209 protein-coding genes, 5 tRNA genes and 5 pseudogenes (2 of these 219 cut by a window edge) are annotated in these 225,557 nt (G+C 67.8%); 104 read left to right on the forward strand and 115 right to left on the reverse strand.

The features are described from left to right. Positions 1–601, reverse strand: the start of a protein-coding gene (locus J2S76_RS05525) for an ATP-binding cassette domain-containing protein (RefSeq protein ID WP_307058292.1). The gene continues 2,177 nt to the left of window position 1, outside the view; 601 of the gene's 2,778 nt are visible here — the first part of the coding sequence; the start codon lies at positions 599–601; its stop codon lies off the left edge, out of view. Positions 602–610: 9 nt separating this feature from the next. Beyond that, a complete protein-coding gene (locus J2S76_RS05530) occupies positions 611–1,480 on the reverse strand; it encodes a thioesterase II family protein (RefSeq protein ID WP_307058294.1) in 870 nt (289 codons plus the stop codon). Between the two features lie 164 nt (positions 1,481–1,644). Here J2S76_RS05530 and J2S76_RS05535 point away from each other — a divergent pair, with 164 nt between their 5' ends. The 12 genes and pseudogenes from J2S76_RS05535 to J2S76_RS05590 all read left to right on the forward strand — a co-directional run bounded on the left by J2S76_RS05535 (position 1,645) and on the right by J2S76_RS05590 (position 22,127). After that, positions 1,645–2,511: a phytanoyl-CoA dioxygenase family protein gene (locus J2S76_RS05535; RefSeq protein WP_307058296.1), complete on the forward strand. Its 867-nt coding sequence runs from the start codon at positions 1,645–1,647 to the stop codon at positions 2,509–2,511. 645 nt (positions 2,512–3,156) lie between these two features. Then, positions 3,157–3,474 (forward strand): antibiotic biosynthesis monooxygenase family protein, encoded by a 318-nt coding sequence (locus J2S76_RS05540; protein ID WP_198291162.1) that lies wholly within the window; start codon positions 3,157–3,159, stop codon positions 3,472–3,474. A gap of 165 nt (positions 3,475–3,639) precedes the next feature. Further along, the gene (locus tag J2S76_RS05545) at positions 3,640–6,864 is read left to right on the forward strand and encodes a non-ribosomal peptide synthetase (RefSeq protein ID WP_370874707.1); all 3,225 of its coding nucleotides are present in this window, start codon (positions 3,640–3,642) and stop codon (positions 6,862–6,864) included. A 28-nt stretch (positions 6,865–6,892) separates the two neighbouring features. Further along, positions 6,893–13,855, forward strand: a complete 6,963-nt coding sequence (locus J2S76_RS05550; protein WP_307058301.1) for a non-ribosomal peptide synthetase — start codon at positions 6,893–6,895, stop codon at positions 13,853–13,855. A gap of 9 nt (positions 13,856–13,864) precedes the next feature. Continuing rightward, positions 13,865–15,526, forward strand: coding sequence for an efflux transporter outer membrane subunit (locus J2S76_RS05555; protein ID WP_307058303.1), 1,662 nt, complete (start codon positions 13,865–13,867; stop codon positions 15,524–15,526). After that, on the forward strand, positions 15,523–16,635 hold the full coding sequence (locus tag J2S76_RS05560) for an efflux RND transporter periplasmic adaptor subunit (RefSeq protein ID WP_307058305.1): 1,113 nt from the start codon (positions 15,523–15,525) through the stop codon (positions 16,633–16,635). Before J2S76_RS05555 ends, J2S76_RS05560 begins: the two co-directional genes overlap by 4 nt. Before the next feature lie 11 nt (positions 16,636–16,646). Next, entirely contained in the window at positions 16,647–19,721 is a 3,075-nt protein-coding gene (locus tag J2S76_RS05565; protein ID WP_307058307.1) for an efflux RND transporter permease subunit, read from the forward strand. Position 19,722: 1 nt separating this feature from the next. After that, complete coding sequence (locus J2S76_RS05570; protein ID WP_307058309.1) at positions 19,723–20,514, forward strand: 4'-phosphopantetheinyl transferase superfamily protein; 792 nt, start codon at positions 19,723–19,725, stop codon at positions 20,512–20,514. A 413-nt stretch (positions 20,515–20,927) separates the two neighbouring features. Continuing rightward, positions 20,928–21,257: pseudogene (locus tag J2S76_RS05575) on the forward strand (ParA family partition ATPase); the annotation flags it as partial. After that, positions 21,254–21,505, forward strand: coding sequence for a ribbon-helix-helix protein (locus J2S76_RS05580; RefSeq protein ID WP_307058311.1), 252 nt, complete (start codon positions 21,254–21,256; stop codon positions 21,503–21,505). The pseudogene J2S76_RS05575 and the gene J2S76_RS05580, both read left to right, overlap by 4 nt. Further along, a complete protein-coding gene (locus J2S76_RS05585) occupies positions 21,502–21,969 on the forward strand; it encodes a DUF2840 domain-containing protein (RefSeq protein ID WP_307058313.1) in 468 nt (155 codons plus the stop codon). The genes J2S76_RS05580 and J2S76_RS05585 overlap by 4 nt, the downstream gene beginning before the upstream one ends. Further along, entirely contained in the window at positions 21,906–22,127 is a 222-nt protein-coding gene (locus J2S76_RS05590; protein WP_307058315.1) for a S26 family signal peptidase, read from the forward strand. Before J2S76_RS05585 ends, J2S76_RS05590 begins: the two co-directional genes overlap by 64 nt. On the opposite strand, the gene J2S76_RS05595 is transcribed toward J2S76_RS05590, so the two are convergent. The 6 genes from J2S76_RS05595 to J2S76_RS05620 all read right to left on the reverse strand — a co-directional run bounded on the left by J2S76_RS05595 (position 22,124) and on the right by J2S76_RS05620 (position 27,108). Then, positions 22,124–22,306 (reverse strand): hypothetical protein, encoded by a 183-nt coding sequence (locus J2S76_RS05595; RefSeq protein ID WP_307058317.1) that lies wholly within the window; start codon positions 22,304–22,306, stop codon positions 22,124–22,126. The two genes, J2S76_RS05590 and J2S76_RS05595, sit on opposite strands and share 4 nt — an antisense overlap. 125 nt (positions 22,307–22,431) lie before the next feature. Next, entirely contained in the window at positions 22,432–23,439 is a 1,008-nt protein-coding gene (locus J2S76_RS05600) for a PDR/VanB family oxidoreductase (protein ID WP_307058319.1), read from the reverse strand. Between the two features lie 13 nt (positions 23,440–23,452). Next, positions 23,453–24,730: a cytochrome P450 gene (locus J2S76_RS05605; protein ID WP_307058321.1), complete on the reverse strand. Its 1,278-nt coding sequence runs from the start codon at positions 24,728–24,730 to the stop codon at positions 23,453–23,455. A 90-nt stretch (positions 24,731–24,820) separates the two neighbouring features. Continuing rightward, positions 24,821–25,054: a tautomerase family protein gene (locus J2S76_RS05610; protein ID WP_307058323.1), complete on the reverse strand. Its 234-nt coding sequence runs from the start codon at positions 25,052–25,054 to the stop codon at positions 24,821–24,823. A 70-nt stretch (positions 25,055–25,124) separates the two neighbouring features. Next, entirely contained in the window at positions 25,125–26,162 is a 1,038-nt protein-coding gene (locus J2S76_RS05615) for a 2,5-dihydroxypyridine 5,6-dioxygenase NicX family protein (protein ID WP_307058324.1), read from the reverse strand. A gap of 151 nt (positions 26,163–26,313) precedes the next feature. Next, positions 26,314–27,108: an isochorismatase family protein gene (locus J2S76_RS05620; RefSeq protein ID WP_307058327.1), complete on the reverse strand. Its 795-nt coding sequence runs from the start codon at positions 27,106–27,108 to the stop codon at positions 26,314–26,316. Positions 27,109–27,394: 286 nt separating this feature from the next. On the opposite strand from J2S76_RS05620, the gene J2S76_RS05625 reads away from it, so the two are divergent. The 7 genes from J2S76_RS05625 to J2S76_RS05655 all read left to right on the forward strand — a co-directional run bounded on the left by J2S76_RS05625 (position 27,395) and on the right by J2S76_RS05655 (position 33,872). Beyond that, positions 27,395–28,144, forward strand: a complete 750-nt coding sequence (locus tag J2S76_RS05625; protein WP_307058329.1) for an SDR family NAD(P)-dependent oxidoreductase — start codon at positions 27,395–27,397, stop codon at positions 28,142–28,144. After that, positions 28,144–28,968 carry an alpha/beta fold hydrolase gene (locus J2S76_RS05630; RefSeq protein ID WP_307058332.1) on the forward strand — a complete coding sequence of 275 codons (825 nt, stop codon included), beginning with the start codon at positions 28,144–28,146 and terminating at the stop codon, positions 28,966–28,968. The genes J2S76_RS05625 and J2S76_RS05630 overlap by 1 nt, the downstream gene beginning before the upstream one ends. A 237-nt stretch (positions 28,969–29,205) precedes the next feature. Further along, positions 29,206–30,393 (forward strand): ABC transporter substrate-binding protein, encoded by a 1,188-nt coding sequence (locus J2S76_RS05635; protein ID WP_307058334.1) that lies wholly within the window; start codon positions 29,206–29,208, stop codon positions 30,391–30,393. 114 nt (positions 30,394–30,507) lie between these two features. Then, on the forward strand, positions 30,508–31,401 hold the full coding sequence (locus tag J2S76_RS05640; RefSeq protein WP_307058337.1) for a branched-chain amino acid ABC transporter permease: 894 nt from the start codon (positions 30,508–30,510) through the stop codon (positions 31,399–31,401). A gap of 3 nt (positions 31,402–31,404) precedes the next feature. Further along, positions 31,405–32,400, forward strand: a complete 996-nt coding sequence (locus J2S76_RS05645) for a branched-chain amino acid ABC transporter permease (RefSeq protein WP_307058339.1) — start codon at positions 31,405–31,407, stop codon at positions 32,398–32,400. A gap of 4 nt (positions 32,401–32,404) precedes the next feature. Then, positions 32,405–33,178 (forward strand): ABC transporter ATP-binding protein, encoded by a 774-nt coding sequence (locus tag J2S76_RS05650; RefSeq protein WP_307058341.1) that lies wholly within the window; start codon positions 32,405–32,407, stop codon positions 33,176–33,178. Further along, positions 33,171–33,872, forward strand: a complete 702-nt coding sequence (locus J2S76_RS05655; RefSeq protein ID WP_307058343.1) for an ABC transporter ATP-binding protein — start codon at positions 33,171–33,173, stop codon at positions 33,870–33,872. The genes J2S76_RS05650 and J2S76_RS05655 overlap by 8 nt, the downstream gene beginning before the upstream one ends. A 27-nt stretch (positions 33,873–33,899) precedes the next feature. On the opposite strand, the gene J2S76_RS05660 is transcribed toward J2S76_RS05655, so the two are convergent. The 14 genes from J2S76_RS05660 to J2S76_RS05725 form a co-directional block, all read right to left on the reverse strand. Then, positions 33,900–34,544 (reverse strand): DUF4286 family protein, encoded by a 645-nt coding sequence (locus J2S76_RS05660; protein ID WP_307058345.1) that lies wholly within the window; start codon positions 34,542–34,544, stop codon positions 33,900–33,902. Between the two features lie 62 nt (positions 34,545–34,606). Next, complete coding sequence (locus J2S76_RS05665; protein WP_307058346.1) at positions 34,607–35,803, reverse strand: amidohydrolase family protein; 1,197 nt, start codon at positions 35,801–35,803, stop codon at positions 34,607–34,609. Next, positions 35,800–36,387: an amino acid synthesis family protein gene (locus J2S76_RS05670; RefSeq protein WP_307058348.1), complete on the reverse strand. Its 588-nt coding sequence runs from the start codon at positions 36,385–36,387 to the stop codon at positions 35,800–35,802. The genes J2S76_RS05665 and J2S76_RS05670 overlap by 4 nt, the downstream gene beginning before the upstream one ends. Positions 36,388–36,689: 302 nt before the next feature. Next, the gene (locus J2S76_RS05675) at positions 36,690–37,139 is read right to left on the reverse strand and encodes an SRPBCC family protein (RefSeq protein ID WP_307058350.1); all 450 of its coding nucleotides are present in this window, start codon (positions 37,137–37,139) and stop codon (positions 36,690–36,692) included. An 82-nt stretch (positions 37,140–37,221) separates the two neighbouring features. Further along, entirely contained in the window at positions 37,222–38,460 is a 1,239-nt protein-coding gene (locus J2S76_RS05680; RefSeq protein WP_307058352.1) for an alpha-hydroxy acid oxidase, read from the reverse strand. Between the two features lies 1 nt (position 38,461). Further along, a complete protein-coding gene (locus J2S76_RS05685; protein ID WP_307058354.1) occupies positions 38,462–39,478 on the reverse strand; it encodes a C-terminal binding protein in 1,017 nt (338 codons plus the stop codon). Between the two features lie 33 nt (positions 39,479–39,511). Beyond that, positions 39,512–41,881 carry a xanthine dehydrogenase family protein molybdopterin-binding subunit gene (locus J2S76_RS05690; protein ID WP_307058356.1) on the reverse strand — a complete coding sequence of 790 codons (2,370 nt, stop codon included), beginning with the start codon at positions 41,879–41,881 and terminating at the stop codon, positions 39,512–39,514. A gap of 103 nt (positions 41,882–41,984) precedes the next feature. Further along, complete coding sequence (locus J2S76_RS05695) at positions 41,985–42,782, reverse strand: ABC transporter permease (RefSeq protein WP_307058357.1); 798 nt, start codon at positions 42,780–42,782, stop codon at positions 41,985–41,987. Positions 42,783–42,786: 4 nt separating this feature from the next. Then, complete coding sequence (locus tag J2S76_RS05700; RefSeq protein ID WP_307058359.1) at positions 42,787–43,650, reverse strand: ABC transporter permease; 864 nt, start codon at positions 43,648–43,650, stop codon at positions 42,787–42,789. Positions 43,651–43,680: 30 nt separating this feature from the next. Then, positions 43,681–45,417 carry a thiamine pyrophosphate-binding protein gene (locus J2S76_RS05705; RefSeq protein ID WP_307058361.1) on the reverse strand — a complete coding sequence of 579 codons (1,737 nt, stop codon included), beginning with the start codon at positions 45,415–45,417 and terminating at the stop codon, positions 43,681–43,683. 59 nt (positions 45,418–45,476) lie between these two features. Next, positions 45,477–46,910 (reverse strand): NAD-dependent succinate-semialdehyde dehydrogenase, encoded by a 1,434-nt coding sequence (locus tag J2S76_RS05710; protein ID WP_307058363.1) that lies wholly within the window; start codon positions 46,908–46,910, stop codon positions 45,477–45,479. Positions 46,911–46,921: 11 nt separating this feature from the next. Then, positions 46,922–47,992, reverse strand: coding sequence for an alpha-hydroxy acid oxidase (locus tag J2S76_RS05715; protein ID WP_307058365.1), 1,071 nt, complete (start codon positions 47,990–47,992; stop codon positions 46,922–46,924). 53 nt (positions 47,993–48,045) lie between these two features. Next, complete coding sequence (locus J2S76_RS05720) at positions 48,046–49,446, reverse strand: aspartate aminotransferase family protein (RefSeq protein WP_307058367.1); 1,401 nt, start codon at positions 49,444–49,446, stop codon at positions 48,046–48,048. A gap of 67 nt (positions 49,447–49,513) precedes the next feature. Further along, positions 49,514–50,593 carry a zinc-dependent alcohol dehydrogenase gene (locus tag J2S76_RS05725; protein WP_307058370.1) on the reverse strand — a complete coding sequence of 360 codons (1,080 nt, stop codon included), beginning with the start codon at positions 50,591–50,593 and terminating at the stop codon, positions 49,514–49,516. A 314-nt stretch (positions 50,594–50,907) separates the two neighbouring features. Here J2S76_RS05725 and J2S76_RS05730 point away from each other — a divergent pair, with 314 nt between their 5' ends. Then, positions 50,908–52,251 (forward strand): LLM class flavin-dependent oxidoreductase, encoded by a 1,344-nt coding sequence (locus J2S76_RS05730; RefSeq protein ID WP_307058371.1) that lies wholly within the window; start codon positions 50,908–50,910, stop codon positions 52,249–52,251. Between the two features lie 20 nt (positions 52,252–52,271). Here the strand turns inward: J2S76_RS05730 and J2S76_RS05735 are convergent, their stop codons facing one another. The 3 genes from J2S76_RS05735 to J2S76_RS05745 are packed head-to-tail and all read right to left on the reverse strand — an operon-like array spanning position 52,272 to position 54,867. Further along, positions 52,272–52,850 carry a TIGR02444 family protein gene (locus tag J2S76_RS05735; protein WP_307058373.1) on the reverse strand — a complete coding sequence of 193 codons (579 nt, stop codon included), beginning with the start codon at positions 52,848–52,850 and terminating at the stop codon, positions 52,272–52,274. After that, positions 52,850–53,431, reverse strand: a complete 582-nt coding sequence (locus J2S76_RS05740; protein ID WP_307058375.1) for a UbiX family flavin prenyltransferase — start codon at positions 53,429–53,431, stop codon at positions 52,850–52,852. Before J2S76_RS05740 ends, J2S76_RS05735 begins: the two co-directional genes overlap by 1 nt. 8 nt (positions 53,432–53,439) lie before the next feature. Next, entirely contained in the window at positions 53,440–54,867 is a 1,428-nt protein-coding gene (locus tag J2S76_RS05745; protein WP_307058377.1) for a UbiD family decarboxylase, read from the reverse strand. Between the two features lie 300 nt (positions 54,868–55,167). Here J2S76_RS05745 and J2S76_RS05750 point away from each other — a divergent pair, with 300 nt between their 5' ends. Next, a complete protein-coding gene (locus J2S76_RS05750; RefSeq protein ID WP_307058378.1) occupies positions 55,168–56,697 on the forward strand; it encodes a 4-hydroxyphenylacetate 3-hydroxylase family protein in 1,530 nt (509 codons plus the stop codon). 53 nt (positions 56,698–56,750) lie between these two features. Further along, entirely contained in the window at positions 56,751–57,314 is a 564-nt protein-coding gene (locus J2S76_RS05755; RefSeq protein ID WP_307058380.1) for a flavin reductase family protein, read from the forward strand. Here J2S76_RS05755 and J2S76_RS05760 read toward each other — a convergent pair. The 4 genes from J2S76_RS05760 to J2S76_RS05775 form a co-directional block, all read right to left on the reverse strand. Next, positions 57,302–58,528, reverse strand: coding sequence for an alpha-hydroxy acid oxidase (locus tag J2S76_RS05760; protein ID WP_307058383.1), 1,227 nt, complete (start codon positions 58,526–58,528; stop codon positions 57,302–57,304). The genes J2S76_RS05755 and J2S76_RS05760 overlap by 13 nt on opposite strands. Before the next feature lie 84 nt (positions 58,529–58,612). Next, positions 58,613–59,416 carry an FAD binding domain-containing protein gene (locus J2S76_RS05765; RefSeq protein ID WP_307058385.1) on the reverse strand — a complete coding sequence of 268 codons (804 nt, stop codon included), beginning with the start codon at positions 59,414–59,416 and terminating at the stop codon, positions 58,613–58,615. A gap of 17 nt (positions 59,417–59,433) precedes the next feature. After that, positions 59,434–59,934 carry a (2Fe-2S)-binding protein gene (locus J2S76_RS05770; protein ID WP_307058388.1) on the reverse strand — a complete coding sequence of 167 codons (501 nt, stop codon included), beginning with the start codon at positions 59,932–59,934 and terminating at the stop codon, positions 59,434–59,436. A gap of 82 nt (positions 59,935–60,016) precedes the next feature. After that, entirely contained in the window at positions 60,017–60,976 is a 960-nt protein-coding gene (locus tag J2S76_RS05775) for an ABC transporter substrate-binding protein (protein WP_307058390.1), read from the reverse strand. Positions 60,977–61,383: 407 nt separating this feature from the next. Here J2S76_RS05775 and J2S76_RS05780 point away from each other — a divergent pair, with 407 nt between their 5' ends. Together J2S76_RS05780 and J2S76_RS05785 are read left to right on the forward strand one after the other, a co-directional pair. Beyond that, positions 61,384–63,168, forward strand: coding sequence for a thiamine pyrophosphate-binding protein (locus J2S76_RS05780; protein WP_307058391.1), 1,785 nt, complete (start codon positions 61,384–61,386; stop codon positions 63,166–63,168). A 51-nt stretch (positions 63,169–63,219) separates the two neighbouring features. Then, positions 63,220–64,677, forward strand: coding sequence for an aldehyde dehydrogenase family protein (locus tag J2S76_RS05785; RefSeq protein WP_307058393.1), 1,458 nt, complete (start codon positions 63,220–63,222; stop codon positions 64,675–64,677). Positions 64,678–64,735: 58 nt separating this feature from the next. On the opposite strand, the gene J2S76_RS05790 is transcribed toward J2S76_RS05785, so the two are convergent. Then, on the reverse strand, positions 64,736–65,227 hold the full coding sequence (locus J2S76_RS05790; RefSeq protein WP_307058395.1) for a MarR family winged helix-turn-helix transcriptional regulator: 492 nt from the start codon (positions 65,225–65,227) through the stop codon (positions 64,736–64,738). A 110-nt stretch (positions 65,228–65,337) separates the two neighbouring features. Here J2S76_RS05790 and J2S76_RS05795 point away from each other — a divergent pair, with 110 nt between their 5' ends. The 6 genes from J2S76_RS05795 to J2S76_RS05820 all read left to right on the forward strand — a co-directional run bounded on the left by J2S76_RS05795 (position 65,338) and on the right by J2S76_RS05820 (position 69,479). Next, positions 65,338–65,703, forward strand: a complete 366-nt coding sequence (locus J2S76_RS05795; protein ID WP_307058397.1) for a Rieske (2Fe-2S) protein — start codon at positions 65,338–65,340, stop codon at positions 65,701–65,703. Further along, the gene (locus tag J2S76_RS05800) at positions 65,690–66,040 is read left to right on the forward strand and encodes a hypothetical protein (protein ID WP_307058399.1); all 351 of its coding nucleotides are present in this window, start codon (positions 65,690–65,692) and stop codon (positions 66,038–66,040) included. The genes J2S76_RS05795 and J2S76_RS05800 overlap by 14 nt, the downstream gene beginning before the upstream one ends. Next, the gene (locus J2S76_RS05805) at positions 66,037–67,275 is read left to right on the forward strand and encodes an amidohydrolase family protein (protein ID WP_307058401.1); all 1,239 of its coding nucleotides are present in this window, start codon (positions 66,037–66,039) and stop codon (positions 67,273–67,275) included. Before J2S76_RS05800 ends, J2S76_RS05805 begins: the two co-directional genes overlap by 4 nt. A gap of 88 nt (positions 67,276–67,363) precedes the next feature. Further along, positions 67,364–68,179: an ABC transporter ATP-binding protein gene (locus J2S76_RS05810; protein WP_307058403.1), complete on the forward strand. Its 816-nt coding sequence runs from the start codon at positions 67,364–67,366 to the stop codon at positions 68,177–68,179. A 68-nt stretch (positions 68,180–68,247) separates the two neighbouring features. Further along, positions 68,248–68,610, forward strand: a complete 363-nt coding sequence (locus J2S76_RS05815; protein ID WP_307058405.1) for a RidA family protein — start codon at positions 68,248–68,250, stop codon at positions 68,608–68,610. Between the two features lie 263 nt (positions 68,611–68,873). Continuing rightward, positions 68,874–69,479, forward strand: a complete 606-nt coding sequence (locus tag J2S76_RS05820; RefSeq protein WP_307058407.1) for a MarR family winged helix-turn-helix transcriptional regulator — start codon at positions 68,874–68,876, stop codon at positions 69,477–69,479. Positions 69,480–69,759: 280 nt separating this feature from the next. Here the strand turns inward: J2S76_RS05820 and J2S76_RS05825 are convergent, their stop codons facing one another. Beyond that, positions 69,760–70,881 carry a Fic family protein gene (locus J2S76_RS05825; protein ID WP_307058409.1) on the reverse strand — a complete coding sequence of 374 codons (1,122 nt, stop codon included), beginning with the start codon at positions 70,879–70,881 and terminating at the stop codon, positions 69,760–69,762. A gap of 82 nt (positions 70,882–70,963) precedes the next feature. On the opposite strand from J2S76_RS05825, the pseudogene J2S76_RS05830 reads away from it, so the two are divergent. The 4 genes and pseudogenes from J2S76_RS05830 to J2S76_RS05845 all read left to right on the forward strand — a co-directional run. Further along, positions 70,964–71,047: pseudogene (locus tag J2S76_RS05830) on the forward strand (HNH endonuclease); the annotation flags it as partial. A gap of 176 nt (positions 71,048–71,223) precedes the next feature. Further along, a pseudogene (trbB, locus tag J2S76_RS05835) lies at positions 71,224–72,171 on the forward strand (P-type conjugative transfer ATPase TrbB). Between the two features lie 71 nt (positions 72,172–72,242). After that, a complete protein-coding gene (locus tag J2S76_RS05840) occupies positions 72,243–72,500 on the forward strand; it encodes a TrbC/VirB2 family type IV secretion system protein (protein ID WP_307059128.1) in 258 nt (85 codons plus the stop codon). Then, positions 72,500–72,640: pseudogene (locus tag J2S76_RS05845) on the forward strand (VirB3 family type IV secretion system protein); the annotation flags it as partial. The gene J2S76_RS05840 and the pseudogene J2S76_RS05845, both read left to right, overlap by 1 nt. 597 nt (positions 72,641–73,237) lie before the next feature. Here J2S76_RS05845 and J2S76_RS05850 read toward each other — a convergent pair. Next, positions 73,238–74,620, reverse strand: a pseudogene (locus J2S76_RS05850) (DEAD/DEAH box helicase); the annotation flags it as partial. After that, positions 74,613–75,431, reverse strand: coding sequence for a hypothetical protein (locus tag J2S76_RS05855; protein ID WP_307058411.1), 819 nt, complete (start codon positions 75,429–75,431; stop codon positions 74,613–74,615). The pseudogene J2S76_RS05850 and the gene J2S76_RS05855, both read right to left, overlap by 8 nt. Positions 75,432–75,489: 58 nt before the next feature. Here J2S76_RS05855 and J2S76_RS05860 point away from each other — a divergent pair, with 58 nt between their 5' ends. From J2S76_RS05860 to J2S76_RS05875, 4 genes are all read left to right on the forward strand, one after another. Then, positions 75,490–75,729 (forward strand): hypothetical protein, encoded by a 240-nt coding sequence (locus J2S76_RS05860; RefSeq protein WP_307058413.1) that lies wholly within the window; start codon positions 75,490–75,492, stop codon positions 75,727–75,729. Continuing rightward, a complete protein-coding gene (locus J2S76_RS05865) occupies positions 75,730–76,125 on the forward strand; it encodes a hypothetical protein (RefSeq protein ID WP_307058415.1) in 396 nt (131 codons plus the stop codon). A gap of 112 nt (positions 76,126–76,237) precedes the next feature. Further along, complete coding sequence (locus tag J2S76_RS05870) at positions 76,238–76,804, forward strand: hypothetical protein (protein ID WP_307058417.1); 567 nt, start codon at positions 76,238–76,240, stop codon at positions 76,802–76,804. Positions 76,805–76,940: 136 nt separating this feature from the next. Continuing rightward, positions 76,941–77,705 carry a DUF3223 domain-containing protein gene (locus J2S76_RS05875; RefSeq protein WP_307058419.1) on the forward strand — a complete coding sequence of 255 codons (765 nt, stop codon included), beginning with the start codon at positions 76,941–76,943 and terminating at the stop codon, positions 77,703–77,705. 244 nt (positions 77,706–77,949) lie between these two features. On the opposite strand, the gene J2S76_RS05880 is transcribed toward J2S76_RS05875, so the two are convergent. The 10 genes from J2S76_RS05880 to J2S76_RS05925 form a co-directional block, all read right to left on the reverse strand. Next, positions 77,950–78,024 (reverse strand) — tRNA-Gly (locus tag J2S76_RS05880). A 148-nt stretch (positions 78,025–78,172) separates the two neighbouring features. Further along, entirely contained in the window at positions 78,173–79,048 is an 876-nt protein-coding gene (locus tag J2S76_RS05885; RefSeq protein WP_307058421.1) for a Pnap_2097 family protein, read from the reverse strand. Beyond that, positions 79,045–80,310, reverse strand: coding sequence for an MSMEG_0569 family flavin-dependent oxidoreductase (locus J2S76_RS05890; protein WP_307058423.1), 1,266 nt, complete (start codon positions 80,308–80,310; stop codon positions 79,045–79,047). The genes J2S76_RS05885 and J2S76_RS05890 overlap by 4 nt, the downstream gene beginning before the upstream one ends. 14 nt (positions 80,311–80,324) lie before the next feature. Continuing rightward, positions 80,325–80,612, reverse strand: a complete 288-nt coding sequence (locus tag J2S76_RS05895; protein WP_307058426.1) for an MSMEG_0570 family nitrogen starvation response protein — start codon at positions 80,610–80,612, stop codon at positions 80,325–80,327. Next, the gene (locus tag J2S76_RS05900) at positions 80,605–81,762 is read right to left on the reverse strand and encodes an MSMEG_0565 family glycosyltransferase (protein WP_307058427.1); all 1,158 of its coding nucleotides are present in this window, start codon (positions 81,760–81,762) and stop codon (positions 80,605–80,607) included. Before J2S76_RS05900 ends, J2S76_RS05895 begins: the two co-directional genes overlap by 8 nt. Next, positions 81,759–82,763: a sll0787 family AIR synthase-like protein gene (locus J2S76_RS05905; RefSeq protein ID WP_307058429.1), complete on the reverse strand. Its 1,005-nt coding sequence runs from the start codon at positions 82,761–82,763 to the stop codon at positions 81,759–81,761. Before J2S76_RS05905 ends, J2S76_RS05900 begins: the two co-directional genes overlap by 4 nt. A gap of 1 nt (position 82,764) precedes the next feature. Continuing rightward, the gene (locus tag J2S76_RS05910; RefSeq protein ID WP_307058430.1) at positions 82,765–83,307 is read right to left on the reverse strand and encodes an MSMEG_0567/Sll0786 family nitrogen starvation N-acetyltransferase; all 543 of its coding nucleotides are present in this window, start codon (positions 83,305–83,307) and stop codon (positions 82,765–82,767) included. Then, positions 83,304–84,461, reverse strand: coding sequence for an MSMEG_0568 family radical SAM protein (locus J2S76_RS05915; RefSeq protein WP_307059130.1), 1,158 nt, complete (start codon positions 84,459–84,461; stop codon positions 83,304–83,306). Before J2S76_RS05915 ends, J2S76_RS05910 begins: the two co-directional genes overlap by 4 nt. Beyond that, positions 84,379–85,482 carry a Nit6803 family nitrilase gene (locus J2S76_RS05920; RefSeq protein WP_307058432.1) on the reverse strand — a complete coding sequence of 368 codons (1,104 nt, stop codon included), beginning with the start codon at positions 85,480–85,482 and terminating at the stop codon, positions 84,379–84,381. Before J2S76_RS05920 ends, J2S76_RS05915 begins: the two co-directional genes overlap by 83 nt. A gap of 95 nt (positions 85,483–85,577) precedes the next feature. Continuing rightward, positions 85,578–86,060, reverse strand: a complete 483-nt coding sequence (locus tag J2S76_RS05925; protein ID WP_018388397.1) for an MSMEG_0572/Sll0783 family nitrogen starvation response protein — start codon at positions 86,058–86,060, stop codon at positions 85,578–85,580. A gap of 423 nt (positions 86,061–86,483) precedes the next feature. On the opposite strand from J2S76_RS05925, the gene J2S76_RS05930 reads away from it, so the two are divergent. Beyond that, positions 86,484–87,869 carry an aminotransferase-like domain-containing protein gene (locus tag J2S76_RS05930; protein WP_307058434.1) on the forward strand — a complete coding sequence of 462 codons (1,386 nt, stop codon included), beginning with the start codon at positions 86,484–86,486 and terminating at the stop codon, positions 87,867–87,869. Positions 87,870–88,041: 172 nt separating this feature from the next. On the opposite strand, the gene J2S76_RS05935 is transcribed toward J2S76_RS05930, so the two are convergent. Then, positions 88,042–89,094 (reverse strand): threonine aldolase family protein, encoded by a 1,053-nt coding sequence (locus J2S76_RS05935; protein ID WP_307058436.1) that lies wholly within the window; start codon positions 89,092–89,094, stop codon positions 88,042–88,044. 137 nt (positions 89,095–89,231) lie between these two features. Between J2S76_RS05935 and J2S76_RS05940 the strand changes: the two genes are divergently transcribed. After that, complete coding sequence (locus J2S76_RS05940) at positions 89,232–90,809, forward strand: bifunctional aminoglycoside phosphotransferase/ATP-binding protein (protein WP_307058438.1); 1,578 nt, start codon at positions 89,232–89,234, stop codon at positions 90,807–90,809. A gap of 3 nt (positions 90,810–90,812) precedes the next feature. On the opposite strand, the gene J2S76_RS05945 is transcribed toward J2S76_RS05940, so the two are convergent. Then, positions 90,813–91,460, reverse strand: a complete 648-nt coding sequence (locus J2S76_RS05945; protein ID WP_307058439.1) for a DsbA family protein — start codon at positions 91,458–91,460, stop codon at positions 90,813–90,815. Positions 91,461–91,512: 52 nt separating this feature from the next. Beyond that, a complete protein-coding gene (gene rutR / locus J2S76_RS05950) occupies positions 91,513–92,289 on the reverse strand; it encodes an HTH-type transcriptional regulator RutR (protein ID WP_307058441.1) in 777 nt (258 codons plus the stop codon). A gap of 170 nt (positions 92,290–92,459) precedes the next feature. Here rutR and J2S76_RS05955 point away from each other — a divergent pair, with 170 nt between their 5' ends. Together J2S76_RS05955 and J2S76_RS05960 are read left to right on the forward strand one after the other, a co-directional pair. Beyond that, entirely contained in the window at positions 92,460–92,939 is a 480-nt protein-coding gene (locus J2S76_RS05955) for a cytochrome b (RefSeq protein WP_307058443.1), read from the forward strand. Positions 92,940–92,948: 9 nt separating this feature from the next. Then, on the forward strand, positions 92,949–93,947 hold the full coding sequence (locus tag J2S76_RS05960) for an esterase-like activity of phytase family protein (protein ID WP_307058445.1): 999 nt from the start codon (positions 92,949–92,951) through the stop codon (positions 93,945–93,947). Positions 93,948–94,000: 53 nt separating this feature from the next. Here the strand turns inward: J2S76_RS05960 and J2S76_RS05965 are convergent, their stop codons facing one another. Continuing rightward, positions 94,001–94,627 carry a queuosine precursor transporter gene (locus tag J2S76_RS05965; protein WP_307058447.1) on the reverse strand — a complete coding sequence of 209 codons (627 nt, stop codon included), beginning with the start codon at positions 94,625–94,627 and terminating at the stop codon, positions 94,001–94,003. A 3-nt stretch (positions 94,628–94,630) separates the two neighbouring features. Continuing rightward, the gene (rpmB, locus tag J2S76_RS05970) at positions 94,631–94,939 is read right to left on the reverse strand and encodes a 50S ribosomal protein L28 (protein ID WP_307058449.1); all 309 of its coding nucleotides are present in this window, start codon (positions 94,937–94,939) and stop codon (positions 94,631–94,633) included. 271 nt (positions 94,940–95,210) lie between these two features. Here rpmB and J2S76_RS05975 point away from each other — a divergent pair, with 271 nt between their 5' ends. Continuing rightward, complete coding sequence (locus J2S76_RS05975) at positions 95,211–96,053, forward strand: DUF3108 domain-containing protein (RefSeq protein WP_307058451.1); 843 nt, start codon at positions 95,211–95,213, stop codon at positions 96,051–96,053. A 9-nt stretch (positions 96,054–96,062) separates the two neighbouring features. On the opposite strand, the gene J2S76_RS05980 is transcribed toward J2S76_RS05975, so the two are convergent. Then, on the reverse strand, positions 96,063–96,596 hold the full coding sequence (locus tag J2S76_RS05980) for a DUF4269 domain-containing protein (RefSeq protein ID WP_307058453.1): 534 nt from the start codon (positions 96,594–96,596) through the stop codon (positions 96,063–96,065). Positions 96,597–96,707: 111 nt separating this feature from the next. Between J2S76_RS05980 and J2S76_RS05985 the strand changes: the two genes are divergently transcribed. The 5 genes from J2S76_RS05985 to J2S76_RS06005 all read left to right on the forward strand — a co-directional run bounded on the left by J2S76_RS05985 (position 96,708) and on the right by J2S76_RS06005 (position 103,206). Next, complete coding sequence (locus tag J2S76_RS05985; protein ID WP_307058455.1) at positions 96,708–100,265, forward strand: helicase-related protein; 3,558 nt, start codon at positions 96,708–96,710, stop codon at positions 100,263–100,265. Positions 100,266–100,267: 2 nt separating this feature from the next. Then, positions 100,268–100,651 (forward strand): RNA-binding S4 domain-containing protein, encoded by a 384-nt coding sequence (locus J2S76_RS05990; protein WP_307058458.1) that lies wholly within the window; start codon positions 100,268–100,270, stop codon positions 100,649–100,651. Positions 100,652–100,763: 112 nt separating this feature from the next. Beyond that, positions 100,764–101,099 carry a ferredoxin FdxA gene (gene fdxA, locus J2S76_RS05995; protein WP_213374635.1) on the forward strand — a complete coding sequence of 112 codons (336 nt, stop codon included), beginning with the start codon at positions 100,764–100,766 and terminating at the stop codon, positions 101,097–101,099. A gap of 387 nt (positions 101,100–101,486) precedes the next feature. Next, positions 101,487–102,098 (forward strand): CarD family transcriptional regulator, encoded by a 612-nt coding sequence (locus J2S76_RS06000; RefSeq protein WP_307058460.1) that lies wholly within the window; start codon positions 101,487–101,489, stop codon positions 102,096–102,098. Positions 102,099–102,324: 226 nt separating this feature from the next. Beyond that, positions 102,325–103,206, forward strand: a complete 882-nt coding sequence (locus J2S76_RS06005; RefSeq protein WP_307058462.1) for an RNA polymerase factor sigma-32 — start codon at positions 102,325–102,327, stop codon at positions 103,204–103,206. 202 nt (positions 103,207–103,408) lie between these two features. On the opposite strand, the gene J2S76_RS06010 is transcribed toward J2S76_RS06005, so the two are convergent. Both J2S76_RS06010 and J2S76_RS06015 read right to left on the reverse strand, forming a co-directional pair. Then, the gene (locus tag J2S76_RS06010; RefSeq protein WP_307058464.1) at positions 103,409–104,881 is read right to left on the reverse strand and encodes a M48 family metalloprotease; all 1,473 of its coding nucleotides are present in this window, start codon (positions 104,879–104,881) and stop codon (positions 103,409–103,411) included. Between the two features lie 56 nt (positions 104,882–104,937). Beyond that, positions 104,938–105,666 (reverse strand): thermonuclease family protein, encoded by a 729-nt coding sequence (locus J2S76_RS06015; RefSeq protein WP_307058465.1) that lies wholly within the window; start codon positions 105,664–105,666, stop codon positions 104,938–104,940. Between the two features lie 495 nt (positions 105,667–106,161). Here J2S76_RS06015 and J2S76_RS06020 point away from each other — a divergent pair. Further along, positions 106,162–106,238 (forward strand) — tRNA-Arg (locus J2S76_RS06020). Positions 106,239–106,282: 44 nt separating this feature from the next. On the opposite strand, the gene J2S76_RS06025 is transcribed toward J2S76_RS06020, so the two are convergent. From J2S76_RS06025 to J2S76_RS06065, 9 genes are all read right to left on the reverse strand, one after another. After that, positions 106,283–106,573 carry a hypothetical protein gene (locus J2S76_RS06025; protein ID WP_307058467.1) on the reverse strand — a complete coding sequence of 97 codons (291 nt, stop codon included), beginning with the start codon at positions 106,571–106,573 and terminating at the stop codon, positions 106,283–106,285. A gap of 246 nt (positions 106,574–106,819) precedes the next feature. Then, positions 106,820–107,947 carry an acetylornithine deacetylase gene (argE, locus tag J2S76_RS06030; RefSeq protein ID WP_307058469.1) on the reverse strand — a complete coding sequence of 376 codons (1,128 nt, stop codon included), beginning with the start codon at positions 107,945–107,947 and terminating at the stop codon, positions 106,820–106,822. Between the two features lie 111 nt (positions 107,948–108,058). Then, entirely contained in the window at positions 108,059–109,012 is a 954-nt protein-coding gene (locus tag J2S76_RS06035; RefSeq protein WP_307058471.1) for an agmatinase, read from the reverse strand. A gap of 94 nt (positions 109,013–109,106) precedes the next feature. Next, positions 109,107–109,901: an amino acid ABC transporter ATP-binding protein gene (locus J2S76_RS06040; RefSeq protein WP_307058473.1), complete on the reverse strand. Its 795-nt coding sequence runs from the start codon at positions 109,899–109,901 to the stop codon at positions 109,107–109,109. A 68-nt stretch (positions 109,902–109,969) separates the two neighbouring features. Next, positions 109,970–110,614, reverse strand: coding sequence for an amino acid ABC transporter permease (locus J2S76_RS06045; protein ID WP_307058475.1), 645 nt, complete (start codon positions 110,612–110,614; stop codon positions 109,970–109,972). Then, a complete protein-coding gene (locus J2S76_RS06050) occupies positions 110,611–111,291 on the reverse strand; it encodes an amino acid ABC transporter permease (RefSeq protein WP_307058477.1) in 681 nt (226 codons plus the stop codon). The genes J2S76_RS06045 and J2S76_RS06050 overlap by 4 nt, the downstream gene beginning before the upstream one ends. After that, positions 111,288–112,691: an MmgE/PrpD family protein gene (locus J2S76_RS06055; protein WP_307058479.1), complete on the reverse strand. Its 1,404-nt coding sequence runs from the start codon at positions 112,689–112,691 to the stop codon at positions 111,288–111,290. The genes J2S76_RS06050 and J2S76_RS06055 overlap by 4 nt, the downstream gene beginning before the upstream one ends. A 39-nt stretch (positions 112,692–112,730) precedes the next feature. Beyond that, entirely contained in the window at positions 112,731–113,513 is a 783-nt protein-coding gene (locus J2S76_RS06060) for a transporter substrate-binding domain-containing protein (RefSeq protein ID WP_307058481.1), read from the reverse strand. 100 nt (positions 113,514–113,613) lie between these two features. After that, positions 113,614–114,027, reverse strand: coding sequence for a RidA family protein (locus J2S76_RS06065; RefSeq protein ID WP_307058483.1), 414 nt, complete (start codon positions 114,025–114,027; stop codon positions 113,614–113,616). 173 nt (positions 114,028–114,200) lie between these two features. Between J2S76_RS06065 and J2S76_RS06070 the strand changes: the two genes are divergently transcribed. Continuing rightward, positions 114,201–115,094 (forward strand): LysR family transcriptional regulator, encoded by an 894-nt coding sequence (locus J2S76_RS06070; RefSeq protein ID WP_307058485.1) that lies wholly within the window; start codon positions 114,201–114,203, stop codon positions 115,092–115,094. Between the two features lie 43 nt (positions 115,095–115,137). Here J2S76_RS06070 and J2S76_RS06075 read toward each other — a convergent pair whose 3' ends face one another. Continuing rightward, positions 115,138–116,538 (reverse strand): aspartate ammonia-lyase, encoded by a 1,401-nt coding sequence (locus tag J2S76_RS06075; protein ID WP_307058487.1) that lies wholly within the window; start codon positions 116,536–116,538, stop codon positions 115,138–115,140. Positions 116,539–116,698: 160 nt separating this feature from the next. Then, positions 116,699–117,700: a LysR family transcriptional regulator gene (locus tag J2S76_RS06080; protein ID WP_307058489.1), complete on the reverse strand. Its 1,002-nt coding sequence runs from the start codon at positions 117,698–117,700 to the stop codon at positions 116,699–116,701. A gap of 210 nt (positions 117,701–117,910) precedes the next feature. Here J2S76_RS06080 and J2S76_RS06085 point away from each other — a divergent pair, with 210 nt between their 5' ends. The 4 genes from J2S76_RS06085 to J2S76_RS06100 all read left to right on the forward strand — a co-directional run bounded on the left by J2S76_RS06085 (position 117,911) and on the right by J2S76_RS06100 (position 120,991). Beyond that, on the forward strand, positions 117,911–118,729 hold the full coding sequence (locus tag J2S76_RS06085) for a transporter substrate-binding domain-containing protein (protein WP_307058491.1): 819 nt from the start codon (positions 117,911–117,913) through the stop codon (positions 118,727–118,729). A 61-nt stretch (positions 118,730–118,790) separates the two neighbouring features. Beyond that, the gene (locus J2S76_RS06090) at positions 118,791–119,549 is read left to right on the forward strand and encodes an amino acid ABC transporter permease (protein WP_307058493.1); all 759 of its coding nucleotides are present in this window, start codon (positions 118,791–118,793) and stop codon (positions 119,547–119,549) included. After that, positions 119,546–120,232 carry an amino acid ABC transporter permease gene (locus J2S76_RS06095; protein ID WP_307058495.1) on the forward strand — a complete coding sequence of 229 codons (687 nt, stop codon included), beginning with the start codon at positions 119,546–119,548 and terminating at the stop codon, positions 120,230–120,232. The genes J2S76_RS06090 and J2S76_RS06095 overlap by 4 nt, the downstream gene beginning before the upstream one ends. 9 nt (positions 120,233–120,241) lie before the next feature. Beyond that, positions 120,242–120,991, forward strand: a complete 750-nt coding sequence (locus J2S76_RS06100; RefSeq protein ID WP_307058497.1) for an amino acid ABC transporter ATP-binding protein — start codon at positions 120,242–120,244, stop codon at positions 120,989–120,991. Between the two features lie 50 nt (positions 120,992–121,041). Here the strand turns inward: J2S76_RS06100 and J2S76_RS06105 are convergent, their stop codons facing one another. The 11 genes from J2S76_RS06105 to ehuR form a co-directional block, all read right to left on the reverse strand. Continuing rightward, the gene (locus J2S76_RS06105; RefSeq protein WP_307058499.1) at positions 121,042–122,436 is read right to left on the reverse strand and encodes an aspartate aminotransferase family protein; all 1,395 of its coding nucleotides are present in this window, start codon (positions 122,434–122,436) and stop codon (positions 121,042–121,044) included. A gap of 23 nt (positions 122,437–122,459) precedes the next feature. Further along, a complete protein-coding gene (locus tag J2S76_RS06110; protein ID WP_307058501.1) occupies positions 122,460–123,977 on the reverse strand; it encodes an NAD-dependent succinate-semialdehyde dehydrogenase in 1,518 nt (505 codons plus the stop codon). A 133-nt stretch (positions 123,978–124,110) separates the two neighbouring features. Beyond that, entirely contained in the window at positions 124,111–124,890 is a 780-nt protein-coding gene (gene ehuA / locus J2S76_RS06115; RefSeq protein ID WP_307058503.1) for an ectoine/hydroxyectoine ABC transporter ATP-binding protein EhuA, read from the reverse strand. Continuing rightward, on the reverse strand, positions 124,887–125,579 hold the full coding sequence (ehuD, locus tag J2S76_RS06120; protein ID WP_307058505.1) for an ectoine/hydroxyectoine ABC transporter permease subunit EhuD: 693 nt from the start codon (positions 125,577–125,579) through the stop codon (positions 124,887–124,889). The genes ehuA and ehuD overlap by 4 nt, the downstream gene beginning before the upstream one ends. A 10-nt stretch (positions 125,580–125,589) precedes the next feature. Beyond that, positions 125,590–126,255, reverse strand: a complete 666-nt coding sequence (gene ehuC, locus J2S76_RS06125) for an ectoine/hydroxyectoine ABC transporter permease subunit EhuC (protein WP_307058507.1) — start codon at positions 126,253–126,255, stop codon at positions 125,590–125,592. Positions 126,256–126,348: 93 nt separating this feature from the next. Then, positions 126,349–127,200, reverse strand: a complete 852-nt coding sequence (gene ehuB, locus J2S76_RS06130; RefSeq protein ID WP_307058509.1) for an ectoine/hydroxyectoine ABC transporter substrate-binding protein EhuB — start codon at positions 127,198–127,200, stop codon at positions 126,349–126,351. An 87-nt stretch (positions 127,201–127,287) separates the two neighbouring features. Continuing rightward, positions 127,288–128,298, reverse strand: a complete 1,011-nt coding sequence (gene doeB, locus J2S76_RS06135) for a N(2)-acetyl-L-2,4-diaminobutanoate deacetylase DoeB (protein ID WP_307058511.1) — start codon at positions 128,296–128,298, stop codon at positions 127,288–127,290. A 5-nt stretch (positions 128,299–128,303) separates the two neighbouring features. Continuing rightward, a complete protein-coding gene (gene doeA, locus J2S76_RS06140; RefSeq protein ID WP_307058513.1) occupies positions 128,304–129,482 on the reverse strand; it encodes an ectoine hydrolase DoeA in 1,179 nt (392 codons plus the stop codon). Next, positions 129,479–130,492: an ectoine utilization protein EutC gene (gene eutC, locus J2S76_RS06145; RefSeq protein ID WP_307058515.1), complete on the reverse strand. Its 1,014-nt coding sequence runs from the start codon at positions 130,490–130,492 to the stop codon at positions 129,479–129,481. The genes doeA and eutC overlap by 4 nt, the downstream gene beginning before the upstream one ends. Next, entirely contained in the window at positions 130,489–131,505 is a 1,017-nt protein-coding gene (gene eutB / locus J2S76_RS06150) for a hydroxyectoine utilization dehydratase EutB (RefSeq protein ID WP_307058517.1), read from the reverse strand. The genes eutC and eutB overlap by 4 nt, the downstream gene beginning before the upstream one ends. A 95-nt stretch (positions 131,506–131,600) precedes the next feature. Next, positions 131,601–133,055: a MocR-like ectoine utilization transcription factor EhuR gene (gene ehuR / locus J2S76_RS06155; RefSeq protein ID WP_307058519.1), complete on the reverse strand. Its 1,455-nt coding sequence runs from the start codon at positions 133,053–133,055 to the stop codon at positions 131,601–131,603. Between the two features lie 60 nt (positions 133,056–133,115). Here ehuR and J2S76_RS06160 point away from each other — a divergent pair, with 60 nt between their 5' ends. Continuing rightward, positions 133,116–133,571 (forward strand): Lrp/AsnC family transcriptional regulator, encoded by a 456-nt coding sequence (locus tag J2S76_RS06160; protein WP_307058521.1) that lies wholly within the window; start codon positions 133,116–133,118, stop codon positions 133,569–133,571. Between the two features lie 92 nt (positions 133,572–133,663). On the opposite strand, the gene J2S76_RS06165 is transcribed toward J2S76_RS06160, so the two are convergent. The 3 genes from J2S76_RS06165 to J2S76_RS06175 form a co-directional block, all read right to left on the reverse strand. After that, positions 133,664–133,951, reverse strand: coding sequence for a PqqD family peptide modification chaperone (locus tag J2S76_RS06165; RefSeq protein WP_307058522.1), 288 nt, complete (start codon positions 133,949–133,951; stop codon positions 133,664–133,666). A gap of 351 nt (positions 133,952–134,302) precedes the next feature. Further along, positions 134,303–134,485, reverse strand: a complete 183-nt coding sequence (locus tag J2S76_RS06170; RefSeq protein WP_307058524.1) for a hypothetical protein — start codon at positions 134,483–134,485, stop codon at positions 134,303–134,305. Between the two features lie 431 nt (positions 134,486–134,916). Further along, entirely contained in the window at positions 134,917–137,061 is a 2,145-nt protein-coding gene (locus J2S76_RS06175) for an asparagine synthetase B family protein (RefSeq protein WP_307058526.1), read from the reverse strand. A 247-nt stretch (positions 137,062–137,308) separates the two neighbouring features. Between J2S76_RS06175 and J2S76_RS06180 the strand changes: the two genes are divergently transcribed. Continuing rightward, positions 137,309–137,398, forward strand: a tRNA-Ser gene (locus tag J2S76_RS06180). Positions 137,399–137,962: 564 nt separating this feature from the next. Here J2S76_RS06180 and J2S76_RS06185 read toward each other — a convergent pair. After that, positions 137,963–138,838, reverse strand: a complete 876-nt coding sequence (locus J2S76_RS06185; protein WP_307058528.1) for a DUF3313 domain-containing protein — start codon at positions 138,836–138,838, stop codon at positions 137,963–137,965. Positions 138,839–139,080: 242 nt separating this feature from the next. Here J2S76_RS06185 and J2S76_RS06190 point away from each other — a divergent pair, with 242 nt between their 5' ends. The 3 genes from J2S76_RS06190 (at position 139,081) to J2S76_RS06200 (ending at position 144,363) form a co-directional block, all read left to right on the forward strand. Then, positions 139,081–139,521 (forward strand): hypothetical protein, encoded by a 441-nt coding sequence (locus tag J2S76_RS06190; protein WP_307058530.1) that lies wholly within the window; start codon positions 139,081–139,083, stop codon positions 139,519–139,521. Then, a complete protein-coding gene (locus J2S76_RS06195) occupies positions 139,496–140,287 on the forward strand; it encodes an ATP-binding protein (RefSeq protein ID WP_307058532.1) in 792 nt (263 codons plus the stop codon). Before J2S76_RS06190 ends, J2S76_RS06195 begins: the two co-directional genes overlap by 26 nt. A gap of 215 nt (positions 140,288–140,502) precedes the next feature. After that, positions 140,503–144,363: an autotransporter outer membrane beta-barrel domain-containing protein gene (locus J2S76_RS06200; protein ID WP_307058534.1), complete on the forward strand. Its 3,861-nt coding sequence runs from the start codon at positions 140,503–140,505 to the stop codon at positions 144,361–144,363. A gap of 93 nt (positions 144,364–144,456) precedes the next feature. Here J2S76_RS06200 and J2S76_RS06205 read toward each other — a convergent pair whose 3' ends face one another. The 3 genes from J2S76_RS06205 to J2S76_RS06215 are packed head-to-tail and all read right to left on the reverse strand — an operon-like array spanning position 144,457 to position 147,609. Continuing rightward, on the reverse strand, positions 144,457–145,563 hold the full coding sequence (locus J2S76_RS06205; RefSeq protein ID WP_307058535.1) for an ABC transporter substrate-binding protein: 1,107 nt from the start codon (positions 145,561–145,563) through the stop codon (positions 144,457–144,459). Further along, on the reverse strand, positions 145,560–146,948 hold the full coding sequence (locus tag J2S76_RS06210; RefSeq protein WP_307058537.1) for a sensor histidine kinase: 1,389 nt from the start codon (positions 146,946–146,948) through the stop codon (positions 145,560–145,562). Before J2S76_RS06210 ends, J2S76_RS06205 begins: the two co-directional genes overlap by 4 nt. Further along, positions 146,935–147,609 (reverse strand): response regulator transcription factor, encoded by a 675-nt coding sequence (locus J2S76_RS06215; RefSeq protein WP_307058538.1) that lies wholly within the window; start codon positions 147,607–147,609, stop codon positions 146,935–146,937. Before J2S76_RS06215 ends, J2S76_RS06210 begins: the two co-directional genes overlap by 14 nt. A gap of 220 nt (positions 147,610–147,829) precedes the next feature. Between J2S76_RS06215 and J2S76_RS06220 the strand changes: the two genes are divergently transcribed. The 4 genes from J2S76_RS06220 (at position 147,830) to J2S76_RS06235 (ending at position 151,754) form a co-directional block, all read left to right on the forward strand. After that, a complete protein-coding gene (locus J2S76_RS06220) occupies positions 147,830–148,801 on the forward strand; it encodes a Bug family tripartite tricarboxylate transporter substrate binding protein (RefSeq protein WP_307058540.1) in 972 nt (323 codons plus the stop codon). Between the two features lie 69 nt (positions 148,802–148,870). Further along, positions 148,871–149,350 carry a tripartite tricarboxylate transporter TctB family protein gene (locus tag J2S76_RS06225; protein ID WP_307058542.1) on the forward strand — a complete coding sequence of 160 codons (480 nt, stop codon included), beginning with the start codon at positions 148,871–148,873 and terminating at the stop codon, positions 149,348–149,350. Positions 149,351–149,357: 7 nt separating this feature from the next. After that, positions 149,358–150,857, forward strand: coding sequence for a tripartite tricarboxylate transporter permease (locus J2S76_RS06230; protein WP_307058545.1), 1,500 nt, complete (start codon positions 149,358–149,360; stop codon positions 150,855–150,857). A 192-nt stretch (positions 150,858–151,049) separates the two neighbouring features. Beyond that, positions 151,050–151,754, forward strand: a complete 705-nt coding sequence (locus J2S76_RS06235; protein ID WP_307058548.1) for a L,D-transpeptidase — start codon at positions 151,050–151,052, stop codon at positions 151,752–151,754. Positions 151,755–151,826: 72 nt separating this feature from the next. Here J2S76_RS06235 and J2S76_RS06240 read toward each other — a convergent pair whose 3' ends face one another. The 7 genes from J2S76_RS06240 to J2S76_RS06270 form a co-directional block, all read right to left on the reverse strand. Then, the gene (locus tag J2S76_RS06240; protein ID WP_307058550.1) at positions 151,827–152,615 is read right to left on the reverse strand and encodes a hydroxypyruvate isomerase family protein; all 789 of its coding nucleotides are present in this window, start codon (positions 152,613–152,615) and stop codon (positions 151,827–151,829) included. Positions 152,616–152,688: 73 nt separating this feature from the next. Next, positions 152,689–154,194 carry a tripartite tricarboxylate transporter permease gene (locus J2S76_RS06245; RefSeq protein WP_307058552.1) on the reverse strand — a complete coding sequence of 502 codons (1,506 nt, stop codon included), beginning with the start codon at positions 154,192–154,194 and terminating at the stop codon, positions 152,689–152,691. Positions 154,195–154,203: 9 nt separating this feature from the next. Beyond that, positions 154,204–154,671: a tripartite tricarboxylate transporter TctB family protein gene (locus tag J2S76_RS06250; protein WP_307058554.1), complete on the reverse strand. Its 468-nt coding sequence runs from the start codon at positions 154,669–154,671 to the stop codon at positions 154,204–154,206. 103 nt (positions 154,672–154,774) lie between these two features. Continuing rightward, the gene (locus tag J2S76_RS06255; protein WP_307058556.1) at positions 154,775–155,749 is read right to left on the reverse strand and encodes a Bug family tripartite tricarboxylate transporter substrate binding protein; all 975 of its coding nucleotides are present in this window, start codon (positions 155,747–155,749) and stop codon (positions 154,775–154,777) included. 284 nt (positions 155,750–156,033) lie between these two features. Then, positions 156,034–156,714: an aspartate/glutamate racemase family protein gene (locus tag J2S76_RS06260; protein ID WP_307058558.1), complete on the reverse strand. Its 681-nt coding sequence runs from the start codon at positions 156,712–156,714 to the stop codon at positions 156,034–156,036. A 12-nt stretch (positions 156,715–156,726) separates the two neighbouring features. Continuing rightward, positions 156,727–157,437 carry a molybdate ABC transporter substrate-binding protein gene (locus J2S76_RS06265; protein WP_307058560.1) on the reverse strand — a complete coding sequence of 237 codons (711 nt, stop codon included), beginning with the start codon at positions 157,435–157,437 and terminating at the stop codon, positions 156,727–156,729. Positions 157,438–157,447: 10 nt separating this feature from the next. Then, the gene (locus J2S76_RS06270) at positions 157,448–158,680 is read right to left on the reverse strand and encodes an alpha-hydroxy acid oxidase (RefSeq protein WP_307058562.1); all 1,233 of its coding nucleotides are present in this window, start codon (positions 158,678–158,680) and stop codon (positions 157,448–157,450) included. A 258-nt stretch (positions 158,681–158,938) separates the two neighbouring features. Here J2S76_RS06270 and J2S76_RS06275 point away from each other — a divergent pair, with 258 nt between their 5' ends. Next, on the forward strand, positions 158,939–159,796 hold the full coding sequence (locus J2S76_RS06275; protein ID WP_307058564.1) for a LysR family transcriptional regulator: 858 nt from the start codon (positions 158,939–158,941) through the stop codon (positions 159,794–159,796). Between the two features lie 394 nt (positions 159,797–160,190). Here the strand turns inward: J2S76_RS06275 and fghA are convergent, their stop codons facing one another. From fghA to J2S76_RS06295, 4 genes are all read right to left on the reverse strand, one after another. After that, a complete protein-coding gene (gene fghA / locus J2S76_RS06280) occupies positions 160,191–161,027 on the reverse strand; it encodes an S-formylglutathione hydrolase (protein WP_307058566.1) in 837 nt (278 codons plus the stop codon). Positions 161,028–161,038: 11 nt separating this feature from the next. Next, positions 161,039–162,166 (reverse strand): S-(hydroxymethyl)glutathione dehydrogenase/class III alcohol dehydrogenase, encoded by a 1,128-nt coding sequence (locus J2S76_RS06285; RefSeq protein WP_307058568.1) that lies wholly within the window; start codon positions 162,164–162,166, stop codon positions 161,039–161,041. Between the two features lie 27 nt (positions 162,167–162,193). After that, positions 162,194–162,475 carry a metal-sensing transcriptional repressor gene (locus J2S76_RS06290; RefSeq protein WP_307058569.1) on the reverse strand — a complete coding sequence of 94 codons (282 nt, stop codon included), beginning with the start codon at positions 162,473–162,475 and terminating at the stop codon, positions 162,194–162,196. Positions 162,476–162,704: 229 nt separating this feature from the next. After that, on the reverse strand, positions 162,705–163,493 hold the full coding sequence (locus J2S76_RS06295; RefSeq protein ID WP_307058571.1) for an alpha/beta fold hydrolase: 789 nt from the start codon (positions 163,491–163,493) through the stop codon (positions 162,705–162,707). A 145-nt stretch (positions 163,494–163,638) separates the two neighbouring features. On the opposite strand from J2S76_RS06295, the gene J2S76_RS06300 reads away from it, so the two are divergent. After that, complete coding sequence (locus J2S76_RS06300; protein ID WP_307058573.1) at positions 163,639–164,106, forward strand: MarR family winged helix-turn-helix transcriptional regulator; 468 nt, start codon at positions 163,639–163,641, stop codon at positions 164,104–164,106. 120 nt (positions 164,107–164,226) lie between these two features. On the opposite strand, the gene J2S76_RS06305 is transcribed toward J2S76_RS06300, so the two are convergent. After that, on the reverse strand, positions 164,227–165,048 hold the full coding sequence (locus tag J2S76_RS06305; RefSeq protein ID WP_307058576.1) for an alpha/beta fold hydrolase: 822 nt from the start codon (positions 165,046–165,048) through the stop codon (positions 164,227–164,229). Positions 165,049–165,186: 138 nt separating this feature from the next. On the opposite strand from J2S76_RS06305, the gene J2S76_RS06310 reads away from it, so the two are divergent. From J2S76_RS06310 to cysN, 5 genes are all read left to right on the forward strand, one after another. After that, the gene (locus tag J2S76_RS06310; protein WP_307058578.1) at positions 165,187–165,654 is read left to right on the forward strand and encodes a MarR family winged helix-turn-helix transcriptional regulator; all 468 of its coding nucleotides are present in this window, start codon (positions 165,187–165,189) and stop codon (positions 165,652–165,654) included. A gap of 279 nt (positions 165,655–165,933) precedes the next feature. Continuing rightward, positions 165,934–166,863 carry an AraC family transcriptional regulator gene (locus J2S76_RS06315; protein ID WP_307058580.1) on the forward strand — a complete coding sequence of 310 codons (930 nt, stop codon included), beginning with the start codon at positions 165,934–165,936 and terminating at the stop codon, positions 166,861–166,863. A 215-nt stretch (positions 166,864–167,078) separates the two neighbouring features. Next, positions 167,079–170,948 (forward strand): autotransporter domain-containing protein, encoded by a 3,870-nt coding sequence (locus J2S76_RS06320; protein WP_307058582.1) that lies wholly within the window; start codon positions 167,079–167,081, stop codon positions 170,946–170,948. 425 nt (positions 170,949–171,373) lie between these two features. Further along, on the forward strand, positions 171,374–172,282 hold the full coding sequence (gene cysD / locus J2S76_RS06325; protein ID WP_307058584.1) for a sulfate adenylyltransferase subunit CysD: 909 nt from the start codon (positions 171,374–171,376) through the stop codon (positions 172,280–172,282). After that, the gene (gene cysN, locus J2S76_RS06330; protein ID WP_307058586.1) at positions 172,282–174,177 is read left to right on the forward strand and encodes a sulfate adenylyltransferase subunit CysN; all 1,896 of its coding nucleotides are present in this window, start codon (positions 172,282–172,284) and stop codon (positions 174,175–174,177) included. The genes cysD and cysN overlap by 1 nt, the downstream gene beginning before the upstream one ends. Positions 174,178–174,240: 63 nt before the next feature. Here cysN and J2S76_RS06335 read toward each other — a convergent pair. From J2S76_RS06335 to J2S76_RS06345, 3 genes are all read right to left on the reverse strand, one after another. Then, a tRNA-Leu gene (locus J2S76_RS06335) sits at positions 174,241–174,326 on the reverse strand. 137 nt (positions 174,327–174,463) lie between these two features. Next, positions 174,464–174,931, reverse strand: a complete 468-nt coding sequence (locus tag J2S76_RS06340) for a hypothetical protein (protein WP_307058588.1) — start codon at positions 174,929–174,931, stop codon at positions 174,464–174,466. 43 nt (positions 174,932–174,974) lie between these two features. Then, positions 174,975–175,289, reverse strand: coding sequence for a hypothetical protein (locus J2S76_RS06345; protein ID WP_307058589.1), 315 nt, complete (start codon positions 175,287–175,289; stop codon positions 174,975–174,977). Between the two features lie 219 nt (positions 175,290–175,508). Between J2S76_RS06345 and J2S76_RS06350 the strand changes: the two genes are divergently transcribed. Next, a complete protein-coding gene (locus J2S76_RS06350; protein ID WP_307058591.1) occupies positions 175,509–175,832 on the forward strand; it encodes a hypothetical protein in 324 nt (107 codons plus the stop codon). 76 nt (positions 175,833–175,908) lie between these two features. On the opposite strand, the gene J2S76_RS06355 is transcribed toward J2S76_RS06350, so the two are convergent. Beyond that, on the reverse strand, positions 175,909–176,523 hold the full coding sequence (locus J2S76_RS06355) for a L,D-transpeptidase family protein (RefSeq protein WP_307058593.1): 615 nt from the start codon (positions 176,521–176,523) through the stop codon (positions 175,909–175,911). A 163-nt stretch (positions 176,524–176,686) separates the two neighbouring features. Between J2S76_RS06355 and J2S76_RS06360 the strand changes: the two genes are divergently transcribed. Genes J2S76_RS06360 through arfB form a run of 3 tightly spaced genes read left to right on the forward strand, consistent with a single transcriptional unit; the run spans position 176,687 to position 178,326 of the window. Then, positions 176,687–177,373, forward strand: coding sequence for a response regulator transcription factor (locus J2S76_RS06360; protein WP_307058595.1), 687 nt, complete (start codon positions 176,687–176,689; stop codon positions 177,371–177,373). 42 nt (positions 177,374–177,415) lie between these two features. Then, positions 177,416–177,901, forward strand: a complete 486-nt coding sequence (locus tag J2S76_RS06365; protein ID WP_307058597.1) for a cyclic nucleotide-binding domain-containing protein — start codon at positions 177,416–177,418, stop codon at positions 177,899–177,901. Beyond that, entirely contained in the window at positions 177,898–178,326 is a 429-nt protein-coding gene (gene arfB, locus J2S76_RS06370; protein ID WP_307058599.1) for an alternative ribosome rescue aminoacyl-tRNA hydrolase ArfB, read from the forward strand. The genes J2S76_RS06365 and arfB overlap by 4 nt, the downstream gene beginning before the upstream one ends. A gap of 11 nt (positions 178,327–178,337) precedes the next feature. Here arfB and J2S76_RS06375 read toward each other — a convergent pair whose 3' ends face one another. Then, complete coding sequence (locus tag J2S76_RS06375) at positions 178,338–178,586, reverse strand: DUF1674 domain-containing protein (protein WP_307058602.1); 249 nt, start codon at positions 178,584–178,586, stop codon at positions 178,338–178,340. Between the two features lie 170 nt (positions 178,587–178,756). On the opposite strand from J2S76_RS06375, the gene htpX reads away from it, so the two are divergent. The 5 genes from htpX to J2S76_RS06400 all read left to right on the forward strand — a co-directional run bounded on the left by htpX (position 178,757) and on the right by J2S76_RS06400 (position 183,518). Continuing rightward, positions 178,757–179,749 (forward strand): zinc metalloprotease HtpX, encoded by a 993-nt coding sequence (gene htpX, locus J2S76_RS06380; RefSeq protein ID WP_307058604.1) that lies wholly within the window; start codon positions 178,757–178,759, stop codon positions 179,747–179,749. Between the two features lie 131 nt (positions 179,750–179,880). Continuing rightward, a tRNA-Thr gene (locus J2S76_RS06385) sits at positions 179,881–179,956 on the forward strand. A gap of 429 nt (positions 179,957–180,385) precedes the next feature. Continuing rightward, positions 180,386–181,420: a YeiH family protein gene (locus J2S76_RS06390; protein WP_370874708.1), complete on the forward strand. Its 1,035-nt coding sequence runs from the start codon at positions 180,386–180,388 to the stop codon at positions 181,418–181,420. An 18-nt stretch (positions 181,421–181,438) separates the two neighbouring features. After that, on the forward strand, positions 181,439–182,341 hold the full coding sequence (locus J2S76_RS06395) for a LysR family transcriptional regulator (protein ID WP_307058609.1): 903 nt from the start codon (positions 181,439–181,441) through the stop codon (positions 182,339–182,341). A 109-nt stretch (positions 182,342–182,450) separates the two neighbouring features. Further along, entirely contained in the window at positions 182,451–183,518 is a 1,068-nt protein-coding gene (locus tag J2S76_RS06400) for an acyltransferase family protein (RefSeq protein WP_307058611.1), read from the forward strand. A gap of 85 nt (positions 183,519–183,603) precedes the next feature. On the opposite strand, the gene J2S76_RS06405 is transcribed toward J2S76_RS06400, so the two are convergent. Beyond that, positions 183,604–184,317, reverse strand: a complete 714-nt coding sequence (locus tag J2S76_RS06405) for a YggS family pyridoxal phosphate-dependent enzyme (RefSeq protein ID WP_307058613.1) — start codon at positions 184,315–184,317, stop codon at positions 183,604–183,606. Positions 184,318–184,549: 232 nt separating this feature from the next. On the opposite strand from J2S76_RS06405, the gene leuS reads away from it, so the two are divergent. From leuS to holA, 3 genes are read left to right on the forward strand one after another with little or no spacing between them, the layout of a single operon-like run. Then, the gene (gene leuS / locus J2S76_RS06410; RefSeq protein WP_307058615.1) at positions 184,550–187,183 is read left to right on the forward strand and encodes a leucine--tRNA ligase; all 2,634 of its coding nucleotides are present in this window, start codon (positions 184,550–184,552) and stop codon (positions 187,181–187,183) included. A gap of 13 nt (positions 187,184–187,196) precedes the next feature. After that, positions 187,197–187,781, forward strand: a complete 585-nt coding sequence (locus J2S76_RS06415) for an LPS assembly lipoprotein LptE (RefSeq protein ID WP_307058617.1) — start codon at positions 187,197–187,199, stop codon at positions 187,779–187,781. Positions 187,782–187,787: 6 nt separating this feature from the next. Beyond that, complete coding sequence (gene holA, locus J2S76_RS06420; RefSeq protein WP_307058619.1) at positions 187,788–188,813, forward strand: DNA polymerase III subunit delta; 1,026 nt, start codon at positions 187,788–187,790, stop codon at positions 188,811–188,813. 32 nt (positions 188,814–188,845) lie between these two features. On the opposite strand, the gene J2S76_RS06425 is transcribed toward holA, so the two are convergent. The 5 genes from J2S76_RS06425 to mnmE all read right to left on the reverse strand — a co-directional run bounded on the left by J2S76_RS06425 (position 188,846) and on the right by mnmE (position 194,918). Next, positions 188,846–189,757, reverse strand: a complete 912-nt coding sequence (locus J2S76_RS06425; protein ID WP_307058621.1) for a ParB/RepB/Spo0J family partition protein — start codon at positions 189,755–189,757, stop codon at positions 188,846–188,848. A gap of 11 nt (positions 189,758–189,768) precedes the next feature. After that, a complete protein-coding gene (locus J2S76_RS06430) occupies positions 189,769–190,629 on the reverse strand; it encodes a ParA family protein (protein ID WP_307058623.1) in 861 nt (286 codons plus the stop codon). Then, positions 190,622–191,359 (reverse strand): 16S rRNA (guanine(527)-N(7))-methyltransferase RsmG, encoded by a 738-nt coding sequence (rsmG, locus tag J2S76_RS06435; protein WP_307058625.1) that lies wholly within the window; start codon positions 191,357–191,359, stop codon positions 190,622–190,624. Before rsmG ends, J2S76_RS06430 begins: the two co-directional genes overlap by 8 nt. An 81-nt stretch (positions 191,360–191,440) precedes the next feature. Further along, positions 191,441–193,297 (reverse strand): tRNA uridine-5-carboxymethylaminomethyl(34) synthesis enzyme MnmG, encoded by a 1,857-nt coding sequence (gene mnmG / locus J2S76_RS06440; RefSeq protein WP_307058627.1) that lies wholly within the window; start codon positions 193,295–193,297, stop codon positions 191,441–191,443. Positions 193,298–193,520: 223 nt separating this feature from the next. After that, the gene (gene mnmE, locus J2S76_RS06445) at positions 193,521–194,918 is read right to left on the reverse strand and encodes a tRNA uridine-5-carboxymethylaminomethyl(34) synthesis GTPase MnmE (RefSeq protein WP_307058629.1); all 1,398 of its coding nucleotides are present in this window, start codon (positions 194,916–194,918) and stop codon (positions 193,521–193,523) included. Positions 194,919–195,010: 92 nt separating this feature from the next. On the opposite strand from mnmE, the gene J2S76_RS06450 reads away from it, so the two are divergent. Then, positions 195,011–197,029, forward strand: a complete 2,019-nt coding sequence (locus J2S76_RS06450) for a thioredoxin domain-containing protein (RefSeq protein WP_307058632.1) — start codon at positions 195,011–195,013, stop codon at positions 197,027–197,029. Between the two features lie 332 nt (positions 197,030–197,361). Here the strand turns inward: J2S76_RS06450 and J2S76_RS06455 are convergent, their stop codons facing one another. The 4 genes from J2S76_RS06455 to hemE all read right to left on the reverse strand — a co-directional run bounded on the left by J2S76_RS06455 (position 197,362) and on the right by hemE (position 200,853). Further along, positions 197,362–197,700 carry a hypothetical protein gene (locus tag J2S76_RS06455; protein ID WP_307058634.1) on the reverse strand — a complete coding sequence of 113 codons (339 nt, stop codon included), beginning with the start codon at positions 197,698–197,700 and terminating at the stop codon, positions 197,362–197,364. A 143-nt stretch (positions 197,701–197,843) separates the two neighbouring features. Continuing rightward, a complete protein-coding gene (gene rho, locus J2S76_RS06460; RefSeq protein ID WP_018388498.1) occupies positions 197,844–199,109 on the reverse strand; it encodes a transcription termination factor Rho in 1,266 nt (421 codons plus the stop codon). 244 nt (positions 199,110–199,353) lie between these two features. Further along, on the reverse strand, positions 199,354–199,779 hold the full coding sequence (gene hemJ / locus J2S76_RS06465) for a protoporphyrinogen oxidase HemJ (RefSeq protein WP_307058638.1): 426 nt from the start codon (positions 199,777–199,779) through the stop codon (positions 199,354–199,356). 24 nt (positions 199,780–199,803) lie between these two features. Next, complete coding sequence (gene hemE, locus J2S76_RS06470; RefSeq protein ID WP_307058640.1) at positions 199,804–200,853, reverse strand: uroporphyrinogen decarboxylase; 1,050 nt, start codon at positions 200,851–200,853, stop codon at positions 199,804–199,806. 352 nt (positions 200,854–201,205) lie between these two features. Here hemE and J2S76_RS06475 point away from each other — a divergent pair, with 352 nt between their 5' ends. Genes J2S76_RS06475 through dnaQ form a run of 5 tightly spaced genes read left to right on the forward strand, consistent with a single transcriptional unit; the run spans position 201,206 to position 204,862 of the window. Then, entirely contained in the window at positions 201,206–202,072 is an 867-nt protein-coding gene (locus J2S76_RS06475; protein WP_307058643.1) for a pyruvate, water dikinase regulatory protein, read from the forward strand. Next, the gene (locus tag J2S76_RS06480; RefSeq protein WP_307058645.1) at positions 202,065–202,697 is read left to right on the forward strand and encodes a Maf family protein; all 633 of its coding nucleotides are present in this window, start codon (positions 202,065–202,067) and stop codon (positions 202,695–202,697) included. The genes J2S76_RS06475 and J2S76_RS06480 overlap by 8 nt, the downstream gene beginning before the upstream one ends. Then, positions 202,694–203,539, forward strand: a complete 846-nt coding sequence (locus J2S76_RS06485; RefSeq protein ID WP_307058647.1) for a shikimate dehydrogenase — start codon at positions 202,694–202,696, stop codon at positions 203,537–203,539. Before J2S76_RS06480 ends, J2S76_RS06485 begins: the two co-directional genes overlap by 4 nt. Continuing rightward, positions 203,536–204,171, forward strand: a complete 636-nt coding sequence (coaE, locus tag J2S76_RS06490) for a dephospho-CoA kinase (protein WP_307058649.1) — start codon at positions 203,536–203,538, stop codon at positions 204,169–204,171. The genes J2S76_RS06485 and coaE overlap by 4 nt, the downstream gene beginning before the upstream one ends. Continuing rightward, positions 204,164–204,862, forward strand: coding sequence for a DNA polymerase III subunit epsilon (dnaQ, locus tag J2S76_RS06495; protein ID WP_307058651.1), 699 nt, complete (start codon positions 204,164–204,166; stop codon positions 204,860–204,862). The genes coaE and dnaQ overlap by 8 nt, the downstream gene beginning before the upstream one ends. Positions 204,863–204,905: 43 nt before the next feature. Here the strand turns inward: dnaQ and secB are convergent, their stop codons facing one another. Further along, a complete protein-coding gene (gene secB, locus J2S76_RS06500) occupies positions 204,906–205,370 on the reverse strand; it encodes a protein-export chaperone SecB (protein ID WP_018388506.1) in 465 nt (154 codons plus the stop codon). A gap of 452 nt (positions 205,371–205,822) precedes the next feature. On the opposite strand from secB, the gene J2S76_RS06505 reads away from it, so the two are divergent. Genes J2S76_RS06505 through J2S76_RS06520 form a run of 4 tightly spaced genes read left to right on the forward strand, consistent with a single transcriptional unit; the run spans position 205,823 to position 208,808 of the window. Further along, positions 205,823–206,551, forward strand: a complete 729-nt coding sequence (locus J2S76_RS06505; RefSeq protein ID WP_307058654.1) for a Tim44/TimA family putative adaptor protein — start codon at positions 205,823–205,825, stop codon at positions 206,549–206,551. 12 nt (positions 206,552–206,563) lie between these two features. After that, positions 206,564–207,844, forward strand: a complete 1,281-nt coding sequence (mltA, locus tag J2S76_RS06510; RefSeq protein WP_307058656.1) for a murein transglycosylase A — start codon at positions 206,564–206,566, stop codon at positions 207,842–207,844. Then, on the forward strand, positions 207,844–208,446 hold the full coding sequence (locus J2S76_RS06515; protein WP_307058658.1) for a Smr/MutS family protein: 603 nt from the start codon (positions 207,844–207,846) through the stop codon (positions 208,444–208,446). Before mltA ends, J2S76_RS06515 begins: the two co-directional genes overlap by 1 nt. After that, positions 208,443–208,808 carry a helix-turn-helix domain-containing protein gene (locus J2S76_RS06520; protein ID WP_307058660.1) on the forward strand — a complete coding sequence of 122 codons (366 nt, stop codon included), beginning with the start codon at positions 208,443–208,445 and terminating at the stop codon, positions 208,806–208,808. Before J2S76_RS06515 ends, J2S76_RS06520 begins: the two co-directional genes overlap by 4 nt. A gap of 303 nt (positions 208,809–209,111) precedes the next feature. Here the strand turns inward: J2S76_RS06520 and hslU are convergent, their stop codons facing one another. From hslU to J2S76_RS06540, 4 genes are read right to left on the reverse strand one after another with little or no spacing between them, the layout of a single operon-like run. Beyond that, on the reverse strand, positions 209,112–210,419 hold the full coding sequence (gene hslU, locus J2S76_RS06525; protein WP_307058662.1) for an ATP-dependent protease ATPase subunit HslU: 1,308 nt from the start codon (positions 210,417–210,419) through the stop codon (positions 209,112–209,114). Continuing rightward, positions 210,416–211,501 carry a hypothetical protein gene (locus tag J2S76_RS06530; protein WP_307058664.1) on the reverse strand — a complete coding sequence of 362 codons (1,086 nt, stop codon included), beginning with the start codon at positions 211,499–211,501 and terminating at the stop codon, positions 210,416–210,418. The genes hslU and J2S76_RS06530 overlap by 4 nt, the downstream gene beginning before the upstream one ends. Then, positions 211,498–212,043 carry an ATP-dependent protease subunit HslV gene (gene hslV / locus J2S76_RS06535; protein WP_307058666.1) on the reverse strand — a complete coding sequence of 182 codons (546 nt, stop codon included), beginning with the start codon at positions 212,041–212,043 and terminating at the stop codon, positions 211,498–211,500. Before hslV ends, J2S76_RS06530 begins: the two co-directional genes overlap by 4 nt. Before the next feature lie 56 nt (positions 212,044–212,099). Then, positions 212,100–213,326 carry an MFS transporter gene (locus tag J2S76_RS06540; RefSeq protein ID WP_307058668.1) on the reverse strand — a complete coding sequence of 409 codons (1,227 nt, stop codon included), beginning with the start codon at positions 213,324–213,326 and terminating at the stop codon, positions 212,100–212,102. 143 nt (positions 213,327–213,469) lie between these two features. Here J2S76_RS06540 and hisB point away from each other — a divergent pair, with 143 nt between their 5' ends. The 9 genes from hisB (at position 213,470) to J2S76_RS06585 (ending at position 219,878) form a co-directional block, all read left to right on the forward strand. Beyond that, entirely contained in the window at positions 213,470–214,063 is a 594-nt protein-coding gene (hisB, locus tag J2S76_RS06545) for an imidazoleglycerol-phosphate dehydratase HisB (RefSeq protein WP_307058671.1), read from the forward strand. Between the two features lie 18 nt (positions 214,064–214,081). Continuing rightward, positions 214,082–214,579 (forward strand): DUF2628 domain-containing protein, encoded by a 498-nt coding sequence (locus tag J2S76_RS06550; RefSeq protein ID WP_307058673.1) that lies wholly within the window; start codon positions 214,082–214,084, stop codon positions 214,577–214,579. Next, positions 214,576–215,238 carry an imidazole glycerol phosphate synthase subunit HisH gene (gene hisH / locus J2S76_RS06555; protein WP_307058675.1) on the forward strand — a complete coding sequence of 221 codons (663 nt, stop codon included), beginning with the start codon at positions 214,576–214,578 and terminating at the stop codon, positions 215,236–215,238. The genes J2S76_RS06550 and hisH overlap by 4 nt, the downstream gene beginning before the upstream one ends. Continuing rightward, entirely contained in the window at positions 215,235–215,969 is a 735-nt protein-coding gene (hisA, locus tag J2S76_RS06560; RefSeq protein ID WP_307058677.1) for a 1-(5-phosphoribosyl)-5-[(5-phosphoribosylamino)methylideneamino]imidazole-4-carboxamide isomerase, read from the forward strand. Before hisH ends, hisA begins: the two co-directional genes overlap by 4 nt. A gap of 20 nt (positions 215,970–215,989) precedes the next feature. Then, on the forward strand, positions 215,990–216,805 hold the full coding sequence (gene hisF / locus J2S76_RS06565; protein ID WP_307058679.1) for an imidazole glycerol phosphate synthase subunit HisF: 816 nt from the start codon (positions 215,990–215,992) through the stop codon (positions 216,803–216,805). Continuing rightward, positions 216,802–217,137 carry a phosphoribosyl-ATP diphosphatase gene (locus J2S76_RS06570; protein ID WP_307058681.1) on the forward strand — a complete coding sequence of 112 codons (336 nt, stop codon included), beginning with the start codon at positions 216,802–216,804 and terminating at the stop codon, positions 217,135–217,137. The genes hisF and J2S76_RS06570 overlap by 4 nt, the downstream gene beginning before the upstream one ends. A gap of 132 nt (positions 217,138–217,269) precedes the next feature. Beyond that, positions 217,270–218,229 (forward strand): type I pantothenate kinase, encoded by a 960-nt coding sequence (coaA, locus tag J2S76_RS06575; protein WP_307058683.1) that lies wholly within the window; start codon positions 217,270–217,272, stop codon positions 218,227–218,229. Then, on the forward strand, positions 218,230–218,871 hold the full coding sequence (locus J2S76_RS06580) for an alpha-ketoglutarate-dependent dioxygenase AlkB family protein (protein ID WP_307058685.1): 642 nt from the start codon (positions 218,230–218,232) through the stop codon (positions 218,869–218,871). 53 nt (positions 218,872–218,924) lie between these two features. Continuing rightward, positions 218,925–219,878, forward strand: coding sequence for a hypothetical protein (locus tag J2S76_RS06585; protein WP_307058687.1), 954 nt, complete (start codon positions 218,925–218,927; stop codon positions 219,876–219,878). 118 nt (positions 219,879–219,996) lie between these two features. On the opposite strand, the gene grpE is transcribed toward J2S76_RS06585, so the two are convergent. Together grpE and hrcA are read right to left on the reverse strand one after the other, a co-directional pair. Further along, positions 219,997–220,617: a nucleotide exchange factor GrpE gene (gene grpE, locus J2S76_RS06590; protein WP_307058688.1), complete on the reverse strand. Its 621-nt coding sequence runs from the start codon at positions 220,615–220,617 to the stop codon at positions 219,997–219,999. Between the two features lie 80 nt (positions 220,618–220,697). Beyond that, entirely contained in the window at positions 220,698–221,798 is a 1,101-nt protein-coding gene (gene hrcA, locus J2S76_RS06595) for a heat-inducible transcriptional repressor HrcA (protein WP_307058690.1), read from the reverse strand. Positions 221,799–222,013: 215 nt separating this feature from the next. Here hrcA and rph point away from each other — a divergent pair, with 215 nt between their 5' ends. From rph to hemW, 3 genes are read left to right on the forward strand one after another with little or no spacing between them, the layout of a single operon-like run. Then, on the forward strand, positions 222,014–222,727 hold the full coding sequence (gene rph, locus J2S76_RS06600) for a ribonuclease PH (RefSeq protein ID WP_307058692.1): 714 nt from the start codon (positions 222,014–222,016) through the stop codon (positions 222,725–222,727). Continuing rightward, positions 222,724–223,389 carry a non-canonical purine NTP pyrophosphatase gene (locus J2S76_RS06605; protein WP_307058693.1) on the forward strand — a complete coding sequence of 222 codons (666 nt, stop codon included), beginning with the start codon at positions 222,724–222,726 and terminating at the stop codon, positions 223,387–223,389. Before rph ends, J2S76_RS06605 begins: the two co-directional genes overlap by 4 nt. After that, complete coding sequence (gene hemW / locus J2S76_RS06610) at positions 223,382–224,557, forward strand: radical SAM family heme chaperone HemW (protein WP_307058695.1); 1,176 nt, start codon at positions 223,382–223,384, stop codon at positions 224,555–224,557. The genes J2S76_RS06605 and hemW overlap by 8 nt, the downstream gene beginning before the upstream one ends. A 176-nt stretch (positions 224,558–224,733) precedes the next feature. Here the strand turns inward: hemW and J2S76_RS06615 are convergent, their stop codons facing one another. After that, positions 224,734–225,557: the 3' portion of a penicillin-binding protein activator gene (locus J2S76_RS06615; RefSeq protein WP_307058696.1), read on the reverse strand. Its footprint extends 382 nt past the window's final position; 824 of the gene's 1,206 nt are visible here — the last part of the coding sequence; its start codon lies beyond the right edge, outside the window; it ends in the stop codon at positions 224,734–224,736.

Below are 225,557 nucleotides of genomic sequence, written 5' to 3' on the forward strand. Positions count from 1 at the left end.
CCCACACCACCAGATGGGTCGGGCCCCTCTCCGGGGTGCCGGCGCGGATGGCGTCCTGCCATTTCAGCTCCAGCGCCCCGGCGGAGATGCCGGCCACGGCCTCGCTTGCGGCGTCGACATTGCCATTGGCGCCCATCTTGCGCCCGAACTTGATGAAGCCCCGCGCCCCCTTGGCCTTCAGCAGATATTCGACGAAGGCCGCTGCCCGGCGCACATCCTTCTGGTCCACCTCCGGCAGCAGGAGGCGGCTCGCCAGGCCGTTGAGATCATGGGCCTCGGTGCGTGGGATTCGCACCGGCGCGGGCTTCTTGCCATCCTCGCGCGCCACTTCCAGCAGCACGGAATGCAGCAGGCCGAGCCCCAGCAGGCCCCACGCCCCGCTCGGCATCGCCAGCTTGTAGGTGAACAGGTGATGGGCAAGCCGGCGCACTGGGTCGCGCCGGGCTTCTTCCGGATCGGCGGCCATGGCGGCGGCGATGAAACCGCTGTCCGGCTTCATCGCCAGCCGGTCGCAGGCGAGGCCGTAGAGGCGCTGCAGCTTGTGCTGCACCTCGTCCTCGGTCTCGTGTTTCTTGAACCAGTCGAAATGCCGGTTGGACATGGCGGCTCTTTATGATTGGCGTGCGGGCTGGGAAAGGGCGGACCGCCCGGCGAGCGCCGGGACGGCGGCGACCGGGCGCGCGGACGCGACCAGTTCGCCAACAAGGCGGGCAAAGGCGGCGGTGGCGCCGCTCCAGGGAAAATGGCCGGCGTCGAGCGCACGGTTTCGGACAGGCCCGGCGCACACCTCGCGCCAGGCCTCGCATTCCTCGGCGGACACCGAGGAGTCGGCAGTGAGGCGGATGACGGAAACCGCGCAGCGCAGCGCCGGCGCGTCACCCAGCCGATAGGTCTCGCAGGCTTCGAGATCGGCCCGTAGGGCCGCCTCCTCGCGCGGGCCGAGCAGGTCGCCGAGATCTGGCCCGACAGCGCCGAAGCACTCGCGCAGCTCGGCCAGCAGCACGGCGCGCGGGAGAAGGTGCAGCGGCGCCTCAAAGGGCGGGCGGCTCGGCGCGCGGAAGCCGGAGACGACAAGATGCAGCCGGGGCGCGTAGGCGGCGTCGGCCCGCTCCAGCGCCAGCGCCGTCTCGAAGGCGAGCAGCGCACCAAAGCTGTTGCCCAGCAGGGTTAGCCCCGCCCCCCGCGGCGCGAGTTCGGCGCCAAGGGTGCTGACGATCTCACCCGCCAGCCGGGCCGCCAGAAGGCGGGCATCGGCCATCGGCGCTCCCGGCACATCGGGCGCATGTCCCGGCAGCGCCACCGTGGCGATGGCGAGATGATCTGGCAGGGCGGCAGCGAGGCCGAGGCAGGACAGGACGCTGCCACCGGCATGGGGAAAACAGAGGACCGCCGGCGCGCCCGCTGGCCGACGCACCCAGCGCAGCAGGGCGGGCGACACGGCTTCGGGCTCGGCCCGGACAGTCGACAGGATCGAATTCATGCCAAAATTCGCCAATGGACAGCGCCCGCCAATGTGCCCCACCGTGGGCCGGCGGCGCCACGTGACCGCCCCGTCGCACGCCGTGCCCCTCGCACGGCCCGCGTTCTTCCAAGGGAGAGCACCCGGGGAAAACGGCCTAGCCGCACACATGTCCAGGAGGATTCATGCCGAACGACACTTCCCCCATCGACGAGGCCATGATCGAGACCCTCGACCGCGACGGCGCCATCTGCCTGAAGGGCGCCTTCGGACCGGAATGGGTCGATCTCGCCGCGGAGGGCATCAGGCGCAACATCGAAAGCCCCGGCGCCCTGTTCCAGAGCTTCTCGCCCAATGACAAGGGCGCCTTCTACTCCGACATCTGGTCGCGTCGGCACATTTCGGAACTTGAAACCTTCGCGCTGGAATCGCCGTCCGCCGCCATCGCCGCCCGCTGCCTGCGTACCCCCACCGTGCGGCTGCTGCAGGACACCTGGTTCTACAAGAGCCCCGGCACTCAGGCCCGCACGCCCTGGCACCACGACAATGTCGTGCTTGGCCCGTTCTGCTCCATCTGGGTCGCGCTCGACCCGATCCCGCGCGAAGCTGCGCTTGAATTCGTGCGCGGCTCGCACCGCTGGAACAAGCTGTTCATGCCGGCGAACTTCTTCGAGGGCGAACAGGAGGCGCTGCCGGCGGTGGAGGAATTCTATGCCCGCTACCACGGCGAATTCGACATTTCCGCCAGCGACACCTTCTCCCGCGTTCCCGACATCCAGGGCCACCGCGCCGAGTACGACATTCTGAGCTGGGACATGGAGCCGGGCGACTGCCTCGTCTTCCACGCCCGCACGCTGCACGGCTCGCCGGGCAACACGCTCGACCACGACACGCGCCGCATGGTGACGCGCTGGGTCGACGAGACGGCGGTGCTGGCGCCGCATGGCCGCACCGTGGTCGACCGGCTGGTGGCCGAGGGCTTCGAGGTGGATCTCGCCGTCGGCGCGCCCATTCGCGGAAATCTGTTCCCGGTTCTCTCGCCCCTCGCCTGAGGGACCACGCGGCCGGCGCGCTGGCCCGAGGTCGCCACACCAGAACCGTGCCGCGCCCGCCCGGACCGGGAGGGCGGGCCGGCCCTCCATGGGCACGGCCGGATAGGCGCCTAGCCGGCTCGCGAGAGCCGACCGCCGCCCTGCGGCGCCGCGACCGTCACCCGCCCTCGCCGGACGCCGCACGGGAGCGCGCGACGCACCCGTCCGGGCGTCGCGCCCCGTTGTGCCGCCGGCGCCGTTCCGCCCCGGGACGGCGCGAGTCTTGTCCACGCCCCGGCCCAGATGGCGGCTTTCTTCCTCTACGGAATACATCAGCGGGTGCCCATTATCGTCGATGCCGGCCCGGTGCCCAGGGCGGCGACGGGCGCGCTCCACCGCCCCATGCAGGCCTCCACCGCCAGTGTCGCGACACTTCCAGCGCAGGCGCCGCACGCGGGGGTTGACGTGCAAACGGGGCCGAACTCAAAGTCGACTGAGCTAGTCATGATACTCTGGCCATGTGGAGCATTCATGAATTGCTAGAACCTTATTGAACGGCTTGCGAGAAAATACTGAGAAGGGAACAAAAATAGACAGTTGCCGGTTCGCGAGCCCCGCTGTATGCCATCATTCGCAACTCTGGCTGGAGAAGATCCTGTGGCAAGTATGTTTATGACGATCTCTCGTTGTCACGTTAAGGCGGGTAGCGAGCAGGATGCGCGCGCGCTTCTCGAGAAGGAAATGCTCCCCAACGACGGCAAGAAGCCGGGCGATGTCATCGAAGGCCTGGTCGGCTTTGGACTTATGAAGTCCAAGAAGGACCCGTCGATGTACGGCATCGCGACTGTGTGGGAGAGCGAAGCTGCTTTCGACAAGATGGCCGCCAATCCTCGCGCCAAGGACGGTGGCGGGATCGTCGAGAAGCTGCAGAAGCTTTGCGACGGCGACATCAAGGGCGAAGGCTTCTACATCGAAAGCCTCTGATACTTTCGGCGGCGGCCAAGGCCGCCGCCGACTCCCCGCGCCGCAGGGGCCGGCGTTACAAGCCCAGATTGTAGATCCAGAATTATTTCGTGCTTGGCAGCACGGCTCGGCGCACCCTTGCCCGGCGGTCTTTCGACGGCACACGGAATGAACGCCGACAAGCAGATGCCGCGGCGGTTACACGCTGGACGAGCCCGTGGACTGCACTTTTCTTCAAAAGGTTGTGATGTGGCCCGAGGTCCGATCGAAGACATCTATGGCCTGACTGATCTTCAGCGCTCAATGCTGGTGCGATGCGTAAGTTATCCTGACCAGCCTCTCTTCATGGGCCAGTGGTGGGCCGCGCTGGCCGGCCCTCTCGATGCCGAGAGTTTCGCCGCCGCCTGGGCCGCCGTCGTCCAGCGCCACAGCGCGCTGCGCTCCGGCTTCCACTGGGAGCTCAAGGGCGTGCCGGCCCAGGTGGTGGTGGCCGCGCCCGCCTTCGAGGTCGAGCGCCTCGACTGGAGCGCCCGTGATAACTGGCGCGCCGCCCTCGACGCGCTGCTGGAAGAGGACCGGGCCCACCCGTTCGACCTGCGCCGCCCGCCGCTGATGCGGGTGCGCCTCGTCACCCTGGCCCCCGAAGGTCCGGCGCCGCGCCACCTGCTGGTGTGGACGCGCCATCACCTCGCGGTCGATGGCTGGTCGCTGGGTGAGATTCTGGACGAGGTTCTGACCCTGTATCGCGGCGGCACGGTGCCGCCCGCCCTCTCCTTCCGCCGCTATGTGGAATGGTGGCAGGGCCGGGACGTTGACGCCGCGCGGGCGCATTGGGGCGCGGCACTGGCCGGCCACAGCCCGGACTCGGCGGTGCGCAGTTCCACCGTTCATGCCCCGCATATCGGCGAGGCGTGCCACATTCTTGCCCCCGCCCTTGCCGACCGGCTTGGCGCTCTCGCGCGGTCCGAGCGGCTAACCCTCAGCACCCTGGTCGAAGGTGCCTGGGCGCTGGTGCTGGCCCGCACTGAGGGCACCGACGACCTCGTGATGGGCTGCGTCGAGACGGTGCGCCCACCGGAACTTCTGGGCGATCGCTCGAGCCACATGGTGGGGCCGCAGATCGGCGTGCTCCCCAGCCGCGTGCGCCGCGACGCCAGGCCCCTGCGGCACTGGCTGGCCGAGCTGCAGAACGCCCGGGCCGCCGGCCGCGAGGCCGGCCCGCTCGGGCTCGACACCATGCGGGACCTGCTCGGCCTGCCGAGCGACGCGCTGCCGCTGCGCAGCCTGATCGCGGTGCAGACCTATCCGCTTGCGCTTGCCGCCGCCTTCCGCGCCGCCGGGCTGGAGATCCTCGCCAGCGGCGACGTGACCCTGCCGGACATGCCGCTCAATTTGATGGTGGAGATCGGCGAGGCATTCGAGCTGCGACTGATGGTCGATCAGCAGCATGTTGCGCTGACGCAGGCGCGCCAGCTTCTCGACATGCTCGCCACGGCGCTGGAGCGCCTTCCCGCCCATCTCGATGCCCCCGCCAACACGCTGGACGTGATGCCGGACGCCATGCGCCGGGACATTGAGGCGGCCCTGACCGGGCAGCCTCTGCCCGCGCCCGCAGGCACGGCCCTCGACCTCATCCTGGCGCAGATGCGGGCCCGACCGGAAGCGCCGGCGCTGATCGCTACCGGCGGCGTCTGGACCTATGGTGACCTCGGCGCGCGCGCCGCCGCGATCGCGGCACGGCTTGCCGGAGCCGGGGTGAGGCCCGGCGCCCGGGTCGCGGTGATGCTGGAACACGGGCCGGAAGCGGTCGCCGCCATTCTCGGCATCCTCTGCGCCGGTGCCTCCTATGTCCCGCTCGACCCCGAGGCGCCGGCCGAGCGACGGGCGATGATACTCGCCAGCGCCGGCGTCGCCGCGCTCGTCACCCGCCGCGCCCTCGCCGACGCCTTCCCCGCCCTTGCGACGCTCGCAGTGGAGGACATCACGCCGGAACCGGCCGATCTCGACGCGCTGACGCGGCCGGCGGCGGTAGACGAGGCCTATGTCATCTTCACCTCCGGCTCCACCGGGCGGCCGAAGGGCGTGAGCGTCGGCCATGACAATCTTCGCACCCATGTCGCGGCCAGCGCGGCGGAGAATGCCGATCTGCCGATCGGCCGCTTCCTGCTGACCTTCCCGCTGTTCTTCGACGGATCGGTGACCGGGCTGTTCTGCACCCTCTGCGAGGGCGGCACGCTGGTCTTGCCCGATGCCACGCAGGCGCGCGACGTCGACCGGCTGCTGGCGCTCATCCGCGACAACGCCGTCACCCATGTCTGCCTGACCCCCTCGCTCTGGGCGTTGCTGCTGGAAGCCGCCGGCCCGCAGGGCCTGCCCGGCCTGCGCCTCGCCAAGGTGGCGGCCGAGCCCTGCCCGCCGGCCCTTGTCGCGGCCCATGCCGCCCGCGCCCCGAACGCCGTGCTGTGCAACGAATACGGCCCGACCGAGGCGACTGTGTGGGTCTGCGTCGAACGCTGCCGGCCGGAGACGACAGGCGCCAGCGTCGCCATCGGCCACCCCATTCCCGGCACAAGGCTGCATGTGCTGGATGCCGAGGGCCGGCCCTGCCCCTTCGGCACCATCGGCGAACTGGTGGTGTCCGGTCCTGCCGTCGCCCGGGCCTATATCGGCGCGGAGCCGGGGGTCGCCTTGCGCACGCCGCTCGGTGGCACGGGAGCGACCCCGGCCGTCGTGGCCTATCGCACGGGCGACCGGGTCTCGCTTGGCTTTGACGGGCGGCTGTTCTTCCATGGTCGCCGCGACCGGCAGGTGAAGATTGCCGGCTATAGGGTTGAGCCCGGCGAGGTCGAGGCGGCGCTGCAGGCACTGCCCGGCATACTCGACGTGGCCGTGGTGGTGGACGAGACCGACGGGCGGCCCGCCCGCCTCGTCGCGCATATCGGTGCCGGCCCTGCCACGCCCGACGATGCCGCGCTACGCCAGCTTCTTGCCGCCCGGCTGCCCGCTTACATGATCCCGCACACCTTCCTGCGCCATTCCCGCCTGCCGCGCACCGCCAATGGCAAGGTGGATCTGGCCGCCCTTCCGCCCGCCCCCTTCACAGAGACCGTCGACGCCGCGCCGGAGGGCACCTTCGAGACCGCGCTGGCCGCCCTGTGGAGCGAGGCGCTGGGTGGGGTCCGGATCGGGCGGCATGACCATTTCTTCGCCCTCGCCGGCACGTCGCTCCTTGCCATGCAGATGATCGCGCGGGTGCGCCGCGAACTGGCGCCGGCGGCAACCCTCGCCGACCTGTTCGAGGCGCCGCAGCTGGCGGCGCTGGCCGCGCGACTGGCGGCGGCGGCGAACCGTCCGGAGCCCGGCCCCGCCCTCGCCGGGCGCCAGCGCGCGCGGGTGGAGCTGCCCTCGTGACACTCCCCCCTCTGCCGGGAGACCGCTGATGGCGAGCGGCTACATTGCCGGCCTTTCCTTCGGCCAGCGACAGATCCGGTTGGCGGAGCTGCTGCGGCCGGGGCGCACCCTGTTCGCCATGCCGATTCTCGTGCGGCTCTCGGGGCGCGTCGATGAGGCCGCGCTGCGCGGCGCGCTCGCCGCGCTGGTCCGGCGCCATGATAGCCTGCGCGCCGCCTTTCCTCTGGTGGATGGCGCCCTGGTGCAGGCAGTGGCCGATGAGATCGCGCTTCCCCTGACAGTGGAGGCCACGGAACTGCCCTTCGCCAGCCCGGCCTTCGCAGCGAGGATGGCCGCACGGGCGCAGGCGCTGGTGGACGAGCCTTTCGACCTCTCGGCCGGTCCGCTCGCCCGCTTCCTGCTGCTGCGCGCCGGCGATGACGGGGCGGCGCTGGTGGCGGTGTTCCATCACATCATCTGCGATGGTGCCTCGCTCGACCTGTTCCTCGACGAATTGAAAGCGGGCTATGACGAGGCGCTCGGCGCCGGCGGGGCGCCTCACCCGGCGCTGCCGCTGCAGTTTCCCGATGTCGCCGACTGGGAGCAGGAATGTTTCGGCGCCGGTGGGCCGGTGCTGGAGGCCGCCATGGCCACATGGCGCGCGGCGCTGCAGGGCGCCCCCGCGCGGCTCGACCTGCCCTATGACCGGCGGCCGGGCAGCCTGCACGCTGCCCCCTCGGCCCAGGCCGAGCTTGAGGTGCCGGGCGATGTCGCCGCCCGCCTAACGGCACTGGCCCGCCAGGAGGGAACCAGCGAGTTCAGCCTCTACCTCGCCCTCATGTTCGCGGTGCTGCGGCGCTGGAGCGGGCTCGACGATCTCGTCGTCACCATTCCCGCCGCGCGGCGCGACCGGCCGGAACTGGCCGAGGTGATCGGCCTGCTGGTGGACACGCTGCCGATTCGCGCCGTGCTGACCGACGACACCCGCTTTCCCGCGCTGGTGGCGCAGCTGCGCGACGCGCTGCGCGGCGCCATGGCGCATCGCGAGCTGCCCTTCGAGCGCATCGTCGAGGCGAGCGGGGTCGAGCGGCGCGGCGAGGCGGCGCCCTTCCTACAGGTACTGTTCGGCACGGCGGAGCCAGCTTCCGCCCCGCTCACCGCCTGCGACGGCACAATGTTCGAGCGACTGCCCGAGCAGCTCGAACAGGAGGCGAAGGCCGATCTGTCCGTGGTCTATGCGAACGGCGAAGACGGGCTGCGCCTGTGGTGCCGCTACGATGCCAGCCTGTTCGAAGCCCAGACCATCGAGGCGGTGCTCAATGGCTTCGGCTGTCTCGCCCAGGCGCTGGCCGCGCAGCCGGACCAGGCGGTGCTGGAGGTTCCACTGCTGGCGCCGGCAGACGGCGCGGTGCTAGTGGCGCGCTTCAACGCCACCAGCCTTGCCTATGAGCGCGAGGCGAGCGCCATCGATCTGTTCTTCCGCGAGGCCGAGCGTCATCCCCACGCACCTGCCATCGAGGAGAACGGCGTCGCGCTGAGCTATGGCGCGCTCGCCGCGCGGGTGCGCCGTCTGGCGACGGTCCTTGCCGCCCATGGGCTGGGCCAGGGCGACGTCGCCATACTCGCCCTGCCCGTCTCGGCGGCCCTCATCGAGGCGCAGCTGGCGGTACTGACGCTCGGCGCCGCCCATGCACCTGTTGACCCGACCTTTCCCGCCGAGCAGCGCGACCAGCGCGCCCACATCGCCGGCGCCCGGCACGCCGTGGTACTCGATCCCGCGCAGGCCACATCCGGCTGCGCCACGCTGGACTGGACGCAGCTGAGGGCCGAGGCGGACACCGCCGCGCCGCACCCGGGATGCGTCGTGAGCGCGCAGAGCCCGGCCTATGTGATGTTCACCTCCGGCTCTACCGGCGTCCCCAAGGGCGTGTGCGTGCCGCACCGCGCCATTGTGCGGCTGGCACGGTCACGCCGGCTGGCAGCGCCGGGGCTGCGCGCCGCCGTCTATTCCAACCCCGCCTTCGATGCCTCGACGCTTGAAATCTGGCTGCCCCTGCTCAATGGCGGCACGCTGCTGCCGGTCGACCGCACCGTGGTGATGGACCCACGCGCGCTGCGCCTGTTCCTCGCCGAGGCGCGCGTGTCGCTGCTCTGGGTCACGGCTGGCCTGTTCCAGCAGATCGCCGCGCTCGACCCTGCCGCCTTCGCCGGCCCGCGCGTGGTTGTAACCGGCGGCGACGTGGTCAATCCGGTGGCGGCGAGGGCGGTGCTGGCGGCGGGCCGCGACCAGGGGCTGGTGCTGCTCAATGGCTATGGCCCGACCGAGAACACCACTTTCAGCACGCTGTTCGACATTGCCGGCCTCGCCGAAGACGAACTGAGCATCCCGATCGGCACGCCCATATCCAACAGCACCGCCTATGTGCTGGACCCCACGGGCCGGCCGCTGCCGCCGGGCCTGGTGGGCGAGATCTGGCTGGGCGGCGACGGCCTCGCGCTCTTCTATGCCGGCGATGCCGCACTGACCGCTGAGCGCTTCCGCCCCGACCCATTCGCCGGCGCGCCCGAGGCGCGCATGTACCGCACCGGCGACCTCGGCCGCTGGCGCGCGGATGGCAACATCGTCTTTCTCGGCCGCGCCGACAAGCAGGTGAAGGTCCGCGGCTTCCGCATCGAGCTCGGCGAAATCGAGGCGATGCTGGCGCTGCACCCGGCGGTCGGCGGCGCGGCGGTGCTCGCCCCCCGCCGGCCAAGCGGCGAGCGCGACCTGCTCGCCTATGTCGCCCCAAAGCCGGGCCTGACGCTGACCCAGGGGGAGCTGCGCGCGCATCTGGAGGCGCGCCTGCCCCGGCAGATGCTGCCGCACGCCTTCATGGTGCTCGACAGGCTGCCGCTGAACGCCAACGGCAAGATCGACGCCCGCGCCCTGCCGCCGATGGAACTGGTCGACACCCCGGCCGAGCCGCCGCTGGAACCGCGCACGCCCGAAGAGAGGATATTGGCCCGCATCTGGGGCGATCTGCTCGGCAGCGGTGCCGGAAGCCGACCGCTGGTGGGGATTCAGGACAATTTCTTCCATGTCGGCGGCGATTCCATCCTCACTATCCGTTTGGTGGCGCGGGCTTTTGAAGCCGGGCTCGACATCGAGCTGAAGGATGTTTTCGATCAGCCGACCATCGAGGGCCTCGCCGCCATCGCGCTCCGCCGCAAGCGGGCGGTGCAGGCGCAGGGCCACGGCGCCCGCCATGGGGCGGAGCTGATCGCCGCCGCCTGCGATCCCCGTAATCCCTGCCGCTTCGTCAGCGTCACGGTCGCCGCGACGGTTTCGGCGGTGGATCTCGGCTATGCCATCCAGCGCCTCGCTGAGCGGCACGACGCGCTGCGCCTCATTCGGGTGGAGGATGCAAGCGGGCGCTCTCTAGCCGTCTCGGATTTCCTGCCCACAGTCCCGGTGCGCTTTGTCGATGTGGCCGCCGGCGCGCTGGACGATCTCGATAGCTGGATCGCCGACCACGACGCCCGGCTGGCGCGCGGCATCGATCTCGCGGCGGGCGTGACCATCGCTGCGACGCTGGTGAAGCAGGAGGCGCCCTCTGGGGCCGGATCCACCGTTGTGCTGGCGCTGCACGAGGCGGTGGCCGACGACCGCGCTTTGCTGCTGCTCGCCACCGAGCTGGAGGCCGCGTTGGCGGCCGGCCCTGACAGCGCCCGGCAGCCGGCCCCCTCGCTCAGTTTCTCGCAATGGCTCGCCTGGCTCGCCAGCCATGCCACGAGCCCGCATGTGCGCGAAGCGGCGATCGCCTGCGAGGCCGCACAGGCTGAGGCCCCACCGGATGGCTTCGCCGCCACTGCCGCCACCTTTGCCGCCGCGCAGCGGCTGCTGGACGCCGGCACGTCACGCGTGCTGCTGGAGGACCTGCCGGGCCGGCTCGGGGTGTCGCTGCTGGACGCTGTTCTCGTCGCCCTCGGCGAGGCGCTGGGTGGCACGCCCGCCATCGAGCTGGTGGACGGCCGCCGCACCCTGCCCGACGGGGCGCCGGAAGCCGCCGGCCTCGTCGCCAATCTCGATACGCTCCTGCCACTGCAGGCCTGCGCGCCGGGAAACGGGGCTTGCCGCGCGCTCGATCTGCGGTTGCGCGAGGCTAAGTCGGCCCGTCAGCGCGCCGAACCGCTCGGCCTCGCCTTCAGCGCCGTGCGCTCGGCCTTTCGCCTCGCCCCGCCCACGATCGGCCTCGCTTTGCTGCCGGCGCCGGCGCAGGACCCGGCGATCCGCCTGCACCCTCACGCGCCGAACGTCCCGGCCTCTGTCCGCGCCAGCCTGACCGTGCGGGTGACGGGCGGACGCCTCGCGCTCTGCTGGTCGCAGGCCGCGCCCGCCCCGGCGGCGCAGGCGCGGCTGGAGGCAATCGCGCAGGCGCTGGGCGCCATCGCGCAGTGGGCGCCGCAACAGGCGGGGCCTCTGCTCACCCCGGGCGACTTCCCGCTCGCCGGCCTTGATGCGGCGACGCTGGACGAGGTGGCCGGAAGCGCTGGCGACATCGAGGACATCTACCCGCTCTCACCCATGCAGGAGGCGATGCTGCTGCATTCGCTGAGCCGGCAGGGGTCGGCGGTGAATTTCGAGCAGAGCTGCATGCGCTTCACCGGCACGCTCGACACGGCCGCGCTGCGCAAGGCGTGGACGCTGGTGTTCGAGCGCCACCCGGTGCTACGCACGGTGTTCCGCTGGCGCGGGCTGGAGCGCCCGCTACAGCTGGTTGGACGCAACGCCCGCCCGCCGGTGGAGCTGGAAACCTGGCCGGGCTTCAGCGCCGAGCGGCTGGACCAGCGCCTGGCGCAGGACCGTGCCGAGGGCTTCGATCTGGAGGCCGGTCCGCTCGCCCGGCTGATCCTTATTCGGGTGAGCGCGAGCGAGGCCTATCTCATCGCCAGCTTCCACCACATGCTGGCGGATGGCTGGTGCCTCGCCCAGCTGGAGCGAGAGGCCCGCGCCGCCTATGAGGCCTTCCGGCGCGGCATCTCGCCGGCGCTGCCGCCGCCCGCCCGGTTTCGCGATTTCATCGCCTGGACCACCACAATCGAGCGGGCCGGCCTGCGCGCCGCCTTCGTCCCGCTTCTCGCCGGTGCACCGGCCCAGCCGGCGCTGCTGGCGGCCGGCACCGGCGCGGCGGCCTATGTCACCGTCCGCCGCCAGCTCTCAGTGGCGCAGAGCAAGGCGCTGAGCGATCTCTCGCGCCGACGCGGCCTCACCATCGCCGCTCTGGCGCATCTGGCCTGGGGGCTTTGGACGGGCGCGCGGCGCGGTGTCGACGACACGGTCTTCTGCACCACCGTTTCCGGCCGGCCGCCACAGGTGCCCGGCGTCGAGCAGATGGTCGGCCTGTTCATCAACAATCTGCCGGTGCGGCTGCGCTTCGCGCCCGGTAGCGCGGTGCTCGCCCTCGCGCAGGAGATGCAGCGCCAGATCGCCGCCCTGCAGTCGCAGGCACAGCTGTCGCTGATGGAGGTGGCGGAGGCCGCCGGCCTTGGCGACCGCGCCTCCTGCCTGTTCGACACACTGCTGGTGGTGGAGAACATGCCTGCGGGCTCCGACGCCTGGACCGGCGCCGGCGGGCTGCGGGTGGAGAGCGTGCACAATGCGCTGAAATCGGCCTACAGCCTCACCGGCGTGGTTGTGCCGGGCGAGCGCGTCGGCCTGTCGCTGGTGCTGCCGGACACGGACGGCACCGCCGAAGCTCTCGGCGAGGCGATGATCACGGAGTTCGCCGCGCTTTTTGCCGCCCTTCCCGGCGCTATCGAACAAACCGTCGCCATGGTGCCGCTCCCCGTCGCCGCCCCGGTTGCCCGCGCGGTGGAGCGCAGCGCGCCGGCGGCGGCGGAGGTGCTGGCGCCCGCGTCCGTCCACGCCAACGCCACCGAGGCGGCGGCGCTCGACGTGCTCTCGGCCATTCTCGGTCGTCAGCTCGGCCTCACGGAGGATGTGCTCGATGCCGGGCTGACCTCGCTCGGCCTGGCGACAGTGGCCGCCCGCCTGTCCGAGCGCCTTCGCCGTCCGGTGCCGGTCACGGCGCTGATCGAGCATCGCAGCGCCGCCGCGCTGGCCCGCGCCCTGGCGCGTGCAGGCACCTCGGAACCGGTATGGGACGCGGTGGTGCCGCTCACCGGCGGGAACGGCGAACCCTTCGTCTGCGTCCATCCCATCGCCGGCGATGTCAGCGCATTCCTCGATCTCGCCCGCGCCTTCCCGCCCCAGACCGCCTTCTGGGCGGTTCAGGCGCCAGGGCTGGAACCGGGACAGCAGCCGCCCGCAAGCGTCGCGGCGCTGGCGGAGGCAAACCTTGCCGCGCTGGCCCGCCGGGGAGTGCCGGCCCCGCGCTTGCTCGGCGGCTATTCCTTCGGCGGCATCGTCGCCTATGAAATGGCCTGCCAGCTGAGCGCGCGCGGCACCCCGCCCGAGCGGCTCGTCATCATCGACACCCCCGCCCCGCTCGGCAGCCACTCCGTCCTGCCACCCGACCCGGAACGCGCGCAGGCGCACTGGCTGCTGCGGATGGCCGATGTGCGCGCCCGCCACCATGGCACCCCGCTCGATCTCGGCATGGACGAGCTGCTGCCGCTCGACGAGGAGGCCCGCTTCGCCCTCGCCTGGGCGCGGATGCGCGACGCCGGGCTGATCGCCGCGGAATCCGATGTCGCCTGGCTTGGCCGCGCCTATCGCGCCAGCCGCGCTCTCTATGAGGCATTTCTCGCCTATGCCCCCGCTGTGGGGGCGCCGCGCGACCTGCCGCTGTGCCTGGTGCGGGCCGCCAGCCTACACCAGGGCGACCTAAGCGAGGCCGACCGGGCGATCCTCGCAACGCCCGACATGGGCTGGTCGCGCCTCAATGATCGACTCCTCGGCGTGGAGACGGTTGCCGGCGACCATGTGTCGATGCTCTCAGATGAGGGGGCCGTGCAGACAGCGGCGGCCATCGCTGCTTTTCTCGACCTGCCTTGCCCGGCGCGCAGGTAGAATGACGCCATGGGCGCCCCCCCGATTCGCACGCGACAGACACAGCAACATGGTCCCCGCCATGCGCGGCCGGCTGCCGCCGTGGCGCTGGCGCGGCGGCTCTGCGCCGGTGCCACCCCGCTGCTGCTGGCGGGCTGCATGGTGGGGCCGAATTTCCAGGCCCCGCCAGCGCCTGCCGTGAGCGGCTACACCGTCGAGGCCCGGCTGCGGCCGGCCATGGCAACCGATGTCGTTGGCGGCGCACAGCAGAATTTCGTGGAAGCACTCGATGTGGGCGGGCAATGGTGGCGGGAGTTCAACTCGCCGCAGATCAACGCCTTCGTCGAGGAGGCCGTGCGCAACCACCCGGATGTGCGGGCGGCGCAATATGCCCTGCGCGCGGCGCGGGAGACGACGCTGCAGGTGCGCGGCCAGTTCGTGCCGCAGGTGAGTGGCAACGTCACGGCTACGCGCGAACAGATCACCGCCGCTTCCGGCGGGACGACGGGCAGTCCGACGCTCTACAATCTCTACGAGACGACGGTGAACGTCTCCTACACGCTCGATGTGTTTGGCGGCATTCGCCGGCAGGTGGAATCCGCCGAGGCGCAGGCGCAGTACCAGCGGTTCGAGATGGAGGCGACCTATCTCTCCCTCACCGCCAATGTCGTCACCTCGGCCATCACCGATGCCTCGCTGCGCGCGCAGATCGCCGCCACCCAGGCGATCGTCACGGCGGAAACCGACCAGCTGCGCCGCGTCCAGCGCCAGTTCGAGGTGGGGGCGGTTTCGCAGGCCGACGTGCTGGCGCAGCAGACGACTCTGGCGCAGACCCAGGCGACCCTGCCACCGCTGCAGAAGCAGCTGGCCCAGGGCCGCAACCAACTCATGGCCTATCTCGGCCGCCTGCCCAGCGAGGATCGCGGCGAGAGCGTGGATCTGAGAAGCCTGCGCCTGCCGCGCAAGCTGCCGGTGAGCCTGCCCTCGCAGCTCGTGCGCCAGCGCCCCGACATCCGCCTGGCCGAGGCGACGCTGCACCAGGCGGCGGCGACGGTGGGCGTCAACACGGCGAACCTGCTGCCGCAGTTCACCCTCACCCCCTCGGTGAGTTCCCAGGCGCTGACCGTCGGCCAGCTGTTCACGCCGCAGGGCCTCGCCTGGACCGCCGCCGCCAGCATCGCGCAGACGCTGATGGACGGCGCCCAGCTCTACCGCACCAAGGAAGCCAGCGTCGCCACCTTCGAACAGGACTATGCGCTCTACCAGAGCACGGTGCTCACTGCCTTCCAGAATGTGGCGGACGCGCTGCGGGCCGTGCAGTACGACGCCGGCACCCTGCGTGCGCAGGCGCTGGCGGAACAATCGGCGCTGGACAGCCTAAAGATGGCGCAGGAACAGTTCAAGGTCGGCGCCATCGGCTACGCCATCGTCATCGAGGCGCAGCAGGCCTATCAGAACGCCGTCATCGCCCGCATCCAGGCCCAGGCCACGCGCTACAGCGATACGGTGGCGCTGTTCCAGGCGCTGGGCGGTGGGTGGTGGAACCGTGTCGACGAAACCAGCGATGCCGCCATTCGCAATGGCGGCTATTTCGAAGGACCGGACGGGCCCGCCCTCGCCGCGACCCGGCCCGGCCTGCCCGACCTGCCGCCCACGCCCGAGCCCGGCACTGCCAAGGAGAAATCCCGGTGAGCAAACCGCGTGTCATCTTGTGGCTGGCCGTCGCTGCCCTTGCCGGCGGGGCCTTCTATGTCGTGAAGGAGCGCATGGCCCCGGCAGGCGCCCCGGCCCATGGCGGCGCCCCGGCCCAGACCGTGGCGGCGCAGCCGGCGCAGATGCAGACATGGCAGCCGACCATGGAACTGGTGGGTGATCTGCGGGCCTCGGAGGGGGCCGATCTCTCGCTCCAGGTCTCCGGCATCGTGGAATCGCTCGCCTTCGAGTCCGGTCAGACGGTGCAGGCCGGCACGCCGCTGCTGCAGCTGGTCGCCGAAGACCAGGTCGCCAAGCTCGCCTCGCTCAAGGCCACCGCCGAACTCAACGCCATCATCCTGAAGCGCGACACCGAGCAGCTCAAGATCAAGGCGGTGAGCCAAGCCACGGTCGATACCGACGAGGCCAATCTGAAAAACTCGCAGGCGCTGGTGAAGCAGCAGGAGGCACTGGTCTCCTACTACGCGCTCAAGGCGCCCTTCACCGGACGGCTGGGCATCCGCAATGTCGATCTCGGCCAGTATCTGAGCGCCGGCACCGCCATCGTCACCCTGCAGGCGCTCGATCCGCTCTTCGCCGATTTCTTCGTGCCGCAGAAGTTCTTCGGGCAGTTGAAGGTGGGCGAGCCGGTGAAGGTGACCGTGGATGCGTATCCCGGCCAGTCCTTTCCCGGCACGGTGAGCGCCATCAATGCGAAGGTCGAAAGCGGCAGCCGCAACGTCAAGGTGCGGGCGACGCTGAAGAACCCGGACGGCAAGCTGGTGCCGGGCATGTTCGCCAAGGTCGCGCTCGACGTCGGCGCTGCCGAGCGTTTCGTCACCCTGCCGCAGACCGCCATTGTCGCCAATCCCTATGGCTCGACCGTGTTCGTGCTGGAGAAGACCCCCGACGGCAAGGGGCTGGTGGCGCGCGAGACCTTCGTCAAGCTGGGACAGGCGCGCGGCGACTTCATCGCTGTCACCTCCGGGCTGAGCGAGGGCGAGACGGTGGTGGTGGCCGGCCAGATCAAGCTGCGCAACGGCACTCCCGCCGTGGTCGACAACAGCCACATTCCCAAGGTCGAGCTTGATCCGAACGTGTCGGACTGACAGGAGCGGCCATGCCCATCACCGACATCTTCGTCCGCCGCCCGGTGCTCTCGCTGGTGGTCAGCGCGCTGATCCTGGTGATCGGCGTGCGCGCCATGTTCGCGCTGCCGATCCTGCAATATCCGGCTATGCAGAACGGCGTGGTGACGGTGACCACCACCTATGCCGGCGCCGATTCCGACATCATCGCCGGCTTCATCACCTCGCCGCTGGAGAACGTGATCGCCCAGGCCAACGGCATCGACTACATGACCTCGTCCAGCCAGACCGGGGTCAGCTCGATCACCGTCAACCTGCGGCTGAACTACAATACCGGCGACGCCCTCACCGAGATCAGCACCAAGGTGAGCTCGGTGCTGAACCAGCTGCCGAACGGCACCCAGCAGCCGATCCTCGCACTGAAAACCGGCTCCACCATCGATGCGATGTACATCGCTTTCTCCAGCACGGTGCTGGCCGAGAACGAGGTGACGGACTATGTCGCCCGCGTGGTGCAGCCCAAGCTGCAGGCGGTGGCCGGCGTGCAGGTGGCGGAAATCCTCGGCGGCAAGAACTTCGCCCTGCGCGCCTGGCTCGACCCGGACAAGCTGGCCTCGCTCGGCCTCACCGCCACCGATGTGGCGACCGCGCTGGAGACCAACGACTACATCGCCGGCGTCGGCACCACCAAGGGCAGGCTGATCCAGGTGAAGCTCTCCGCCGCCACCAATCTGCATTCGGTGGAGGAGTTCCGCGAGCTCATCATCAAGAATGTCGATGGCGCGGTGATCCGCCTGAAGGACGTGGCGAATGTCACGCTGGGCAGCGACGACTATGATTCGCGCACCAGTTTCGACGGCAAGTCCGCCGTCTATATCGGCATCCAGGTGGCGCCCTCCGCCAATCTGCTGAACGTCGTCGCCGGCGTGCGGGACATGCTGCCGACCATCTTCGCCGACCTGCCGACCGGGCTGTCGGGCACGGTGCTCTACGACGCCACCAACTTCGTCAACACCTCGATCCACGAAGTGGTCAGCTCGCTGTTCGAGGCGGCGCTGATCGTCACCCTCGTGGTCTTCGTGTTCCTCGGCTCCTGGCGCTCGGTGTTCATTCCCATCGTCGCCATTCCCCTCTCGCTGATCGGCAGCTTCGCGCTGATGCTGGCCTTCGGCTTCTCCATCAACCTGCTCACCCTGCTCGCTTTGGTGCTTGCGATCGGCCTGGTGGTCGACGATGCCATCATCGTGGTGGAAGGGGTGAACCGCCACATGGAGCAGGGCCTCAAGCCGGTGGACGCCGCCATCGCCGCGGCGCGGGAGCTGGCCGGGCCGATCATCGCCATGACCGCGGTGCTGATCGCGGTCTATGTGCCGGTGGGCTTCCAGGGCGGCCTCACCGGCTCGCTGTTCACCGAATTCGCCTTCACCCTGGTGGCGGCGGTGATGGTGTCGGCGGTCATCGCGCTCACCCTGTCGCCGATGAGCTGCGCCTATCTGCTGGCGCCCTACGACCCCTCCGCCCGCACGGTGGAGGCGCGCATGGTCCGCACCATCGACGGCGCCATGAAGGCCGTCACCCGGGTCTACCGCGCCGCGCTCTCCGCCTCGCTGCACGTGCTGCCGCTCACCATTCTCTTCGGCGCGCTGGTGCTGTCGAGCATCTACTGGCTCTATTCCAACTCCACCTCGCAGCTGGCGCCGCCGGAGGATGAGGGGGTGATCCTGACCATGATGAGCGCGGCACCGAACGCCACGCTGGAGCAGCGCGAATTCTACGTGCAGCAGATCTACGCCATTCTCGACAAGCGGCCGGAGACCGACCTCGTCTTCCAGATCGACATGCCCGGGCAGGTCATCGGCGGCTGGGTGCTCAAGCCGTGGGACGAGCGCAGCGTCTCGGCACTGGCGCTCGCCCCGCTGATCCAGCAGGAGTTCAACAAGATCGCCGGCGTGCGCGTCGCCGCCTTCCAGCTGCCGCCCCTGCCCGGCAGCAGCGGCCTGCCGATCCAGTTCGTGCTGAAGTCCAACGACACCTATGAGCGGCTCTACGAGGCCTCGCAGAACTTCCTCGCCGAGGCGATGAAGAGCGGCAAGTTCATCTTTCTCGACAGCGACATGAAGATCGACCAGCCGCACGCCGCCATCCATTTCGACCGCGACAAGGTCTCGTCGCTGGGTCTGAACATGAGCGATGTCGGCGCCGCCATGGCCACCATGCTGGGCGGCAACTACGCCAATTATTTCGATCTCGGCGGCAAGTCCTACAAGGTCATCCCGCAGGTGAAGCAGCAGCACCGGCTCAACACCGACCAGTTGCTGAACTATTACATCAAAGCCTCGGACGGCACCTCGGTCCCGCTGTCCACCATCGCCTGGATCGAGATGAAGACCGTCCCGCAGTCGCTCAACCATTTCCAGCAGCTCAATTCCTCGACGATCTCCGGCATCGCCATGCCCGGCGTGTCCGATGGCGAGGCGCTGGCGGAGCTGGAGGCCATCGCCGCCCGCTCGCTGCCCTCGGGCTACAGCTACGATTTCGCCGGTTCCTCGCGCCAGTTGGAGCAGGAATCGAACGGCTTCGTCACCACTTTCGCGCTGGCGCTGGTCATCATCTTCCTGGTGCTGGCGGCGCTGTTCAACAGCTTCCGCGATCCACTCGTCATCCTGGTCTCGGTGCCGATGTCGCTGGCCGGCGCGCTGGTCTTCATCTGGCTCGGCATTGGCGGCGCCACTATCAACATCTACACCCAGGTGGGCCTGGTCACGCTCATGGGGCTGGTGAGCAAGCACGGCATCCTGATGGTGGAAGTGGCCAACACGCTGCGCAAGCAGGGGCTCGCCAAGCGCGAGGCGGTCATCGAGGCGGCGACCATCCGCCTGCGGCCGATCCTGATGACCACGGCGGCGATGGTGCTGGGCGTGACCCCCCTCATCATCGCCACCGGGGCGGGCGCCAATTCGCGCTACAATATGGGTCTGGTCATCGCCTCCGGCCTGTCCATCGGCACGCTGTTCACCCTGTTCGTGGTGCCCGCCTTCTACCTGCTGCTGAGCCATCGCGACGAGGCCGTGCCGGCGACGACGGTGCCCCCGGCGGCGACGGCGTGACATGACCGGCCCCGGCGCCGCCTCTCCGGTCTTCGCGCGCGAGGCCGCCTTCGCCCTCCAGGCCGGCGGCCGCACTCTCGCCTGCGCCATGTCGCTGGTGTCGGCACCGCTGGAGGCGCTGGAGGCGGCGGCGGCGAACTGGCTCGCCCCCGAGGAGGAGGCCCTGCTGACCGAGCGGCTCGCCCCCGCCCGGCGCCAGTCGCTCCTCGCCGGGCGATGGGCGGCGAAGAACGCCCTCGGCCTGCTGGCGCCCGGCATTGCCGCCCGCGACATCTGCATCCTGCCGGGCCTGTTCGAGCAGCCCGTCGCCACGCTGACGGGCCGGGCCAATCTGCAGGTCACGCTGGCCCATGCCGGCGGGGCGGCGCTTGCCGTGGCGCACCCCGAATCCTGCCCGATGGGGGTGGACCTCGAGCGCGCCGCGCCTGAGCATCTCGGTGCGCTGAGCGAGCAGACCACGGCTCGGGAGCGGGAACGGGCGCACGCCGCCCTGGCCTTTGACGAACCCCAGCGGCTGCTGCTGCTGTGGTGCCTGAAGGAAGCGCTCTCCAAGGCGCTGCGCTGCGGGCTGACCGTGCCGTTTGGCCTGTTGGAAGTGACGAGCCTCGCGCCCCTGCCCGGCGGGGTTCGGGCCCGTTTCGAGAATTTCGCCCAGTATGAGGGCATCGCCTTCGCCGCCGCCCCCTTCGCCCTGGCGGTGGTGCACCCGCACATGGCGCAATGGGAGGGCGGCGAGGGTGGCGCCTCGCCTCTGCGGCTGCACGACTGGCTGGCCTCGCTCGGCCAGAGATAGGCGTTTGATCCCGGCCTTCGCTGGCGCGGTCTTTCGCGGGAATGGAGGTGGCGCAAGGGGCCGGGTTGTTCGCAGGAGCGCGGCGACGACCGAGGCGGTCCACCAAGCGCTGCAACCACGTCAGAAGCGCCGGATAGGCCTCGCCAACCGCCACGGGCGCGGTGTGGTAGGCCGGCGTCGCATCCTGGCAGACGTCGCCGCTGAGGCTCTCTCCGAACACCACGCCATGGCATGCGGATATTCTCTTCCGGGAGCACGGCTCCGCCCAGGCTGGGCGACGGCACATCGAAGCAGAAAACGCCCCGAAGGGGCGCTTACCAACTATCACATTTATTGGGAAAATTTGGAGCGGGCGATGGGATTCGAACCCACAACCCCAACCTTGGCAAGGTGCCCGAGAACTGTTCGCTACGATATCCGCGAGTTCCTTTGACGGCTGGGCATCGGCCGAGATGCTGGCGCTGATCCGCGAGGCGCGGATCTACCGCCCGGAAATGTTGGTCCGGTTCGTCCTCAACCGCTGCGGCGCGCGCACCGTTCTCGCCCGCGAGACCGCGCGGACGCTGGCCGACCACGATCCTCCGGTACTCGCCAGCACCATAGGTCAGCGCGTCACCTTTGCGGCGGCCGCGCAATCCGGACGTCTCGTCTTTGAGCGCGACGATGCCGGGCCGGCCACGCGCGAGATCGCCACGCTCGCCGCCGAGATCAATGGTCTCGACATCGGGAGGGCCGCGCCATGAGCGAACGCCCGATCCGCCGTGACTTCGCCTCCCGACCTGCCGATCCCGAGCACTGGATCAAGGCGGCGGATGTCGCGACGGAGCAACGCCCCGGCGTCGCGTTCACTGCGCGGCTCACCATCGATGTGACGCCCGACCTGCGCGGGCGGATCAAGGTCGCCGCCTTCCGGCGCGACGTCACCGTCGCCGAGATGCTGCGCGACCTCCTCGCGCGCGAATTCCCTCCCCAATCCGGAGATCTGCCATGAGCGCGGCGTTTGCGCCCCGTGCGGCCACCACGGCATCAGCGTCCAGTCCCCCGTCCGATGCCCTGACCCATGTCGAGCTGACCCATATCGAGAAGCGCATCGAGAACTGGATCCGCTTCGGCCATCACGCGCATGAGCAGCTTCTGGATCGCCGCCGGCGCATCCTGTCTTTCCATCCCGGTTGCATCTTCGCCTTTGTCCGGTGGGCGTCGAACGACTTCGGCACCGTCGCCTCCCGCCTTGATATCGTGCGCTGCGTGGCGCCGGGCGAAGGCTACCAGACGCTGCCCTTCAGGCGTCCCGTCGGTAAAATCCTGCTGTGGGTGGATGGCTGGCCGAAGGTCGAGAAAATCCTTCAGCACATCGACGCCAGCTGGGTAAAGCCCTTCGGCGCGATAGCTTGGGCCGGGACCGGCCGGTCTGGCAGGGGTGCCGGCGTATTGCTCCCGGTCATCTGTTCCTGATGAACCCGGACGTCGGCGACAGTCTCGACGGACGGTATTCGTGGGCATCGGAAAGAATTTTAATTTCTTTGATCGGCTTAGTTATGAGCCGACACGGCACCCCGACGAAGTGGTCGTCCCATCCATCTCGTCGGGCGAGGACGTCGATGCCGTCCTAATTCTGCCCGGCGCGGCCATATTCCTGCGCGTGAGGGTCGTTCAGCGCGGCACGGAACAGCAGAACGCAGTTTCGCTGGAATGCCTGCCAGTCCTTGGGCTTCGGTATCTCGCGCGCGAGTCGCGTCGTGATCGCGATGCTCGCCTTCCCGGCTTGGGGGAGAGTATAGACGCCGTTCATCTCCGCATCTAGGAAACTAAGTCAGCTCAGACAGCCGCTTCCTGGGCGTGTCCCCCTGCCGTTGCCCATTCAAAATCCCTAACCCGGCACCACAGGTCAATTCGTGGCTGGCCTAGGACGGCCGACTACAGATCAAGCACCAGGCGCGGCGTGCGGGCCCGCCCGACACAGACGAACATGGCTGTTACGGCCGCCTTTTCGTCATCGGTGAGAATCGTGTCGCGATGATCGGGAACACCGTCGAGCACCCGTGTCTCGCAGCTGCCGCAATAGCCCTCCTGGCAGGAGAACGGCACCGGCACGCCCGCCTCTTCCAGAACACTGCCCAGTGTGCGATCGGCCGGAACCTGCAGCACCAGCCCGGACTGGCGCAGCTCGACCTCGAATGGAACGTCACCGGCCTCGGTGGACGGGGCCACAGCCTCTCCCGCAGCAGAAAAGCGCTCGATGTGGAGCCGCCACGTGCAGCCCTGCCGGTCCGCGGCCGCCTCGAGCGCCGCCAGCATGGGGCCGGGACCGCAACCATAGACGACCGTGTCGGGCCCCAGAGCAGCGATCAGGCCGCCAATATCCGGATGGCCGCTTTCGTCCTGGGCCACCACCTGCACCTCGCCGCCTTCACATGCCGCGACCTCGTCGAGGAATGCCATGGCCTCCCGCCGGCGCCCGCCATAGACGAGGCGCCAGGGGTGACCCGCCCGGCCGACATGCCGGATCATCGGCAGCAGGGGGGTGATCCCGATCCCACCCGCGAGGAAGAGAAAGTCCGGCGCCTCCACCAGCGGGAAATGGTTGCGCGGACCCAGCACGGGCAACATAAGGCCGGGAGCGGCCACCGCATGGATTTCCTCCGATCCGCCGCGACCGGCCGCCTCGCGCAACACCGCGACACGGTAGCGCCGACGGTTTTCCGGGTCACCGCAGAGCGAATACTGCCGGACCTTGCCGGAGGGCAGCTTGAGGTCGATATGCGCTCCGGGTTGCCAGGGCGGCAGATTGCCACCCGCCGCGTCCGCCAGTTCCAGAATCACGACCTCCGGCGCGGCGTGGATGACGCGCTCGACAATCAGCCTCTGCGTCGCGTCACCCGCGACTGGGGATCGCACCTCAGTCGAACCGGCCGAATTTGACATGTCGCGCGTCCTTTCAGCCGGCTGCGGCGACGGTCCACTCGGCCCGCAGATGGTTGATGGTCGTGACGGTCATGACCGGCAGGTATTCCACCGTCTGTCCCGGCGTCACGCGGATGTCGGGAATGCGCCGCAGCAGTTCCTCGAAGGCCACGCGCGCCTCAAGCCGCGCCAGCGGATTGCCGAGGCAGGCGTGGCGGCCATGGCCGAAGGCCAGATGCTTGTCGCGGTTGGGACGATGGATGTCCCATTTCTCGGAATCAGGGAAATGGCTCTCATCGACGCCGCCGCCGATGAACAGTAGCCACACCAGCGCTCCCTCGGGAATGTGGGCACCGCCCAGTTCGACCGCGCGGGTGGTGATGCGGAACAAGCCGGGTGAGGTGCCGCGCAACCTCAATGTCTCCTCCACGACATTCGACAGGAGCGCGGGGTCGGCGCTCACCTGCGCTCGCTCGGCCGCGTGGGCGGTCAGGTAGATGAGCATCAGGCCCATCAGATTGGCGGTGGTATCGTTGCCTGCCGCCACCAACTCGTGAATCTTGCGCACGATGCGCGGGATCGGCATCGCCTGCTCGCCCGTCGCCTTGTCCTTCACCTCAAGGATCTGGCTGGTCAGATCGCCCATCGGGCAGCGGGCGCGCTCGGCGACGAACTCCTCGAAGAAGGCCTGGCTGGCGGCGAGCCGCGTCCACCGCTCGCGCCGCTCCTCTTCGCTCATCGGCTTGGTGACGGCGTCCTTGGTCTTGGGCGTCAGCACCGAGAACAGGTCTTCCGTCCAGATGCGGTAGTCGTCGGCGCGTTCGGGCGGTACGCCCAGAAGATTGATGATGACGTTGAGCGAGAGAGGGTAGCAGAATTCCTGCATGAAATCGCAGGAACCCTTGGCGATGAAGCCGTCGATGAGACGATTGGCGATGGCCCGGATGACCGGCTCCTGCTTCTGAAGCTCGCGCGGCAGGAACTGCCGGGCCACCGCCGTGCGGTCGCTCGTGTGCTCGGGAGGGTCAAGCGAAATGAAGTGATCGGCGATGAAGTCCTCGGGAATATTGGCGCGCAGATCGTCTGGAGGAGGCACATAGGCCGTCGCCTTGGAGGAGAAGGTCTCGAAGTCGCGAGCGGCACGGCAGATGTCGTCATATTTGGTGACGACCCACATGCGCAGCGGCGGGTAGTAGAAGACCGGGCACTCCTGCTGCGCCCGCTTTATCGTGGGCACCGGGTTGCTCAGGAACTCCTGGCTGAAGGGGTCGAAATCTTCGAGCACCGGAAACGCAGTGGCATCAGTCGACATGGCGGTGTCCCGTTCTTGGCTTCCATGCGGCAGGGGCCGTGAGCCTCACGCCGGTTCGGTGTCAATTTCGGCGCCCGGGCCGGTCCGCTGCTAGGGGGCAGCGGCGGCCCGCGCGGCGCGGCGTCGCTCCACCTCCTCGATGGTGAGCGGCTGACCGCCGGTGGCCCAGAGACCACTCGCTATCTCGCTCACCGTCACCAGCACATTGGCGCGGATGCCCTCGCCGGCGACGCGCACAAAGGCCTCGGTGATGTCGCCGATGAGCGCGGTCTGTTGCTCGCGGGTGAAGGCCCCGGCGAGGTGCTGCACTTGGACGAGCGGCATGCGCGAACTCCCTTGACATTGGCAGCGGTCACGCGCCGCCGGCCGGCGCGCGCAAGAAGAGCGCAGCCGGCTATATCCCCGGCACGCGCATCTCCTCGGGAAGGATTTCCCCCTCCCGCAGGATCTGGCGGCCATCGAGGAACAGCGAACAGTTCTTCAGCGGGATATCGAGGTGGCACATCGTGTCATTGGTGCCGCCGAGTTCGGTGTTTGGACCGGTCGAGAACAGCACGTTGCCGTAGAAACAGCGCCCGTCCACGCCCAGGCTCTCGGAGGCGGCCGGATGGGTGGCGAGGAAGGTCCACTGGGCATTCGCATCCAGCCCCCAGCCGATATGCGAGACCGCATAGGCCTTGGGGTCGTTGAAGCCCTTCATGAAGTCGCGCATGAGCGCGCCTTCGGCGCCACCGCCGGCGATTTCGGTGATGTAGCCCTTGCGGATGGTGAGGACGATCGGCTCGGAGACGTAGCGCATGATCGGATCGAGCAGCAGATCGCCGGCATCGATCACCACCGTACCGTCCACGCCATCCTCGTCGCCCCCAGTCCACACAAAGGCGCCCGCCCAGGCATCCCATCGGCCGGGTTCGTCGGTGTAGCCATACTGGCTGACCGTCTTCAGCGTGCCGATCTTGTAGGTGACATCCGTCCCGCCCTGCGAGGTGACCCGCAATTCGCGGGCCTGCGAAATGAGTTCGTGCGCCGCAGTCACCCGCCGGCGTGAGTCCGGCGAGGCGAGCAGGCGGGACAGCACGGCCATCGGTTCGAGCACCAGAAGCATGCGCGGGCCGGCCTCGGTGATCTGGTCCTGCTCCTTCGACCACAGCAGTCCGACAAGGTCGATGACCATGTCCATGGTCTTCAGCGCGTCGATCGCCGCCTGCTGACCGCACAGCGAATTGCCCGGGCCGAAGAAGCTCCCCGGCCGCTTGCGGATATTCACATGCAGCGTGTCGGCACCGAGATCCTCGGCGGCGGCGGCGAAGGCGAGCGCGTAGTCGCGCCGGATGCAGTCTTCGGAGAGAATGCCGATCCGCTCGCCGGCCTTGACCTTGCACAGTTCCAGTTCCTTGCGGAACAGGTCAAACATATCTTTGTCGACCGACATGATGTCCCTTTTCCCTGGCGTCGCCCTCGGGGTCGTTTTGGCCTGCGCTTCCGTGCCGAGGCACCGGCGGCGGGGGGAGCGTTGGCTCGGACGCGCCCACCGCCGGTTCTCCGCAGCTGGCGCTCGGGAGAGACCGCCAGCCTGGCTCGGTCTATTCCGCCGCCTTGTCCCGGGCGAAAATGCGCGCTGCGTTGGGATCGCCTTGCGGGAGATTGAAAAGCCCGTCCGGAAGGGTGGCGATGTAGTCGATCACCTCGGGGCTGTAGACGACATCGGCGTATTTCGCGTTCATGTCGCACAGATTGATGGCGTGCGAGGCCTGCGAACGGTCGGCGCAGCCATCGGCAATCACCGAGACGCGGTAATTGTAGCTGAAGGCGTCCACCGCCGTCGCGCGCACGCAGCCCGATGTCGTCGTGCCCGTCACCAGCACGCTGTCGCAGCCCAGATGCACGAGATAGTCGAGCAGCGGCGTGCCGTGGAACGCGCTGGGTTTCTGCTTGCCGATGATCAGGTCCTGCGGTTCCGGCGCGATGTCCGGGACGATGATGTTGCTGCGAAGCGTCGCCGGGGACTTGCCGAGATAGTCCTTGTTCACCCGGCTGTTCTTGTACGCCCACGCACCTTGGTCCCAGGCGTCGCCCCGGCGGAGCCCTGAGGTGTAGATAACCGGAATGGCCTTGGCGCGCGCGGCCACCAGCAGCTTCTTGATGGCGGCGACAGCCTCCCAGCCATCCTCGCCACAGGAATTCATCCAACGCTTCACCGATTCCAGAATCGGCTCGGGCTTGTCGCCGACGAAGCCGTAATTGACATCGATGATCAGAAGTGCGGGCCGCTTGCCGAAGCCACCGCGCGCGCCATAGCCCGAGGCGGCGAAGACCTGCTTGTCCCGGGGCGTCAGAAAGGCGTCCCAGATCGGGGGCACGTCGGGCTTCTCGGACATCTGGTTTCTCTCTCGACTGATGGGGGACGAGGGCTTCGGCATCAGGCTGCGGCGCCGTCGGCACCGCGGGAACGCGCTGTGGTCGGGGCGATCGGCAGGGGCACAAACCGGCGAAAAAGAGTGCCTTTCCCTGTTGCCAACCCTCCGGCTATTACGTACATTATTTATATAAATTTACTCGTGTCAAGCGCGGATGAACGAGCGCGTGTCGACGGTGCGTCGAGGGGAATTCTCAACGCCTACCGGCCCTTTCGCGCGCGTTCGCACGCCAGAGAGAAAGCCGGTCATGAAGCTCTCGAACAAGGTCGCCCTCGTTACCGGCGCTGCCCGCGGCATCGGATTCGCCCTGGCCGCCCGCCTGTGCGCGGAAGGTGCGCAGGTCGCCCTCGCCGATCTCGACGCAGCGAGTGTCACGGACGCTGCGGAGGCGATCCGCCGCGATCAGCCGGACGCGCGCTGCCTGCCTGTCACCGTCGATGTCGCCGATCGCGCCTCAGTGGAAGCGATGGCCGCGCAGGTCGTGGCCTCGCTGGGACAGGTGGATGTGCTCGTCAGCAATGCCGGCATCTGGAAGCAGCTGGCCGCCGGCCCGTTCTGGCAAATACCGAACAGCGAGTGGCAGCGGGCCTTCAGCGTGAACACGGAAGGCGCCTTCAACTGCGCGGCGGCGATCGCTCCGCACATGATCGGCCGGAAGGGCGGACGGATCATCTTCGTCGGCTCCGCCGCCATCGGCGAAGCGCTGGCCCATGTCACCCATTACACCGCCTCGAAGGCGGCGCTCATTGGTCTGATGCGGTGCGCCGCCAAGCAGCTCGGCCCGGAGGGGATCACCGTCAACATGGTCAATCCCGGGCAGATCGACACCGGCGCCTTCTCCCGCGAACAGCTGGAGAGCAAGGCGCAGGTCAAGTTCATGCGCCGCGTCGGCGTTCCGCAGGACCTAGAGGGCATCGTCGCCTTCCTTGCCGGCGACGACAGCAGCTACATCACGGCGCAGCAGATTCATGTCGATGGCGGCGGGGTCATGAACTGATGAGGGCCGCGCACCTCGCTTCGGTTCCGCATTGCCGTGGCGCGCATTGCCTCGCCAATGGCATCCGCCTGCACTATCTCGACTTCAATCCGGACGCCGCCGGCGCGCCGATCCTGCTGCTGCCCGGCATCACCAGCCCAGCCGCAACCTGGGCCTTCGTCGCCCAACCTCTCGCCGCCACGCGGCGCGTGATCGTGCCCGACCTTCGTGGCCGCGGCCTCTCGGAAAGCCGGGCCGGGCTGGGCTATGCGCTGGAGGATTACGCCCAGGATGCGCTGGAGCTGGTCGACGGCCTCGGGCTTCGCCAGCCCGTCATTCTCGGCCATTCCATGGGCGCCCGGATTGCCATCCGGCTCGCGGCCCGATCGTCCGGCGTCGTCTCCAGGCTGGTCCTTGTCGACCCGCCGCTCTCGGGGCCCGGCAGGGCGCCTTACCCGACGCCGCTTTCCTCCTATCTCACCGCCCATGAGGCGGCCTCGCGCGGGGCGACGGTGGAGGCTTTTCGCCCGCTCACGCCCGGCTGGAGCGACCCGCAGATCGCCCTGCGCCTTCAGTGGCTGCCGACCTGCAGCGTCGAGGCAATCACACGCTCGCATGCCGGCTTCCATGAGGAAGACATCTTTCCCGACCTCCCCTTTCTGGACGTTCCCACCCTGCTGGTCTTCGCGCTGCGGGCGAAGGTCGTCTCGGCCGATGCCGCCAGCGAGATGGTCCGCCGGATGCCGAACGGGCGCGCCATCGGCATCGATGCCGGGCACATGATTCCCTGGGACAATCTGGACGACTTCCTGACCGCGATTGCCGCCTTCCTCGACCACGGATGATGCGGTGCGGCATCTTCTCCCCGTCGCTCGCTTGACAGATACAATTTTAACATAAAGACTGTAATTACAATTCGTCGATATCCATTCATCTCTCATCGGCCCCAGGTTGGCAGCCCCAGGCAGTGCCGCCGCATGGCATTTTTGGATCCCTCGACGGGCGACCCGTGAAGAACAGAGCCGGCTCACGCAAGTCGGCCCCTTTCTGAGACATGAAACAACAATCCAGGGGACCCAGAGATGAAGACTTCAGTGCGCCTGTCTCTCGTCGCGTCCGCCGCCTTGGCGCTCACTTTCGCCATGGCGGCCCCCCATGCCCGCGCCGACGACCCGGGCATTACCCCGACCTCGATCAAGATCGGCATGATCGGCTCCCTCACCGGCCCGGCAGCGGCGTGGGGATGGCCCACCATCAATGGCGCGCGTATGGTCTATGACGCGGTGAACGCGCAGGGCGGCATCAACGGACGCAAGATCGAGCTGGTGGTCGAGGATGAGCAATGCGCCCCGCCGATGGCGCTGGCGGCCGCCAAGAAGCTGATCCACCGCGACAAGGTCTTCATGCTGCATGGCGGCAGCTGCAGCGGGTCCATCCTCGCCACGCGCGACGAGGTGCTGGCCAATGAAGTGCCGATGATGATCCTCGTCGCGACCATGGACAAGATCGTCCAGGAAAAGCCGAACGATTACATCTACCGCGCCTTCCTGCCCGGCAGTTTCGACGGCAAGATCATCGCCGATTTCATCGCCACCATGCCGAACGTCAAGCGCGTCGTGGTCGTGGGCCATGCCGACGAACACGCCGGCGCGCGCTATGGCACGCTGACCGAAGGGCTGAAAAAGCACGGCGTCGAGCTGCTCGGCCTTGAGACCATCGAGACCGAGCTCACCGACGCGACCGCGCAGGTCCTGAAGATCAAGGACGCCAAGCCCGATGCCGTCGTGCTCGTCGGCCGGCCCGCCGCCTCGGCCGTCTTCCTGAAGGACGCCCACCGCCTGGGGCTGGATGTTCCCATGATCGGCGCCACCGTCGTCGATCTTCAGGATCTTGCCGACCGCATCGGCGGCACTGACGCGCTCAAGAACATGTATGTCGTCGCCGTCTATAAGGGCCCGCTCGGCAGCGAGGCCATGACGCCATGGCAGGAGATGCTGAAGAAGTACTATCCCTCCGACAAGGTGCAGGCCTCCTCCTTCCTCGGCACGTCCGGCGCCCTCGCAGTGGTCGAGGGGCTGAAGAAGGCCGGACCGGACCTCACTCGCGCGAAATTCGTCGAGGCGATGAACGGGATCCAGAATCTCGATGGCGGCCCGATGGCCTGCTCGCTCAGCTTCTCCGCCGCCGATCATGACGGCTGCCGGACGGGCGTGATGTGGGGCGTTCGCGACGGCAAGATCGTGGTGATCGGCGACCGCTGGAAGAACTGAACCGTCCTGTCCATCCGCCGCGAGCAGTCCCAACGGGCCGCTCCTGGCCGACATTCCCGCGTCCCGGCGGAGCCATTCCGCCGGGCCCTTCCTGCCGGACCGGATGGGGTTCAGATGGAAATCGCGACACTGCTCTCCGTGGGGCTCTCCAATGGCTGCCTCTACGGGCTCGTGGGCCTGGGCCTCGTTCTGGTCTACAGCTCCCAGGGCATTCCCAACTTCGCCCATGGCGAATTGTTCATGGCCGGGGCGTTTCTGGCCTACACCGCCATTGTCCTGCTGGGACTGCCTTATTTTCTGTCCTTCCTCATCGCCGTCGTCGGCATCGGCCTCATGGGCATGCTGCTGGAATGGCTGGCGATCCGTCCCATTTCCCTGCACCGCTCACTGGGTCGGGCCTCGAGCGAAGTCGCCATCGTGCTCGCGACCGTGGGGCTCGCCATCGTGCTGAAGGGCCTGGCCCGCATTCCCTGGGGCGATAGCGTGCGCAACCTGCCCACTGCCTTCACCACGCAGACGGTCACCATCGGCGGCGTCGCGATCGCCACCCAGCGCCTGCTGATCGTCGCGGTGACGCTCGTGCTCACCGTCGCTATTTCCGTCTTCTTTGCCCGCGCGCCGCTGGGCAAGAAAATGCGTGCCACCGCGCAGAACCCCACCGGGGCCAAGCTTATCGGCATCCACACCAGCAATATCTATTCGGCCACCTGGGCACTCGCGGCGGCCTGCGGCGCCATCGCCGGCGTGCTCGCGGCGCCGCTCATCTTCCTCCATCCCGACATGGGGACGCGGATGCTGCTGAAAGGCTTCGCCGCCGCCTGCCTCGGCGGCTTCGGCAGCGTGACGGGCGTGCTGCTCGGCGGTGTGCTGATGGGGGTCGTCGAGATCTTCGCCGGCCGCTACATCGCGACCTCGATGATGGATATCTTCGCGCCCATCATCATCATTCTCGTCCTGCTGTTCTGGCCACAGGGCCTGTTCGGCGCGCGCCGCGCCGCGAGGGTCTGAGCCATGCGCACCCTGCTGCAGAACAATCTCGTCTGGCTGTTCTTCGCCGGAACCGTCGCTCTCTCGTTCACGACCGACGCCTATTCCCAGTACCTCATGAATCTCGTGCTGGTCTATGTGGTCATCGGACAGGGGCTCAATCTCATCCTCGGCTTTGCCGGCATGTTCGCCTTCGCCCATGGGGCGTTCATGGGCATCGGCGCCTATGTCTCCGCCTTGCTCACCGCCAAGCTCGGCGTGTCGCTGCTTGTTGCGATGCCGGCGGCGGGCGTTGCCGCGGCCATCGTCGGCGCCCTCATCGGCTTTCCCGCGCTTCGGGTCAGCGGCCTCTATCTCGCCATGGTAACGCTCGGCTTTTCCGAGATCGTGCAATGGGGCATCAAGCACTGGAAGTCGGTCACCGGCGGCCCGGACGGCGTCAGCGTCCCCGCGCCCGTCCTGTTCGGCCACCGCTTCTACGGCGACTACCCGACCTTCTACATCGTCGTGGTCGTCGCCCTGGCCATGACCCTTCTCGCCCAGGCGATCATCCGCTCGAAGCTCGGCCGCGCCTTCGTCGCCATCCGCGACAGCGAGATCGCCGCCCAGTGCAGCGGCATCAAGGTGGCGCGGACCAAGGTCCTCGCTTTCGCCATCAGCGCCTTCTATGCCGGCATCGGCGGGTCGCTGTTCTCTCTCACCCAGAGCTACATCACGCCCGAGAATTTCGGCTTCTACCAGACGACGCTGCATTTCTGCATCGTCATCGTCGGCGGCGCCGCAAGTCTCGCCGGACCCATCATCGGCTCGATAATCCTGACCTGGCTGCCGGAAGTACTGCGCAACGCGCAGGCCCTGCAGGAAATCGGCTATGGCCTCATGCTCATTCTGTTCGTCATTTTCGCCCCGCGCGGCATTGCCGGCTTCCTGATCGACAAGGGCATCCTGCCCCGTGAGCGGTTCTCGCTCCGCCGGCCGTCCTTACCGGGCCGTTCCCGCCCGGCGCCGCAGGAGGGTTAGGCGGATGTCCTCCTTACTGACAGTGGAAAATGTGACGGTGCAGTTCGGCGGCCTCGTGGCGGTCGACAAGGTCAGCCTCACCATCGCCGAAGGCGAGATCCGAGGGCTCATCGGGCCGAACGGGGCGGGAAAGACCACCCTGTTCAACGCCATTTCCGGCCTCGCCCCCACAAGGAGCGGGCGAATGATCTTCGCCGGTGCGGATGTGACCGCACTGGGCGCGCCGGACAGGGCGGCACGGGGCATCCGCCGCACCTTCCAGACGGTGCAGCTCGTCCAGTCCATGACCGTGTTTGAAAACCTGCTGCTTGGCCTTCACAGCCGCGCCGACAACCCGCTCGCGGCCCTGTTCGTCGGCCACGCCGTCAATGCACGCGGTGCGACCGATCCAATGGCGACGATCACCCGGGTGCTGGACTATCTGGACCTCGCCCCGCGCGTCGACCATCTGGTGAGCACGTTGTCCATCGCCGAACAGCGCTATGTCGAGATCGGTCAGGCGCTGGTGGCCTCCCCGCGGCTGCTGATGCTGGACGAGCCGACGGCCGGCCTGTCCCCGGCACAAGTCGCGCGGCTGGACGACCTGATCGCAAGGCTGCCGGCAGATTGGAACGTGTCGATCGTTCTCGTCGAGCACGTCATCCCGCTGGTCGTGAAACTGTGCCACCGCATCACCGTCCTCGACCGTGGGCGGGTGATTGCGGAGGGAACAGGGGAGCAGATCGAGAACGATCCCGCCGTACAGGAAGCCTATCTCGGAGAGCGGCTCAATGCTTGACATCACAGGACTTCGCGCCGGCTACGGCGCCCATGAGGTGCTGAAGGGCCTGTCGATGCGCGTCGGGAAGGGGCAGGTCGTGGCGCTGCTCGGGGGCAATGGTGCGGGCAAGACCACCACACTGAGCGCGATCATGGGGCTGATCCCGTCGCAGGGCGGGGAGATCGCCTTCGAGAGCAACAGCATCCAGGGACAGCCGGCGCACCGCGTCTTCCGCCACGGCCTGTCGCTGGTGCCGCAATGGCGGGAATTGTTCACCGACATGTCGGTGCAGGAACATCTGGAACTCGGCGCCATCGCCTGCGCCTCACGCGGGGACCTTGACGCCCGCGTCGCGAGCGCTCTCGACTATTTCCCGGAACTCCGGGCGCATCTTGGCCGGCGTGCGGGCACCCTGTCCGGGGGACAGCAGCAGATGGTGGCCATCGCGCGCGCGCTCACCGCCCGACCCAAGCTGCTGATGCTGGACGAGCCGTCCATGGGGCTGGCGCCACTGGTGGTGCGCGAGCTTGGCCGCACCATCAAACGGCTCAATGAGGCCGGAACCTCGGTGCTGCTCGTCGAGCAGAACATGCATCTGGCGCTGGGCGTTGCGAGCTACGTCTACGTCATTCGCGCCGGCAAGATCATCACCCACGGGCCGACGGGCGACTTTCACGACGAGAAGGAACTGTTTCATTCCTATATCGGCTGAGGTCGCCCGCAGGGATGGCGCGCCCGCTCAAACGGTGGGCGTCGCCCGAAACGCCGCGCCGTGGCGGGAGAAGACGGCATAGTGCCCCTTGAACCAGGGTTCGGCGGCAAGCTTGGCCCGCCAGGGCGTCGCACGGGCCGCCTCGCGCGCCCGGCTCTGCAGCGCGGCGAGATCAGCGAGGTGATGCAGCGCCATATGGGTGAAAGCGGCGGGGTGCCCGTCGACGATGCGGTAGCGCCGGCAGCCAAGCCAGTGCTCGCAGCCCAGCAGCAGGGGAACATGGTCCTCGACATACCAGGCATTGAACGCTTCTTCATGCTCGGCCGGCACGCTGAAGAAGACGGCATAGAGATAGGCGGAATCGAGCACGCGATCATCCTCGACGTCGGGCCGCTGCTGCCAGCTGATCAGCTCGCCGGTGTAGCGGGTGAAATCCCCGACATTCGCCAGCATCCAGTTCGTCTGCTCGGACGGGTTCTGCTTGATCCGCAGATAGTCCGGCGTCTTCAGCGCCTCCGGCGTCTGCATGTCGTAGACGGCGAGATAGGCCGGTCCCTCGACATTGCGGTAGCGCTGCGCGCCGAGAAAGCCGGGGGCTGCCATGCGGATCGGAATGTGGTGGGTGTCGTACCAACGATTGAAGTCGTCTTCCCACTCCGGGGCAGGCGTCATTTCCGAAAACAGTACAGCTCCAGCGCGCAATTTGATCTCTCCTGCATTCCGCGACGTGAGGGTCAGTGGGACGCGCCGTCAAAGGTCTGGACGATGCGCGAGTGCGCCGTGCGGACATTGCGCATGCCGCGCGGCGTGTTCCGGCTGGCCCCGACGAAACGCGGGATGCCGGCCGTCACCACGGCCGCGACCGAAGGCACGTCACCGTTGCGCATCGCTGAGAGGGCATCGGGCTGCGAGCCGCCGGTCCCGGCGTCGAGCAGGATGACATCGGCGTCGCGGCCGGGAGCGATCACCCCGGCGTTCAGCCGGAAATGGCGCGCATTGTTGCCCGTGGCTGCGGCGATCGCGATTTCCGGCGCCATGCCACCAAGCGCGACGAGATGCGAGATCGTGTAGAGCATGCCCAGCGGCATGATGCCCGATCCCGTGGGCGTATCGGTCGCGATGAGCAGCCGGTCGAGGGTGCCGGTGGCGGTCATCTTCTGTGCGATCAACAGAGCGGTGCGAAGATTCCCGGCCGTGCACAATTGCATCGCCACCTTCGTCTCATGGATCAGCCGGTCGAACCCCGCTTCCGGAATGGCGATAGGCCCGCCATTCACATGAAAGGAGATGTCGGGCTGCATGGCCACCAGATGTTCGGCCCAGATGCCCGACGATCCGGGGATCGACGCGCCCCCGGTATGAACCATCGAAATCAGCCCATGCCGCCGCGCGCTCTCGATCAGCGGCACATAGTCATAGGGTGATGGGAAGGCGCCGAAGCCCGCCTTGACGAAACGCAGCCCGGCGTGGGCCACCTCGCGTAAATCCTCGTCCGTCAGCCCCGGTTCGAGAATGAGGGCGCCGGCATGGACCTTCATGCCGCCCGGACGATAGTCGGCAAAGCATTTCATCGCCGCCACGGCCAGCGCCTTCACGCCGACGGGGTCCTTCGGGCGGCCGGGCGTGTGCACCTCGGAAGCGGTGATCGACGAGGTCACACCGCCATGGACGTAGCTTTCGAGGAAGCCCACCGTCTTCTGGCGCGGCGTGTAGTCGCCGAAGGTGATGTGCACGTGCGAGTCGATCAGCCCGGGCGCGGCGAAGGTGCCGGCGGCGTCGATCACCACATCGGCCGCCTCGACCTCGGCGGGGCTGAGCGTGCCGACGGACTGGATCAGCCCATCGGCCATGAGAAGGGCGTCGCCGTCGCGAAAGGGCGCGTTGATGTCGCCGGAGAAAATGCCGCCAATATTGACGATGGCCGTCTTCATCCCTGCGCCGCCTTCGCCTTGCGCGCCAGCACCTCCTCATGCGTCATGCCGCCGACGCGCCAGTTCAGCCGCCGGCCGCTGGAGGCGCAGAAGATCACCGCCACTTCGTCCGCCTTCGGCCCGCCCGGCACCATCACGGTGATGCCGTCATAGTGCGAGCGGACATAGACCTCATCCTTGTGGTTCATCGGAATGTCGATCACGGTGCCGGGAGCGGCCACCTTCTGGAAGGACGATATCCAGGCCTCGCCGCCGCCAATCGCCTCGCGCACGGGATTGGCGAAAACCGTGGTGAGCAGGGCATTGGCGTGCTCCTGTTCACCCGCCAGCCCCACCAGCGCCCCCTTGCCGTATCCCTGAACCTCGAACCCCGCCATCACCTCGACCAGCTTCGCGCCGACTTTCCGTCCGAGATCGACGCTCGCCTCGATCAACGGAGAAAGATCCGCCCCCACCGTGCCGGCGAGGGGGTTTTCGACCACGAAGATGACCGCCGCCTTGCGCAGGGGCGTCTCCACGCGGACGGCCCCTTCCTCGAAGGTGTCCTCGTACTGGACTAAGACCCGCCGAATGTTCAGTTCCATCTGTCTGTTTCCCTGAGCCCGCCCTCAGCCGGAGGGCTCGGCGGGCGATCTTTGAATATCCGGTCGGCCAAACGGATGGGCGCGCGTGGCATGCGAGCGCCCCTCCGTCGCCTCCCGGGACGACGGTCCCGTCTTTCCGCTCTCCGGCGGCGTGCAGCACGCGCCGGCGCGGACGCTTCCTGCCGCACCCCACGACGCGAACGAATAACAAGTCAATAATTTAGATACATATTGTAGTCATAGGATCGTGGTGTCAACCTGACGGGCACCGCCGCGCGCGGCAGGCAGCGGGCCGGGCGGCGTCAGGATCCGGCCACGGCCTTCTCGAAGCTCTCGAAGAACTCCGCCGCCAGCTTCTTGGACACGGAATCGATCAGGCGCGAGCCCAGCTGCATCAGCTTTCCGCCCACATGGGCCTCGACCTCGTAGCGGAGCAGCGTGCCTTCCGCCGCCTCGGTGAGGATGACGATCGCCCCGCCCTTGGCGAACCCCGCGACGCCCCCTTCGCCTTCCCCGCGAATGCGGTAGCCATTCGGCGGATCGAGATCGAGCAGTTCCACCTTGCCCTTGAAGCTGGCCTTCACCGGGCCGAGCTTGACCTTGGCCACGGCGGAAAAGTGCGTCTCGTCATCCTGGCTTAGCGCCTCACAGCCGGGAATGCAGGCCTTTAGAACTTCGGGATCGTTGAGCTTGGCCCAGACGACATCCTTACTCGCCGGCAGTTGCACTTCTCCGGTCATCGTCATCGCCATGGTGGGCCTCCCTGATGCGCTGACACGGCGCGGAAGCGCCAGTTGTCGCGTGAAAACAAATCCGTGCCTGCGCGGGGCGAGGTCATGCCGCCCACGGCGCGCGCTCGACATGCGCGCGAGTCAGCGCCTCAATGCGGGTGACGCCGAGAAGCGCCATGTCGCGCTCGATCTCCGCCAAAAGGAGCCGGATCGCATGCCGGACCCCGTCTTGCCCGCGCGCCGCGGCGGCGAACAGGAAGGGGCGGCCGACGAAGACGAAATGCGCGCCCAACGCGAGCGCCTTCAGCACGTCCGAGCCGCGCCGAATGCCGCCATCGACCATGACCCGCATGGGCCCGGCGACCTCGGCGATGGCCGGCAACGCCGCCAGGGCCGGCCGTGCACCATCGAGCTGGCGTCCGCCATGATTGGAGACGATGACGCCATCGGCGCCGTGCTCGCGGGCCTGCACCGCGTCCTCGGCCGACAGCACACCTTTGAGGATCAGCCTGCCCGGCCAGCGCCGGCGGATGAGTTCAAGATGGCGCCAAGACAGCTGGTCGCGGGCCCCGATGGCGCGCACGACGTGGCGCGAAAGAATGGGCGGGCCCCGGAAGGCGTCCATGTTCTCGAAATGCGGCACGCCATGGCGCAGAAAGGTGGCAAGCCAGGTGGCGCCGAGCCAGTGCGGCCGCGAAAGCCCATCCCACAGAAGCCGCAGCGACGGCTGCAGGGGAATGCTGAAGCCGGTGCGGACATTGTTCTCGCGGTTGGCCGGAACCGGCACATCGGCCGTCAGCACGAAGGTATCGTAGCCGGCGGCCTCAACCCGGTCGACCATCGCCTCGATGCGCGCGTCCTCGCCGGGCAGATAAGCCTGAAACCAGCGTGCACCGCCCTGTGTCGCGACGCGCTCCAGCGGCATCAGCGACGTCGCGCTGACGATGGCGGGGATGCCGGCCTGCGTCGCGGCGCGCGCCAGCACCAGTTCGCCCTCGAAGGTCGCAAGGCCCGACAGGCCCATCGGCGCAATGCCGAACGGCGCGTCATAGGTGGTGCCGAACAGGGTGGTGCGGGCCGAGCGGGCCGAGACGTCCGCCAGCACGCGCGGCACGAGCTCATAGCTGCGGAAGGAGGCGGCGTTGGCCTGAAACGACTGGCAGGTCTCGGCCGCGCCCGCGTAATAGCCATAGATCTGGCGCGGCAGCCGCCGACGGGCGGCCGCCTCGAAATCGGCAAGGCACAGGAACGGGGCCAGATGCCGGGGCGTCGCGTCCTCGACCCGTGGCGCCGTGACAGCCGGCGCACGCTCCTGAACCGCAGCTTCGCGCAGATGTGCCATTTCAGTCCCGCCCGTGCCGTCGTGCGGGCAGCACGACATTCTGCGGGCTTCCCTGAAGCGCGGCCACCATGGTTTCGGCCGCCTTGACGCGAATGTCCCGATTGGCCGGCGCAGAGTAATAGGCCACATGCGGCGTCACGATGAGCCGGCCGGTCAACCAATCCTCGCGCTCGCGATAGGCGCGCAGCAGGCCCGGCAGGGGTTCGACGGGCGGCTCGACGGGAATGACGTCGAGGCCGGCCCCGGCAACATGGCCGGCCCGCATCGCCGCCTCCAACGCTTCGATGTCCATCACCACGCCGCGCGCCGTGTTGACGATGACGGCGCCGCGCGGCAGCTGGGCCAGTTCCGCCGCGCCGATCATCCCGCGCGTCTCGTGGGACAACAGGCAGTTCAGCGACAGCACATTGGCGACGCGCAGCAGATCGGGCAGCGCGCGGGCCCGCTCGATGCCAAGGGCGAGATCGACGCCGTTCGGCACATAGGGATCGTAGAAGACGACGCGAAGCCCGAACGCCTTGGCGCGCATGGCGAGGGCCGTGCCGATGCGCCCGAGACCGATGATGCCGAGGGTCTGCACATTGAGGCGGTCGATCAGCGGCGTCTCGACCAGAAGCCAAGGGGCGGGGGACGCGCCGCGCTGGAGATCATGATGCAACAGCAGCCCGCGCCGCAGCGCGAGGATCAGGCCCATGGCATGGTCGGCGATTTCGGTGGTGCCATAGTCCGGCACGTTGCACACGAGAATGCCCCGCTCGGCAGCGGTGGCCATGTCGATGCGGTCATAACCGACGCCGATCCGCACCAGAACCGACAGCTTCGGAAAACGGTCGAAGTCCGCCCGGGTCACATGATGCCGGAACACGAGGAGACCGTCGGCGTCGCGGCACAGTGCCGGGTCGAGATCGGCGATCAGCGGCACGTCGTTGAACGAGACCTGGGCGTGCGGGGTCAGTATGTCCGCTTCAAGGGCGGTGTCGGAGTCGAGAATCTCCGGGTAGACGACACGGGGCATCATGGCTTTTTCCGGAGAACCGGCCTTCTCATCACGTCAGACCGGAACGACGGCGGAGGCATCTGCACCCGCCGCCCGCCGTGCGTTGTCGATCACCTGCCACAGCTTGAAAGGGCTGGCGGGCATGTCGAGTTCCTCGATGCCGAGCGGCGCGAGCGCATCCATGAAGGCACTCATCACCGCCGGCAGGGCGCCAACCGTACCGGCCTCCCCGGCACCCTTGACGCCGAGCGGGTTGGTGGTGGTTGGCACGGGATGGCTCAGCACATGGATGGGGGGAAGATCCGTGGCGCGCGGCATGCCGTAGTCCATGAACGAGCCCGTCAGCACCTGCCCCTGCCCGTCATAGACGATCAGCTCGTCGAGGATCTGTCCGGCGCCCTGCGCCACGCCGCCATGAATCTGGCCCTTGAGCATCAGCGGATTGACCACCGTGCCCACATCGTCGACGACGTGATAGGCGACCAGGCCGCGCTCGCCGGTCTCCATGTCGATCTCGACCTCGCAGATGTGGCAGGCATTGGGAAATGTGGATTTCTCCAGCGCGACATTGGCCGCCGCCTGCAGGCCGATCTCCATGTCCGGCGGCATGAGGCGCGGCACGAAGGCGGCTTTGGCGACCTCGCGCAGCGACATGCCCCGGTTCGTCCCGCTCACGACGAAACTGCCGTCGATGAAGCCGATCGCCTCCTCCGGCGCGTCCATCAGATGCGCGGCGATGCGCCGTCCCTTGGCGATGATCTTCTCGCTGGCGCGCACGAAGGAGGTGCCGACCGCCATCATCGTGCGCGAGCCGAACGTGCCGCGCCCATGCGCGACCAGATCCGTATCGCCGAACACGACGGCCACCTCGTCGCCGGTCATCCCGAGAAGCTCCGCCGCCATCTGGTGATAGGCCGTGGCGTGGCCCTGTCCCTGCGAATGGCTGCCGGCGAGAATGGTCATCCCGCCCGAGGCATCGAAGCGGATTTCCGCATATTCCTCGAAAGGCCGGTCGGGCGGACCGCCGGCGATCTCGATGACCGTGGCGATGCCAATGCCCCGCAGCCTGTTGCGGGCGGCCGCGTCGCGGCGGCGCGCCTCGAAGCCGGCCCAGTCCGCGGCACTGAGGCACTTGTCCATGACGGCCTCGAACTCACCGCTGTCATAGGTGAACACCAGCGGCGTCGCATAGGGCATGGCCGACGGCGCGATCATGTTGCGCCGCCTCAGCTCCGCGCTGTCGAGGCCGAGCACCCGCGCCGCCTTGTTGACGATCATCTCGATGCAATAGGACGCTTCCGGACGACCGGCGCCGCGAAACGGGCAGGTCGGCACGGTGTTGGTGAACACCCCCCGCACGCGCACGTCGAAGGCCTCTGTCGTGTAGACCCCCGCAAGGCCGCCAATATTGTTGGTCGGCGCGTGCAGTCCGTTCGACGCAACGAAGGCGCCGAGATTGGCGATGGTGTCGACGCGCAGGGCCAAGAATCGCCCCTCCGCATCAAGGGCGAGCGCGACATCGGAGACGTTGTCGCGCGCCTGATGGTCGGAGAGAAACCCCTCGGAGCGATCCGCCGTGTGCCGCACCGCACGCCCGGTGAGCTTCGCCGCCCACAAGACGAGCACCAGTTCGGGATGAAGGCTTCCCTTCATGCCGAAGGCACCGCCGACATCGGGCGCGACCACCCGCAGCTGATGTACCGGAATGCCGAGGATCGTGGCGAGTTCCTGGCGGATCATGTGTGGCGACTGCAGGCCCGCATAGAGCGTGTAGCGGCCGGTGCGCGGATCATAGGAACCAAGCGCCGCGCGGGGCTCCAGCGAATTGGTGCCGACGCGCGAGATGACGAAGCGCTGCGTCACCACATGCGCCGCACAGGCGAAGAGCGCCTCCGCGTGGGTCCGGTCTCCGGCCCTCAGCTCGAAGCAGACATTGTCGGGATGGTGCTCCCAGACCCGGGGCGCCTCCGGTTCCACCGCCCCGGCCATGTCGACGATGGCGTCGGTCGCGTCATACTCGATCTGGACCAGTTCGGCGGCGTCGCGCGCCTGATTCATCGTCTCGGCGATCACCGCGACGACGGCCTCGCCGACATGGCGAACCGCCCCAAGGGCGAGCGGGTAATAATCGGTCGCGAGGTTCGGCGTGCCGTCGGCGCGCACCCGCTTCACCCTCGTCGGGAAAGGCTGGAACGCCTCCTGCCGCAGATCGTCCGGGGTGAGGATGGCGATGACGCCGTCGGCCTGGCGCGCCTCGGTCACGTCGATCGACACGATCCGCGCCGCCGCATGCGGCGAACGCACCACGCACAGATAGGCCGCGCCCTCCAGCGTCGCGATATCGTCGGTGTAGCGGCCATGACCGCGGATGAGGCGGAGATCCTCGACCCGGCGGACCGGCTGTCCCAATCCCGCAGCATTCATGTCCGCGCGCTCCCCTGCATGGATCCGTTGTTCCCGCACATCCACCGCGCCGGCGCCTTGGCGCCGTTCTGTGCCGGTGTTCCGAACATCGCTCCCACGCCGTTCAATCTCCCGCTGCCTCGAGATAGCGGAGCTTGTGGCTCTGGATCCGGCCGAAGATCGCGTTGATGACCGAGGCAAGCGCAAAGATGATGATGATCGTCGCGTACATGGCGCTGATCTGGAACTGATCGGAGAACTGCATGAGCCGGTAGCCGAGGCCGGCATCCGAATAGGCGACCTCGGCGGCGAGCACGCCGATGATCGCCATCGCCATGCCGAGCCGGCCGCCGACCAGCAGCGCCGGCAGCATCGCCGGCACGTAAATCATGCGCACCTTCTGCGGCACTGAGAGGTGGAAGCTCTCGCCCACCTTCAGCAGGATCAGCCGAATCTGCAGATAGCCGCTGATCGTGCCAAAGATCACCGGAAAGAACGCCGACATCGCCGACTTCACGATCTTCGATTCCACGCCCAGCCCGAACACGAGGAAGATGATCGGCAGGAAGATGATCTTCGGCGTGCCCGCGAGGGCGACGATGTAGGGCTCGAAGGCGCGCCGCATGAATTCGTTCGAGCCGAGCCACAGTCCCATGACAATCGCCAGCACCGAGCCGAGCACGAAGCCGCCGACGGAGGTGTAGACCGTCGTCCAGAGGTCCCGATACATGGAGAGATCGCCGAGCTGGCCGATGAGCGCCACGAAGACGCTGGCCGGCTGCGGCACGAGCCCGTCATAGAGAAGGCCCGAAACCGCGACGAGCTGCCAGACGCTCAGGAGAAGCACGACCGTCCCGACCCTGATCCAGAGGACGGGATCGCGCAGCGACAGCCGAAGGTGTGCGTGAGTGGCGGCGACCATGGGGCTACCTCAACATCTTTTCGATTCTGTCGATGATGGCGTTGCAGGTGATGCTGATCGCAGCGATGGCGATGATCGCCGTATAGGTGCCGGTGATGTCGAAGCGGAAATAGCTGTCCGACACCAGCCGCCCCAACCCGCCCGCATCGACGAGATATTCAATCGCGATGATGTTGATGAGGGCATAGATCAGCCCGAGCCGGATGCCGGTGAAGATCGTCTTCGCACCGCTCGGCACCATGATCTTCCAGAAGATCTGCGATTCCGTTAGATTGAAACTCTTGCCAACCTTGATCAGGGTTTTCGGCACCGAGAGAAAGGCCAGCCGGACATAGACGATCACGGGAATGACGCCGGCGGCCGAGCCCATGACGATCAGCGTGACGTTGTTGCGGCCAAGGATCACCATGAACAAGGGGTAGAGCAGGAAGATGGGCGCGGCGAAGAGCGACGCCAGCCAGCCCTCATAGGCCTTGCCGAAGTGCTTGTAGCGAAAGAGCGCGTAGCCGATGGGCACGGCGGCGATGATTTCGATCAGCACGGTGACGAAGACCATGCCGAAGGTCAGCTTGGTCGCGACCAGCAGCTGGAACGCCTTCTCCCCATGGAAGAGACCGCCAATGGCGGCGCTCGGCGGCGCAATGATGAGGCTCGAAATGACGCCCAGCCGGACCAGCGCCTCGACGATCACCAGGCCGATGATTACCGTTCCCGCGCCGAAGAGCACCGGCGGATCGATCCAGCTGGTGAAAGGCCGCGCCGAGGGGGGCCGAAGCCGCCCTCCGGTCCGGTCGATGGCCGGCTCCACCACGGGGCGGGCGGAAACTGCTTCGTTGGCCGGCACCGAGGTCATGTCGCGCGCATCCATGAGACCGCCATTCTCGCGTGAGCTCGAAGATCAATGGTGATTCAGCCAGTCCAGGCTGGATCCCCGCGTTGAATCGATACGGATGTCGAGCAGGTAGCTCTCGCCCGCTTCGACCGCACGCAAGCCGCGTTCCAACGCTGCGGCGATCTGGGCCGGATCGGTGATCTGCGGCTCGCTGGCGATGCCGAAATCGGCGGCCAGACCGGGAATGTCGATTGCCGGCTCGTCGATACGCTGGCCGATCCACTTATTCTCAGCCGGCCGGTCGCGATGATGCGCCACCGCCTCCTGCTGCACCTCGTCGGTGTAGTAGCTGCGGTTGTTGGCGATGACGAAGAGCACGGGAATCTTGTAATGGGCGGCGGACCAGAGTGCCGAGGGCGCGCCCAGAAACTCGCCGTCGCCCATGAGACCGATGGTCAGGCGGCCGCTGTTGCGCAGCGCAAGGGCGGCGCCGATGGTCATGCCGGGCCCGGAACCCACGCCGCCGCCGCCATCATAGCCGAGATAGTCAAGTGGGTCGCGAAAGGGATAGGCGCCTGCCGGCCAGTTCAGCGGCACGCGGGCCAGGCACAAAGCGCGCTTGCCCTTCACCTCGCACAGCGCCTCGCCGATATCGGCCAGCGTCGGCAGCCCCTCGGGCACGCGGGGCGGACGGGAGGCGGCAGCGAGCGCCGGGGTGGGCGCCGGGGTGGGCGCCACGAGAGCCCCCCCACGCGCCTCAAGGGCAGCGATGAGCGGCGCCAGAACCGCATCCGGTTCCACCGCGAGCTGGATGTCGGCACCGCTGAAGCGCTGGTGATCGCCGCTCCATCCATTATGCACATGGTGGTCGACCGACACATGGATAAGCGTGCGTGGCGCCGCCGCCTCGCCGGCCCCGGCGCGCATGACATCGGCGATGTCGGTCCAGTCGAGGCTGAGCACGACGTCGGCCTCCGCGAGAATCTTGCGGTTCGGCCCAGTCAGGAACAGGTCCGGCGGGGCGCCATGGAGGGGATGCTCGGTCGGGAAGGAGGCGCCGGTCCTCAGATCGGTGATGACGCGAGCGCCCAGCAGCTCCGCCAGGCGGACGCGCAGCGCCCAGTCGGCGGAACTGCGGGAGACGCGGCCAATGAGGATCACCGGCCGCTGCGCTTTGGCGAGCCGTTCGGCCGCCGGCGCGACGGTTTCGGCCGCCGGAACGAGGCGCGGGGCCGGGACGAAGCGCGCGGCGGGCGGCAGCGTCAGCGGCGCCGGCAGGGCGTCTTCCTGCAGACGCCGGTCGAGGATGACATAGGAGGGGCCACAGGGGGCGGTGCAGGCCCTGTTATAGGCTCGCCCCATCGCCTCGATCGTCGCCTCGGGCGAATGGGGCTGGTCGTCCCATTTGACGAAATGCCGGACCATGGCGCCCTGGTCGCGCGCCGTGTGCATCCAGTCGATCCAGTTGCGCCGCACCGCCGTGTCGACGGCGCCCGTCGCGCCCAGCATCAGGATCGGCACCCGGTCGCACCAGGCGTTGAATACGGCCATCATGCCATGCATCAGCCCGACATTGCTGTGCAGCACCACGGCCATGGGCTTGCCCGAGGCCTTGGCATAGCCATGGGCGATGGCGACCACGCTTTCCTCATGCAGCGCCAGCAGCATGTGCGGGCGCTCATTGCCGAGATAGTTCACCAGGCTGTCGTGCAGGCCGCGAAAACTCGATCCCGGATTGACGCACACATAATCGATGCCGAGATGGCGCAGCATTTCGGCGGCAGCGTCGCTGCCCCACGCCATGCTTGTATTCTGGCTCTTGGCAGGCACATCGGGCTTCATAGCAGGTCCTGACCACGCGTTCAGTTGAACGTCTCGGTGACGGTCTTCACATGGGTGTATTCGAGCAGCCCCTCGCTGCCGGACTCGCGCCCGACGCCGCTGTCGCCGACACCGCCAAATGGCGCCTCGGGCGCCGTGACGGTGACGCCGTTAATGGCGACGACGCCGGCACGCAGGCCTGAGGACAGCCGCTCGGCCGTCCGGTGCGAGCGCGTGAACCCATAGGCGGCAAGGCCGAAGGGCAGGCTGTTGGCGGATGCGATCACCTCGTCCAGCGTGTCGAAGCTGCGGATCGGCGCCATCGGCCCGAAGGGCTCCTGCGTCATCACCTCGGCATCGGCGGGAATGTCGGTGAACACGGTGGGGGCGAAGAAATAGCCGCGATTGCCGATCCGCTGGCCGCCGGCGACGAGCCGCGCCCCGCGCGCCTCGGCATCGGCGACGAAACGATCCATCGCGTCGAGCCGGCGCTGGTTCGACAGCGGGCCCATCTGCACGCCGGGCGCCGTGCCGTCGCCTACCTTGATCGCCGCGACATGCTGGACGAACTGCCGGGTAAAGCTCTCGGCCACGCTGGCATGGACGTAGAACCGCGTCGCCGCCGTGCAGACCTGACCCGCATTGCGGAACCGCGACTGCACGCACATCTGCGCCGCCGCGGCAATGTCGGCATCCTCGCAGATGACGGCCGGCGAATGGCCGCCCAGTTCGAGCGTGACCTTCTTCAGCTCGCGCGCCGCCAGCATGGCGATGTGCTTGCCGACGCCGACCGAGCCGGTCAGCGAGATCTTCTGAATGATGGGGCTGGCGATCAGGTGCTCGGAAACCTGCGCCGGCGCGCCGAACACGATGTTCACCACCCCCGGCGGCACCCCGGCCTTGAGGCAGAGATGGCCGAGAATGATCGCCGCGCCGGGGGTTTCCTCGGCCGGCTTGATGACGATGGAGCAGCCCGCTGCGAGAGCATGGGCGATCTTGCGCGCCACCATGCTGCAGGGAAAGTTCCAGGGCGAGAACGCCGCCACCGGGCCGACGGGCTCATGCTCCACCCGGATCCGGCTGTTCGGAAAGCGGGACGGCACGATCCGGCCGTAGATCCGTCGCCCTTCCTCGGCGAGCCATTCGGCGAGCTCGGCCGCCCCCTGCACTTCCCCCCTCGCCTCGGCAAGGGTCTTGCCCTGTTCGGCGGTGATCGCCGCCGCCAGCAGGTCCACATGCTCGCGCATCAGGTCGGCGAAACGGCGCACCACCTTGGCGCGCTCCTGCGGCAGCACCTGGCGCCAGAGCTTGAAGCCGGCCGCCGCCGCCTCCAGGGCGCGGTCAAGATCGTCCACGCCGGCATGGGGAAGGCGGCCGATCTCGGCCTCCGTGGCCGGATTGATCACCGGCGAGCTTCGCCCCGACGACGGGACGATCCAGCTGCCATTGATGAGAAGCGCGAGGTCGTGCTGCATGCGACGCGCCTTCAGACCGGACGGCTTTTGAGATGGTAGAAGGTGCTGAACTCGTGCGTCGGGCCGATCACTTCCGCCTTGCGGACATAGTTCGGGCCGAGTTCGGCGAAGGAGGTGAGGCCCAGAAGGCCGAGCGCGTTGATGATCTCGCGCTCCAGAAGTTCGAGCAACCGCACGAGCGCCGCCTCGCCGCCCGCCGCCAGCGCCCATCCCTGCAGACGGCCGATGCCGACGCTGGAGGCGCCGAGTGCGATCGCCTTGATCACGTCCGTGCCGCGCAGGAAGCCGCCATCGACGATCAGCTCGACCTTCTTGCCGACCTCCGCCGCGATCTCCGCCAGCGTGTCGAGCGCGCCGGCGCAATGGTCCAGCTGACGGCCGCCATGGTTGGAGATGTAGACGGCATCCACGCCGCGCGCGACCGCCATGGCGGCATCCTCGACATGGGCGATTCCCTTGAGGATGAACGCCCCGCCCCACTCGTCGCGGATGCGGCTGGCAAGGTCCCAGGTGATGGCGGCCTGCAGGTGACGGTCCTTCTGCGCCTTCACGCTCGGCGGCAAATAGCCGTTCATCAGCTGACGCTCGCGAATGCCGTAATGCGAGGAATCGACCGTGACGGCGAGGGCATCGTAGCCGGCCGCCTTCACCCGGCCGAGAATGCTCCGGATCCAATCGAAATCGCCGCGCACATATAGCTGGAACATCTTCGGGCCGGTGGTGGCGGCCGCGCATTCCTCCAGCGAGGGCTCCGTGATGGAGCTGATCATCGGAATGGTGCCGAAGGTCGAGGCCGCACGGCACGAACTGGCGCCGCCGCCCTTCTCGATCGCCTGAAGCGAGCCGATGGGAGCGAGAAACACTGGAATGCGAACCTTATGGCCCAACATGGCGCCGGACGGGTCGACGTGCGAGACATCGCGCAGCACGCGCGGCAGGAAGACATAGCTGTCGAGCGCGTGGCGGTTACGGCGCATCGTCATTTCCGACTCCGCCCCGCCGGTCAGGTAGTCCCAGACCTCCTGATTCAGCGCCCGGCGCGCCTGCGTGACAATCTCCTGGCTACACGTGAACTGGGTCATCAATGCCTCGTGGAATAAACGTCCGGGTCGTCGGTTGGCTCTTGGGCGGCGGGTCAGGCGGGGATCTGCGCGTGTTCGACCTCCGACACCGCCTGCGCGAAGCGCCGCAGGCCCTCGCGGAAATGCGCCTTGGTGATGGTCAGCGGCGGCATGATGCGGATGGTCGAGCCGTAGCGCCCGCAGGCCATGATGCGGACGCCGAGCTGCTCGCACCGCTGCAGAATGGCGCCGACGCGCTTCGGCTCCAGCGGCTTGCGCGTGGCCTTGTCGGCGACCAGTTCGACGCCGATGAAGAAGCCGCGCCCCCGCACATCGTCGAGAATGGCGCTGTCCGCCGCGATTGCCGCGAGTTCCGCCTTAATCTCCGCGCCAAACAGAGCGGCACGCTCGATCAGGTTGTCCTGCGGGTCGAGAAGTATGTCGAGATTGGCGAGGGCGACCACATTGGCCAGTGCGTTCTCCGCGCCGGTGATCACCTGCGAGGCGAGCGGCAGCTTGTCCTGGTAGCGCTTGTGGACGGTGACGCCGGAAAGGGGAAGGTCGCCGCCAATGCCCTTCGCCCAGGTCATCATGTCCGGCACGACGCCGAAATGCTCGCTGGCCCACATCTTGCCGGTACGTCCGGCACCGGCCTGCACCTCGTCAATGATGAGTAGGATGCCGCGGCGGGTGCAGATTTCGCGCAGCATCTGCAGAAACTCGACCGGCGGGTCGATGTAACCGCCATCGGCCTGCATGGATTCGACGATGACGGCCGCGACATCGTCGGCCCCTGTGTTCGGCGTCGACAGCTTGTAGTCGAGATATTTGGCGCAGCTGACGCCGCAATCGGGATATTTCAGATCCACGAAGCAGCGGTAGCAATAGGCGTAGGGCATGTGCAGCGCGCCAGGCATCAGGGGGCCGAACTTCTCGCGGAAATTCTCACGCGTGGTCAGCGCCAGCGAGCCGTGGAACACGCCGTGATAGGCGCCCTCAAAGGCGATGATCTGCGAGCGGCCGGTAATGGCCTTGGCGAATTTGATCGCGGTCTCGGTCGCCGCCGAGCCGCTCATGCCGAACCAGGTGAAGCACTCGCCGCGCAGGCCCTCGGGCATGCAGGCCGAGAGCCGCTCCGCCAGCGCCACCGTCGTTTCGTTGACGAGGCCGGCGGAGTGCATCAGCCGTTCCGCCTGGTCGCGGATCGCCGCCACCACGCGCGGATGGTTGCGCCCGACATTCGACACCGCGACACCGGCGGAGAGGTCGATCAGGATGTTGCCGTCGGGATCCTGGATGCCGGCGCCATATCCGCTCTCCACCACGATACGCCCCTTCACCGAGGGCCGGGTGGGAGATTGGAACTGAAGTGCTCGCTGAATGACTTCCTGCGCCCGTCGCCCCGGAAACTCGTTCGACACCATCTGCGGCATGACGGGGTAGGAAAGCGAGGCGAGTTTCTCTTCTGCAATCATGGCACGGCCCTTCGGAAGGAAACGCGGAGATGGAGCGAGGGCACCACGCCCTCGCCCGGGCCGGGCATCACTGCCAGACGACAACCTGCGGAGGGTTGATCACGCCGTAGACGGATTTGTTCGCGAGCATCTCGAACGCCTTCGGCACCTGGTCGAGACCGTGCAGCGTATGCTTGATCGTCGGCTCGATCTGGACGCGCTTGGAAGCCACGAGATCGATGGCGTAGCGGATCATCTTTGGTGTGGGAGGGCGGCGGCCGATAATGCGCAGGCCCTTCTTCTCGATCGGCGCAAAAGTGACCTGTGTGCCACCCGGGAAGTGGCCGATCTCGATAATGCGCCCTTCCGGCCGCAGCATCTGCAGGCCCTGATGGAAAGCGTCGGTGCCGGCATGCCCCTGCCCGGTGGCGCCGCCGGCGCAGTCGAACACCACGTCGCAGCCAAGTCCGCCGGTGGCTTCCATGACAGCTTCCACCGGGTCCTGCTCGGTGATGTTGACGAGAACGTCAGCGCCCAGAGACTTCGCGAGTTGCAGAACCGGGTCGCGGCGGGCGATGGCGATGACGCGCCCGGCGCCGGCGCAGCGCGCCACTTGCAAGGAGTCGAGCCCCATCGGCCCCAGTCCGATGACCGCCACCGTGTCGCCCATCTCGATGCCGACGCCGTTGACGGCGCCGACGATGGACACCAGCGGCTGAAGCGCCGCCGCCTCGAAATCGCTGACCTCCTTCGGCACAGCCGCGATCATGCGGGCCGGCACCGGGAAATACTCGGCGAGACAGCCGGGTGTGTCCTCGCCCACATTCAGCACCGAACGGCAATATTGCTGCATGCCGGCCTGGCAATATTTGCAGGACCCGCAGGGCACACCGCGATGATAGAAGACGCGGTCGCCGAGCTTCACATTGGTGACGCCGGCCCCGACCTCGACCACCTCGGCGCAGAACTCGTGCCCGAAGAGCGGCAGCGGCTTCTTCTGGGCAAACATCGCCTTCAGCGCTTCATGGCTGGAGATCGGGACGCCCTGAAACTCCGCCACTTCCGTCACCGACAATTCGAGCACGCGCGTGCGGCACACCACCCAGCCCGGCTCCGCCTTGGGCTCCGGAATGTCCTCGAGACGCATGTCGTTAAAATCGTAGGACATCCATGCCTTCACGTTCGATCTCCGGTCTCGTTCTGTGAGCGTCAGTGAGCTTATCCCACCCGAAATTTATATCAATAACAAAGCTAAAAAAATATGCTTATGACTCCGACTTTATCCGCCGCCGCATACCCTTGGGGGAATGCCGCATGGAGCACTCAGCATCGAATTTTAGCTACATAAAAAAGGTAACTTGACAAGCTTCCTGGCCGGTTGAAGCATGATCGCGCCAAAGCCGGGCGGCGCGACGCCCGGCCTCTGTTCAGGCGCGCTCCCGGCCGGTGGCGCAAGCCCCCTTTCGCGGAAAGCTGCATGCCATGACCGAAGGTTCCTCGATGCATCTCGGCGTCTTCTGCATGGCGACCGGCAATCATGTGGCCGGCTGGCGGCTGCCCGGCTCGTTCACGAGCAATGAGGACATTGCCGCCCTCACCCACATCGCCAGGGTCGCGGAGGCCGGCAAGTTCGACTTCATCTTCGTCGCCGACGGACTTTCCGCCAGTGTCGGCGACCATCCTGGCACGATCGCGCGGCTCGAACCCTTCACGCTGATGTCGGCGCTCAGTATGCGCACGCACCGGATAGGGCTCATTGGCACGGCCTCCTCGACCTATACCGAGCCCTATAATCTGGCACGGCTGGTGTCCTCGCTCGATCATCTGAGCAGCGGGCGCGCTGGCTGGAACGTGGTCACCACCTCCACCGTGCAGGCAGCGGGAAATTTCGGCGCGGAAGCGCCGCCCGAGCATGACCTGCGTTATGAGATGGCGGCCGAGTTCGTCGAAGTCGTGCAGGGTCTTTGGGACAGCTGGGAAGACGGCGCCCGCCTCGCCGACCGCGAGAGCGGCCGCTATGTCGACCCCGCCAAGATCCACGCACTCGACCACAAGGGCCGCTTCTTCGTGGTGAAAGGCCCGCTGAACAGCTCGCGCAGCTGCCAAGGGCGCCCGGTGATCGTGCAGGCCGGCGCCTCCGCAGCCGGACGCGCCTTCGCCAGCCGCTATGCGGAGGCGATCTTCACCGTGCAGCAGGACATTGAGGAGGCGAAGGCCTTCTACCGCCGAACCAAGCAGGACGTCGCCGCCCAGGGCCGCGCCCCCGACCAGTGCAAGATCCTGCCCGGCCTTTTCCCCGTGATCGGCCGCACCGACGAGGAAGCCCGCGCCACGCTCGCCAGCTTCGTCGACATGGTCGACGAGCGCAGCGCGCTCAATACGTTGTCCGAGCGGCTCGGCCACGACATGTCCGGCTACGACCTTGATGCGCCGATGCCCGAACTGCCGCCCTCGGCGCATATTCACAGCTATGCCGCCGTGGTGCGTACGCTCGCCCAGCGGCCGGGATGCACGCTGCGCGACATCTACAACATCTTCGCGGTGTCCCGCGCCTATCTCGTCGCCTGCGGCTCGCCGGCCACCATTGCCGATCTGATGGAGGAATGGTTCACCTCCGGCGCTTGCGACGGCTTCATGGTGGTGCCGGCGACCTTTCCCGGCACCTTCGACCGGTTCGTCGAAGGAGTCGTTCCGGAACTGCAGCGGCGCCGGCTGTTCCGCTCCGCCTATGTCGGCCGCACCCTGCGCGACCATCTGGGCCTCAAGATGCCTGCCAACCGGTTCGCACCCCCGGCGGCCGGCGCCTCCCGAGACCGGAGCGCCTGACGGTGGGGATGCGGGGCGGTTCATGCAGATGACCCCGGACATCTCGCGGCGGCGACGTGCGCCGCGCCGGCGAGGCGGGGAGCCAGTTCCTGCCGCCGCGCGGTGGGGAGGCCGGCAAGGCGCAGCACGAGGTCGAGATTCGCCGTAACGGCCCGCTCCGGCGTGGCGCGACGGGCTGCGTCGTGTCCGCGTTCCGAGAGGCGGAACAGATAGGCGCAGGCAATCTGCTCGGCGAAAAGCTCGCTCCGCTTGAGCGCCTCCCGCCCCGCCTGCACGGCGGGCGAGCGACCGCCCAAGAACTTCCAGTTCCGGCGCGCCTGCCGCAGCGGCTGCACCACCCCACCGGTCCAGGGCGCGAGGGAGTCGAGGAGCGTGCGATAACCGGCCTCGCCTGGGCTGTGTCCCCGTGTGCCGAGCCACAGCATGAACAACAGGGCGTTCACCTGGACGCCGAAATTGTCCTGCAGTTCGAGGCAGGCGGGCGCCACGGCGTCCTGCGCATAGATCAGACAGGCGAAGGACCAGAACGGGTTGTCGAGGGTGAGGTCCGCGCCGGCGTCGAGGCAGTCGGTGAGGACGAGAGGCCGCGCGTCGGACATTACGCGTCCCCCCTGCCCGGCTCGCCCCAGCGCACGAGGTCGCCCGTGTCGAGGCCGAACAAATCGAGCGCCCGCCCCACGGAATGGTTGACGATGTCGTCCACCGTCGCGGGCTTGGTATAGTGGGCAGGCACCGGCGGCATGATGATGGCGCCGGCCTCCGTCGCCTGTACCATGCTGCGCAGATGGCCGAGATGCAGCGGCGTCTCCCTCACCATCAGCACCAGCCGGCGCCGCTCCTTCAGCACCACATCGGCAGAGCGCGTCAGCAGGTTGGAGGTGGCGCCATATGCGATTTCGGACAGGCTGCGGATTGAGCACGGTGCCACCACCATGCCACGTGTCCGGAAAGAGCCGCTGGAAATGCACGCGCCGATATTGTCGATCGCGTGCACGACATCGGCGAGTGCCTCGACATCGCGCACTTTCAGCGTCGTTTCATGGGCGAGCGTCACCTTGGCCGAGCGCGTCATCACCAGATGGGTCTCCAGACCCAGCCGCCGTGCCGCCTCCAGCATCCGCACGCCGTAAATGGCGCCCGAGGCGCCGGAGATCCCGATGATGAAGCGCTCGCGTGCCACGGGCGGACCTAGGCGAGAATATCGGGCCAGCGCCGGCGCACGGCCTGCGCTTCCTCCACCGACAGGGCGGAAGTGGGCGGATAGCTGCCGAGCAGCTCGAACGGAATGCAGGCGTCGATGATCATCTTGGAATTCGAGGTGCGGCCCGCATTGCGGTCCTCCATCGACAGCCGCGGATCGAGCGACGAACTCCAGGCATTGCGGACGATGTCGACATCCTCCGACGGCTCAGCGCGGGTGGTCACCGCCCACATCACATCGGCGAGGTTGGACGGATCGACATCCTCGTCCACGACGACCACGATCCGGCCCATATAGCTGTTGGCCGCGGCGATCAGCCCCGCGCGCTTGGCGTGGCCCGCATAGCGCTGCTTGATGGCGATGACCGTCATCAGCTGCGAGACATGCTGCCAAGCACCGACCACATCCGCGACGCCGCAGGCTTCGAGATTGGCCCAGATGCTGGCGGCGCGGAAGGGTATGCCGAAATGGAAGCGCGGCGGCTTGAGCGGGGGTGAGCCGAGCAGGATAGGGTTCGAGCGATAATGCACGGCCTGCACGTCCATCACCGGCGCCGGACGCCGGTCGGCGGCGTAATAGCCGGTGAATTCCCCAAACGGGCCTTCGGGCAGATTGTCCTGATCGAAGGGAAGCAGCATCCCTTCAAGGATGATTTCCGCACGAGCCGGCACCGGCAGCCCCGTGACCGGCAGCGCGAAGGTTTCGATGGGCGCCTGCTTGATCGCTCCGGCGAAGGCATATTCGGACTGGCGTTCGGGGAGATATTCAAAGCCGGCTATAAAAAGCGCGGGATCCTGGCCGTTGACGATCGCGACCGGACAGGGCTGCCCCCGGTCCCAGTACTTGCGCGAGATCATCGCACCGTGGCGGCCCTTGTGGTCGAACTGGATGGTCACCCGGTTCGGCCCGTGCACCTGCACGCGGTAAATGGCGGCATTCACCCAGCCCTCGTCGGGGTCCTTGGTGATCACCAGGCTGCCGGAGCCGATATACGGCCCGCCGTCGCGTTTGTGCCAGATGGGACAGGGAAACACACTAAGGTCCACCTGATCCCCGAACTGCGAATTCTCGAGGAAGGCGGCATCCTTCACCGAAACCGGATCGAGCGGCTTCAGCTCGACCCTGCGGCTCTTCCAGGCCTTCAGCACCTCCAGCGGCGGCAGAGTCGGATCGATGCCCAGCGCCAGCGCGGCCCGGCGGGTGCTGACGGTCGCGTTGGTGAAGACGCGATGGCCCGGGCGAAGGCCGGGAATCTGGTCGAACAGCAGCGCCGGGCAGGCCGGCAGGCCCGCCGCCACTTCCGTGATGGCGCCCAGCTCGAAATCGGCCGAGGCCCCGTCCACACGCTTCAGGTCGCCCATGCTCTCAACCAGGCCGATGAAGTCGCGAAGGTCGTTGTAATCCACCGCTGTCACGCTGATCTCCCCGCCAGGGCAACCGAGCCGAACTGTCTGAAATCACAAGCGTTTCCTGGCCTCTGCAGACTCACGGAAACCCTTTGCATGCAGGTCGGGCTGCCCATCGTTACCGATATTTATAAGACGGCATATGATAAGGCGCAATGCTATTTTGGCGTGCTGATTTAGCCCGGCACACGGGGATTCGGCGCCCCATCCTTCGACTTGACACCCACGAAATGAAGATACATAAAGAAGCTACAAACCGTAGTTAATTTGTCCTGGCTAAGGCTCGGGCGAGTGCGGAGGAGACCTCGGATGTCGGCCAGCATTGAAGCCTACGCGACCCCACTTCTGAGCCCCCGGCCCACCGCGCCGAAAGCGCTGCGGACGGGTGCGGACTATCTGCGTTCCCTCGACGATGGGCGGGCAGTGTTCATCGACGGTGAGCAGGTGAAGAACGTCACCACCCACCCGGCGCTGCGCGAAGCCGCGCGCTCGGCTGCCCGCCTGTTCGACATCGCCAGCGACCCGGCGATGGAAGAGCGGATGACCTTCGTCTCGCCTACCACCGGCAATCGCGTGCTGCGCGCCTATCAGATCCCCCGCACCCATGCGGATCTGAAGGCCAAGCGCCTCGCCTCCGAGACCTGGTCGGAATCAACCTTCGGCATGATGGGCCGGACGCCCGATCACGTGGCCGGCTTCTTCTGCGGGTACGCGGCGGTGCCCGAAGTCTTCGCCGCCGGCGGCGCGCCTTTCGCCGACAATGTCGTCTCCTATTACGAGCATCTGCGGGAAAACCATCTCTGGGCGACCTATGCCATCGTGCCCCCGCAGGTCGACCGGTCGAAGCCCGCCCATAAGCAGAGCGATCCCACGCTCTATGCCGGCGTCGTCAAGGAAACCGATGGCGGCATCGTCATCGCCGGCGCGCAGCAGCTGGCCACCGCCGGGCTTTACTCCGACGTGCTCTACCTCTCTTGCATCCATCCGCTGCAGCCGGGCGACGAGAACTATGCCATCGGCGTCGCCATCCCGATGAATGCGCCCGGCCTGCGGCTCTACCCGCGGCGCCCCTTCGCGGTGCAGGCGGAGAACGGATTCGACCATCCGCTGACCAGCCGGTTCGACGAATCCGACTGCTTCGTCGTTCTGAAGGACGTGTTCGTCCCCTGGGAACACGTGTTCATCTATCGCAACCTGGAAGTCTGCCGGGACCAGTGGTGGAAGACGCCGTCCCATTCCTACGGCAATCTCCAGGCCCAGGCGCGCTACGCCGCCAAGCTGCGCTTCATGCTCGGTCTCGCCATGCGCATGAACGAGGCAACCGGCAATGCGGCGGTGCCGCCCGTCATGGTGCAGATGGGCGAGCTGGCCGCCCTCGCCTCCATCGTCGAGACCATGCTGGAAGCGCAGGAGCTCAAGGCGACGATCGACGAGAAAGGTGTGGTCTGGCCCTCCAAGACCGCTCTCTACGCGGTCATGGCGCTGCAGTCGGAGATCAATCCGAAGATGGTCGACATGGTCCGCGAAATGACCGGCGCGGCCATGATCACCATGCCCTCTTCGCTCAAGGATCTGGACAGCGCCGTCACCGGCCCGGACATCGAGCGTTACATGGCGTCCGGCATCAGCAGCGCCCGCGATCGCATCGCGCTCATGCGCCTGGCCTGGGACTTCTTCGGTTCCGAATTTGGCAACCGGCACCAGCAATATGAGAAGTTCTACGGCGGCGCGTCCTTCCTGGTGAAGCAGAACATGTACCGGAACTATGATTTCGCCCGGGCCTGCAAGCTGGTGGATTCCGCCCTGGCGCTGAGCGCCACGCCACTGGCCAATAGCTGACGAGCGGCGGGTGGCGCGGGAAAAGGGGCGCAGCCGCGCCCGAGGGAGGTCGTATGGAAACCCTGGCCGACACCGAGACCCGCGCCTTTTCCCCCAGGGATCTTCGCGCGACGTTCGGCCTGTTCCCCACCGGGGTGACCATCATCACCGCCGTCGTCGGCGGGGAGCGGATCGCGGCGACCGTCAGTTCCTTTGGGTCGCTGTCACTGGACCCGCCGCTGCTCTTGTTCAGCATTGGGCGACATTCCAAGGTCTTCGCCGCCTGGAACAGCGTCACCCATTTCGCCGTCAACGTCCTCGACCAGTCGCAGAAGGAGCTGTCCGCCCGATTCGGTCGGGCGCAGCTCGATAAATGGGAAGGGGTGCGGACCCTTCGCGGCGACGCCACCGGCGCGAGCCTGTTCCCCGACGCGCTGGCCTGGTTCGAGTGTGAGACCTACCGCATCTATGAGGGCGGCGATCACATCATCACCGTCGGCCGGATTGTCGCGATGGCGCGCCGCCCCTCGGCTTCGGCCGATCCGCTCGTGTTCTTCGGCGGGAGTTATCGCCGCCTCGACCCCGAGGCGCGGAGCGAGCCGACCCCGCACGATGCCTATTGGACCTATGGCTGGTGAGCGGCACCGCCGGCGCGCATTGAACGTGTCTCCACCTTGCCGAGATCGGCGCATGTGCTCACGCCGATCTGGCACAGGGTCCGGCGCACATCCTCGCGCAGCAGCCTGATCAGGAAGTCGCCGCCCTCCTCGCCCAGAGCCGCCACGGCATAGAGGAAGGGCCGGCCAAGAAAGGCCATGTCGGCCCCGCAGGCGAGCGCCCGCACCACATCGAGCCCGCTGCGCACCCCGCTATCGACCATCACCGCCCCATCGCCCCCGGCGGCGCGGACCTTCGGCAGCATGTCGAGGCTGGCCGGCGCAGCGTCGAAGGTGCGGCCACCATGGTTCGAGACGAGGATCCCGTCCGCGCCCACCGCCCGCGCCTCGCGCGCGTCCGCCGGATGCAGCACGCCCTTGACGACGAGCCGGCCGGGCCACCGGTCGCGGATACGCCGGACGAGAGCCCAGCTGAAGCCGCCCTCGATCGCGGTGGCGGCGAAACGCACGAGGTCTGCCGGGGTGGCCGGGCCGTCCACATAGGGACGCAGCGATTCGCAGCCGGGAGGCCCGGCCCTCAGCATGTCCGCCAGCCAGCGCGGGCGACCGAGCATCTGCAGCAGGGCGGCCGGCCCGGGACGGAAGGGCACGGCGAGCCGGTTGCGGACATCCTGGGGGCGATGGGCCCGAACGGGCGTATCGAGTGTCAGCACCAGCGTTTGGACGCCGAGCTCGCCCGCCCGGCGCATCAGATCGAAGGTGCAGCGGTGATCGTTGTGGGGAAGGCCGAAGAGCTGGAACCACAGGACGTCCGGCGCGATCCGGCCGATCGTCTCGAGGCCCGCACTGGCCGCCGTCGACAGCACATAGGGAATGTTGGCCGCCTGCGCGGCGCGGGCGAGACTTTCTTCCAGCTTCGGACGCACCAGCGCCCCCAGCCCCATCGGCGCGATGCCGAAGGGCGAGGCATAGTCCCGCCCGAACAGCGACACGGAAAGCGACGGCTCACACCGGCCGAAGCCGTGACGCGGCAGCAGCGCGATGTCATCGAAGGCCGCGCGGTTTCGGCGAACCACGGCATTGTCGCCGCATCCGGCCTCGACCGTCGCCATCACGAAGGACGGAAGCCGCGCCCGCGCGCCCTCGACAAGGTCCGCCACACATGGGTAGCGCGCCTCGCGCGCGGCCTGCCGGCGTTGGGCGGAACGCGAAAGAGCCCCGGCCGGCGGATTCACCCGGCGCCTCCCAAGCCCTCGCGCGCGGTGGCCGTGCACAGTACCGGGCGGCGAGGGAATCCGCGCCGCCGCATCGCCAGCCGCTCAGCCGGCCGCAAGCGCGGCCACCGCGCGCCGCGTCATCACAGCCGCCAGATGCGCCCGATAGGCGCCGTCGCCGTGCATATCGGCGATCATGTCGTCGGCGGAAAGCGCCAGCCCGTCTAGCGCCGTCGGGGCGAAGACGGCCGTCAGGGCTTCCTCGGCGTCGATCCAGCGGAAAACGCCATCCTGGCCCGCGCCGGTGATCGCCACCCGAACCCCCTCACCCGCCCGCGCCACAAAGGCGCCCGCCATCGCGTAACGCGAGGCCGGATTGGCAAATTTGCGGTAGGCTGCCGCTGCGGGCACTGGAAAGGAGACGGCGGTGACGATCTCGTCCTCCTCCAGCGCCGTCTCGAACAGGCCGCAGAAGAACGCCTCCGCCGGCAGGGCCCGGCGGTCGGTGCGAATGGTGGCCCCCAGCGCAAGGCAGGCGGCGGGATAGTCGGCGGACGGGTCATTATTGGCGACCGAGCCGCCAAGGGTGCCCCTGTTACGCACGGCGGGATCGCCGATGAGGCCGGCAAGCTCGGCGAGGGCCGGTACCGCCCGACGAATCTCAGGCGACGCGGCGACATCGGCATGGCGCGTCATGGCGCCGATCGTCACCGCCTGCGGCGTGACCTCGATGCCCGCCAGCCCGGGGATACTTCCAAGGTCGATGAGGTCGCCGGGCGCCGCCAAGCGCTGCTTGAGGGTTGGAATCAGCGTCTGGCCGCCGGCGAGAAACTTCGCGTCGCCGCTATCGCGGGCACGCATGAGCGCCTCTTCGATCCGGTCCGGCCGATGGTAATTGAACGCGAACATGGCCTACCTGCCCCGGCTCACCCGGCCGCCGCCGGCGTCGCGCCCGGCAGCCGCGCCATGGCTTCGGCACCGCCGATGATGGCGAGGACGATGTTGTGATAGCCGGTGCAGCGGCACAGATTGCCTTCCAGCGCCTCGCGCACGGTATGTTCGTCGAGCGCGAAGCCATGGCGGTTCACGATCTCGATCCCGGCCATGATCATGCCGGACGTGCAGAAGCCGCATTGCAGGCCGTGATGCTCGCGAAACGCGTCCTGCATGGGATGCAACGCCTTGCCCGCGGCGAGCCCTTCCACCGTCAGCACCTGCGCCCCCTCGGCCTGGACCGCGAGCACCGTGCAGGATTTCACGGCCCGCCCGTCGAGATGGACCGTGCAGGCGCCGCACTGGCTGGTGTCGCAGCCGACATGGCTGCCGGTGAGCCGAAGCTCATCCCGCAGGAACTGCACCAGCAGTGTCCGTGGGTCGATTTCGGCCGCGACGGGCCGGCCATTGACGGTTATCGATAGAGAGGTCATCGCCAACTCTCCATTGGCTGAGCCGGCAGGTCCGCCGGCGCGGCATGCGCCACCGGCCCTGTCGGTTCCACAGGCAACGCGGTCACGGGACGAGATCAATGATCGCCTTAGCCTGCTCGGGCGTGAGCGGCTGTTCAATGAACTTGTTGGTCACGGCCCATTTGACCGACTCGTCGAAGCCCTTCACCGGCGCGAAGCGCAGCTTGTCGCGGTTGTAGAACTTGAGCGCCTCCTTTGCCGTGGAGAGGTCGATCTTGTTGAGCGCCGCGAACATCTTGGCCGACTCGTCGGGGTTGGCATAGGCCCAGTCGATGCACTCATTGAGGACCATGAAGAATTTTTCCGCCACCGGGCGGCGATTCTTCAGGAAATCATCGCTCGCAATATTCACGCGGGCGGAGATTTCGCGCTGGCTTTCAACCACGTCGCCGCTGAACAGCACGCGGATCTCGCCCTTGGCCACGGCATCGAGGCCCGACGGCGGAACGGAATAGCCGACATCGACCTGCCCGCTCATGGTCATGGTGCGCGTCGCGTCCATGCCGCCGGACGAGACCGGGGTGAAGTCGAGCTTGCGCTCGGCCTTGAGCCCCAGCAGCACCGCCTCGGTCGCCCCGCCCGGGCGGGGATAGGCGACCTTCTTGCCGGCAATGTCCTCGATCGTCTTGATCGGGCTGTTGACCGGCACATAGAAGAAGGTGTCGTTCTGCCCGACGAATTCGGAGCCGACGATCTTGATCGGCGCGCCCTTCACGAAGGCGGCGATGGCGGCGGACGTGCCGGGCGAATAGCCGATGTCCATTCCGCCGGCGATCACCGCCTGCACCGTTTCCGATCCACCGCGGGTCGGGGTGATGCGGACATCGAGCCCCGCTTTCTCAAACGCGCCGCGATCTTTGCAGAAGGTCGGCTGGGAGGTGTCCCACAGGCCGACCCAGGAGACCGCCACCTTCACCGTATCCGCCGCCGAAGCCGGCATCGGAAGTCCGCAGGCCGCCAGGGCGGCGAAGAAGGCCAGGCTCTTACCAACAGGCTTTAGCATCGAAGTTCCCCTCTTTTTTAAACACAATGCGTCGCCAAGGAGTGTGAATGTGGACGCTGTCCGGCACCTCTCGAAGGACAAATCCTGGATAAATAGGTACATATTCTAGGTAAATATCAAGCTTAAAATAGGAGCTTTAATGCCGAACGGTTGAGCATAGGGCCTCCCGTTATGCGCTGCCACGGCGTCGCCCGCACCTGTCGTGTCGCTCCGAGGCCGGTCCGCTGCAATCGCACAGCACGCCCGGCGCGCGAAAGCGATGCAAGAATAGGCATGCCTCGAAATCCGCACGCCGGCGGGCTGTTCGCCTTCTTGACCTCCGCTAAAAAAGCTTCATTATTTATCTATCCAGTGAATGTTTATCGCCTGGGCACCGAAGCGCCGGATCGTGGCAGGGATTTAATTTGATGAACCTGATCAACAACGTGACCGAGGGCCAGCCCCTGACCAGCGCCAGCCAGCCGGAGCAGCCGACCGGCATTGATGCTGCCGCGCCCCAGGCCTGGGGCAGCGACCGCATCGCCGCCCTGCTGTCCCAGCTCGACATGCCCTATCTCTGTCTCAACCCCGGATCGAGCTTTCGCGGCCTGCATGACAGCGTGGTCAATTATCTCGGCAACACCTCGCCGCAGATGCTGGTCTGTCTGCATGAGGAACACGCGGTGGCCATCGCCCATGGCTATGCCAAGGCCACCGGCAAGCCGCTCGCGGTGGCGCTGCACGCCAATGTCGGCTTGATGCACGCGACCATGTCGATCTTCAACGCCTGGTGCGACCGCCTGCCGATGCTGGTGCTCGGCGCTACCGGCCCGGTGGATGCCGCCAAGCGCCGGCCCTTCATCGACTGGATCCACACCATGCGCGATCAGGGCGCGCTGGTGCGCTCCTACACCAAATGGGACGACCAGCCGGCCTCGGTCGAGGCGACGGAGGAGGCGCTGCTGCGCGCGATGCAGATCGCCCGCACCGAACCGCAGGGCCCGGTTTACATCAATCTCGACGCCGAGGTTCAGGAGGCTCCCTATGCCGCCGGCCGCCCGATGCCAGATCTCGGGCGCTATCGCCCGGTTCCCGCCCCCGCCCCGGATCCGACGATGCTGGAAGAGGCCGCCCGCCTGCTCACCGGCGCCCGGCGCCCGGCCATATTAATGGGCCGCGCCACCCGCGACCCGGCGGATTGGGACCGGCGCGTGCGGCTGGCGGAGAGCCTCGGCGCGATGGTGATCACCGACCTCAAGGTCGGCGCGGCCTTCCCCACCGCCCACCCCCTGCATTGCGCCGCGCCGGGCATGTCGCTCAGCAAGGCGGCGATCGCCAGGCTGACCGAGGCCGATGTCGTGCTGTCGCTGGACTGGGTGGACCTCGCCGGCTTCATCAGCACGGTGTGGCCCAACGGCCCCTGCCCCGCCAAGATCGTACTGGCCTCGGTGGACCACCATGTCCATAACGGCTTCAGCTTCGATCACATGGCGCTGCCGCCGGTCGACCTGCATTTTGCGACCACGCCGGAGGCGTTCACCGCCGCCCTGCTGGAGCGCCTGCCCGCGCCCACGCGCAGTTACACGGTCACGCCCCGCCGGCCGGCCGCCCCCGCGCGCGGCGACGAGTTGAGCCTCGCCGATATCGCCTATGCGCTCGACCACGCGGCCGAGGGCCGGCCGGTCTGCCTGTCGCGCCTGCCGCTAGGCTGGGACGGCGCGCTGATGGATTTCAACCACCCGCTCGACCAGCTCGGCCATTCCGGTGGCGGCGGCGTCGGGTCGGGGCCGGGCATGGCGGTCGGCTCGGCGCTCGCTCTTCTGGGCAGCGGGCGGCTGCCGGTGGCGGTGCTGGGCGACGGCGACACGCTGATGGGCGTCACCGCCATCTGGACCGCCGTGCACTACAACATTCCGATGCTCGTCATTTCCGCCAATAACCGCTCCTATTTCAATGATGAGCTGCACCAGGAGCGCGTTGCCCGCCGCCGCAGCCGGCCGGTGGAGAATCGCTGGATCGGCCAGCGCATCGCCGATCCCGAGCCCGACATCGCCAAGATGGCGGAAGCCCAGGGTGCGCTGGGATTTGGTCCGATCTGCGATCCCGACGCATTGCGGGTCGCGATGAAAGCGGCGGTCGAGGCGGTCGTCGCCGGTAAGGTGGCCGTGCTCGATGTGCATATCGGTCCCGGCTATGCGGGGAGCGGCGGCTGACGCCCCGACGGTTCGCGCCTGCCTCGTCGCTCCTTCCTTAGGAAAATGACCATGCCGACCTATACCGACGTGCTCCCCCACCATCGCAATCTCTATTATGGCGGCCAGTGGCTCAAGGCGGGGAGCGGAAAGACCGACACCACCATCAACCCCGCGACCGGCGAGTCGCTGGGAAGCTGGGCGGTGGCCGATGCGACCGATGTCGATGCCGCCGTGCGCAAGGCGCTGGAAGGGTTCCGCGTCTGGCGCGCGGTGAAGCCGGCGGATCGCGCCGTCATCCTGCGGCAGGCGGCGCAGGTGATCCGCGACCATGCCGAGGAGATCGCCTTGATCGATTCCGCCGATTCCGGCGGGCCCTACCGGCGGATGATCCGCGATTCGGAAGGCGGGGCCGCCGCCTTCGAGTTCTTCGCCGGCCTCGTGACGGAAATGAAGGGCTCGACCCTTCCACTCGGCGACGACACGCTGAACTACACGATGCGCGAGCCGCTCGGCGTGGTGGTGCGCATCAATGCCTATAACCACCCCTTCCTGTTCGCCGCCTCGCGCGCGGCGGCGCCCCTGGCGGCCGGCAATGCGCTTATCATCAAGCCACCGGATCAGGCCCCGCTGTCGACCCTGCGCCTCGCCGAACTGATCGGGCCGCTCTTCCCGCCCGGCGTCATCAACGTGCTGACCGGCGGGCGCGAATGCGGCGAGGCGCTGGTCGAGCACCCGCTCGTCGCCAAGGTGGCGCTGATCGGCTCGGTGCCGACCGGCAAGGCCATCGCCCGCGCCGCCGCCGGCACGCTGAAGAAAGTCGGGCTCGAACTCGGCGGCAAGAACGCGCTCATCGCCTATCCCGACAGCGATCCGGCCAAGGTGGCGGCCGGCGCCGTCAACGGCATGAACTTCACCTGGTGCGGGCAGTCCTGCGGCTCCACCTCGCGAATCTTCCTTCACGACAACATCCATGATGAGGTGGTGGAGGGCATCCTCAAGGCGGTCGAGGCCTACCGGTTCGGCCTGCCCACCGACGAGGCGACGCAGATGGGGTGCATGATCAGCGCGCAGCAGCTGAGCAAGACCGAGCATTATGTCGCCCTCGCCCTGAAGGAAGGCGCGCGGCTCGTCGCTGGCGGCGCCCGGCCCAGCGACCCGATCTATTCCCGCGGTTTCTTCTATCCTCCGACCGTGTTCACAGACGTGACGCCGGACATGACCATCGCCCGCGAGGAAGTGTTCGGGCCGGTGATGTCGATCCTGCGCTGGCGCGACGAGGACGCGATGATCGAGGCGGTGAACCGCTCCGAACTCGGCCTCACCGCCTCGATCTGGACCCGGAACCTTGCCACGGCGCATCGGGCGGCGGCGCGGGTGGAAGCCGGCTATATCTGGATCAACGGCAGCAGCACCCACACGCTGGGCGCGCCGTTCGGCGGCTACAAGCAGTCCGGCCTCGGCCGCGAGGAATCGCTGGAAGAGCTGCTGGAATGCACCCAGCTCAAGAACATCAACGTCTCGCTCTGAGCCCGGCCCTTGTCGGGAGCGGCGGCCGCGCTTCCGCGGCCGCCCTTCCCTCCGGGGTTCAGGCGTCGAGGCGTTCGCGGGCGTCGGCCCGGCCGCTGGACTGAGGATACTCCGCGAGCAGAGCGTCGGTGATGTCGTCGAGCACCGCGAACAGAGCCTCGACATCCTTCGGCTTCAGGTTCTTGCGCGCGCACAGATTCACCACGCGGGCCCGCTCCAGCAGCACCGGCTTCAGCGCGAGCCCCGCCTCGGTGAGGTAGACGTTGATCTTGCGGCGGTCCTTCGGGTTGCGGACCCGCCGCACGAAGCTGAGCCGCTCCAGCTCGTCGAGAATGGTGGTCGACGAGGCCGTCTCGATGCCGACGGCACGGGAGAGTTCAGCCTGGGTGGGGCCGTCATTCTCCCAGAGCTTCTGAAGATGCACGAACTGGCCGAAGGACACGTCGACCTTGGCGAGTTCGTGACGAAAGGCCCGGCTGAACGCCATGTGGGCCCGCCGAAGGTGCCAGCCTATCCCGATTTCGGCCTGCTTCTCATCCGCCTCCGACATTCCGCCTCCTGTGTTTGACGGCTCCCACTAGCCAAAACGTAAGGCGCCTTGTCAATTGACTCAGATCAAAAGGCGACTTATTATAATGTACCTTATTGTATGAGGCCCTCATGAACGAGCTGTATGTTTGCAAGGTCGGCGAACTCGACGATGGCGGGGTCCGTATCGTCGGCGAGCCGGGCCATCGGATCGGCGTCATGCTGCATGACGGAGAGTACCTCGCGTATCTCAACCGCTGCCCGCATCAGGGCGGCCCCGCCTGCGAAGGGATGCGCATCCCCCAGGTCCAGGATGTCATCGACGAGGCTGGGCTGTTCGTTGGCCAGCGCTACGATGAGTCCGACCTTCACATTGTGTGCCCGTGGCACGGCTATGAATTCCACATCAAGACCGGCGAGCATGTCTGCAATTCGGCGGTGCGGCTGCGCAAATACGCCACGGTCGTGCGGGAGGGCGGAATCTATGTCCAGTATTGACCTGGGCCTGATCCCGACCGCCGAGCTCGCGGCCGAGCTTACCCGGCGCTTCAGCGCGGCAGCGGAGTGCGATGTGGCACGCGTCGCCAGCGACGATGTGGGCATGGTGCTCGCCCACGCCATCCGCCTGCTGGCGGAGCGCGCGCAACAGGGCCTGCCGCCCTGTACCTTTCCCGGCAACAACACGCTCTCGGCGACCGATGCGGTGATCGCCTGCACCGCCCTGCTCGAGAGCGTCGAACTCGCCGTCTTTGAACTCGCCGCCTGGCAGGCCGTCTCCAATATCGGCTCCAGCCGGCTCGCACGCCCTTTGCCTGTTACGGAGCCGGGTCGATGACCGCCACTGCCGGAGTCTTCAGAGAACCCCTGCGCAAGTCCTTTGACACCGAGGAGCATCTCGGCAACGCCTATCAACAGGCGTTGGAGCGCAATTACGAGGACTTCCTGATCGTCGACGTGGACTCGCACCACTACGAGACGGAAGCTTTCGGCGAGATCGCCCGCTACATTGAGGACCCGGTCCTGCGCGACGAGGCCCTCTATCAGGGCATGGCGCGCGGTGGCGTGACCTCGGTGGATGGCTCCTATCAGGAAATGACCGGACGGGTGACGCGCTATCCGCTGCGCCGCCACGAGGCGACCCCGCCGACCATCCATCGCGACATCACGCTGATGCGTCGCTGGATGGACGCCATGGGCGTCGACATGGCCTGCATGTTCCCAACCCCGATGCTGAACATCGCCACCTGCCCGCGTGTGGAAGTCGAGGTGGCGCTGGCGCGGGCGTATAATCGCTGGCTCTGCGACAATATCCTGTCGGAGGAGCCGCGCCTGACCTCCATGCTCTATCTGCCGTTCAACGACCCGGAATCCTGCTACCGCATGGTCGAGGAGTTCGGCGACCGCAAGGGCGTCATCGGCTTCATGGTGACGGCCACGCACTACAAGAGCGTGCAGGACAACGCCTTCGTGAAGACCTATGCGGCCCTGCAGGAACGCGGCCTGCCGCTCGGCTTCCACGCCGCCTATACGTGGGGCGACAAGTCGACGGCGCTGATGAACCGCTTCATCTCTGTCCATGCCCTCGGTTTCGTCTGGCACAATATGGTGCACATGACGAACTGGCTCATGAACGGCATGCCCGAGCGCTTCCCCCGCCTCAAGACGCTCTGGATCGAAAGCGGCCTGGCATGGGTGCCCTTCCTCATGCAGCGCCTCGATAACGAATTCATGATGCGCAGCTCCGACGCCCCGCTGCTTAAGCGCAAGCCCAGCGACTACATGCGGGAGATGTTCTACACCTCACAACCCATGGAAATGGTCGAGAACAAGGAAGCGCTGGAACTCACCTTCAAGATGATGAAGGCGGAAAGCCAGCTGCTCTATTCGTCGGACTACCCCCACTGGGACATGGATCTGCCGAGCACGATCTACGACCTCCCCTTCCTTCAGGAAGGACAGAAGCGCGCCATACTGGGCGGCAACGCGCAGGACCTGTTCAAGCTCGATCCGCACTTCGCCCCCTGGAAGCTGGAGCGCCAGAAGCAGCGGGCCATGGCCGCGCGTGGCTGAAGGCAGGGTCGCGCTCCGGTTGCTTGCCAGAGCAAGTGGAGCGTGGAGGCAGTAGGCGCTAGCGTTCCGGGAGGAGGCCCGATCTAGCATGATGCACGCACAGGCAGTCAGCCCGGCAATGGCAGGCTCGGTTCCGGCACTGAGCTTGAAGAATGTCGGCAAGTCCTATGGAACAGGCGCGGAGCCGATATGGGCCGTGCGTGACTTCTCGCTCGATGTGGCCAATGGCGAGTTCATCTCGATCATCGGCCCCAGCGGTTGCGGCAAGTCGACCCTGTTCAACATCATCGGCGGTTTCTTCAACCGCTATGACGGCGACGTGGTCGTCCACGGCAAATCCGACCCCGGCGCCCGCCGCACGATCGGCAGTGTGTTCCAGGAGGAATCGACCTTCGCCTGGCGCACCGCGATCGAGAATGTGATGTTTCCGCTAGAGGCGCTCGGCATCCCCAAGCCGGAGCGGATCGAGCGGGCCCGCGATACGCTCGCGCTGGTGGGGCTCGAAGGCTTCGAGAACCATTACCCCGCCGCCATGTCGGGCGGCATGCGCCAGCGCGTCTCCATCGCCCGCACCCTCGTCGTCCGGCCGCAGATCCTGCTGATGGATGAGCCCTTCGCCGCGCTCGACGAACAAACCCGCATTCTGCTGGGCGACAAAGTGCTGCAGATCCAGCAGCAGCTGAAGCAAACCACCGTGCTGATCACGCACAACCTGACGGAAGCCGTGCTGCTCAGCGACCGCGTGGTGATCATGACCTACCGTCCGGGGCGAATAAAGCGCATCGTGGACATTGACCTCCCGCATCCGCGCACCTCCGACATCATCACCACGGACCGTTTTGGCCAGCTGGTCGGCACGATCTGGGCGGATCTGCGCGATGAATCCAATCGCGGGATGAAGTAACCCGCCATGCGTGCGGCCCGGCTCGCGGCTGCGGGCAGGCCGCGCCCCTTTCAACCAGCGAGGCTTTCATGAACATCCAGCGTATCAATACGCGGAATCTGCCGCATCGCGGGGACTCCGTGACTTGGAATGGCTGCGTGCATCTGTCGGGCATCATGCCGTCGGACGAGACCGTATCCATCGCCGAGCAGACGGCCGACGTACTGCGCGAAATCGAGGCTCAGCTCGCCAATGCCGGCACCTCCAAGGCCGCGCTGATCTCGGCGACGGTCTGGCTCGCCGATCTCGACCGCGATTTCGAAGGCTTCAACGCGGTGTGGCGGGGCTGGGTCGATCGCGACAATCTGCCGGCGCGAGCCTGCGTGCAGGCGAAGCTGCACGGCAAGGGGCTGCTGGAAATCGCCGCTATCGCCGCCACACCGCCCGTCTGACGCGCAGTCCGCGCATCCGCCCGCGCTTGGCCGCCCCGGATTTGGCTGGCACTCCGGTAGGCATGAAGAGGGCCTCAATTGACGTAGAGTTAGATAAAGGAGAGCCGTAACAGGCCGGGTGCGCCGCTGGCCATGCGACCTACGCCTCTTTGCCATTCAATTTTTGCTAAAGATTGAAGCTATCGCGGGACTATGGCAGAGTGCCCTGCACTGCCGTGCCTCAAGGCTGCAATCGGCGAGTTGGGACACGGCAAGAGGACTCAATGAAGACTAAGTTACCGCGCGTGGATTCGGGTTCTTCTAAAGTACGGCCTGAGAAAAAGTCGGACCCGAAAACGATGTTCATTCCACCCCTTACGATCTCGCATCGCCGTATCCTGTCGAAGGGGCGGGACGACGAGTTCCGGCAGACCATTTATCTCATCGTCCAGGTGCTCAGCCGGCTTGAGGCCTGTCGCGCCGCCTTCGGGCGCGCGCTTGGGCTCACCGGCTCGCAATTCGCGGTGTTGATCGGCGTTGCGTACCAGCAGGGCGAAGTTGGGGTTAAGATTAACGCGCTAGCGAAATATGTGCAGTTGGCGTCGACCCATGTCACCACCGAAGTCGGGGTGCTCTCACGACGCGGGCTGCTGGTGAAGCATGTCGACGCGGAAGACCGCCGTAGTGTGCTCGTCAAGCTCTCGCCCGAAGGTGAAGCCGCCGTTGAACAGGTTGCCCCCTTCCTGCGCCGGGTGAATGACCAGCTCTTCAACGACATATCGCGCGAGCAGATCACCAAGTTGCGAGAAATCTTCACTACTCTATCCTTCAATAGCGAATTTGCCATGGCCGAAGTGCGACGCTATGAGCGGGAGCGCGACGGAGCATGAGGATTGCTCGGGCACGTGCAGCCTGCGACTGAGAGCACTGGCACTGCTGCCGGCCTTGCCGCACGCGGCAGCTGACAATCCTGCCGCTTTAGCGCGAGAACGCGCCTGGTCTATCGTGGCGGATACTGAAGCCCTCGGCCGCCTACCCGGCCGCGCCGCCACTTGCTGGCGTGAACCTCACCATGACGATTGAGGCGCCCGGCCTGTTGCCGGCACCTGTTAAGGCCGTGGAGCAGGTAGCCGGCCTGCTTAACGACGGTGGACCGGCTAAGCCGCAATCTCAGGTCGTTACAGCACCTCTCCGCAGGTTCAGGCGGTATCGCGTGTAACGGCGTTCGCCGAAGCGCGTCAGGGCGCCTTTCTCGACCAGATCGTGCAGGTCCCGCGTGGCGGTGGGGCGTGAGGTGCCGGTGATTGCGAGGTAGTTTTCCGCGCTCAGGCCGCCCGTGAAGCCGCCGGGGCCCTCGCGGAACAGGCGGGCGATCACCTTTTCCTGCCGTTCGTTCAACTTGTCGCGGAAGCGATCGTAAAAATGCGCCTTGGCGATGTGGAAGGCGACGCGGCCGAGCGTCGTCTGCTGGGCCGCGATGATCGTTTCCGCAAAACAGACCAGCCAGTCCGTGACATCGAGCGTCCGCTGATGGACCTCGAGCTGATCGTAACAGGCCTTGCGATGCTGCTCGATTGTATGGGCGAGCGTGATCAGCGTCGGCTGACCGATGTTCTGGGCGAGGGATTTTTCCGCCAGTGTCCGGCCGATGCGACCGTTGCCGTCCTCGAAGGGATGGATGCTCTCGAAATAAAGATGCCCGATCCCGGCCCGGGTAAGTGCTGGCAAGGGCATTTCGCCGTCCGGGGCCGAGCCATTGAACCAGGCGAGATATGCGGCCATCTCGTCCGGAACCCGAGAGGATGGAGGCGCCTCGAAATGTACGGTCGGCCCATCCTGGTGGCCGGACACGATCTGCACTGCGTCTTCATGGCGACGGTAGCCGCCGATGATCTCCAGATGCCGGCTGTCTGCCATCAGCATGCGGTGCCAGCGGAACAGCGTGCCAGCGTCGAGGGGATGGGCCCAGCTCCGATAGAGATCGACCATCATCTCCGCGATGCCCCGCTCTTTCGGCTTCACGTTGCGATTGTCGGTGTCGAGGCCGAGCTGACGGCGCAGGGAGGATTGCACGCTGAGGCGATCCAGTGTCTCCCCTTCGATCACGCTGGTCTTGACCGCCTCGTCACTGAGGAGTTCGATCCGCAGCCGGTCCCGCTCGCCCTCGCTCACATGCCGAACCGCGCCGATCACCTCGCCGGTGAGCAGCAGGAACCGCCGCTCCAGCGGTTCGAGGACAACCGGATCATAGGCAAAATGCGGCCAGCCGTGCTGGGTCCAGTTCCAAGCCATGAGCGATAGAGCCTCCTTCTATCGCTCACATAATAGCGGATATGTGATTGATAGATAGCCGTCCTATCGCTCATGGCAGAGCCGCGCCATCGCGCCCCGCAGGCTGATCGAGCGCCCCCATCCCCATTTCCTGCGCTGGCATAGAGAGCATTGTTTCAAGCCGTGAAGCGGAGGCTCCCTATGCCGCTTCCGATCATTGCACAGCAGTTCCGCCGTTCGCCTGTCATTGCACGCCACGCTGCGACTCGGATGGAATCCTGTTGAACCGGCCTAATATCGGGCTCTTTTAATCATCCCCACCCGGGATGAGATCGTCAGGACCCCGGCACTGTCGGGGTTGGGATGGCGGCAGTACATCATCAGGGTTTTGCCCGCGGCGCGCGGATGCTGCGCACGGCGCTGGGTCCGGCGATCACCCGCACGTGGAAGACCCATCCGTCGTCGAGGTGATGCTGAGCCCGGTTGGGCGGCTGTGGATCGACCGTCTCTCGGAGGGACTGTCCGACACGAGTGAGCGGCTTTTGCCTGCAGACGGCGAGCGCATCGTGCGGCTCGTCGCACACCATGTCGGCGCCGAGGTGCATGCGGGAGCCCCGCGTGTTTCGGCTGAGCTGCCCGAGACGGGAGAACGGTTCGAGGGACTGCCGCCGGTCGTGGCGGCCCCGACTTTCGCCATCCGCAAGCCCGCCGTCGCGGTGTTCACGCTTGAGGACTATGTCCGCGCCGGGATCATGTCGGCCGGGCACGCTGGCGCTTTGCGCCAGTGTGTTGCCTCTCGCGCCAACATATTGGTGGCCGGCGGCACCTCGACGGGCAAGACCACGCTGACCAATGCGCTGCTCGCCGATGTCGCGAAGACAACTGATCGCATCGTCCTCATCGAGGATACGCGCGAGCTGCAATGCGCGGCGCCGAACCTCGTCGCCCTGCGCACCAAGGACGGCGTCGCCTCGCTGTCCGAGCTCGTCCGGTCAGCGTTGCGGCTGCGTCCCGACCGCATCTCCATTGGCGAGGTGCGCGGCGCAGAGGCGCTCGACCTGCTCAAGGCATGGGGCACCGGCCATCCCGGCGGCATCGGCACCATCCATGCCGGCAGCGCGCTCGGCGCGCTGCGGCGGATGGAGCAACTCATTCAGGAAGCCGTCGTCACCGTCCCGCGCGCGCTGATCGCCGAGACCATCAATCTCGTGGCCGTCCGCACGCCGGCTCATAGAACTCGCCCGTGTCGAGGGCCTTGGCCCCGATGGCGACTACCGCGTCACCCCTGCTTTCACCGGAGATCCCTCATGATCCGATCGCTCCATCGCGCCCGTAGCGCCGCCCGATTGGCCGCGTCTGCCATCTGCATCAGCCTGATGGCCATGGCCAGCGCTCATGCCTCTGGCTCCTCCATGCCGTGGGAGGCGCCGCTGCAATCCATCCTTCAGTCGATCGAGGGGCCCGTCGCCAAGATCATCCCCGTCATCGTCATCATCTCGACCGGGCTGGCGCTGGCCTTCGGCGACACGTCGGGCGGCTTCCGCCGGCTGATCCAGATCGTGTTCGGCCTGTCGATCGCCTTCGCCGCCTCGAGCTTCTTCCTGTCCTTCTTCTCCTTCGGCGGCGGAGCGCTCGTCTGATGGCCGAGACGGTTGAGGTCCCCGGCTTCAGCGTTCCGGTCCATGGGGCGCTGACCGAGCCGATCCTGCTCGGCGGCGCACCACGCGCCATCGCCATCGTCAATGGCACGCTCGCCGGAGCCGTGGGTCTTGGCCTGCGCTCGGACGGTGGGGAACTGACGCATGTCGCCATTGTGTGGGATCGCGCCTGCCTTTGGTTCAACCAAGGACCGGCCACGGGGCCCTAGTTCGACGACAATCTGCTGCTCATAGGTCAGTTCGTCGACGGTGAAATTGCCGACTTCTGGCAGGTTCGGAGCCAAGTTCTTGGCTGTCGTGCAGGCGTGGTCGGCTTGCTGCACAAAGATGATGGTCTTCAGGTTCGTGGCGGCGGTTCGCGTGGCGATCGCGGCGGAAACTTTATTGGCATTAGCTGTCGGGCCGTGGGTACCCAAGCCGATAGCCACGGAGTCGGGCAAGAGCTTCAGGAGGGCCGTATCCTGGGGATGGTCTTTGTTCCAGTTGTTCTGAAGACCAAAGAGCGCGTAGGCGGGGACCTCCAGCGACGGCTTCTTGGGCTTCAGTCCCCTTTTCTTCGAATGGGCATAGGCTGACAACATGCTCAGCCGGCCCTGCGGATAGACGACCACGCCACGCGCCTGCCGGCTCGGCTTCCATGGCTCGTGATAATAACGGGCCTCGCCCGGAAGCAAGGTCGTCAGCCAAGCGGCCAATTCTTCTCCGTTGGTAAGCATGGCGGACAACAGGAGGAAATCGGCCGTCGGGGCGCGTTTGGCCGCGTGCATCAGGCTCAGCATCGCATCGACGGAGCGGCTTCCCCCACCGATAGGGCTCAGAATGTGACATTCGTCCAAGACGATCAGTCCCACCTCGGAGACATCAGCCTCAGCGAAGCTCAGCATCGCGAGCAACCGTTCTGGGGTCATCACCTCAATGTCGCTGAGTTCTGGACCGCTTGCCAAAATCGAAAGGTCGCCGTCCGCTGATACGATTACGCCGCCCAGATCATCGGGGAAGCTCTTGGCGAGGTCGTCGCTGAGTTGATCGACTAGGGCCAGGGTTGGGACGAGAAAGATCACCTTGCGGCCCGCCGCCAGGGTCGCGGCGATCTTGAGTTCCGAAAAGGTGGTCTTGCCCGCACCGGTCGGCAGAACCAGAACGGCTGAGCGCCCCACATCAAGCAGGCCGTCATCGATGGCTGGCCGATGGTTGGGCCAAACGGTCGGCTTCGACTTGGTTCGATTGCGGATCCAAGTCTTCCATACGTCGGCATTGACACCGGCGGGAACCGGCAAGGCCGCTAAGCTCGACCCTATCAGACCCTCGGCGACCTGGCGCAGGAGCCGCGCGAGGTGACGTGGTCCGGTAAAGGCCGAAGTCATCGCGCCGCCGTCGCCTGGAATCTGCAGGTCGCTGACTGATAGCCTCTCGACCATCACAAAGGTCTGTTGTGCCGTGGCGGCGCGACGAAACGCGCTTTCCGGCACAGGCTGATCCAACGCCAGTGCCGCCATTTGAACTAGACCTGACCAACAGAGACCGTAAAGGGCCTGGGTGGCCTGCCATTCAAACGGAACGTCTGGGCTCGACTTTAGAAGTTGCAGCCGTCGAGCCCGCGCAAGGATCGCCTCGAATCGCTCAGCACTGAGATCGGCGATCGACTCCAGCAAAGCGGTCAGCACGAGGTCGTCCGCCGCCAAGCCCTGTAGCCGAAGGCCGGCCTCCCGAGCGTCGGGGCTTTGTCCGGCGATCATAAAGAGGAGCGGCGCGGCGAGGATTGGATGGGTGGCATTGGCTGTAAGCATGCCACGGCCGGCCACCCCGCCATGCGTCACAACACGGCCAACGATCTGATAGGCGGTCGCCGCGACAAACGCGGCCGCTTGTCGCGATGGAAGTTCCTGCGCGGTGTCGGCAACTGCCTCATAGACAGCGGCCATACGTAACAGGCGATCTAGATTCAGCGCCCGCAGGGCGCCTGCGTCCGGGTCCGCGGCGTGGAGGCGCAACGCAACTAGTTGCGCGTAAATCCGAGTGAGCTCTTGGGGTAGCGCTTCAGGATTAATGCCCTCGACGGGAGGAGCCGAGCGGATAAGATTTGCAGTGGCGACGTCAAACATCGAACGCCTCAATCTTTGCCCAGACGAGCGCAGCAAAATCCTTGAACCAGCCGCGCATGTCCTTAAGCGGAAAGGTGTCGCCAAATCGCGCTTCAAGGTCTACGGCCAGATCGTCGTAGTCCTTGAAGACCTTCTTGCATTCGTTCTGAGGGAAGGCCTCTGGACTCACGGTCAGGGCGGCACGAAAGGCGATCGGACGGGGAGCCAGCGCAATGCGCCCATAGGCCCGATTGCTTTCGGCCTCGGTGAGATTGAAACGTGCCAACAGACCTATGGCGATCTGCAGAAGCTCATCGTCACGCGTACCCGTGATCCAATCCGAGAAGGCGGGCAGCACTTCATCGCGGAATTTTGTTCGGGGGTCGTCGGTGCACTTTTGCTCGTATACTGTCACCTTCCGCAGTTCTCTGGCCGTTTCATCAAAGATGACCTTTACCGAGTCGGCGCCCTGATTGGTGGCCCGGCGATGCGGATCGGAAACGACTTCGTTTGCTGCGGCGCCTTTGCGCGCGACGAGCCAGCAGATCGTTTCAAACAGCAGACCATCACGATGCCAGGGGTCTTTTTCCGGGAACAGCGCTTTATTCAAGCGTACCTTCAAGGCAGCGCTTGTGGGAACGGGGCCAATTTCCGCACCAGCTAGAATGCCCGTGACAAGTTGCGCTCGACCGACCATCACGATCGCGACGAGTTTCGCGAGTCCATCGAGATCATCGACGAACCACTGCTCTCCGCCACACAGGTCGTCGACGCCGTGGTCAACAGTCGATATAGCCATAGATTGTTCGGCCTCCCATTCGCTATCTAGCATGGTATCCACGGAAGGCCATAAGCGCTGGTCAAGCAAGGCGGCTGCACCAAGAGGGCACATGACGGCAAGCCGATCCGAGGCCTATTTGCTCCAACTAACGGAGCGGACTTTTCTGAAGCCTTGGGTGCTTTCGGGGGCGACCTACAAGGCCGGGAAGGAAATTTGCGACCTCGTCATCCCGTTTGGTGACGATGTCATCATCTTCTCAGACAAAGCATGCGAATTCGACATCGCTGACGGCCCAAGTTTGGCCTGGTCACGTTGGTCGCGGGAAGCCATCAACAGCAGTCTTGATTAATTGAGCGGTGCGGTTCGCCGCCTCAATCTGCCAGGCGCACGGGTCTACACCGACCAGCGCGCCCGTGATCCGCTGGGCTTCGCGTTGCCGCCACCCGAGCGTCGCCGCTATCACCTGCTGGCGATCGCGCGTCCTAGTCGGGATCCATCCTTCCTCCCCGCCGGCTGGTCGGGTCTCGGCTTTAATGACGACCCGTCGCCAGCGCCGTTCGAGCTTGGCCCGGTGGAGATTCGCGGTTTATTCGTGCACGTGTTCGACGGCGAAACGATCGACCTTCTGCTCCAACGTTTGGACACCGTCTCGGACTTTATCGCCTATTTGAGCTCTCGAGCGGCCACTCTATGCTCTGGCAATGGCTTTCGCTTCATGCTCTGGCAAAGGCTTTCGCTTCCGTGAGCCAGATCTGCTTGCTCACGCGACGATCAATTGGATGCAAGGGAAGAGCTATGTGATCGATGGGCCGGGCCATGAGCTGTCCCGGCGTCTGCCAGGCCTTTGGGAGAGCTATTTGGCTTCCGATCGTGCGCGGGCGACGGAAGAAAAGGATCGGCCAAGCCGCCTGATCGACAATCTGATCGACACGTTTCACGATCACTATCTGGCAGCCAAGGCTCAGTGCGGTCACCCAGACGTCGACAACCACGAAACCACCATGCGTATGCTGGCCAGCGAGTCCCGGCTGGCGCGTCGGATGATCGTGGCGCCCCTGTTCGAGCTGCTCGACGAGCCCAATCAGGCGACCTATTGGAGCAAGACCATTGCGTCGCCGTCGACACCGGGCGTCCGCTACGTGATTCTCACCTGCCCGCGACCTCCTGGGATTTCAAACGCCGATGCCGATCGAAATCATCTCCAAGAACTGAGCAATCACATCGTGCTCGCGGCGGACCGCTTTCGGGACGATTTCGTCGTCGGCATGGCCTTTGGAAATCGAGCCTCCAACGATCCGATCAGTATCATTCGGGTGTGCGATTGCCGTGAATGGAATGAGCCCCATCAAGAGATGGCCGAAGCTCTTCGGGCTGCAGGCATGAAGGGCTACGGCGACGGCTCCACCACCCTGCATGTTCCCTGAACCGCGGCCGCGCTCGGCCGCACGTGACGTGTCTCCGAGACTAGCAAGAACGGAGCAAGCGCGCGGGGCTCGCTCTATTAGTTTTTTTAACGGCACTTACCCTCGGCAACTGCCTGAACTTTCAAGGAACAGCGCAATGGTCAGTATACCTGTCACCCTATCGAACGGTCGCCACTTCGACACGCAGGGCAAGGCGAAAGGCCATTTTCAAGATATCCTTTATCGGCATGATGACGAGGAGCCGATCACCGCACCGGCCGACCATGAGGATCTGGTTGCGCTTCTCGAGCGGTATGACGCTCTGATCCTGGACGGTCCGCCAAAGTCGGCTCCTGGCATCGATCACTTCTTCCGCCGGCTCAATCGCGGCGTCCGCAAGGGCGTTTATTTCGCCACCCCCGGCTTTTGGGTCTCACGCACGGACGGGACCTCGACAGAGTTCAGCTTCTTCGACGCGGTCAAGGGGCGCCCCAAGGGCGCGGCGCGTGAGATCTACGACGCTTGCCGCAACGCCGTTGCCGAGAATATGCGTCTTGCCAAGGACAATCATTTCGCGCTCCATGCCGACGCCGAGGGACGATTGGCCTGCGAATTTTCCGACCTCCCGCTCACCCGAGAAGAGACCCGACTGAACTACGCCGCACCGACGTTCATCGAAATCGTCACGGCGTTTCGCGGCGCCAACGGCTGGCAGGAAGCGGCCCCGGACGGGACGGTGGCGGCCTCGGCAGACCAGCAGACGACGGCACAGTTCGTTGATCCAGCGGTCGCCCGAGCCTTCGTGCAATTCCATCGTGAGCGGGCCAATCTGCGGATCGTCGCCAAGTCCGATCCGTCCCCGCTGCCAGGTCGAGGGCCCGACGCGCCGGTCCGCCTCGCTGTGGTGCTTCCCCACCCCTAGACAACTGGCTTTGGCTTTTCTGGGAATTTCGGCGAGCCCGAGCACGGTCAATTCACTGCTGCAATCTACAATGCTGCTACCGGATGAGCCTTGGCGACACCTCAACTTCAAAACGCCGGTTCGCCTGGCCTTGTAACCGGCGTGTAACCGCGCGCCTTGTCTGGTCGCTTCACGCACCTGAAATCGCCAAGCCCCAAAACGACAAAAGCCCCGCTGGCGCGAGGCTTTGTGTCTTATGGGAAACTGGAGCGGGCGATGGGATTCGAACCCACGACCCCAACCTTGGCAAGGTTGTGCTCTACCCCTGAGCTACACCCGCCCGCTCCGCCGTCCCGCGCCGCTTGTGTGCGGCCCCGAACGGGCCGTCTCTATGCCCCAGCCTCGCGGAGAATGCAACGGGGTTTCGCAGATTTCTCACAGGTCGATGACAGCGTCTGTTTCCGCCTGTCGCGACGGGCTTTCGAACCTCAAAGCGCACGGCGGGTGAAGGCGTCCGCGAGGCGGGCACCATCACCGGCGCGCTCCAGCCGGCAGTGATGAAACAGCTCGCCCGCCTGCCGTTCGGCCTTCAGCCGGCGCACCACCACCCGCTCGCCGGGATCGATATTGCCGTGGAAATACACCTCGCGCGCGCGGGTGGTCGCCAGTGGCGCGCGGCGGCCGTCGAACTGCCATTCGGCGCGGTCGATGAAGGCAAGGAAGCTGGTGAAATAGAGGAAGCCCGCGCCGTTGAAGTCCTGCGCCGGGCACGGATCGATCTCCAGCACCGCCTCCTTGTCCCGGGAGGGGCCGGATTCGAATCGTGCCTCCGGTGCCGCGCGGCCAGCGCGGAAAGCCGCAGCGCGGGCGGCGAGTTCTGATTCGCGCCGGTCCGCACCCATCCGGGGCGGGGCAGGAAAGCCGTCCAGCGCCACACGCGCCACCGTATGATTGCCGCCACCCGGCGCGCGCCGCACAAAGGCGGACACCAGGTGCACCGTGCCGACGGCCCGCCCCTTGCTGGTGAGGTCATGCCGGCTGGCGCATTGGGTGCGGGAGAGGCGGCACGTCTCGCTGCGGATGGTCAGCCGGTCATTTTCACGCAGCGAGGCGAAATCGGCATCCTCCACCGACAAGGCGCTGAAGGCGGCGTAGACAGGCACGCCGTCGGCATCACGGAAATCGGGAACTGCGCGGCCGGCCATCGCCGCCAGGGCCATCCAGTGGCGATGACCTAACTCCTTGAGCAGCCACGTTTCCGAAAGGCCGCCGAGACAGAGCTGCGGCATGCCGAGCTGCACTGTCTCCTCCGAAACGATCGCCGGCACGGCCGCGAACAAGGCGGGAGGCAGGACCAGGTTCATGCGGCGCTGCCCCGCCGGGCTTGCTGCGCCCGGCCGTCAATATGGGAAACGATGTGCGCGGCATCGCGCCCGACGCTGCCGAAGCGGCCGGAGCCCCATGTGTGCAGCCAGGGCAGGCCGATGAAATACACGCCCTCGCGCGCGGTGATGCCACGCCGGTGCTGGGGATGGCCGGCGCCGTTGAACACCGGCGCGTCGAGCCAGTGGAAATCAGGCCGGAAGCCGATGCACCAGACGATCGAGGCGATGCTGGATTCGGCGAGGTTGAGCCTCGAGCGCTCTTGGCGTGGCTGCCAGACGGCCTCGTAGACCGAGGGTGGCGGCGCCTGCAACCCCTTCTGGGCGATGTGTTTATCAATGGCGGCGTTGATACCGTTATAGGTCTTGTCGGCGTCGTCGAGCGCCTGGGTGAGGTTCGTGTCGAAGAGCAGCCTCTCCCCGTCGAAGTCGCGCAGGGCGCCATAGAGTTCCATGCCCTCAAGAGCGAATTTGCGCAGGTCGATGTCGCGCCCGCCGTCGCGGCCGGTGACATAATGGTTGGTGTTGTCGCGCACGCCTTCGCGCAGCGGGTGCTCTTCCACCGGCATATCGTAATAGCCCATGTCCGCGAGCCAGGTGACGACATCGCGGCCACGATAGAAACGGGCGCAGCGCGGGGCGTTGCCGACGGCCAGATGCACCTTGCGACCGGCAAGATGCAGATCCTCGGCGATCTGCGCGCCGGACTGGCCAGAGCCGACCACCAGCACCGGACCTTCGGGAAGCTGGCCGGCATTGCGGTACTGCGCCGAGTGGATCTGCGCGATCGACGGCGGCAGGCGCTCGGCCATGCGCGGCACGATCGGCTCATGATAGCCACCGGAGGCGACCACGACATTGTCGGCGCTGAAATCGCCCGCGCTGGTGGCGACGAGAAAGCCGCCTTCCGGCCGGGGCGTCACCCGCCGCACGCTCACACCCTCGCGGATGGGTGGATCGACCTTGGCGCGGAACTCCTTGAGATAATTTAGGATTTCATCCTTCTTCATGAAGCCGTCGGGGTCCGGCCCGGCATAGGGATGGCCGGGCAGGTCGCACTGCCAATTGGGCGTGACGAGGCAGAAAGTGTCCCAGCGCTGGGTGTTCCAGGCGTGCATCGCCTGGTGTTTTTCCAACACCAGATGGTCGATGCCCTGGCGGGAGAGATGGTAGCTGGTGGACAGCCCGGCCTGCCCGCCGCCGACGATGACCACGGGGTAATGCGCGATGCGGTTCTCGTTCATGGGGTGTCTCCGGCTCATTCCTCGAACGCCTCGACGGCGACGCGGGCCTCGGGATGGGTGGAATAGGCGCGGCCGGCGGCCTCGAGGCGGGCGAGCTGGCCCAGCGCGCGCGAGCAGGGAAAGCCGTAGCGCGCCTCGACGCGGTCGCTGGCGATGGTGAGCGCCTCGCGCGATTTCGCCAGGAATTCCAAAAGCTTGTAGCTCTCACCGGGGACAAAGTAGTCCTTGATAACCAGCGAGGGCGAGTAGCAGGCCTCCACCGTGCCGTCCGGCCAGCGGATGGTGAAGCGCATTTCAGGCATGGGCGGGCTCCGCGAGGGTCTGATAGGTGGGAAGGTGCGCCCGCGCGGTCGCGGCCCAGTCGAAACGGGCAGCGGCCTCCGGCCCCTTTTGCGCAAGACGCGCAAGGGTTTGCGGCTGCAGGGCCAGCATCAGCGCGTCGGCGATGGAGCCGACGTTCAGCGGGTCGCACCACACGGTTTCATCCGCGCCGATATGCTCGGTGAAGGGTGCGATGGCGGAAACCACCGTGGGCACGCCGCAGGCCATCGCCTCCAGCGCCACCAGGCCGAAACCTTCCTTCACCGAGGGGAAGGCGAGCACGTCGGCGAGGCGGTAGAGCGCCGGCATGTCCTCCTGCGCCTGCGGCCCGGCGCGGACCACCGCCCCCGCCGACAGGCCGGAGGAGGCGACCAACGCCTTGAATTCATTTGCATATTCGTGATGGTCCAGCAGGCTGGCGCCGCCGGCGATGACGAGCTGGGCGCGCGGGTGCATCGCCCGCAGCTGGATGAAGGCCTCCAGGATGCGCGTGCTATTCTTGCGTTCCTCCACCCCGCCAATGCTGAGCACGACAGGCCCGACATCAAGCCCCAGACGCCGCGCCAGCGCCGCCTCCCGCCCATCCGGCACGGGGGAGAAGCGCTTGATATCAATGCCATTTCCGACCAGGGCGGCGTCGATGCCGAATGTCTCGGCAAGCAGTCCCTGCCAGAGACGGCTGACGACGAAATGCCGGTCGGCGGCGAGAATCGATCGATTTTGCAAGGCCTTAAGCTCGGGATCGCGGAAGGCGTCGATATGGTGCACCGTGCGGGCGAAGCCGGGGATCAGGCCGCGCGCCTTCAGCGTCGCCAGCGCATTGGCGGAGATGCCGTCCTGGGCGTGGAACACGTCGAAGCGACGATGCTCTAGACTGTTGAAATAGCTGACATATTCGTCCGCACGCTGGCGCACCATCGCCGCCACATCGCTCCCCACCGGGCCGGCCGGCACGCTCACCGTTTCGCACAGGCTGGGGCGGAAAAAGCCGGCGCCCTTCGGGTCGGGCGCATGCACGACAGCCTCGAAACCCAGTCGTACCAACGCTTCGCCGAGTTCAAGCGCATGCACCACGCCGCCCCTCGGGTTGGTGGAATGGGCGAGAAGGGCGATGCGCAGCGGGCGGGTCATGCCGCGTCCTCCGCCGGCCCGCAGCCAATCAGCGGCGCGCGGGAAAAATCCCATATCGTCTCGCGACTTAGGCCGTGTTTCACCGTGACCTTACGCTCGGCGGTAACGGTGCCGATGACGGCCGCGGCGATGCCGCGCTCCCTGAGGGTAGTGAGGACAGTGGGGTGGACAGTCAGTGCAGTGGGAACAAGATAGCCAAAGCTCGGGAAGGTCATCAGCCAGCGCACCGGATCGACCCCTTCGGGCGCCGGCACCGCGTCAAGGTCGATCTCGATGCCGACGCCGGAGCCCTCCGCCAGCATGGCGGCGGTGCCGACGAGCCCCCCCTGGCTGATGTCCTTGGCGGCGCGCGCCAGCCCGGCCTCGGCGAGGCGGGGGAGCAGCTCGAGATCGCCGCGCAGCCGCTCCGCCGGGGCGTCGGTGGCGGCGTCCCAGTTGGCGAACGGCTCGCGGTAGCGCCCGCGCAGGTCGATCGCCGCCACCAGCACCTCGCCGGGGCGGGCGTCGAAGGAGGTGAGCAGGCGCTTGGCCCGCCCCAGCACGGCTACGGAAAGCTGGCCGCGGTCACTGGCGAGATTGGTATGGCCGCCGACGATGGGCACGCCGAAGCGGGCGGAGGCGGCGCGCAGCCCCTCCAGCACCGGGGCGGCGCCGTCCTCGCCCTTGGCCCACACCGCGTCGACCACCGCGAGCGGGCGCCCGCCCATGGCGGCAATGTCGGAGAGATTCACCATCACCCCGCACCAGCCGGCGAACCAGGGGTCGGTGGCGACGAACTCGTTCATGAAGCCTTCGATGGCGAAGAGGAGATAACCGTCGCCATCGGGAATCGCGGCGCAGTCATCGCCGACCCGGATCGCCTCGCGCCCGTCAAAGCCCAGCCGGGCGGCGGCGCGGGCGATATCGGCCTTGGAGGCGAGCCCGGCCGAGGCGCGTAGCCGGCTCACCACCTCGGAGAAGGCGATGTCGGAGAAGCGGGTGCTGAGTGCGCGCGCGGTCATGTCACGCCGCCCGTCTTGGCTGGGCGTGGAAGCCGGTTTCGGCATCAACGATCGGCGGGTAATGCGCGAGGTCGGCCTGCATCAGCACATGCGGGCGACCGTGCAGTTCCTTCTCCTCGACGACGTTCCAGTGCAGGCGGCGAAACAGCAGCGCGTTCTGCGCCTGCACATGGGCGAGAAACCTTGTGCAGCCGCGCGCATGTGCGGAGGAGACGGCGAGGCGGATCAGCGCCGCGCCCAGCGCGCCGACCTTTCGGTAATCCTCCGCCACGGCGAGGCGCGAGCCCCACCACAGGCCCGGCTCGGCCTCGTGAATGCGGACCGTGCCGACCACATCATCGGCCAGCAGGCCGAGCAGCGAGACGGCCACAATAGGAATGGCGGTGTCGTCGATCGGGTCGCGGTCGTCGCCGGCGAACAGGCCCTGCTCGTCGCAGAACACCTCGTGGCGCAGGCGCGCGGCGCCGCGCTTCTCCCAGGTCTGGGTGGCGAACTTCACCTGGAAATCGGCGGCGCGGAAGGGGCGGAAGGTGCCGTACATCATGCGCAGCCCCCGTGCCGCAGCTCTTCCCGACCAAGGGCCTGCCGCTCATAGGTGGCAAGCGCCGAGCAGGCGCCGCATTTGGCGCAGCCGGCCTTGACGTCAATGGATTTCAGCCCGGTGGCCAGCAGCATGCCCGAGAGCGGGCCGAGGATGGCGTTCATGAAGGCGGGCGTGGGTGTCGGGTGGCTTTCCAGCGGCGTGCCTGAAATCGGCACGAAGGGCACCACGAAGGGATAGACGCCCATCCTTGTGAGCCTGTCGCAGACGTCGAGGATGTCCTCTCGGCTGTCGCCGAGGCCTGCGAGGATATAGGTCGACACCTGCCCGCGCCCGAACACCGGCACGGCGGCGGCAAAGGCCTCGAAATAACGCGCCACCGACACCTGCGCCTTGCCGGGCATGATCGCGGCGCGTACCTCTTCGGTGCAGGCTTCCAGATGCATGCCGAGCGCATCGGCGCCAGCGTCAAACATGCGGGCGAACCACGCATCGTCGTCCGGCGGCTCGCACTGCACCTGGATCGGCAGGTTCACCGCCGCCTTCACCGCCGCCGCGCTCTCGGTGAGCAGCGCCGCGCCCCGGTCCTTGCCCGGCGGGGTGCCCGTGGTCATCACCATGTGCTTGACGCCATCAAGCTCCACCGCAGCCTTCGCCACTTCGGCGAGCTGCGCGGGGGTCTTGCGCTCGATGGTGCGGCCGGCCGCCAACGACTGGCCGATGGCGCAGAACTGGCAGGTCTTGGTGCGGCTCTGATAGCGGATGCAGCTTTGCAGCACCGTGGTCGCCAGCACGTCGCGCCCATGCAGCACGGCGATCTTGGAATAGGGGATGCCGTCGGCCGTGGAGAGTCCGTAGAATTTCGGCTGCAGGGGAAACGACACCTCGCCCAGCACCAGCCCGTCGCGGCTGATGCGGCTCTGGCCGAAGGCGTCCGGCTTCTCGACGAGATAGGGGCTCTCGAAGGCCGGCGCGGTGTGGACGGGGACCATCACCGTCATGCCGTCCAGCGTCATCGCCTTGTGGTCGGAAGGCCCGGCTCCGCCCCGGCGCGAATCGGCGCCGGCGCGGGGATCAACGAGGCGCACCCCGTAGGACTGCAACTCGTTGATCAGCTGCTGCGTCGGCAGCGGCGTGAGTTCGCTGGCGAGATCCATCGGCTTCATCGGAAACGCTCCCTGTCTGGACGGGGAAAGGGGCCCCGGCAGCGGTGTGGACGGGCACGGCCGGGCGGGTGTCGTGGTGGAGGCTGAGCAGTTCCGGGCGGGCGTAATGGCCGACCGAATCCATCATCCGCTTGCGCTTGGTGATGAGCGCCATGTCGAGATCGGCGATCAGGATGCCCTCGCCTGTCGTGAGCGGGGGCACGACATGGCTGCCCTCCGGCGAGATGATCGCGCTCATGCAGCCGCCGGTGAGCGCCTTGCGCAGCCGCTCGTCCGGCGAGATGCGGGCGATCTGTTCCTCGGTGAGCCAGCCGGTGGCGTTGACGACGAAGCAGCCCGATTCCAGCGCGTGGTGGCGGATCGTCACCTCGATCTGCTCGGCGAAGATCGGCCCGACCAGCGCGCCCGGAAACTGCGCGACGTGGATTTCCTCGTGCTGGGTCATCAGCGCGTAGCGGGCCAGCGGGTTGTAATGCTCCCAGCAGGCGAGCGCGCCGACACGGCCGACCGCCGTGTCGACCACTTTCAGCCCGGCCCCGTCGCCCTGGCCCCAGATCATCCGCTCATGGAAGGTGGGGGTGATCTTGCGGCGCTTGAGCGTGAGCGAGCCATCGGCATCGAAGATCAGCTGCGCATTGTAGAGCGAGCCATGGTCGCGCTCGTTCACCCCCAGCACGACGACGACGCCGAGGCGGCGGGCGCTCGCCGACACCGCCTCCGTCACCGGGCCGGGGACGGTGACGGCGTTGTCATAGAGCCGCAGATGCTCCGCCCCGGTGAGCACGGGGGGCAGCACGAAGGAGAAATAGGGGTACCAGGGCAGGAAGGTTTCGGGGAACACGACAAGCTGCGCCCCCTTGCCCGCCGCCTCCTCCAGCGCGGCGAGCACGCGGGTGAGCGTGCCCTCCAGGCTGTCGAGCGAGGGCGCGATCTGCACCGCGGCGGCGCGGACGACGCGCTTTTCCGCGCTGCGCTTTTCCGAGGTCTTGTCCGAACTCTTTGCGTCGGCCATCGCGGCCTTCCTCCGTTCGTCCGTCATCCCGGACGGCGGCACCGCCGCCGATCCGGGATCGCTCCGTCAGTGGCGTCCGATCCCGGCTCTCCGGATCACAGCGTCCACGTATCGAGGATGAAGGCGTTCTCGCGACGGTGGAGCAGGACGATGTCGAGCACATCCAGCGGGCTGATCGGCACGATGCCGGGGATCAGCGCGCCCTCGCCATGGCCGTAGAGTGCCTGCAGCGCGAAGCGGCAGGCATAGACCTTGCCGCCATCGTTCAGGATCTTCTCGATGCGGTTGTTGAAGTTGAGATGGCCCGGAAAGGCCTCGTCGCCGAGCTTCGGGAAGCCGCGCTGCACGCCGAGCGTGACGCCGGGGCCATAGAGCAGCACCGAGGTCTCGAAGCCCTTCTGGATCAGGCGCGAGGCCTGCAGCAGGTTCACCAGGCCGATCGAACCCTCGAAGGCGACGGTGTGGAAGGTGACGAGCGCCTTCTCGCCGGGGGCGGCCTTTACGTCCTCGAACTTCTTGTCCTCATAGTCGACGAGGACGTCGCCCTTAGCATGGGCCGGCACGGTGATGGTGGCCATGTCGCTCTCCTTGGCTGGCAATGGGGGCCGGGTACGCCAGAAGAATTGCAATCAATGTGCCAATTGACAGAATGCCAAAAGAATCATCAAAACAATCAAATTACATACAATAATACATTCAATACGGACCGAGGTGCGAAAACGGCGGTGGCGAGAAAGCGGGCGGACGCTTAGAGAAAGGGCGGGTCAGTGCCCGCTTGCTGCGCAGGCGACGGCGTCGGGTCCGGTACCGCGCTTACGCAGCAAGTTGTGGACCAAGGGTGACAGACCACCTTTGCAACATTATACAGTCAATTAGAGCGAGCTAGTGTGGATGCCGTCCTCCCGGCCGAGCGCCGCGAGAGCCGGGATCGCACTCAGCTCTGGCAGACGATCCCGGATCGGCGTGACGGCCGTCCGGGATGACGACAGGTGACGAGACGCATGGCCGACTGGATTCCCGACCTCGCCCGCTCCGACAAGCCGCGCTACCTCGCCATCGCCGACCTGATCGGCGAGGATATCCGCGCCGGGCGGCTCGCCATCGGCGACCGGCTGCCGCCGCAGAGGAAGCTCGCGGCCAAGCTCGACATCGATTTCACCACGGTGGCGCGCGGCTATGTCGAGGCGCAGAAGCGCGGCCTCGTCGAATCCCGCGTCGGCCAGGGCACCTTCGTGACCGGCGCGCCGCGCCCGAAGACCCGCGCGGCGAGCACGCCCAAGCCGGGCACGGTCGATCTCTCGATGAACCTGCCGCCCGAGCCGGACGACCCGGCGCTGATCGAGCGCATGCAGGAGGGGCTGGCCGAGGTGGCGCGCGATCTGGTCGCCCTGCTGCGCTACCAGGGTTTTGGCGGCACCGCGGCGGACAAGGACGCCGCCTCGTCCTGGCTCGGCCGGCGGGCGCTGGTGCCGGCGCAGGAGCGCATCTTCGTCACCCCGGGCGCGCATCCGGCGCTGCTCGGCATTTTCGGCCTGCTGGCGCGGCCGGGCGATGTGATCCTGTGCGAGGCGATCACCTATCCCGGCGTGCGCGCCATCGCCGCCCAGCTGGGCATCAAACTCTTCGGCCTGCCGATGGACCGGGACGGGATCGACCCCGACGCGTTCGCCGCCGCCTGCCGCGAGATGGCACCGAAGGCGCTCTACCTGAACCCGACGCTGCAGAACCCGACCACGCTGACCATTCCCGAGGAGCGGCGCGAGGCGATCGCCAAGGTGGCGCGGCGCTTCGGCGTGCCGATCGTCGAGGACGACGCCTATGGCTTCGTGCCGCCGCACGGGCCGCCGCCGCTGGCGGCGATCGCGCCTGACCTGACCTGGCACATAGCGGGGCTCGCCAAATGCATCGGCGCCGGGCTGCGCGCCGCCTATGTCGTCGCTCCCGAAGCCCGCGCGGGCTACCCCTTCGCCAGCGCCCTGCGCACCGCCAATGTCATGGCCTCGCCGCTCACCACCGCGCTGGCGACGCGCTGGATCGAGGACGGCACCGCCGACACGCTGCTGCGCTTCATCCGCACCGAATCCGCCGCGCGGCAGGCGCTGGCGAGCGAGATCCTGCCGAAGGGCAGCTTCCGCGCCGACCCGCTGAGCTTCAATCTCTGGATCGAACTGCCGGCGCCGTGGACCCGCTCGGCCTTTGTCGGCCACATGCGTTCCACCGGCATCGGCGTGGTGGCGAGCGACGCCTTCACCGTCGCCGGCCCGGCGATCGAGGCGGTGCGGGTGTGCCTGGGCGGGCCCGCCACCCGGGCGCAAATCCGCTCGGCGCTGGACTTCATGGCGCACGCGCTGGAGGAATCGCCGGAGGTGGTGTCGGCGGTCATGTGAGGGGGCCGCTACCTCATCGCGGACGGCACGGCCCGCGCCCTGCGTCCTTCGAGGCCCGGCCGATGGCCGGGCACCTCAGGATGACGACCGTTCGGAACGCACAGGCCCCCGTCATGCTGAGGTGCCGGCCGACAGGCCGGCCTCGAAGCACGCACGCGGTCGCCCACACCCCTCACCCCAGCGCCCGCGCCGCCGCCACCAGCCGGTCGACATCGCCTTCCGACGTGGCGAAGGAAGTGACGAGGCGCACCACGCCCGCGCCCCAGCGCTCCGTGTAGAAGCGGAAGCCCTGCGCCAGCAGACCCTCGCACATGGGAAGCGGCAGGCGGACGAACAGCATGTTGGCCTCCACCACGCCTTGGATCTCCACCCCGGCGATTCCCGCGAGCCCGGCTCGCAGCCGCGCCGCCATCGCGTTGGCGTGGCTGGCATTGGCGAGCCAGAGGTCGCCATCGAGATAGGCGTCCATCTGCGCGGCGAGGAACCGCATCTTGGAGGCGAGGTGGCCGCCGCGCTTGCGGCGGAAGGCGAGTTCACTGGTGCGGGCGGGATCGAACAGAACGATGGCTTCCACGCCCAAAGCGCCATTCTTGGTGGCGCCAAAAGAGAGAATGTCGACCCCCGCCTTCCAGGTCATGTCGGCCGGGCGGGCATCGAGTGCCGCCACCGCATTGGCGAAGCGCGAGCCGTCCATGTGCAGTGGCAGGCCGGCGTCGCGGCAGACCGCGCCGATCGCGGCGGTCTCTTCCACCGAATAGAGCGTGCCAAGTTCCGTCGCCTGGGTGATGGAGACGCAGGAAGGCTGCACGCAATGCACATCGCCGCGGTTGCGGCGAGCGGCCTGCGCCAGCGCCTCCGGGTCGATCTTCGCGTTCGCGCCCGGCACATGCACCAGCTTGGCGCCGCCGGTGAAGAATTCCGGCGCGCCGCATTCGTCATTCTCGATATGGCTGTCAGGATGGCACAGCACCGCGCCCCAGGGCGGAGTGAGCACGCTAAGCGCCAGCGCATTGGCGGCGGTGCCGGTGGAAACCAGCAGCACGCTCACCTCGCGCTCGAACAGGGCGGAGAGGCGGGCCTCGACCCGGGCCGAGATCTCGTCGGCGCCATAGGAGGGCATCGGCCCTTCGTTGGCGGCGGCGAGCGCGGCCAGAATGGCGGGGGAAATGCCGGCGACATTGTCGCTGCCGAAGCCGGGCGGGCGGGAGGCGGGGGTCTCGGTCACGGCGTGTCCTGATCATGTGCGGCGCAGGCCCCAAGGCCGACACCCGCACGGCCCTGCTTGTCAAGAGCAGGAGGGAGGCGCTCCCTGCGTCACTTGCCGGATGGCGCGGACCGGCGCGACCGGCTTAGATGGCCCGCATGAGTGCCAATGACCATGTCGTCGCCGACCAGCAGGCGGTGTTCGCCCTGCTCGCCGATCCCGCCACGCATGGGGTGGACGGCCCCGTCGCCCGCATCGACACCCATGGCGCGGTGGTGTTTCTCGCCGGCGCCGATGTCTACAAGGTGAAGCGCGCGGTGCGCTTTTCCTTCATGGATTTCTCCACTCTGGACAAGCGCCGGCACGCCTGCGCCCGCGAGCTGGAACTGAACCGCGCCACCGCCCCCGCGCTCTATCTCGGGCTCACCCCCATCGTCCGGCGCGGCGGCGCGCTGCATCTGGGGGGCGAGGGCGAGGTGGTGGAATGGGCGGTGCACATGGCCCGCTTCGACGAGAACGCCACGCTCGACCATGTTCTTGCGCGCGAGGGCGAGAAACGCGCGGGCGAGAAACGCGCGGGATTGTCGCCGCCTCTGATCGCGGCGCTGGCGCAGGCGGTGGCGGCCGCGCATGAGCGCGCGCCTGTGATCACAGGCAGCTCCGGCCGCGAATTGCGGGCGGTGGCGCGCAACGTCGTCGCCGGGCTGCGCGAGGCGCCGGACCTGCTGCCGCCGGCGCGGGTCTCGGCGCTGGAGGCGGGCCTCCTTGAAGCCTTCGATCGGCTGGAGCCGCTGCTGGCGCGCCGCGCGGCGGCGGGCGAGGTGCGGCGCTGCCATGGCGATTTGCATCTGCGCAACATCGCGCTCATCGAGGGCGCGCCGGTGCTGTTCGACGCGCTGGAATTCGACGAGGCCCTGGCCAGCATCGACCGGCTCTACGACCTCGCCTTCCTCCTCATGGACATCGCCCGGCGCGGGCACGATTTCGCGGCCAATCTGCTGCTCAACCGCTACCTCATCGCCTGTGGCGAAGCCCCGCCCTATGACGGGCTGGCGGCGCTGCCGCTGTTCCTCGCCCTGCGCGCGGCGATACGGGCGCAGGTGGGGGCGGCGGCCGCCGCCTTTCGCGACCCCGCCGGCCGGGCGCAGGCGGGCGAAGAGGCGCGGGCCTATCTCGCCTTTGCCGAGGGCGCGCTGGCGCCGCGCCCGGTGAAGCTGGTCGCGGTGGGCGGTCTCTCCGGCTCCGGCAAGAGCACGCTGGCCGCCGCGCTGGCGCCCCATCTCGGCCCCCTGCCCGGCGCGGTGCATCTGCGTTCGGATGTCGAGCGCAAGCGCCTCCACGGCACGCCGGAACTGGAGCGCCTGCCGCAGGAAGCCTATTCGATGGAGGCGACGCAGCAGGTCTATGCCACGCTGCGGGCGCGGGCGGAGGCTGTCCTGGCCGCCGGCCATGGCGTCATCGTCGACGCCGTGCACCAGCGCCCGGATGAGCGCGCCGAGATCGCGGCGCTGGCGCATGAGTGCGGGGTGGATTTTATCGGCCTGTGGCTGGAAGCGCCGGTCGAGGCGCTGGCCGGCCGGGTGGAGGCGCGGCGGGGCGATGCGTCCGACGCCACGGCGGAGGTGGTGCGCTGGCAGGCCGGGCGCGAGGCCGGCCCGCTCGACTGGGCGCGGCTGGATTCAACGCAAGCCCCCGCGCAGCTGCTCGCCCAGGCGCGGGCGCTGGTCGAGGGCTGAACGCTATTTCTCTGCGGCCCGGGCGCGGGCGTCCGCGACCACGTCCTTGAAGCCCTGATAGTCGAGCGCGGCGGCGACCTTGAACGGGCCGACCAGATAGACCGGCGTGCCCGGCAGGCCGAGCGCCTCGGCCTGTTCATTGTTGCGCTTGAGCAGGGCGCCGATGTCGCCGGCATGGGCCTTGAGGTCCTTGGCCAGCTTGCCCCGGTCGATCCCGGCCTTGGCCAGCGCCTCGCTCATGCGCTCGGTGGTCAGCTTGCCCGGCAGCTTCATCAGGATCTTGTGCGCGTCGAGATATTTGTCCTGGTAGCCGGCGGCGAGCGCTAGCTGGGCGGCGACCACGGAAGATTCCGCCAGGATCGGCCAGTCCTTGTAGACGAGGCGGATCTTGCCATCCTCGCTCACCAGCCGCTCCAGCTCCGGCAGCGACTTGCGGCAATAGCCGCAATTATAGTCGAAGAAGGCGACGATGGTGACGTCGCCCATCGGGTTGCCGAAGGTCGGCGTCTGCGGGTCGTGCAGCAGGGCATCGACATCGAGCGGCTTGTCCGCGCTCGGCGGCGGCGACACGTCCGGCGTCGCCGCCAGCAGCGGCAGGCACGCGCCGAACAGGGCGCCGGCGGCGGTGAGGAGCAGCGCGCGGCGCTTCATTGGAATGTCCCTTTACCTGTGCCGCGCCGGATTGCGGCGCCTCCGGCACGTTTCACCGTGGGCGCAGCCCATCGAGGATGAGGCGCTGCACGTTGCGCGTAGCCTCTTCGACAAAGGCCTCCTCGTCCAGCCCCCTGCCGAGCAGGGCGTCGATCTGCACCGCGAAGTCGGCATAATGCTGCGTCGTCGCCCACAGGGCGAAGATGAGGTGATGCGGGTCGATCGGCGCCAGCTTGCCTGCCGCCACCCAGCCGGCGATTACCTCGGTCTTGGCGTCGACCAGCTGCTTCAGCGCGGTTTCCAGCTCACCGCGCAGCAGCGGCGCGCCCTGCACCACCTCCAGGCAGAACAGCCGCGAGGCTTCCGGATGGGTGCGGGAGAAGCGGATCTTGCGGCTGATATAGGCGCGGATGCCCTCGACCGGGTCGGTCTCCACCTCAAGCGCGCGCAGCGGGTCCAGCCACTGGTCGAGAAGCCGGCTCAGCACCCCGACATAGACCTCTTCCTTCGAGGCGAAATAATAGAACAGATTGGTCTTCGACACGGCGGCGGTGCGGGCGATCTGCTCCACCGTGGTGCCGTGCAGGCCGTAGCGCGAGAACAGCGCCAGCCCTGCATCGAGGATAGCGGTGCGCTTCTCGGCGATGCGGCGCAGGCGATGCGGCGTCTTGGTGCGCGGGCTGTCGGGGCGCGAGGTTTCAGTGCGGGGAATTTCAGTGCGGGGAATTTCGGGGCGCGCACCGGCCGGGTCCGCCGCCAGCGCGGCGCGCGCAGCCGCCGGCCGGGTCGTGCGGCGGGGCGGAGAAACGGTGGAACGCGCGGCTGTCAACAAAAGCTCCCGCCTTGACCAGGGCCCTGACATGGCACGGAAAGGAAAGCGGCCGCAATATGCCGGGCGCCACCGTGTCGATTCGGCCGGTGGCGCGCCCCGGCGAGGACCGGCAAAAGAGACCCTGCGAAAGACCGCCTGAGAGCGACCACCCGCGAGAGACATCGACCATGGCTGCGACCTATGACCGGACCTCCCGCCTGCTGCATTGGCTGGTGGCCGCCCTTGTGCTGGTGCAGTTCGCCACGGGCTGGAGCTGGGGCTACTTCCCGCGCGGCTCGGGTCCGCGCTTCGCTCTGTTCAACATCCATATCTATGCCGGCTACCTCATCCTGGCGCTGGCGATGGCGCGCATCACCTGGCGGCTGCGCCACCCCGCGCCGCCCTTGCCACCCGGCATGGGCCGGCCGACCGAGATCGCGGCGCGGGCGACGCATGGAATGCTCTATCTGCTCATTCTGCTGCAGCCGATCCTCGGCGCGGTGACGATCACCGCCTTCGGCAAGGCGCTGGGTTGGACCGGCGCGGTGCATGTGGCGCTCGCCTATGTCATCGCCGCCATCGTGATGGCGCATGTGGCGGCGGCGCTGTGGCACCATTTCGTGCGGCGGGACGGGCTGATCCTGCGCATGCTGCCGGCCCGGCGCTGAGGACCGGCGATGCCAAGCGCCCTGCGCCGCCTTCTGCCGCTGCTCGCCGTCGCTATCCTGCTGCCGCTGGCGCCCATCCGGGCGCCGGCCCAGCCGATCACCATCACCGCGACGCCGATCGAACGCCTCGATGCCAGCGGCGCGGTGCGCTTCGGCCCGCTGGAATTTCGCGGCGGGCTGGTGCTGTCCTCCACCTCCTCGACCTTTGGCGGCCTGTCCGGCCTTGTGCTGGATGCCAAGGGGGAGGAGTTCCTCGCCGTCACCGACAAGGGATGGTGGCTGAGCGGGCGCATCGCCAGCGAGGGCGACCGACCGGTGGGCCTCACCGACGCCCGCATGGCGCCGATGATGGCCGACAATGGCAAGGCCCTGTCCGAACAGGGCCGCGGCGACGTCGAATCGCTGGTCCGCGTACCCTCCGGCCTTCTCGTCGGCATCGAGGGCGCGCAGGAGGTGTGGCTGTTTCCGGGGCCCGATCCGCTGCGGGCCTTTGGTACCAAGCTGATTTCCGACCCCGCTCTGTCGCGGCTCGGCGGCAATCAGGGCCCGGAGACGCTGCTGGCTCCGCCCGGCGGCGTGCCGGCGGCAGTGATCGTCATCGCCGAGGAAAGCCCGGACGATCCCGCTGCCCTGCCCGGCTTCCTGTTCGCCCCGCTCGGCAAGCCCAAGCCCGTGGGGCGCTTCACCGTGGCGCGCAGCGACGAATTCGCCGCCACCGATGCCGCGCTGGCCGATGATGGCATTGTCTATCTGCTGGAGCGCCGCTTCGACTATCTGCGCGGCGTCGCCCTGCGGCTGAGGCGCTTTCCGCTCAGCGCGCTCACGCCTGGGGCGGTGATCACCGGCGAGGTGCTGATGACCGCCAACCGGCTCGCCGCCATCGACAACATGGAAGGCCTCGCTCTGCACCGCAACGCGGCCGGCGAGCTGATCCTCACCCTCATTTCCGACGACAATTTCTCCCCGCTCCAGCGCACGCTGCTGCTGCGCTTCGCGCTGGTCGAGTAAGGGGAAGATTTCTTGAAGGGGGATCCGATCTTCGCGACCGGATCGAGGGCGCTTCAGCGCGCGGCGGTGTCGGCCGGGGCGCCGGTCCAGGGCTTCAGCCAGCCCATCAGCGCGCCATAGGGGATGAGCGCGAGCAGCGCGAAGCCGAATTTCACCAGGAAGTCGAAATAGGCCAGCCCCATCCACAGCGGCACGGTGATGCCGGTGGAGGCATAGGTGACGGGGAAGGACATATCCGCATCGCCGGCAAAGGCGAGCGAGAAGAACAGCGCCGTGTCGATGGCCGAGCCGAACAGGCTGCCGGCCAGGGGCGCCTGCCACCAGCTCATCCGCCGCAGGCGATTGAACACGCCGATATCGAGAAGCTGGCCGAAGAGGAACGCCGTGCCGGAGGCCAGCGCGATGCGCGGCGTCGCCAGCCAGATCGACAGCAGCACCGCCAGGGCGAAGCCGGCATAGACCACGCGCCGCGCCCCGGCCGGGCCGAAGCGGCGATTGGTCAGGTCATTGACCAGAAAGGCCAGCGGATAGGTGAAGGCGCCCCAGGTCAGGAAATCCTGGAGGCCGAACTGCTCGACCGGGTGCTGGACAAGCACGTTCGAGGCCGCCACCACCGCCATCATTGCGATGACGGGAAGGGCGAGCCTCTTGAACGGGATCTTGGTGCCGGCGATCGTCATCGCTCAGGCGGCGACGGCGACGCTCGCCACAGCCACGGTCGCCTTGGCGACGGCGCGCTTGAGCTCGGCCGCCTTCGGCGACAGCTCTTCGGTGTGAGCCTTGAGCAGGAACGCATCGAGGCCGCCGCGATGATCGACGGTCTTCAGGGCGTTGGCGCTCACGCGCAGCTTCACCGACCGCTTCAGCACATCGCTGGTGAGGGTAACGTTCACCAGGTTCGGCAGAAAGCGCCGACGGGTCTTGCGGTTGGAGTGGCTCACGCGATTGCCGGACAGAACCGCCTTCCCGGTAAGTTCGCACCGACGCGACATCGTGGACATCCTTGTATCAAAACCGTTGCGTCGTAGGCCGTATAGTCCGCCCGACGATCCCGCATCCGGTATCCGTGGAAATTGAGAGCGCTCCTATAAGGGCCGGTCCCTGTGCCGTCAAGGCCGGGGAGCGCGAAGCCGTGCCGGCGAATGCCCGCTGGCGACTTCGTGAGGAGGCGAGTCACAGTTCCGCCGCCTTCCCCACACATCCGAAACAAGGATAAATTCACGCTTCGGCCCTCGGGTCACGGCGATTCGGGAATCTGCCTTCATGATGCGGGTGTGCCTCACGGCCTTTCTGGCGGTTGCCGTCGCGGGCGCGATGGTTGCGGACGCCCGCGCCGATGGACGGCTGGAGGCGCGCTACCGCATGTCGCTGGGCGGGCTGGAGCTCGGCCGCGCGGCGCTGCTGATCGAGGTCGACGACACCTCCTATATCGCCTCCGGCAGCGGCCGGCTCACCGGCGTGGTGCAGGCGGTTTCCTCCGGCAAGGGCACGGCCGGGGCGCGCGGCGCGGTGCGCAGCGGCGAACTGGCCCCGCGCAGCTTCGCCATGGAAGCGGTGTCCGACAAGAAGACCGAATCCATCCGGCTGGTCATGAATGGCGGCGGCGTCACCGACATGCGGGTGGAACCGCCGGTGGTTCCGTCCCTCGACCGGGTGCCGGTGGCGGACAAGGACAAGAAGGGCATTTTCGACCCGATGACGGCGGCGCTGGTCATGGTGCCGGGCACTGACGACCCGCTCTCGGCCAAGGCCTGCGAGCGCACGCTCTCCATTTTCGACGGTCGCCAGCGCTACGACCTGACGCTGAGCTATGAGCGTATGGACGAGGTGAAGGCCGAGAAGGGCTATGCCGGCCCCGCCGTGGTCTGCCGCATCGCCTATCGCCCGGTCGCTGGCCACAAGCCGGGCCGCGCCGGCGTGAAATACATGATGAAGAACAAGGACATGTTCGTCTGGCTGGCGCCGGTGGCCGGCACCCGCGTGCTGGTGCCGTTCCGCGCCTCGGTGACGACGGCGATCGGCATCGCCCAATTGGAGGCGGAAGCCTTCGAGACGCGGGCCGTGGTCGGCACCCGCTCCACCCCGGCCAAGGCGGGACTGCCGTAGCGCGCCCTCTCAGCCGACGGCGCCAGCGATCACACGCCGCAGCGCCGCATCGCTGAAGTCTTCGAGATCGAGCAGCGCCGCATAGGCATCGCCCGTCAAGCCGAGCACCTGCGCGAAGGCCGGCTCGGTCTTCGCCCCGGCCCGGCGCCGCGCCATGACCTGCCGGCGCAAGGCCGCGCCGCCTAGGTGCAGCAGCCGCTCCTCGATGCGGAAATGCCGCCAGCCGGCCTGCTGCGCCACCGGGCAGGACGATGCGAAGACCTCGAACGGCCAGCCATGCGCGGAGAAGGACGCCACCACCGCCCGCTCGCCGGAGCACCATTGCCGCAGGCCGAAGCATTGCTCGTGACGAAAGCCATCCCACATGAGGGTTGTGAACGACAGGGCATCCGGCGCGCAGCAGACGATGTCGATGTCGCTGGTCGGGACATCAAGGCCGAGCGGCGGCGTGCCGACGACATGCGGATCGAAGGCGGCGAGCGCCGTCAGCAGGCCCGAATGCTCCAGCGCCGTTTCGAAATCCGGTCGTGCCGCCTGTGTCATGATGTTCGGCCCGATGACCCGCCCCGGCATCGGGGATGAAGGACGGCTCGCCGCGGGTTGCCGCCTCGTGCTAAAAGGGCCGCCCTTCCGGCCCGACGGATCCATTGTCGTATGAATATCGCCGCCCCGCCGGGGAATGCCAGTACGTCCAGGTCCCAGTCCCTTCCCCTGCCGCCCGGCCAGCGCGCGCGCGGCGTCACCGCCGTGCTCGGCCCGACCAATACCGGCAAGACCAGTTTGGCGATCGAGCGCATGCTCGGCCATTCCTCCGGGCTGATCGGCCTGCCGCTGCGCCTGCTCGCCCGCGAGGTCTATGGCAAGCTGGTGGAACGGGCCGGCGAGCACAATGTGGCGCTGATCACCGGCGAGGAGCGGATCAAGCCGGATAATCCGCGCTTTTGGGTCGCCACGGTGGAGGCGATGCCGCGCGACCTCGACGTCGCCTTCGTGGCGCTGGACGAAATCCAGATCTCGGCCGATCTCGACCGTGGTCATGTGTTCACCGAGCGGCTGCTGAACCGGCGCGGGCGGGAGGAGACGCTGCTGCTCGGCGCCGCCACCATGCGCCCGCTGGTGGAGAAGCTGCTGCCGGGCGTGAACATTCTGGTGCGCCCGCGCCTGTCCAACCTCACCTTTGCCGGCGAGAAGAAGATCACCCGCCTGCCGCGCCGCTCGGCCATCGTCGCCTTCTCCGCCGACGAGGTCTATGCCATCGCCGAGCTGATCCGCCGCCAGCAGGGCGGGGCGGCGGTGGTGCTGGGCGCGCTCTCCCCGCGCACCCGCAACGCGCAGGTCGCGATGTACCAGAATGGCGACGTCGATTATCTCGTCGCCACCGACGCCATCGGCATGGGGCTCAATCTCGATGTCGACCATGTCGCCTTTGCCGGCGACACCAAATTCGACGGCTGGCAGTTCCGCCGGCTGAACCCGGGCGAGATGGCGCAGATCGCCGGCCGCGCCGGCCGCGCCCAGCGCGACGGCACCTTCGGCACCACCGGGCGCTGCACGCCCTTCGACGCCGAGATGGTGGAGCGGCTGGAGGCGCACGCCTTCGAGCCGCACCGCATGGCGCAATGGCGCAACAGCGTGCTCGATTTTTCCAGCATCGAGGCGCTCAACCGCTCGCTCTCCATTCCTCCCCGCGAGGAGGGGCTGACCCGCGCGCCCACCGCCGACGACGTGCTGGTGCTGGAGCGGCTGGCCGGCGACCCGGCGATCAGGCGCCTCGCCACCAGCGCCCAGGCCATCGAGCGCCTGTGGGAAGCCTGCCAGCTGCCGGACTACCGCAAGGTCTCGCCGGCCTCGCATTCCGACCTTGTGGCGACGGTCTATGACGACCTGATGCGGCGCGGACGGCTCTCCGCCGACTGGTTTAGCAAACAAGTGGCCTTGGCGGACCGAGCGGAAGGTGACATAGACACCCTGTCGGGACGTATAGCGCAGGTCCGCACCTTGACCTTCGCAGCGAACCGGCCGGATTGGCTCGACGACCCGGAACACTGGCAGGGTGTCACGCGGCGTGTGGAGGACCGGCTTTCCGATGCGCTTCACGAGCGGCTCGCCCACCGCTTCGTTGATCGCCGGACCAGCGTGCTGATGAGACGCCTGCGAGAGAACGCGATGCTCGAAACAGAAATCACCAAGACCGGCGACGTCGTCGTTGAAGGCCACGTCATCGGGCATCTGCTCGGTTTCCAGTTCGCGGCGGACGCATCCGCCGGCGGGCCGGAGGCCAAGGCGTTGCGTGCCGCCGCGCAGAAGGCGCTGGCCGGCGAGATCGAGACGCGGGCCAACCGCCTCTCGGAGGCCGCCGACGATGCCTTCGTGCTCTCCACCGATGGCACGCTGCGCTGGATCGGCGATCCGGTGGCCAAGCTGATTCCCGGCGAGGAGGTGCTCACCCCCCGCCTCAAGGTGATCTCCGACGAGCACCTGACCGGCCCCGCGCGCGACGCGGTGCAGGCCCGCCTCGAACTGTGGCTGAAGGCCCATATCGAGAAGCTGCTCGGCGCGCTGATCGCTCTCGGCAAGGCCGAGGACGTGGCCGGCATCGGCCGTGGCATCGCCTTCCAGCTGGTCGAATCGCTCGGCGTGCTGGAGCGCCACCGCGTGGCCGAGGAAATGAAGGCGCTGCCGCAGGAGGCCCGCGCGGTGCTGCGCGGCCATGGCGTGCGCTTCGGCGCCCACCACATCTACATTCCCACGCTGCTCAAGCCGGCGCCGCGCGCGCTGGCCGCCCAGCTCTGGGCGCTCAAGCATGGCGGGCTGCAGCAGAAGGGGCTGGACGAGCTGCCGCACCTCGCCGCCTCCGGCCGCACCTCCATTCCGGTCGATCCCGAAATCCAGAAGGGGCTCTACCGCGCCGTCGGCTTCCGCGTGGCGGGCGAGCGCGCGGTGCGGGTCGACATTCTGGAGCGCCTCGCCGACCTCATCCGCCCGGCGCTGGCCTGGCGGCCCAATGCGCCCGGCGAGAAGCCGGCGGGGGCGTTCGACGGCAATGGCTTCATCGCCACCGTCGCCATGACCTCGCTGGCCGGCTGCGCCGGCGAGGACTTCGCCTCGATCCTGCGCTCGCTCGGCTACCGCATGGAGCGCCGCCCGGCGCCAGTGGAAGCCCCGGCCGCGCCGGTGGCTGCCGCCGAGGCGCCGGTGCCGGAAGCGGCTGCGGACGCGGCTGAATCGACCGCCCCTGAGCTGCCGGTCGGCACCGATGTCGCCTTCAACCAGACGGTCGAGCCGGCGCTGGAAGAGGCGCCCGCCGCGGTGGAGGCCCCGCGCGAGGCCCTGCCGGTGGACGCCACCGTCAGCGGCGAGGTGTTCACCGACCCGGTGTTCGACCAGACCGTGGAGCCCGCGCTCGACGGCGATGCCGCGCCAGCCCCCGTGGCGGCGCTGCCGGAAGCCACCGATGTCGCCTTCGACCAGACAGTCGAGCCGGCGCTGGAAGAGGCGACCGCCGAGGTGGAGGCCCCGCGCGAGGCCCTGCCGGTGGACGCCATCGCCAGCGGCGAGGTGCTCACCGATCCGGTGTTCGACCAGACGGTGGAGCCGGCGCTGGAAGAGGCGACCGAGGCCGTGGCTGCGCCTGCTTCCGACGCGGCGGCTGCCGACGCGACGAACGAGGCGCCCGCCGAGCCGGTCGAGCCGGCGATGATCGAAATCTGGCGTCCCGGCCGGCCGCCGGGGCAGAACCGCCCGGCGCACCAGCCGCGCCGTGGTGGCGCGCGTGAGCCCGGACATCGTGATGCGGGATCGCGTGATGCATCCTCGCGTGACGCTGCCAACCGCGAGGGCGCTGCCGCGCCGGCGGAAGGCGCCGCCCCCGATGCGCGCCGCGAGCGCCCCCAGGGTGATCGCCCCGAAGGCGAGCGTGGCCGTCGTCCGCCCCGCGAGGACTGGCGCGAACCCCGGCCCGAGCGGGCGGAAGGCGGGCGCGAACCGCGCCGCGACGACAATCGCGGCTCGTCGGGCCCGCGCCCGCCGCGTCCCGAACGGGGCGACCGGCCGGACCGTGGCGGCGGCCATTCCCGGCCGGATTCGCGGCACGAGGCGCGTGGCGAGCCGCGCCACGAACCCCGCCGCGACAAGCCGGTCGATCCGGATTCGCCCTTTGCCGCCCTGCTCGCCCTGAAGGCGCGCATGGAGGCGGAGAAGAAGGGCAAGTAGGCGTGCGCGGCGCCGGCGACGGTTCGGGCCCGCAGCTTTCCGCGCCGGAGGTTTCCGCAGCGGAGGATTCCGCAGCGGAAACTCGCCCGGAACGCCAGCGGCTCGATGTCTGGCTGTTCCACGCCCGCTGCGTGCGGACCCGCAGCGCCGCCGCCCAGCTGGTGAAAGCGGGGCGGGTGCGGCTGAACGGCGCGCGCATCACCGCCCCCAGCCAGCCCGTGCGCCGCGGCGACGTGCTCACCCTCTCGCTCGATTCCCGGGTGCGGCTGTGGCGGGTGATCGGATTCATCGCCCGGCGGGGGGATGCGCCGGCGGCGCTCACCACCTATGTGGAGGTTGCGCCGGAGGCGGCACCCGGCGCAGCGCCGGGCAGCCATGCGTCCTAGCCATGCGCGCGACCGGGGATGTGTGTTGCGCCGCCTTCTGAGGTGCGCTAGGGGAGCCGTTGCGGGGCCTTCTTGCGCGCCTAATTCACATGCCCTGCACGGAGACTGATCAATGACCTACGTAGTCACGGATAATTGCATCAAGTGCAAATACACCGACTGCGTCTCCGTGTGCCCGGTGGACTGTTTCTATGAGGGCGAGAACTTCCTCGTCATCCACCCGGACGAGTGCATCGATTGCGGCGTGTGCGAGCCCGAATGCCCGGCGGAGGCGATCAAGCCGGACACCGAGCCGGGCCTCGACAAATGGCTGACGCTGAACGCTGACTACGCCAAGGTCTGGCCGAACATCACCGACCGCAAGGAGCCGCTGCCCGAGGCGAAGGAATGGGACGGTGTGCCCGACAAGCTACAGTATCTCTCGCCCGAACCGGGTAAGCAGGACTGAGCGGGCGGCCCCAACGGCAGGCCCTGAACCTCGCCCGCCCCGGCCGCGCGCTTTTGCAGCGGCCGCGCGGGCGCGCGCGCTGCATTGCGGCAGTATTTTGATTCTCCCCAGATTTGTGCTATATGACCCTTCGTGCAGTCGATTGGGTTTGCCATGGCGCAACGCTCCCGTACCGGAGCGCCCCTCCCGGAATTGATGTCGGGCCTTCGCTCCTCGTGCGGCCACCGCCGCAGGAAGGGCTTCCCTGAGTTTTCCGTCGACGGCTGAAGTACGGCTCCCGCATCCGCGGGGCGCCGGGGTGTTCTTTTCCCTGCGGCAGGCCGCAGGCGGCAGCGCGCCGAGGGCGACGCGGCGCCGGATGAACCGAGACCCAGGAGCAGGCACAGAATGACGTCGACCAAGAAGCCGCCCAGCAGCAACATGCGCCAGGGTTTCAAGACGGGCGAGCACATCGTCTATCCCTCCCATGGCGTCGGGCGCATTGTGGCGATCGAGGATCAGGAAGTTGCGGGCTTCAAGCTCGAACTGTTCGTCATCCACTTCGAGAAGGACAAGATGACGCTGCGCGTCCCGGTCCCGAAGATCGTCTCGGTCGGCATGCGCAAGCTCTCCGAGCCGGTGGTGATGAAGAAGGCGCTGGAGACCCTCAAGGGCCGCGCCCGGGTGAAGCGCACCATGTGGAGCCGCCGCGCCCAGGAATATGAGGCCAAGATCAATTCCGGCGATCTCGTCGCCATTTCCGAAGTGGTGCGCGATCTCTATCGTTCCGACGCCCAGCCCGAGCAGTCCTATTCCGAGCGCCAGCTCTATGAGGCCGCCCTCGACCGCATGGCGCGCGAACTCGCCGCCGTCGACAATCTGACCGAGACCGAGGCGATCAAGCTGATCGAGCAGAACCTGCTCAAGGGCCCGCGCCGCCTCGGCAAGGGCGAGGTGGAAGCCGACGCGGTCGAGGACGAAGCCGACACCGAGGCCGATCCGGAAGAAGCTGCCGCCTGAGGCGCCCTCCGCGCCAGCCGCGCGCACCTCGCGCGCGCCTGACCCGACATCAAGGCCCGGCTCGCGCCGGGCCTTTTTCGTTGGTGCCTCCCGCAGGGCGGGTCGCGGGGAACTTCCCGCCCGTTGCCGCGTTGTCGCCCCGTTCGGGCATGGCGCGCCCTGCGGCCGCCAGCGCGGTGGTGTCGGGCCATCGCTTTGCCGGCCCGGCAGGTTCGGGGAGACGCGCATGAGCGAGGAAGCCGGCCGCAGCAGCCAGATGGCGCGCAAAGCAATGGCGACGCCGCTGCTGGAACGCGACGATGAATATGAGCTCGCCCGCCGCTGGAGCGAGGAGCGCGACGAGAAGGCGCTGCACGCTCTCATCCACGCCCATATGCGCCTTGCCCTTTCCATCGCCCGCCGCTTCCGCAATTACGGGCTGGCGATGTCGGATCTGGTGCAGGAAGGCCATATCGGCCTGATGGAAGCCGCCGCCCGCTTCGAGACCACCCGCGAGGTGCGCTTTTCCACTTACGCCACCTGGTGGATCCGCGCCGCCATCCAGGACTATGTGCTGCGCAACTGGTCGATCGTGCGCGGCGGCACCTCATCCGGCCAGAAGGCGCTGTTCTTCAATTTGCGGCGGGTGCGGGCGCGGCTGGAACTGGCCAATGGCAGCGCGCTGGCGCCGACCCGCGAGGAACTGCACCACTCCATCGCCGCCAAGCTCGGCGTCAGCGTTCGGGAAGTGGCGCGCATGGATGCGCGGCTGAACATTCCCGACCTCTCGCTCAACGCCCCCGTCGCCGCCGGCGAGGAGGACGGGGCGGAGCGGATGGACCAGTTGGTGGCATCGGACCCGCTGCCCGATGAGGAAGCCAGCCGCGAGATCGACGGCGAGCGCCGCCGGCGCTGGCTGATCGGCGCGCTGCGCGGGCTGAACGAGCGCGAGTTCCGCATCATCAAGGCGCGCCGGCTGACCGATGAGAGCGAGACGCTGGAAGTGCTGGGCGCCCGGCTCGGCATCTCCAAGGAGCGGGTGCGGCAGATCGAGAGCCGCGCCATCGAGAAGCTGCGCTTCGCCCTCACCAACGGCCCCGACGTGCCGCGCGGGGCGTTTACCGCCTGAGACGCTCGGAAGAGTGGCCGGCGGATGAGGGGTCGCGGATGAGGGGCCTCCCGACCGTGGCCGGGGGCGCTGGAGAGGCCGGGTCCCCGGGTCAAGCCCGGGGATGAGGGAGGTTGCGAGGGGCCTTCAGCCTGCCCTGGGCCGCGCCGGCGCTTGGCCCGGCCGGGATGATGTCGGCTCACCGCACGGCGCCGCCCCGCACCTACTCCGCGATGATCTTGTAGGGCTCGCCATAGCCGAGCTTGTCGCCACGGTTGAGGCCGTTGAGGATGAGGAAGCGCTCCAGCGCCTTGTCCTGCACGTCCATCTTTGCCGCCAGGCGCTCGGGCGTGTCGGTGAGGCCGGCGGTGACGATGCGCAGGCGCAGCGGCTTGACGTTCTCCGCCTCCTCGATCGACACCCGGCGGAAGGTTTCCGCCGCGTCGCGGAAGGCGCGATCGAGCTCCGGCGTCAAGTCGCGGGCGGCGAAGATCAGCCGGTAGACATCGCTGCCGAAGCGGATGGCGAACATGCGGAACGACCACTGGTCGCCGCGCGCCACGGCGGTGGCGGCGGGAAAGCCGTTGAGCACCAGGCTTTCCACGGTGGAGATTTCCACCCCTTCGATCCAGCCGGAGGACAGATATTGCGACAGGCTCTGGTCGCCGGCGACACGCACCGCGTCAAGCCGCAGCGCCTCGCGGCCGGACGTGCTGGCGCCGAGCACCGCCTGCGAGGTGTTTTCCAGCGTGAAGCCAGCCGGCGCGGTGAAGGTGAAGCCGAGCTTGGGATGGAAGAAGCGGCTGCCGCGCACGAAGCCTTCCTTCGGGTCGTCGCCATAGACCAGCCCGTCGATCGAGGTCAGATACTGCTTGCGGTCGCGCTCGCCCGGCTTATCGGGCGAGGCATATTCGCGCGCATTGGCCATGACGATGGAAATGCGCTCGGGCGTGGCGGGATGGCTCGACAGGAAATCGGGCGAATCGGCGCTGGCGCTCTGGTTCATCGAGGTGGAGCGTATGCCGGCCTGCCGGCCCATGGTGGTCAGGAAGCGCTCCGCCCCATAGGGATCGAAGCCGGCACGGGCGCTGATGCCGACCCCGATGGCATCAGCCTCCAGCTCCTGGCCGCGCGAGAAGCTGGCGAGCGAGACGCGGCTGCGGGCCAGCGCCAGCGCGCCGAGATCGGAATCATTGACCACATCGGAGATGACGCGGCTGACCAGCACCGCCTGCTTCATCTGGTCTTCGCGCGTCGCCGCATGGTTGGCGATGACATGAGCCATTTCATGCGCCAGCACCGAGGCGAGCTCGGCATTGTCGGAGGCGAGCGAGAGCAGGCCGCGCGTCACATAGAGCGAGCCGTTCGGCAGCGCGAAGGCGTTGACCGCCGGCGAATTGAGAATGGTGACGCGGTAATGCAAATCCGGCCGCTCGGAGGCGGCGACGAGGCGCGCCACCACGAGCTCGATCTGCTTCTGCAGCTTCGGGTCCTTATAGGCGCCGCCATAGGAGGCGACCAGCCGGTCATGCTCCTTGCGCTGCGCCGGGGGGAGCGCCTCCTCCATGCCGGGCAGCGCCGCAGGGGCGGCGGCCTGCCGGTCGACGGCGGCGGCGCAGGCGCCGAGGAGAAGCGCGCCGCCGAGCAGCAGCGCGCGGGGAAGGCCGCGCCAGAGCGCGCGCACAGGAGCGTGCACGCGCGCGCGCCAGAATGGCGCCGTCGGCTTCGTCCTGCTCCTGCCCGTCGCTGCCCTCACTCGTCCCCCATTGGCCGTTTCCGGCCTGCTGCCCCATGCCCCGTTCGATTCCCGTCGGGCGGATCCTTCGCCTGATCGAATGCGAGCTCGATCTGTTCCGCCCGGCGCAGGGTGATGGCCGGCCCGCCGGCCTCGAACACCGTGCCGCGCAGCCATACCCATCGCCCGGCAAGCTTTGCCACGTCGAGGCCACGCGCCTCAAGCGCCGCCCGCCCCTCGGTCTCAACCCTGCCGGTCATATCCTGAGGCCAAACCCGGCCAAAATTGAGGTAATGCACGCGGCTTGTCTTTCCAACGTCAAGAATGTGGCCTGCCACGATTGTGAAACGGCCCTGCTGGGCGCGAAGGGCCGCGATATTGCGGGCATCCAGCGGCAAGGCGCGCCAGATTCCGCGCTTCTCGCGACGGGCGGAGGCCTCCGCTTCCAGCCAGGAAGGCAGGCAGCCGAGGAACGCCTGTTCCGGCCGTGCCAGCGCCAGCCCTTCGGCGAGCAGCACCTGCTGCAGCGTGCCGGCCTCGCCCTCGCGACGCGCCAGGGCGGCGCGGCGGCCATAACGGTCGCGCGCCGGGCCGGCGGCGAAGGTGATGTCGCGTCCGGCCACTCGCCGGGCGAGTTCCGGGCGCCAGCCGACCTCAGTCCCGGCGCCGCCGCCCGCCAGCCCGGCCAGCCGCAGCACCGTGCCATCGGCCAGGACAAGGTCGCCCGCCGGGCTGACGCTCGCCACCCGGGCCCGCGCCGGGGGAAGATCCGGGCAGGCCTCGGCGGCGGCGTGCGCGGAAAGGGCTTGCGCGGAAAGGGCTTGCGCGGAAAGGGCTTGCGCGGAAAGGGCTTGCGCGGAGGAGACGCCTGCGGGGGAAACGTCTATGGGGAAGATTTGCGCCGACGCAGCGGGGGCCAGAAGCAGGCCCAGCGCCGCCCCGGTCGCAAGGGCGGCCACGCGTCGGCGGGCACGCCGGCGCCACGGCGAAAACGGCAGCGGTTCGGCCAGGCGCTTGTGCATGACACTCCCGATCTTCACGGCCCCGGCCCTGACCGGCCGGGCCCGGCGCGCGCCCTGCCGGGCACCGATCGCCCGGCGCCTCGCCGCAGCCTAGCGCACGCGCCCGTTTTCGCCCAGACCGCCAGCTTGCGCCTCCCGCCCCGCCACGCCCCCCGGCCTCTCCCGCGCGCGCCCGCCTCTTGATCGGAGCCCCCAATTAGGTTCATGTACGCGCGGTCACTCCCGGTAGCTCAGCAGGATAGAGCACAGGTTTCCTAAACCTGGGGTCAGGGGTTCGATTCCCTTCCGGGAGGCCACCACCTCCGCCGAGGGGTCCGGGAAAGTCTGGGAAACGTTTTATTTACAACGGTTTGGGGCGCGTCGGCAGTTCGGGGCAGCCCGGCGCGCTGGCATCCTTTGATAGGGTTGGCAGACGTATCGGCGTCGACCCAAGGTGTTCGAATCGAATGCCAACAAGATGACGCGGGAAGGCGCCTGCGAAGAAGCGGTGCGGCAGGGCGGGAGCACAGCGCCGGTCGCGGAAGGCGTCGCGCTCGGCATCGTCCAGCGGCCGGCCGTCCAGGCGGGCGACCCAGTGCGCCGCGCGCCGGTCCGCCTCCGACGTCCGATCCTCGTTCACGTCGTCGCCCATGCCGCGTGCCGTCCGTGTCACCGCAAGGGGAAGACAAGCGACGGGGCGAAAACCCGTAAGAAGGAGAGCGTCTGGCGCGGCCAGGCTGCGGTGTTGGCGACCAGTCGAGAGACCGCACGCGCCGCGGCCCGGGGCGGCGCGAGTGCTTGACCGCGCGCCGGGCGCGTTCCGCCGGGCCTCGGTTCGGCAGTGATGACGGATGCCGGATAGCGCCCGCTGCCCGCGCGTCAGCGGGCGGCGGGGTCGCTACGCCTGGGAGAGGCCCTGCCCCAGCGCCTCGATGAAGGCCTGGCATGCGTGCAGTTCATCCAGGCGGATGAACTCGTTCGGCTTGTGCGCGCGGTCGATGTCGCCGGGTCCGCAGATGATCGCGGCAATGCCCGCCTCCTGGTAGAGCCCGGCTTCCGTGCCATAGCTGACGGCCGCAAGAGAGGGTTTCCCCGTCAACCTTTCCACCAGAGCGGCCAGCGGCGCATCGGCGGGCAGGGAGAGCGCGGGATAGTCGCTCAGCGTCTCCCACGTCGCGTTGACGCCGCGCGCGGCGAGCGAGCGGATGACGGCGTGGACGGGTTCGAGCAGCGCGCGCGGCACAAGGCCGGGAATGGCGCGGGCCTCCAGATCAGCGACGCACAGATCGGGAATGATGTTGAGCGCCTGCCCGCCCCTGATCGTGCCGATCTGCATCGAAGCGTAAGGGGGCTCGAAGATCGGGTCCTGCGGCCCCTTCTCCAAGGCCTTCGCCGTCTCCACCGCCCGTGCCAGCACCTCGGCCATCAGGTGGATGGCGTTGAGCCCCTGGTCCGGACGCGAGGAATGGCCAGCGCGCCCTTCGATCCGGAGGCGGGCCGCCGCCTTGCCCTTATGGGCGCGCACGCCGCTCATGTCGCTCGGCTCGCCGATGATGGCGCCGAGAGGGCGCGCGCACAGCTCCGGCAAGCGCGCGATGAGGTGCGGCGCGCCGAGGCATCCGGCCTCCTCGTCATAGGAGAAGGCGAAATGGAGGGGACAGTCCAGCCGGCCGGCCTTGAGAGCCGGAACGCTGGCGAGCACCGCCGCGAGAAACCCCTTCATGTCGCTGGTGCCGCGCCCGAAGAGCGCATCGCCCTCCGCCCGGAGCGTGAAGGGATCGGAACGCCATTCCGTCTCCCCGGCGGGCACCACATCCATGTGCCCCGAGAGGATGTAGCCGGGCCGGTCGCGCGGCCCCAGCGTGGCGAACAGATTGGCGCGGTCGCCTTCCGGGCCGGGCAGAACGCGCACTTCGACGCAATGGCTTTCCAGATAGGCGCGGATCCAGGCGACAATCGCGCCATTCGGGGTGCCGACGACCGAGGGAAAGCTCACCAGGCGTTCGAGAATCTGCACGGCGTTCATGAAAGCGGCATCCGGGAAGGAACGAGGGCCCTGCGGACCCGAGGGGCGTATCAGAGCGTCGCCGGGAGGCGCGCGGCGTCAACAGGGCGCGCGCCCCGTGCGGACGGACGCCTATTTGGCGCCGAAATAACCGGCCCGGACGGCGGCGCCGACGAGGTTCACGATCAGACGCCCGGCGGTGATGCAGGTGATGTCGTTGACGTCGGTGGCCGGGGTGATTTCCACCACATCCATGCCGACCACGCGGCCCTTGTTCACCAGGCCGTGGATCAGGCTTCTCGCCTGCATGAAGGTCATGCCGCCGGCGCAGGGGGCGGCGACCCCCGGGGCGATGCCGGGCTCGAACGCGTCGAGATCGACGGTGATGTAGTAGCGCCCCCCGGCTGGGATCCTGTCGAGTACGTGCTGGATGCCGCGCTCATGCAGCTCATAGGAGGAGATGAGATGCGCGCCATAGGCCCGGGCGGCATCGAACTCCTCCTGACGGCCGCTGCCGCTGGCGTGGAGGCCGATCTGGAAGATCTCGCCGATATGATCCATTTCCGAGGCCCGGCGGATCGGGCTGGAGAGCCCGTGCGTGACGCCGTTGATCTCCTCGCGCCAGTCGAGATGCTGGTCGATCTGGATGAGGGTGATCGGTCCCTGGCCGTCGAGCGCCTTCAGCACCGGGATCGGGATCGAATGATCGCCGCCGAGGATGATCGGCATCGCGCCTGAGGCCACGATCTTGCGCACCACCTGCTCGGCGCGCGCGAGATGCTGCTTCAGCTCGCGCGGATCTGCATAGACGTCGCCGCAATCCACCGCGCGGATCGGCCGGTTGTCGTAGAGCGGCCCGCCAATGTCGAAATCATAGCGTTCGATGGCGCGGAGAATCCGGCCCGTCGCCCGGCGCATCGCCAGCGCGCCGCGGCTCTGGTCGCTGGCGATCTCGCCGAAAGTGTAGGATTCGCCATAGGGTATGCCGAGATAGGCGATATCCGCGCGGAGCGCGTCGAGATCGGTGCAGGGCTCGGAATAGAGAAAGGTCTGATGTTCGGCCTTGGCGGGGATGGTCAGAGGCATGCACGTTGTCCTTGTCGTCGATGTCGCGTCGGGCGCAGGCGACGGGCGCGCCCCGGCGGGCACCGCCCGCCCGTGACGGGTGGGCCGGGGTGCGTCAGTGTCCCAGGATCTGGCTGAGGAACAGCCGGGTGCGCTCGTGCTGCGGGTTGGAGAAGAACGCTTCCGGCTCGTTCATCTCGATGATCTGCCCGGCATCCATGAAGATCACCCGGTTGGCGACCTGGCGGGCGAAGCCCATTTCATGCGTCACGCACAGCATGGTCATGCCCTCTTCCGCCAGGCTCACCATGGTCTCCAGCACTTCCTTGACCATTTCCGGGTCGAGCGCCGAGGTCGGCTCGTCGAACAGCATGATCTTCGGCTTCATGCACAAGGCGCGGGCGATGGCGACGCGCTGCTGCTGGCCGCCGGAGAGCTGGCCGGGATATTTATGCGCCTGCTCGGGGATCTTCACCTTGGCGAGGAAGTGCATCGCCAGCTCGTCCGCCTCCTTCTTCGGCATCTTGCGGACCCAGATCGGCGCCAGCGTCAGATTCTCCAGAATGGTGAGATGCGGGAACAGGTTGAAGTGCTGGAAGCACATGCCGACCTCGCGGCGGATCTCGTCGATCCGCTTGAGGTCGTTGGTCAGCTCGATGCCGTCGACCACGATCGAGCCCTGCTGGTGTTCCTCCAGCCGGTTGATGCAGCGGATCATGGTCGACTTGCCCGAGCCCGACGGCCCGCAAATGACGATGCGCTCGCCGCGGTTCACGGTGAGGTCGATGTCGCGCAGCACGTGGAAGTCGCCATACCATTTGTTGACGCCGACCAGTTCGATGGCCGCGCCTGAGGACGCGGAGACGGGAAGGGCGGGCGCGAGGGCGGCGGACGGGGCGAGGTTCGACATGGGGAAGCGTGTGCCTTTGCGGTTCGATCGGGCGTCTGTCGGCAGGCGCGAGGGCGCGCCGGGCGCGGTCAGATCCGGATCCGTTTTTCCAGATGCCTGCCGCACAGCGAGATCGAGAAGCAGATGACGAAGTAGATGAACGCTACCGCGCCATAGGCGAGGAACGGCTCGAAGGTGGCGTTGGCGATGATCTGGCTGGCGCGGGTCAGCTCGACGAAGCCGACAATGGAGGCCAGCGAGGTGTTCTTGACGATCTGCACCATCAGGCCGACCGTCGGCGGGACCGACAGGCGCAGGGCCTGCGGCAGCACGATCAGCAGCATCTGCTGCCAGTGCTTGAGGCCGAGGCTGGACGAGGCTTCCCACTGCCCCTTCGGCACGGCGAGCACGCAGCCATACCAGGTCTCGGTAAGGTAGGCGCTGCTATAGACCGAGAGGCAGAGGCTCGCGGCGAACAGAGGCGTCGTCTGCACGCCCATCAGCGCCAGCCCGAAATAGACAAGGAAGAGCTGCATCAGCAGCGGCGTTCCCTGAAACAGCTGGACATAGAGCCGCACCGGCGTGCCGGCGGCGCGCGGAAACGCAAATCGCAGGCACAGCAGCAGGAGACTGACGGCGGCGCCGCCAGCGAACGCGATCAGCGACAGGTAGATCGTCCACGGCACAGCGGCGAGCAGGTTGCGGAAGACATCCCAAGTGGTGAAGTCGTTCATCGCTGCGCCTCCGTGGCAAAGTCCCCGTAGACGAAGCGGCGCCCGACCCAGCTCAGCATGTCCCGGAACAGGACGGCGAGGCCGAGATAGATGAGGGTGACGACGATATAGGCCTCGAAGTTCCGGAAGGTCCGGCTGGCGATCATGTTGGCTTCATAGGAAAGCTCGGCGACGGAGATCTGGCTGCACAACGCCGAGGCCAGCAGGATGATCACCAGCTGGCTGGTCATGGCCGGCCAGACCCGCTGGAAGGCGGGCGGGAGGATGACGAGGAAGAACGCCTGCGCCGGCTTCAGCCCCAGGCTGCTGGCCGCCTCGAACTGGCCGGCGGGGGTTGCCTCAATGCCGGCGCGGATGATCTCGCAGGCATAGGCGGTAAGGTTGATCGTCAGGGCCACCAGCGCCGCCGTGACCGGATCCAGCCTCAGACCAAGGGCCGGCAAGCCAAAGAAGATGAAGAAGATCTGGCCGAGAAACGGCGTGTTGCGGAAGAACTCGACATAGCCACGGATGAACCAGCGGAGCGCCTTCGGACCGCGCAGGCTGCCCCACGCGCACAGAGTGCCAAGCACGACACCCAGAAACGATGAGATGAGCGTGAGCATGACGGTCATGACCAGGCCGTTCAGCAGGCTCGGCCAGCTGTGGAAGACATCGATGAACGATGAAAGGTTCATTCGGCGGGCATCCGGGTGAGTGAGCCTGTCAGGGCCGTGTTCAGGAGATCGCGCAGCGGGAGTTCGGCATCGAGACCGTCAAGCGCCTGCAGCAGTCGCTGCGCCGCCGGCTTTCCGAGCGTGGGTTCGGCACAGCGCAGGAATTTCGTTCGCAGATGCGCCGGGGGCACCGGATTGACGGCGGTGCCCAGCGCGTGGGTCTGGTAGCCCGCATAGGTGCGGCCATCCCGAAGGGACAGCACGACAGACGCCCCTTCCGGCGCCGCCGCACGGCGCTCCGCGTTCCACATCGGGCCGCTCACCATCCGCACGCGCGCCATCATCGCCCGCAGCGCGGGGCTGGCGAGCACATCCTCGCGCAGATGCTCCACGCCCGGCGCGCCGAAGCACAGGGTCGCCGCGATCGCGAACTCCATGCTGAACTGCGCCTCGCGCGGGGTGGAAGGCGTCGCATAGGCCAGATTTGCCACGACGACGGGCGGGACATCGCACAGGACGCTCTCCACCTCGTCCGCCGAAAAACCCTCGCGCACCCTGATGTCGGCCACCACGTCGACTGCCGCATGCGAGGACAGGCAGATCGGGAACTTCTTGATATCGATGCCGGGTGCCTCCAGCCGCCAGGAGCGGCCGAGATCGGCGAAAGCCGCCATGTCGAACACGCCGTCGGTGTGGAGCGCGGCGAATCCGTTGGCATGGGTGAAAGGCTCGTCCGGCCCGCTGGCGCCGCTGGCCGCCAGAAGGGCCCATGTCAGCCCCGCCGCGCTGGCCTCACCGGCCAGAAGCGCCTTGGCGTCGGTGGCGAAGCAGCTTTTGCTGCCACCCGCGCCCGCCACGGCCAGCCCGATGCCGGCGCGCATCTGCCCCGCATCGAGCTTCAACAGGTGGCCGGCGGCGACGCAGGCGCCGATCGGGCCCAGCAGGCCGGTGGTCCACCACCCCTTATCATAGAGGTCCTGGCCGGCGGCGGCACCGACCGCGTATTCGCACTCCGCGCCGACGGTGATCGCGGTCAGGAGTTCGGCTCCCGTCGCGCCGGTCTCCTGGGCGATGGCCATGGCGGCGGGGACGATGACGGCCGAGCCATGGACGAAGCCGGCATAGCAATTATCGTCGAAATCAAGCGCATGGGCGGCGGTTGCGTTGCACGCGGCCGCGCCCACGGCCGACAAACGGGCCGGCGCCCCCCAGACATCCGACCGGCCGGCGGAGGAATTCCGCACCGCGAACTGGCGGACGAGGCCCGCCACCGGCGTGCCGGCGCCGGCGAGGGCGACGCCGACCGTATCGATCACGCACGCCTTCGCGATGCGACGAATGCGATCGGGAATGTCGGCGGCACGCGCGGCCGAGCCCCACTCCGCCAGAAGGCGCGAGGGATTGCGGGGAGTGGGACTCATCGCGACCCGCCTGCACCAAATGCCATTCGCAACGGTTGATTACTCGGGCAGCTCGCCGGCGGGGGCGCCGAGCCACTTCACCGACAGCCGGTCGATCTCGCCGCTAGCCTTGGCCTCGCGGATGATCGCGTTGACCTTGTCCAGCAGCTTCTGCTCGCCCTTCACCACGCCGACATAGCAGGGGGCGTTCGCCAGCACGATCTTCAGCTCGAGATCGAGATCCGGGTTGCGGCGCTTGATGGCGGCGGCGACGGGAGTGCCGGAGGCGAACATCTCCACCTGGCCGGACATGAACGCCGCGATGGTGCTGTTATTGTCCTCGAAGCGCTTCACCACCGCCTTCGGCGCGAGGTCCTCGAGTTCCTTGTCCTGCATCGAGCCGCGCGTGACCGAGATGGACTTGCCAGAGAGGTCGGCATAGTCCTTCACCGCTGGCTCCTTCTTGCCGAACACGGCATCGAAGAACGGCGAATAGGCGATGCTGAAGTCGATCACCTTCGCGCGCTCCTCGGTCTTTCCGAGCGAGGAGATGGTGAGGTCGGTCTTGCCCGACTGGAGATAGGCGACGCGGTTGGGCGCGGTGACCGGCACAAGCTCGACCTTCACGCCGAGCTTCTCGCCGATCAGGTTGGCGACATCGATGTCCATGCCGCGCGGCTGCATGTCGGCGCCGACCGAGCCGAACGGGGGGTAGTCGGTCGGCACGGCGACGCGGATGGTCTTGCGGGCGATGATGTCGTCCAGCGCGTCGGCGACGGCCGGAACGGTGCCAAGCGTCGCCATGAAACCGATGGCGGCGGCGAACAGAATACGTGCGGTCATTGCCTACACCCTTATTGCTGGAAGGTTGATGTTGTCGGGCGATTCCGCAGGGTCGCCCGCGGAACCGTCATGGCCGGCCGGAGCCGAGTGTGAGCGGCACTCAGTCCGGAATAACGGCCGTCGCGTCCACTTCGACGAGATATTCGGTGCGGGCGAAGGCGGTGACGACGATACCGGTCGAGACCGGAAAGACGCCCTTGAGCCAGCGGCCGACCACCCGATACACGTCCTCGCGGTAGCGGGGATCGGAGATGTAGATCGTCAGCTTGCAGATGTGATCGAGCTGGCTGCCGCATTCCTTGAGCAGCATGTCGATATTCTTCATGGCCTGCTCGGTCTGGCCCGCCACGTCACCAATGCATACGCATTTGGACGTATCGAGATCCTGTCCGATCTGGCCACGCAAATAGACAGTGGTTCCGCGAGCGATGACGGCCTGACAGAGATCGTTGTCGATGCTCTGCTCGGGATAGGTCACTTTGGTATTGAACTTACGGATTCGGGTGTGGGCCATCGTCGCATTCCTGATTGTGCTTGTGCGCGAGCCTCATAAACAGACTCAAGGTCGAGACCTACAGGGAACTCGGCGCGGGTATTCTTATGAGCGTCGTAACCTTACGAAGGCCGTCACATAACGAAAAGCGATTTTTTTGTGACCTATGTTTCGTTTTTTGATATGTATCACGCATGATGAAGCTTGATTTTGACGAGCGGGATCTGCGGTCGCTGCGGGTGTTCTGTGCGGTCGCGGAGGCGGGCGGGTTTGCGGCGGCCGAGAAAAAGCTCGCCATGTCGAAGCCCTCGATCAGTCGCCATGTCCGCGAGGTGGAGGCGCGCCTCGGCGTCAGGCTGTGCGAAAGAGGGCGGAGCGGCTTTCGCCTGACGCCGGAGGGCGACGTGGCGCTCGACCTCGCCTCGGCCGCCTTCCAGGCGCTGGGACGCATACGCCCCGAGATCGACGCCGTGCACGGCATCTTGTCGGGGCGGCTCGCGATCGGAATCGGCGAGCACACCCTCACGCATCCCGACTGCAAACTGCCCGAAGCCCTCACCGAGATGCGGCGTCAGGCGCCGGGGGTGGAGCCGCAGATTCTGGTGATGACGTTCAATGAACTGGCGCAGTCGCTAAATGAGGGCCGTGTCGACCTCGTCATTCGCGGCAAGTACACGGATGATCGTGACTTCTTTCACGTGCCGATCTATCGCGAGATCCACCGGGTCTATGTCGCCAATTTCGTCGACACGTCCAAGATACCCAACCTGCCTTTGGTCTATCGCCAGCACCCCTATGTGGAGCACGCGATCCGGTCCGGACGCTACCATCGCGGCCCGAACGCCGCCGGCCTCGATTCCGTCGCCGCCATGGTCGCGACCGGCTTCTACCAGGGCATGCTCCCGACCCATTACGGGGATCTCATCAAGCGACGCTTCAACCTGAATATCGAAGAGAGCAGCCCGGTCTATCAGCACGAGGGATGCGCGATCTTCTCCACCGCGCGGCCGATCAGCCAGCGCATCAAGGTGTTCCTGAACATCCTGAAGCGCGTCCATTGCTTCCGGTCGGACCGCTCGCCGGGGTGATGGCCGGACGCCCGCACGCGGCGCCGGCATGGGTCACGCGACCTCACGCCATCTCCTCGCGATACTCCGTGCTGTCGCGGAGCGCGCGGAGCACGTCGTCATGGCTCAGCAATCCGCGCTCGATGGCGAGCTCGATGAACGAGCGGTGCTCGGTGGTGGCCAGTTGAACGAGCTTCGAGACTTCAGTGTAGCCCAGCCGGGGCACGAACAGCGTGGCCAGCGCGGGCGAGCGCATCAGATTGGCCAGGGAGCGCTCGCGGTCGGCCTCCACGCCGGCGACGCACCTGTCGGCAAACAGGCGCGTCGAGCGGGTGAGCAGGTCGATCGACCCCAGCAGCCGGGAGGCGATGACCGGCTCGAAATGATTGATTTCGAGCTGGCCGTGCAGGCAGGCCAGCGAGATCGCCGCATCATTGCCCACCACCGCGAACGCCACCTGCTGCATCATCATCGGCAGCACCGGATTGACCTTGCCGGGCATGATCGAGGAGCCCGGCTGCACGGCGGGCAGCTTCAGTTCGCCGATCCCGGCCTGGCCATCGGAGGAGAGGATCACGAGGTCCGAGGCGATCTTGCCGATCACCTCCGCACCGATGCGGATTTCGGCGGAAATGCGGGCGAAGCCGTCGGCGTTCTGCATGGCGTCGAACAGGTCGGCACCCGGCCGGACAGGCGCGCCGACGAGCCGGCCCAGATGGCGGTACACCGCCGCGCGATAGCCCGGCGCCGCGCCGAACCCGGTGCCGATCGCCGTTCCGCCCAGCGGCAGCACCAGCATCTCCTCGCGGGCGCGGGCGAGGCTGCCGGCGGCGCGGCGGATCGCGGACGCATAGCCGCCAAACGCCTGGCCAAGCCGCATCGGCTGCCCCGCCTGCATGCAGGTTCGGCCGAGCCGCAGCACCTCGTCGAACGCAACTGCCCGCCGGTCAAAGGTCTCGGCCAGATGGGCCAGCGCGGCAACCAGCGCCTGCGACGTGTCAAAGACGGCGAGCTTCACCGCCGCCGGCACCACGTCATTGGTCGACTGCCCGCTATTGACGTGGTCATTGGGGTGGAGGCGGGCATAGTCGCCCGGCTGGCCGCCAAGTAGCTGCAGTGCCCGGTTCGCCAGCACCTCGTTGATGTTCATGTTGATTGAGGTGCCGCCAGAACCCTCCAGCAGATCGACGATGAACTGCTCGCCGTGATGTCCCTGTTCGACCTCGATCGCCGCGCGGATGATCGCCTCGGCCAGATCGGGCGCAATCACGCCGATTTCCGCGTTCGCCGCCGCCGCCGCTTGCTTTATGCGGGCGAGCGCCCGCAGCAGCGCCGGCTCGTGCGCGAGCTTGTGGCAGGAAATGTCGAAATTCTCCCCGCCCCGGAGGGTGGAGATTCCGTACAGCGCCGCCTGCGGCAAGAGCCGCGAGCCCAGGCTGTCCGTGTCGGTTCGCGTCGTCGGCATGCGCCTGCACATCCCATGAAAGAGGCCGGCAACGTGGCAAAAGGGGGCGGGCTTGGAAATGAAAGAAGCGAAATTTAAGATGAATCACTGAATTTCATTAATCGGCTTAATAAAGCCGCGACGGCGACGAGGCGCGCCCATCCGGCGCGTCGCCGGAACGTCAGCCGGTCGGATCGGTCTCGCCAGCCAGCGGCCGCAGGATCATCTCGCCCGCGATCGCCTCCAGCCAGGGAACCTGCCCGACGATCTGCGGCAGTGTGTGGCGCTCCAGCATTCCCCGCGCCGCCTCGGCCAGACGCGGGGCGAGCGGGCCAAGCTCGTCGCGCCGGGTCACGAGCGTCAGCTCGCGCGAGAAGCCGGGGCTCGGCAGCGGCAGGACGGCGAGGGCGGGCAGGTGCAGCGCGCCCTGGAGCAGGCAGAGCGGGGTGGTGATGGTGACGCCGACGCCACCGGCGACCATGGCCAGCAGTGAGTCGGAGGTGTCGAACGACAGCACATGCGGGTGCTCGATGCGCAGCCGGCGCAGATGCCGCTCGACCTGGCTGCCGGTATGCGAGCGGGCACTGTAGCGGATCAGCCGGTGCTCCAGGAGAATGTCCCTGAGCGGGCGCCCCTTCAGCGCCTCGCCCCAGCGCGCGGGCGCCACCAGCACGAAGGGCTCGCGAAAGAGCGGGAAGCGCATGAGATCGTCCAGCTCGTCCATCGTGTCGCAGGTGACGGCGGCGTCGATCTCGTAGCGCATCAGCGCATCGGAATGCGCGTGGGCCAGCCCGGAAAAAGCGGTAACGCGCAGCGCGATCGCCCCTTCCATGAGGTCGCGGATCAGCAGCGGCCCGACCGAGGAGGCGAAGGTGTCGACCATGCCGAGGCGCAGATCCTGCCGCTCCGGGCGCAGGGCGGTGGCGCGCACCTCCTCGATCACCCGCTCGATGCGCAGCGTGATCTCCCGGATATGGGCGACCAGCACCCGCCCGGCCTCGGTGGCGACGAGGGGGCGGCGCTCGCGGTGAATGAGGATGACATCCAGCTGCGCCTCGGCACGCTTCACGGCCTGCGAAACGGCCGATTGCGTCAGGCCGAGCGCCGAGGCCGCCCGGCTCATGCTGCCTTCCTCGATCACCGTCGTCGCGATCTCCAGGGCCTTGAGATCAGGGATCGGCATCGCGCAAGTTTAACTCAGATGAATATGTTTATTAATACTGCTTATACTTCACATTAGCAATTGCCGCAAGCCGTTGGATTACACAGGGTTGCGCGGCTCTGAAGCGCTCTCACGGCACGCCTAGCCTTCTCGAAGGACAGCGAGCGGAAGCCTCGCGAAACAGCAAATAAAACTCCAGAGGTAAGTCACATGGTCACGTTGAAGTCTCTCATGGCAGGAATCGGGCTGGCTCTGGTGGCGGCCGTCGGCGCACAGGCCCAAACGCTCGACTGCGGCGCCGACACGCTCTGCAAGGTCAAGGCGGCGGGCGTGCTGAAGATCGGAACCAAGGACGATTACGTGCCGTGGTCCTATCGGGCCTCCGATGGCAGCTTCAAGGGCATGGAAGTCGATATCGGCACGAAGATCGCCGAGGCGCTCGGCGTCACGCCGCAATTCGTGAAGGTGACGTCCGCAAACCGCTTCGAGTTCCTGGCACAGGGGCAGATCGACCTGATGATCGCCTCGGCCTCCGACACGGCGGAGCGTCGCAAGGTCGTCGCCTTCGTTCATCCCAATTACTATTCCTCCGGCTACACCGTGCTGCTGCCCAAGGCGGTCAAGGCAACGCAGTGGAAGGAGATTTCCGGCCAGACGCTGTGCGCGGTCCAGGGCGCCTGGTATAATAAGCCGGCTCAGGAAAAATTCGGCGTCACGGTGCTTGCCTTCGCCGGCACGGCCGAAACCGAGTCCGCGATGACGCAGGGACGCTGCATCGGCCTGCTGGAGGACGACAACCAGATCAATGTCCGCCTGACCAAGCCGAAATGGGCCGACTACCACATGCCCCTGCCGATCGAGGCCGATACGCCCTGGGGCATGGCGGTGCGGCAGAGCGACCAGTTCGCCCCGTTCGGCATCTACATCGCCGGCTCGATCGCACAGATGCATCGTGACGGCACGCTGCTGAAGCTTGAGGGCGACAATGGCATCGCCAAATCGGCCTACCTCGCCCGGATGCACGAGAGCCTGAAGGACCACATTGACTGACCCCTATCCAACAGCATGTCCGGGGCGCCTCAGGCGCTCCCGATGAGGCGGAGGGCCAAGGATGGTTGGGGATATACAGGCATTTTTCCGGGATTTGTCGGGGTCGGGGATCAATCTCACGATCTTCTACGACGCCTTCGACTTCGGGCGCTTCGTCACCGGCCTCGGCTATACGCTGCTGCTCATTGCGCTGAGCGGCTTCTTTTCCATCCTCATCGGAGCGATGGGCGCCGCCGTGCTGTCGCTGGGGCGCGGGCCGGCCGCTTCGGTCATCCGTGGCTATGTCGCGCTGTTCCGCAACACGCCGCTCATCGTGCAGATGTACTTCTTCTACTTCGCCATCGGCAGCATCATGCCGGTCATGCGCAACGAGATCGGCCTAGCCCAGCCGCTGATCGGCGGCTTGGCCTGGGCGGTCATCTCGCTGTCGCTGTATGCCGGTGCGTTCAACGTGGAAACGTTCCGGGCGGGGATTGGGGCGGTGCACCGTTCCTATGAGGAAGCCGCGCTTGCGCTCGGCTACACGCCGCGGCAGGTGTTCGTCTCGGTCACGGCGCCGCTGGCGCTGCGCTTCTCCTTCGCCTCGCTCGCCAACAACCTCGTCGACCTCACCAAGGCGACGACGGTGGCCTATGCGGTGGGCGTGACCGAGCTTCTCTACGTCTCCAACCAGATCTGGTCGGACTCGCTCAACACAATCGAGATGATGAACGTCATTCTGGTGATCTACCTCGTGCTGACCGGCCTGGTCGTGTTTCTGATCAACAGGGTCGAGGCCGCCATGCGCCTGCCGGGCTTCGGGGCGGGGGGCGCGCCGTGACGGCTTCCCAGGTTGTGTCGACGGTCGTGGAATGGATGCCCTTCATTCTGCGGGGCTTCGGCCTCAACATCCTGATGAGCGTGCTCGCCATTCTCATCGGGACGGCACTGGGCATCTTTCTCGGCCTTGGCCAGCTCTCAAGGCTGCGGCTCGTCGGCGCCCCTTCCCGGCTGGCCACCCAGCTCTTCCGCAACGCGCCGTGGCTTGTGCTGCTGTTCTACTGCATCTTCCTGATGCCCTATCAGGTGAACATTGGCGGCATGACTATCGTCCTGCCGAGCTGGCTGCGGGCCACCATCGGCTTCTCGTTTCCCGTGGCGGCCAATTTCTCCGAAATCGTCCGCGGTGCCGTCAACTCCGTGCCGCACGGCCAGTGGGAAGCCGCCGAGGCGCTGGGCTACAGCCGGCGGGCGACGCTGTTCCGCATCGTCCTGCCGCAATGCATCAGCCGCATGATTCCGCCCTGGATGAACCTGTACGCCCTTCTGCTCACGGCGACCCCGCTGTCGATGATCGTGGGGGTCGAGGAGGCTCTCGGCCGCACGCAGGCCGCCGTGCAGGCGCAGGCGAATGCCGCGATGCTCCTGCCGATGTATCTCGCGCTGCTGGCGCTGTTCTTCTTCTACACCTGGCCGATCAACCGCCTCTCGCGGGCGCTTGAGGGCCGCTTTGGCACGAAATGAGGTGCTGACATGTCCGTCTCCCCCAGCTCAGCGCCGCTGATCGCCCTGCGGGGCGTGCGCAAATCATTCGGCCATCTCGAAGTTCTGCGCGGTATCGACATGGATATCCGCAAGGGAGAAGTGGTGGCGATCATCGGCCCCTCCGGATCGGGCAAATCGACGATCCTGCGCACCATCAACGGGCTGACACCGATCAATGAGGGCAGCATCCGGGTCGGCGACATCGAGGTCGGCGACCCCAAGCTCGACAAGGTCAAGCTGCGCCACCGCGTCGGCATGGTGTTCCAGCAGTATAATCTGTTTCCCCACCGCACCGTGCTGCAGAACGTCGCGATGGCGCCGATCCAGGTGCTCAAGGAGCCGCGCGAGCAGGTCGAGGAACGCGCGCGTCGCCTGCTGGCCGAGATGCGCCTGCCCGACAAGGCCGATGCCTATCCCGGCGAGTTGTCCGGCGGCCAGCAGCAGCGGGTCGCCATCGCCCGTGCGCTCTGCATGGAGCCGGAGGTGATCCTGTTCGACGAAGTGACGGCGGCGCTCGATCCCGAAATGGTCAAGGAGGTGCTGTCCGCCGTTCGCAAGGTGGCGGAGGATGGCGTGACCTGCATCCTCGTCACCCATGAGATGGGTTTCGCCCGCGAAGCCGCCGACCACATTTATTTCACCGATCGGGGCGTCATCGTCGAGCACGCCCCGCCGCAGACCTTCTTCACCGAAGCAAGCGACCCGCGCACCAAGGAGTTTCTGTCGAAGGTGCTGTGAGACCGGAGGAGGCCGCACCCGGGGGGGGGGCGGCCTCCTCGCGCGAGCGCTCAGCCAAGGGTCGCGCAGACCGCCTCCACCGCGCCGCGGGTGGCGTCGACCACGATGTCGGCTTCCTCGCGCGTCAGGCAGAGCGGCGGGGCGAAGCCGAGTATGTCGCCCTGCGGCATGGCGCGGGCGATGACGCCGCGCTCCAGCAGGGCGGCGGCGACGCGCGGGCCGATCTTCTCGCGGGTCTCGAAGAAGCTGCGGTCGTCACGGTCGCGCACCAGCTCCACCGCCGCCAGCAGCCCCTCGCCGCGCACCTCGCCGACGAAGCGATGGCCACCGAGCGCGTCCTTCAGCGCCGCATTGAAATAGGCGCCGGTCTCGCGCGCATTGGTGACGAGGTCGAGCTCGTCCACCAATTCGAGATTGGCGATGCCGGCCGCGGTGCAGAGCGGGTGCGAGGAATAGGTCCAGCCATGGCCGATCGGGCCGAATTCGTCCGAGCCCTGCTCCAGCACCCGCCAGACCTTCTCCGAGACGATGACGCCCGAGAGCGGCGCATAGGCGGAGGTGAGGCCCTTGGCGATGGTGATGAGGTCGGGCTCGATGCCGTAATGGTCGGAACCGAACATGGTGCCCAGCCGCCCGAAGCCGGTCACCACCTCGTCGGCGATCAGCAATATGTCGTGCTTCTTCAGCACCGCCTGGATCTTCGGCCAGTAGCCCGCCGGCGGCGGCACGATGCCGCCGGTGCCGAGCACCGGCTCACCGATGAAGGCGGCGATGGTGTCCGGCCCCTCGGCCAGGATCATCTCCTCCAGCCGGTCGGCGCAATGCTGCGAGAACTGCTCCTCGCTCATCGAGCGGTCGTCCCGGCGGAAATAATAGGGCGCCTCGGTGTGCAGGATCGGCGCGCGGGGCAGGTCGAACAGTTTGTGGAAGCCGGCGAGGCCGGTAAGGCTGCCCGTCATGATTCCGGAGCCGTGATAGCCGCGCCAGCGCGAGATGATTTTTTTCTTCTGCGGCCGGCCGAGCACATTGTTGATGTACCAGACCAGCTTGATGTTGGTCTCGTTGGCGTCCGAGCCCGACAGGCCGAAGAACACCCGGCTCATCCCGGCCGGCGCGCGCTCGATCACCATGCGGGCGAGGCGGATCGAGGGCTCGGAACCATGGCCGGCATAGGCGTGGTAATAGGCGAGCTTGGACGCCTGCTCGGCGATGGCGTCGGTGATCTTGCTTCGGCCATAGCCGACATTGACGCAGTACAGCCCGCCAAAGGCGTCGAGGCTGCGCCGTCCCTCGCGATCGACGATATAGACGCCCTCGCCGCCGGTGATGATGCGGTTGGGTGTCTCGCCACGCGCGTGCTGGCCCATATGGGTGGAGGGGTGGAAGAAGTGGTCGCGGTCCCAGCTGTCGAGTGCGTTGCTGGCGGGGGCGGCTTGGTCGAGCATGGTGGTCTCCTTATGCGCCCGCCTCAGCCGAGGTCGAGGCAGGCATATTTAAGGTCGGTGAAGGCTTCGATTCCGTGGCGGGAGCCTTCGCGGCCAAGGCCGGACTGCTTCATGCCGCCGAAGGGGATGGGCGCGCCGGTGATCTTGACCCGGTTGATCGCCACCATGCCGTAGTCCAGCGCCTGCGCCATCCGTGCCGCCCGCGCGCCGTTGCGTGTGACGACATAGGCGACGAGGCCGTATTCGGTGGCGTTGGCGCGGGCGACCACCTCCTCCTCGCTGTCGAAGGGCGCGAGGGCGGCGACGGGGGCGAAGGTCTCCTCGCGCATGATCAGCGCCTCTTCCGGCACATCCGCCAGCACGGTGGGCGCGAGAAAGAGCGGGCCGGGCAGCTCGCGCTCCGGCGTCAGGCGGCGGGCGCCGCGCGCCAGCGCATCGTCGATCTGCGCCTGCGCCTTGGCGACGGCACCTTGATGCATGAGCGGGCCGATCTCGGTCTGCGGGTCCAGCCCGGGGCCGACCCGCAGCGCCGCGACACGCTCCGTGAAGGCGGCGCAGAAGCGGGTATAGAGCCCCCGCTGCACATAGATCCGGTTGGCGGCGAGGCAATCCTGGCCGGAGGTGGCGAACTTGGCGTCGACGGCGATGGCGACCGCGCGGTCGAGATCGGCATCGTCGAACACGATCAGCGGCGCGTGGCCGCCCAGCTCCATGACGACACGCTTCATGCTGGAGGCGGCATTGCGGGCAACCTTGCGGCCGACCTCCGTCGAGCCGGTGAAACTCACCGCGCGCACCCGTACATCCGCACAGAAGGTCTCGGCGATCGGCCCCGGTTCACCGGTGACGACGTTGAACACGCCGGCAGGCATGCCAGCCCGCTCGGCAAGCTCGGCGAGAGCCAGCGCCGAGAGCGGCGTGTGCGAGGAAGGATGCGTCACGACGGTGCAGCCGGCCGCCAGCGCGGCCGCCGCCTTGCGGGTGAGCATGGCGGACGGAAAGTTCCACGGCGTCAGCAGCGCCGCGACGCCTACCGGCACCCGGCTGAGCGCCATCTGCGCGCCAGGGAGGTGGCTGGCGACGCCCTCCACATTCACCCGCAGGGCTTCCTCGGCGTAATAGGCGATGAAGGAGGCGGCATAGGCGATCTCGCCGCGCGATTCCGCCAATGGCTTGCCCTGCTCGATCGTCATGAGAAGCGCGAGATCCTCGGCCGCGTCCAGCATCCGCGCATGCCAGCGGCGCAGGATGTCCGAGCGCTCCTGCGGCAGGCGCCCTTTCCAGGCCGGGAAGGCGCGGTGGGCGGCCTCGATCGCCCGCGTCGCCGCCTCAGTGCCCAGGGCGGCGACATCGGCCACGGCTCCGCCATCGGCCGGATCGGTGACGGTGAAGGTCCGGCCATCCGGCGCGCCGGTCCATTTGCCATCGATATAGGACAGGGTGCGCAGCAGCCGCGGATCGGCCAGGCGCGCCAAGGCGGGGTGGCCGGCGCTGCGGGCGGCATGGCGGGCCGGACGTTCGGTACGGGCGGTCGCGATCATGGCGGCTCCTTGTCTCAACGCGGCCAGCCTAGGGGCGAGCGCCCCGAGAGGGTTTCCGAACACACGGGAAACCACCGACAGGAAGCCGGAACTTCGCCCTCCCGCCGAAGGATTATCGGCGGGCGCCGTCGGGCTACCGCAGCACGGAAGCGAGGAACTCGCGGGTGCGCGGGTGGCTTGGCGCGGTGAAGATGGCTTCCGGGCTGCCCTGCTCGCAGATGCGCCCCTTGTCGAAGAAGCAGACGCGATCCGAGACCTCGCGGGCGAAGCGCATCTCATGCGTCACCAGCAGCATGGTCAGGTCGTGCTCGTGGGCGAGGTCGCCGATCACCGCCAGCACCTCGCCGACCAATTGCGGGTCGAGCGCCGAGGTCGGCTCGTCAAACAGCAGCACGCGCGGGCGCATCGCCAGCGCCCGGGCGATAGCGACGCGCTGCTGCTGGCCGCCGGAGAGCTGCGAGGGGAAATGGTCCTTCTTGTCCGCCAGCCCGACCATGGCGAGTAGATCGACCGCCCGCGCCTGCGCCTCGTCGCGTGACAGGCCGAGCACCCGCACCGGCGCCTCCGCCACATTGCGCATCACGCTCATATGCGGGAACAGGTTGAAGCTCTGGAACACCATGCCGACATGGCTGCGGATCTCGCGCAGATGCCGCTCCGAGGCCTTGAACGGGCCGGTGCCGCCCGGCTCCTGATAGGACAGGCCGGCAAGGGTAAGCCTACCCTCCTGGAACGGCTCCAGCGTCATCAGGATGCGCAGCACGGTCGACTTGCCCGAGCCGGAGGGGCCGATGAGCGTGACCTTCTCGCCGGGCGCGACCTCGAAGTTGAAGTCATCGAGCACGGTGAGCGCGCCGAAACGCTTGGTCACGCCGGCGAACTGGATCAGAGGCGCGGGGGCGTTGTCGGTCATCGCAGCGGGATTCCTGCCTTGGGGAGCACCTTCTGCAGCCGGTGCAGGCCGGCCGAGCAGATCAGCGTCAGGATGAGGAAGATGAGGCCGACCATGGTCAGCGGCACGAGATACTCAAAAGTCCGCTCGCCGATCATGTTGGCCAGCGCCATCATGTCGAGCACGGTGATGACGGAGAGAACGGGCGTCTCCTTGATCATGGCCACCATGTAATTGCCCATGGCCGGCAGGATGCGCGGCGCGATCTGCGGCACCACGATGTCGCGATAGGTCTGCATGCGGGTCATGTTGAGCGCAGTCGCCGCCTCCCACTGCCCGCGCGGCACCGCCTCGATGCCGCCGCGATAGACCTCGGAGGTGTAGGCGGAATATTGCAGCCCGAGCGCCAGCGCGCCGGTGAGGAAGGCCGGCAAAGTGAGGCCGTATTCCGGCAGCACGTAATAAAGGAAGAACAGCTGCACCAGCAAAGGCGTGTCGCGCAGGAACTCGACCACGCAGGCGGTGGTCCAGGAAACGCTGCGCCAGCGGCTACGCCGCAGCATGGCGAAGACCAGCCCCAGCACCAGCGCGATGGCGAAGCCGGCCGCCGCCGCCTTCAGCGTCACGGTGAGGCCGATGAGGATGATAGGCAGGATCGACCACGCATAGGTGAGCGGGGTCGCGGTGTCCCAGGTGAAGCCGTACATCATGCCGGGGCCCTCACGAATGCGCCGCGCGCGGGAAGGCCGCGCCGCGCCGCGCCCAGCGCTCGATCAGCCGCATCACCAGCATCAGCACCAGCGACATGGCGAAATAGCCGAGCAGCGTCAGGCTGTAGACGCCGGCGCTGTCGAGGGTGAGATTACGGATCGACTGGGCGCGGAAGGTGAGGTCGGCGATCGAGATCAGCGACACCAGCGAGGACAGTTTCAGCGTCTCGATGGCGAGATTGCCGAAGGCCGGCAGCATCTCGATGATCGCCTGCGGCAGCGTGATATGCACCAGCGTGTGCCAGCGACCAAAATTCAGCGCCCGCGCCGCCTCAACCTGCTGCACCGAGACGGAAGCCAGCGCCCCGCGGACGATCTCCGAACCATAGGCGCCGACATGCAGGGCGAGCACGAGAATGCCGGTTGCCACCGGCTCGAAGCTGATGCCGACCAGCGGCAGCGCGTAATAGAACCAGAAAAGCTGCACCAGCAGCGAGGTGCCGCGAAACAGCTCGGTGTAGCACAGCGCCAGCGTGGAGACGGCGCGCCCGCCCTCGACCCGGGCGATGCCGGCGACGAAAGCGAGCACCGCCCCGATCGCGATCGCCGCCAACGTGATCCACGCGGTGACGAGCGCGCCCTGCGCCAGCGCCGGCAGATAAGAAACCCACGGCATCGTCAGCTCCCGGTGTAAGCGCCGATAAAAGAGCGAGCCCTCCGCCGGGGCGCTGCCGCCGGCGGAGGAAGGCACCCCAGCTAACGCGCGACTTTATTTGCCGGCGCAGAGATCGGCCACCTTGCGGTCCGCCGCCGCCTTGATGCTCGCGTCGGAGAGGCCGTAACTGGCGAGGATCTTCTTGTACTCGTCAGTGGTGCGGAACTCGACGAGGGCGGCGTTGAAGGCCTGGTAGAGCTCCTTGTCCTCGGGGCGGAAGGCAAAGCCGCCAAAGTTGCGCACCGGCTTGCCGTCGACGACAGGGTCGGTGAAGGGCGCCACCTGCTCGACACCCTCCTGGCCCTTGGCCAGAGAGGCCACGGTCAGCTCGGTCGCGGCATAGGCGTCGGCGCGGTTGCGCACAGTGGCGAGCGCGTCGGCATTGGCGGTGATGAAGACCACCTGCTCGTCCTTCACGCCGACGGCGCGCAGGAAGTCGATATTATTGGCGCCGGAGACCACCGCCACCTTGAGCGAGGGATCCTTGGCGATGTCGGCATAGGTGGTGAGCTTCTTCGGGTTGCCCGCCTTCACCAGCAGCCCCTCGCCATAGGAAGAGTTCGGCTCGGTGAAAGCGACCTGCTTGCAGCGCTCCGGCGAGATGTTCTGCTCGGCGGCGACGAAATCGTAGCGCTTGGCTTTGAGGCCGGGGATGAGCGTGCCGAACGGCGTCACCGACCAGGTGACATCGGTAATGCCCATCTTCTTGAGCACGGCGTTGGCGACATCCGGGCCGATGCCGGCCGAGGTGCCGTCATCCTTCATGTAGGAATAGGGCACCTCATTGGCGGTGGCGGCGCGGATATAGCCTTGGTCCTTCACGTCCTTCAGGGTCGTGGCGCCCGCGACCGACAGGCCACCGGCGAGGGCAAGGGCGGAAAGCCCGGCGAGCTTGATGAACGACATGTTTTTCTCCTCTGGTCGGTATGGGTCCGAAATCTCGGGGCGGCGCCGTGTTCCGGCGTCCTGTTGGGCCGCGTGTGGCCGGATCGATCAGGCCTGTGTCACCACGGCGAGGACGGAAAGGCAGTCCCCGGCCTTGATCAGGCCCGGCACATGGCGAGCGGCGAGCACGCCATCCATCGCGGCGCGGTACTCGGCCGGCGCCTGCCCGGTGCGGCCGATGGGATAGACCCGGGCGATGAGGTCGCCCTTGCGCACCGGGGCGCCGAGGTCGACCGCGAAGGCGATCAGCCCGTCATCCCCGGCGAAGGCGAAGCAGTCGCTCGAGGGCATGTCGAGCCAACGTGTCGGGGCGGCCTCCGGTTCACCGCTCAGGATGCCGGCATGGCGCAGCAGGTTCAGCGTGCCCCGCCGGGCGATAGTGATGCTGGTCGCGCTCGCCGTGCCGGCACCGCCGAGCTCGGTGGTGACGAACACCTTGCCCATCTCCTCGACGGTGGTGTCGAGCATGCCGACCGCGTCGATTTCCAGCATCCGCATCGAATAGGGAGCGGCGAAGGCGGCCACCGCCGCGAAGCAGCGCGCCTCCTGCGCCTTGTCCGCCAGTTCATGCGCGGCGGCATAGGGCAGGAAATCGAGCGTCCGGCCGCCGGAATGGAAGTCGAGCACCACATCGGCCAGCGGCACGAGGTGGCGGGTGACGAAATCAGCGATCTTCTCCGTCACCGTGCCGTCCGGGCGGCCGGGAAAGCTGCGGTTGAGATTGCCGCGATCAATCGGCGAGGTGCGGGTGCCGGCGCAGAAGGCGGGGTAGTTCAGCGCCGGCACGAGGATGACGCGGCCCTGCACATCTTCGGCCCGCAGGCTGCGCGCCAGCTCGAACAGAGCGGCCGGGCCCTCATATTCGTCGCCATGATTGGCGCCGGTGAGCAGGGCGGTCGGCCCCTCGCCATGGGCGATGACGCAGATCGGGATCATCACCGAGCCCCACGCGCTGTCGTCGCGGCTGTAGGGCAGACGCAGATGGCCGTGCTGGACGCCTTTTGCGGCGAAATCGACCGTCGGCGTGATCGGCGAGGGTCGGGGCGTGAGCGAGAGCATGCCCATCACCCCTTCACGAAGAGCTGGCGCGGCACGTTGGACAGGCATTCATGCCCGGCCTCCGTGATCGCGATGCTCTCGGTGATCTCAAGCCCCATATCTTCCAGCCACAGGCCGGTCATGAAGTGGAAGGTCATGCCGGGCCTCAATTCGGTGCGGTCGCCGGGGCGCAGGCTCATGGTCCGCTCGCCCCAGTCCGGGGGGTAGCTCAGCCCGATCGGGTAGCCGGTGCGGTTGTCCTTGATGATCCCGTATGTCTTCAGCACCGCGAAGAAGGCGTTGGCGATGTCCTCGCACGTGTTGCCCGGCTTGGCGGCGGCAAGGCCCGCCTCCATGCCTTCCAGCGTCGCCTTCTCGGCGTCGAGAAAGGCCTGCGTCGGTGTGCCGAGGAACACGGTGCGCGAGAGCGGGCAGTGATAGCGCTTATAGGCGCCGGCGATCTCGAAGAAGGTGCCCTCCCCCGAACGCATCGGCTTGTCGTCCCAGGTGAGGTGCGGGGCGGAGGCGTCCGCTCCCGATGGCAGCAGCGGCACGATGGCGGGGTAGTCGCCGCCGAACTCGGCGGTGCCGCGAATGCCGGCATCGTAGATCTCGGCCACCAGGTCGCATTTGCGCATGCCGGGCTCGACCACCTCGACGATGCGCTTGTGCATCAGTTCGACGATGCGGCCGGCCTTGCGCATATAATCGAGCTCGGTCGGGCTCTTGACGGCGCGCTGCCAGTTCACCAGCCCGCCGGAATCGGTGAAGCGCGCGTTCGGCAGATGCTTCTGCAGCGAGGCGAAGGCGGCGGCGGTGAAGTAGTAATTGTCCATCTCGACCGCGATGGAGCCCTTGTCCCAGCCGCGATCCGCGATGATCTGCGACAGCAGATCCATCGGGTGGCGCTCGGTCGACTGCACGTAATGGTCGGGGTAGCCGATGATGTTGTCGTGGGCGAGATAGGCGGTGCGCTTCGCGCCGTTGGCGTCCTGCTTGCGGCCGTACCACACCGGCTCGCCGGTCAGGGCCACCAGCACGCACTGGTGCACATAGAACGACCAGCCATCATAGCCGGTGAGCCAGTGCATGTTGGAGGGGTCGGTGACGACCAGAAGGTCGATACCGGCCTTGTCCATCGCCGCGCGGGTCTTGGCGAGGCGTTCGGCATATTCCTCGCGGGAGAAGTTGAGGGTGACGGTCACGCGATGTCTCCGGCTGCGGCCTTGGTGTCGATGGGGCGCCCCGCGCCGGCGTCGCGCGCACGGGCAAGGGCGAGATTGGCGATGGCGGTGTCCTGCACGCCGGTGCCGGTGAGGTCGGCCAGCGTGATCTCGTCCGGGCGGGAGCGCCCCGGCTTGATGCCGGCGATGACCTCGCCCAGCTCCGCGAAAGGCGCGTCGGCGGCGATGAGCCCGGCTGATATGGCGTGGTGCAGTTCGCCCAGCCGCCTTGTCTGGCTCAGCCGATCGGCGATGTAGGTGACGCGGGCGAAGGCGGCGGGGTCGATCTCGTTCTTGTGCTCGCTGTCCGCGCCCATGGCGGTGACGTGCTGGCCCGGCTCCAGCCAGTCCGCGCTCAGGATCGGCCGCTCGGCCGGGGTGGTGGTGACGACGATGTCGGCGCCGGACACGGCTTCGCGCGGATCGGCGAGGGCGATGACGGAAAAGCCGAGGCTGGCAGTGAGATCGCGCGCAGTGGCATCCGCCTTGGCCGCATCGCGCGCCCAGATGCGGGCCTCGCGAATGGGGCGAACGAGCGTGAGCGCTTCCAGCTGCAGCTTTGCCTGCATACCGGCGCCGAGGATCGCCGCCACGCCCGATTCCGGACGGGAGAGATGCCGGGCGGCGACGGCGCCGGCGGCGGCGGTACGCACATCGGTGAGATAGCCATTGTCCAGCAGCAGCGCCTCGACGAGGCCGGTGCGGGTGCTGAACAGGATCATCAGCCCGTTCAGGCTCGGCAGGCCGAGCATGGGATTGTCGAAAAAGCCCGGGCTGACCTTGATGGCGAAGCCGTTAAGGCCGGGGACGTAGGCGGTCTTCACATCCACCTCGCCGCGATGCTCGGGGATGTCGAGCCGCAGGATCGGCGGCATGGCGACGGGCTTGGTCGCCAGTGCCGCGAAGGCCGCCTCGATGCTGTCGACGGCGCGGGCGTCCAGCCGGAGAAGCGGGCGAAGGTCCGCCTCGGTGAGGACGAGCATCTGGCTCATGCGGGCTCTCCGTTGAGGATTCGGCGATGCGCGGCGGGGTCGATATTGCCCCCCGACAGGATGAGCGCGGTCGGTCCCGTCGGGCGCAACTTGCCGGCGAGCAGGGCGGCGATGCCGACCGCGCCGGCGCCCTCCACCGTCTCGCCCTCGGCCGTTGCGGCATGGCGGATGCCGGCGGCGATGTCCTCCTCTGTGACGAGGACGACCTCGGCCAGCAAAGCCCGGCAGAGCGGGAAGGTGTAGCGGTTGGCAAGCCCGATGCCGCCGCCGAGCGAATCCGCCAGCGTCGCCTCCTCCGTCACATCGACCGGCCTGCCGGCCTTGAGCGAGGCGGCCATGGCCGCGCCGCGTTCCATCGACACGCCAATGAGGCGGGCCTGCGGGCGCAGGGCTTTCACCGCCAGCGCGATGCCGGCCGCGAGGCCGCCGCCGGACAGCGGCACGAGGACAAGCGCGAGGTCCGGCAGGTCCTCGATCAGCTCAAGGCCGATGGTGCCCTGTCCGGCGATCACGTCCGCGTGGTCGAAGGGCGGGATGTCGGTAAGGCCGCGCTCGGTCACCAGCCGCGCGACTTCGCGCTGGGCGTCGTCCTGCGAGCGGCCGACGATCCGCACCTCGGCGCCGAGCGCGCGCACCGCCTCGACCTTGTTCGCCGGCACCAGCGCCGACATGCACACGATGGCCGGCACGCCGGCCTCGCGGGCGGCATAGGCGACGGCGCGGCCGTGATTGCCGGTAGAGGCGGTGACCAGCCCGCGCCGGCGTGCCGCCTCGTCCAGCGCCAGCATGGCGTTCATTGCCCCGCGCAGCTTGAAGGCGCCGACCGGCTGGCGGGTTTCCAGCTTCAGATGAACAGGGTGGCCCACCGACTCCGTCAGCGTCGGCGAGGCGACCAGCGGCGTGCGCGCCACCCGCCCGGCAATGCGGCCCGCCGCCGCCTCGACGCGCGCGAACGCAACCGGAAGGCCGGCCAGGACGGAGCGGTTGGAAGCGGCGGCGGCGCGATCCGGCATGAGCTGATGTCCCCTCTCACTTGTAATGGTGAGAGGCATCAAAAATCATGTCAATTATTATATTGTAATGATCCAATGACGACGCGGCGGCACCGTCACCCGATGGCGCCGATGTCGAAGACCGGGGGAAGCTGCTCGAAGGTCTGCCGGACCGTCGTCAGCGCCTGCGTCAGCGCGGCGGGAGAGAAATGCCCGCCGAGGCAGATGCGGATGCCGCCGCCATGATTGCTGCCGGCGATGAACGGATCGGACGGCGTCACCGCCACCCGCCGCTCCGCCAGCGAGCGCACCAGCCCGTCCTCGGTCCAGTGCGGCGGCACCTTGAGCCAGGCGCAGAGCGAGAGCGGATGGGTCGAGGCGATATGGGCGCCGAGCACCGCCGCCACGACGGCCTGCCGCGCCTGCGCCTCCTCGCGCTGCACCGCCAGCAGGCGCTGCGCGGTGCCGTCGGCGATCCAGCGCGTGGCGATCTCGGCCAGCAGATAGGCCCCGCTCCAGCTGGTGACGCGCAGGATGGAGGCGGCGCGGATCGAATATTGCGGCGGCACCACGAGATAGCCGACACGCAGCCCCGTCAGCACGGTCTTGGTGAAGCTGGTGACGAAGAAGCCGAGATCCGGCACCATCTGGCTGATCGCGGGCAGCGGCGTGTCGATCAGCGGCTTGTAGACTTCGTCCTCGATCACGAACACACCGTGGCGCCGGGCGATGGCGGCGATGGCCTCGCGCCGCCCGGGGCCGGCGACATGGCTGGTCGGGTTGTTCAGCGTCGGGATCAGCACGAGGGCGCGGGGGCTGCCGGCCTGGCACGCGGCCTCGAACGCCTCGGGGAGCACGCCCTCGGCGTCGGTTGGCAGCCCCTTCAGGCTGAAGCCCAGCACATTGGCGAGGCCGATCACGCCATGGTCGGTGAGGTTCTCGGTCAGCACCACGTCGCCGGCGCGCACGATGCAGCTCAACGCCAGGAACAGGCCATGCGCGGCGCCATTGGTGATGAGGATGCGCTCGGTGCCGGCATCGATGCCGAGCGGCTTCAGCCAGGCCCGCGCCGCCTCGCGGTGCGGATCGAGGCCGGCGATCGGCCGGCAGGCGCTCATGAAGGCGCTGTTGTCCGCGCTCGCCAGCGCCGCGAGAACCGCCCGCGACGCCTCCTCATGCGCCAGCGTATAGACGCCGCGAACGATGGAAAGATCCATCGCCTCGTCCGGGTTGCGGTCCAGCATCAGGCGGCCGGCGCGCTCGGTGACGCGGGCCTTGACGAAGGTGCCGCGGCCGATCTCGCCGGAGAGATAGCCGAGCCGCTCGGCCTCGCGATAGCTCAGGCTCACCGTCTGCACCGACAGGCTGAGGTCGCGGGCGAGGTCGCGATGGGTCGGCATCCGGTCCATCGGCTTCAGCACGCCGGAATCGATATCGGCGATGATGCGCTCCGTCAGCGCCGCGTGCTTGGTCTGGCCCTTGACCTTGGCGAGGCGGGGCTGCCACTCCACGCTCTTGCCCACCCCCGTGGCGGCAGGAGGTGCGGCTTCGGGGTGGACTTGACGAAGCATCGAATTGTCTCGTTCTTAAGGGAGGTTATTCATGACATTATGCACGCCCGGTCGCCAAAGATGAAGCTCGATGCCACCGATCACCGGATCCTCGCGGCACTGCGCCGCGACGGGCGCATCACCAAGCTCAAGCTGGCGGAGGAGGTGCATCTCTCCCCGGCGGCCTGCTGGGAGCGGCTGCGCCGGCTGGAGGTCGGCGGCGTCATCAAGGGCTATACCGCCATCATCGACCTCGGCGCCGGGGAACCGCGCACCACGGTGATTGTCGAGATCAGCCTTTCCAGCCACCAGCAGGCCGATTTCCGCCGCTTCGAGGAGGCGATCGCGCGCGAGTCCGCCATCGTCGCCTGCGACGCCACCGGCGGCGGCATCGACTACATGCTGCGGGTGACGGTGCCGGATATCGACAGCTACCAGCGCCTCATCGACCGCTTGCTGGAACAGCCGATCGGGATCGAGCGCTATTTCAGCTATGTGGTGACGAAGAGCGTACCGCTGGGAAGAAGCGGCGATTGAACCCGGGCCGGGCACCGCAGGAAAGCGCGGCCGCCCTCATGCGGTCCGAGGGGATGTCACGCGCCGATCGCCGGCGCCTCGCGGCAGCGCCGTCAGGCGGGCACGTCGGCGGGGACGACTAGCCCGCGCTCGGCCAACCCGGCGAGAAACGCCAGCACATCGCGTTCGATCTCGTCGATCGGCCCCTCATAGAGCTGCGCCAGCTCCGCGCAGAGCGGGCCGATCTCGACCGGGGTCTCCAGCCGGTTCCATATCTCGGTGCCGGTCGCGTCGAGCTGGTAATAGGCGCCGTTCTCGACATTCATCATCACGATGTCCCCCTCCAGCTCGGCGGTTAGGCACTCCGGGGAGCGGCAGATGCGGGACTGAAGCGTCAACATGCGGGTTTTGCTCACGAAAGACGGCCGGGCGGCGCAGGCGCGGCGGCCTGTTTCGCACAGCCGGCGTCCAAAGGCGAGCCGCGCGCGCTATCGGCCTGCGCGAGGCGTCGCCGCCTTGTCCTGACGCGCCACGCCTCCGTGCCGGAGCCGCGGGCCACTCGCCGGCGATGACGTCTTGCATCGCGACCGCCTGCATGGCCTGACGGTCGAATCGCCGCGCCCTTCCCCCCTGCTCATGCCCGAGCCTGAGGCTGCCGTCCCCCGGCCCGCCCCGCACGCGGGGCGGAGGAGGCCATCGCCCAGGCGCGGCCGCCGACACGGCGCTCCATGCGCCTGCCACGGGCGTGGCGCTCAGGAGACCAGCGTGACGCGATCCGCCAGGCCGGCCGGCCCGAACCGGGTCAGGTCGCCGAGGGCAAGCGATCGGCATTCCGGCGCCTTCCGGGGCTGGCGCGCCGTGGCAAGGGGCTCGTTCATTCCGGCCGCCTGCGCGTCCTCGGCCATCGAGGATGTCAACTCAGCGCGTTCCATCATAGATCGACCGTCTTCGCCGCTTTCCTAATCTGGCGAAAATGGCTCACCCCACCGCCCGCGCACAGCCGGTGGGAGCGCGACGGGGTTGGATTCTGGTTCCCTCGGCGCCGGCCGGATCAGCTCAAAAGGTATCATGTGCTGATTGGATCAGGCCTCCAGCCGTCGCGTCAGCTGAGTCCAGCAACGAAGTCATCGCTGCCTCCGCCTCCCCCTTGGGTAAGGTCGTCCACCCTGACCTGCAAAATCTCCGGCGTCCGCCAAGGCTTGCGCAAAGCCGGGGCGCCAGCCGCGCCGGCATTGTCAGTCATCGAAACGGCCGTCGCATCCTGGTCCGTCATCCTTCCCCTCGCCCTGATCCGCTCACATGTCGGGTGCGGCCCATTATATGGCAGGACGCCTTACCTGGATAGGCGAACGTCACCCGCGCGGGCCTAGCCATTGCCGCCCTCGACCATGCGGATGAACCGCCCCACGGAGAGGCCACGCAGCAGGGCGAGGCGGTGGGAGACTTCGTGCTCCCGGGTCAGCATCGGCAGCTGGCCCGGCGGGGTGGACGGGTCCGGCAGGGCGGTCGCGAGAGCGCGCAGGCGCGGCAGGTCGAGCGCGCGGGAGGCCAGCGGCGAGGATTCCAGCCGCGCGATCTCGGCCAGCAGGCCGTCGCGCGCTGCCACCACGCCCTCAAACCAGTCCGCCGCCTGATAGCCGCGCGTGCGCCGCGCCAGCTGCCCGGCCGGCATCAGCCCTTCCATGGCGTCGCGCAGCAGCGAGGAGGTGCGCCCCTCATGGATGAAGTGCTGCTCCGGCAAAGCGAGGCAGAAATCCACCAGCCGCCGGTCCGCTGTGGGGTCGCGCGTATCCACGCCGTAGCGCGCCAGGCTCGCCTTGATCACGGCGCCCTGGTCAATCCGGTTCAGCACGGCGAGGCGCATGGCCCGCCCATCGGCCCAGGGACGGTAGGTCAGATCCCAGGCCCGCTCCCGGGCGATGGCGTCGAGATCGATCGCCTGCCGGAAATCGGCGGAAAGGGCGGTGTGGACGAAGGGGTCCGTCGCCGCAACCGGCGCCGCGCCCTGCCATTCCAGTATGAAGCGGGGCAGATAGGGGCCGAGCGCGGCCCGAAACGGCCCCTTGAAGTTGCAGCCGTCGCGCCACATGCCGATGCTGACGCCCGCCAGAGCGAGCCAGCGCCCGCGCCGGAACAGCTGCGCCAGATGCGGCCGTCCGTCATAGGAGACGGTCATGTTGCCCACCGCGCCGGAGAGCATCACGCGGATGCGCCCGCGCGCCGCCTCCGCCTCGATCGCGTTCAACCAGACATTGTTGCACGGGTTCAGCACCGGCTGGTCCTGCGCCGGCAGCTGCTGCTCGACCCCTCGCAAAGGATCGGCCGGACCGGTGCGGATCACCCGGTGGTCGATATTGGGAAAGCGCGCCGCCAGCGCGGCGGCGACCGGGGATTCGTCGGTCGGCCGGCCCCGATAGGCGGCGAGGGCGAAGCCCTCGCGCGGGGCGGCGGTGAAAGCGGTCAGGCGCTTGTCCTGCCGGGCGAGTTCGGCGGCGGCGAGGGCGGTGACGGAGCCGCTGTCATAGCCAGCGCTGAGATGGCTGCCGATCCCCATGCCGGCGGGCACGCGCAGCCGGTCGCGGACCGCCCGGGAATAGAGCCGCCGCAGCTCGCCGACCTGCTCGCGATAATCCCCCACCGGCTGGGCAGGCACCTCCTCCGGCCGCCAGTAGCGGTTAAGCTGCCGCCCCTCCCCGCTGACGGTGAGACTGTGGCCGGGCGGCACGCGGGAGAGGTCACGGTAGAAGCTGCGGGTGTGGTGCGCCGGCAGCAGCGCCAGATAGGCGCCGATCTCCGCCTCGTCGAGCGCGTCCGACACATCGGGAACAGCGAAAAGCCCCTTCGGCATCGAGGCGAAGGCGAAGAAGCCGGGGCCATGGGCGAAGTAGAGCGGCCGGATGCCGAGAAAATCGCGCGCCAGCAGCAGGCGCCCGGCCTGCCGGTCCCACAGGGCGAAGGCGAAATCCCCCGCCAGCCGGTCGACGCAACTCTCGCCCCAGCGCTGATAGGCGGCCAGGATGAGCCCGGCATCGCCGACCCGGTCCGGCCCGTCGGCGGGCAGGCCCAGCGCTCCGGCCAGTTCGGCGCCATTGTCGATGCGGGCATCGGCCACCAGCCAGAGCGCCCCGCCGGCAGCGGCGAGAGGCTGGCGGTCGAAACGGTCCTCAGCGGTGACGCGCATCTGCCGCCAGACCAAAGCGAGGCCGTGGTCGCGCTCTTCCTGCAGCCCGCTGCGGTCGGGGCCATAGGGCTCCAGCGTAGCCGACATCCGCTCCGCTACCTGACGAACGCCGCCGGAACCGTCGAAGCGCCAGAGTCCGGCAATCGCCGTCATGTCGGGTATATCCTCGCGCGTGCGTGCCGGTTGCGCCGAGCCGTACCAGCCTCTTCGCGCCCACGCAAAGGTCCAGACCGAGCCGGCGACGGATGGCGCCGACAGCCGGCCCCGCGTTTCGTCGGGACCCGTCGCCTCGGCGCGGGCCAGCTTCGGGAAGATGAGGGCCAGGGTCATGCCAACCGCGCGCCTCCGGCACAGCCGGCTCTCTCAGCAATATGTGTTGAGAGACAACGATATCCCGCCCCGTCTCGCGCTCGGCGCCGTTTGGCGTCAACGCCCCAGCGCTGGCCCGCCCGGCGCCGGCGCGGGGCGGGAACCGGCCGGAGATGCGGCAACAACAGCGCGGGGACTTGTGCCGGAAGCGGGCCTCGGCTATGGAGCCTGCGCTTCACGGCGCGGATGACCCCCGCGCCCTGCGTGTGGAGAGGTGCCGGAGTGGTCGATCGGGACGGTCTCGAAAACCGTTGTGCGTGCAAGCGTACCGTGGGTTCGAATCCCACCCTCTCCGCCACTCGCTTCACCTGGCCTGACGATTAAGAAGTCAATTCAGGTCAGGGCCGACTACCTCACCCCCATTTCACCCCATATTTTCCCGCACCTGCTTGCCGAAGACGGCACATCGCACGCGCGCATGGGGCTGGCCCTCACGGCGCTCATCCGCATCGCGGCATCCCCCCGCGGCGAATCCGCGGCATCCCTCGACGATCATCGAGCCGGCAGAGATCGGCGCGGCATTGGGCGATCCACGACGGACAGGGCAACGTGCCGATCGCCGCCGGTCTGGAGCTGGCCGTGCTCACCTTCGGCCGGGAAAACGTCGACTGGTGTCATGGAGCGAGGTCGCCCATCGAGACGGCGATCCGGTCCTTACCTCCGAGCGGATGAAAATGCGGCGCCGGCACAAGGCACGATTGGCGCGGCCGGCGCTGGCGGTACCCGATGAGATCCGGGCACCGGGTGAGGGCTCACAACGGCTTTGTCAGTTGGATCAGGTGGTGTCGGGCGAGCCGGGCGGCGTCTCGGCGAACGCACGCCCTGTGCCCCATTTACCTGAGCTCTCGTGAACTTAGCCGGCTTACGGTGCCGTCGCCGCGGCGGCGGGCGCCGCCGGCGCCGCCGGCTTGGCGCCCTTGTCGGTCCATTCCGGTGGCAGGCCAAGCTGGCCACCGACCACGCCGGCGAGGCCGGGATATCGGCCATAGCGCTCGCAGGCGGCGTATTTGGGCGGCAGGCCCATCGCCGAGTTGATCTTCTGCGCGGAGGGCAGATCGATGCCCGAAGCGCCGAACGGGCTCTCACCCTTGACCAGAAGAGCGCCGAAATCCTCGCCGAACGCGTCCGCGAGCTCATAGGCGTCGCTTGCTTTCGAGGCGCGGGGCGAACTGAAGATGGCGTTCGCCCCCCGGGCCCACAGCATGGATGCCTGTTGCCGACCGGACGCGTCGGTAGCCGCCGCCTCCATCGACAGGTTGCCCATGCCGATGGGAATGCGCGGCGTCGGCACCGGGACGCCCAGATCGACGAAATTCATGCCGAAGGAGGCGGCCGCCGAAATGCCGGCCACAACCTCGTCGGTCTCGGTCGCCTGGGTGACATGGGCCTGCACAGTGAGATCGGCGGCCTCGTCCGGCGGCACCACCTTGAAGCGGTCGCTCAGGCTGACGCAAAGCCCGCGATTGACGCTGTTGGCGACCAGCATCCTCTGCTGGCTCGTCAGCTTCGGGGCGATGTGGGAGGGAAAGCTGGTCGGCACGATCCGGACCGTTCTGGCGGCAAGAACCGCGTCCTTGTTCACCGCGAGGCGAGATTTGGTGAGAACGCCATCGGAGGGGACCATCGTGTCATAAGACGAGAGTCCAACACCCTGCACCAGCGGCGCGGCGGCGCAGCCGGCCATGACGCCGGCCACGGCGAGCAGACCGACATATCCGGCGCTACGAAGCGGTCGCATCGCGCCCCCCCGCGCACGACCCATGGTATTGGGAGATAAGGCAAGACATTCCGAAACTATGGGGATTCTCCGAATACAATTTCGTATACCGAAACCGTCTTCTTCCGTGTCAGAAGATCCGCGCATTCAACGCCCCCGATATTTACCCATGCGGATGTCTACTGCACATAAGCATGAATAGAGGACGTTATTGGGTAAAATCGGGCTGTAGATGTCTGAATGCGTCCGTTGGTCTTAATTTGATGACAAAAGATGTCAGAAGGCTCTTCGCCGCGCTCGCCGCCATGAAAACCCTGCGCGCGGAATTTGCTCTGCTGCTTGTGGTTTCCATCGTCTGCGTGATCGGGCTTGAGACGCTCGTGATGATCTATGCCTTCACCACGCCCAAGACTGTCGAGGCGGACATATTGGCCAGGCAGTCTGTCACGATGGAGGGCCTTGCCCGGCAAGGTCTTGAGGTGGGGGCGTTGTCGCGGCATCCCGCTTCCGGTGCCATGGACCCGGACCGGACGGACCTCATCCGTGCTGCCATGCTGCGACAGGGCGCGCCGCTCGATGTCATCATGACCCACAAGCCGAATGACAGCCGGCTACGCACCGTCTCGCTAGGTGTCGGACCTCGGTGTCCGGTCGGTGGCCGTGTGGGCGGCCAATCGCATGAGTCGGCCGCTGGCGCTCCTTGAGGACGCCCCGCAATCGGTCGGGGCGGACGGCATGCTGCCGATGCTGGAGGAACGCGGATCGGCGGAGGTTCGCGCAACCGCCGCCGCCATCAACGCGCTTTCCACGCGCCTGAAGAAGGCGGTCGAAAGCCGGATGCGCCTTGTCGCCGCCGCCGGCCACGACCTTCGCACCCCGCTGACGCGAATGAGGCTGCGCGCCGAGTTCGTCTGTGACGACGAGGAGCGGGCGCTCTGGCTGAGAGACATCGACGAATTGCGGCGGATCGCCCACAGCGCCATCCAGCTGGTCAATGAAGAAACCACCCGGACGCCGCTTGAGGTCGTTCGGCTGGATGAACTGGTGAGTAGCGTCGCCGCCGAACTGCAGGAACAGGACTTCCCGATCGAGGTGGCCGGCAGCTGCGAGGTCCATGTGAAAGCCAGCCGCCTGACCTTGAGCCGCGCCTTGCGAAACCTGTTCATTAATGCGGCAACGCATGGAGAGCGGGGCATTGCGCAGGTCACCGGGGGCGCGGTGGCCCGCGTCGCGATCACCGATCAGGGCCCCGGCATCGAACCGGCAATTCTCGACCAGGTGTTCGAGCCCTTCTTCCGCGCCGACCGGGCGCGCAGCCAGAAGATCCCGGGCACCGGGCTGGGTCTGACCATCGCGCGCGCGATCATCCGCAAGGCCGGCGGCGACATCAGGATCGAAAACCAGCGCGATGGCGGGCGGGTTCAGCCCGTCGAACTGCCCGCCATCCCTGCCGGCCCCGGCGGGCGCTGATCGACGGACGGGTCGGCGCCGAGGCAGCTCGCATGAACTTTAGAGAGCGTGGATCTGGTCGGTTAAACCCGCGGTAGTTCCTTCCCAGAGGTAACCGTTGCAGGAATATCGCGCGCGATCCGCAAATGTGGCGAGAATGGGCGCCCCGACTTGACGCCGCGAGAGCCACCATAATACCGCATTGTTTGTATCGATTTTTAAATCAGGCGGTCCGCATGCTTCTCCCCTTGCCCAAGGTTTCCTCGCGCGCACTGCGGCGCCTGCTGCTGGCCTCAGCCGCCGTGATGGTCGCTGGCTCTGCGCAGGCCCTGGACCTGACCATGCCGGGCAGGGGCGGCACAGGCGGCGGCGACATCGCCGGCGGCGCTGCAAACCCGTCGTCTAATGGCACGGGTATCGCAGGCACTAGCGGGAGCACGGGGTCAGAAAGCGGCGGCGGCGGCGGCGGCGGCGCATCGGGCGGTGCGGGCGGCAATGGCGGCAATAGCGGCGGTGCGGGCGGGGCCGGCGGCGCGACTGCCGGCGCCAGCGGTGCAGCCGGAAGCAGCGGCAGCACGGCCGGCGGCGGCGGCGGCGGCGCCCATGGCTATGCCGGCGCGGTATCGGGCGTGACCGATTCGACCCTGACCTTTACCGGCGGCGCCGGCGGTGCTGGCGCCGCTGGCGGCGTGGGCGGCGGCGGTGGCGGCGGCGGCTATGGCGGATCGGTGGCGTCGGGAGCCGGGTCCAGCACGATCGGCGCGGATTTCGTCGGCGGTGCCGGCGGCGCGGGTGGCTCGGGCAACCCGGCCGGCAGCGGCGGCGGTGGCGGCGCCGGCCTTACTATTTTGACGACCGATGCGGGCGCCGATGTCACGTTTGGCTCCACCGCCTCCGCGACGGGCGGCGCCGGCGGCGCCGGCGGCGGCAACGGTTCGGTTGGCGGCACGGGCGGAGCGGGCCTGGTGCTCAGCTCCTCGTCGGTCGATCCCACCACCGTGACGATCGAGGGCACGGTGACGGCGGGCACCGGTGGCTCAGCCATTGGTGAGCCGTCGGTCGGTGGCCAGGGCGGCATGGGGATCTACATCCTCACATTCCAGCAAGCGGGGCTGCTGACCGTCAATGTGAATTCCGCCCTTGTCGGCGGCACGGGTGGCACGGTGTCCAGCGGCGCGACAATCACCGGCGGCGAGGGCGGCATCGGCATCTTTGCCGGCAATGTGGATTCGACGCCCGGCCTCGCCATCATCAACGTCAATGCCAACGTCACCGGCGGTACCGGCGGGGTCGCCAACTCCTTCGGGACCAGCGGCGCGGGCGGGACGGGCATTGGCGCGTTGAATTCCCTCATCACCGTGGCGAGTGGGGTCACGGTTTCCGGCGGTGCCGGCGGTGTCGGTACAGGAAACGTGGCCGATGGCGCCGGCGGCGTCGGCATCGGCGGCAGCAATGTCTGGGTGGTGCTCGAAGGGACGGCCACGGTGCAGGGCGGCCTCGGCGGGGATGGCGTCACCCGTACCGCGGCGCTTAGCTTCGGCAATGGCGTCAATACGCTCGAGCTGCGCGCGGATGCGAACGGCAATCTGCCGACCTTCCTCGGCGACGTCTCGCATTCCAGCGGAACCGACACGCTCGCTCTCGGCGGCACCAATGACAAGACCATCGACGCGACCACGCTGACCGGTTACGCCGACGGCTTCGATGCCCTGGCCAAGACCGGCACCTCGACCTGGACGCTGACCGGCGACTTCTCGAGCAGCAGCCTCGCCTGGACCATCAATGAGGGCACGCTCTCGATCAGCGCCGACAATAATCTCGGCGCTTCGTCCGCCGGTGTGACGCTGAACGGCGGCACGCTGCTGACGACCCAATCCATCAGCACGACGCGGGAATTCACCGTCGGGTTGAAGGGCGGTACGCTCTCCGTCGCGGCAGCCACGACGCTGACCCTCGACTCCTCCATCTTCGGCTCCGGAGCGCTTACCAAGGACGGCGCCGGCACGCTGACGCTGACAGCCGGCAACAAAGGCTATACCGGCGCTGTCACCGTCTCGGCCGGCACCCTGGCCGTGAGCGGCGCGGGCCGACTCACCTCCGCCAGCGGCGTCACCCTCGGCAAGGCCACGCTGGACATTTCCGGCACCAATAACGGGGACGCGCTCAAGAGCCTGAACAGCACCGAGGCGACCAGCCGCGTGGTCCTCGGCACCAAGGACCTCACGATCCAGGTGAACGGAAGTTCGTCCAGCTTTGCCGGCGTCATCAGCGGCGAGGGCGGGCTGGTCATCACCGGCTCCAACGGCACCGTCACCCTCAGCGGCGACAACACCTATTCCGGCACCACCTCGATCTCCGGCTACGCCATGATCGGCGCCGGCGGCACCACCGGCTCGGTGGCGGGCAAGATCGATCTCAGCGGGTCCGGCACGCTCACCTTCAGCCGCTCGGACACCTACACCATCACCAACAACATCAAGGGCGCCGCAGGCACCGCCCTCGGCTTCATGGGCGGCGGCACCTTCACCTATGCGGGCCTCGTTCCTGAGTCCGACATCTTTGAAGGCTTTGTGACGGTCGGCAATGCCACACTGAAGCTGACCGGCAGCGAATTCGCCACCGCCTCCAGCGTGGAAGCCTATGAGGGCGGCATCATCGCCGGCAATGGCACGGTCAATGCCCTCATCATCCATGACGGCGGCACCGCGGCTCCCGGCAATTCGCCCGGGACGCTGAACGCGACGACCGTTTCCTTCGAGGCCGGCTCCACCTATCAGGTGGATGTGACGCCCTCCGGCGCGCACGATCTCATCATCGCCAGCGGCACGGCCACCATCGACAGCGGCGCGACGGTTGAGGTCGTCGCCCAGCCGGGCCGTTATGAGGTGGACACCAAATACGCCATCCTCACCGCCAACGGAGGCGTCACCGGCAATTTCGGCAGCGTGACCGAGAATTACGCCTTCCTCGACGCCGCGCTCGAGAAGGATGAGACCAATATCTACCTGCTGCTGCACTACACCGGCGTCGATTTCGCCACCTACGCGCTGACGAAGAACCAGTTCACCACCGCCACGGCGGCGCAGACGCTGGGCGCCGGCAGTGCGGTGTTCGACGCGCTGGTGCAGCAGACGGCCACCTCCGCGCCAGGCGCCTTCAACGCGCTGTCCGGCGAGGCCTATGCCTCGGTCGGCAGCGTGATCCAGCAGCAGTCGGTCTATCTGCGCGACGCGGTGGGGGCGCGGCTGATGCAGTCGCTCACCGCGCCGGGTGTCTCGCCGCTGGCCTATGGTCCCGGCCCGGTGAAAGCCCAGCTCGCCGAAGGCTATACCCCCACCCTGTGGCTCGAAGGCTATGGCGGCTGGGGCGACACCTATTCCAACGGCAATGCCGCCACCATTTCCAACTCGATCGGCGGCTTCCTGATGGGTGCCGACGTCGCGGTGGTGGACAATGCCCGCGCCGGCCTGTTCGCCGGCTACAGCCAGTCGGATTTCGACGTGACCGGCCGCTCCTCCTCCGGCTCGATGGATAATGTCGACATCGGCCTCTATGCCGGCGCCCAGTTCGCCAACATCGCCCTGCGCGGTGGCGCGGCCTATACGTGGCACGATGTGTCGATGTCGCGCAGCGTCGTCTTCCCCGGCTTCTTCGACGCCACCGAGGGCGATTTCACCACCGGCACCACCCAGGTGTTCGGCGAGGTGGGCTATGACATGGAGGTAGGGTCGTTCGCCTTCGAGCCCTTCGCGGGTCTGGCCTATGTCAACGTCTCCGGCGCCTCCTTCGCGGAAACCGGCGGGGCGGCGGCGCTTTCCGTGTCCACCGGCGGCATGGACACGGTTTATTCGACGCTCGGCCTGCGCGCGGCGACGACGGTCCAGCTCGGCGGCAAGACGCTGACGCCGCATGCGACGCTTGGCTGGCAGCACGCCTTTGGCGACACGTCGCAGGTCTCGACCATGCAGTTCTTCGGCGGCGCGACGCCGTTCTCGGTCACGGGCGTGCCGATTGCGGAAGATGCCCTGCTGCTGGAGGCGGGGCTCACCTATGCGCTGTCCGACACGGCGTCTCTCGGCGCGTCCTACACCGGCTAGCTCGCCGGCTCCGCGTCGCAGAACGCCTTCACGGTCCAGTTCGGGATGAAGTTCTGACCGGGCCCATCCTCGAATGATCGGGCGCGCCGCGTATCAGGGCGCGCTCTGAATCATCGATTGCGACCAGTCGTCGAGAAAGCGCTTCCGCCGGGCGGCATCCTGCACCGCCAGCAGGGCCGGCCCCACAGTGATCGGGCGGGCGATGCCCGACGTCACCACGTCAGGCCCTTCAATGCCCGGAGGCGCCGCACCGTCCAGCCCGAAGAAGAAGGACTGGCTCTGTCCCACGCCCTGGCCCCGCTCGGACAGCAGATAGTCGATGAAGCGGCCAGCCAGGCCCGTATTCGGCGCATGGGCCGGCACCATCGCGCCGCGGCTCAGCACCAGCGTGTAGTCCGCCGGCATGATGATGCCGATCGGCTGGCCGCGCCGCATCCGCTCATAGGCGTAGGAGCCAAGCATATTGTAGCCGATCAGCAACCGGCCCGCCGCCACCTCGTCGAGTATTTCCGAGGTGCAGCAGCGCACGACGACCTGCGCACGGCCCAGGCTCTCCAGCAATCGGCCATAGGTGGTCGTCGTCTGCCGGGCATCGTTGAAGGCCAGGAGATAACCGATGCCCGAGAGCCGCACATCATAGGTGCCCACCCGGCCGCGATAGCGATCGGCCTCGCGCCGGAGCAGTTCGGCGAGTTCGAGATGGGTGCGCGGCACGTCGGCGGCAGGCACGCTGTCGCGGTTATAGACCATCACGATCGGCTCGAAGGTGAAGCCGAACACCTCGTCCCGCCAGTTCGCCCAGCGTGGGGCGCGGGGCAGGTTCGGGCCGTCGACCCGCTGGGCGCAGCCGTCATTGGCCAGCTTCACCAGCTGGTCCACCGAAGAGGACAGCAGAACGTCGCCGAGCGGACGGCCCTCCTGGCACGCCCGGGCGGCGGCAGAGAACAGATCGTTGGTCACATATTCCAGTATCTCGACCGTCGTGCCAGGCGTGAGCTGCTGGAAATCCTGAATCAGCGGCGCCAGTGCGGAGAGGTCCGTCGCGGCATGGATCGACAGCGTGTCCGATGGGGTACCGGGGGCTGGAAACCGCGTCATGGTCTGGCTATGCGCGCCCAGGCTCATGGCGAGCAGCAGGGCGGCGCCGATCGAAGCGGCCAGAGCGACAGCCGGAACACGGCGCCCGGTGAAACGGCTCATGCGAATTCCCGTCCTTGTATCGCCAGCGACAGCACCACGACGAAGCCAACCGCCCCCTTCGCCACGAAGGAGAGCCCCCCACCATGGGCGGCGGCCACCTCCGCCGTGATCGACAGGCCGAGCCCCGACCCCTTGCCATCGGCGGAGGGCGCGCCGAAGCGCTGAACCACCCGCGCCCACTGCGCCGGCGCAATGCCCGGGCCATCATCCTCCACCTCGACCACCGCCATGTCCTGACGCCGCGACAGCCGCACCGTGATGCGTGACGGCGCGCCATGGCGCAGGGCGTTGTCGACGATGTTCTTGATCGCCTCCGCGAGGTTGACCGGATCGCCGCTCACGATCAGCGGCGCGGGGGGCGCGTGCAGGGTGACGAGAATGTCCCGCTCCAGCGTGTCGGGGATCGCGTCGTCGAGCGCGCGCCGCGTCAGCTCGGCGAGGTCCACCGGCGAACCCGCCACCGCCCGCTCCCGATGCGCCACCATGGCATGGCTGAGCAGTTGGTTGGCGAGCCGGGAGAGCTGCCCGGTGCGGACGCGAATACGGTCGAGATGCTTGCGTCCCTCCGGCGTCACCTGGTCATTCGCGAGCAGGTCGACCTGGCCCTCCAGGGCGGCCAGCGGCGTGCGGAGCTGGTGCGCCGCGTCAGCGATGAATTGCTGCATCAGCTCGACCCGGGCACGCAGCCGCTCGATGAAGCCGTTGATCTCCGCCACGAACGGGGCCAGCTCGCGCGGGGTGGAGACGCTGACCAGCGTCAGGTCGAGCGGGTCGCGCTGGCGGATCGCCGCCTCCAGCCGGCTGATCGGTGCCAGCGCCCGGCGCACGGCGAAGATCGTGCCCCCGATGGCGATCGCCCCCATGACACCGACCAGGATGAAGGAGCGGAAGGTGAGGTCGCGCGCCAGCGCCTGGCGCGCTTCCACGGTCTGGGCAACGATGACGACGGCGTCGCCGCGCATCTGCGGGTCGTCGAAGCGGCGCGACACCCGGGCCACGCGCACGACCTCGCCATCGAAGGTCGCGTTCTCGACCAGCGCCTTGTCGGGGGAGGCCTCCGCCGCCGCCGGATCGGCAAGGCTTTCATAACCGGTCATCGTGCGCCCGGCCGGATCGAGCACACGGTAGAAGATGCGGTCACGATCCGACAAGGCCAGCAGTTCGAAGGCGGAGACGGGAAGTGCGATCTCCGGCTCGCCCTCCTGCACCTGGATGGCGTCGGCGATCTGGTAGGCCGCGCCGAGCAACAGGCGGTCATAGGCTTCGTCGGCGGCCTGGCGGGCCGAGTACCAGGCAGCGGTCATCAGCACCGCCGCGCCGAACACCAGCACCAGCGACATGAGAGCAAACAGGCGGACGAACAGCGAAGGCTCACGCCGGGCCATCAATCACCATCTGGTAGCCGAAGCCCCGCACCGTGACGATCTGGGCGCGGGCGCCCTCGATCTTGCGGCGCAGGCGGCCGATATAAAGCTCGACGGCATTGGGGCCGGGCGCCTCGTCATGGCCGAACATGCGGTCGAGCAGTTCGTCCTTGCCGAAGACGCGGCCGGGCCGCGACGACAGGATCTCGAGCAGGGTGAGCTCGCGCCGCTTGAGATGGACCTCGCAGTCGCCCACCCGCACCATCCGGGTGAGACGGTCGATGCTGATGTCGCCGCAGCGCAGCAGATTGGTCGCCTCCCCGCCATTGCGCCGGATGAGCGCCCGCACCCGGGCTTCGAGCTCGCGGAAGTCGAAGGGCTTCACCAGATAGTCGTCGGCGCCGATGTCGAGCGCATCCACGCGGTCCTCCACCCGCGAGCGGGCGGTGAGGATCAGCACGGGCGTCGTCGAGCCGCGCGCGCGCAGTTGCGCCAGAAGGCTGAATCCATCGAGTCCCGGCAGCATCACATCGAGAATGACGAGGTCGTAGCTGGTGCGGCTCAGCACCTCCATGCCTGCGGCGCCGTCGACCTCCCAGTCGACCGCATGACCGATCCGGCTGAGGCGGCCGATGATCGCCTCGCCGACATCCCTCGTGTCTTCGACCAGCAGGATACGCATCTGTCACCCGGCCCGCGGCGCCTGTCGCAAAGACAGCTGTATGACAGGAAATCGCTCTAGCAAAGCTCCTCCAAGCACCGCGCAGACGGTGCCGTAAGAGTGGAGGAACGTCCGGCCAGCGCAGGCACAGCCCGCGTGGCTTCCGCAACTCCGCTGACCTTTCGAGCCGCCCCGCAGGCGCGGCGAGGCGATGGCACAGAGTTTTCGGAGGAGCCCCACGATGAACGCCACTTTCACGAAATTCGCCTTGGCCGGCCTGGTGAGCGCGTTGCTCGCCGGCGGCGCGGTTGCCCTGCCGCAGAAGACCGAATGCCTTGCCGGCGCCAAGCCGGGCGGCGGCTTCGACGTCACCTGCCGGCTCGCGGCCAATTCGCTGCTCGCCGCCAAGCTGATCGAACAGCCCATGGTCGTCACCTATATGGAAGGCGGCGTCGGCGCCATCGCCTATAACCACGTCGTCGGCAAGCGGGCAGCCGATCCCAGCCTCATCGTCGCCGCCTCCACCGGCTCGGCGCTGCTGCTCGCCCAGGGCAAGTTCGGCAGCCATGACGAGAACGCCGTCCGCTGGATCGGCGCGCTAGGCGCCGATTACGGCGTCATCGTTGTCAGCGCCGATTCGCCCTACAAGACGCTGAAGGAACTCTCCGACGCCTATGGCGCCAACCCGGCCAGCTTCCCGATCGGCGGCGGCGGTGCCGTCGGCAGTCAGGACTGGATGAAGGCCGCGCTCATCGCCAAGGGCGCCGGGCAGGACCCGAAGAAGATGCGCTATGTCGCGCTTGAAGGCGGCGGCGCGGTGCTGACCTCGCTGGAGGGCGGGCACATCAAGATCGGCGCCGGCGACGCTTCGGAAATGGTCAAGCACCATCTGGCGGGCAAGGTCCGCATCCTCGCCGTCATGTCGCCCGAGCGCCTGACCGGCGATCTCGCCAATATTCCGACCACGCGCGAGCAGGGCTATGATTTCGACTGGGTGATCTGGCGCGGCTATTACACCGGCGCCAAGGTCAGCGATGCGGACTATGCCGCCTGGACCGACGCCTTCGGCAAGCTCGTGCAGACGCCCGAGTTCAAGGCAGAACTCGCGGCGCGTGGCCTGTTTCCCTACACCCTCATCGGCCCCGCATTCGACGCCAAGGTGAAGAGCGACGTGCTGCGCTTCAAGACGCTGGCCAAGGAAGCCGGCCTCTAAGTCCAACCGACTCGCCTGCGGCCTCGCCAGCGCGCGGGGCCGCCCCGTGCGGCCAGCCAGGATCACGCCATGGACGCCCCTCAACGCCCCCTCGCCGGTTCGCTCAGCAATCGGCTTGCCGCGCTCGCCCTGCTGGTGTTCAGCCTGATCTATGGCTATGCCGGCAGCGGGATCGAGTACGCCTTCTCCTCCGATCCGCTGGGCCCGCGCGTGTTTCCGGTGCTGCTCGCCGCGATTCTCGCCCTGCTGTCGCTGATCTACCTCTTCGTTCCCGGCCGGTCCGAGGCTTGGCCGCAGGGCATGGTGCTGATGCGCTGCATCGCGCTGCCGGCGCTGGTGCTCATCGCCGCGCTGCTGTTCGAGCCGATCGGCTTTGCCGGCGCGATGTTCGTCATGACCGCGGGCGTCGGCCGGATTTTCGGCGCCTCCTGGCGCGCCTCGCTGATCGGCGGGCTGGTGCAGGCGGCGCTCTGGTACCTCGTCTTCGGCTATCTGCTCGACGTCTATCTTCCCGTAGGCGAGCTTTTCGCCGCCTCGCGCCGGGGCTAGCACAATCATGACTCTCGATTATCTCTGGACCGGCTTTTCCGTCGCGCTGAGCTGGCAGAACCTGCTGATCGGCCTTGTCGGCTGCTTCCTCGGCACCATCATCGGCGCGCTGCCGGCCATCGGTCCGATCAACGGCATCGCCCTGCTGCTGCCGATCGCCTACACGCTCGGCCTGCCGCCCGAGAGCACGATGATCCTGCTCGCCGCCATCTATACCGGCTCGGAATATGGCGGGCGTATTTCTTCCATCCTTCTCAACGTCCCGGGCGATGCCGGCGCGGTGATGACGGCGCTGGACGGCAACCCGCTGGCGCGGCAGGGGCGGGCGGGCGAGGCGCTGATGATCAGCGGCCTCTCCTCCTTTGTCGGCGGCATCATCGGCGTGGTGGGCCTGACGCTGTTCGCCCCCTTCCTCGCCAGCCTCGCCATCGGCTTCGGCCCGGCGGAGTATTTCGTGCTGATGGTCTTTGCCTTCGCCACGCTGGGCTCGATGGTCGGCAGCCAGCCGGTCAAGACGCTGATCGGCTGCGTGCTCGGGCTGATGCTGGCCACCGTCGGGCTCGACCCGACCTCGGGGGCCTATCGCTTCACCTTCGACAGCCCGGAGCTCGGCGACGGCATTGACTTCGTGGTGCTGGTGATCGGCCTGTTCTCGATCTCCGAAGCCATGCTGATGCTGGAGAGCCACGCCACCGGAACCTCGATCGTCGGCAAGGTCGGGCGCACCTTCGTGCGCTGGAAGGACGTTGTCTTCACCACCGGCGCCACGCTGCGCGGCTCGATCATCGGCTTTGTCGTCGGTGTGCTGCCGGGGACCGGCGCCTCGGTGGCGAGCGCGGTTTCCTACACGCTGGAAAAGCGCGTCTCCGACCGTGACGGCACCTTCGGCAAGGGCGACATGCGCGGCCTCGCCTCGCCGGAAGCAGCGAACAATTCCTGCGCCGCCGGCGCCTTCGTGCCCATGCTGACCCTCGGGGTGCCCGGCAGCGGCACCACGGCGGTGATGCTCGGCGCGCTGATGCTCTACAACATCCAGCCGGGGCCCCAGCTCTTTGCCGAACGGCCGGAAATCGTCGGCGGCCTGATCGCCTCGCTCTATATCGGCAACGTGCTTCTACTGCTGCTCAACATCCCCTTTGTCGGCATCTTCTCGCGCCTGCTGCTGCTGCCGAACTGGATATTGGTGCCCGGTATCCTCGTCCTGTCGGTGGTGGGCGTCTATTCGACCCATGCCAGCGTCGAGGCTGTCCTGCTCATGCTGGGCATCGGCTGCATGGGCTGGCTGCTGCGCAAGCTCGGCTTCGACATGGCGCCGATCATCCTCGGCTTCGTGCTCGGCAAGGTGATGGAGGTTAACCTGCGCAATGCGCTGGCCATCAGCGGCGGCGAGCTCAGCATTCTGTTCCAGAGCCACATCTCGATCATTCTGTGGGTGCTCGCGGCCTTCGTCGCGGTGGGGCCGTGGGCGCTGCAGCGCTGGTCGCGTCGGCGCGCGGCGCGCGTTTGAGGGGCGCGGAGCGCTTCAAGCACAGCGGGCATTGCGCCATCGTGGCGCCCTGATGGCCTGATCCTGCGCGAAAGCGCAGGGCAGGGCTGCGCTTGCCACGGAGGCCCTGCAAGCGCTAACTCATCCCGGCGAAAAGCAGGTGGCCCGGCCGGACCCGGCCTCTCCTTCGCGAACAGCACGGGAAGCTCATATATGATCAGCGACGGTCGCAACGCCGATGCCGGCACGATGAACGAGTACGCTCGGCAGCGGGCGGGGCGGCTCAGCCGCCGGTCGTTCCTGGCCGGCTCGGCGATCAGCCTTGGCGCGCTCGGGCTGGCCGGCTGCGCCAATCCCGACGGTATGAGCCTCGCCGAGGCGGCGAAGGTCTACGGCCCGGTGCCGGAGGAGAAATTCCCGATTCCGGCCGTCGATGTCAGCAAGGTCAATCCGAAATATTTCCGCCGCACCGTCCGCTACGAGACGGCGGAGGCGCCGGGAACCCTTATCGTCGACCCCAAGAATTACTACGTCTACCGCGTCGAGGAAGACGGCATGGCGACCCGCTACGGGGCCAATGTCGGGCGCCAGGGCTTCCTGTGGAGCGGCGACGCTTATGTCGGACGCAAGAGCGAATGGGCGACCTGGACGCCGCCCAGGGAAATGATCAAGCGCCAGCCCGAAGTGGCGAAATATGCCCGCGGCATGCCGGGCGGCCTCGACAATCCGCTCGGCGCGCGCACCCTGCATCTCTATCAGAACGGCGTCTACACGCTGTACACGATCTACGCGACCAGCGATCCCGAATCGATCGGCTCCGGCGTGACCAGCGGCTGCGTCGGCCTGCTGAGTCAGGACATGATCCAGCTTTACGATAGCACCCCGGTCAAGACCAAGGTCGTCGTCCTGCCGGCCTGAAGCTGCCCGACGGGCCGGCGTTTCAGCCATGCCCCGGGGCGGCGCGGCGCCAACGGCCTCGCACCAAACCCCTCACGCTGTTTCCTTGGCAAGCCATGTCAGGCCGTCCACCGTCGCGCCGCGCGGGTTGTATTCGCAGCCGATGAAGCCGTCATAGCCCGCCTCTGCAAGCGCGCGCCGAACCTCGTTGAAATCGATCCCGGCGCTCCCGGGCTCGTGGCGCCCCGGATGGTCGGCAATGTGGACATGGCCGATGGCACCGGCATGGGCGCGGATCTGCGCCAGCGGGTCGAGCCCGCTATTGACGGTGTGGAACACATCGAGCAGCAGGCGAATATTGCCGCGGCCCGTTTCGGCGATGGCGGCGGCGGCCTCGTCCGGCGTCTCGACGAAATAATCCGGGACCGCCCCCGCGCTCATCGCCTCGACGAGGATCACCACGCCCCGCTCGGCCGCGCGATCGGCCGCCCAGGCGAGGTTCTCGATGTAGCAGTCCCGGTGCGCCGGCTGGCGTAGCGGCTTCGGCAGGATGCCGGCCATCGCATGCAGCATGCCGACCCCGATGGTCGCGGCATAGTCCAGCCCGGCGGCGACGCTGGCGCGGAACTCGGCGCGCCGCTCCGGGAAGATCGCCAGCCCCTTCTCGCCCTTGGCCGCATCGCCAGAGTAAAGCCCGAACTGGACATAGGGCAGGCCGGTCTCTTCCAGCCATTGCGCCATCTGCGCGGCGGGAACGCCATAGGGGGCGGGATGCTCGACCGCCGAGAAGCCATGGAGCCTGGCGGCGCGGAAACGCTCAGGGAAGGCAAGCTCGGTGAAGAGAAAGCCGAGATGAGCGCTGTAGCGGTAGCGTTGTGTCATGGTCGCGGGATCCTGGCCAGGCAATGGGGGCGCCGCTGGTCCGAGGGCCAGCGCGGCATGTCCGCCTGAGGGGTCAGCTGTCTTCCTGGAACGCGCTTTCGCGCTTCTTGCGCAGGGCGGGGGCGATCATCAGCGCCAGCAGCACGACCGCCACCGCCAGCATCGTGGCGCTGATCGGCCGCGACACGAACACCATCGGGTCGCCTTTCGAGAGCATCATGGCGCGGCGCAGCTCTTCCTCCATCATCGGCCCGAGAATGAGGGCCAGGAGGAGCGGAGCGGGTTCAGCGTCGAGCTTCTTGAAGACGTAGCCGAGGATGCCGAAGCCCGCGAGCAGATAGACATGGAAGGTCGAATTGCTGAGCGTGAACACCCCGATGACGCTGAACAGCACGATCGCCGGGAACATGTAGCGGTAGGGAATGGAGATCATCTTCACCCACAACCCGACCAGAGGCAGGTTGAGGATGACCAGCATCAGGTTGCCGCACCACATGGAGGCGATGAGGCCCCAGAACAGCGCGGGCTGCTGCACCATCACGCTGGGACCGGGCTGGATGCCCTGGATCATCAACGCGCCGATCATCAGCGCCATGACCGGATTCGACGGGATGCCCAGCGTCAGCATCGGGATGAACGAGGTCTGCGCCCCGGCATTGTTGGCGGCCTCCGGAGCGGCAACGCCCTCAATGGCGCCCTTGCCGAACTGGGCCGAATTCTTCGACACCCGCTTCTCCAGCGCATAGGCGCTGAAGGAGGAGAGCACCGCGCCGCCGCCGGGAAGGATGCCGAGAACCGAGCCCATGGCCGTCCCGCGCAGGGTTGGGCCGATGATGCGTCGCAGGTCGTCCCGCGTCGGGAACAGGTTCTTCACCTTGGGCATGATGGCCGAGCGGCTGGTTTCGTCTTCCAGATTGGCGACGATCTCGCCGATGCCGAACAGGCCCATGGCGATGACGACGAAGTCGATGCCGTCGGCGAGCTGAGGTACCTCGAAGGTGAAGCGCGCGATCCCTGAATTGATGTCGGTCCCCACCACGCCGAGGATCAGCCCGAGCAGGATCATCCCGATCGCATGCAGCAGCGACCCGCTGGCGAGCACCACCGAGGCGATTAGCCCGAGGACCATGAGCGAGAAATAGTCCGCCGGCCCGAAGGCGAGCGCCGCGCCCGCCAGCAGCGGGGCGGCAATGGCGATCACCACGGTTGCGATGGTGCCAGCGACGAAGGACGAGATGGCCGCCGTCGCCAGCGCCCGCCCGGCGTGGCCGGCCCGTGCCATGCGATAGCCGTCGAGCGCGGTGACCACGGAGGAGGATTCGCCGGGCAGATTGACCAGGATCGCCGTGGTCGATCCACCATATTGCGCCCCGTAGAAAATGCCGGCCAGCATGATGAGCGCAGAATCGGGGGCGAGCCCATAGGTCAGCGGCAGGAGCATCGCGATCGTCGGGACCGGACCCAGCCCGGGGAGAACGCCGATGGCCGTTCCCAGCAGCACGCCAAGGAGGCAGTAGAGGAGGTTCGTCGGGTCCAGCGCGACCTGGAGGCCGAGCCCGAGATTGGCGATCACATCCATGGCGCGTCCTCAGAAGTTTGGCAGCAGAGGCCGCAGCCAGGGACCGACCAGGGGAATCGGCACGTTGAGCATCTGGATGAACACCAGGCAGCAGGTCGCGACGAGCCCCGCTGCGCCCGCGAGCGGGAGCGGGGCGAGCCTGAATTGCCGGCTAGCCGTCGCCGCCACGAGGACGGTCAGCAGCATCGCCACCGCCCCGCCCAGAGGAACGATGGCAAGGCCGAAGACGAGGATGGCGCCGACGACCGAGGCAAGTGGCTTTAGCGCCAGGGTACCGATGGGAGCGCCCTCGACCACGAAGGCGCGCACAACCGAGATCAGGCCCACCAGCGCCAGCAGCCCGGTCAGCACGGCGGGGAAATAGCCGGGCCCCATATGCGTCGCGGTCCCGAGACGGTAGTCGCGTGCCACAGCAAAGCCGACAAGGCCGATGACGAGGTAGATCGCGCCGGTCCAGAAATCCTTTGGAGCCTTCATTGGCCGATATTCCCGGTAGCTGTCCGTGGGTCGAAGGCGCGCGCTGTCGGGCCCGGCTGCGCCCGGGTCCGACAGCGGCAAGGAGCGCCCTCGGCGAGCGCGCCTACTGGTTCTTCCAGGGATTGGTCTTCCACATCTCGTTCAGCCGCGCATCAATGCCGAGCACCGACGTGCGGTACTCATCGCCATACAGGCCATGGATCGGCGCATTCAGCTTCTTGGCGGTCTCCTTGAATTCGGGATCCTCCATCGCCGCCTTGAAGGCCGCAACCAGCTTGGCCTGAATATCGGCGGGCAGGCCGGGAGGAGCCACCACCCCGCGCTGGGCGCCGACGGTGAAGGCGTAGCCGCCCTCGCGGAAGGTGGGCACGTCGGGCAGGCTGGCGCTGCGGGCGTCGCCCGCCTGGGCCAGCACCCGGACGGTGCCATCGGCCACCGGCTGGACAAATTCGCTGACGTTCAGCGCCGAGACGTCGATATGGCCGCCCTGCAGCGCCGTGTTGACCGGGGCCGAGCCGTTGAATGGGATGACATTGAACGCGACGCCCGCCGCCTGCTGCAGCTCAAGCGTGGTCAGGTGGTCGTCGCCGCCGACGCCGGTATGGCCGATGCTGACGCTCTCCGGCGACGCCTTGAGGCGTGCGATCAGGTCCGGCAGGTCCTTGATGTCGGAGGAGGCCTTCACCGCAATCGCGCCCGGATCGTCCATCACATTGGCGATATAGGTGAATTCATCGACCTTGTAGCGCACCGGGCGGTCGAAGGGGATGGTCATCATCGCCGGCGAGGTGACGCCGATGAGCGTATAGCCGTCCGGGGCGGCGGCGAAGCCATATTCCATGCCGATCTGACTGCCGGCGCCGGGGCGGTTCTCGATGACGATATTGGCGCCGGGCAGATGCTTTTGCACAAACGGCACGATCAGCCGCGCCATCTGGTCTACCCCGCCGCCGGGCGGAAACGGCACGACCAGCATGATCGGCTTTTCCGTCGGCCAGCCGCCAGCGGCCAGCGCCGGGCCCGTTGCGAGCGAGGCGGCGGCAAGGCCGAGCGCCACGAAATGCCTGCGATTGATCATTCTTGTTCCTCCCAGGGATATATTTGTTGCGCCGGTCGAGGGCGATGACGGGCCTTAAGACGGCCTTGGGCAATGCGTTCTCTGGGCGCTGGCGACGCGCCCTGCGGCGATAGTTTCAGCCCCCTTCCCAGGGCGCCCAGCCTGACCGAAACGTTCCCGGAGAAATCGCACAGAACGAAATGTAAAAAAACTTTCTTTGTCTAGCTTCATTCGTCAGAAACCCTTATGTCCCGCCGCATCCCGATGATGCCCTGGGCCCGCAACGGGCTCTGTGATGACGCCGATCAGCGCGGCAGTCCCCCCTGCACCAGCGCGCGCATCCGCAGCACAGCGGCGTCCGGCGCGGAAAGCACTGGGATGGTCACGACGGCCCGAACCGCCTCGGCGGCGCGCGAGGTCGAGAAATGCGCGAGCATGATCGCGTCGTGACCGGCGAAGCGCGGCGCCAGCTCGGCGACTAGCCGGTTATGGGTCGCCGCATCGCCCTGGCGCAACCGGTCGATCGCGTCGGGCACCACGATGGTATCGAGTGTCGCCGGCGTGCCCGCCTCGGCGACGAAATGCTCGAACTCCTCCGTCATCGTTGCCACGGCCGGCGCGAAGGTCGCGAGCATGCCGATCCGACCTCCCGCGGCGATGGCTTCCCGGAACATCGCCTCATTCGGCTTCAGCACCGGGATCGCGAGCTCGGCGCTCATCCGGTCGATCGCCGGCCCGAAGGCCGAGCAGGTGATCAGGATGCCGTCCGCTCCCATCCGACCCGCATAGCGTCCCAGATCGACAAAGCGGTCGCTGAGGGCGTCAGAGAGTTCGGGGCCTTCCTTGGCCCGGTCGGCAGAGAGCCCATCGTCGAGCAGGTTGATCGCCTCCGCCTCCGGCCATAGCCGGGCCATGGAGGACTTGATCGGCTCCATGGCGACGGGCGTGGCGTGGAACAGGACGATGCGGGGCATGGCGGTGCTCATGGCGTGGTCCTCTCAGCCGACCGGGCGGTCGAAGCGGGCGATGAGCCCACCTTCGGAATAGGCGCTATGCGCCGCGGCGGAGGTCAGATGGGCGAGGAAGGCCTGCGCCGCTGCCGGCTCGCGCGCCTCGCGGAAGATCGCCGCCGAGAAATCGGTCGGCGCCTGCACCTCGTCCGGGAACGCGCCGATGACCTCCACCCCGTCCACCGACATCAGCTCGCTCACCTGCTGCACGGCGAATTCGGCCTCGCCGGAGAGGATCTTCTCGCCGGTAAACCCTGCCGGAACGACCACCGCCTTGGCGTTGATCTCGTCGGCGATGCCGAGTTGGGCGATCAACCTGGCGAAGTAGATGCCGCTCGCACCGGTCCTTGAATAGGCGATGGAGGGCGCGTCCAGCAGGACCTGCCGGAAGCGGTCGGGGGTCGAGATGTCCGGCGGGATGGCGCCCGCGCGCATTCCGAGGCCGACGCGGGCCTGAGCGATCGGCGTCACGCTTTCGGCCAGCACGATTCCCGCCGCCACGAGCTCGGCCATCGGGCCGTCGATCAGTACGATCGCGTCCGCGCGTGCCCCAGCCTCGACCTCGCGCATCAGCACCGTCGTCGGGCTCCACGCGACCTCGATCTCCCTGCCGAGCTCCCGCCAGGCCGGCAGGATCCGGCTCTTGAAGGCCTTCTCGACCGCCAATGTGCTCATCAGCCTGAGGCTACTTCCGGCCATGGAATGTCCTTTACCTGAGAAGATCCGAGGTGATCTCGGACCGATTGCGTGTGCCGAGCAGGGCCATGTCGCGGTTGATCTCGTCGATGAGCAGACCGATCGCGTGCTCGACGGCGTCCGCGCCGCCGATGCTCGCCGCATAGAGGAAGGGACGGCCGACGAAGACGAAATCCGCGCCGAGCGCCAGCGCCTTCAGCACATCCGTGCCACGGCGGACGCCGCCGTCGATCATCGTGACGAGCCCGGTCTTCGCCGCCACGATTTCCGGCAGCATGTCGATCGGCGCCACCGCGTAATCCAGCTGGCGGCCGCCATGGTTGGAGAGGATCACCCCGTCGGCACCCGCGTCCTTCGCCTTGAGAACGTCGCCGAGGCTGAGCACGCCCTTGATGACAAGCTTGCCCTGCCACATCCGCCGGATCGCCGCGACATGGCTCCAGGCAAGCTGGTCGCGGCTGTTGATGTTGCGCACGGCGTGCTGCGAGAACATCGGCGGCCCCCGGTGCGCGTCCATGTTTTCGAAATGCGGGATGCCGTGCCGCAGCACCGTCCGCAGAATCGTTCCGCAAAGCCAGGAGGGATGCAGCATGCTGTCCAGCACCGTCTGGGGCGTGATCTTGATCGGCATGGAGAAGCCGTTGCGCAGGTTGTTTTCGCGGTTGGAGGGCACCGGATGGTCGGCCGTCACCACCAGCGTGCCAAAACCCGCATCCGCCACCCGTTTCACCATCGGCTCGATGCGCGCGAGATCGCCGGCAAGATAGGCCTGGAACCAGGCGTCGGGATTTTCCCGCTGCACCTCCTCAAGGGCAATGAGCGAGGATGCGCTCAGGATCATCGGCACGCCGGTGTTGCGCGCCGCCCGCGCCAGGGCGAGGTCGCCGCGATAGGCGACCATGGCGGCGCCGCCGAACGGGCAGATGCCGATGGGAGCGCTGTAGTCGGTACCGAACAGGCGCGTCGATGTCGTCCGGCCGGACACGTCCATCAAGGTGCGTGGCAGCAGGGCGATCCGGTCGTAGCCGGCACGGCTCTGGCGCAGCGCCGAACCCGTTTCCGACGCCCCCGAGACGAAGCCGTAGACCATACGCGGCAGATGACGTCGGGCGGCCTTCTCGAAGTCATCCAGCGCGAGCAGCTTGCGAAAGCGGCGCGCCGTCGGCGTCGCGGGCTTCGATGCGTGGACGGCGCGGGGCGGCGCGACGAGGGGCGCCGCCTGTGCCGCAGCTGTGTTGGTGTCCATCTGGCGCTCCCAGCGTTGTCGAGGCGTGTGGAGGGCCGACGGCCAAATTCTGCGCGAGGCCTCGGGAGCCGGGCTCGACGCTCTCCACGTGGGCCCAACATACCCAGCCGGCAACAGAAGAAAATCTGGCTTTGCCTTTCATTAAATCAAACAAAATATTGGCTTTGTCCTTGACATGGGGAACGCCGGACGGTCTCGTCGAGCCTCGCCAGCAGCAAGCGTCAAGGGCCCGTGGACACGCATTTTCTGGAAAGCTTCGTGACCGTCGCCGAACTCGGCTCCTTTGCCGAGGCGGCGAGGAAGCTTGGGCTGACGGCCTCGGCGGTCTCCCAGCGCATCCGCGCCCTTGAGCAGGAGATGAACATCGCGCTGGTGGTGCGCTCGGGTCGCACTGTCGTGCCGACGCCGCCGGGTGCCGCGCTGCTGCCGGAAGCCAAGAAGGCGTTGCTGGCGATCAACAATCTGCGTTTGCTGGCCGCCGACGGCGCCGCCTGGGGCGAGTTCAAGATCGGGGTCTTCACCTCGGCCTTGACCGGCCTGCTTCCCCAGATCCTCGAAAAGCTGGTCCCAGAGCTGCCGACCGTCGATTTCCACATCCTCCGGGCGGCCTCGGTGGATCTCTACGCCCAGGTCCTGGAGGGGCGCGTCGATGCCGCGATCGTGCTCAACCCGAGCTTCGTTCTCCCGAAATCGCTCGAATGGTGCCAGCTCCGCAAGGAACCTCTGATCGCGATCACCCCCGCAGACGTTACGGAAACCGACATCGGCCAGCTCCTCGCCGACCATAAGTTCATCCGTTACGACCGTAACAACTGGGGCGGCCGGCTCGCCAGCCGCTATCTCGACGATCACGGATTGAAGCCGCGCGAGCGCCTTGAACTGGATTCGCTGGAAGCCATCACCATCATGGTCAGCCGGGGCCTGGGCGTCTCGATCATTCCGGACTGGCCGCCGCCCTGGCCGGAGGGCGTTCGGCTGAACAAGATCGTACTGGACGATCGCGACTATGCCCGCGATCTCGGCCTGCTCTGGCCGCGCGCCTCGCCGAAGATCGTGATCATCGATGCCTTTCTGAAGCATGCGCGTGCCGCCTGCGCCGCGCTTCATTCGGGCTGAGCTTCGTCACCAGATTGCCCCCGGATGCCCGCAGCTGCACCATGCCACTGCCGGACGAGGACGCTGCAGGGTGTGCAGGAACTCACCCTGCAGCGCCGCACCATCGATGAGTTGCCGTCGAAATGCCGCGCCGTCTTTCTGCAGAGGTGGGCCCCGCCTGGTGGTGCGCCATGTAGCGCTCTGCGGCCGCCTCGGGGGCTGGTGGTGAGATCAGGTCGAACGGCCGGTCTATGAGGACGTGATCGGCACTTCCACCCTCGCCAACGGCCGCGACGCCTCGAACTCGGCGTCGTTCCAGGCGATCAAGACCGGCATCAATTACCGCTTCTGAGATCGACGCGCCCCCGTCCCGGCGTGATCGGGCCGGAGCGGGGGCGGGCGGGGGCGGGATGCCTCAGCGGCCGAGGCGGGCGGCGTGCCAGGCGATATGGTCGGCCATGAAGGTGGAGATGAAGAAATAGGAATGGTCATAGCCCTCGCGCAGATTGAGCGTGAGGGGGATGCCGGCGCTCGCGCAGGCGGCGGCCAAAAGCTGCGGCCGCAGCCCGGTCTCCAGGAACGGATCGGCCGAGCCCTGGTCGACCAGGAACTCCGGGAAGCGCTTTCCGTCCTCGATCAGCGCCACCGCGTCATAGGCCCGCCAGACGCCTGCATCCGTGCCGAGATATTTCTCCAGCGCCGGGCGAGACCAGTCCGCCGTGCTCGGCTCGGTGATCGGCGCGAAGGCCGAGCAGCTCTTGAAGCGGTCGGGGTGCTTCAGCGCGATGGTCAGCGCGCCGTGCCCGCCCATGGAATGACCGAATATACTTTGCCGGCTCATATCCGCCGGGAATTCGGCGGCGATAAGCGCGGAGAGTTCCTCGACGATGTAGGAGTACATCCGGTAATGCGTGGCGTAGGGCGCCTGCGTGGCGTCGAGATAGAAGCCGGCACCGGAGCCAAACTGCCAGTTGCCCGGCTCGTCCGGCACCTCTTCGCCGCGCGGGCTGGTGTCCGGTGCGACAAGGATGACGCCATGGGCGGCCGCGGCGGCGCGGTACTCACCTTTCTCCATCACATTGGCATGGCTGCAGGTGAGGCCCGACAGATACCACAGGACCGGCACGGGCCCATTGGCCGCCTGTGGCGGCACGAAGACGGCGAAGGTCATCGGCGTGCCGGTGGCCTTCGACTCGTGCCGATAGACCCCCTGCACACCGCCATGCGACTTCGCGGTGCTGATCGTTTCCATCAAAGCGCCCATCAGTAGATCACCACGGAACGGATCGACTTGCCCTCATGCATCAGGTCGAAGGCGGTGTTGATCTCGTCGAGCGGCATGGTGTGGGTGATCAGGTCGTCGATGTTGATCTTGCCCTCCATGTACCAGTCGACGATCTTCGGCACGTCGGTGCGCCCACGCGCGCCGCCAAAGGCGGATCCGCGCCAGTTGCGGCCGGTGACGAGCTGGAACGGGCGGGTGGAGATTTCCGCGCCCGCCGGCGCCACGCCGATGACGATGGAGGTGCCCCAGCCACGATGGCAGGCCTCCAGCGCCTGGCGCATCACGTTCACATTGCCGGTGCAGTCGAAGGTGAAGTCTGCGCCGCCATCGGTAAGGTCCTGGATCGCCGAGACCACCTTGTCATTGCCGACATCGAGCGGGTTGATGAAGTCGGTCATGCCGAACTTGCGGGCCATCTCGACCTTGGCCGGGTTGATATCGACGCCGATGATCTTGTCGGCACCGACCATGCGAGCGCCCTGGATCACATTGAGGCCGATGCCACCAAGCCCGAACACCACCACATTGGCGCCCGGCCACACCTTGCCGGTATAGACCACCGCGCCGATGCCGGTGGTAACGCCGCAGCCGATGTAGCAGATCTTGTCGAAGGGGGCGTCTTCGCGCACCTTGGCGAGCGCGATCTCCGGCAGCACGGTGAAGTTCGAGAAGGTCGAGCAGCCCATATAGTGGAAGATCTCGCCGCTCTGGGCGCCCACCCGCTCACAGGAAAAGCGCGTCGTGCGGTCCGGCATCAGGCCCTGGCCCTGGGTGGCGCGGATCGAGGTGCACAGGTTCGAGCGCTGCGACAGGCAGGTTTTGCACTGCCGGCATTCCGGCGTGTAGAGCGGGATAACGTGGTCGCCGACCCTCAGCGAGGTGACGCCGGCGCCGACCTCGCGGACAATGCCCGCGCCCTCATGGCCGAGAATGGCGGGAAACTTGCCCTCGGAATCCAGCCCGTCCAGCGTGTAGGCATCGGTGTGGCACACACCGGTCGCCATGATCTCGACCAGCACCTCGCCGGGCTTCGGCCCGCCGATCTCGATGGTTTCGATGGTCAGCGGCTTCTTGGCCTCCCAGGCGACGGCGGCACGCGATTTCATGGACTTCTCCCTCTCGGATCTGGTCGGCTATTTCAGATAGGTGCGCAGGATCTTCATGATGGCGTCGAGTTCGTCAGTGGCCGGCCGGGAGCCGGCGGCTTCCAGCCTGTGCCCGAAACTCTCGCGCAAATGGATGTCGAGCACCTCGGCCATCAGCCCGCCGGCGGCGCCGCGAAGGGCGGCGATCTGCTGCAGCAACACGCCGCATTCGGCTTCCGCCTCGATCGCGCGCTCCAGCGCCTCAGCCTGGCCCTTGATACGGCGCAGCCGCGTCAAGGCACGCTTCTTGTCATCAGGCGAATGGGGCATCAGGACACCACGCTCCCCACTTGGGTCCCCACTTGGGTCCCCGCGTGGCTCCACGCTCGCGCACGCGGTTCCGGGACTGAATATACTGGAGGGAGTATAGGTGCAAGGTGCACCCGACACTTCAGCACCGCACGCGGGGGCCGCGAAATGCGCCCGGCAGGCGAAGCCGAGACGCCGCCTGCCGGTCCTTCCATCGTTTCTCTTTGCCTGCCGCGTCTGGCCGCCAGCCTCACTGGGCGGCAGCGCTGGCGCTCCGTGCGGCCTCGTCGATCACGTCGGCGACGACCTTGGGCTGGGTCATGAACACGGCATGGCTGGCCGGAACTTCGGTGACCTTGGCGCCGATGCGCTTGGCCATGTGCTGCAGCATCCGCTGGTCGAAGGCCTTGTCGTCGGTGGCGATCACCGCCCAGCTCGGCTTGCTGCGCCAGGCCGCCTGGGTGAGCTTGGTGCCGAAGGAGGACATGGCAATCGGCACCTGCGAGTCGCGCATGAAGGCGGCGTCAGCGTCGCTGGTGTCGGCGGCAAAACCCGCCTTGAAGTTCGAGGGCTTCACATAGCCGAAGCCGTCCTCGCCGATGTCGAGAACGAATTCGGGCGGAGTGACGAAGCCCTCATATTGCTGGGCGGTAGTTTCGCCGGCATCGGGGGAGAGGGCGGAGACGTAGACCAGACCGGCCACCTTGGGGTCGACGCCGGCCTGCGTGATGACCGTGCCGCCCCAGCTGTGGCCGACCAGGATGGCCGGGCCGTCCTGGCGGGCCAGAGCGCGCTTGGTGGCGGCAACATCGTCCTCCAGCGAGGTGAGCGGGTTCTGCACGATTGTGACGCGGTAGCCACGCTGGGTCAGCTGGTCATACACGCCGCGCCAGCCGGAACCATCGGCGAAGGCACCGTGGACGAGTACGACATTGCGGACCGGCTGGGACGCGGGAATCCCCTCGGCGGCGAGCACAGCAGTGCCGGAGGACAGGCTGGCGGCGGTGGCCACGGCTGCCAGGAGGGTCTTCGTGTTCATCGTCGTTCTCCATTCTTTAGTGCGATAATCATTATCGCGATATCTATTTGATAGCCAAACTCGCCTGACCTGTCCAGCATAATTGTTATCGCGATATTCTTTTTTGCGCGCGGGGTCGTTATATGGCGTGGCGAAGGAGTCGATGATGACCGCGAAAACCAACCCTCCCGTCCCGTTGGATGACCAGCTCTGCTACGCCATTTACTCGGCGGGCATCGCCATCCAGCGCGTCTACAAGCCCTTGCTCGACGGGCTGGGGCTGACCTATCCGCAATATCTCGTGCTCAACGTGCTCTGGCGCGAGGACGGGCTGACCGTGGGCGGCATCGCCGACAAGCTGGCGCTGGAATCGAGCACGCTGACGCCCTTGCTCAAGCGGTTGGAAGCGGCCGGCTTCCTGCACCGCACCCGCAACCCGGACAATGAACGCCAGGTCGTCGTCGCTCTCACCGATCAGGGGCGCGCACTGAGGGGACAGGCGGGGTGCCTCGGCAATGCGCTGCTTGAGGCCTCCGGCCAGAGCCCGGCCCATCTCGGCGCCATGAACCGGGACATGAGGGAGCTGCGCGACGCGCTCTATGCCCAGCTTGGCGGCTGGAGCGCGCCGAGCTGACGGCGGCGCCGCGAATCGAGGAAGCGCTAGGAGCCATCCCATCCCCACCAACAACGAATCGGCCGCCGTCCTTGCGGGCGGCGGCCGTGATCGAAGACGAGGATTTGCGCGGCAGGGCGCTCAGCTGCGGATGAAGGCCAGCACGTCGGCGTTGAAGCGGTCGGCTTCGATTTCCGCCAGCCCATGCGAGCCGCCGGGATAGACCTTCAGCGTCGCCTGCGGGGCGATATGCGCGGCGAGGTGGGCCGAGGCGTCGATCGGCACGATCTGGTCGTCATCGCCATGGATGATGAGCGTCGGCCGGTCGATACGCTTGAGGTCCTCAGTATAGTCCACCTCGGAGAATTCGTGGACGCAGTCATACTGCCCCTTGATGCCGCCCTGCAGGCCGATGCGGCGGAAATTCTCGCGCAGGCCGTCATTGGCGGGAACGCCCTCGCGGTTGAAGCCGTAGAACGGAACCGTCAGGTCGAAGAAGAACTGCGAGCGGTTCTTCGCGGTGCTCTCGCGGATGCTGTCGAACACGGCAAGCGGGGTGCCGGCGGGGTTGGCGTCCGTCTTCAGCATCAGCGGGGGCACCGCGCCGACCAGCACCACCTTCGCCACCCGCGCCGTGCCGTGGCGGCCGATATAATGGGCGACTTCGCCGCCGCCGGTGGAATGACCGACGAGGACCACGTCGCGCAGGTCGAGCGCCTCGATCAGTTCCGCCAGGTCGTCGGCGTACTGGTCCATGTTGTTGCCGTCCCACGTCTGGTCGGAACGGCCATGACTGCGGCGGTCATGGGCGATGACACGGTAGCCCTGCTGGCCGAAGAACAGCATCTGCTGGTCCCAGGCATCGGACGAAAGCGGCCAGCCATGGGCGAACAGGACGGGCTGGCCGACGCCCCAATCCTTGTAGAAGAGACGGGTGCCGTCCGTGGTGGTGAAGCTGCTCATGTCGGTCTCCTTTGGCTTGGCTGCAATCGCATCGTGTACGATTAGTTAGGATGCGATTTAATTAGATGGCACTGGGACGGCTGTCAATCGCTTGCAAACCCATCGCGCACAAATTATTTGGGAGGAAAGGAGATCACGATGACCCAATCGCCCCACAGCGCCGCCGCCACTTCCGCTCCCGACGTCGGCGCCATGCTGTGCTTTTCGATCTACGCCGCAGGGCACGCCTTCACCCAGCTCTACCGGCCGCTGCTGGACAGGCTCGGCCTTACCTATCCGCAATATCTGGTCATGGTGACGCTGTGGAACCGCGACGGGCAGAATGTGAAAGAGCTGGGAAGGACTCTCTTTCTCGATTCCAGCACGCTCACCCCCTTGTTGAAGCGTCTCGACGCCGCGGGACTGGTTACCCGCACCCGCAACCCCAGGGACGAGCGCGAGGTGCTGCTGCACCTGACGCCGGCGGGACAGGCGCTGAAGGGCGAAGCCGCCGAGATCATGCGCTGCGTCGAGGCGGCGGTGGGGCAGGACGGGCCGACCATCGACGCCCTGCGGACCGCCATCGACGCCATTCGCGACCGGCTGCACGCCCAGCGCGAGGCTTAGGCGCGGGCCGGAAGAGCGCGAGGGCAGCGGGCGCTCTGGAGAACGCCGCTGTTGATTTTGCGCGATTATTACCTCCGCCCGTGCCGGAGTTCATTTAGCTCTGTCGAGGTGGAAGCTCGAACGGAGCGCGTGCCGGATGGACAAGGCGGTCTTTGCCGGGCAGCAGAGCCCCCCGCCGACGCCCCCGATCCGGCGCCAGCGGAGCGTGCCGCGTCCGATTCAGTGCCCTCCAGCCTGCCACCTCGCCGGATGAACGGGGCGAGCGGCGGGGCGAGCGGCTTGGCCTCGCCGCTTGGGCACGCGCCGCCGCGTGCCGGCGAAGCTTTGGCGCTCACCGAGCTCTGGACCGATCCGCTGCCCCTCGCGCCGCCAGCGCGGGTGGAAACCGGCTTCCTGCTGTCGACGCTCGACTGGATCGAGAGCGACACCGGCGCACCACGCACCATCGAGGCGGCGGCCGAGCGGGTGGGCATGAGCCCGTTTCATTTCCATCGCCGCTTCGCCGAACTCATGGGCGAGACCTATGGCGCCTATGTGCGCCGCACCCGGCTGGCCCATGCGGCGGCTCTGATCTGTCGATCGTCCACCTCGATCATCGAAGCGTCTCTACGCTGCGGCTATGGCAGCCAGGCGGCGTTCACTCGGGCCTTCTCCCGCCAGTTCGCCCTGGCGCCGAACCGTTTGCGGGCCATGGCGCAGGCGCAGGCGCCGCTGCCGCAGCGGCTGCATGTCGATCTCGTCGAGCCTGCGGCACCCGTGCGGCTGGGCGCGCTACCCCTCATCGGCATGCGCTTTCACGGGCCGCTGACGCAGGTTCCTGCCCATTGGCAACACTTTGCGGCTTCTCTGAAGGCGGCGGGACTGCCCCTGGAGACGATGACCGCGATGGGCATCCTTCATGACGACCCCGGTTTCACGGCGCCAGGACAGACCCGCTATGACTGCGCGGTGGTGGACACAGCTTCCACCTTTCCCGCCCTGCGCGCCCCGCTGCGGCGCCTGAGCACGCACGCCGGCTCGTTTGTGCGGCTCGATGTGGAGGGGCCCTATCCGTTGATCCCAGAAGCCGTGTTCGGCGTGTGCGCGGTGTGGCTGCCGCGCCATCGGCGGGCGCTGGGCGAGGCTCCCGCCTATGAGATGTACCGCGCGCCGCCCTGGCGGGGGACCGGCGGCATCCACGCCAGTGTCCTGGTGCCGTGCTCGCCGTGATCGACTGTTGTCGCCGCGCGTCTTGGCCGGCGTAGCGCCGGCCAAGAGCAAGAACGATCAAACAGGCCCCGCCGGCTTCTGTTAGGCGGGAGAGCCGGTGCCGGCGGACACCCAAACGCGCAGGGGGGCCTTTGATGGGCAGGAACGAGACGAGGCACGCACGCAAAATGCGGCCGGGCTTTCACCCCGTTCGTGCCGCCTCGCAGGGCGCGCTGATGGCCGCCCTCTCCCTGCCGGCCCTGTGCCTCATCGCAGGTGCTGCATGCGCGCAGGACCTCGATGTCACCGGCGCGGTCCAGATCGACCAGGGCGCCACGCCTTCCTATGACAACACCAGCGTCGGGCTCGGCGGGATGGCGGGCACCCTGACCGTCACCGATCCCGGCACCATGCTGTCCAACAGCGGCGCCGTCGTCGTCGGCGCCAGCGGCGGCGGCACCCTTAACATCCTGGCCGGCGCCTCGGTTTCCAGTGCGACAGGCATGGTGGGACAGGCGGCGGCGGGGGAGGTACTCCTGTCGGGGGCCGGGAGCCGCTGGGACATGTCCGGCACCCTTTCCGTGGCCTTTGATGCCAATGGCAGCCTTGTGGTGGAGCAAGGCGGGCTTCTCACTTCCGCCGACGCCAGCTTCGGCGTGGCCGGCTCCAGTGCGACCGGCTCGATCGCGATCACAGGCACCGGTTCGCACTGGCACAATGCCGGCAGCCTCGCGCTAGGGGGGATGGGATCGGGCCGGCTGACCATCGCGGCTGGCGGCGTCGTGACCACCGGCGACACGGTGGTGGCCGGCCTGCTGTCGCCCAGCGGCGAGGTCATGGTCAGCGGTGCCGGCTCGGCGTTGCAGATCGAGGGGTCGCTCGCCATCGGCACCAATGGCAGCGTCTCGGTACTCGACGGGGCGGTGATGACCTCGGGCCGTGCCAATATCGGCGACGGCGTCAGCGCGGCGACCGGCAATGTCACGGTGGACGGCCCAGGCTCGCGCTGGGACGTCGATGGCGCCCTCACCGTCGGCGCGCTCGGCGCGGGGTCGCTGGTGGTGGCCTCGGGCGGCGACGTTACCGCCACCAGCGCGCTGATCGGCAACGCCAACAGCAACGGGCAGGTTGCCGTACAGGGAACCGGTTCGAACTGGGCGGTCGCCGGCGACCTCGCCGTGGCGACGGGCGGCGGGCAGGGAACGCTGGCGATCAGCGACGGCGGCCATGTCTCCAATGCCAACGCCGTGGTCGGCGACGAGTTTTCATCCGGCCTTGTGGAGGTTGGGGGCGTGGGTTCTCGCTGGGACAGCAGCGGCACAGTCCGGGTCGAAACCGGCGGCACCGTGTCTGTCTTTGATGGCGCCACCGCCAGCAGTGCGCAGCTTCTGGTCGGCGTCGACCTTGTTGACCCGGCGCGGGTCGAGATCACCGGGCCCGGGTCGAGCTGGACCGCCTCGCAGGCGGTTGTCGTCGGCTATGACGGCTATGGCTCGCTGCGTGTGGCGGAGGGCGCGTCGCTGCGTTCCGGCGACGGCGTGATCGGCGCTTCCTTCGGCACGATCGGCATTGTCGACCTCTCCGGCACCGGCTCCAGCTGGAGCGTCGACGGCGTGCTCTATGTCGGGGATGGCGGCGATGGCGAACTCGGCATCGACGCGGGCGCCTCGGTCCGCGCCAATGTCGTGGTGGTGGGCTATCAGGCGCAGAGCCACGGCGCCATCGGCATCGGCGCCGGTGCCTCCCTCGCGGTCGATGGCACCTTCTATGTCGGCTTCGGCGGCAGCGGCGAGGTGGTGGTCGAGGCCGGCGGCACGCTCGTCACCGGCGCCACGGCGCTGGGTGCCGGCCCCGGGTCAGACGGCTTCGTCGGTATCGCAGGCACAGCGTCGAGCTGGACCGTGAAAGGCGAGCTGTCAATCGCCAGCGAGGGCGGGCGCGGCAGGCTTCAGGTCGAGAATGGCGGGCGGGTGGTCGCCTCCTTCGTCGACGCCCTCGGCGGCACCTCCGAAATCACGGTGACCGGCACCGGATCGCGGCTGGAGGCGGGCAGCGTGCTGGCGCTCGGCGGAGTGACACCAAGCGTATTGACGCTTTCCGACGGCGGAACCCTGGTGGCCGATCGTGTCTGGGTCGGTGACGCCGATCAGGAGGGCAATGCCGGCATCTCCGCCGTTATCGTCATCGGCGCGGCCGCCGGGGATGCGGCGGCGGCTGCGGGCACCCTGCACGCCGGAACGCTCGCTGTGCAGGAGGGCGCGAGCGCGCAGCTCGTGCTGAACCACACGAACAGCGACACACTTATCGACGCCGACCTTTCCGGGGCGCTGACGGTCGACGCCTATGCCGGCATCACCACCCTGACCGGCGTCAACACCCATACCGGCACCACCACCATCCACGGCGGCACGCTGATCGGATCAGCGACGAGCTTCGGCAGCGGGGCGATTCTCAATGAGGGCACGCTGGTGCTCGACCAGACCGGAACCGGCCGTCTCACCAATGCGCTGACCGGCACTGGAACGCTGCTCAAGACCGGGAGCGGAACGCTGACCTATGCCGGCGACGCCACCGCCTTCACCGGCGCGACCCTGATCGAGGCTGGCACGCTGGCGCTGGCGGGAACGCTCGGCGGGCCCCTCAGCGTGGCGGAGGGCGCCGTGCTGGCAGGCATGGGAGGTGTCGCAGCGCTCAGCCTTGCTGCCGGCGCCACGGTGGCGCCGGGCGCCTCCGTCGGGACGGTGACGGTGGCCGGCGATTTCGATCAGGCGGCGGGCGCCCTCTATGCCGTGGAGGTTGCGGGCGGCCGGGCCGACCTCATCGCGGTCGGCGGCTCCGCCACGCTGGCGGACGGTGCCCAGCTCAGCGTCGACGGCCTTGGCGGCGTCACGCCGGTGGGCACGCGCTTCACCGTTCTCACCGCTGGTGGCGGCATTACCGGCAGCTACACGCTGGTGGGCGACACGTCGATCTCGGCCTTCTATGCGGTGGAGGCCAGCACGGATGAGACGGCGGTGTATCTCGATGTGTTCCAGGACCGTGCCTTCACCGCTGCCGCCTTTTCTGCAAATCAGCGGGAGACTGCGGCAGCGCTGGACAGCCTGACAGGCGCAGGCCTTCTGCGTGAAGCGGTCGGCTCGCAACTGTCCGATTCCGCCGCCCGTGTCGCCTTCGATCAGCTCTCAGGCGATCTCTACGCCAGCGCACAGAGCGCCGCGCTCGAAGACAGCCGCTTTGTGCGCGACGCCGCCCTGGGGCGGCTTCGGCAGGCTTTCGCTGACCCGGCGGCGGCGATGTGGGGTCAGGCCTATGGCTCGTGGGGCACGCTCGACGGCGATGGCAACGCCACCGGGTTCGACCGTACGGTCGGAGGCTTCGTCATCGGCGCCGATCGCAAGGTGGGCGAAGACCTCCTAATCGGGGCCTTCGCCGGCTATGGACAGAGCCGCTATCGCCTCGACACCGGCGGCGCCACCGCCGAGAGCGACGATGTGCATGCGGGCCTCTATGGCGGCGGCCGATTTGGCGCGCTGGCGCTGCGCCTCGGTGCCGCCTACACCTATCAGCAGGTCGACACCACGCGCCAGATCGCCTTCCCCGGTTTCGCCGAACGCCTGGGCGGCGCCTATGAGGGCCACACGGCGCAGGCCTTCCTTGAGGCCGGCTGGCGGCTGGCGGTCGGCGCGGCCGAGCTGGAGCCCTTTGTCGGGCTAGCCTATGTCAACGCCTCCAGCGGCGCGTTCAGCGAGAGTGGAGGAGCGGCGGCGCTCTCAGGGACGGCCGGCGATGCGGGGGTGACCTTCACAACGCTGGGGCTGCGCGCATCGGCCGAAGCGTCCTTGGGCGCCGTGCAGGGTCGCCTGACCGGCATGGCCGGCTGGCGCCACGCCTTTGGCAACGCCAATCCGCAAGCCAGCCTCGGCTTTGCCGGCGCCGCCCCGTTTTCCGTCCTCGGCGTGCCGGTGGTGGGGGATGTTCTGGTGCTGGAGGGCGGCGTCTCCCTGCCGCTGTCCACGACCGCGCAGCTGGACCTGTCTTATTCGGGCGCCTTCGGCTCGGGCCTTGTCGACAATGGCTTCGAGGCCGGCCTGAGCTGGCGCTTCTGACGCCGCAGCCGCTCCTCCTGCCGGCCGGACCGGGCGCCGCCTGAAGGCGCCCTGCTCCCTGTCGCTGCTTCCGCCAATCAGCTCGATCGCTGCGGCCGTCGGGTTCGCCGGGAACGGGCGGGCGTCGATATCGCAGCATCGGGTGGGAATTTGGAGTTGATTACGAAATTTTTCTGGAATTTTACGAGTTACCGAATGTTTCCTGTGGGATATTGACCCTACCCCTCCGCCTGTCTAAGAACGGCGGAGTGAGATTTGTCTCGGCACGATCATCTGACACGAGTTCTGCGCCTTGCCACGAGATGGGGACCGGGCATCGTTCTCGTCGACGGATGGGCGTGGCCCCGCCGGCGCGCCGTGACGGAGAAGTCGACATTCACCCCACCGCACAGGGCGGTGGAAGTCTCGAGAGATAGGCGGGTTTGATGTCGTCAGAACGGATGACGCACCTGAGGCGTCTGGAAGCGGAATCCATCTTCATCATGCGGGAGGTGGCGGCAGAGTTCGCCAACCCGGTGATGCTGTATTCGATCGGCAAGGACTCCGCCGTCATGCTGCATCTGGCGGCCAAGGCGTTCTATCCGTCACCACCGCCCTTTCCGCTGATGCACATCGACACGACGTGGAAGTTTCGCGAGATGATCGCCTTCCGCGATGCCACGGCGGCTCGGCTCGGTTTCAAGCTTCTGGTGCACACCAACCAGGACGGCGTCGCCAAAGGCATCAACCCGTTCGACCATGGCTCCTCGCTCTACACCCATGTGATGAAGACCGAGGCGCTCAAGGAAGCGCTGACGCTTCATGGCTTCGATGCCGCCTTTGGCGGCGCCCGACGCGACGAGGAGAAGAGCCGCGCCAAAGAGCGCGTGTTCTCCTTCCGCACCGCCAATCATGGCTGGGACCCGAAGAGCCAGCGCCCGGAGCTGTGGAACCTCTACAATGCTCGCATCCGGCCGGGCGAATCGATCCGGGTGTTCCCGCTGTCCAACTGGACCGAGCTCGACATCTGGCAGTACATCCTCGCCGAGAACATCCCCATCGTGCCGCTCTATCTCGCCGCCGAGCGGCCGGTGGTGGAACGCGACGGCCAGCTGATCATGGTGGACGATGAGCGTCTGCCGCTGGCGCCGGGCGAGGTTCCGCAGATGAAGCGGGTGCGCTTCCGCACCCTGGGCTGCTATCCGCTCACCGCCGCCATCGAGAGCGACGCCGACACGCTGGAAGCCATTGTCGGCGAGATGCTTCTGGCGCGCACATCCGAGCGCGCCGGCCGCCTCATCGATCACGACGAGGCCGCCTCGATGGAAAAGAAGAAGCGCGAGGGATATTTCTGATGAATGAGGCGATCGCGCCGGTCAGTGCCGCCGAATATCTCGCGCGGCACGAGGCCAAGGGCCTGTTGCGCTTTCTGACCTGCGGCAGCGTAGATGACGGCAAGTCGACCCTCATCGGCCGGCTGCTCTATGACACCAAACTGCTGTTCGAGGACCAGCTAGCGACGCTCGCCGCGGATTCGCGCAAGCACGGCACCGCCGGCGATGAGCTGGACTTCGCGCTGCTGGTGGACGGACTGGCCGCCGAGCGCGAACAGGGCATCACCATCGACGTTGCCTATCGCTTCTTCGCCACGGAGCGGCGCAAGTTTATCGTTGCCGACACGCCCGGCCATGAGCAGTACACCCGCAACATGGCCACCGGCGCCTCGAATTCCGATGTTGCCGTGATCTTGGTCGATGCCCGCAAAGGCATTCTCACCCAGACCCGGCGTCATTCCTTCATCGTCTCGCTGCTGGGGCTGAAGGACGTGGTGCTGGCGGTGAACAAGATCGACCTCATGGACTATTCCCAGGCGGTCTTCGACCAGATCGTCGCCGATTATTGTGCCTTCGCCGCGGAATTCGGCTTTCGCACCCTCGTGCCGATCCCGATCTCCGCCCGCCACGGCGACAATGTCATCGCCCGCAGCGCCAACACGCCCTGGTATGAGGGCCCCTCGCTGCTGGAGCATCTCGACACGCTGGACGTGGAAAGCGTGGCGCAGACACGCCCATTCCGTCTGCCGGTGCAATGGGTCAATCGCCCCAACCTGAACTTCCGCGGCTTTTCCGGCACCGTGGCTTCCGGCTCGGTGCGGGTCGGCGAGGCGGTGGTCGTCGCCGGCTCCGGCGCCACCTCGCGCATCGCCTCGATCGTCACCGCCGATGGCGAACTGGCGCAGGCCAGTGCCGGCCAGGCCGTGACCCTCACTTTGGAGGACGAGATCGACGCCTCCCGCGGCGACGTCATTGCCGCGGCGGACGCCCGGCCGGACGTTTCCGACCAGTTCGCCGCCCATCTCATATGGATGCACGAGGATTCGCTTCTGCCGGGCCGTCCCTATCTGATGAAGATCGGGACGCGCACCGTCGTCATGTCGGTGACGGAGATCAAGCACCGCATCGATGTGAACAGCTTTCAGAAGCTGGCCGCCAAGACTTTGGCTCTGAATGATGTGGCGGTGGTCAACATCGCCACCCACGATCCCATCGCCCTGGATCCGTTCGCCGAGATTCCCCAGACCGGCTCCTTCATCGTCATCGACCGCATGAGCAACCAGACGGTCGGTGCCGGCATGGTCGATTTCGGCCTGCGGCGCGCGACCAATGTGCACTGGCAGGCGCTCGACGTCACCAAGGCGAGCCGGGCCGGCCTCAAGCTGCAGAAGCCTGCCGTCCTGTGGTTCACCGGCCTCTCCGGCGCCGGCAAGTCCACCATCGCCAACCTTGTCGAGAAGCGCCTCAACGCGCTGGGTCGGCACACCTATCTGCTCGACGGCGACAATGTCCGGCACGGCCTGAACAAGGACCTTGGCTTCACCGATGCCGACCGGGTGGAGAACATCCGCCGGGTGGCGGAGGTGGCCCGGCTGATGGTGGATGCGGGGCTGATCGTTCTTGTGTCCTTCATCTCGCCCTTCCGGGCGGAGCGGGAGATGGCCCGCGAACTGCTGGAAAGTGGCGAATTCGTCGAGATCTTCATCGACACGCCGCTTGACGTGGCGGAGCAGCGCGACGTGAAGGGGCTCTACAAGCGCGCCCGCGCCGGACAGATCCAGAACTTCACCGGCATCGACAGCCCCTATGAGCCGCCGGTCGACCCGGAGATCACCATAGAGAGCGGGGCGCTGGCCGCAGAGGCGGCGGCCGAGCACATCTTCGCGTTTTTGCTGGAGAGGGGATATCTCAGCTGAGCGGCCCCTGCACGGTAAGGAGGGGCTTCATCTCGGAACCAGCAGTGTTCCGAGGAAGGTGGCTGGTGCGGGCGGTCGGACTCGAACCGACACTCTGTCACCAGAAACGGATTTTGAGTCCGTCGCGTCTACCATTCCGCCACGCCCGCGCGGTGCGGTTCTCTATAACGAAATGAACCGCGCCGCCAAGTGAAAAGCCGGCTCTTCAAGGTGGAAGGGCCGCTTCCGAAAGCGGCCCTTGGCGATCTTCGTCATGGGCGCCCGGATGAAGCGCCGCCGCCAGCCTTCAGGAGGCAGGCTTGCAGGTGCCGAACGCGGTCAGCACCTTTCCGCCAGCGAGCGTCGTCAGCGTCGCCTCCGGCTTGGATGGCGACAGCTCGATCGCCCAGGCGGCCATGTTGTCATTGCCATCCAGAATGAGCGTGTCGCCGTCGCCGATCACGCTCTGGATCGAGCTGATATGCGGCAGCTTGTCGTCCGACACGCTGGCGATGATCTGCTCGCCGAAATGGATCAGGAAGCGCGCGGGCAGGTCAATCGTGCCCAGTTCGGACGATGGCGCGCAGCCGGAGGACTCGCAAACAAACACCTTCTCGAAGGTGCAGGCGATCGGCGGCGGCAGCGCGTCGTCCGCCGCCGCAGGCGGGGGTACGGCAGCGGAAGGCCCGGCGGAGGAAGCGCCGGAAGAGTCCTGCGCCTGAGCGGCGGCGAGGCCGAGGATCAGGCAGAGCGCGGTAGCGGCCGTCTTCAGCATGGGAGTGCCCTGGTGCGTGACCGGAAGGAACGAACGGTGCGTCTCAGTAGACCGGCGTGCGGCACGGCGGATAGGGCGGCGCGCCGCAATAGCCCGGACCATAGGCGGGGCGCGGCGGCGGCGGGTAATAAGCCGGCGGAGGCGGCGGGGGCGGCGCGTAGTAATAGGTTTTCGGCTGGCTCGCGGCAGACGTCACCACCGAGCCGATGAGCGCACCGGCTACCAGCCCCCCGATCAGCGCCCCGGTGGAATTGCTCGCCTGCGCGGGCGGGCTCGCCGCCAGCAGCGGCAGCGCGATGGCGACGGCAAGCGCCGCACGCATCATCCACTTAAAGACCTTGGTGCCGAAGACTGTCATGTCCGACCTCTACGATTCGCTGGACTGACTATCGCCCGCGCCATGGCCCGCGGCAAGGGAAAGCGTGGGGTTCGCGTGCACCCCACTATCCCGCCTTGCCACCGGGATGCCGTGATTGTTTCGCACCCTGAAAATGGTTGGCGAACCAATCCACCGTGACCGCGTTGAGTCGAGCCCATTGCCCGTCTCGGTGTCAGGGTGGAGATGATGGAGGACGATATGCACAGACGAGGCTTCCTGCTCGGTCTCGCCAGCGTTTTGGCGGGTGCCGGCGCTGTTGGGACGCTGTTCTCTCCGGCCCAGGCGACGGTGCTGAGCCAACTCAAGGGTACTGTTCCAGAAGGGCTTCCCGACCTCGACGCGGCCGGTACTGAAACGGCCGGCACGACGCCCGACGGCACCCCTGTCGAGACGACGCAGTGGGGACCGCCCGGCGTACCGCCCGGTCGACGTCACCGGCGGCGGCGGCGGCGGCGGGTGTGCGCTGTTCGGCGCGATCGGTGGGGCCGGCCGGTGCGCCGCTGCTGGTATGTCTACCGCTAGTGCCTGATCCAGCCAGATTGGTGCCAAAGCGATGACGCCGGCCGCGAGGGGATTGGCTCCCGTCGCGGCTGGTCGTCTAGAGGATCTCGATCGCTGTCGCTTGGCTGAGGCGCGCCAGCAGGCGCCTCAGATCGGCCGGCCGAAAGGCGACGCAGCCTGCCGTCGGCTCGAACGCCCCCCGGGCGATGTGCAAAAAGACGGCGGAACCGCGCCGGGAGCGGCGGGGGCAGCTGTTGTGGTCGAGCACGACGACCAGGTCGTACAGCCCGTCGTCCCGCCACATCTTCTCATGCGAGGCGCGTACCGGCAGGCTTACCGGGCGGTTGTAGCGGCCGTCGCCGGGCTCGTCGCACCAGCCATGCGCGCGGCGCGTCCGCAGCACCGGCAGGTCGGTGACCGGGCGCTGGCCACGATCGGCCCGGTAGCGCACCTCCCGCGCATGCCAGATTCCGCGTGGCGTCGCGCCATCGCCTTCGCGTTTGTCGGCGCGGATGCCGGCCCGGCCCAGGGCGACGGGAATCGGGCGTCCATCGAGAATGAGCCAGCCACGCTGGCGACCGTGAATGTGACTGGCCGGGCGCATGGCGACACGCAGGCGGGAGGCGAAGCGGGATTTCCCGTGCGTTTCTGTGCGAAGGGTCTTCTTCTTCACGCCATTTCCGTTCACGATCACGTCACGAACCGGCAGCACCTTCGTCTCGCAAGTGCTCGGCGCTTGCCGAATGCGTTTCGCCTGCCTACTCGGGACATACGGCATTTCACTCCAGCCTTGCGTGAGAGTGGACGCGCGAGGCGCCACGGACAAGGGCTTCGGCCAGCGGCCGCTCGGAAACGCGGATATTCGGGAAAGCGATATGGCGAACGCTCTGCGAGTTTTGGTGGTCGATGACGACAAGGATCTGCGCGAGGCGCTGGTCGAACAGCTCTCGCTCTATGACGAATTCGAGGTTGTGTCGGTCGACAGCGCCAATGCCGCCATCAGCGAGGTCGAGGCGACGCGGGTCGATCTTGTGCTGATGGATGTCGGCCTGCCGGACAAGGATGGGCGCGAAGCGGTTCGCGTGATGCGGCAGAACGGCTTCAAGGCGCCGGTGATCATGCTCACCGGCCACGATACCGACAGCGACACGATCATGGGGCTGGAAGCCGGCGCCAATGACTACGTCGCCAAGCCGTTCCGCTTCGCCGTGCTGCTCGCCCGCATCCGGGCGCAGATGCGCTCGCATGAAGCGAGCGAGGACGCGGTCTTCACCATCGGGCCCTACACATTCCGGCCCGGCGCCAAGATGCTGGTGACCGAACGCAATTCGAAGATTCGGCTCACCGAGAAAGAGACCGCCATACTTCGTTACCTCTACCGGGCTGGAAAGAAGCCGGTGGCGCGTGAAATACTGCTGCAGGAGGTCTGGGGCTATAATTCGGGCGTGACGACTCATACCCTTGAGACGCATATATATCGCCTGCGCCAGAAGATTGAGAAGGACCCGTCCCACCCCAGCCTGCTTGCCACCGAGGCTGGGGGGTACAAATTGCTGCCCTGACAGGCCGATTGATTCGTCCTGCCTTGGAGTTTCGCCCGCCGAATGTCCATCGAGGACGACATCGCCTTTCTGGAACGTGTGCCGACGCTCGCATTGATGGGGCGTGAGGCTTTGCGCGTCATCGCCATCAGCGTCGAGCATTTCGCGCTGGCGCGCGGGCAGGTGCTTTTTCACGAGGGGGAGCCGGCCGATTGCGCCTATGTGGTGCAGGACGGCAGCCTGGCGGTCGCGCCCGACGATCCGCATCTGGCGGCCCGACCGGGGCAGAGCGCGCGCGTTGGCGAGGGGGCGCTGATCGGCGAAATGGCCCTGCTGACCGAGACGCGGCGGCCCGCCACCGCCACCGCGCTGGAGCCGGCGGAGGTTTTGCGCATTCCCCGCAACGTGTTCCTGCGCACGCTGGAAAGCTATCCCGACGCCGCCCGCGAACTCACCCACCGGTTGAGCGAGCGGGTGGCGGCCACGCTGGCCGATCTCGAACGCGTGCGCGAGCGGCTGGAGGCGATCGAGGACGTGCGGCGGCCATGATTCCGGTCACGCCGCGGGTCTGGCTCGACGAGGACGAGATCGAGGAAACCTTCATTCGCGCCTCCGGTCCGGGCGGCCAGAACGTCAACAAAGTGTCGAGCGCGGTGCAGCTGCGCTTCGACGTGCGCGGCTCCAAGACCTTGGCGGATCACGTGAAAGAGCGCCTCGCCCGCCTCGCCGGGCGGCGCCTGACCAAGGAGGGCGTCCTCGTTCTGATCGCCCAGCGCTACCGGACGCAGGAGCAGAATCGGGCGGATGCGCTGGCCCGGTTGGTCGAGCTGGTGCGCGAGGCGGCGATCGTGCCGATCACCCGCCGCCCGACCCGCCCGACGCTCGGCTCGAAGATCCGCCGGCTGGAGGGCAAGGCCAAGCGGGCGGGGGTCAAATCGCTGCGCCGCGACCGGCCCGGCGGGCCGGACGAGTAGCCGCTAACCGCTTAGAAATCCGTCGCGATTCCCTTCACTTCCCAGTCGCCATAGCGCACCGGCTCGGGCCCATTTCGGCCGTCGATCTCCTTCGGCCCGGCCACCGGCGCGGCGGCGGCGCGGCGGGCGGCGGCCTCGGCCAGCGCCCGTTCGGCGGCGGGGGAAAGCGGCCGGCGCGAGGCCGGCGAATCAGCGCCATCGGACTGACCAGTGAGGCCAGTGAGGTGGAGTGTCGGTGCAGTGTGATCAGTCTGGCTCATGCCTCATTGGAACCACCGCCCCCCGGCCCGCGTCAAGGGCCGCACCTCCCGCAACGGCATCACGCGAGCCGGCGATGCTGCCGGCGATCCGGCCGGCAATCTTGCGCGCCCGTCAGGGCCATCCCATTTTCATCGCCGACAGGCCGCAACCTGCGGCGGATGAGGGAACGATGAACTATTTCCGTACGGCGATCCTGCTCGCGGGCATGACGGCGCTGTTCATGGGCGTCGGCTTCATGATCGGCGGCCAGGGCGGCATGCTGATCGCGCTGCTGGTGGCGGCCGGCATGAATGTGTTCAGCTACTGGAACTCCGACCGGATGGTGCTGTCCATGTACGGCGCCCGCGAGGTCGACCGTGCCAGCGCGCCCGACTATTACGCGATGGTGGAGGAGCTGGCCGCCCGGGCGCAGCTGCCGATGCCGCGCGTCTACATCATGGACAACCCGCAGCCCAACGCCTTCGCCACCGGCCGTAACCCGCAGAACGCCGCGGTCGCCGCCACCACCGGCCTGCTCAATTCGCTCTCCCGCGAGGAAGTCGCCGGCGTCATGGCGCATGAGCTGGCGCATGTGAAGAACTATGACACGCTGACCATGACCATCACCGCCACGCTGGCGGGCGCCATTTCCATGCTGGCGAACTTCGCCATGATCTTTGGCGGCAATCGCAACAATAATAGCGGTTTCGGCATTATCGGCACCATCGCGATGATGATCCTCGCCCCGCTCGCCGCCATGGTGGTGCAGATGGCGGTGTCGCGCTCGCGCGAATATGAGGCCGACAAGCTCGGCGCGCAGATCTGCGGCCAGCCTATGTGGCTCGCCTCGGCGCTGGCGAAGATTTCCAATGCCGCGCACGCCGTGCCGAACATGCCGGCCGAGCACAACCCGGCCACCGCGCACATGTTCATCATCAATCCGCTGTCCGGCGAGCGGATGGACAGCCTGTTCTCCACCCACCCCGCCACCGAGAACCGCATCGCCGCGCTGCAGGCACTGGCGCAGCAGATGGGCGCGAGCGGCGGCTATGCCGCCGCCCCCGCACCGCAAGGCGGGCCGTGGGCGGGGTCCGGCGCGGCGCGGCCCGCGAGCCGCCGGCCGGGCAATCCCTGGGGGCGCAGCGGCGCCGGCGGCGGGGAGCCTCGCGGGCCCTGGGGCTGAGCGGGGCTGGCGCGGGGCTTGGCGGAAAAGCCCCGCAGGGGCCGGCGGACTCACTTTCGCCGGCAATGCGCGCGGCGGAGGCCGCCGCCCGCTTGAAAAAGCCGCGCTTCGCGGCTATCAGAGCCGCGCGTGCCGCTTTAGCTCAGTTGGTAGAGCATCGCATTCGTAATGCGGAGGTCGTCAGTTCGAGTCTGACAAGCGGCACCATTTCCGCCTCCGCGCCGTTCCGGCGCCGCGTGGCTGCAAAAACCATCCCCACCTAAGCTCATGTTCTAGCGGCGTCCCCGCCCTGTCGTGCGACCGCGCTCCGCCTCCTGCCGTGCCTCCCTCCGTGCCCCTTGGCACGGTCCGGGACTGCCGCCTCTTGCCGTGCATTCCAAGAGAGAAGGCCGGACGTGCAGCAGAACCGCCCTTACCCCCGGACCCGACCGGGGCCCCCCCGCGCCAAGGCGTGGATCCCCGGGGTCAGGGGGCGGCCATCAGGGCGGCGGCCGCCGGCCATTCGATCTCTCTGCAACCTCGACCATTCGACAAAACCGCATGATTTGTGCGATATAATGCGTTGGATCGAACGATCCTCCCCTGCGATGACAGTGCTGCCGCTAGGGGAGACGCATCATGGTCGCGCATGTCGACATGGCCGAGGACCACCGCACCGCCAAGGTCCACCACATCAAGGCGCACCCCACCGCGATCCTGCCCGGTCTCGCGCTGACGGCGGGCATTGCCGGCCTCGCCTTCGGCCTGCGCCAGCTGCCCATGGTCGGGGTGCTGAGCCCGATGATCCTCGCGATCATGATCGGCATCGGCTTCCACAATCTCATCGGCACGCCGGCGCGGGCCAAGCCCGGCGTCGCCTTCGCCATGCGCCGCATCCTGCGCGCCGCCATCGTGCTGCTGGGCCTGCAACTCACCGCCGCGCAGATCGCCGAAGTGGGCGCCACCGGCATCGCGGTGATCGCGCTGACGCTGGTCGCCACCTTTCTGTTCATCACCTGGTTCGGCCGGCTGATCGGGGTCGAGCGCGGGCTGGCCGAGCTGATCGCCGCCGGCACCTCGATCTGCGGCGCCTCGGCGGTGATCGCCACCAATACGGTGACGCGCGCGCCGGATGAGGATGTCGCCTATGCGGTGGCCTGCGTCACCGTGTTCGGCTCGGTGGCGATGTTCCTTTATCCGCTGCTCCCGGTGGTGCTCGGCCTCTCGCCGCACGCCTATGGGCTGTGGGCCGGCGCCTCGATCCACGAGATCGCCCAGGTGGTGGCCGCCGCCTATCAGGGCGGGCCGGCCGCCGGCGAGTTCGGCACCATCGCCAAGCTCTCGCGCGTGATGCTGCTGGCGCCGATGGTGATCGGGCTCGGGCTCATTGCCGCCCGCCGCGCGACGCGGCTCGGCCACGGCGCCAGCCGCGCCCGCCCCCCCATGCCCTGGTTCGTGCTCGGCTTTCTCGCCATGGTGGGGCTGAACAGCGTGGTGACGATGCCGGCGGAGATGAAAAGCGCGCTGGTGCTGGCCACCACCTTCATGCTCTCCATGGCGCTGGCGGCGATGGGGCTGGAAACCGACATCGCCAAGCTGCGCGCCAAGGGGCTGCGGCCGTTTCTTCTCGGCCTCGCCGGCTTCGTCTTCATCGCCCTGTTCGCCCTCGCTCTGGTAAAGATGACCGCCTGAGCGAGGCAAGGACGGCGGATGACCCTGGAGCAGCTACGCATCTTCGTTGCCGTCGCCGAGCGCGAGCACATCACGCAAGGCGCGCGGGACATCCACCTCACTCCCTCGGCCACCAGCGCGGCGATCGCGGCGCTGGAAGCACGCCACGCCACAAAGCTGTTCGACCGGGTCGGCCGGGGCATCGTGCTCACCGAGGCGGGGCGGCTGTTCCTGCCGGAGGCGCGCGCCGTGCTCGCCCGCGCCAGCGCCGCCGAGAAGGTGCTGGCCGATCTCGCCGGGCTGGTGCACGGGTCGCTGGCGCTGGCCGGCAGCCAGACGGTCGCCAATTACTGGCTGCCGCCGCTGATCGAGCGCTACCGCCGCCGCTATCCCGGCGTCATGGTGAGCCTCGTCATCGGCAATACCGATTTCGTCGCCGCACGGGTGCAGGACGGCGCCGCCGATCTCGGCTTCATCGAGGGCGAGGTCGAGGCGCCGGTGCTGCTGGCCGCGCCCGTCGCCGAGGACGAGATGGTGCTGGTGGCGCCGGTGACGCACCCCTGGCACTGGCGGGCGCCCACCTCCCCGGCCGAGCTGGCGGAAGGCCCCTGGGTGCTGCGCGAGCCGGGATCGGGCACCCGCGCCATTTTCGAATCCTATCTGCACGAGGCGGGCCTCGCCCCCGGCGCGCTGCGCGTCGTGCTCGACTATCCCTCCAATGAGGCGGTGCGGGCGGCGGTGGAGGCGGGCAGCGGGGTGACGGTGATCTCGCGCCGCGTGGTGGAAGGCGCCATCCGCGCCGGCACCATGGCGCTGATCGACTACCCCCTGCCCTCGCGCCCCTTCCTCTCGCTGCGCCACCGCGAACGCTACGCCACCAAGGCGGCGCAGGCTTTTCTCGACCTCGCGGCCACGCCGGGGATGCCCGAGAGCGCCGGCTGACGGCGCCTTGTCCCGCCTGTGAAAAGGGGGCCTCTCTGCGCGGATCGGCGTGGCGCCGGCCGCCCGGGCGCGGCACAGTGGAGGCGCGGGGCACGGTGGGCGGAGGCACATGGATTTGAGCGCGCAGCATGACAGCCAGGCTGACGGCCGGGGCGCGGTTCGCATCGAGATCATCGACGTGCTGCGCGGCATCGCGGCGATCGCCGTGGTGGCGCAGCATGTGGCGGCCTCCTCCGGCCTGCCGGGTCTGTGGTACGTGCTGGAACTGTCGCCGGGCGTGTTCGGGGTCGTGCTATTCTTCCTGATCAGCGGCTTCGTCATCCCGCTCTCGGTCCGGGGAGCCCCGGACTGGCGGGCCTTCGCGCTGCGGCGGGTGTTCCGGATCTACCCGCTCACTTTGTTCGCCTTCGCCCTGCTGGCAGCGCTGATCATGCTGGGCGCGGTGCCGCCCCCCGCCTCCGACTCGGCCACTGTCTGGCTGGTGAACCTGCTGCTGCTGCAGGATTTCCTGAAACAGCCCGCTTTGATCGGCGTGACCTGGACGCTGCCGATCGAATTCGCCTGGTATGGACTGTTCGGGCTGAGCTTCTTCCTGCTGGGACGAAGGGGCCTCGCCCTGCTGAGCCTCGCTTATCCGATCGGCATGGCGGGGCTGATCCTGTTCTCGCTGCTGATGGAGATCCGCCTGCCCTTCGGCCGGATCGGCATGTTCTACGCCGCCATCATCGGCATGCAGTGCCAGCGCTTCGTCGGCGGGGAAATCGGGCGCGGCGAGATGCTGCTGTCGGGCGGGGCCTTCGTGGCGCTGATGATGGTGGCGAACGGGGTGGCGTTCGGGCATTTTTCCCACCCCGACATCGCGCTGCACCAGGCGCTCGTGCCGTGGGTGCTGGCCTCGCTGCTGTTCTTCCTCGCGCTGTTTCGCCTCCGGCTGTCGCCGCCGGGTGGCTTGGTCGAGCGGTCTCTGCTGTTTCTCGGCCGGATCAGCTTTTCAGTGTACCTGCTGCACCCGATCGTCATGGAGATCGTTCACCCCCATGCCGAGGGTATCGCCTTCATCGTCGCGGTGTGCGTGGGGACGGTGCCGCTGGCGTGGCTCAGCTTCACCTATGTCGAGAAGCCCGGCATCGAGATCGGCCGGGCGCTGGCGCGCCGGCGGCGGCCCGTCGCGGCTTAGGCTGGCCGCGCGCGGAAATGATCTAATTGTTTGTTTTGTCGCGTTTTCTTCACGCGAACCGGTATCCACTTCGCTCGAAAACGCTCTAGCGGACGCCGAAAATGGCGCTGCCGACCCGTACATGGGTGGCGCCCAGCGTGATGGCGGTCTCGAAATCGCCGCTCATGCCCATGGAGAGGGTTTTCAGCCCATGGCGGGCGGCGATCTTCGCCAGCAGGGCGAAATGCGGTGCCGCCGGCTCGTCGGCGGGGGGAATGCACATCAGCCCGTCGATCGCCAGCCCGTGCGTGTCGCGGCACTCGGCGAGAAACGCATCGACCTCGCCGGGGGCGACTCCGGCCTTCTGCGGTTCCTCGCCGGTATTGACCTGCACCAGCAGGCGCGGCGCCGGTGGGGCGCCCTCGCGCCGCAGCTCCTTGGCCAGCGCGGCGGCGAGCGAGGGGCGGTCCAGCGTCTGGATCACATCGAAAAGGCTGAGCGCCTCACGCACCTTGTTGCTCTGCAGCGGGCCGATCAGGTGCAGTTCGAGATCGGGATGGGCCGCGCGCAGCGCCGGCCATTTGCCCGCCGTCTCCTGCACCCGGTTCTCGCCGAACACGCGCTGGCCGGCGGCGATGACGGGCGCGATGTGCTCGGCCCCGAAGGTCTTGGAGACCGCGACCAGCTGGACGCCGGCGCGATCGCGCCCGGCATCCTCACAGGCCTGGGCGATGCGCGCGCGCACCTCGACGAGACGTGCGGTGACCTCGCGCGCCGCGAGCTCCTGCGCAATGACGTCCTCGGTCCGGTCCGGCTCCATGCTGGTTCTCCTGCTGATCCCGACGCCCTCGATACGCCAATCGCACCGTCGCGGGAATGTGTGCGCGCGGGAATAAGCGCCGGGCCGCCTCGCCCGCGCCCGCCCTCCCCCGCAATGCAGCGAAAAGGTTGACCGGGAACGCGGTTTGGTGCCTAGTCCGGCGCCATCCGTGAACCTTTTCGTGAAGGTTTGCGCCCCTTTTCCGATGTTTGCCGATCCAAGAAGCCTGTTCATGAGCACCGAGCGCTACAACGCCCGCGAGGCCGAGCCCCGCTGGCAGAAGATCTGGGACGAACGCGGCATCTACCGCACCCGCAACGACGATCCGCGTCCCAAATACTATGTGCTCGAAATGTTTCCCTACCCGTCGGGGCGCATCCATATCGGCCATGGCCGCAATTATGTGATGGGCGACGTGGTGGCGCGCTTCAAGCGCATGAAGGGCTTCAACGTCCTCCACCCCATGGGCTGGGATGCCTTCGGCCTGCCGGCGGAAAACGCCGCCATCGAGCGCAAGACCCATCCGGGCAAGTGGACCTACGAGAACATCGCCACCATGCGCGAGCAGCTGAAGCTGCTCGGCCTCTCGCTCGACTGGTCGCGCGAGATCGCCACTTGCGACGTCTCCTATTATGGCGAGCAGCAGCGCATCTTCCTCGATTTCCTCAAGGGCGGCTTCGCCTATCGCCGCGAGAGCGAGGTCAATTGGGACCCGGTCGACAACACCGTGCTCGCCAATGAGCAGGTGATCGACGGACGCGGCTGGCGCTCGGGCGCGCTGGTGGAGCGGCGCAAGCTGGCGCAGTGGTTCTTCCGCATCTCCGATGCCTCCGAGGAATTGCTGGCCGGGCTCGACACGCTGGAGCGCTGGCCCGACAAGGTGCGGCTGATGCAGCGCAACTGGATCGGCCGCTCGGAAGGGCTGCATGTGCGCTTCGTGCTGGCGGATGCGCCGGCGGAGCTGGCACAAGGCCTGCCCACCGAGATCAAGGTCTACACCACCCGGCCGGACACGCTGTTCGGCGCCGCCTTCCTCGCGCTCTCGCCCGGCCATCCGCTGACCGAGACGCTCGCGGCGGCGAACCCGGCGTTGGCGAGCTTCGTTGAGGAATGCCGGCGCGGCGGCACCTCCACCGCCGAGATCGAGACCCAGGAAAAGATGGGCTTCGACACCGGATTGCGCGTGCGCCACCCGCTGGGCGGGCCGGAGCTGCCGGTCTATGTCGCCAATTTCGTGCTGATGGATTACGGCACCGGCGCCATTTTCGGCTGCCCGGCGCATGACCAGCGCGACCATGATTTCGCCAGCAAATACGGCCTGCCGATCACGCCCGTCGTGCTGCCGCCCGATGTCGACCCCGCCAGCTTCTCGGTGGCGGACGAACCCTATGAGGGCGAGGGCACGTTGTTCAATTCCGGCTTCCTCGACGGGCTTACCGTGCCGGCGGCGAAGGAGAAGGTGGCGCTGACGCTGGAGAACGAGATTCTCGGCAACGCGCCCGTCGGCGCGCGGGCGGTGAATTACCGGCTGCGCGACTGGGGCATTTCGCGCCAGCGCTATTGGGGCTGCCCGATCCCGATCATCCATTGCGACGCCTGCGGCCCGGTTCCCGTCCCCGAAGACCAGCTGCCCGTAAAGCTGCCGGAGGATGTGACCTTCGACCAGCCGGGCAACCCGCTGGACCGGCACCCCACATGGAAGCATGTGGCCTGCCCGCACTGCGGCGCGCCGGCCCGGCGCGAGACCGACACCATGGACACGTTCGTCGATTCGTCCTGGTATTTCGCCCGGTTCGCCGCCGAGCCCGGCACCGCGCCGCTGCAGAAGGGCGCCGCCGACCACTGGCTGGCGGTGGACCAGTATATTGGCGGCATCGAGCACGCGATCCTGCACCTGCTCTATTCCCGCTTCTTCATCCGCACGCTGAAGAAGCTCGGCCGCGTCTCGGTGGCCGAACCCTTCGCCGGGCTGTTCACGCAAGGCATGATCGTCCACGAGACCTACAAGGACGCGGAAGGCCGCTGGCTGTTCCCCGAGGAGGTCGAGCGCGACGGCGAGGGCCGGCCGGTGAAGGTGGGCACGGGCGAGCCGGTGACCATCGGCGCACCGGAGAAGATGTCGAAGTCGAAGAAGAACGTGGTGCCGCCTGAGATCGTCGCCGACACCTATGGCGTCGACTGCGCCCGCTGGTTCATGCTCGCCGACACCCCGCCCGAGCGCGACAGCGAATGGACCAGCGCCGGCATCGAAGGCGCCTGGCGCTTCGTCCAGCGGCTCTGGCGGCTGGTCGGCGATGCGGTGGTGCTGGCGCCTGACAACGTGGCGCGGCCGGCTGATTTCGGCACCGAATCGATCGCCCTGCGCCGGGCCTCGCACCGTCTGGCGGCGCAGGTGGCGGAGGATATCGAGCGGCTGCGCTTCAATGTCGCCGTCGCGCGGGTGCACGCCTTCGCCAATGTGTTCGCCGAGGCGCTCACGGAGGCCCGCAAAAGCGCGGCGTCCGGCGCGGTCGCGCCCGACCTTGCCTTCGCGCTGCGCGAGGCCGCGACCTTCCTCGCCGCCGTGGTGGCGCCGATGGTGCCGCACCTCGCCGAGGAGTGTGGGCAGGTGCTGGCCGGCGCCGGGCTGATGGCCGAGGCCGGCTGGCCTGAGGTCGAGGCCGATCTGCTGGTCGACGACACCGTTACGCTGCCGATTCAAATCAATGGCAAAAGGCGCGGCGAGATCGTGGTGGCCAAGGATGCCAGCCCCGCCGAGGTGGAGAAGGCGGTGCTCGCCCTCGATCTGATCGCGCAGGCACTCGACGGGCGCGCCCCGAAGCGTATCATCGTTGTGCCGCATAGGATTGTGAATGTCGTTGCCTGACCGGAGGAACACGATGCCCGCACGAAGCCGCCTGCTCGGTCTCGCCGGGGCGGGACTGCTCGCCCTTTCCGCGGCCGGCTGCTTCCAGCCCATGTATGCCGAGACCACGCCCGGCGAGGGCTCGGTGCTGCAGCGGAGCTTTAACGACATCGAAGTGATCTTCGTCGCCGGCCGCGTCGGCGACGAGGTGCGCAACGACCTGATCTTCGCCCTGACCGGCGGCGCCGGAAACCCGGCGGGAGCGCCCTATCGGCTGATCCTCGATGTGCGCAGCACCACCTCCGAGGCCTCCGTTGTCAGCCCGCTCACCGGCCTGCCGGAAGTGGAAATCGTCTCGGTCGACGTCAAATGGCAGCTGTTCGAGGCCGGCAACACCAAGACGCCGCTGCGCGCCGGCAACGCCACCGGCAAGGCCTCGCTGGACAGCGGCTATCAGCGCTTCGCCCGCAACCGGGCCATTCGCGACGCGGAGAACCGCTCCGCCTCGGTGGCCGCCCAGACCATCAAGAGCCAGCTCGCCTCCTATTTCCTGACCGCCGGTTCCCGCCCCACCGGCCCGGGCGCCGCCGCACCCGTCACGACCGCGCCCAAGAGCTGAGCCGACATGGTCGCTGTCCGGCCGGGCGATGTGGAGGCGACGCTGAGCCGCCTCGATCCGCTGCGCCCTGTCGTCCTGCTGTTCGGGCCCGATAGCGGGCTGGTGCGCGAGCGCGCCCGCGCCTATCTCGCCCGCGCCTGCGCCGGATCGGACGATCCTTTCGGCATGGTCCGGCTCGATGGCGACGAGATTTCAGGCGATCCCGGCCGGCTGGTCGACGAGGCCGGCACGCTGGCGCTGTTTGGCGGAAGGCGGGTCGTCTCGCTGCGGGCCGGTTCCAAAAATGTCGTTCCGGCGGTCGAGGCGCTGCTGGCGGCGCCGCCGGAACAGGCGATCATCGTCATCGAGGCCGGCGACCTCAAGCGCGGCATGGGCCTGCGGGCGCTGTGCGAAGCCTCGCCGCATGCGCTGGCCATCGCCTGCTATGCCGATAGCGAGCGCGACCTTGCCCGGCTGGTCGACACCATGATGGCGGAGGCCGGCATGGCGCTGGACCGCGACGCGCGCGGCGAATTGCTGGCGCTGCTCGGCGGCGACCGCATGGCCTCGCGCGGCGAAATCGCCAAATTGCTGCTCTACGCCACCGGCGAGCCGCGCATCACCAGCGCCCATGTGCGGGCCATTGTCGGCGACGCCTCCAGCCTGGCGCTGGACGAGATCGCCGACGCCACCTTTGCCGGCCAGCCGGCTGACATGGCGAGCGCCTTCGCCAAGGCGACCGGCGAGGGCATGCGGGCCGACATCGTGCTGGGGGCGGTGTGCCGCACGGCGCAGGCGCTGCACCAGATGCGCCTGGCCATCGAGGCCGGCGGCAGTGTCGAGCGCGCGGTGGAAGGCGCCCGGCCGGCGATCCATTTCCGCCGCAAGCCCTTTGTCGAGAAGGCGCTGCGCGGCTGGAGCGTGGCCCGGCTGGAGACCGCGCTGTTCGCACTCGACGACGCGCTGCTCGCCGCCCGGCGCAACGCGGCGCTGGGCCCGGCCATCGCCGAGCGCGCCCTGCTGCAGGTGGCCGGGCAGGCGAAACGGGGCTGAGGCCCCAGGGCCGGGGGATCAGCGCCGGGCGCTCAGATTCCCGCCAGCCGCCGGCACACCTCGTCCAGCTGGTCGAGCGAGGAATAGCGGATGCGGATCTCGCCCGCCTCGCCATCATGCTTCAGCGTCACTGCAAGGCCGAGCTCGTCGGAGAGCCGGCGCTGCAGCGCGGCGGTGTCGGCGTCGAGCGCGGGGTGGAGCTTGGCCTTTTTCGGCGGCTTGCCGGCGGCTTCCGCCTTGGCGACATTGAGCTCCTGCGCCAGCGCCTCGATGGCGCGCACATTCATCCCCTGGGCAACGATGGCCTGCGCCAGCGCCTCCGGGTCGTCCTGGGTCAGCAGCGCGCGGGCATGGCCGGCGGAGAGACGGCCATCGGCGAGGAACTGCTTCACCGTCTCCGGCAGGCGCAGCAGCCGCATCGTGTTGGCGACATGGCTGCGGCTCTTGCCGATGACCCGGGCGAGATCGCTCTGCGAATAGCCGAACTGGTCGGCCAGCGACTGATAGCCCGCCGCTTCTTCCAGCGGGTTGAGATCCGCCCGCTGGACGTTCTCGATGATGGCGATTTCCAGCGCCTCGCGGTCATCCACTTCGACGACGACGATCGGCACCTCATGGATGCCGGCGCGCTGGCCGGCGCGCCAGCGGCGCTCGCCGGCGACGATCTCATAGGCCTCGCGCTCGCCGGCGACCTGGCGCACGACGATGGGCTGGATGATGCCGCGCTCGCGGATGGAGGCGGCGAGATCGTCGAGGTCGCCCTCGGCGAAGGTCCGGCGCGGGTTGCGCGGATTGGCACGCAGGAAGGCGAGCGGCACCTTGCGCGCGCCGCCGCCGATGCGGCCCCGGTCATTGGCCGCGCCGCTGTCCTCGCCCATATCGCCGATCAGCGCCGCAAGGCCGCGCCCGAGCCGCGAGCGGCCGCCGTCTTCCGCCATGGCCATCGCCCCCTCCCCTACGCCGCCGCGAGGCGCAGGCTGCGCTCGCGCTGGATTATTTCGGATGCGAGACGAAGATAGGCCTGCGACCCGACGCATTTGAGATCGTAGAGCAGCACCGGCTTGCCATAGGACGGCGCTTCCGACACCCGGACATTGCGCGGGATGATGGTGTCATAGACCTTGGCGCCCATGAACTGGCGCACATCGTCCACCACCTGGGTGGAGAGATTGTTGCGCGCATCGAACATGGTGAGCACGATGCCGTGGATGGAGAGTTCCGGGTTGAGCGTGGTGCGCACCTGCTCCACCGTCTTCAGCAGCTGGGAGAGGCCCTCCAGCGCGAAGAACTCGCACTGCAGCGGCACCAGAATGGCGTTCGACGCCGCCATGGCGTTGACGGTGATGAGGTTCAGCGAGGGCGGGCAGTCGATCAGAACGTAGGTGTAATCAATATCGTTCCGGCTGCGTTCGAATTGTTCGGCCGGGCCGTTGAGGCGGCGGATGGCGTCGCGCAGGCGATAGGCGCGGTCGCGCTGGCCCGCCAGCTCCAGCTCGAGGCCGGAGAGGTCCATGGTCGAGGGCGCGATATGCAGCCGCGGCACCGCCGTTTCCAGCACCGCGGCGCGCAGCTCGATCTCGCCGGTCAGCACATCATAGGTCGACACCCGCCGGCTGCGGCGGTCGATGCCGAGCCCGGTGGAGGCGTTGCCCTGCGGGTCGAGATCGATGATCAGCACCGTCTCGCCGATCGCCGCGAGGGCGGTGCCGAGATTGATCGCCGTCGTGGTCTTGCCGACCCCGCCCTTCTGGTTGGCCAGCGCCAGGACGCGGGGAACCGGCCGGGGCGCGGCCGGAGCGAGCGAAGCCTCATCCATGATGTCCACCCTGCGAAATTCCCTTGCCGCCCGAACGTTGACCGCCGGAATCCGTGTCTTCCGACCGCTTGTCGCCGGCCGCATCCGGCCCCAGAGGGACCGCGTTGCGGACGATCAGGACATGCCCGCCGCCATCGGTCAGGCTTGCCCTGATCTCAGCCTCGATTCTCCAAGATTTAGCTGCCTGGGTCAATTCGTTATCAACATCTTGTCCCTTGAGGAACAGCCCCGTCGCCCCCTGTGCAAGGAAGGGCGCCGTCAGTTCCAGCAGTCTCGGCAATGGCGCAAGCGCGCGGGCCGAGACCACCTCGACGCCGGGGGCGAGCACGGCCGCGACCTGCTCGATTCGCGCCGGCAGCACGGTGACGGGCAGCTCGGCCAGCCGCGCGGCCTCGCGCAGAAAGGCGGCCTTGCGGCTGTCGCTCTCCACCAGCGTCACATCGGCATCCGGCCGTTCCGCCAGTACCGCCGCCACGACAAGACCGGGAAAGCCGCCGCCCGAGCCGAGATCGACCCACCGCCTGGCCTCGCCGGCCAGCGGCACCAGCTGGAGCGAATCGGCGACATGGCGGGTCCAGACATGCGGCAACGAGGCGGCCGCAACCAGATTGATCGTGCGCTGCCACTTTTCCAGCAGGGCGACGATGATGTCGAGCCGCTGCTCCGTTTCACGTGAAACAGGGGTGAGGCTCAGCGCGCGGGCGCGATCGGACGAATCGTTCTTGGACATGGCGCATCCTACCGCAGTCGCGGCGCCGGATCAGCGGCAGAGATGGGGCGGAACGGGGTTTCCCCGATCACGACACCCGGCTCACGACACCCGGCGGGCATGCGCCGCCAGCAGCGCCAGCGCCGCCGGGGTCATGCCGTCAATACGGCCGGCCTGGCCAATGGTACGGGGCCGAATCGATTCCAGCTTGGCCTTGATCTCGTTGGAGAGACCGGCCAGTCCGCGATAGTCCATCTCCGCCAGTTCCGCCGCCTCGTCGCGGCGGAAGGAGGCGATGTCGGCCTCCTGCCGATGCAGATAGACGGCGTATTTGGCATCGACCTCCACCTGCTCGCCAATGCGCGGCTCCTCTCCCTGAGCCTCTGGCCAGATGCGGCAAATATCGGCCCAGCTCACATGCGGGTAGGAGAGAAGATCGAACGCCGTCCGGCGCTGGCCGTCGCGGTTGAGGGTCAGCCCATGCGCGTCGCCCTCCCCCGGGGTGATCGACACCGACCGACTCCAGGCCGAGACCCGCGCGAGAGCCTCGCGCCGGGCGGCGAACTGCACCCGCCGCGCGGCGCCAACGAGGCCGAGCGCGTCGCCCTTGTCGGTGAGGCGCTGGTCGGCATTGTCGGCCCGCAGCGAGAGGCGGTATTCCGCCCGCGAGGTGAACATGCGGTAGGGCTCGCTCACCCCGCGGGTGACGAGATCGTCGATCATCACCCCGATATAGGCCTCGGCCCGGTCGAAGGTGGCGCCGTCCTGGCCACCGGCGCGGCGGGCTGCGTTGAGACCGGCGACCAGCCCCTGCGCCGCTGCTTCCTCATAACCCGTGGTGCCGTTGATCTGACCAGCAAGGAACAGGCCGCGCGCCTTGCGCACTTCCAGCGTCGGCTCCAGCTCGCGCGGGTCGACATGGTCATATTCGATCGCGTAGCCGGGCCGGAAAAGCTCAACCCGTTCCAGCCCCGGAATGGTAGCCAGCAGCAGGCGCTGGACGTCTTCCGGCAGCGAGGTCGAGATGCCGTTGGGATAGACGGTGGGATCGTCCAGCCCTTCCGGCTCCAGGAAGATCTGATGCCCCTCCCGCTCGCCGAAGCGGACGATCTTGTCCTCGATCGAGGGGCAGTAGCGCGGCCCGACGCTCTGGATATTGCCGGAATACATCGCCGAGCGGGCGATATTGGCCCGGATCACCGCATGGGTTTCCGGCGTGGTACGGGTGATGCCGCACTTCACCTGGGGATTGGTGATCGCCTGCGTGAGCGAGGAAAACGGTTCGGGGGGCGTGTCGCCTTCCTGCATTTCCAGCCCGGCCCAGTCGATGGTGCGGCCGTCGAGGCGCGGGGGCGTGCCGGTCTTCAGCCGGCCGAGCCGCAGGCCCAGCGCGGCGAGCGAGGTGGAGAGGCCGCGCGCCGGCGCCTCCCCCATCCGCCCCGCCGGGATCTGCTGGTCGCCAATATGGATCAGGCCGTTGAGAAAGGTGCCCGTGGTGACGACGACGGCACCGGCCTCGAGCCGCCGTCCGTCCGCCAGCACCACGCCGGTGACGCGCCCCTCCTGCAGGATCAGGCTGTCGGCTTCGCCCTCCACCACCGATAGGTTCGGCTGCGAATCGATCTCCCGCTGCATCGCCTGCGCATAGAGCTTGCGGTCGGCCTGGGCGCGCGGGCCGCGCACGGCCGGTCCCTTGCGCCGGTTGAGCAGGCGGAACTGGATGCCGCCCTGGTCGGCGACGCGGCCCATCAACCCATCCAGCGCATCGATCTCGCGCACGAGGTGGCCCTTGCCGAGCCCGCCAATCGCCGGGTTGCACGACATGGTGCCGAGCGTGGCATGGGCGTGCGTCACCAGCGCGGTGCGGGCGCCGAGGCGCGCGGCAGCGGCGGCCGCCTCGGTGCCGGCATGGCCGCCGCCGATAATGACGACGTCGAAGGAAAGGGCGTGAGCGGTCATAGGGCAGGCTCGCAGGCTTCTGTCGCGCCGCGATAACGGGCGCGCGCATCTCGGCGGGCGAAGGGATGGCCTGTTCAGCCAGCGATTTGCCCCGCCGTCAAGCCGGAGCGATGCCTCTGCCGGCTGGGGACAAGGCGCCGACCTGATTCACGTGAAACATTTCGTTTACGAATCGGCCAGCGTAGCCGCTGTGTTTCACGTGAATCCGCTCCGGCCTCGGACGCTATTTGCCGATGCAGAATTCGCGGAACACGACATCGAGAAGATCCTCGACGCCGATCACTCCGGTCATCCGGCCCAGCGCCCGGGCAGCGAGGCGAAGCTCCTCGGCCAGAAGCTCGTCGTCCAGCCGCTCCCACTGCTCCAGCGCGAGCGTGAGATGCGAATCCGCTTCCCCCGCGCTGGCGCGATGGCGGGCGCGGATCAGCGCCGGGTGCTCGCCCTCCGCCCGCGTGGCGATGAAGCCGCCAAGGGCGCGGGTGAGTTCCTCCAGCCCCTGCCCGCCCGCCGCCGAGATGGCGAAGCTGCGCACCGGCCACGCGGCTGGCGCCGAAGCCGCCGGCCCGGCGCGGTCGATCTTGTTCGCCACCAGCCAGAGCGGGCGCTCCGTCTCGAGGGAGGGAGCGGCCTCTGGCGCGGGGCCCGCCGAGACGTCGTGCACCCACAGCACCAGATCGGCCTCCGCCATCCGGGCCCGGGCGCGGCGGATGCCCTCCGCTTCCACCTTGCTCTCCGCCTCGCGCAGGCCGGCGGTATCGACCAGCGTTGCCTTATGGCCGTCGAGATCGAGCGCCACTTCCAGAAGGTCGCGGGTGGTGCCTGGCTCATCGGAAACGATGGCGATGTCGCGCTGCGCCAGCGCGTTGATCAGCGACGACTTGCCGGCATTGGGCAGGCCGGCAATGGCAATGAGCGCCCCTTCCCGCACCAGCGCGCCGCGCCGGTCGGCCAGCGCGGCGGTGAGTTCGGCGTGCAGCGCCTCCACTTCCGGCCGCGCCAATGCCCGCGCCCCGGCCGGCACATCGTCCTCGTCGGCGAAATCGATGCCGGCCTCGATGAGGGCCATGGCGCGGATCAGCCGGCGGCGCCACTCCTCCACCCGCTGGCCGAGATGGCCGAAGGCATGGGCGAAGGCGAGCCGGCGCTGCGCTTCGGTCTGCGCCCCGATCAGGTCGGCGAGGCCTTCCGCCTCGGTCAGGTCGATCCGCCCGTTGAGGAAGGCGCGGCGGGTGAACTCGCCCGCTTCCGCCGGCCGCAGGCCGGGCACGTCCAGCACCGCACCGAGCACGGCGGCGACCACGGCCCGCCCGCCATGGATCTGCAGTTCGGCCATGTCCTCGCCGGTGGCGCTGCGCGGGCCGGGGAACCAGAGCGCCAGCCCCTGGTCGAGCACTTCGCCGGAGGTGGGGTGGCGCAGCCGCGCCAGATGCGCCCTGCGCGGTTCGGGCAGCCGGCCGGCCAGCGCCACCAGAACGGCCCCGGCCTGCGGGCCGGACAAGCGGAGCACGGCGACCGCGCCACCACTGCCGGAGGAGACGGCCGCGATGGTGTCGGCGCCGCCGCTCGCCCCGCGCGGCGCGATGGCGCTTTTGTCGATTGCGCTTTTTTCCTGCACGTCCACCCGCTACGCCCTATCTGTTGAATCGGCCGCGTCTCCTGAAATGAACGCCTGCCGCCGCGCCACGATACTGTGTCCCAAGCCGGAGCGACATCTTGCCCAACCAGCTCGCCGCCGCCGCCAGCCCCTATCTGCTCCAGCATAAGGACAACCCCGTCGACTGGTGGGAGTGGCAGCCCGAGGCCTTCGCGGAGGCCCGGCGCCGCCACCGGCCGATCCTGCTCTCCATCGGCTATGCCGCCTGCCACTGGTGCCATGTGATGGCGCATGAAAGCTTCGAGGACGCGGCGACGGCGGCGGTGATGAACGAGCTGTTCGTCAACATCAAGGTCGATCGCGAGGAACGGCCGGAGGTCGACCAGATCTATATGGCCGCGCTGCAGCAGCTCGGCGTGCAGGGCGGCTGGCCGATGACCATGTTCCTCGACCCCGACGGCGCACCCTTCTGGGGCGGCACCTACTTCCCGAAGGAGGCGCGCTATGGCCAGCCCGCCTTCACCGAGGTGCTGAAGACCATGGCCGGCGCCTATGCCTCGGGCGACCCGCGCATCACCCAGAACCGCGCCGCGCTGCTGGACCGACTGCGGCAGAAGGCCCGCCCCGCCGGCCAGGTGGTGATCGGCACCAATGAGCTGGACGACATCGCCGGGCGCATTCTCGGCATCATGGATACCGAGCATGGCGGGCTGCAAGGCTCGCCGAAATTCCCCAACACGCCGTTCCTCGAGCTGCTGTGGCGCGGCTGGGAGCGCACCGGCCGAACGAAGCTGCGCGACGCGGCGCTGCACGCGCTTGATGGCATGAGCGAGGGCGGGATCTACGACCATATTGGCGGCGGCTATTCCCGCTACAGCGTCGATGAGCGCTGGCTGGTGCCGCATTTCGAGAAGATGCTCTACGACAATGCGCAGATTCTCGACCTGCTCGGCCTCGCCTATAGCGAAACCACCGCCGAGCTGTTCCGCGCCCGCGCCGATGAGACGGTGGGCTGGCTGCAGCGCGAGATGATGACGGAAGGGGGTGCCTTCGCCGCCAGCCTCGACGCCGATTCCGAAGGCCATGAGGGCCGCTACTATGTCTGGACGCTCAAGCAGGTGCTGGACGCGCTGGGGGCGCAGGATGCGGAATTCTTCGCCCGCCATTACGACATCGTGCCCTTCGGCAATTGGGAAGGCGTTTCGATCCCGAATCGACTGAAGGAAATGGAGCGCTCCGGCGCCGACGAGGTGCGCCTCGCTGTGCTGCGCGACAAGCTGCTCGCCGTGCGCGAAAAGCGGGTGCCGCCCGGTCGCGACGACAAGGTGCTGGCCGACTGGAACGGGCTGATGATGTCAGCTCTGGTGGGTGCGGCGCCGCGCCTTGGCCGGCCGGAATGGGTTGAGCTGGCCGCCGGCGCCTTCCGTTTCATCGCCGAATCGATGGTGAAGGAAGGGCGTCTCGGCCATAGCTGGCGCGCGGGGCGGCTCGTTTTCCCGGGCCTAGCCTCCGACTATGCCGCGATGATCGGCGCCGCCCTCGCCCTCCACCAGGCGACCGGCGAGCGCGTCTATCTCGACCAGGCCGTGGCCTGGCAGGCCCAGCTGGAGACGCACCATGCAAATGAGGAAGGCGGCTATTACCTCACCGCCGACGATGCCGAGGGGCTGATTTTGCGCCCCGAAGCCACCGCCGACGATGCCGTCACCAACCCGCAGGCGCTGATCGCCCGCAATCTGGTGCGGCTCGCCGCGCTGACCGGGGAGGATGGCTATCGCGCCCGCGCCGACCGTCTGTTCGACGCCTTGCTGCCGCGTGCCGCGCCGAATCTCTACAGCCATGCCGGCCTGCTCAACGCGCTCGACAGCCGGCTGCGGGCGCCCGAGATCGTGATTATCGGTTCGGGCGAGGCCGCCGACGCGCTGGCGGACACCGCCCGCCGGCTGCCCCGCGTCGACATCACCCTGCAGCGGGTGGAGGACCCGGCCGCGCTGCCGTCCGATCACCCCGCCCGGGCGAAGGCGTCGAGCCTGCGTACCGAGGGCACGGGCGCGGCCGCCTTTGTCTGCGCCGGCGGCGTGTGCTCACTTCCCGTTACGGAATCGAATCGATTGGCGGAAGTGGTGCGCGGCAGCTGAGCAGGCGACGGCGGCTCAGGCGAATCGAGCAAGGAACGCGGTATGCCGGATGTTGGGGACAGGCCTGTGGATAAGTTGGGGACAAAAATCCCCATAGCCCCGTATTTCAACAGAAATGGCCGCTGGCGGGCGATAGGGCTTTTGCGATGGATGGATCGGACGCGATGCCGTTTGCCCGTCCTGAGTCACTTGTGAGGGTCATCGTTTCGGTATCGAAACATGCGTAAACGCACTAAAAATACCGATGGATGCGATATCTTCTTGCGTCGCGGCAATTGAGCCGATCTGTCACCGCTTGAACGCGCGGCGGGCTGAGCGGGACGCCGGCGGCTTCAGTCTTTGCGGCTGAACCGGATATTGGCCAGCATCAGCGGCACCACCAGCAGCAGCGCGCCGGCAAGGTCGGCCTGCAGCACATAGGCGAGGCCCAGTTCCTCGCGCACCGCCGGCCCGATCACCGGGTCGGCGAAATCGGCGATGAGGCTGGCGACAAACAGGGCCGTGGGCAGCCACACGGCCAGCGGCAGCCACCAGCGCCGGCAGGCCATGACCCAGCTCAGCGCGGCGATGCCGATGACGAAGAGCCACAGCTCGGCCATGGGCGGCTCGCGCTCGGCGACCCCGGCGTGTACCGGCAGCGCCAGCAGCAGGGCGAGCGGAAACGACGTCAACGAAAGCCGAGTGATCCGCCCTGCCCGCATGCCCCGCCTCCCAGCGGCCTCGCCCCGGCGTTTCGCCGTGGGTGTTTTTGCGTCAGCTGTTCTTCGTCTTAGGTGTCTTGGATTTACGTGTCTTGGCCTTACGTGTCTTGGCCTTACGTGTTCATCGAGTCGAAGAAGTCGCCATTGGTCTTGGTCTGGCGCAGCTTGTCGACCAGGAACTCGATCGCGTCGACCGTTCCCATCGGGTTCAGGATGCGGCGCAGGACGTACATTTTCTTCAAAACGTCGGCCGGCACAAGCAGCTCTTCCTTGCGGGTGCCGGAACGGGTGATGTCGATGGCCGGGAACACCCGCTTGTCCGACACCTTGCGGTCGAGGATGACCTCGGAATTGCCGGTGCCCTTGAACTCCTCGAAGATCACCTCGTCCATGCGCGAGCCGGTATCGACCAGCGCCGTGGCGATGATGGTGAGCGAGCCGCCCTCTTCGATGTTGCGCGCCGCGCCGAAGAAGCGCTTGGGGCGCTGCAGCGCATTGGCGTCGACGCCGCCGGTCAGCACCTTGCCGGAGGACGGCACGACGGTGTTGTAGGCGCGGCCGAGGCGGGTGATCGAATCCAAGAGAATGACGACGTCGCGCTTGTGCTCGACCAAGCGCTTGGCCTTCTCGATCACCATTTCCGCGACCTGCACATGGCGCTGGGCCGGCTCGTCGAAGGTGGAGGACACCACCTCGCCCTTCACCGAGCGCTGCATGTCGGTGACTTCCTCCGGCCGCTCGTCGATGAGCAGCACGATGAGGTAGCACTCGGGATGATTGGTGGTGATCGACTGGGCGATGTTCTGCAGCAGCACGGTCTTGCCGGTGCGCGGCGGGGCGACGATGAGGCCGCGCTGGCCCTTGCCGATCGGCGCCACGACATCGATGACGCGGGCGGAGAAATCCTTGCGCGTCGGGTCTTCGATTTCCAGCTTCAGCCGCTCGTCGGGATAGAGCGGGGTCAGGTTGTCGAAATTGATCTTGTGCCGGATCTTGTCCGGGTCTTCGAAATTGATCGTGTTGACCTTGAGGAGGGCGAAGTAGCGCTCCCCATCCTTCGGGGAGCGGATCTGGCCCTCGACCGTGTCGCCGGTGCGCAGGCCGAAGCGGCGGATCTGGCTCGGCGAGACATAGATGTCATCGGGACCGGGCAGATAATTCGCATCCGGCGAGCGCAGGAAGCCGAAACCGTCGGAGAGGATCTCGACCACGCCCTCACCGATGATGTCGGTGTCCTTGGCGGCGAGCTGCTTGAGAATGGCGAACATCAGCTCCTGCTTGCGCAGCGTGCTGGCGTTCTCGACCTCAAGCTCCTCCGCAACCACGAGGAGTTCGGCGGGGTTCTTGGACTTGAGGTCCTGGAGCTTCATTTCCCCCATGGGAAAGGGCCTCGATAGTTCTGATGTGGACGTAGCCGGTCGGGAAAACACCCGCCGAAACGACAAAAGGTGGGAAGCGCTGGTCTGCGGACCCAGGCCGAGGGGATCGGCTTCTTGTCCGGCACACCGTGCGGCATCGGGGAGATGCCCGTCTGAACGGAGCGACAGCCAGCTTCGTGGAGTTCGCGCACCATAGGCAAAGGCACGATTCGGCGCAAGTGCGCCGTCACAACCTTTGAGCGGCTTAAAACGGCTTTACGATGACCATGATGACGATGCCGATCATCAACAGCGTCGGCACCTCGTTCATGATCCGGAAGAATCGCGCCGGCCGGGTGTTCCGGTCGGCGGCGAAATCGGCCACCCAGCGGGCCTGAACTTCCTGCGCGACGGTCATACCCAGCACCAGCGCCAGTTTCACGTGAAACCAGCCGGAGACGAACCATCCACCCTGCCAGGCGAGGTACAGCCCGGCCAGCCAGCTCACCGCCATGGCGGGACGGGCGATGGCCTTGAGCAGGCGCCGTTCCATCACCTTGAAGGTTTCCGACTGCGGCGAGCCCTTCGGCGCGTCGCAGTGATAGACCATCAGCCGGGGCATGTAGAGCAGCGCCGCCATCCAGGAGATGATGGCGATCACATGCAGCGCCTTGATCCAGTCGTAGAGCATGGCAATCCCACCCCGGCCCTGCGCCTAGCCGCCCCGGATGCGGGCGATCATCCGCTCGACATGGGCGATCGGCGTTTCCGGGCGGATGCCGTGGCCAAGATTGAACACATGCGACGCGCCGCGAAAATCCGCCAGAATGGCGTCGATGCTGGCATCGAGCGCCGCCCCGCCGGCGATCAAGGAGAGCGGATCAAGATTACCCTGCAGCGCGCATTTGGCCCCCAGCGCATAGCGCGTCGCCGGACGATCGGCGGTCCAGTCGAGCCCGACCGCATTGACGCGGGTCGCCTGCACCATGGCGGTGAGGCCGGACAGGGTGGCACCCTTGGGAAAGGCGATGATCCGCGCGTCGGGAACTTCAGCCCGCACCAGGGCGACGATGCGGCGGATCGGCTCGATCGACCAGCGGCGGAAACTCTCGGGGTCCAGCACCCCGGCCCAGCTGTCGAAGATCTGCACCGCATCGGCCCCGGCCTTGAGCTGGCCGACGAGATAGCGCGCCGAGGTCTCCACCAGGCGGTCGATCAGCGCGGTGAAGAACGCCGGATCCCTCAGGGAGGCGAGGCGTGCCGGCGCCTGATCCGGCGTGCCGCGCCCGGCGATCATATAGGTCGCCACCGTCCACGGCGCGCCGCAGAAACCGAGCAGCGCGGTCTCCGCCGGAAGCTCGGCGCGGATGCGGGCGACCGCTTCCAGCACCCGGTCGATCTTGGCGGGATCGAGCTCCTCGCGCAGCGCGGCCAGCTCGGTGCCAGTCGTCACAGGCACGAGGCGGGGCCCCTCCCCGGCCTCGAAGGTCAGCGGACAGCCCAGTGCATGCGGCACGACGAGAATGTCGGAGAACAGGATCGCCGCGTCAAAGCCGAAGCGCCGGATCGGCTGCAGCGTCACTTCGACGGCGAGATCCGGCGTGTAGCAGAGGGTAAGGAAATCGCCGGCCTTTTCGCGCACCGCCCGGTATTCCGGGAGATAGCGCCCGGCCTGGCGCATCATCCAGATCGGCGTGCGGCCGGGTACCTGTCCGTCCAGCGCCTGCAGCAGGATCGACTGTTCGCTCACGCTGCCACCTGCCATTTCGCCGCTGCCATGCTGCTCACCGTCCGGTTATCCCCGCGCTCTTCATACTTCTTTAAGCACTTTGAATCGAAAGTTGTCTGTGTTTAGAGCAGGGGATTAGACATGTTCCTCGCCGCTCACAATCCACCCCCAGCCTGAGCGTGCTCCGGCCGGCCGGACGCGATGTGAAACCGCTTGGCTCTCAGGCGCTTAAGCCAGGTGCGTCGGTTTATCCACGCAGTCCCCACCCACCGCCTTGATATGACGCACAGGGGCGTGGGTTGTGGAGGAAATCGCCCTCTATCCCCAGGGCGCCCTTGCGAACGCGCCGAGGGCATGGCTTGTTCCCATCCTATGCACAGGCCTGTGGATGACCGGGGTGACTGATTCCGCCCGCCCGTCGGAGAGCTACTACCATCTCCATCTCGTGTCGGATTCCACCGGCGAGACGCTGATCAGCGTCGGCCGGGCGGCGGCGGCGCAGTATGATGTGAAGCCGATCGAGCACATTTACCCGCTGGTGCGCTCGCACAAGCAGCTCGACAAGGTAGTGCAGGCGATCGATGAATTTCCCGGCATCGTGCTCTACACCCTGACCGACCCGGAGCTGCGCAACCGGCTGAAGACCTATTGCCGCGACCATGGCGTGCCTGTTCTCTCGGTGCTGGCGCCAGTGGTGCAGCTGTTCCAGGCCTATCTCGGCGGCGTGCCGGAACCGCGCGTCGGCGGCCAGCACCAGCTCGATGGCGATTATTTCCGCCGCATCGACGCGATGAACTTCACCGTGATGCATGATGACGGCCAGCATGTGGACGGGCTGGAAGCCGCCGATGTGGTGCTGCTCGGCATTTCCCGCTCCTCAAAGACGCCGACCAGCATCTATCTCGCCAATCGCGGCATCAAGACCGCCAACATCCCGCTGGTGCCGAGCCTGCCGGTGCCGCCGGGCCTCGCCGATCTCAAGCGGCCGCTGATCGTCGGCCTGCTCGCCAGCGCCGACCGGGTGGTGGAAATCCGCCGCAACCGGCTGCTCGGGCTGAACGCGGCGCAGGCGGCCGATGCCTATACCGACCGGCAGTCGGTGGCGGAGGAAATCGCCTTTTCCCGCCGGCTCTGCGCCCGCCATGGCTGGCCGATGATCGACGTCACCCGCCGCTCCATCGAGGAGACGGCGGCGGCGATCATCGCTCTGCTGCAGGAGCGCCGGCGCATGCTGACCGAGAATCCCAATGGTTGAAGGCTCTGGGGAAAATCGCCTCTGGCGCGGGACGGCGCCGTTGCTGCTCGCCTCCAAGAGCGCCGCCCGCCGCGCCTTACTGGACGCCGCGCGCCTGCCGTTCGAGGTGGTGAGCGTTGACGTGGATGAGCGCGCGATCGAGGCGCAGGCGGTGGACGAGGGGGCCGATCCCGCAGGCATCGCGCTCACCCTCGCCCGTGCCAAGGCGCTGGCGGGCGCCGCCGCGCATCCCGGCCGGGTCGTCATCGGCGCCGACCAGACGCTGGCACTGGGCGATGAAGCCTTCCACAAGCCGGCCGACCGGGCGGCGGCGAAGGCGCAGATCGCCCGTCTGGCGGGCCGCACCCATAAGCTGCATTCCGCCGTGGCGGTGGCGCGCGACGGCGAGGTGCTGTGGGCAACGGTGGAGAGCGCCCATCTCACCCTGCGTCCGCTCGATGACGCCGCGCTTGAGGCCTATCTCGATGCGGCGGGCGAGGCGGTGCTGTCCAGCGTCGGTGGCTACCAGCTGGAAGAGCTGGGCATTCACCTGTTCGAGCGTGTCGAGGGCGACCATTCGGTGATATTGGGGCTGCCGCTCCTGCCGCTGCTCGGCTTTCTACGCTCCGAAGGACTTCTGCTGTGACCCGCAATGTGGCGATTATCGGCCATCCCGTCAGCCATTCGCGCTCGCCGCTGATCCATGGCTACTGGCTGGCCCAGCATGGCATCGACGGGACCTATGGCGTGCGCGATGTCTCCCCCGAGAACATTGATGCGTTTCTCGCCGACTTCGCCGCCTCCGGCCTCGTCGGCGGCAATGTCACCGTGCCGCACAAGGAAGCGGCCTTCCGCGCCTGCGCGACGCGCGATTCCGTCGCTCAGGCGCTTGGCGCGGTGAACACGCTGTGGCTTGAAGATGGCGCGCTTCACGGCGCCAATACCGATGTGCACGGTTTTCTCGCCAATCTCGACGCCGCTGAGCCGGACTGGGCGCGGGCGCTGGGCGAGGCGGTGGTGCTGGGCGCGGGCGGCGCGGCCCGGGCCGTTGTCTACGGGCTGCTGGAGCGCGGCCTTGACCGCGTGGTAGTGGCCAACCGCACGCGGGCACGGGCCGAAGTGTTGCGCGACCAGTTCGGCCCGCGCGTGCTCCCCATCGACTGGCGCGATCTCGGCGGGCGGCTGGTGGGCTGCCGGCTGCTGGTCAACACCACCTCACTCGGCATGAAGGGCCAGCCGCCGCTCGATATCGACCTTTCCGCCCTGTCGCCCGACGCGCTGGTGACGGATATCGTTTATGTGCCGCTGGAAACGCCGCTCTTGCGGGCGGCCAAGGCGCGCGGCCTCGCCACGGTGGACGGGCTCGGCATGCTGCTGCACCAGGCGGTGCCGGGCTTCGCGCGCTGGTTCGGTGTGCGCCCGGTCGTGACGCCGGAGCTGCGGGCGCTTGTCATCGACGATCTGAAGGCGAAGGGGCAGCTGGCGTGAGCCCTCGCCTGCCCTTTCGGCTCGGCCTGACCGGTTCGATCGGCATGGGCAAATCGACCACGGCGCAGATTTTTCGCGATCTCGGCGTGCCGGTGCATGATGCCGATGCGGCCGTGCACGCGCTTTATGGTGCGGAAGGTGTCGCCCCGGTGGCAGCCGCCTTTCCCGGCGTGGTGGTGGACCGGCGGGTCGACCGCGCGCTGCTGGGCGCCCGCGTGTTCGGCGATGACGCAGCGATGAAGCGGCTTGAGGCCATCGTCCACCCGCTGGTGCGGGCGCGGGAAAAGGCCTTCCTCGACCAAGCGGCGGCGGCGGGCGAACCCATCGCCGTGCTCGACATCCCGTTGCTTTATGAGACCGGCGCGCAGGGCCGGGTCGACGCCGTGCTTGTGGTGACGGCGCCGGAAGCGGTGCAGCGCGCCCGGGTGATGGCCCGGCCCGGCATGAGCGAAAAAACCTTCGCTGCCATCCTCGGCCGGCAGATGCCCGATGCCGAGAAGCGCCGGCGCGCTGATTTTGTGCTCGACACCAGCCTGGGGCTCGACCCGGCCCGGGCCGCTATGGCAGAGCTTCTGCAGCAGTTGCGGGCGCGGCGCGGCGCGGACGCGGAACAGGGAGACGGCGATGCGTGAGATCGTGCTCGACACCGAAACCACCGGCCTCAACCCGCTCACCGGCGACCGGCTGGTCGAAATCGGCTGCGTCGAAATCTTCAACCGCATCCCGACGGGCCAAGTCTACCACGTCTATCTCAACCCCCAGCGCGACATGCCGGTGGAAGCGTTCAACGTGCATGGGCTGTCGAGCGAATTTCTCGCCGACAAGCCGCTCTTCGCCCAAGTGGCGGACGATTTCCTCGCCTTCATCGCCGGCGACCCACTGGTCATTCACAACGCCGCCTTCGATATCGGCTTCCTCAATGCGGAGCTGGCGAAGATCGGCCGGCCGGCGCTGACCTTCGACCGGGTGATCGACACGCTCTCGCTGGCGCGGCGGCGGCATCCGGGTGCGTCGAATCGTCTCGACGACCTGATGAACCGCTACGGCATCAACAGCTCGCGCCGCACCAAGCACGGGGCGCTGCTGGATTCCGAATTGCTGGCGGAGGTTTATGCCGAACTGTGCGGCGGCAAGCAGACGGCGCTGAGCCTGACCGCCTCGGAGGCCACCGTCATCGTGATCGAGGGCCAGGTGGCGAGCCCGATGCAGCGCCCGCGGCCGCTGGCGCCGCGCGGCAACGAGGCGGAGGCCGCCGCCCATGCCGCCTTCATCGCCACGCTGGGCGAGAATGCCATCTGGAAAGACTACACGGCCGGAAGCTGACGCCGCCGGCCGTGCTGTTCGGATCAGGGTCGAAAGGCCTGCGTCAGGAGGCGAGCACGTTGCTCGGCGCCTGCTGCGCCATGCGCTGGCGATACAGCGTGACGAAATCGACAGGATCGATCATCAGCGGCGGGAAGCCGCCATTGCGCACCGTGTCGGCGACGATCTGCCGCGCGAAGGGGAACAGCATGCGCGGGCATTCGATCAGGATGAAGGGGTGGATGGTTTCCTGCGCCACGTTCTGGGCGCGGAAGATGCCGGCATAGGCCAGCTCCAGCGCGAACAGCGTCTTGCCGTTCAGCTCGGCCTTGGCCTCGACCTTCAGCTCGACTTCATATTCCGAACCTTCGCGCATCGGCCGGGCATTGACGTTGATCTGGATGCCGATCTGCGGCTGGCCCTTCACGACCAACGATTCCGGCGCGCCCGGATTTTCGAAGGACAGGTCTTTCGTGTACTGCGTCAGCACCTGCAGGGTCGGCATCTGGGCGTTGTCGGTCTCAGCCATAGGTTTCTCCGTGGGGTTCGCCGGAATCGGCCATCCGTGGCGCCGGCGATGGTGCCGCTGGGTCGGTGGTCCCGCCTCAGCCGGTCTTTCATGGGGCGGGTGTCGCTAACACGGTTGGATGCGGCTCACAAGCGCGGTGCGGCGCCGTTTCCGGTGTGTCCTGGCATGCCAGCAGGCCACGCCGCGAACCACGCCGCCAACCACGCCGCTTGGCGGAAGCCGCCGGCTTGCTCTACTGTGCCGATGGATGTCCGGCCGCGCTGGTCCGCCCCGCTGTTCCGCCCGATGTGATGACCTTGGGGCAGGGACGGGGTGGCGAAATCGGCTAGACGTCGTAAATAGGTCATGTGAACGGGTCGGTTCTTCCTTGGAAGCCGCCGCGCCGGCACCACATGATGTACAGTCCCGCGCCGGAACGGCTCCGGCGGCGGCCAACAGCGGCGAACTGCGACGTGTTCGATATTTATACGATCATCTTCCTAGCCCTCGCCGTGTTCATTTTCATACGGCTGCGGAGCGTGCTGGGACAGCGTACGGGGCGCGAGCGGCCGCCCTACGACCCCTATTCGCGCCGCGATGCCGCCAAGGCGCCGGTGGGCGCCACCGACAAGGTGGTGAATTTCCCCGGCCCGGCCAATGACAAGCCGGCCGTGCCCGTGCCTGTCGAGCCGCTGGAGGATGCCGAACCCGCGCCGGCGCGCTGGGCCGGAATCGCCGAGGTCGGCTCGGCGGTGGCCAACGGCCTCGACGCCATCGCCGCGCAGGAACGCGACTTCGACGCCAAGCACTTCCTCACCGGTGCCCGCGCCGCCTATGAGATGATCGTCGTCGCCTTCGCCCATGGCGACCGCGCCGCGCTCAAGGACCTGCTGGCGCGCGACGTGTTCGACGGCTTTGCCGCCGCCATCACCGAGCGCGAGCAGCGCGGCGAGACGATGGAGACGCAGTTCGTCGGCATCGAGAAGGCCGATATCATCGAGGCCGATGCGCGTGGCCGCTCGGCGCAGATCACGGTGCGCTTCCTGTCGCAGCTGATTTCCGTCACCCGCGACAAGCATGGCGGCGTGGTCGATGGCGATCCCGAGCAGGTCGCCGACGTGACCGATGTGTGGACCTTCGCCCGGGAGCTCGGCGCCCGCGACCCCAACTGGAAGCTTGTCGCCACCGAAGCGGCTTCGTGAGAAGATGGCGCGGTGCGCGCTTCCCTTCTCATCCTCGCTCTTTCCGCAGGTCTGACCGGCACCCTTCTGCTCGGGGCCGGGCCGGCGCGCGCCGCGCCGCCGCCGCTGTTTCCGCAGGCGGTGCTTGAGCCGAGCCGCTTTGCCGACCTGCCCGGCTGGGCGCAGGACGACCATGCCAAGGCTCTCACCGCCTTCCGCCGCAGCTGCAGCGCGATTACCCGCAAGGGTGACCGCGTCACCCCGCCCCGCCCGGTCTTCTCAGCCCTGCGGCCGATCTGCGCCCGGGCGGCGCGGCTGCCGAAGCACCCGAGCGATGCGGTGGCGCGAAAATTCTTCGAGTCTCAATTCCGCCCCTACACCATCACCGCGCTGGAGCAGGCCAACGGCTTTCTCACCGGCTATTACGAGCCGGAGGTCGAGGGCTCGCGCACGCGCTCGGGTGACTTCGCCACCCCGCTTTATGCCCGCCCGGCCGATCTCGTCATCGAATCGCCGCCCGGTGGCGGCCCGCCGACCAATAAGAGCGGCGCTTTCCGCAAGGTGGACGGCGCGCTGGTGCCCTATCACGACCGTGCCGCGATCGAGGACGGGGCGCTCGGCGATGACGGGGCGGTGGTCGCCTGGATCCGCGACCCGGCCGACGCCTTCTTCGCCCATATTCAGGGTTCGGTGCGGGTGCGCCTGCCCGATGGCGAGGTGCTGCGGCTGAACTATGACGGCCATAATGGCCAGCCCTACACGCCGATCGGCCGGCTGCTGATCGAGCGCGGGCTGGTGCCGCGCGAGAAGATGTCGATGGACGCCATCCGCGCCTATATCGCCGCGCACCCGCAAGAGGGGCGCGCGCTGATGCGGGAAAACCGTTCCTACATCTTCTTTCGCATCGCCCATGAGCTGAAGGCCGAGGACGGGGCGGTGGGCGCGCAGGGCCTGCCGCTGATGGCCGGGCGCTCCATCGCGGTGGACAAGGCGATCCATGTCTACGGCACGCCGTTCTATCTCGAAGCGGCGCTGCCAACCGGGCCGGAGGGGGCGAACCAACCTTTCGAGCGGCTGATGATCGCGCAGGATACCGGCTCGGCCATTGTCGGCCCGGCGCGGGCCGACATTTTCTTCGGTGCCGGCGACGAGGCGGGCACACTGGCCGGGCGCATCCAGCATCCCGGCCGCTTCACCCTGCTGCTGCCGCGCGTGCTCGATCCCGCCCGTGCCCGTGTGCCGTTGCCGAAGCCGAGGCCCGCGACGGCGCCCGCGGCGACGCCGCTTCCCGCCGCCCTGTCGGAAACACCGTGATGGCCGGGCCGCCCGATCCGCGCCCGCGTCCCCGCCGGCGCCGCCCGCTCGATGCCGAAGAGACCGCGCTGTGGGAGCATGTGACGCGCTCGATCCGGCCGATCCGACCCAAGAGGTTGGTGGCCAAAATGGAGCCTGCTCCCGAGCCCACGCCCGAGCCTGCCATCGAGACGCCCGCGCGGGCGAAACGCGCGGTGCCGCTGCCCGTTGTCGCCGCGCCGAAGCCGCCGCCCGGCCCGCCGCCGCTGGCCCCGCTGGAGCCGAAGCTGCGCCGCCGCCTGTCGCGCGGGGCGGAGGTGGATGCGCGGCTCGACCTGCACGGCATGACCCAGGCCGCCGCGCATGGGCGGTTGATCGCCTTCCTGCGCGGGGCGCAGGGCTCCGGCCATGGGCTGGTGCTTGTCATAACAGGCAAGGGCGAGGCGATGAGCGTGCTCGCTGGCGAGGGCGGGCGCGGCGTGCTGCGCCGGCTGGTGCCGCAATGGCTCGGCGCGCCGGAACTGCGCACCGTGGTGCTCGGCTTCGAGACCGCCGGGCGCGGCCATGGCGGGGAAGGCGCGCTTTATGTGCGGGTGCGGCGCCTGCGGGGTGGCCGGTCGTGACGCCCTTCGGCCGCCGCCTGCGCGAACTGCGGGCCGAGCGCGGGGTAACGCTGAGCCAGATGGCGGAAACGATCGGCGTCTCCGCCGCCTATCTCTCGGCGCTGGAACATGGCAAGCGCGGCCAGCCGACCTGGCTGATGCTCCAGCGCATCATGGCCTATTTCAACGTGATCTGGGACGAGGCGGAAGCGCTGCGGGCGCTGGCCGACCTCTCCGACCCGCGCGTGGTGGTGGACACATCAGGCCTGTCGCCCGAGGCGACCGAGCTGGCGAACCTCCTCGCCCGCGAGATCGCCACCCTGCCGCCGGAGGCGGTGGCCGAACTGCTTGGCCGGCTGAAGATATTGGGCCGGCCGGGGTAGCGTTTTGGGGGACCTGCGTGCGTCGAGACGCGGGGCGGAGCCCCGCTCCTCAGCATGATGCCCCTCTTCATCCTGAGGTGCTCGCGGAGCGAGCCTCGAAGGACGCAGAACATCGCCGATCCCGTTCCTGCTGGGCATGTGGGGCGCCTTCCGAGTCAACGCCGGTTTAGCCACCTGCGTGCTTCGAGACGGCAGGCTCCGCCCGCCTCCTCAGCATGACGGGGGTATTTCCAGCGTCACTATCCGAATACCCCCGTTTCACGTGAAACCCTCAGCCGGCTCAGGACTTGTTCCGGGCCCGAATCAAAGAATGTAGCGGCTGAGATCGGTGTTGCCGGCCAGGTCGGCGACGCGGGTGCGCACATAGTCGCCATCCACCACCACCTTGTCGCCGGCGCGGTCCGGCGCGGTGAAGGACAGATCGTCCAGCACCCGCTCGATCACCGTCTGCAGCCGCCGCGCGCCGATATTCTCCACCGAGGCATTCACCTGCACGGCGATGTCGGCGATGGCCGCCACCGCGTCCTCGGTGATGATCAGCTCGACCCCTTCCGTGCCCATCAGCGCCACCGACTGCTTGACCAGGCTCGCCTCGGTCTCGGTGAGGATGCGGGTGAAGTCTTCCCGCGTCAGCGCTTCCAGCTCGACCCGGATCGGCAGCCGGCCCTGCAGCTCGGGGAGCAGATCCGAGGGCTTGGAGACATGGAAGGCGCCGGAGGCGATGAACAAGATGTGGTCGGTCTTCACCGCGCCGTGCTTGGTGGAAACGGTGGTGCCCTCGATCAGCGGCAGCAGGTCGCGCTGCACGCCCTCGCGCGAGACATCGGCGCCGCCGCGCCGCTCGGATCCGGCGATCTTGTCGATCTCGTCGAGGAAGACGATGCCGTTCTCCTCCACCGAGCGGATGGCCTCCTGCACGATGGCGTCCTGGTCGATCAGCTTGTCGGCCTCTTCCGACAGCAGCAGCGGATGGGCGTCCTTGACGGTGACGCGGCGCGGCTTGGAGCGGCCGCCAAAGGCCTTGCCGAGCATGTCGCCGAGCGAGACAGCGCCCATCTGCGCCCCCGGCATGCCGGGGATCTCGAACATCGGCATGCCCTGGCCGCTGGAGGTGAGCTCGATCTCGATCTCCTTGTCGTCCATCAGCCCGTCGCGCAGCTTCTTGCGGAAGCTCTCGCGGGTGCCCGGCGAGGCGGTGGCGCCGACCAGCGCGTCGAGCACCCGCTCCTCGGCGGCCAGATGCGCCTTGGCCTCGACGCCCTTGCGGCGCACGTCGCGCACCAGGCCGATGCCGATTTCGACGAGATCGCGGATGATCTGCTCGACATCGCGGCCGACATAGCCGACCTCGGTGAACTTGGTGGCTTCGACCTTCAGGAAGGGCGCGCCGGCCAGCTTGGCGAGGCGGCGGGAGATTTCCGTCTTGCCGACACCGGTGGGGCCGATCATCAGGATGTTCTTCGGCAGCACCTCCTCGCGCAGCTGGCCTTCCAGCTGCTGGCGGCGCCAGCGGTTGCGCAGCGCGATGGCGACCGCGCGCTTGGCCTTGTGCTGGCCGACAATGTAGCGGTCGAGCTCGGAGACGATTTCGCGGGGCGAGAAGCTGGTCATGATGATGCAATATGTGGGGTGGGAAGGGCGTTGGGATGGGGCAGACGCCGGGCCAGCCGGGCCGGCAGCACGGCGAGCACGGCCCGGCGCAGCGGATGCCACAAGGCGCTGAGCAGCAGGATGAAGGCGCCGAGAATGAACAGGGTCAACGGCGTCGAGCTGCCGGCAAAGCCGCTGACCTTGATCAGCGAAGCGAAGGCGATGCCGGCATAGGCAAGACCGGAGACCAGCAGCGCGCGGCGGTCGATCAGCACCGCGACCACGCCGAGCCCGGCGAATACCGCCAGCATCGGCAGCGCGCTGGCCTCGCCGGGGGCGCCGTCCGGCCAGATGAAACCGCGAATCAGCGGGTGCACGATCAGCGGTGCCGCCAGGAGATGCAGCCAGAAGGCGATGTCGGTCCGCCGCGTGAGCCGCTGCGGATCGCTGATGTCGAAGCGCATGGCGAGCGCGAACACGCAGAGGCCGCAGACCATCAGCACCGGATTGATCGCGGCTTCGATGCCGCCGGGGGCCACGGCCGCCACCAGGCCGACCACGATCGCGACCAGCGCGGCGGCGCCGGCCGCAGGGGTGATCGGCACCCGGAAGCGCCAATAATGCAGCATCGCGGCGAACAGCGTCGCCAGGCCGGCCAGCGCCAGTGTCAGAGGTTGCTCGCTCAGCGACAGGACGCTCGGGAAAAGAGGAAGGGTGCTGCCGAGCCCTGTGGACGCCGCCATGAACACCGAGGCGCAGAACACCACCAGCAGCACGATGCTGGGCAGGGCCATGCGCTGCACGCGGGTGAAGAACTCCGCCAGCAGCCAGCTGGCCGCGCCGATCACGGCCCACATGCCGGCCGCGCCGAGCTCCTCGCCGAAATAGCCCAGCGCGCCGAGGAACAGCGCCAGCCCGATGGTGACGAAGATGTCGCCAAAGCCGGTGATGAAGCGCAGCCGCTCATCATCCTCCGGCGGCGGGAGGACGGTGCCGGCATTGGGCGCCAGCTCCACCTCCAGCGCGCGCAGGCGCTCGGCCTGGTCCGGGGTGATGACGCCGCGCTCGGTCGCGATGAGGACAGTATTCTCTGAAATGCTCACCCGATCGTCTCCACCACCACATTGTGGTTGGTGTAGATGCAGATCTCGGCGGCGATGGCGAGGCTTTTGCGCACGATGGCCTCGGCGTCCCTGCCGGTGTCGGCAAGCGCCCGCGCGGCGGCCAGCGCGAAGCCGCCGCCCGAGCCGATGGCGGCGATGCCGTTTTCCGGCTCCAGCACATCGCCAGTGCCGGTGAGCACGAGGGTGACGTTGGCGTCGGCCACGATCATCATCGCCTCCAGCCGGCGCAGATAGCGATCGGTGCGCCAGTCCTTGGCGAGCTCGACGCAGGCGCGCTGCAGCTGGCCGGGATACTGTTCCAGCTTGGCCTCCAGCCGCTCGAACAGGGTGAAGGCGTCCGCCGTGGCACCGGCGAAGCCGCCGATCACGTCGCCCTTGCCAAGCCGGCGCACCTTGCGGGCGTTGGATTTCATCACCGTGTTGCCGAGCGTCACCTGCCCGTCGCCGCCAATGGCGACGCGCCCGTCAGAGCGGACGGAGACGATGGTGGTGCCGTAGATCGTATCGGGGGAATGATTCATGAAGGGCTCTGCATCGGGGTCTCGTCAGGTCCGCTCTTACTTAAGTCTTCGAAGCGTCAGCGCAACTCGGGGCCGGCTGCGGCGGCCGGCGCTCCCGCGAGCCGGAGGCCGGGCAGGAGGGCGAGCAGGACGATGATACCGCCGGCCGCGAGGAACGCATCGGCCGGCAGGACCACCAGCAGGCTGCTCAGCAGTCCGGCGATCAGGACTGACAGCGCGACTCCCGCATTGGCGATGCCGAGTGCCCAGCCCCGCTCGCTCTCGTCCACCGCCGAGGAGATGGCGGCGAGCAGGGTGATGAAGGCGAGAATGTTGCTGGCGGTCGACAGGAATCCCAGCGCGACCTGGGCCCAGGCCGGCAGGGGCAGCGCGCTGGCGATGAGACAGACGCCGCACAGGGCGAGGCCGACGAGGGCGGTCGCCTTGTCGCTGCCAAGTCGTGCGCGAACCAGCGGAAATCCGATGGCCGACGAGACGGCGCAGCCGATCCCCATCACCATGGAGAACAGGCCGAGCCCGGCCGTCGTGAAGCCGTAGGAGCGCTGCATCTCGATGAGAATGAACGTGTAGTAGATGAGGAAGCCGAGCTGGAAGAGGAAGAAGGACGCCGCCGGCATGAGGATCGCCGGCCGGTCCCCGATCCGTGCCAGCAGACGGAAGGGCTGCCTCCCGTCGAGCACGAGGGCGCGGCGGGACTCATCGCGGGCAAAATGCGCGGCGTTGAGGCTGACGAGCGTAACGACGCAGAGCAGCAGAGCGACAATGAGCGGCAGGCGCAGCTCGAAATGGCCGAGCAGCCCTCCGATCGCCGGACCCGCCACCATGCCGATCGTGTTGACCAGCACGACCTGCGCCATGGCGGCGCTGCGCTGGTCCGGCGGCACGGCGTCCACCACCGATGCCTGGGCGATCGGCGCGGTGCCGGCCATCAGCCCGGAGGACAGGCGGCCGAGGAAGAACAGCCAGAGATGCCCGACGGAGAGCGCCACCGCCATCAGCGCGTAGCTCGCGGCCAGCCCGCCCATGCAGATCATCAGGGTGCGCCGGCGGCCCAGCGCGTCCGACAGGTCGCCGAGAAGCGATGAGCCGAAGAACATGCCGATCGGAAACAGGGAGAAGGCCAGCGACAGCAGCGTGTCGCGCGTCGCCGGACCATAGGCGCTCGTCAACCACGGGCTCTCGAAGAGCGCGACGATCAGCGGGTACATCAGGCCGAAGGAGAAGATGTCGATGAATACGGCGAGGAACAGGGGCGCGCGCGTGCGCAGCGTGGCCAGGTCCATCGAAAGGGCTCTCATGCGCGGAGACCTTGATGATGACGGCGTTTCTCCCCGCGCGCCAGCCTTGCACGGGGGCAAAGGCTCCGCATATGGCCTCGCCACAGTTTAGCTGCTAAGACGCGCGCTCTTTCCGGGAGCCCCTCGCCATGCGCACGGCCAGCATCACCCGCGCCACCAAGGAAACGCAGATCCGCCTCTCCGTCGACCTCGACGGCACGGGGAAGGGCACGATCGCGACCGGGGTGGGCTTTTTCGACCACATGCTGGACCTGCTGGCCCGCCATTCGCGCATCGACATGGAGATCGAGGCCAAGGGCGACCTGCACATCGACTTCCACCACACGGTGGAGGATGTCGGCATCGCCCTTGGCCAGGCGGTGAAGGCGGCGCTGGGCGACATGCGCGGCGTCACCCGCTATGCCAGCCTGCATTTGCCGATGGACGAGACGCTGACCCGCGTCGCGCTCGACATTTCCGGCCGGCCCTTTCTGGTGTTCCGCACCGACTTCGCCGTGCCGAAGATCGGCGAGTTCGACACCGAGCTGGTGCGCGAGTTCTTCCAGGCCTTCGCGATGAATGCGGGGCTGACCCTGCATGTCGAGACTCTCTACGGCGCCAACGCGCACCATATAGCGGAGAGCTGCTTCAAGGGGCTGGCGAGGGCGCTGCGCGCGGCGGTGGCGATCGACCCGGCGGCAGCGGGGGAAATCCCGTCCACCAAGGGCAGCCTTGGCGGCTGAACCGGGGCGGGAGAAGTCATGACGGTCTGGACGGTTTTTGAGCCCGAGGAAGACGGCGAGCGGCGCTCCACCCTCAATTGGGCGGACGGCTTCGTCTTCGTGCCCGAGCGCCTGTCCTGGAGCGCGCTGCTGTTCGCCCCGCTGGTGCTGCTGCGCCACCGGCTCTGGCTGGCTTTCATTGTCTATGGGCTGGCGCAGGGCGCGGTGATCGCCGCCATCCTCGGGCTCGACCTTGCCGACCGCGCCTTCGCCCTGCTGCTGGTGGCCAATATCGCGGTGGCGGTCGGCCTGCCGGGCCTGCGCCGGGCCAAGCTGCTCGGCAAGGGCTATGAGGAGGCTGGCTGCGTGGTGGCCCCCAAGCTGGAGGGCGCCGAGCAGCGCTATTTCGACGCCCGGCTCGGCGAGGTCGCCGCCGCCCGTCTTCCGCTGCCCCCCATGGGCGGCGCCCGCATCCACGCTGCGGCGCGGCCGGCGCAGGCCGGCGTGCTGGGCCTGTTCCCGGAGGCCGCCCGATGATTCCCCCCGCGCCCGTCGCCCTCATCGACTACGGCTCCGGCAATCTCCATTCCGCCGGCAAGGCGCTGGAACGCGCCGCGCGCGAGGGCGGCAGCGGCAAGAGCGTGCTGGTGACGGCCGACCCGGATGTGGTGCGCCGCGCCGACCGCATCGTGCTGCCCGGGGTGGGCGCCTATGCCGATTGCCGGCGCGGGCTCGATGCCGTGCCGGGGATGGTGGAGGCGCTGACCGAGGCGGTGATCGAACGGGGCCGGCCCTTTCTCGGTATCTGCGTCGGGCTTCAACTGATGGCGACGCGCGGGCGGGAGCATGGCGACACCGCCGGCCTCGGCTGGATCGAGGGCGAAGTGGTCAAGATCGAGCCGGGCGATGCCGCGCTGAAGATCCCGCATATGGGCTGGAATTCGCTCGATGTGGCGCGCGCGCACCCGCTGCTGGCCGGCATTCCCACCGGCGAGGACGGGCTCGACGCCTATTTCGTCCATTCCTATCACCTCAACGCCGCGCGTGCGGGCGACGTGATCGCGACCACCTCTTATGGCGGTGCCGTCACTGCCATGGTCGGCCGCGACAACCTCGCCGGAACGCAGTTCCATCCCGAGAAGAGCCAGCGCCTCGGCCTTGCCCTCCTCGCCAATTTCCTGAAGTGGGCGCCGTGATCCTCTTTCCCGCCATCGATCTCAAGGACGGCAAATGCGTGCGCCTGCAGCAGGGCGACATGGCACGCGCCACGATTTTCAACCATGACCCCGCCCAGCAGGCGGCGCAGTTCGAGGCACAGGGCTTCCGCTACCTGCACATCGTCGATCTCGACGGCGCCTTTGCCGGCCAGCCGGTGAACGCGGCGGCGGTGGAGCGCATTCTCGAAGCGGTGGGCATGCCGGTGCAGCTCGGCGGCGGCATTCGCGACATCGCCCGGGTCGAGGACTGGCTGGAAAAGGGCATCACCCGCGTCATCCTCGGCACGGCGGCGGTGCGCGACCCGGCCTTCGTCAAGGAGGCGGCGCGCCGCTTCCCCGGCCGCGTCGCGGTGGGGCTCGACGCCAAGGACGGGCGCGTGGCGGTGGAAGGCTGGGCCGAGACGAGCGACCTCACGGCGCTGGAACTGGCGCAGCGCTTCGAGGATGCCGGCGTTTCCGCCATCATCTACACCGACATCGCCCGCGACGGCCTGCTGAAGGGCCTCAATCTCGACGCCACCATCGCGCTGGCCGACGCCATCTCCATTCCGGTCATCGCCTCGGGCGGGCTGGCCTCGATGGACGACGTGACGGCGCTGCTCGCGCCGCGCGCAGCGAAGCTGGAAGGCGCCATCACCGGCCGCGCGCTCTATGACGGGCGGCTCGATCCCCGCGCCGCTCTGGCGCTGGTCGCCGGCCTGCCGGCATGAGCGGGAAAGGCGAGGCGTCCATGCTCAAGGTCCGCGTCATCCCCTGCCTCGACGTGAAGGACGGCCGGGTCGTCAAGGGCGTGAAATTCGTCGATCTGCGCGATGCCGGCGATCCGGTGGAGGCGGCCAAGGCCTATGATGCCGCCGGCGCCGATGAGCTTTGCTTCCTCGACATCACCGCCAGCGTCGAGGCCCGCAGCACGCTGATCGACGTGGTGAGCCGCACCGCCGAGCAGTGCTTCATGCCGCTCACCGTGGGTGGCGGCGTGCGCACGGTGGAGGACATCCGCGCGCTGCTGAACGCCGGCGCCGACAAGGTGTCGATCAACACGGCGGCGGTGAACCGGCGGGAGTTCGTGCGCGAGGCGGCCGAGAAATTCGGCGAGCAGTGCATCGTCGTCGCCATCGACGCCAAGAAGGTGTCCGCCGAGGGCGAGCCCGACCGCTGGGAGATCTTCACCCATGGCGGGCGCAACCGTACCGGCATCGACGCCATTGAGTACGCCAAGGAGGTCGTCGCGCTCGGCGCCGGCGAAATCCTGCTCACCTCGATGGACCGCGACGGCACCGGCGAGGGCTTCGACCTGAAGCTCACCCGCGCCATTTCCGACGCCGTTACGGTGCCGGTCATCGCCTCGGGCGGTGTGGGCACGCTCGACCACCTCGTCGACGGCATCCGCGAGGGCGGCGCCTCGGCGGTGCTGGCGGCCTCGATCTTCCATTTCGGCACCTTCACCATCGGGGCCGCCAAGCAGGCCCTCGGCGCCGCCGGGCTTCCGGTCCGCCTCCATGGTGGAGACATTGGCGGCGGCGACGTTGAGGAGACCGGCCGATGAACGCATCCCCTGCCCGCGTCTCGCTTGAAGACCTCGCTGCCATCGTCGCCGCCCGCGCGGCGAGCGAGAGCGAGGCGTCCTATACCCGCACGCTCATCGCCAAGGGCGTCGCCAAATGCGCCCAGAAGCTCGGCGAGGAAGCGGTGGAGACGGCGCTCGCCGCTGTCGGCACCGATACCAAAGCGGTCATTTCCGAAACCGCCGATCTTCTCTACCATCTGGCCGTGCTGCTTCAGGCACGCGGCGTGTCGCTGGATGACGTGTATGCGGAGCTCGGCCGCCGGACGAACCAGTCCGGCCTGGAGGAAAAGGCGTCCCGCCCCCGGGGCTGAGGGCGCCGGGACCCTCGCATCTGGCGCGGCCCCTAGGGCCCGCGCGGGCGGTATCACGTCTCCTCCTTTAGTGGTATACGGTCGACCAACGCCTGGCGCTTTGAATGTCCGGGCGAGCCGGGAAACGCTGCCATGGACCTGAAGCTCGACGGGGCGGGGCTCTCGCCCTTCCGCAATTTCAGCCGCGCCGAATGGGCGGCCTTGCGTGCCGACACGCCCCAGCCGCTGAAGGCGGACGAAATCCAGCGGCTGCAGGGTTTCAACGATCGGCTGTCGACCCCGGAAATCGAAGAGATCTACCTGCCGCTGTCGCGTCTGCTGTCGATCTATGTCGGGGCGACGCAGAAGCTGTTCCGCCAGATGCAGAAGTTTCTCGGCCCCGAGCAGAACGGCAAGATGCCCTATATCATCGGCGTCGCCGGCTCGGTGGCGGTGGGAAAGTCCACCACCGCGCGCGTGCTGCAGGCGCTGCTGGCCCGCTGGCCGAACACGCCGAAAGTGGCGCTGGTCACCACCGACGGCTTTCTGCTGCCGAACGCGATTCTGGAACGCGAAGGGCTGATGGGGCGCAAGGGTTTTCCCGAGAGCTACGACCTGCCGGCGCTGCTGCATTTCCTCACCGATATCAAGGCCGGCCGCCGGCCGGTGCGGGCGCCGGTCTACAGCCATTTCGACTATGACGTGACGCCCAACCTCTCGGTGGAGGTCGACCAGCCGGACATCCTCATCGTCGAGGGGCTGAACGTGCTGCAGACCAGCCGGCCGCCGAAGGATGGCAAGGGCATTCCCTTCGTCTCCGACTTCTTCGATTTCAAGGTCTATATCGACGCCGACGAGACGATCCTGGAGCGCTGGTATGTCGAGCGCTTCATGCGGCTGCGCGAGACCGCCTTCCGCGACCCCAAGGCCTATTTCCACCGCTATTCCAGCCTCACAGGCAATGAGGCCGACGCCACTGCCCGCGCCATCTGGCGCTCGATCAACCTGCTGAACCTTCAGGAAAACATCCTGCCCACCCGCCAGCGCGCCGACCTCATCCTGCGCAAGGGCGGCGACCATGAGGTCGAGGCGGTGGCGCTGAGGAAGCTGTGAATGGCGGCCGCCGTCGACATCGTGCCCGGCTGCCGCTACTGGCCGGGCTGGCTCGACCGCGCGGCACAGGAGGCGCTGGCCGAGGAGCTGCGCCAGATGCTGGTCGAGGCACCGCTGTTCACCCCGCTTATGCCGCGCACGGGCACGCCGTTCTCGGTCCGCATGTCCAATTGCGGGCCGCTGGGCTGGGTGTCTGACGTGACCGGCTATCGCTACCAGCCAACCCATCCCGAAACCGGCCGGCCCTGGCCGCCCTTCCCCCCGGCGCTGACCCGGGCCTGGGACGCGCTGGCCGGCGCGGCGCCCGCGCCTGAAGCCTGCCTGATCAACTGGTACGGCCCCACGGCCCGCATGGGGCTGCACCAGGACCGCGACGAGGAGGAGTTCTCCGCCCCGGTCCTGTCGCTGTCGCTGGGCGATACGGCGCTGTTCCGCATTGGCGGCACGGTGCGCAAGGACCCGACCCGCTCGCTCCGCCTCGCCTCGGGCGATGCGCTGCTGCTGGCGGGGCCGGCGCGGCTGGCCTTTCACGGCATCGACCGCATCTATCCCGGCAGCTCCACCCTGCTCAAGCAGCCCGGACGCATCAATCTGACGTTACGGCGCGTCCATGCGGCACCGGCGGGCGAAATTCGGCCTTGATGAACCCGCAGAAAGGGCGAAGTTACAGCTTCCTTAAGCTTGAAGGATTGCGAATGCGCCTTGTTGCCCGCTTTGCCGCCGCCGCCTTTGCTCTGGCAGTGCTCGGCCTCCCCGCCTCCGCCCAGACGATTTATCCCAATGACGGTACGATCGGCATGGTGCCGCCGGAGGGCATGGTGCCGGTACCGGGCGTGCCCGGCTTCCAGGACCGCGCCGCCAGCGCCTCGATCCTTGTTCTTGAGATGCCCAAGCCCGCCTTCGCCGAGATCACCGCGAATTTCGCGCCGGAGGAACTGCAGAAGCAGGGCGTGACGGTGGAGCAGCGGCGCGACGTGACGCTGGCCGACGGCGTGCCGGCCGTGCTGCTGAAGGGCTTCCAGACCGTCGGCGCCGGGGCGCTGAAGAAATGGATCCTGATCGCCGGCGCCAAGGAGCAGACCGGCATGGTGACGGTGCAGTTCCCCGAGGCTTCCGCCGCCCGCTACCCCGATGCCAAGGTCGAGGAAGCGCTGAAGACCGTGGTCTTCCGCACCCCGCCCAGCACCGAGGAGATGCTGGCCAAGCTGCCCTTCACCGTTGCCGAGACCGAGGGCTACAAGGTGATGAAGGTGATCGGCTCCAGCGCCGTCCTGCTCACCAAGCCCGAAACCGGCGCGGCAGACAAAAGCGGGCCGCAGACCCAGTCCATCTTCATCGTCGCCGTCGGACCCGGCGAAATCCGCGAAGAAGAGCGCGAGGCCGCGGCCAAGCGGGCGATCACGAGCGTGCCCGGCATCAAGGAACTGCGCGTCGAGCGTGGCGGCCCTCTGCGCGTCGGTGGCCAGCCCGGCTTCGAGCTGATCGCCAATGCGGTGGACCAGCAGACCGGCAAGCCGGTGAAGGTGGCGCAATGGCTGAGCTTCGGCCGCGCGGGCTATCTCCGCATGGTCGGCGTCGCGCCGACGGAGAATTTCGACGCCGATTACGGCGCCATGCGCGCCCTGCGCGACGGGGTCGCCCTGCGCTGACGAATCGCGCGGAAAGCCGACATGGAAAAGGGCCCTCGCAAGGGCCCTTTTTTACGCGCGATCGCCGGGCGGGACGAGGCGAGCGCGCCAGCGCTCCAGGCGCCTCGTCTCTGGTCTCTCAGCCCTCGGCGGCCGGGGTTTCCGCCGGCGGCGCCTTGGGGCCGCCCTTGGACACACCGACAAGCGCCGGGCGCAGCACGCGCTCGCCGAGCTTGTAGCCGGGCTGGATGACCTGAACCACGGTGCCGGACGGCACCTCGGCATTGGGCACCTCGAACATCGCCTGATGCATGTTCGGGTCGAACTTGGTGCCTTCCGCCTCGATCCGCGCCACGCCATGCTTGGTCAGCGCCTGAATCAGGGCGCGGCCGGTGAGGTCGATGCCCTCCAGCAGGGTCTTCAGCGTGCCCTCGGCCTTGGCGCGGGCATCGGCGTCGATGGCGCCCAGCGCGCGCTCGAAATCATCCGCCACGGTGAGAATGTCGCGGGCGAAGCCGGTGATGCCATAGACCTTGGCGTCCGCCACTTCGCGCTCGGCGCGGCGGCGCACATTGTCGGCCTCGGCGAAGGCGCGCAGGAACTTGTCCTTGAGCGCGACGATCTCGGCCTCAAGCCGCTCCTTTTCGGCGGCGAAGGCGGCGGCGAGGTCGTCCGGCGCGCCCGCAGCGCCGTTCTCGGCGTCGACAGTCTGATCGGCCATGTCGGGCTGGTCAGCCGGAGTGCGGTTCTCGTCGCTCATGAATACCTCGTCGAAGAATGGATTTGTCCGGGCGGTTGGCCACGCGGACGCCCGCCATATCGGGTTGGACGGCGCAAAAATCAAGCCGCGTCGGTGCCCGGGCCGCCGAGAACGCGGCTGACCACGCGGGCGGTGAAGTCGACCATCGGCACGATGCGGGCATAGTTGAGCCGTGTCGGCCCGATCACCCCGAGCACGCCGACCACCCTTCCCTGCCCGTCGCGATAGGGCGCGACGATGGTGGAGGAGCCCGAGAGCGAGAACAGCTTATTCTCCGAGCCGATGAAGATGCGCAGGCCCTGCGCGTCCTCGGCCCGGCCGAGCAGATCGACCACTTCCTGCTTGGCGTCGAGATCGTCGAACAGCAGGCGCACCCGCTCCAGATCCTCGATGGCGCGCAGATCCTGCAGCAGCCGCGTCTGCCCGCGCACGATCAGCCGCCGGTCGGCCTTCTCCCCGCCCGACCAGCTGGCCATGCCGCTTTCCACCACCCGCGCCGTCACCTCGTCGAGCTCGGCGCGGCGGGCGGCGAGCGTGCGCTCCACCTCGGCGCGCAGCTCGGTGAGCGTGCGCCCGCGGGTGAGCGAGGAGAGGAAATTGGTCGCCTCGACAAGCGCCGAGGGCGGAAGGCCCTTCGGCAGCGGCACCAGGCGGTTTTCCACCTCGCCATCATCGGAGACGAGGATCAGCAGCGCCCGGGTGGCGTCGAGCGGCACGAACTCGATATGTTTGAGCCGCACATCGGTCTTGCCTGTCGTGACGACGCCGGCGCCGCGCGACAGGCCGGAGAGCAGGTTGGAGGCCTCGGCCAGCACCCCGTCCACGGTCTGGGCGCGGGCGGCGGCGCGCACCTGGGTCTCGATCGAGTTGCGCTCATCTTCCGAGACATCGCCGATTTCCAGCAGCGCATCGACGAAGAAGCGCAGCCCGCGCTCGGTCGGCAACCGCCCGGCGCTGGTGTGGGGCGCGAAGATGAGGCCGGCCGCCTCAAGGTCCGCCATCACATTGCGCACCGAGGCCGGCGACAGCGTCATCGGAATGAGGCGGGAGATGTTGCGCGAGCCGGCCGGCTCGCCGGTGGCGAGATAGGTTTCGACGATCTGCCGGAAGATCTCGCGCGAGCGCTCGTCGAGCCGCGCCAGCGAAGGCGCGGTGGACGCCAGAAATGGATCGAGGGGCATCGCCGGGTTTGTCCCTTGTCTCATCTACCCGTTCATGGGTGGCTATTATCTCGGTATTCGTCCCCCATGTACAAGCGGGCGCGGCTGCGTGCCGCCCGGCGCCGGGGCAAGAGTCCGCGCCCGGCGATTGCACCGGGCCCGCGCCACCCTTACAAGGTCCGGCCACAGGGCGGGGCCAAAGTGCCCTGCCGCCCGCCCTTCAGGAGACCCGCCGCATGCGCCCTTCCCGCCGCCTTCCCGACGAGATGCGTGCCGTGAGCTTCGAGCGCGGCGTGCTGCGCCATGCCGAGGGCTCATGCCTGGTGAAGTTCGGCGAGACCCATGTGCTGGTCGCCGCCACGCTGGAAGAGCGCCTGCCGCCCTGGCTCAAGGGGCAGGGGCGCGGCTGGGTGACGGCGGAATATGGCATGCTGCCGCGCGCCACCCATGAGCGCACCCGCCGCGAGGTCACGGCCGGCAAGCCTTCCGGCCGCACCCAGGAAATCCAGCGCCTGATCGGCCGCTCGCTGCGCGCCGTGGTCGACCTCGAAAAGCTCGGCGAGCGGCAGATCACCGTCGATTGCGACGTGATCCAGGCCGATGGCGGCACCCGCACCGCCTCCGTCACCGGGGCGTGGATCGCACTGCATGACTGCCTGAGCTGGATGAAGTCGCGCGGCATGCTGTCCACCGTTCCGCTGCGCGATCATCTCGCCGCCGTCTCCTGCGGCATCGTCGACGGCGAGCCGCGGCTCGATCTCGACTATGCCGAGGATTCCGACGCCCATACCGATGTCAATTTCGTCATGACCGGCGCCGGCGGCTTTGTCGAAATCCAGGGCACGGCGGAGAAGACGCCTTTCACCCAGGAAGAGTTCGACGCCATGCTCGGCCTTGCCCGCAAGGGCGTGTCCAAGCTGGTCGACCTGCAGAAGCTGGCTGTCGCATGAACACCGCCCCGCACCGCCGGCTCGAAGGCCGCGTTATCATCGCCACCCATAATCCCGGCAAGCTGGAGGAGATGGCCGGCCTGCTGGCGCCCTATGGCGTCGACGTCGTCTCCGCCGGCGAGCTCGGCCTGCCGGAGCCGGAAGAGACCGGCCTCACCTTCACCGAGAATGCCCGCATCAAGGCGATCGCCGCCGCGACCGCCGCCGGCCTGCCCGCCTTCGCCGACGATTCCGGGCTGTGCGTCGATGCGCTGGGCGGCGCGCCGGGGCTCTATACCGCCCGCTGGGCGGGGCCGGAGAAGGATTTCATGGCGGCGATGACCCGCGTGGAGGAAGAACTGCGCGATGCCGGCGCGGAACTGCCCGATCTGCGCCGCGCGCATTTCATCTCCGCCTTGTGCCTTGCCTGGCCAGATGGCCATGTCGAGGATTTCGAGGGGGTGGTCAACGGCACGCTGGTCTGGCCGCCGCGCGGGCCGGCCGGCTTCGGCTATGACCCGATGTTCCAGCCCGACGGCCAGCCGGACGACAATCCGCGCACCTTCGGCGAGATGTCGGGAGCCGAAAAGCACGGCCTGCCGCCGCTCGGCCGCGGCCTCTCGCACCGCGCGCGCGCCTTCATGGCGCTGGCGCAGGCCTGCCTCGGGGCGAACTTTGACTGAACGCGCGCCTGCGCCGCCGCCGCTCGATCCCGGCTTCGGCGTCTATGTGCACTGGCCCTTCTGCAAGGCCAAATGCCCCTATTGCGACTTCAACTCGCATGTCCGCCATGCCCCGCCCGACCAGGCGCGGTTCGTCGCGGCGTTCCAGGCGGAGATCGCCCACACCCGCGCGCGCATCGGCCAGCGGCGCACCCAGAGCGTCTTCTTCGGCGGCGGCACGCCCTCGCTGATGGAGCCGGGCACCGTCGGGGCGATCCTCGACGCCATCGATGCCGCCTGGCCGCTCGACGCCCGCGCCGAGGTGACGCTGGAAGCGAACCCGACCAGCGTTGAGGCGGAACGGTTTCGCGGCTATCGCGCGGCCGGCGTCAACCGCGTCTCGCTGGGCGTGCAGGCGCTGGACGATGCCGCGCTGAAGGCGCTGGGGCGCATGCACAGCGCGCAGGAGGCGCTGGGCGCGGTGGCGGTGGCGCGCGCCGCCTTCGAGCGCGTCTCCTTCGACCTCATCTATGCCCGCCCCGGCCAGACGCCGGAGGCCTGGGCGCGCGAGCTTGGCCGCGCCATTGACGAGGGCTGCGAGCATCTCTCGCTCTACCAGCTCACCATCGAGGACGGCACGCCCTTCGCCGCGCTGCACCGCGCCGGCCGGCTGATCGTGCCGGACAGCGAGGCCGCCCGCGCCCTATGGGACGTGACGCAGGAGACCACCCGCGCCGCCGGGCTGCCGGCCTATGAGGTTTCCAACCATGCCCGCGTGGGGGCGGAGAGCCGGCACAATCTTCTGTACTGGCGCTATGGCGAATATGCCGGCATCGGCCCCGGCGCGCATGGAAGGCTCGACACGCCGGAGGCGCGGGTCGCCACCTCCACCGAGCGTGGGCCGGAGGAATGGGTGGCGCGGGTCGAGGCGCAGGGCCATGGCGTCATCGTCGACGAGAAGCTCACCCGCGCGGAACAGGCCGACGAATATCTGCTGATGGGGCTTCGGCTGCTGGAAGGCATCGACGCGCGCCGCTTCGCCCGGCTGGCGGGCCGCCCCTTTGACCCGGCCCGGGTGGCGGCGCTGGCGGAAGACGGCATGATCGAAGCGCTGCCGGACGAGCGCCTGCGCGCCACCGATCTCGGCCTGCCGGTGCTCGACGCCATCGTCGCCGACCTCGCGGCGTGAGGGCGGCGGCGTGCGGGTCGCCTCTGTTGTTGATGGCCGTCATCCTGAGGTGCTTGGCCCCTGGCCAAGCCTCGAAGGATGGTCGTCCGGGCGCGCTACAGGGACCATCCTTCGAGGCTCGCTGCGCTCGCACCTCAGGATGACGGTGCGCCCTGGCGCGGCCGCAACGCCCCGCCTCACATCCCCTGGGCGAAGCTGCGCGGGGCGGGGCTGACGATCTGGGTGGTGCCGCCGGAAATCTGCATCACCGCCAGCCCGCGCTCATTGGTACCATCGGCGCGGAAGCGGAAAATGCCGTCGACGCCGGAAAAGCCCGACGGGTTCTGGATCGCCGCGTCGGTGATGCCGGCCTCGCCATAGGAGTTCACCAGCGCCGCCATCAGCGACACCGCATCATGCGAGAGCGTGGTGGTACGCACCGGCTCGCGGCCGAAGCGGGCCCGGTAGCGCGCGGCGAAGGCGCGGAAGCCCGCCGTGTCGGGCGCGGCGAAGATGCCGCCGTTCATCGCCGGATTGGCGAACAGCTTGGCGTCGTCCCACAGGCCGGTGCCGATGAGCTGCTTGCCGGCGAGGCTGGCGCCCGCGCCTGAGAGCGCCTGCACGATCTGCGGCACGGTGTCGGCGGCATCCGGCAGGAACACCGCATCGGCCTGCGCCACCGAGCCAGCGAGACGGCGCGCGGCCTCCGCCGCCTGGCCGGCGCCATAGCGCTCCAGCCCGACCACGCGCCCGCCGACGGTGGGCACGGTCTCGCGGAAGGCGGCCTCGACCACCGAGCCATAGGCATTGTCCGGCACCAGCCCGACAAAGGAGCGCCGCCCATTGGCGGCGGCGTAGCGGATCACCCGCTCGACATCGGTCTGCGGCAGGAAGCTGAGGAGATAGACCCCCTGCGTCGCCACATTGGTATCGGTGGAGAAGCCGACAAGCGGCACGCCGCGCTGGCGCGCCACCTGGCCGGCGGCGGCAACGGAATGGGCGAAGAGCGGGCCGATAATGG

Source organism: Ancylobacter vacuolatus (assembly GCF_030813595.1).
Taxonomy (GTDB): domain Bacteria; phylum Pseudomonadota; class Alphaproteobacteria; order Rhizobiales; family Xanthobacteraceae; genus Ancylobacter; species Ancylobacter vacuolatus.

Bases quoted from the DNA above. Each gene is read 5' to 3' on its own strand.
- J2S76_RS05900 (WP_307058427.1), bottom strand. From the start codon at position 81,762: ATGACCCGCCCGCTGCGCATCGCCCTTCTCGCCCATTCCACCAACCCG.
- J2S76_RS05965 (WP_307058447.1), bottom strand. From the start codon at position 94,627: ATGACGATCGCCGGCACCAAGATCCCGTTCAAGAGGCTCGCCCTTCCC.
- ehuC (WP_307058507.1), bottom strand. From the start codon at position 126,255: ATGCCGTGGGTTTCTTATCTGCCGGCGCTGGCGCAGGGCGCGCTCGTC.
- J2S76_RS05705 (WP_307058361.1), bottom strand. From the start codon at position 45,417: ATGGCGTGGGGCAGCGACGCTGCCGCCGAAATGCTGCGCCATCTCGGC.
- J2S76_RS05530 (WP_307058294.1), bottom strand. From the start codon at position 1,480: ATGAATTCGATCCTGTCGACTGTCCGGGCCGAGCCCGAAGCCGTGTCG.
- J2S76_RS06240 (WP_307058550.1), bottom strand. From the start codon at position 152,615: ATGACACAACGCTACCGCTACAGCGCTCATCTCGGCTTTCTCTTCACC.
- J2S76_RS05655 (WP_307058343.1), top strand. From the start codon at position 33,171: ATGCTTGACATCACAGGACTTCGCGCCGGCTACGGCGCCCATGAGGTG.
- J2S76_RS06310 (WP_307058578.1), top strand. From the start codon at position 165,187: ATGACCCAATCGCCCCACAGCGCCGCCGCCACTTCCGCTCCCGACGTC.
- J2S76_RS06430 (WP_307058623.1), bottom strand. From the start codon at position 190,629: ATGGATGAGGCTTCGCTCGCTCCGGCCGCGCCCCGGCCGGTTCCCCGC.
- J2S76_RS05685 (WP_307058354.1), bottom strand. From the start codon at position 39,478: ATGATGCCCCGTGTCGTCTACCCGGAGATTCTCGACTCCGACACCGCC.
- J2S76_RS06515 (WP_307058658.1), top strand. From the start codon at position 207,844: ATGGCCGGGCCGCCCGATCCGCGCCCGCGTCCCCGCCGGCGCCGCCCG.
- J2S76_RS05615 (WP_307058324.1), bottom strand. From the start codon at position 26,162: ATGTCGGTCGACAAAGATATGTTTGACCTGTTCCGCAAGGAACTGGAA.
- J2S76_RS05665 (WP_307058346.1), bottom strand. From the start codon at position 35,803: ATGAAGACGGCCATCGTCAATATTGGCGGCATTTTCTCCGGCGACATC.
- J2S76_RS06605 (WP_307058693.1), top strand. From the start codon at position 222,724: ATGAACACCGCCCCGCACCGCCGGCTCGAAGGCCGCGTTATCATCGCC.
- J2S76_RS06055 (WP_307058479.1), bottom strand. From the start codon at position 112,691: ATGAGTCCCACTCCCCGCAATCCCTCGCGCCTTCTGGCGGAGTGGGGC.
- J2S76_RS05725 (WP_307058370.1), bottom strand. From the start codon at position 50,593: ATGTCCTACGATTTTAACGACATGCGTCTCGAGGACATTCCGGAGCCC.
- J2S76_RS06415 (WP_307058617.1), top strand. From the start codon at position 187,197: ATGCCCGCACGAAGCCGCCTGCTCGGTCTCGCCGGGGCGGGACTGCTC.
- J2S76_RS05565 (WP_307058307.1), top strand. From the start codon at position 16,647: ATGCCCATCACCGACATCTTCGTCCGCCGCCCGGTGCTCTCGCTGGTG.
- cysN (WP_307058586.1), top strand. From the start codon at position 172,282: ATGAATGAGGCGATCGCGCCGGTCAGTGCCGCCGAATATCTCGCGCGG.
- rsmG (WP_307058625.1), bottom strand. From the start codon at position 191,359: ATGTCCAAGAACGATTCGTCCGATCGCGCCCGCGCGCTGAGCCTCACC.
- J2S76_RS05645 (WP_307058339.1), top strand. From the start codon at position 31,405: ATGCGCACCCTGCTGCAGAACAATCTCGTCTGGCTGTTCTTCGCCGGA.
- J2S76_RS05670 (WP_307058348.1), bottom strand. From the start codon at position 36,387: ATGGAACTGAACATTCGGCGGGTCTTAGTCCAGTACGAGGACACCTTC.
- hisB (WP_307058671.1), top strand. From the start codon at position 213,470: ATGCGCACGGCCAGCATCACCCGCGCCACCAAGGAAACGCAGATCCGC.
- J2S76_RS06090 (WP_307058493.1), top strand. From the start codon at position 118,791: ATGGTTGGGGATATACAGGCATTTTTCCGGGATTTGTCGGGGTCGGGG.
- J2S76_RS06215 (WP_307058538.1), bottom strand. From the start codon at position 147,609: ATGCGTATCCTGCTGGTCGAAGACACGAGGGATGTCGGCGAGGCGATC.
- J2S76_RS05610 (WP_307058323.1), bottom strand. From the start codon at position 25,054: ATGCCGCTCGTCCAAGTGCAGCACCTCGCCGGGGCCTTCACCCGCGAG.
- J2S76_RS06080 (WP_307058489.1), bottom strand. From the start codon at position 117,700: ATGCCGATCCCTGATCTCAAGGCCCTGGAGATCGCGACGACGGTGATC.
- J2S76_RS06205 (WP_307058535.1), bottom strand. From the start codon at position 145,563: ATGAGCCGTTTCACCGGGCGCCGTGTTCCGGCTGTCGCTCTGGCCGCT.
- J2S76_RS05755 (WP_307058380.1), top strand. From the start codon at position 56,751: ATGGAAACCCTGGCCGACACCGAGACCCGCGCCTTTTCCCCCAGGGAT.
- J2S76_RS06235 (WP_307058548.1), top strand. From the start codon at position 151,050: ATGATCAGCGACGGTCGCAACGCCGATGCCGGCACGATGAACGAGTAC.
- J2S76_RS05810 (WP_307058403.1), top strand. From the start codon at position 67,364: ATGATGCACGCACAGGCAGTCAGCCCGGCAATGGCAGGCTCGGTTCCG.
- rpmB (WP_307058449.1), bottom strand. From the start codon at position 94,939: ATGTCGCGTCGGTGCGAACTTACCGGGAAGGCGGTTCTGTCCGGCAAT.
- J2S76_RS05885 (WP_307058421.1), bottom strand. From the start codon at position 79,048: ATGAACCTGGTCCTGCCTCCCGCCTTGTTCGCGGCCGTGCCGGCGATC.
- J2S76_RS05580 (WP_307058311.1), top strand. From the start codon at position 21,254: ATGAGCGAACGCCCGATCCGCCGTGACTTCGCCTCCCGACCTGCCGAT.
- J2S76_RS06000 (WP_307058460.1), top strand. From the start codon at position 101,487: ATGACGTCGACCAAGAAGCCGCCCAGCAGCAACATGCGCCAGGGTTTC.
- coaA (WP_307058683.1), top strand. From the start codon at position 217,270: ATGGACCTGAAGCTCGACGGGGCGGGGCTCTCGCCCTTCCGCAATTTC.
- J2S76_RS05620 (WP_307058327.1), bottom strand. From the start codon at position 27,108: ATGTCCGAGAAGCCCGACGTGCCCCCGATCTGGGACGCCTTTCTGACG.
- J2S76_RS05770 (WP_307058388.1), bottom strand. From the start codon at position 59,934: ATGACCTCTCTATCGATAACCGTCAATGGCCGGCCCGTCGCGGCCGAA.
- J2S76_RS05975 (WP_307058451.1), top strand. From the start codon at position 95,211: ATGATGCGGGTGTGCCTCACGGCCTTTCTGGCGGTTGCCGTCGCGGGC.
- J2S76_RS05815 (WP_307058405.1), top strand. From the start codon at position 68,248: ATGAACATCCAGCGTATCAATACGCGGAATCTGCCGCATCGCGGGGAC.
- J2S76_RS05675 (WP_307058350.1), bottom strand. From the start codon at position 37,139: ATGGCGATGACGATGACCGGAGAAGTGCAACTGCCGGCGAGTAAGGAT.
- J2S76_RS05635 (WP_307058334.1), top strand. From the start codon at position 29,206: ATGAAGACTTCAGTGCGCCTGTCTCTCGTCGCGTCCGCCGCCTTGGCG.
- J2S76_RS06160 (WP_307058521.1), top strand. From the start codon at position 133,116: ATGAAGCTCGATGCCACCGATCACCGGATCCTCGCGGCACTGCGCCGC.
- J2S76_RS05730 (WP_307058371.1), top strand. From the start codon at position 50,908: ATGACCGAAGGTTCCTCGATGCATCTCGGCGTCTTCTGCATGGCGACC.
- J2S76_RS06195 (WP_307058532.1), top strand. From the start codon at position 139,496: ATGAGTCGGCCGCTGGCGCTCCTTGAGGACGCCCCGCAATCGGTCGGG.
- J2S76_RS05895 (WP_307058426.1), bottom strand. From the start codon at position 80,612: ATGCCTGAAATGCGCTTCACCATCCGCTGGCCGGACGGCACGGTGGAG.
- grpE (WP_307058688.1), bottom strand. From the start codon at position 220,617: ATGAGCGACGAGAACCGCACTCCGGCTGACCAGCCCGACATGGCCGAT.
- J2S76_RS06320 (WP_307058582.1), top strand. From the start codon at position 167,079: ATGGCCGCCCTCTCCCTGCCGGCCCTGTGCCTCATCGCAGGTGCTGCA.
- mnmG (WP_307058627.1), bottom strand. From the start codon at position 193,297: ATGACCGCTCACGCCCTTTCCTTCGACGTCGTCATTATCGGCGGCGGC.
- J2S76_RS05735 (WP_307058373.1), bottom strand. From the start codon at position 52,850: ATGTCCGACGCGCGGCCTCTCGTCCTCACCGACTGCCTCGACGCCGGC.
- ehuD (WP_307058505.1), bottom strand. From the start codon at position 125,579: ATGATGTACGGCTTCACCTGGGACACCGCGACCCCGCTCACCTATGCG.
- J2S76_RS06065 (WP_307058483.1), bottom strand. From the start codon at position 114,027: ATGGCCCACACCCGAATCCGTAAGTTCAATACCAAAGTGACCTATCCC.
- J2S76_RS06480 (WP_307058645.1), top strand. From the start codon at position 202,065: ATGGTTGAAGGCTCTGGGGAAAATCGCCTCTGGCGCGGGACGGCGCCG.
- J2S76_RS06340 (WP_307058588.1), bottom strand. From the start codon at position 174,931: ATGCTGAAGACGGCCGCTACCGCGCTCTGCCTGATCCTCGGCCTCGCC.
- J2S76_RS06045 (WP_307058475.1), bottom strand. From the start codon at position 110,614: ATGAACGACTTCACCACTTGGGATGTCTTCCGCAACCTGCTCGCCGCT.
- J2S76_RS06170 (WP_307058524.1), bottom strand. From the start codon at position 134,485: ATGATGGAACGCGCTGAGTTGACATCCTCGATGGCCGAGGACGCGCAG.
- J2S76_RS05840 (WP_307059128.1), top strand. From the start codon at position 72,243: ATGGCCAGCGCTCATGCCTCTGGCTCCTCCATGCCGTGGGAGGCGCCG.
- J2S76_RS05980 (WP_307058453.1), bottom strand. From the start codon at position 96,596: ATGACACAGGCGGCACGACCGGATTTCGAAACGGCGCTGGAGCATTCG.
- htpX (WP_307058604.1), top strand. From the start codon at position 178,757: ATGAACTATTTCCGTACGGCGATCCTGCTCGCGGGCATGACGGCGCTG.
- J2S76_RS06345 (WP_307058589.1), bottom strand. From the start codon at position 175,289: ATGACAGTCTTCGGCACCAAGGTCTTTAAGTGGATGATGCGTGCGGCG.
- J2S76_RS05910 (WP_307058430.1), bottom strand. From the start codon at position 83,307: ATGATGTACGGCACCTTCCGCCCCTTCCGCGCCGCCGATTTCCAGGTG.
- secB (WP_018388506.1), bottom strand. From the start codon at position 205,370: ATGGCTGAGACCGACAACGCCCAGATGCCGACCCTGCAGGTGCTGACG.
- hisH (WP_307058675.1), top strand. From the start codon at position 214,576: ATGATTCCCCCCGCGCCCGTCGCCCTCATCGACTACGGCTCCGGCAAT.
- J2S76_RS06070 (WP_307058485.1), top strand. From the start codon at position 114,201: ATGATGAAGCTTGATTTTGACGAGCGGGATCTGCGGTCGCTGCGGGTG.
- J2S76_RS05875 (WP_307058419.1), top strand. From the start codon at position 76,941: ATGGTCAGTATACCTGTCACCCTATCGAACGGTCGCCACTTCGACACG.
- rho (WP_018388498.1), bottom strand. From the start codon at position 199,109: ATGGGGGAAATGAAGCTCCAGGACCTCAAGTCCAAGAACCCCGCCGAA.
- J2S76_RS05640 (WP_307058337.1), top strand. From the start codon at position 30,508: ATGGAAATCGCGACACTGCTCTCCGTGGGGCTCTCCAATGGCTGCCTC.
- J2S76_RS06110 (WP_307058501.1), bottom strand. From the start codon at position 123,977: ATGATCGCGACCGCCCGTACCGAACGTCCGGCCCGCCATGCCGCCCGC.
- J2S76_RS06305 (WP_307058576.1), bottom strand. From the start codon at position 165,048: ATGAGCAGCTTCACCACCACGGACGGCACCCGTCTCTTCTACAAGGAT.
- J2S76_RS05700 (WP_307058359.1), bottom strand. From the start codon at position 43,650: ATGGATGCGCGCGACATGACCTCGGTGCCGGCCAACGAAGCAGTTTCC.
- J2S76_RS06075 (WP_307058487.1), bottom strand. From the start codon at position 116,538: ATGCCGACGACGCGAACCGACACGGACAGCCTGGGCTCGCGGCTCTTG.
- J2S76_RS06300 (WP_307058573.1), top strand. From the start codon at position 163,639: ATGACCGCGAAAACCAACCCTCCCGTCCCGTTGGATGACCAGCTCTGC.
- J2S76_RS05800 (WP_307058399.1), top strand. From the start codon at position 65,690: ATGTCCAGTATTGACCTGGGCCTGATCCCGACCGCCGAGCTCGCGGCC.
- J2S76_RS05630 (WP_307058332.1), top strand. From the start codon at position 28,144: ATGAGGGCCGCGCACCTCGCTTCGGTTCCGCATTGCCGTGGCGCGCAT.
- J2S76_RS05890 (WP_307058423.1), bottom strand. From the start codon at position 80,310: ATGAACGAGAACCGCATCGCGCATTACCCCGTGGTCATCGTCGGCGGC.
- J2S76_RS06550 (WP_307058673.1), top strand. From the start codon at position 214,082: ATGACGGTCTGGACGGTTTTTGAGCCCGAGGAAGACGGCGAGCGGCGC.
- J2S76_RS05790 (WP_307058395.1), bottom strand. From the start codon at position 65,227: ATGTCGGAGGCGGATGAGAAGCAGGCCGAAATCGGGATAGGCTGGCAC.
- J2S76_RS05600 (WP_307058319.1), bottom strand. From the start codon at position 23,439: ATGTCAAATTCGGCCGGTTCGACTGAGGTGCGATCCCCAGTCGCGGGT.
- J2S76_RS05915 (WP_307059130.1), bottom strand. From the start codon at position 84,461: ATGGATCTCGCCAGCGAACTCACGCCGCTGCCGACGCAGCAGCTGATC.
- J2S76_RS05585 (WP_307058313.1), top strand. From the start codon at position 21,502: ATGAGCGCGGCGTTTGCGCCCCGTGCGGCCACCACGGCATCAGCGTCC.
- hslU (WP_307058662.1), bottom strand. From the start codon at position 210,419: ATGACCAGCTTCTCGCCCCGCGAAATCGTCTCCGAGCTCGACCGCTAC.
- J2S76_RS06200 (WP_307058534.1), top strand. From the start codon at position 140,503: ATGCTTCTCCCCTTGCCCAAGGTTTCCTCGCGCGCACTGCGGCGCCTG.
- J2S76_RS05765 (WP_307058385.1), bottom strand. From the start codon at position 59,416: ATGTTCGCGTTCAATTACCATCGGCCGGACCGGATCGAAGAGGCGCTC.
- J2S76_RS05920 (WP_307058432.1), bottom strand. From the start codon at position 85,482: ATGGCCGACGCAAAGAGTTCGGACAAGACCTCGGAAAAGCGCAGCGCG.
- J2S76_RS06005 (WP_307058462.1), top strand. From the start codon at position 102,325: ATGAGCGAGGAAGCCGGCCGCAGCAGCCAGATGGCGCGCAAAGCAATG.
- J2S76_RS06295 (WP_307058571.1), bottom strand. From the start codon at position 163,493: ATGAACACGAAGACCCTCCTGGCAGCCGTGGCCACCGCCGCCAGCCTG.
- J2S76_RS06060 (WP_307058481.1), bottom strand. From the start codon at position 113,513: ATGACCGCACGTATTCTGTTCGCCGCCGCCATCGGTTTCATGGCGACG.
- J2S76_RS05690 (WP_307058356.1), bottom strand. From the start codon at position 41,881: ATGAATGCTGCGGGATTGGGACAGCCGGTCCGCCGGGTCGAGGATCTC.
- J2S76_RS05680 (WP_307058352.1), bottom strand. From the start codon at position 38,460: ATGGCACATCTGCGCGAAGCTGCGGTTCAGGAGCGTGCGCCGGCTGTC.
- J2S76_RS06040 (WP_307058473.1), bottom strand. From the start codon at position 109,901: ATGTCGAACCTCGCCCCGTCCGCCGCCCTCGCGCCCGCCCTTCCCGTC.
- J2S76_RS05750 (WP_307058378.1), top strand. From the start codon at position 55,168: ATGTCGGCCAGCATTGAAGCCTACGCGACCCCACTTCTGAGCCCCCGG.
- eutC (WP_307058515.1), bottom strand. From the start codon at position 130,492: ATGAGCCAGATGCTCGTCCTCACCGAGGCGGACCTTCGCCCGCTTCTC.
- J2S76_RS06390 (WP_370874708.1), top strand. From the start codon at position 180,386: ATGGCCGAGGACCACCGCACCGCCAAGGTCCACCACATCAAGGCGCAC.
- arfB (WP_307058599.1), top strand. From the start codon at position 177,898: ATGATTCCGGTCACGCCGCGGGTCTGGCTCGACGAGGACGAGATCGAG.
- J2S76_RS05720 (WP_307058367.1), bottom strand. From the start codon at position 49,446: ATGATTGCAGAAGAGAAACTCGCCTCGCTTTCCTACCCCGTCATGCCG.
- J2S76_RS05710 (WP_307058363.1), bottom strand. From the start codon at position 46,910: ATGCAGCACGACCTCGCGCTTCTCATCAATGGCAGCTGGATCGTCCCG.
- J2S76_RS06165 (WP_307058522.1), bottom strand. From the start codon at position 133,951: ATGTTGACGCTTCAGTCCCGCATCTGCCGCTCCCCGGAGTGCCTAACC.
- J2S76_RS05795 (WP_307058397.1), top strand. From the start codon at position 65,338: ATGAACGAGCTGTATGTTTGCAAGGTCGGCGAACTCGACGATGGCGGG.
- J2S76_RS06035 (WP_307058471.1), bottom strand. From the start codon at position 109,012: ATGCCTCTGACCATCCCCGCCAAGGCCGAACATCAGACCTTTCTCTAT.
- J2S76_RS05715 (WP_307058365.1), bottom strand. From the start codon at position 47,992: ATGACCCAGTTCACGTGTAGCCAGGAGATTGTCACGCAGGCGCGCCGG.
- J2S76_RS05825 (WP_307058409.1), bottom strand. From the start codon at position 70,881: ATGGCTTGGAACTGGACCCAGCACGGCTGGCCGCATTTTGCCTATGAT.
- argE (WP_307058469.1), bottom strand. From the start codon at position 107,947: ATGAACGCCGTGCAGATTCTCGAACGCCTGGTGAGCTTTCCCTCGGTC.
- J2S76_RS06225 (WP_307058542.1), top strand. From the start codon at position 148,871: ATGGACGCCCCTCAACGCCCCCTCGCCGGTTCGCTCAGCAATCGGCTT.
- hslV (WP_307058666.1), bottom strand. From the start codon at position 212,043: ATGAATCATTCCCCCGATACGATCTACGGCACCACCATCGTCTCCGTC.
- J2S76_RS05855 (WP_307058411.1), bottom strand. From the start codon at position 75,431: ATGCTAGATAGCGAATGGGAGGCCGAACAATCTATGGCTATATCGACT.
- J2S76_RS06265 (WP_307058560.1), bottom strand. From the start codon at position 157,437: ATGGCCGGAAGTAGCCTCAGGCTGATGAGCACATTGGCGGTCGAGAAG.
- doeB (WP_307058511.1), bottom strand. From the start codon at position 128,298: ATGCTCTCGCTCACGCCCCGACCCTCGCCGATCACGCCGACGGTCGAT.
- hemJ (WP_307058638.1), bottom strand. From the start codon at position 199,779: ATGCTCTACGACTGGATCAAGGCGCTGCATGTGATCGCCATCATCTCC.
- J2S76_RS06190 (WP_307058530.1), top strand. From the start codon at position 139,081: ATGACAAAAGATGTCAGAAGGCTCTTCGCCGCGCTCGCCGCCATGAAA.
- J2S76_RS06250 (WP_307058554.1), bottom strand. From the start codon at position 154,671: ATGAAGGCTCCAAAGGATTTCTGGACCGGCGCGATCTACCTCGTCATC.
- J2S76_RS06260 (WP_307058558.1), bottom strand. From the start codon at position 156,714: ATGAGCACCGCCATGCCCCGCATCGTCCTGTTCCACGCCACGCCCGTC.
- J2S76_RS05535 (WP_307058296.1), top strand. From the start codon at position 1,645: ATGCCGAACGACACTTCCCCCATCGACGAGGCCATGATCGAGACCCTC.
- cysD (WP_307058584.1), top strand. From the start codon at position 171,374: ATGTCGTCAGAACGGATGACGCACCTGAGGCGTCTGGAAGCGGAATCC.
- J2S76_RS05985 (WP_307058455.1), top strand. From the start codon at position 96,708: ATGAATATCGCCGCCCCGCCGGGGAATGCCAGTACGTCCAGGTCCCAG.
- fdxA (WP_213374635.1), top strand. From the start codon at position 100,764: ATGACCTACGTAGTCACGGATAATTGCATCAAGTGCAAATACACCGAC.
- hisF (WP_307058679.1), top strand. From the start codon at position 215,990: ATGCTCAAGGTCCGCGTCATCCCCTGCCTCGACGTGAAGGACGGCCGG.
- J2S76_RS05785 (WP_307058393.1), top strand. From the start codon at position 63,220: ATGCCGACCTATACCGACGTGCTCCCCCACCATCGCAATCTCTATTAT.
- ehuR (WP_307058519.1), bottom strand. From the start codon at position 133,055: ATGCTTCGTCAAGTCCACCCCGAAGCCGCACCTCCTGCCGCCACGGGG.
- J2S76_RS06375 (WP_307058602.1), bottom strand. From the start codon at position 178,586: ATGAGCCAGACTGATCACACTGCACCGACACTCCACCTCACTGGCCTC.
- ehuB (WP_307058509.1), bottom strand. From the start codon at position 127,200: ATGTCGTTCATCAAGCTCGCCGGGCTTTCCGCCCTTGCCCTCGCCGGT.
- J2S76_RS05780 (WP_307058391.1), top strand. From the start codon at position 61,384: ATGAACCTGATCAACAACGTGACCGAGGGCCAGCCCCTGACCAGCGCC.
- J2S76_RS05660 (WP_307058345.1), bottom strand. From the start codon at position 34,544: ATGACGCCTGCCCCGGAGTGGGAAGACGACTTCAATCGTTGGTACGAC.
- J2S76_RS05695 (WP_307058357.1), bottom strand. From the start codon at position 42,782: ATGGTCGCCGCCACTCACGCACACCTTCGGCTGTCGCTGCGCGATCCC.
- J2S76_RS05960 (WP_307058445.1), top strand. From the start codon at position 92,949: ATGCCAAGCGCCCTGCGCCGCCTTCTGCCGCTGCTCGCCGTCGCTATC.
- eutB (WP_307058517.1), bottom strand. From the start codon at position 131,505: ATGCCGGATCGCGCCGCCGCCGCTTCCAACCGCTCCGTCCTGGCCGGC.
- J2S76_RS05625 (WP_307058329.1), top strand. From the start codon at position 27,395: ATGAAGCTCTCGAACAAGGTCGCCCTCGTTACCGGCGCTGCCCGCGGC.
- rph (WP_307058692.1), top strand. From the start codon at position 222,014: ATGCGCCCTTCCCGCCGCCTTCCCGACGAGATGCGTGCCGTGAGCTTC.
- J2S76_RS05555 (WP_307058303.1), top strand. From the start codon at position 13,865: ATGGGCGCCCCCCCGATTCGCACGCGACAGACACAGCAACATGGTCCC.
- J2S76_RS06050 (WP_307058477.1), bottom strand. From the start codon at position 111,291: ATGAACCTTTCATCGTTCATCGATGTCTTCCACAGCTGGCCGAGCCTG.
- J2S76_RS06580 (WP_307058685.1), top strand. From the start codon at position 218,230: ATGGCGGCCGCCGTCGACATCGTGCCCGGCTGCCGCTACTGGCCGGGC.
- leuS (WP_307058615.1), top strand. From the start codon at position 184,550: ATGAGCACCGAGCGCTACAACGCCCGCGAGGCCGAGCCCCGCTGGCAG.
- J2S76_RS06285 (WP_307058568.1), bottom strand. From the start codon at position 162,166: ATGAAATCGCGTGCCGCCGTCGCCTGGGAGGCCAAGAAGCCGCTGACC.
- J2S76_RS06175 (WP_307058526.1), bottom strand. From the start codon at position 137,061: ATGACCCTGGCCCTCATCTTCCCGAAGCTGGCCCGCGCCGAGGCGACG.
- J2S76_RS06245 (WP_307058552.1), bottom strand. From the start codon at position 154,194: ATGGATGTGATCGCCAATCTCGGGCTCGGCCTCCAGGTCGCGCTGGAC.
- J2S76_RS06290 (WP_307058569.1), bottom strand. From the start codon at position 162,475: ATGCCCCATTCGCCTGATGACAAGAAGCGTGCCTTGACGCGGCTGCGC.
- J2S76_RS06425 (WP_307058621.1), bottom strand. From the start codon at position 189,757: ATGGCCATGGCGGAAGACGGCGGCCGCTCGCGGCTCGGGCGCGGCCTT.
- J2S76_RS06365 (WP_307058597.1), top strand. From the start codon at position 177,416: ATGTCCATCGAGGACGACATCGCCTTTCTGGAACGTGTGCCGACGCTC.
- J2S76_RS06025 (WP_307058467.1), bottom strand. From the start codon at position 106,573: ATGGGCGACGACGTGAACGAGGATCGGACGTCGGAGGCGGACCGGCGC.
- J2S76_RS06360 (WP_307058595.1), top strand. From the start codon at position 176,687: ATGGCGAACGCTCTGCGAGTTTTGGTGGTCGATGACGACAAGGATCTG.
- J2S76_RS06585 (WP_307058687.1), top strand. From the start codon at position 218,925: ATGCGCCTTGTTGCCCGCTTTGCCGCCGCCGCCTTTGCTCTGGCAGTG.
- J2S76_RS05545 (WP_370874707.1), top strand. From the start codon at position 3,640: ATGCCGCGGCGGTTACACGCTGGACGAGCCCGTGGACTGCACTTTTCT.
- hemE (WP_307058640.1), bottom strand. From the start codon at position 200,853: ATGGCAGGTGGCAGCGTGAGCGAACAGTCGATCCTGCTGCAGGCGCTG.
- J2S76_RS06540 (WP_307058668.1), bottom strand. From the start codon at position 213,326: ATGGACCTGGCCACGCTGCGCACGCGCGCGCCCCTGTTCCTCGCCGTA.
- J2S76_RS05945 (WP_307058439.1), bottom strand. From the start codon at position 91,460: ATGAAGCGCCGCGCGCTGCTCCTCACCGCCGCCGGCGCCCTGTTCGGC.
- J2S76_RS06220 (WP_307058540.1), top strand. From the start codon at position 147,830: ATGAACGCCACTTTCACGAAATTCGCCTTGGCCGGCCTGGTGAGCGCG.
- dnaQ (WP_307058651.1), top strand. From the start codon at position 204,164: ATGCGTGAGATCGTGCTCGACACCGAAACCACCGGCCTCAACCCGCTC.
- J2S76_RS06230 (WP_307058545.1), top strand. From the start codon at position 149,358: ATGACTCTCGATTATCTCTGGACCGGCTTTTCCGTCGCGCTGAGCTGG.
- J2S76_RS05860 (WP_307058413.1), top strand. From the start codon at position 75,490: ATGACGGCAAGCCGATCCGAGGCCTATTTGCTCCAACTAACGGAGCGG.
- J2S76_RS06185 (WP_307058528.1), bottom strand. From the start codon at position 138,838: ATGCGACCGCTTCGTAGCGCCGGATATGTCGGTCTGCTCGCCGTGGCC.
- J2S76_RS05605 (WP_307058321.1), bottom strand. From the start codon at position 24,730: ATGTCGACTGATGCCACTGCGTTTCCGGTGCTCGAAGATTTCGACCCC.
- J2S76_RS06395 (WP_307058609.1), top strand. From the start codon at position 181,439: ATGACCCTGGAGCAGCTACGCATCTTCGTTGCCGTCGCCGAGCGCGAG.
- J2S76_RS06400 (WP_307058611.1), top strand. From the start codon at position 182,451: ATGGATTTGAGCGCGCAGCATGACAGCCAGGCTGACGGCCGGGGCGCG.
- J2S76_RS05955 (WP_307058443.1), top strand. From the start codon at position 92,460: ATGGCTGCGACCTATGACCGGACCTCCCGCCTGCTGCATTGGCTGGTG.
- J2S76_RS06100 (WP_307058497.1), top strand. From the start codon at position 120,242: ATGTCCGTCTCCCCCAGCTCAGCGCCGCTGATCGCCCTGCGGGGCGTG.
- J2S76_RS05925 (WP_018388397.1), bottom strand. From the start codon at position 86,060: ATGGCCACCATCACCGTGCCGGCCCATGCTAAGGGCGACGTCCTCGTC.
- J2S76_RS05820 (WP_307058407.1), top strand. From the start codon at position 68,874: ATGAAGACTAAGTTACCGCGCGTGGATTCGGGTTCTTCTAAAGTACGG.
- J2S76_RS05775 (WP_307058390.1), bottom strand. From the start codon at position 60,976: ATGCTAAAGCCTGTTGGTAAGAGCCTGGCCTTCTTCGCCGCCCTGGCG.
- ehuA (WP_307058503.1), bottom strand. From the start codon at position 124,890: ATGACCGACAACGCCCCCGCGCCTCTGATCCAGTTCGCCGGCGTGACC.
- J2S76_RS05540 (WP_198291162.1), top strand. From the start codon at position 3,157: ATGTTTATGACGATCTCTCGTTGTCACGTTAAGGCGGGTAGCGAGCAG.
- J2S76_RS06570 (WP_307058681.1), top strand. From the start codon at position 216,802: ATGAACGCATCCCCTGCCCGCGTCTCGCTTGAAGACCTCGCTGCCATC.
- J2S76_RS05930 (WP_307058434.1), top strand. From the start codon at position 86,484: ATGGCCGACTGGATTCCCGACCTCGCCCGCTCCGACAAGCCGCGCTAC.
- J2S76_RS06105 (WP_307058499.1), bottom strand. From the start codon at position 122,436: ATGCTCGACCAAGCCGCCCCCGCCAGCAACGCACTCGACAGCTGGGAC.
- J2S76_RS06210 (WP_307058537.1), bottom strand. From the start codon at position 146,948: ATGGCCCGGCGTGAGCCTTCGCTGTTCGTCCGCCTGTTTGCTCTCATG.
- J2S76_RS05650 (WP_307058341.1), top strand. From the start codon at position 32,405: ATGTCCTCCTTACTGACAGTGGAAAATGTGACGGTGCAGTTCGGCGGC.
- J2S76_RS05595 (WP_307058317.1), bottom strand. From the start codon at position 22,306: ATGAACGGCGTCTATACTCTCCCCCAAGCCGGGAAGGCGAGCATCGCG.
- J2S76_RS06270 (WP_307058562.1), bottom strand. From the start codon at position 158,680: ATGGACACCAACACAGCTGCGGCACAGGCGGCGCCCCTCGTCGCGCCG.
- fghA (WP_307058566.1), bottom strand. From the start codon at position 161,027: ATGGAAACGATCAGCACCGCGAAGTCGCATGGCGGTGTGCAGGGGGTC.
- J2S76_RS05570 (WP_307058309.1), top strand. From the start codon at position 19,723: ATGACCGGCCCCGGCGCCGCCTCTCCGGTCTTCGCGCGCGAGGCCGCC.
- J2S76_RS05905 (WP_307058429.1), bottom strand. From the start codon at position 82,763: ATGACCGCGCGCGCACTCAGCACCCGCTTCTCCGACATCGCCTTCTCC.
- J2S76_RS06255 (WP_307058556.1), bottom strand. From the start codon at position 155,749: ATGATCAATCGCAGGCATTTCGTGGCGCTCGGCCTTGCCGCCGCCTCG.
- hrcA (WP_307058690.1), bottom strand. From the start codon at position 221,798: ATGCCCCTCGATCCATTTCTGGCGTCCACCGCGCCTTCGCTGGCGCGG.
- J2S76_RS05940 (WP_307058438.1), top strand. From the start codon at position 89,232: ATGAGTGCCAATGACCATGTCGTCGCCGACCAGCAGGCGGTGTTCGCC.
- holA (WP_307058619.1), top strand. From the start codon at position 187,788: ATGGTCGCTGTCCGGCCGGGCGATGTGGAGGCGACGCTGAGCCGCCTC.
- J2S76_RS06405 (WP_307058613.1), bottom strand. From the start codon at position 184,317: ATGGAGCCGGACCGGACCGAGGACGTCATTGCGCAGGAGCTCGCGGCG.
- J2S76_RS05805 (WP_307058401.1), top strand. From the start codon at position 66,037: ATGACCGCCACTGCCGGAGTCTTCAGAGAACCCCTGCGCAAGTCCTTT.
- J2S76_RS06085 (WP_307058491.1), top strand. From the start codon at position 117,911: ATGGCAGGAATCGGGCTGGCTCTGGTGGCGGCCGTCGGCGCACAGGCC.
- J2S76_RS06350 (WP_307058591.1), top strand. From the start codon at position 175,509: ATGCACAGACGAGGCTTCCTGCTCGGTCTCGCCAGCGTTTTGGCGGGT.
- J2S76_RS05550 (WP_307058301.1), top strand. From the start codon at position 6,893: ATGGCGAGCGGCTACATTGCCGGCCTTTCCTTCGGCCAGCGACAGATC.
- J2S76_RS06475 (WP_307058643.1), top strand. From the start codon at position 201,206: ATGACCGGGGTGACTGATTCCGCCCGCCCGTCGGAGAGCTACTACCAT.